The sequence below is a fragment of the Ralstonia sp. NFACC01 genome, from assembly GCF_900115545.1.
In the GTDB taxonomy this organism is placed as follows: Bacteria; Pseudomonadota; Gammaproteobacteria; order Burkholderiales; family Burkholderiaceae; genus Ralstonia; species Ralstonia mojiangensis.
On sequence record NZ_FOWV01000003.1, the window covers coordinates 1 to 230,686 of the forward strand.

The following is a 230,686-nucleotide window of genomic DNA, read 5'->3' on the forward strand; positions in this document are numbered from 1 at the left end:
AAATCCAAGGGGAAGTCGCCATCTCGGGCGCGCCTTTCTTTGCTTACTTTCTTTGGCAAGACAAAGAAAGTGAGTCGCCCCCGGCAGGGGGTGAAACAGAGATGCACCACCAAAAAAAACAAAAAGCCAAAAACAAAAAAGCCGCTCCGGAATCCTCCAGAGCGGCTTTTTAACGCACCACTACACAGCCTCAGTGCACAACCCTCTCAAACGAAAACGCCCCATCCCGATAATCCACCGGCACCACATCCTTGGGCGCAAACTTGCCCTCCAGGATCATCCGTGCCACCGGATTCTCAAGCTGCTGCTGGATCGCCCGCTTCAACGGCCGAGCCCCAAACACCGGGTCGTAACCCGCCGATGCCAGCTTGGCCACCGCTTCGTCGCTGATCTCCAGCGCCAGGTCCATCTGCGCCAGGCGTGCCGACAGCCGCTTGAGCTGAATCCGCGCGATCGATTCGATGTTGCGTTGGTCCAGCGCGTGGAACACCACCACCTCGTCGATGCGGTTCAGGAACTCGGGGCGGAAATGCGTCTTCACTTCCTGCCACACGGCGCCCTTGATCACGTCCGCCGGTTCGGTCGCCATCTGCTGGATGAGCTGCGAGCCGAGGTTCGACGTCATCACGATCACCGTGTTCTTGAAGTCCACCGTGCGGCCCTGGCCATCCGTCAGGCGGCCATCGTCCAGCACCTGCAGCAGCACGTTGAAGACGTCCGGGTGCGCTTTCTCCACTTCATCGAGCAGCACCACGCTGTACGGCTTGCGGCGCACGGCTTCGGTCAGGTAACCGCCTTCCTCGTAGCCGACATAGCCCGGCGGCGCGCCGATCAGGCGGCTCACGGAATGCTTCTCCATGAACTCGCTCATATCGATGCGGATGAGGTGCTCTTCCGAGTCGAACAGGAAGCCTGCCAGCGCCTTGCACAGCTCGGTCTTGCCGACGCCCGTCGGGCCCAGGAACAGGAACGAGCCGTAGGGCTTGTTCTCGTCCGCAATGCCGGCGCGTGAGCGGCGGATGGCATCCGACACCAGACGCACGGCCTCGTCCTGGCCGACCACGCGCTCGTGCAGGCGGTCTTCCATCTTCAGCAGCTTCTCGCGCTCGCCGGTCATCATCTTCGACACGGGGATGCCCGTGGCACGGCTGACGACTTCTGCAATTTCCTCGGCACCCACCTGCGTGCGCAGCAGCCTGTTCGGCTGCTTCTGGCCTGCGGTCTCGGCGTCGGTTGCGGCCTTGAGCTTGCCTTCCAGCTCGGGCAGCTTGCCGTATTGCAGTTCGGCCACCTTATCGAGCTTGCCTTCACGCTGCAGCCGGGTGATCTCGAGCTTGATCTTGTCGATCTCTTCCTTGAGCGCGGCCGCACCCTGCGCGGCACCCTTCTCCGCCTTCCAGATCTCGTCAAGGTCGGCGTATTCCTTCTGCAAGCGCTCGATCTCTTGCTCGATCAGTTCAAGGCGCTTCTGCGACGCTTCGTCGGTTTCCTTCTTGACGGCCTCGCGCTCGATCTTGAGCTGGATCAGGCGGCGGTCGAGCTTGTCCATCGCCTCGGGCTTCGAGTCGATTTCCATCTTGATGCGCGCTGCAGCTTCGTCGATCAGGTCGATGGCCTTGTCCGGCAGGAAGCGGTCGGTGATGTAGCGGTGGCTGAGTTCAGCCGCGGCCACGATCGCCGGGTCGGTGATCTCCACGCCGTGGTGCAGTTCATATTTCTCCTGCAGGCCGCGCAGGATGGCGATGGTCGCCTCCACGCTCGGCTCGCCCACGAACACCTTCTGGAAGCGGCGCTCCAGCGCGGCGTCCTTCTCGATGTACTTGCGGTATTCGTCCAGCGTGGTCGCGCCGATGCAATGCAGCTCGCCGCGTGCAAGCGCCGGCTTGAGCATGTTGCCGGCGTCCATTGCGCCTTCGGCCTTGCCCGCGCCCACCATGGTGTGGATCTCGTCGATAAAGAGAATGGTCCGGCCCTCTTCCTTGGCGATGTCGTTCAGCACCGCCTTCAGGCGCTCCTCGAACTCGCCGCGATACTTGGCACCGGCCAGCAGACCCGCCATGTCGAGCACCAGCACACGCTTGTTCTTCAAGCTTTCAGGCACCTCTTCATTGACGATGCGCTGCGCCAGCCCCTCGACGATGGCCGTCTTGCCCACGCCCGGCTCGCCAATCAGCACCGGGTTGTTCTTGGTGCGACGCTGCAGGATCTGGATGGCTCGGCGGATTTCATCATCGCGGCCGATGACGGGGTCGAGCTTGCCGATCCGGGCCATCTCGGTGAGGTCGATCGTGTACTTCTTGAGCGCTTCGCGCTGACTTTCGGCCTCGGCGCTGCCGACGGTCTGGCCGCCGCGTACGGCGTCGATGGCGGCTTCGAGCGGCTTGCGCGACAAGCCGTGTTCGCGCGCAATGCGCCCGGCTTCGCCCTTGTCGTCGGCCACGGCCAGCAGGAACAGCTCGCTGGCGATGAACTGGTCGCCGCGCTTGATGCCTTCCTTCTCTGTCGCCTGCAGCAGGCTGCCGAGGTCTCGACCCACCTGCACCTGTTCGCCACCCTGCACCTGAGGCAGGTGCTTGATGGCGCGGTCCAGCGCCGTATCGAGCGCCCCCGTGTTGACGCCAGCGCGCGCGAGCAGGTTCTTGGTCGCGCCATCCGGCTGGCGCAGCATGGCTAGCAGCAGGTGGACGGGTTCGATGTACGGATTGTCGTTGCCCAGCGCCAGGCTCTGCGCGTCGGCCAGCGCTTCCTGGAAGCGGGTGGTCAGTTTGTCCAAACGCATTAAAAACCCCTTGCGGAAAATGTTTCACTGCTCCGAAAGATAGGGAGCTTCGGTGGCTTTTCAAGCATGGAAACGCGAGTTTTGATGCAGATTTGCGCCAGAACAAACGGCGGCGCGCCTGCTGGCCACGCCGCCGTCCCAAGTGCTTCAAAATCGTCCTGGCTATCGCATCAGTTGGGCACCGATACCGTCGCCACACCGCCCGACACGCTCACCGAGATGCGGTCGCCCGCGGCCGGCGTGCCCGTGAAGTTCGGCACGTTTGCCGCGTTGATGGCAGGTGCAGCACCGGGCGTGCCACCGCGCGGGGTCGTGCGCACCACCTGCGACGGCGGCAACGGCGTGCCGTTCTTCAGGTTCGCGTACATGGCGTCCAGCGCGCGCTGCTCATACAGCACCAGCGGCACGAACAGCGTGTCGTAGCCGGGCACAAGGTCGATAAAGCCGTCGAAATGCTGCGCGTTCATCACCTCGATATACGACAGCTTGCTCGAGCCGCCCTCCACCTTGGCGTTCAGCCCCAGATACGGCCGAGAGCCATGGTTGACCGGCAGTAGCGCGTCATTGCGGCCCTGCACGATCAGCGCTGGCTTGCCCTGCAGGTTGCCCGTGCGCAGCGTCTGGCTGATCCCCGTCTGCAGCGATTGCGAAGCCGCATCGGCGCCTGTCAGCAAGTTCCGCAGGCACAGCGCGCCGTCGAGGTTGGCGGCCTGCGTGCCGGTCGAGTCCACCGACTGGTTGCTGCGCGTCGGGCCGCCCTGCGCGTTGTTGTTGACGAGTTGCACGCCGGAAGTGGGCGGAATGCCGTTGCCAACCGCCGCCATCTGCGCGAGCGCCGTGGCATTCACCGCCGTCGGATGGAACGATGCGTCAGTTGCCGCGAAGCTCAGCCCGCACAGGTTGTCGGTCACGCTTGCGCGCGAGAGCGCGTTGCCAAACGTGGTCGCTACCGATGGGTCGATCTCGTAGAACGACATCGACGCGTGCACGAGGTCCGACTCGGGCTCCCAGCCGTAGGCGCGCATCTTCTGCAGGGCTTCGTCAGCCTGGGCAGCTGCCGTGGTGGACGTCAGAAGGCCGGCCGCCTTGAGCGCTGCGCAGCGGTTGGCCTGCGCACCTGCCGGGAACGTCGTAAGGCTGCCAAAGAACGCCTGCGCCGGTGCCGTAGCAACGCTCGCAGACGACGCCGCGCACAGCCGGAACACGTTGGCATAGCTCACATAGTCGAACAGCGGCTTGCCGGTCGTCGGCAGCGTCGTGCCACCGCGCACCACCTGCACCCCGGTGTTGGGCGGCAGGTTCAGGCCAGGCTCGCCGACGGCCACCCCGTCGATCCACCCGCCGGTGTCCTGCTCGGCAGCCGCAATGGCCGCGCCACCACCGTTCGAGATGCTCGACGCGATGACGATGGTGTTGTCCGGACGCACCGGCAGCGCGCTGCCAATGAGCGCACCGCTGGCTCCCGCAATCTTGTCGTTGATCGCCCAGAACGCGAACTGCACAGCCTGCAGCGTGAACAGGCCCCAGTCCTTCTCAGGGTTGCGCTGGGAATGCGCGTGTTTGAACGCCAGCCGGTTCGGCGTGGCCGCGTTGAAAGCAGAAAGCTGGCTGCTGGTGAGCGGCGCGGCAAAGTGCGCGTTGGAACCGGCGGCGCTGCGCGTGGTGCGCGTGCCGTCCTGCAGGGCGACGGTATCGGTAGCCAGATCGTGCGGGCCGGCGCCGGTGCCCTTGTCGGTATAGGCGACGGCGCACTTGCGCTTGAGGCCCCACTCGCCGGTGGAAATCGCGCCGTAGATGCCGCGCGAGCCCGACGAGGTGGCAGTGATGATGCAGGGATTGTTGACGTCGAAGCTGTCCGGAATCTGCACGAGCAGCACCACGTTCTGCTGGCCGGTGCCGTCATCGGAGTACGTCACGTATTCCGTCCCGGCGATCATGCCGGAGCCCTGGGTGACGTTGCCGCTGGCATCGACGTTCGGGCCATAGAGCGTGCCGTAGCCGCCCTTGGCCGCCGTGTCGACCAACGCGCGGTAGTTTGCGTAGATCGCCAGGCGGCGTAGCTCGGCTGCCGTGGGCGCGGTGGGGTTGGCGATGGCGGGCGCAGTGGCCGAGGCCAAGCCGCTTGCGCCCAGGCCGGCAGTCAGCAGGTCGTCGGATACGCCGTCGTACCGCGTGACGGTCACCTTGCCGGCAAAGGCCGGCTTGGTATTGCCCGGCACGTTGTTGCCGTCGTTGCTGCCGCCGCAGGCGCTCAACACGCCGCAGCCGGCCAGCAGCACGGCACCGGCGGCGATCAGGTTGCTGGGCGAGACGTGCCGTCGCAGGCGCGCCGTTCGGGTTGGTTTCATTGCGTCTCCTTCTCGTTATGGATGGAACAACACAAAGCAAACCCGCGGCGGCCTTCGATACTGCACGTCCCTAAGCCACCGCAGGCGCTACCAGTATGTGAACCAAACTTCTCATTCGCAACTCAATTTGCGCGCGCGCCCTTGCGATCAACTGAACGTGCGCACCGTCCAGAGACCGAGCATGGTGAGGAACAGCGAGCCGCCCAGATGCGCCACGATATGCAGCGCGCCCATCAGGTTGTCGCCAGCCAGGATGTTGGCGACAACCTCGCTGGAAAACGTCGAGAACGTCGTCAGCCCGCCCAGAAAACCAGTGATGACAAGCAAACGCCATTCAGGCGGCAGCCCCGCGTGCGTATCGAAAAAACCCACCGCAACGCCGATCAGATAGCCTCCCACCAGATTGGCTGCCAGCGTGCCGTACGGCAAGGCCGGATTGATGGCGTTCCACAAGATGGCGAACGCCCAGCGCAACCAGGCTCCCAGCGCAGCGCCCACCCCTACGGCCAGAATGCCCATTCCGCTCATGCGGTCGCGTCCTTGTTATTCGTAGTCGTTGGGTTGCGCCGATGCGCCGGGCTGATCAGCCGTGCGTGTCGCGGCGTTGGAGGAGGCAATGCCCCAGCGGGCGAGCGCATTGTCGTCAGTGACACGCGCGTCGACCCAGCGCGCGCCTTCGGGCGTCTGTTCCTTCTTCCAGAACGGCGCCTCGCTCTTGAGGTAATCCATGATGAATTCGCACGCGGCAAAGGACTCGCCGCGGTGTTTGGACGCCACTGCCACCAGCACGATCTGGTCTTGCGGCTTGAGCTTGCCAACGCGGTGGATGACAAGCGCGTCGATCAATTCCCAGCGCTGCATGGCCGCGCTCACAATGTCAGCGAGCGCCTTTTCGGTCATGCCGGGGTAGTGCTCCAGCTCCATTTCCGACACGCCCGTGCCGTCATTGATGTCGCGTACGGTGCCGATGAAGCTGGCCACCGCGCCAATGTCTGGGCGGCCGGCACGCAGCGCTGCAATCTCGGCGCCGAGGTCGAAGTCGGCTTCCTGCACGCGGACTGACATGGTCGATCTCCTGCGCTCAGCCGCCGGTCACGGGCGGGAAGAAGGCGACTTCGCAGCCGTCATGCACGGCGGTATCGGCCGGCACGATCTGGTGGTCCACCGCCATGCGCAGCGCACGGCCTTCGGCCAGGGTGTCGCCCCAGACCGGACCGCGCTGCGCCAGCCAGCGGCGCACATCACCCACGGTGCGCACGGCCTCCGGCACAACCACCTGCTCCTGCGAGGTTCCGAGTTGTTCGCGCACGCTGGCAAAGAAACGAAGTTCAATCTGCATGGCCATCGCTCCTTACACCAGACCCGCGAACGGCAAGAAGCTGACGACATCGCCCAGTGCGATCGGCTGATTGGGCGGATTGTCGATCAGGCCATCCCCCCACACGGTGGAGGTCAGCACGCCCGAGCTTTGATTCGGGAACAGGTCCAGCCCGCCGCTGGCGTTGATGCGCGCACGCAGGAACTCATTGCGGCGATCGCCCTTGAGCAGCGCAAAGTCGGCGCGCATCGGGATGCGCTTCGGCGCCACGTCGGCCACGCCCTGCAGGCGCAGGATGAACGGCCGCACGAACAGCAGGAAGGTGACGAAGCTCGACACCGGGTTGCCCGGCAGGCCAATGAAAAACGCGGTCGGACCACCCACCATCCCTTCGGGCCGGCGCACCTCGCCAAAGGCCAGCGGCTTGCCCGGCTTGATGGCGATTTGCCAGAGATTCAGGCGCCCTTCGGCTTCCACCGCCGGCTTGATGTGGTCTTCCTCACCCACCGACACGCCCCCGGAGGTGATGATGAGGTCGTGTTCCTCGGCCGCTTCGCGCAATGTGTCGCGCGTGGCTTGCAGCGTGTCGGGCACGATGCCGAAATCGGTGATGTCGCAGCCGAGGTTTTCCAGCAGCGCGCGCAGCGTGAAGCGGTTGGAGTTGTAGATGGCGCCGGGCTTGAGCGGCTCGCCGGGCATGGCGAGTTCGTCGCCAGTAAAGAACACGGCCACGCGCGGACGGCGCACGACGTGCAGATTGGCGCAGCCGACCGAAGCCGCCAGGCCCAGCTGCTGCGGGCCGAGGCGCGTGCCCCGCGGCAGGATCTCGGCGCCGTCGGCAATGTCTTCGCCGGCGCGGCGGATCCATTCGCCGGATTCAGGTACGTGATCAATGATGACGGTGCCCGTGTCCGGGTCAGCCTTGCATTGCTCCTGCATGACCACCGCATCGGCACCCGGCGGGATCAATGCGCCGGTGAAGATGCGCGCCGCCTCGCCCGCATTGAGCGGCTGGCCGACATGACCGGCAGGAATGCGCTGCGCCACCTTCAGAGGCGTGCCCGGCGCGGTGATGTCGGCCGCGCGCACGGCGTATCCGTCCATCTGCGTGTTGTCGGCAGGCGGCACGTTCAAGCTGCTGCGGACGGCCTCGGCGAGGACGCGCCCGTTGGCGTGCAACGTCGACACGGTTTCGGTCTCGTGCAAAACGCGCACTGCGGCAAGCAGTTGCGACAGCGCCGCATCGAGCGTCAGCAAGGACGGTTTGACGGCGGGAGCATCGTTGGCGGACATGCGGGAATGGGGAAGCGGAATCGAAAAGGAGATTTCGATTGTATCGGTTCCAGGCCGATGCCAGGCATCAGCGCAGGCGTATCAAGCGAATGCGTCGGCCAGCGCGGCCCGCAGCGCCGGCACGATGTGCGCGTCAAACCACGGGTTGTGTTTGAACCAGGCCAGGTTGCGCGGGCTCGGATGCGGCAGCGGGAACAGCACGCGGCCGTCGGCGTCCTGCACGGGCCCATTGCGCACCACGTCGGTCAGCGACCAGTCGCGCGGCACGTCGAGGTAATTGCGCTGCGCATAGGTGCCCACCAGCAACGCGAGCCTTACATCGGGCATCGCGGTCAGCAACGGCCGATGCCACTGAGGCGCGCATTCCGGGCGCGGCGGCAAATCGCCATTCGCGCCAGTGCCGGGAAAGCAGAAGCCCATCGGCACCACGGCGATGCGCTTGTCAGCGTAGAAATCGTCGTATGAGATCTGCAGCCACTGGCGCAGGCGGTCCCCAGAACGGTCGTTCCAGGGGATACCGGTTTCGTGGACGATGCGGCCCGGGGCCTGCCCGATGATCAGGACACGGGCGCGGCGGTCCGCGACGACCACCGGGCGAGGCTCATGCGCCAAGGCGCCCTTGCACTCACGGCAGGCACGGATGTCGTGCAGGCAGCGCTCGAAGGCTGCCCCGGCTACGTCATCCGGCACTGCTTCCATCGTTTTAGAGACCGGTGTGCTGGGCGATATAGCCCTTGATGCGGTCAACGTCGGCCGGCATGACTTCGAAGCGCTGTGGCAGCGACTCGATATCGGCGTAGCCAGCCGGGCGCTCCGGCTCGCGGTCCAGCGCTTCGCGAATGGTGTCGCCAAACTTGGCCGGCAGCGCCGTTTCCAGCACCACCATCGGCACGCCCGGCGTCAGGTTTTCGCGCGCCACTTTCACGCCGTCGGCGGTGTGGGTGTCGATCATCGTGCTGTACGTGGCAAACACGTCGCGGATCGTATCGACGCGGTCTTCGTGCGAGCTGCGGCCCGAGACAAAGCCGAACTCGGCGATGCGGTCGAACTCCGGCTTGCCCGTCATCGAGAAACCGCCTTTTTCGTCCACGTCGCGGAAAAGCTGAGCCAGGCGTGCCGGATCACGATCCAGCAGGTCGAACACGAAGCGCTCGAAGTTTGACGCCTTGCTGATATCCATGCTGGGGCTGGACGTGTGATACGTCTGCGCGGCCGAACGCACGCGGTAGGTGCCGGTGCGGAAGAACTCGTCGAGCACGTCGTTCTCGTTGGTAGCAACGACCAGCTTGTCGATCGGCAAACCCATCATGCGCGCGATGTGGCCGGCGCAGACGTTGCCGAAGTTGCCCGATGGCACGCAGAACGAGACCTTGTCGCCAATCTGGGGGGCGGCCAACAGGTAGCCTTTGAAGTAGTAGACGACCTGGGCAACCACGCGCGCCCAGTTGATCGAGTTGACCGTGCCGATCTTCTGGCGGGCCTTGTATTCGAGATCGTTCGACACCGCCTTGACGATGTCCTGCGCGTCGTCGAACACGCCTTCGATGGCGATGTTGAAGATGTTCTTGTCTTGCAGGCTGAACATCTGCGCGGTCTGGAACGCGCTCATCTTGCGATGCGGGCTCAGCATGAACACGCGAACGCCGCGCTTGCCGCGCATGGCGTATTCGGCGGCGCTGCCCGTGTCGCCGGAAGTGGCGCCCAGGATGTTCAACTCGGCGTGCTCACGGTCGAGCGCGTATTCGAACAGGTTGCCCAACAACTGCATCGCCATGTCCTTGAAAGCCAGCGTCGGGCCGTTCGACAGGCACAGCAGCGACAGCGAGGTACCGCCTTCCTCGCCCAGCTTGTGCAAGGGCGTGATGTCGGCGGTGTTGTCGCCAGCGCGCGCGTTGCAGTAGACCTCGGGCGTATAGGTGCGGCGGGTCAGCGCGCGCAGGTCGTCTTCGGGAATGTCGGTGGCGAACTTGCGCAGGATCTCGAACGCGAGATCGGCGTACGGCAGGTCGCGCCAGCGGGTCAGTTCGTCAACACTGACCTGCGGGTACTGCTCAGGCAGATACAGCCCGCCGTCCGGCGCCAGGCCGCCCAGCAGGATGCGGGAGAAACTCTGCGGCTCTGCGTGGCCGCGGGTCGATCGGTATTGCATGCTCATGTCCTGCGCTTAGTTCAGTTCTTCCATGCGGATGCGCGTGACCTTCGACAGCACGGTCGGCAGCGCTTCGATGGCGGCGATGGCGGCGTTCACGCGCTTCTCGACCGTCACGTGCGACAGCATGATGATGTCGGTCTGCGGTTCGCCTTCGCGCGATTCCTTCTGCAGCATGGCGTCGATCGAGATACCGCCTTCGGCCAGGATGCGCGTGATGTCGGCCAGCACGCCGGTTTCATCGGCCACGCGCATGCGCAGGTAGTAGCTCGAGCGCACTTCGTCGATCGGCAGCACCGGCGTGTCGGACAGCGCATCCGGCTGGAACGCAAGATGCGGCACGCGGTGTTCCGGGTCGGCCGTGTGCAGGCGCGTCACGTCCACCAGATCGGCGACGACGGCCGAAGCGGTCGGCTCGGCGCCTGCGCCCTTGCCGTAGTACAGCGTCGGGCCCACGGCATCGCCGTTGACGACCACGGCATTCATCGCGCCTTCGACATTGGCGATGAGGCGCTTGGCTGGCACCAGCGTCGGATGCACGCGCAGCTCAATGCCCGCTTCGGCACGGCGCGTGATGCCCAGCAGCTTGATGCGGTAGCCGAGCTCTTCGGCGTAGCGAATGTCGACGGCTTCCAGCTTGGTGATGCCTTCCACATACGCGCGTTCAAACTGGATCGGCACGCCAAAGGCGATGGCGCTCATGAGCGTGAGCTTGTGCGCGGCGTCAAAGCCCTCGATGTCGAAGGTCGGATCGGCTTCGGCGTAGCCCAGGCGCTGGGCTTCTTTCAGGACTGTGTCGAAGTCCAGACCCTTGTCGCGCATCTCGGTCAGGATGAAGTTGGTGGTGCCGTTGATGATGCCGGCGATCCACTCGATGCGGTTGGCCGTCAGGCCTTCACGCAGCGCCTTGATTATGGGGATGCCGCCGGCCACAGCGGCCTCGAACGCCACCATCACGCCCTTGTCCTGGGCGGCCTTGAAGATCTCGTTGCCATGCAGGGCCAGCAGCGCCTTGTTGGCGGTGACGACATGCTTGCCGTTGGCGATGGCGCACAGCACCAGCTCACGCGTCAGGTCATAGCCGCCGATCAGTTCCACGACGATATCGATCTCGGGCGAATCCACAATGGCAAACGGGTCGCTCACCACCGGCACGGTCGCCCCGGCTTCCTGCACGATGGCGCGAGCACGGTCGAGATTGCGCACGGCAATCATGGCGACTTCAATGCCGCGACCCGCACGACGGCGGATTTCTTCCTGGTTCCGTTGCAGAACCTTGAGGGTACCGCCACCGACGGTACCGAGCCCGAGCAGGCCGATCTTGATGGGATTCATGAGACGTGTCGTAAAGAAACGAAAAAGCGGAGAAGCAAAAAACACACAGGGCAGACACTTCGGTCTGCCCCGCAGTTACTGATCTGTCGGATGACCGAGCGAATGGTCGAAAGTCAGGCGGCCCGGATGCCAGTACCGTGACGCTGACGGTACCGCTCCAGGAAGCGCGAAATTCGGCCAATCGCTTCACGGAGATCGTCTTCGTGCGGCAGGAAGACGATGCGGAAGTGGTCCGGCGAGTGCCAGTTGAAGCCTGTGCCCTGCACCAGCAGCACACGCTCTTCTTCCAGCAGCTGGCGAATGAAGGTCTGGTCGTCTTCAATGGGATACACCGCTGGGTCCAGGCGCGGGAACATATAGAGCGCAGCCTTGGGCTTGACGCAGGTCACGCCCGGGATGGCGGTGATCAGCTCGTGCGCAAGGTCGCGCTGACGGCGCATGCGGCCGCCCGGCGCCACCAGGTCTTTGATGCTTTGGTAGCCGCCCAGCGCGGTCTGGATGGCCCACTGCCCCGGCACGTTGGCGCACAGGCGCATCGACGACAGCATGTTCAGGCCTTCGATGTAGTCCTTGGCCGGGCGCTTGTCGCCGGACACGACCATCCAGCCCGCGCGGTAGCCGCACGAACGGTAGCTCTTCGACAGGCTGTTGAACGTCACGGTCAGCACGTCTTCCGACAGCGAGCCGATCGCGGTGTGCTTGTTGTCGTCGAACAGAACCTTGTCGTACACCTCATCGGCAAAGATCACCAGGCCGTGTTCGCGCGCGATGGCGACGATGCCCAGCAGCAGCTCGTCCGAATACAGCGCGCCGGTCGGATTGTTCGGGTTGATGACGACGATGCCCTTGGTGTTGGGCGTGATCTTGGCGCGGATGTCGTCCAGGTCCGGCATCCAGCCATTGGCTTCGTCGCAGATGTAGTGCACCGGCGTGCCGCCCGAAAGGCTGGTCACCGCCGTCCACAGCGGGTAATCGGGAGCCGGCAGCAGCAGCTCGTCACCGGCATCGAGCAGCGCGTTGGTGGCCAGTGAAATCAGCTCCGACGCGCCATTACCCAGATAGATGTCCTCCAGCGTGACGTTCTTGATGCCCTGCTCTTGCGTGTAGTGCATCACCGCCTTGCGCGCCGCGAAGATGCCCTTGGAATCCGAATACGCCGCCGAATTCGGCAGGTTGCGGATCATGTCCTGCTGGATCTCTTCAGGGGCATCGAAACCGAACACGGCCAGGTTGCCGATATTCAGCTTGATGATCTTGTGGCCCTCTTCTTCCATCTGCTTGGCCTTTTCGAGCACGGGGCCGCGAATGTCATAGCAGACGTTGTTGAGCTTGGCGGATTTCTGAATCGTTTTCACGGGCAAGGCGGCGAGTGGCGACGTTGAACGGGCTGGAACTACGGAGCATTCTGTGGCGCAGCAAAGCGGCGACGGTAACGCCACACAGCGGCAGGCGCCGCTACGCTATTCCTTGCCGGACATCGCTTGTGGCGCGGCGGGCGAAGGAGAGAAAAAGATATAATTTAGCCCATTATGACAGACTTAGGCGGGCATTTTTGCAACGCAGCGAAACCTGTCCGAAGTCTGAAACCTAGCGCCTTTGCCAGCGTGCCGCCGTATGCGCCGCAGTCATCGCGCCCGATGGGATTCCCACCTTGAAGCTCCATTCATCCGATTCGTCGACCATTCTCAATACCGTTACCGGCTATGGCGACGGCTATATCGAAATCAACAAGGTGCGCTACGAGCACTCGGTGCTGGTGATGCCCGAGGGCGCCGTGGTGCAGTGGGATGTGTCGCGCTTTGAGGATCTGACGCCCGAGCATTTCGCCCGCGTGCTCGAACTGGGGGCCGAAGTGGTGATCTTCGGCTCCGGCAACAAGCTGCGCTTCCCGCACCCGCGGCTGACGGTGCCGCTTACCGAAAAACGCATCGGCGTAGACGCCATGGACCTGCAGGCCGCCGGCCGCACGTACAACATTCTGATGCTGGAAGGCCGCAAAGTGGCCGCCGCCCTGCTGATCGAGCGTGCCTGACCGCATGTCGATCGACCGCACCGCTCAAGCGCCCGCTCTCCCCTGGCGCAACGCCTCCCTATGGCTGCTGGCTGCTGCGTTCCTGGCCATCTGGCTCGGCACGCTCGGCTACCGGCACCTGATCCCCACCGACGAAGGCCGCTACGCCGAAATCGCGCGCGAGATGTTCGTCTCTGGCGACTGGGTGACGATCCGCTACAACGCCCTGAAGTATTTCGAGAAACCGCCGCTGCAGATGTGGGGCACCGCACTCGCCTACACGCTGTTCGGCATCGGCGACTGGCAGGCGCGGCTGTTCACGGCGCTCTCCGGCATCGTCGGCATTGTTTTCACGATGCTGGCGGCGGCGCGCTGGTGGGGCAAGCGGACGGCCGTCATCAGCGGGCTGGTGCTTGTGAGCGCGCCGCTGTGGAACGTGGGCTCGCACTTCAACTCGCTCGACATGGGCGTCGCCGGCTGCATGACGATGGCGCTGGGTGCGCTGCTGCTCGCACAGCATCCGGATGCCTCGCGCGCTCAACAACGCGGCTGGATGTGGGCCTGCTGGGCGTCAATGGCGCTCGCGGTGCTGAGCAAGGGCCTGATCGGCGTGGTCCTGCCGGGCTTTGTGTTGGTGGTCTACACGCTGGTCGCGCGCGACTGGGCCTTGTGGAAACGCCTGCATCTTGTGACCGGACTGATCATCTTCTTTGCCGTGGGCGCGCCGTGGTTCGTGCTGATCTCGATGCGCAACCCGGAATTCGCGTGGTTCTTCTTCGTGCACGAGCATTTCCAGCGTTTCACGTCGACCGTGCACAACCGAAACGCGCCGCTTTGGTACTTTGTGCCGCTGCTGGTAGCCGGGTTCCTGCCGTGGCTTGCTCAATTGCCCAGCGCTGCACGTCTGACCTTCGCACGCGGTGAAACCGCCAGCAACGGTTTCCGCCCCACGCTCATGCTCGGCCTGTGGGCCATCCTGATCTTTGCATTTTTCAGCATTTCGGATTCGAAGCTGCCGGGCTATATCTTCCCGATCATCCCAGCGCTGGCGATTCTGGGCGCCCTGGTCCTGGAGCACACCAGCGAGCGCGCATGGCGCTGGCAACTCAAGGGCTTCCTGGCGCTGGCGCTGGCTGGCCTGGCGGCAAGCGGTTACGTGGCGACAATGTCGTCGGATATGTATCCGAACGCAGTGTTTGCCCGGTTTGCAATGTTCCTGGCTGTTGCGTTCGCGGCGGGAGCAGGATTCACGTGGCTCGCGCTTCGCTTGGCGGGCAAGCGCTTCGAGAGCGTGGTCGCATTTGCGTGCGCGTGGTTCCTGACATTTACGGCCGCTATGCTCGGCCACGAAGCCTTCGGGCGTTCCATGTCGGGCATCGATCTCGTGCCGGCCGTTCGGCCGTGGCTCAAGCCCGACGTGCCGTTCTATGCGGTGGAGCGTCTGGACCATACAATGCCGTTTTACCTCGGCCGGCCCACCCTCATGGTGCAGGAGCCTGATGAACTGGCCTTTGGCGTCAAACAGGAGCCGGCCAAGTGGGTGCCGACCACCGAAGCGTTCGTGGCGCGCTGGAAAGCCGGCGGCCAGGCAGTCGCCATGATGGGACCGGGCACCTATGATCGGCTGACAGCCCAGGGCGTACCGATGATCTTGATCGCCCGCGATGCCCGCCGTGTGATCGTCCGGCGCAACTAGGTTTCACCGCCACGGATTCTCGAAAGGGGCGCGCAAGCGGAATTGTCGTAACATGCGGCCCGGCGGCTGGATTGAGAACATCCGCACGGGGAAACCGCCGCAGTCTGTAAAACATCAAAAGAACACATGAATCTGGTCACTTTCGGGCTGATCCTGACGGGCGTCATGCTCAATGCCTGCGCTCAGCTGCTGCTCAAGGCGGGCGTCAACAACATCGGCCGCTTTGCGTTTTCGGCCGACAACATCCTGCCGATCGGCATCAAGCTTGCAACGCAGTGGCCCATCATTGGCGGCTTGTCGTGCTACGTCATCTCGGTGGTGGTGTGGATTCTCGGCCTGTCGCGCGTGGATGTGACCATCGCGTATCCGATGCTCTCCCTGGGCTACGTGGTCAACGCCTTCCTGGCGTGGTATCTGTTTGGCGAAGTGCTATCAGTGCAGCGCCTGATCGGCATTGCGATCATCCTCGTCGGCGTACTTGTGCTGGCTCGCTCGTGAGCCGATGTGCCCACCCCAGCACCCAACCTTATTCAAGTCATGACGCAAACCACCGCCACTGCCGAACTCCCGTTCCTACCCTTCGTGCGCCCGACCATTGACGAGGCGACCATCACCGCCGTGGCCGATGTGCTGCGCTCGGGCTGGATCACCTCGGGCCCCAAGGTCGCGGCATTCGAAGCCGCCCTGTCGGAATATTTCGGCGGCCGCATCGTTCGCACATTCGCCAACGGCACGGCCACGATGGAAGTCGCGCTGCGCATCGCGGGCATCGGCCCCGGCGATGAAGTCATTACCACGCCGATCTCGTGGGTCGCCACGTCCAACGTGGTGCTGACGGTCGGCGCCAAGCCTGTCTTCGTCGACATCGACCCCGTGACGCGCAACATCGACCTGGACAAGGTCGAGGCCGCCATCACGCCGCGCACCAAGGCCATTATTCCGGTTTATCTGTCGGGCCTGCCCGTCGACATGGATCGCCTCTACGACATCGCCCGCCGTCATAAGCTGCGCGTGGTGGAAGATGCCGCGCAGGCCATTGGCTCGCGCTGGGGCGACAAGCGCATCGGCGAGATCGGCGATCTCGTCAGCTTCAGCTTCCAGGCCAACAAGAACATCACGACCATCGAAGGCGGCGCGCTGGTGCTCAACACGCCCGAAGAAGCCGTGCTGGCCGAAAAATATCGGCTGCAGGGCGTCGTGCGCTCCGGCTTTGATGGCATGGAAGTCGATCTGGTTGGCGGCAAGTTCAACCTGACCGACGTGAATGCGGCGATCGGCCTGGGCCAATTCGCTCAGCTGGAAGCCGTGACCGCACGCCGCGCTGCGCTGGCCCGCCGCTACTTTGCAGGTATGCGAGCAGCCGATATCGAGTCGTTCGGCGTTGAACTGCCCGTGGAGAACTTCACGCACACCAACTGGCACATGTTCCAGATCGTGCTGCCGCTGGATCGCCTGAAGGTCGATCGCGCCGGCTTCATGGCTGGCCTGAAGGCGCTGGGCATCGGCGCTGGCGTGCACTATCCGCCCATCCACCTGTTCAAGCTCTACCGCGAACTCGGCTGGAAGCCGGGCATGTTCCCGGTGGCCGAGCGCATTGGTCGCGCCATCGTTACGCTGCCGATGTTTGCCGGCATGGAAGATTCCGATGTGGATCGCGTGGTCAGCGCGGTCCGCCAACTTTGCGCCCAGTACCAATAATCCAATAATGAAGACACCCGCTCTCTCGGTCGTCATTCCTGTTTACAACGAAGAAGACGGGCTCGCCGCGCTGTTTGCGCGTCTGTATCCCGCGCTCGACGCGCTCGGCATTTCGTATGAAGTCGTGTTCGTCAACGACGGTAGCCGCGACCGCTCCGCCGCCATGCTGGCCGAGCAGTTCCGGGCGCGCCCGGACAGCACGCGCGTCGTGCTGTTCAACGGCAACTATGGCCAGCACATGGCCATCCTGGCCGGCTTTGAACATGCGCGCGGCGAACGCGTCGTCACGCTCGATGCCGACCTGCAGAATCCGCCGGAAGAAATTGGCCGCCTGGTGGAGAAGCTCGACGAAGGCTACGACTACGTCGGCACCATCCGTCGCGTGCGCCAGGACAGCTGGTTCCGCCGCACCGCATCGCGTGCGATGAACTCGCTGCGCGAGCGCATCACGCACATCAAGATGACGGACCAGGGCTGCATGCTGCGCGCATACAACCGGACCATCGTCGACACGATCAACCGCTGCCGCGAAGTCAACACCTTCATTCCGGCACTGGCCTACACCTTCAGCAAGAACCCGACCGAAATCGAAGTCGACCACGAAGAACGCTTTGCCGGCGAGTCTAAGTACTCGCTGTACAAGCTCGTGCGATTGAATTTCGACTTGGTGACGGGCTTTTCCGTGGTGCCGCTGCAGTGGTTCTCGGCGATCGGGATGCTGTTGTCGCTTGCGTCTGCCGTGCTGTTCATCCTGCTGGTGGTGCGACGCTTCGTCCTGGGCGCGGAAGTCCAGGGCGTGTTCACGCTGTTCGCCATCACGTTCTTCCTGATGGGCGTGCTGCTGTTTGGCATTGGCTTGCTGGGCGAATACATCGGCCGCATCTATCAACAGGTGCGCGAACGCCCGCGCTATCTGGTGCAGGGTGTGCTGGAAGAGACGCCGCATCTGCATGAAGCCGGTGCTGCCGATCTGAAGACGGGCTCGCAGCGGGGGGTTGCATGAGTTCCGAACTCAAGCGGCGCGCCGTCGTTTTCGCGTATCACAACGTCGGCGTACGCTGCCTGCGCGTGCTGGCTGCGCGTGGCATTCAGGTCGAACTCGTTGTCACGCACGAGGACAACGCTACCGAGAACATCTGGTTCGGGAGCGTACGCGCCACCGCACAGGAATTGGGTATCCCATACATCACGCCGGATAACGCAAACGGTGAAGACCTGCACGCGCGGATCGCCGCCATTGCGCCGGACTTCATCTTTTCGTTCTACTACCGGCACATGATCCCGATGCGCCTGTTGAGCCTTGCCAAATTCGGCGCGTTCAACATGCACGGTTCGCTGTTGCCCAAGTACCGCGGGCGTGTGCCCATCAACTGGGCAGTGCTGCACGGCGAGACCGAAACCGGCGCCACCCTGCACGAAATGGTCGAAAAGCCGGATGCCGGTTACATCGTCGACCAGACCATTGTGCCGATCCTGCCGGACGACACCTCGCACGAAGTGTTCGAAAAGGCCACCGTGGCGGCCGAGCAAACGTTGTGGCGCGCGCTTCCCGCGATGATTGCCGGGCACATTCCGCAGCACCCGAACGTGCTCGCCAACGGCAGCTATTTCGGCGGCCGCAAGCCCGAAGACGGCCGGATCGACTGGTCCAAACCGGCCCAGCAGGTCTATAACCTGATTCGTGCCGTGGCACCGCCCTACCCGGGTGCCTTTACGGACGCCGGCAGCCAGCGCTACGTTGTCGCGCGTGCTCGTCTGGCGCATCAAACCTTTACGAATTTGCCGCTGGGCTTGCACGTCGTGGATAATGCGATGTTCGGCGTGTGCGGCGATGGGGGAGCCATCGCCATCCACGAGCTCTGGCGCGTCGAGCCCCAAGCTGCCAGCGGAACGTCTGTCGTGACCGCGCAGCAGCTCACCAGCCAGCTCGCCCTCTCCTGATCTTGAGTTTGCCTTCATGAAAAAAGTACTGATCCTCGGCGTCAACGGCTTCATCGGCCACCACCTGTCCAAGCGCATCCTGGAGACCACCGATTGGGAGGTCTATGGCATGGACATGCAGACCGAGCGTCTGGGCGACCTGATCAACCACCCGCGCATGCACTTCTTTGAGGGTGACATCACCATCAACAAGGAGTGGGTCGAGTATCACGTGAAGAAGTGCGACGTGATCCTGCCGCTGGTGGCCATCGCCACGCCGTCGACCTACGTCAAAGACCCGCTGCGCGTGTTCGAGCTGGACTTTGAAGCCAACCTGCCGATCGTTCGCTCGGCTGCCAAGTACGGCAAGCACCTGGTCTTCCCGTCGACCTCCGAGGTCTACGGCATGTGCGGCGATTCGGAATTCGATCCGGAAGCCTCGCCGCTGATCTACGGCCCGATCAACAAGCCGCGCTGGATCTACGCATGCTCGAAGCAGTTGATGGACCGCGTGATCTGGGGTTACGGCATGGAAGGGCTGAACTTCACGCTGTTCCGTCCGTTCAACTGGATCGGCCCGGGCCTGGACTCGATCTACACCCCGAAGGAAGGTTCGTCGCGCGTTGTGACGCAGTTCCTCGGCCACATCGTGCGCGGCGAGAACATCAAGCTCGTCGACGGCGGCAGCCAGAAGCGCGCCTTCACGTATATCGATGACGGCATCGACGCACTGGTGCGCATTATTGCCAACAAGGACGGCGTGGCCTCGGGCAAGATCTACAACATCGGCAACCCGTCGAACAACTACTCGGTGCGCGAGCTGGCCAACATGATGTTGGAACAAGCCGCCAAGATCGACGAGTACAAGGACACCGCCAAGCAGGTCCAACTGGTGGAAACGACCTCCGGTGCCTACTACGGCACCGGCTACCAGGACGTGCAGAACCGCGTGCCGAAGATCGCCAACACCATGGAAGACCTCGGCTGGAAGCCGACCACCGTGATGAAGGACGCATTGGCGAACATCTTCGAAGCGTATCGCACGCACGTGGCTGAAGCCCGCAGCCTGGTCGAAGACGGCAACGGCAACAAGTAAAAGCAACACCCCCGCGCAGGTTCATGGCTCTCATCGTCCTCAAGATCGACGTCGACACCCTGCGCGGCACCCGCGAAGGCGTGCCCAACCTCGCGCGCATGCTGCGCGAGCACGAGGCAGGTGCGACCTTCCTCTTCAGTCTCGGCCCGGATCACACCGGCTGGGCGCTGCGCCGGGCCTTCCGCCCCGGCTTCCTGAAAAAGGTTTCCCGCACGTCGGTTGTCGAGCATTACGGCCTTCGTACGCTGATGTACGGCGTGCTGCTGCCCGGCCCCGACATCGGCCGTAAAGCCGCTACCGAAATGCGCGCCATTGCGGAGGCAGGCTTCGAAACCGGCATCCACACCTGGGACCACGTGCTCTGGCAAGACAATGTCCGCCAACGCGATGCCGGCTGGACCGCGCGCCAGATGACCGCCGCCCACGCGCGTTTCATCCAGGTGTTCGGCAAGCCACCCGTGACGCACGGCGCCGCCGGCTGGCAGATGAACGACCACGCGTTCCGCCAGATCGACAACTGGGGCATGGCGTACGCCTCAGACGGCCGGGGTACGCATCCGTATATCCCAAGCGTTGACGGAAAAGCGCTGAACCACGTGCAATTGCCGACCACGCTGCCCACACTGGACGAACTGATCGGCGTGGAAGACATCACGCTCGACAACGTCGCCCGGCACATCCTAAAGATGACCGAGTCCGACCGCGATCAGGTATTCACCTTGCATGCAGAACTTGAAGGGCAGAAACTCGCCCCGATCTTCCGCGAGTTGCTGCGAGGCTGGCGCGCGCAAGGCCATCGGCTAGGATCGATGGGCGATTACTACGCGACGCTCGATCGCAGTAGCCTGCCCGTGCAGCCCGTCACGTGGGGCGAAGTTGCCGGCCGCAGCGGCAGCCTGATCGTTCAGCCGGCCTGATCTTTCCGATCTCCGGTTTGGCGGCGGGCGCGGTATCTCAGATTTGCCCGTCTACGAGCTCCCCGTCTCTCTCCTCGCGGTTTTCCGGAACACACCATGCCCGTCACGATCGACCAGCCTCTTCCCGATTTCTCCGCACCGGCCACCAACGGCATCACGTTCTCGCCGGCATCGCAGCGCGGCAAGATCGTCGTGCTGTATTTCTATCCGAAGGACAACACGCCCGGCTGCACCACCGAGGCGATGAACTTCCGCGACCAATACGACGCCTTTGAGGCCGCCGGCGCCGTGGTGTTCGGCATCTCGCGCGACAGCCTGAAATCGCACGAAAACTTCAAGGCGAAACTGGAGATGCCGTTCGAGCTGATTTCCGACGCCGACGAAGCCGTCTGCAACATCTTTGACACCATCAAGATGAAGAAGATGTACGGCAAAGACGTGCGCGGTATCGAGCGCAGCACATTCCTGATCGACACCAAGGGCGTGTTGCGCAAGGAATGGCGGGGCGTGAAAGTGCCCAACCATGTGGATGACGTGCTGGCCGCGGTGCGCGCGCTGTAACAGCCCATAGGGCCAAGCTGTCTGAAAAGCGCCCTCCAGGCACCCTGGGGGTTTGCCTTTTCGTCAATTTCGCATCGTCCTTCGTGTCCAGTTTGCGCCGCACCACACGTCACATGTGACCGATTGCAAATCACAAAAGCTTCCGATACAGTCGGAACCGATGAGTACGAAACCCGGATGCCATTCCGATAGCCCACGACGGTACCGGCGGCCAAGTTGGCCTGATACCGCTTCTGCGTTTTTCCCGGCAAGCAGGCCGGGCAGAACGTCCGAATCGTGCAGCTTGTCGTGGCGTTCACCTAGGCCGCCCCACCTCTCGCAGGTCATGGCGGCTTTTTTGTGGCCGTCGTCCGCACATCAGACGCCGCGACGTGCCCATCCGTTTTCCCGCGTTTTCCGCCAGCACCGCCTCGCCATATGCGCGGACGGTGTTTCGTCGTTGTTCCAGCCAGAGAGGTAATCGAAGCATGCCGCTGCCGACCATGCCCACCCAGCCAGCCCAATTGCTTGACCCGGCTGAATTCAAGCCTTTCGGCAAAGCCGGAAAGCCGAAGGCGGGTCAGGAACCTCGAAAACCGGTGCCAGCGCTCGAGCGCGAGGCGCTGTCAGAAACCGGCCGTGCGCAACCCAAACGCAATGCAGCCAGCACGGCCCGCGCCCGCTCGGGCGAAGCGTCCCCCATGGCGAAAGAGACTTCACGCGAACACGCCGGCATCCTCGCCAAGGCCGTCGACAAGGTAAGCGCGACCGGCAAATCGACCGAAACCGCTGCCCGCCGGCGCGACCGCCGCGATGAAGGCCCCGCCAAGCTGTTCGTGCTTGACACCAACGTCCTGATGCACGATCCGACATCGCTCTTCCGTTTTGAAGAGCACGACGTCTATCTGCCGATGATGACGTTGGAAGAGCTGGACAACCACAAGAAGGGCATGAGCGAAGTTGCGCGCAATGCCCGCACGGTCAGCCGCACGCTCGACCAGCTCGTGGCTGGCACCGATGGTGTCATGGACGACGGCCTTCCTCTGGCCAAGCTCGGCAACCGCGATGCGCAGGGACGCCTGTTCTTCCAGACGCGTCTGAACGACATCAAGCTGCCCGATGGCCTGCCGCAGGGCAAAGCGGACAACCAGATCCTTGGTGTGGTGGCCGCATTGCAACAGCAACGTCCGGACCGATCAGTCGTGCTGGTGTCCAAAGACATCAACATGCGGATCAAGGCACGCGCCCTCGGCCTGCCGGCGGAGGACTACTTCAACGATCGCGTGCTGGAAGACACCGACCTGCTCTACAGCGGCATCATGGCGCTGCCGACAGACTTCTGGCAGAAGCACGGCAAGAACATCGAGAGCTGGCAGGACCCGAAGACGGGCACGACGTTCTACCGCTTGTCCGGGCCGCTGGTGCCGTCGTTCCTGGTCAACCAGTTTGTTTTCCTGGAGCCGAATGACGGCAGCCTGCCGCTGTATGCACAGGTCAAGGAGCTGAACGGCAAAACCGCCGTGCTGCAAACGCTCAAGGACTACACGCACCAGAAAAACAACGTCTGGGGCGTGACCGCGCGCAACCGCGAGCAGAACTTCGCGTTGAACCTGCTGATGCATCCGGAAGTCGACTTCGTTTCGCTGCTGGGCCAAGCCGGCACGGGCAAGACGCTGCTGGCACTCGCGGCAGGCCTCGAGCAAGTGCTGGATCAGAAGCTCTACAACGAGATCATCATCACGCGCGCCACGGTGCCCGTGGGTGAAGACATCGGCTTCCTGCCCGGCACGGAAGAAGAGAAAATGCAGCCGTGGATGGGTGCCTTCGACGACAACCTCGAAGTCCTGCAAAAATCCGACGACAACGCCGGCGAATGGGGCCGCGCTGCCACGCAGGAGCTGATCCGCTCGCGCATCAAGGTCAAGAGCATGAACTTCATGCGCGGCCGCACCTTCGTCAACAAGTTCCTGATCATCGACGAGGCGCAAAACCTGACACCCAAGCAGATGAAGACGCTCGTCACGCGCGCAGGCCCCGGCACCAAGATCGTCTGCCTGGGGAACATCGCGCAGATCGACACGCCGTATCTGACGGAAGGTTCGTCGGGCCTGACTTATGTAGTGGATCGCTTCAAGGGATGGAGCCACAGCGGGCATATCACGTTGGCGCGCGGCGAGCGCTCGCGACTCGCGGATCACGCCTCTGACGTGCTGTAAAAATCACGCGACAACAAATTTGTCTGCCGCAAATCGTTGTGCCATCAGGCCACGCAATCGCGTGGCCTTTTTTTTGCTGCAGATCGGGCACCTCTCTTTTTCCCGATGGAGGCCAATGATGCCCATGCAGCAAAACCTGCAGACCCGATCGCGCTTGACCCTGACGTCGGCCGCGCTGGCGATGATGCTGTCCGCCGGCGCCTCCATTGCGCTCGCCGACGACCTCACGCCAAAGACCGCCGGCCAGATCAGCTACGTCTGCGGCGGCGTTGCACAGGACGAGCAGCAGGCGCTGAACAGCGAGGCGCGCAACTACAACCTGTCTCTGCTGTTCACGCAAGGCGCACGCGGCGAGTATCTCGCCGACGTCGACGTGCAGCTCACGCGACACGGCAAGGAGGTGGCAAGCTTTCGCGCCGATGGCCCACGCTGCCTGATCAAGGCCCCGCCGGCCAGCTATAACGTCATCGCCACGTACCAGGGCGCCACCAAGCGCGCAACGGTGCAGACCGGCAGCACGCGCAGCGTCCAGCTACGCTGGTAAAACTGCCCGCAAAACGCGACGCCATCGGGGCAAAATCCGCAGACCCGCACCCCGCTTGGCGTTGCGCCTCGCCAACACGCTGTTTGGCTTTCTGACGCGGCGCGCATAGCATGCTCGCTATCCAGACTCTCCTGATGGCGCATGCTGACGCGGTACAGCTCTTCCTTTGGCAATACCCGAGTAGCAGGCACCGCTCTGCTTGCGCTGGTCTGCCTGCTGTCCGCCTGCTCGTCAACGCCTACCCGCTCCACCGCCTCGCGCGACGCGGGCCTGCGCACACGCGGCGCCCCGATCCACGACCCCAGCGCCGGTCTGGAAGAAATCTCCATTGAGGCGATGGCGCTGGTCGGCACCCCCTACCGCTACGGCGGCAATACACCCGACAGCGGCTTCGATTGCAGTGGGCTCGTGCGCTACGTCGTGCAGCGCGCTGCTTCTGTGAATCTGCCACGGACCGCCGCCGAAATGGGCCGCCGCGGCACGTTATTGGATCGCCGCGACGTCGCGTCGGGCGACCTCGTCTTCTTCAACACGACCGGCCAGCCGAACTCGCACGTCGGCATCTATGTGGGCCAGAACCGGTTTGTCCATGCACCAGCCACGGGTGGCACCGTGCGCCTGGAAGACATGACCAAGTCTTACTGGGCAAGCCGCTACATGGGCGCGCGCCGCGTCGTGGCCGTAAGCAACCTGCCGGATGCACCAGCACCGATCGTCGCACCGATGGTTCCGGCACCCGTCAGCCCCCCCCGTCCGATCGATGATGATCTCCTGGGTACCCTCGCCCGCGCACGCGATGCTCAAACCGACAACCTGATGTCGACGCGCGGGCCCGCCGCTGCGACGGCTCCTGCGGACGATGACCCCATCGCGCGCTTCGCAACGCAATAACTAACGCGGCGCTCACCCAATGCAAAACGCCCACCGATTTGGTGGGCGTTTCGTTTTTTTCGATGTCGACCTGCGGTCGGCTTACAGCACGTGTCGGCCGATCCACCAGGCAATTGCCGCCATGAACGCGGATGCGGGAATCGTCAAAACCCATGCCCAGACGATGTTGCCGGCCACACCCCAGCGCACAGCGGAAGCCTTCTGCGCAGATCCCACGCCGACGATGGCGCCGGTGATGGTATGCGTCGTCGACACTGGCACACCCAACGCCGATGCCAAGAACAGCGTCATGGCGCCACCGGTTTCAGCGCAGAAACCGCCGACCGGTTTGAGCTTGGTGATCTTCTGACCCATCGTCCGCACGATCCGCCAGCCGCCCAGCAGCGTACCGAGACCGATCGCCACATAGCAGCACACGATGACCCAGATCGGCGGTTCAGTTGCAGTGGCCGATGCGTAGCCGCCCGCAATCAGCAGCATCCAGATGATGCCGATGGTCTTCTGGGCATCGTTGCCGCCATGGCCCAAGCTGTACAGGGAGGCCGAGAGCAACTGCAAGCGCCGGAACCATCGGTCCACCTTGGATGGCGGCGTTCGGAAGAACAGCCAGGACACCGCCACCATCAGCAGCGAGCCGAGGATAAAACCCAGCAACGGCGAAATCAGGATGAACGCCACCGTCTTGAGCAAGCCACCGGCCACCAGCGAGCCCGTGCCCGACTTGGCCACAGCCGCGCCCACCAGGCCACCGATCAGCGCGTGCGACGAGCTGGACGGAATGCCGTAGTACCACGTGATGATGTTCCACGCGATAGCGCCGACCAACGCCCCAAAGATGACGTAATGATCAACGATGGACGGATCAATTGTGTCGCGCCCCACCGTGGTTGCCACCTTGAGGTGGAAGATGAAAATGGCGATCACGTTGCAGGCTGCGGCCATCGCCACCGCCTGCTGCGGCTTGAGCACGCCGGTCGACACCACCGTCGCAATGGAGTTAGCCGCGTCGTGGAAGCCATTCATGAAGTCGAACACGATGGCCAGCGCCACCAGCAGAACGACCACCCAGAGACTGATCTGAAGCGTATGCATGAGGGCGTCGTCTCGTCAGGCGTTTTCGAGCACGATGCCTTCGATGATGTTGGCAACATCCTCGCAACGGTCTGTGACGCTCTCCAGTTGCTCGTAAATCGCCTTCAGCTTGATCAGCAGCTTGATGTCGTTTTCGGTGCGGAACAGCTTGGCCATGGCGGCACGCATCACGCGATCGGCCTCTGACTCCAGACGGTCGATTTCCTGGGCGATGGTGAGGATCTGACGGCCGTTGTTCATGTCACTGAGCAGCGCCACGGCCTTGCGGACTTCCTCGCAGCAAGCCACGCAGATCATGGCGAGCTGGCGCGATTCGTCCGTCAGGTTGGTCACGTCATACAACGAGATGGTGAGCGACACGTCTTCCATCAGGTCGAGGATGTCGTCCATCGTCGTGATCAGCTTGTGGATCTCGTCGCGGTCGAGCGGCGTGATGAAGGTCTTGTGCAGCAACTCGATCGTGTCATGCGTGATGCGATCGGCCTTCTTTTCAAAGTTCTGCACATTGCGTGCATGCATTTCGGCATTGGGCAAGTCATTGACCAGCTCCTTGAGTGCATGGGCCGCCTTGACGGCGCACTCGGCGTGCTGGTTGAAGTACTCAAAAAACTTGCCTTCGGTGGGCATGAAGCGACCGAACATGATGATCCTTGGGAACGGAAAAAAGCAGGAGTCGTAAAAACAACGCCGGACGGGATCACCGCCGGCGCTGTCATTAAAACGCAATATTTTACCGGAACCGGCCTCGCGAAATACGTGGCACGTTGTGGCGGGCCGACACGAATTACAGGTTACGTATCGTTGTCAAAGAACGCATTGCCCCCGGTGAAGTTATCGAACTTCGTGTATTCCCCCAGGAACGTGAGACGAACGGTACCAATTGGGCCGTTACGCTGCTTACCGATAATGATTTCTGCCGTACCTTTGTCCGGAGAATCGGGGTTGTAGACCTGGTCCCGATAGATGAACAAGATCACGTCGGCATCCTGTTCGATAGCGCCGGATTCACGCAAATCCGACATCACAGGGCGCTTGTTCGGGCGCTGTTCCAGGCTTCGGTTCAACTGCGACAGCGCGATCACCGGGCAGTTGAGCTCCTTCGCCAGACCTTTCAGCGAACGCGAGATTTCCGAAATTTCGGTCGCACGGTTCTCGCCACCACCCGAGCCGGACATCAGTTGCAGGTAATCGATGACGATCAGGCCGAGCTGCCCGCACTGCCGTGCTAGCCGCCGCGAGCGCGCACGCAATTCCATCGGGTTCAACGCGGGCGTCTCGTCAATGAAGAGCTGCGCGTCGTTCATCTTCTGGATGGCATGCGTCAGGCGCGGCCAATCCTCGTCGAGCAAGCGGCCGGTACGCAGCCGGTGCTGATCCAATCGCCCGACCGAACCCAGCATACGCATGGCGAGCTGCGTGCCCGCCATTTCCATCGAGAACACGGCCACCGGCAGGCCTTGCTCCACCGCAACGTGTTCGCCGATGTTCAGCGAGAACGCCGTCTTACCCATCGATGGGCGACCGGCCACGATGATCAGATCGCCGCCTTGCATACCGCTGGTCATGCGGTCGAGGTCGACGAAGCCCGTCGGCACGCCGGTAATGTCGCTCTGGTTATCGCGGTGGTACAGCTCGTCAATGCGCTCGACCACTTGCGTCAGCAGCGGCTGGATTTCCAGAAAGCCCTTCTGCCCGCGCGAACCTTCTTCGGCAATCGCGAACACCTTGGATTCGGCCTCGTCCAGCAACTGGCGCACGTCGCGCCCCTGCGGGTTGAAGGCTCCGGCGGAAATCTCGTCGGCGATCGTCACAAGTTGGCGCAGCACGCCGCGGTCACGGACGATTTCCGCATAGCGACGGATGTTGGCAGCACTCGGCGTGTTCTGCGCCAGCGCATTCAGGTAGGCCAGGCCGCCCACCTCTTCCGCCTTGCCAGCGGCCTGCAACTGCTCGTACACCGTGATCACGTCAGCCGGCTTGGCCTGCGAGATCAGCTTGCCGATGTTGTGGAAGATCAGCCGGTGGTCGTAGCGGTAGAAATCGTGCTCATTGATGAAATCGGCAATGCGATCCCAAGCGGCGTTATCCAGCAACAACCCGCCAAGCACCGACTGTTCGGCCTCGATGGAATGCGGGGGCACCTTGAGGGAATCGAGCTGGGGATCGGAGGGCGCGTTCATGGCGGGATTATAGCGGCGCTGCTCGGTCTTCAATCTGGACCCCTGATACAAAGGACAACAAAAAAGGCAGAGACTTTCGTCCCTGCCTTCTTGACTCGCGTCGATCGGTGACCCGGGCGCCGCGAGGTGCTGCGCGCGTGCTTAGGCGGCGTCGCCCAGCACCGACACGTTCACGTCAACTGCCACGTCGGTGTGCAGCGAGACGACGACCGGGTGGTCGCCCACGATCTTCAGCGGACCGTTCGGCAGACGCACTTGCGCCTTCTCAACCTTGAAGCCTTGCGCAACCAGTGCGTCAGCGATGTCGTGGTTCGTGACGGAGCCGAACAGACGGCCATCCACACCAGCCTTTTGCGACAGTTGCAGCGTCAGACCGTTCAGCTTCTCGCCTTCGGCTTGCGCGGCAGCCAGCTTTTCAGCGGCCAGCTTTTCTAGCTCAGCGCGGCGGGCTTCGAATTCCTTGATGGCGGAATCCGTAGCGCGGCGGGCTTGCTTGTTCGGGATCAGGAAGTTACGTGCGTAACCATCCTTCACACGCACCACGTCGCCCAGGTTACCCAGGTTGACGACCTTCTCGAGCAGAATAATTTGCATTGTGAGTTCTCCTTATCCCGCTGATTAGTGCTTGTGCTGATCGGTGTACGGCATCAGCGCGAGGAAACGTGCGCGCTTGATGGCCGTGTCCAGCTGGCGCTGATAGATCGCGCGCGTGCCGGTCAGGCGGGCCGGGGTGATCTTGCCGTTCTCGCCGATGAAGTCCTTGAGCGTGTCCAGATCCTTGTAGTCGATCTGTTCAACGCCGGCCACCGTGAAGCGGCAGAACTTCTTGCGCTTGAACAACGGGTTTTGCTGCTGGAAGCGCTTCTTGTTCTTCGCGTCGCGCTGCTTCTTGTTCATGAATGCCATGATTCAATCCTTTACGAATACGTTACATCCGGAGATGTGAAAGACCAGTGCCTTACTGCTGCGGTGCTTGCGAGCCAGGAATCCTACGCAATCCAGGACAGTGCCCGGAGCGATGCGATCCAGAACGGAAGCCATCTTGCCGGCTGCCAGCGCTTCCATCGAAAACTCGATCTGCCGCACTGTTTGCGCTTCGACCGCCTGCCCGCTGTATGCCAGAAGACAATTGACGATCGGTACGCCGGCTGGGGTGTATCGCATCACCTCGCGCTCGACCAGAGTAGCGACGAGCTGCAGGCGATTGATAGCGTTATCCCCGTGGGTTTCGTTCATGCTGGTGATGCGCGGTCAGGCTTGCGCAGCACCGCGCGGCATCAGGCGGCCTGTTCGGTCTGAGCGGCGGCCTTCTTGGCCTCTTCGCGTGCGACTTCCTTCATCATCGGCGAGGGCGCCGTTTCAGCCTTCTTGGTCTGAACGATGAGGTGACGCAGCACGGCGTCGTTGAACTTGAACGCGTGCTCGAGCTCAGCCAGGGTCTCCTTGCCGCACTCGATGTTCAGGCACACGTAGTGAGCCTTTGCGAGCTTCTGGATCATGTAGGCCAGTTGACGACGGCCCCAGTCCTCGACGCGGTGCACTTGGCCGCCTTGCGTGGTGACCGTGCTCTTGTAGCGCTCGATCATCGCGGGCACTTGCTCGCTCTGGTCCGGATGGACGATAAATACGATTTCGTAATGACGCATTGACGCTCCTTGTGGATTAAGCCGCCCGGGCGTCACACTCCGGTGCAGCAAGGTTGGTTAGCCTGCCATTATACGCAGGCCTTGGAGATTTTTTCAATATCGATCAATGACTTGCTGCAGAGAGGCAACTTCTGCCTGGGCGCGCCCCGAGGCCAGAAGCAACGTCAAGAGCACACGCGCCTTATATGGGTTCAGCGATCCGCTCGAGGCCCAGCGCTCTCCACTAGGTTGCGCGGGCACCAAGCCAGCCCCGGTACGCGTGGAGCGCAGCACGAAAACGCCCTGCTGACTCGCCCGGTTCAACGCCGCCTCGAGATTCGCATGGATAGAGCCCGCGCCTGTTGCGGCAATTACCAACCCCTTCACGCCCGCCGCGACTAACGCATCAACGACATGCGCATCGGGTTGCACATAGCTCGCCACCACTTCCACCCATGGCCACTGTCCCGCTGGCGGCATCGGCAGAACTTCCTCTGCAGTCACGCGCTGCGCAGCACGCTGAAACTGCACTTGGGCGTCGAGCACGAAACCCAGCGGCCCCACATCCGGCGAAACAAAGGCCTCGACCGCGTAAGTGTGCGCCTTTTGCACATCGCGGGCGGCATGCACGCGCTGGTTGATCGCCACCAGCACGCCACGCTCGCGCGCAGACGAACTGGCGGCCAATCGCACCGCGTTCAGCAGATTCAGAGGACCATCCGCCGACAGCGACGTCGACGGCCGCATCGCCGCCGTCAGGACGATCGGCGTATCCGTCTGCTGCGTCAGGTGCAACAGCATCGCGGTTTCTTCAAGCGTGTCGGTACCGTGCGTGATGACCACGCCATCCACGCGCTCGACGTCGATCCAGTGACGAATACGCGCGACCAGCCTTTCCCATACGTCGAACGTCAGGTCCTTGCTGTCGATCTGGGCGACCTGCTCGGCGCGCACGTTGGCGATGCGCTCCAAACCAAGTTTGCTGGCCGCGAGCAGTTGATCGATGGGGACGGCGCCAGCGCGATAGCGCGCGGCGGAGCCAGCGTCGTCAGCAGAGCCAGCGATTGTGCCGCCGGTGGCGAGGATGGCGATGGTAGGCAAGGACATCGTTGCAGACATGCGTTGTGGGCAAGGCGCGCATTGTATCCGCCCGCCCCGCCTTTGCCGACGCGGGATTGCCCTGGGCGCCCAGAAAACAAAACGCCGGCACACAGGCCGGCGTTTGGAACGGAAGCAGTGTCGATTATTTCTCGACGAAGGCGCGTTCGATCACGTAGTCACCGGCTTCGCCCATGCGAGGCGAAATCTTGAAACCACGGGCATCGAGCAGCTTGCAAGTGTCTTCCAGCATGGCTGGGCTACCGCAGATCATGGCGCGATCGACGGCCGGGTCCATCGGAGGCAGACCGATGTCGGCGGACAGCTTGCCGTTCTCGACGAGGTCAGTCAGTCGGCCCATGTTGCGGAACGGCTCGCGCGTGACGGTCGGGTAATAGATCAGCTTCTCGCGCACCTGATCGCCGAAGAACTCGTTATTCGGCAATTCGCGGGTGATGAAGTCGGCATAGGCCAGCTCGCTCACTTGGCGCACACCGTGCAGCAGCACGACCTTCTCGAAGCGTTCGTAGGTGTCCGGGTCTTGGATGATGCTCATGAACGGTGCGAGGCCAGTGCCAGTGCCGAACAGATACAGGTTCTTGCCAGGCAGCAGGTCATCGAGCACGAGCGTGCCGACCGGCTTCTTGCTCACCAGCAGCTTGTCGCCCACTTTCAGATGCTGCAGGCGCGACGTCAGCGGGCCGTTCTGCACCTTGATGCTGAAGAACTCAAGGTGCTCTTCATAGTTCGGGCTGGCAATGCTGTAGGCGCGCATCAAGGGCTTGCCCTCGACTTCCAGCCCGATCATGACGAAGTGGCCGTTATGGAAGCGCAGCGCCTGATCGCGCGTGGTCTTGAAGCTGAACAGCGAGTCGTTCCAGTGATGGACGCTCAGAACGGTCTCTTGATTGAAGGCGGACATGGTGACGTTCGGGCCAGCCCAACGGAGTTCAATCGGGCTATGTGGCAATGCAAAAAATCGGTCAAGGCCTTGATTTTATGCGATTCCCCGCAGCCGCGCCTGCATGGATTGCGCATAAGCTTCTAACCACTCGCATGGGTTTTGACGCCGGTCATAAGCAGCGGGCGCTCGCGCAACACGTCACAACAAAATCACTTGCGCTTCCCGCGTCACTGTATAAAATCACAGCACCTGTTCAAATATACAGTACGCCAATGGCCGCCCTCACCCCTCGCCAACAGCAGATTTACGACCTGATCCGCCAGACGATCCAGCGCACGGGCTTTCCGCCCACACGCGCCGAGATTGCCGCAGAGTTCGGTTTCTCATCGCCCAATGCGGCCGAGGAACACCTGCGTGCGCTGGCACGCAAGGGTGTGATCGAACTGACGCCGGGCGCCTCTCGCGGCATTCGACTGCGTGCGGCCGGCGACGCGGCACAGCATCAGTTCTCGCTGCCGTCGATGGGGCTGATGCAATTGACGCTGCCGCTGGTGGGCCGCGTGGCTGCCGGTAGTCCAATCCTGGCCGCAGAGCACATTGATCGCCAGTATCAGGTCGACCCGTCCCTGTTCTCTGCGCAGCCCGATTTTCTGCTGAAGGTGCGTGGCATGAGCATGCGCGACGCCGGCATTCTGGATGGCGATCTCCTGGCCGTGCAGCGCGCCGCCGAAGCCACCAACGGCAAGATCGTGGTGGCTCGACTGGGTGACGACGTCACGGTCAAGCGCTTCCAGCGCAAGGGCCGCCATGTCGAGCTGATTGCCGAAAACCCGGATTTCGAACCGATCCACGTTGATCTGGATCGTGATGAGTTTCACCTGGAGGGCTTGGCCGTCGGTCTGATCCGGCCTGCTGCTCCGTAAGTCTCCGGCGCATCTCAGCGCCAAACCTTCGCTGTTTGATCCAACCTGGAGGTGAGCCATCGGCTCGCCAGGGCGGAGTCTTGCCACTCGCTTTTCCACCCGAACTCACGAGGTCTGCCATGCGACTCGGATCGATGTCTTCCCGCCGCCGCCCGGTACAGCCGGTACCTTTCCGCCAAACCCAGGGCGTGCGCATTTATCAGGGGGAGCAACGCCGCACGATGGTTGGCAGCATGGCCGCCATCTGCCGCATGCTCGATGCGATTCCGGCGGCTTCACGTACTGCTGGCGCCGAAAGCTGCTGAGGGAAAGTAAGACGATGAAGGGCTGTGAAGGGCGCCGCCGCGGCCGATCAGGGCATACCCCAATGCTGTCGCCGCAACTGATTTCATACACTTGCCGTGCCCTGAGGACAGGGCTTTCTTCAACTGATTTTCGGCCCGCCGTTTGAGCGGGCTGTTTTTTCTGTTCGCAAGTTGCTGCAGCGGCACATTCAACGATGTTCCGTCAGCAAAACGGACGTTTACCCGGATGTTGTTTGGCGTACGTGACAGTAGTATTGCCAGTGCCCTCAGGGGCAATGAGATCGCTGAATTCAAAGCCCGCAGTTGCGGGCTTTTTTTTCGCTGCAACCATCCGGCGAGCCGCTAAACGCTCCCGGCTTTCTCGACGACGAGAATTCTTGCCTCGCCGCGCGGGTGCGCCACATGCTCGCAGCCGACGCCGGCAAAGAAGATGTCGCCGTGCTCCAGCGTCGCGACCTTCTCTTCGCCGGCTTCGCGGTAATGCATGTCGACCGTGCCGTCGAGCACCACGAACACCTCTTCGCCGTCGTTCACATGCCAGCGATAAGGCTGGTCCGTCCAATGCAGGCGCGTGGTAATGCCGCTCATATTGGCAATGTCGAGCGCGCCCCAGGCACGCTCGGCAGTGAACGACTTGGCGCGAATGATCTTCATGGCGATCGCGTCTCGTTTACTGCATCGACTGCAGATTGCCGATACGTACCAGCATCTCGGTGAACATCTGCATATCGAGGTCGAGGTCCGGCACTTCCTTGTACTCATTGGCGTTGTGCGCGGTGTACTTCTTGCCGGGCATCGCGGGGCCGAAGTTGATGGCATTCGGCATCAGCTTGGCGGTCGTGCTGCCGGCCGTGGGGACGGGCTTGGCGTCAAGGCCCGTCGTGTCACCGTAAATGTTGAGCAGCGTCGACAACCATGCCCCCTTTGGATCACGCGCCATCCAGTTGCCCTGATCGTGGTTGATCTCAAGGGCGACGTGGTTGGCGTTGGCCCACGCGTTGATCTTGCCGGCGATCTCACCGCGCAGCGCGTCGGGCGTTTTGCCGCGCGGCATGCGCACGTTGGCGGTCACCTCCACGCGGCCGTTCTTGTCACCGATCACCGTAGGCGAGATGGTGAGGGGCCCCATGAAGTCGTCCTTGTAGGCAAGGCCCATGGTGTTGCCGAGGTAGTCCGTGCCATAAAGGTCGGTCAGATAGCGCACGGCGTGGGCGTAAGCGTTGTCTGCGAGGCCGAGATCAGCTGCCCGCAGGAACAGCGCCAGACGCGGCAGCGGGTTGACGCCCTCCTCCGGGCGCGAGCCGTGCGCCGACGTGCCGGTCACCTTAACGACAAGGCTGTCTGCGGTGCGTGTGATGTCGATCGAAAACTTGCCCTGTGCGGCCAAGCTGCTCACGAACGCATCGCGCTTGGCTTCGAGCGCGGCGGCTGCCACGCCCAGATCGCCGCCCTTGAGCGTGGCGGTGGCCGTCTGCGGGACCGAGCTGGCCGACGCCGCGCCCGTCATCGAAACGATGGCCGTATGCGAGGCATCGCCGGCCTGCGCAGGGAAGAACACCTTCAGCGCGCCGGTGCCTTTCTCGGCAACCACGGCCGGGTATTTGCTGTCGAGCACGATGTTGTACGCAGGCAATTGCGTGTGCTCGCGGTAGTACTTCATGCCATCGCCACCCGTTTCTTCGGTGGTTTCGATCATCAGACGGATCGTCCGCGCGAGCGGCACGCCGCTGTCCTTGACCGTTTTCATGGCGTACATGGCGGCGGCAATCGAGCCTTTGTCGTCAATCGTGCCGCGGCCGTACAGCAAATTGCCGACGCGCGTGACCTTGAACGGATCGAGCTTCGTGCCGTCGCCGAGCACCCATTCTTCGGGCTTTGCGGGTACGACATCAGCGTGTGTCAGGATGCCGAATTCGTCCGAACCGGTGCCGGGCAGCGTGACTTCAAATACACGGTTATCGACGTTGCGGTATTTCAGGCCAAAGTCGTGCGCCATGCCTTCGATCAGCTTCCCAAACGCGACGATGGCAGGGTTTTCGTACTGCGGAATCTTGTCGTCGCGCACCGTGGGCAGCGCGACCATCTTCTCGATCGAGGCGATCACGGCCTGCTGGTTGTGCAGGCGGTTGTACAGACCGAGCAGACGCCCGATGTTGACGAGGTCGTCGCCAGTGAGCGCGGCCTTCTTCTGGTACGCGGCAACACTGCCTGCGACCCGCGGATCAGCCTTGGCGGCTGCCGCTAGAAAGCTGTTCAGGTCAGCAGATGCCTTGGATTGTTCGGCGGCGAGCAGCGCATCGAGTTGCGGTTTCTGAAGCGTGGCGGCAAAGGCGCCGGTGCCGCAAGCCAGCGACAGTGCGATCGTCAGCGAAGACAGGCCAATACGGGCAGTGCGTTGCATCGGAGTGGTTTCCGGAAAAGGGAAAGGCGCCATCATAGGGGCGAAGCGCAAGCCATGCATTGTGCACCGCGAAAAACGCTAAGCCACGCTCGCTGCGCGGTATGCTTGGAACTTTCCCAGGAGGCTTGCCGCATGGAACCGTCTCTTGATACCGCCCCCGGTCTGCTGAGCGTGCTGGAAGAACTGCGCCGGCGCGAACCGATCTTCCATCGCCCCGAATTAGGCACGCGCCGCGAAGATTTTGAGCGCATGACCACGGAAGATTTCTGGGAAACAGGCGCCTCGGGTCAGCGGTATAGCCGCAGCTATGTGCTCGGCGTTCTCGATGCCCGGCACGGCCATATCGGCGAGGACTTCTGGCAAACGCGCGATTTCCGCTGCCAGGAGATTGCGCCGGACAACTACTTGCTGACGTACACGCTGGTGCAATCGAACCGGACGACGCGCCGGGCGACGTTGTGGCGGCGAACAGCGGATGGCTGGAAGATTGTGTACCACCAGGGAACGGTCGTGGCGGAAGCTCGTTGAACTCCCTTGCGAAACCCTCTAGGCAAGTCGAAAGAATGTTTGTATAATCGCTGTTTCCTTGAACGGCGAGGCGCTGCTCAAGGAACAATGGTGGCTGTAGCTCAGTTGGTAGAGTCCCAGATTGTGATTCTGGTTGTCGTGGGTTCGAATCCCATCAGTCACCCCAAGATTCAAGAAAAAGCCCGCATTCGCGGGCTTTTTTGCATTCAGCGGTCGGAGCACCCCACCCCTTCGGGCGTCAAACCGCTACCGCCTCATCGTTCGATTCTTCGCCGCGCCGCAGGTGCGCCCGCGCCTCGTCGAAGAGCGCGTGGGCGTCGGCCAGCGTCTTGACGCGGCCAAGCGCCTTGGAATCCGACAGCACGCGCCGCCAGCCCCGCGCGCCCGCCACGCCGCGATACAGCCCCAGCATATGGCGCACCGCCGCCCCAGCGTAGCCGCCGCGCTCTACCCAGCGGCCGACGTAGCCGATCATCGCGTCTTCCACCTCTGCGCGCGTGAGGGCCTCGGTGCCTGCGCCGTAGTACCGCGCATCGAACACCGCCATCAGATGCGGATGGTGATACGCCTCGCGGCCGATCATGACGCCATCAACGTGCGCAAGGTGCGTGTCGATCTGCTCCAGCGTCTGCACCCCGCCGTTAAGCAGGATTTCCAGATGCGGAAAATCACGCTTGAGCTGGTAGACGACTTCATGCCGCAGCGGCGGAATCTCGCGATTTTCCTTGGGGCTCAGGCCTTTCAGAATGGCGTTGCGCGCGTGGACGATGAAGGTCTCACAACCCGCCTCGGCGATGGTGCCGACGAAATCGCGCACGAAATCGTAGGTCTCGATGGCGTCGATGCCGATGCGGTGCTTGACCGTGACCGGAATCGACACCGCGTCGCGCATCGCCTTGACACCCTGGGCGACGAGCTTCGGTTCGGCCATCAGGCACGCGCCGAACGCACCTCGCTGCACGCGCTCCGACGGGCAGCCGCAGTTGAGGTTGATTTCCTTGTAGCCCCATTGCTGGCCGAGGCGCGCGGCCTGGGCGAGATCATCAGGTTCGCTGCCGCCGAGCTGCAGTGCCACGGGGTGCTCGACCTCGTCGAAATCGAGGTGGCGCGGGACGTCGCCGTGCAGCAGCGCGCCGGTGGTCACCATTTCCGTGTAGAGCCACGTGTGGCGCGAGATCTGGCGATGGAAGAACCTGCAATGTCGGTCAGTCCAATCCATCATCGGGGCCACCGACAAGCGGCGAGGGTTGAGCGTGGGGCGTTCAGCGGTCACAGCAAGATCAACGATTCAAATTCCAGGCGCGCAGTTTACCGGTTCTAGTCCGTCAGCCCCAGCAGCGGATGCTGCTCATGGCGCCACGGCGAGATAAAGAACGCAGCCACTTCATCGTCACGCACGGCGTCGATGTTCGCGTGCTTCCACTTTGGCGCATGATCCTTGTCGACCGCGAGTGCGCGAATGCCCTCGATACCGTCGCCTTCAGCAAACACGTGCGTCATCATGTCCAGCTCGCGGCGTAGTTCATCTGCCAACGTGGTGTGGCGGCCGCGACGGATCAGCTCCAGCGTCACCGCCATCATCAACGGCGAGCGCTTGGCCATGTGCGCGGCGGTCTGTGCGGCCCATTCGGCATCCGTGTTGCCGGCCAGATCGGCGAAGATGCCTTGCACGCTGTTCTGACTGAAGCAGTCATCGATAGCCTCGCGGTGAGGCGCGATGAGCGCCTTGGCATCATCGGGCGCCGATGCGGCTTCGGTAAAGCAGGCAGCGATCTGCTCGGCGCTGCTCCAGTTGCCGTCACGCAGGCGCTGGACGATGGCCGCCAGCGCCTCGGCGGTGACGTGGCAGTCGGCGAAGCCGACCGACAGCGCGTCGGCCGCCTCAATCATCTGCCCGGTCACGCCCAGGTATTCGCCCACATGGCCCGGCACGCGCGCCAAGAACCAACCGCCGCCCACATCTGGGAACAAACCGATGTTGGTTTCGGGCATGGCCATCTTCGTGCGCTCGGTCACCACACGCAGCGATGCGCCTTGCGAAATGCCCATACCACCGCCCATCACCACGCCGTCCATCAGAGCGATGTAGGGCTTGGCATAGCTGAAGATGAGGTGGTTGAGGCGGTATTCCTCCGTGAAGAAGGTGATGAGTTGCGGGTCGCCGGCCGTGGCGGCGCGGTGGAAGAAACGAATGTCGCCGCCCGCACACAAGGCCTTGCCGCCCTCGCCACGTAGGATGACGGCGTGGACTTCCGGATCGTGCTGCCAGGCCAGCAACGCATGCGACATCGCGCGGATCATCTCCAGCGACAGCGCGTTAAGCGCCTGTGGCCGGTTCAGCGTCAGCCAGCCGATGCCGCCGCGTACTTCGGCGATCACGTTGGGTTGGACTTCAGCCTGAGGCGCGATGGAAACGGTGGATTGCATGTCTCGGATGTTGTTGTGGGAATAACGGCTCGCACTGTACACGACAGCGCATTGAAGCGAGGAAGGGCTCTAGCCCGCCCTCTTTCGCAGCGCGGGTGTTGGGCGTATACCTGCCGGTTGGAGACGACACACATCACAACAATCCAATGACCCCTGCCAACGCCACCCCGGGCGCATCCAGTTTCGACCCAGGCCTGATCCTGCTGGCCTTTGCGCCGATCTTCTTACTGACCATCGGCGCTGAGGCGTGGTACTGGCGCAAGCGGGATCCGTCCGTCTACAGCTTCAAGGACACCGTTTCAAACGCCTGCCTTGCGCTCATGCACCAGGCGTCGGATGCGTTCTTCCTGTGGCTGATGATCAAGACGGTCTATTCGTGGACGTACAGCCACGGCCTGCGTGCGATGCCCGAGACGTGGTGGTCATTCGGGTTGCTCCTGCTGCTGCAGGATTTTCTGTACTACTTCTTCCACCGCGCCAGCCACCGCGTGCGCTGGATGTGGGCCTCGCATGTGACGCATCACTCGTCGGAAGGTATGAATTTTTCGACGGCGTTCCGCCAGAGCCTGACCTATCCGATTTCCGGCATGTGGCTGTTCTGGATTCCTCTTGCGTGGATCGGCTTTACGCCGGACTGGGTGATCCTCGCCGTGGGCCTGAACCTCGCGTTCCAGTTTTTCGTCCATACGCGGCTGGGGGCGCTGGATTCGCGCTACGCGGGCTTCTGGCGCTGGCTCGGGCAATACGTGAATACGCCGTCAGTGCATCGCGTGCACCACGCCAAGAATCCGCAGTACATCGACCGCAACTACGCCGGCGTGCTGACCATCTGGGATCGCATGTTCGGCAGCTTCGTGCCAGAGGAAGATGCACCCGTCTTTGGCATCACGCGGCAGGTCCACACACACAACCCGATCACCCTCACCTTCCACGAATGGCGCGACATGTGGGCAGACGTGTTCCGCGATCGGGACATTCGCTACCTGTGGAAACCGCCCGAGTGGCGCAGCCCGCGTGCTGCAGTCGCGGTCGAGGCGATGCCGCTCACATGAACGGCGGGCCGAAGCGCGTGGCGACGCGATCGGTGGAATCGAACAGATCGCGCAGGACGGCACTGGTGCACGTCGGCTGCACGTACAGATAAAACGCCACTTCCGGCAGGCGCGGCAGGCCATCGGCTTCAGTCAGCACACGCATGTTGGCGTCGAGCAATTCGGTCGTGCGCGCCGTCACGCCCAGCCCCGCGCTGATCGCAGCCTTGATGCCCGTCAGCGTGGGCGACAGGTAACTCGTGCGCCACGGAATGTGGTGCGCATCCAGGCACTCGATCGACAGCTGGCGGAACAGGCTCAGCTCGTCGGCCATGACCAGCGGCACCGGCGCGGCGGGATTGAAGATGAAGTCTTCCGCGCAGATCCACACCATCGGCGACGTGCGCAGCTTGATGCCGGGAAACGCATCGTCATAGCGCGTAGAAATCGCCAGGTCTAGCGTCTTGTCGCGCAACGCGTCCATCAGGAACGGGCTGCGTCCAACGTTGATTTCCATCTGCAATTCCGGCGACAGCTTGGACAACCGCCGCAGCAGATTCGGCAAGATCGAATCGGCCACATCATGCGGTGAGCCGATGCGGATTTTCTCGATTGGGCCGCCGGTCTGGATCACCTGCACGGCCTGGTCGTTGAGCGCCAGGATCTTGTGCGCATAGGCGACAAGCCGCACGCCATCGGGCGTCATCATCTTGTGGCGGCCGCGCTTCTCGAACAGCGCGCAGCCCATTTCCTCCTCCAGCCGCTGCATCTGCTGCGTGACCGCAGACTGCGTGCGCCCCACCCGTGCCGCTGCTGCGGCAAACGTCTCGTGCTGTGCGATCGCTACGAATGTGCGCAGCAAATCGATGTCCAGATTTCGCATCTCGATCCCGATACTTCAGAAGCCCTAATCAGTTCCGACCAAAAATTAAATTGTTCTGCGCAATTCTGGCCGATAACCTGCCGGAAATACAAATAACACTGAACGAACAATACGTTCAGGCAGACACCTGAGCCGCGGGGGAATCGCGGTCCGACACTGAATCGGTTTCATACAAAGGATGAACACCATGTGGGTATGGAAATGGGCACAAGCCGCTGCGACGCTGACCTTGGGCACGCTGGGCGTGGCAGGTGTGGTGCACGCAGACGCGCTGACCGACATCAAATCGCGCGGCACGCTGGTCTGCGGCACCCAGAACGCCAGCGAGCCTTACGCCTTTCCCGACGCCGCCACGCGGCAGATCGTCGGCTTTGACGTGGATGTCTGCAGCGCGTTGGCCAAGGGGCTGGGCGTCAAGCTGGAGCACCGCGCGCTGTCAACCGACGCACGCATTCCTGAACTGAAGACACATCGCGTGGATGTGCTGGCCGCTGCCGTGGCGTGGATGCCGGCGCGCGCCGCGCAAGTGGATTTCAGCAACCAATATTTCGTTGCGCCAATCCGCGTGCTGGTGCGGGCTGATTCGCCCATCCAGACGCTCGATCAGCTTGCCAACAAGAAAATCGCCGCATCCGAAGGTTCCAGCTCGGCAGCGGTGTCGGTCACGCGCCTGCCGGATTCGCGTCTGCTGACCTTCCACGATATTTCGTCTGCGTATCTCGCTTTGCAGCAAGGCAAGGTCGACGGGCTGGTGGCGGGGCAGCTCGTGCTGGCGCGCTTTGCCAACGAGGCAGCGCAGAAAGGCGGCCAGCAATATCGCCTGCTGACGGCGCCCGTCTATGAAGAACGCTGGGGCGTGGTGATGAACAAGAACGAGCCCGCGCTCATGGCAGCCGTCAACAAGGTGCTGGCGGATTACGACCAGTCCAGCGGCCTGCAGACGAGCTTCGACAAGTGGCTCGGCGCCAAGTCGATCTACAAGTTCTCGCGCGACTACAAGGTCGAACCGATCAAGCCGCAGTAAGCCCAAGGCGGCCGACATGTTCGATCTCTCGTTCCTGCTCGAAGACGGCTACCTGCGCCTGCTGCGGGACGGCATCCTGACCACGTTGCGTCTGTTTGTCGTCTCGGGCCTGCTGGCCATCGCCGTTGGCGTTTCACTGGCAACGCTGCGTGCGCTGCCGGTGCGCGTGTTCAAGGCGTTCGTCATTGTGGTTGTCGAATACCACCGCAACGTGCCGATGCTGGTGCAGATCCTGGTGTGGTATTTCGGCATCCCGCAGTTGCTGCCGGAATCGCTCAAGGTATGGATCAACGCCGGCAACACCGAGTTCTTCTTCGCGGCGATTGCCCTGGCACTGAACTCGGGCGCGTTCATCTCCGAAGACCTGCGCTCCGGCCTGCGTGCGATCCCGCATACGCAGCAGGAGGCGGCGTGGTCGATCGGGCTGACGCATCTGCAGGCGCTGCGTTACGTGATCCTGCCGCAGGGGATTCGTGTGGCGCTGCCAGCACTGCTCAACCAGGCGCTGTTGCTGTTCAAGAACAGCTCGCTGGCGATGGCCATCGGCGTGCACGAGTTGCTCTACCGCACGCGGCAGATCGACAACCTCACCTTCCGCACGTTTGATGTGTTCCTCATCGCCACGCTGCTGTATCTGCTCGGCACGCTTGCGCTGATGTCGCTGTCGGATCGCGTTGCCAAGCGACGCACGACGCCACTGGGGGTCTGACGCCATGCTTGAAATCCTGCATGACTATCTGGCGTTGTTTCTGGTCGGGTCGTGGCCGAATGGGCCGCTGGGCGGCGTGGCGGTGACGCTGGTGCTTTCGGTGCTGGGCCTGGTGATGTCGTTTCCGATTGCAGTGCTGATCGGCCTGGCGCACGTGAGCCCGTGGCGCTGGCTGCGTCGTATTGCCGGTGTTTGGTCTCGCCTGGTGCGCGGCATTCCGCTGCTGATGATCATCTTCTGGGCCTACTTTGCGGTGCCGCTGCTGGTGGGCAAGGAAGTGTCGGCGTTCACCACGGCCGTCTGCGCGATCATCGTCTACGAGAGCGCATTCCTCTCGCAGATCGTGCGCGCCGGGCTCGAGGGCCTGCCGCGCGGGCAGATGGAAGCAGCGCGCTCGAACGGCCTGTCCTGGCTGCAGAGCATGCGCTACGTACAGCTGCCGCAAGCGCTGACCAACATGCTGCCGTCGATCGTCAACCAGTTCGTGTCGATCATCAAGGCAACGTCGCTCGCCTATGTGATTGGCGTGCCGGAGCTGACGTACTCGGCGGCGCAGGTCAACACCATCACGCTGACCAAGCCACTGGAGACCTTCCTCGTGCTGGCAGCCTTCTACTTCGTTCTGTGCTTCGCCATCTCGCGCTTCGCGGGGCAGCTGGAGCGCCGCATTGCCCGCCATCGCGCAGGGCTTGCCTAAGAACAAACCCTTGCCGGAGACCACATCCCATGCTGGCATTTGAAAACGTCGACAAGTACTACGACGACTACCACGCGCTCAAAGGCATCAATGCCACCATCGAACGCGGTGAAGTCGTTGTGGTGTGCGGCCCCTCGGGTTCGGGCAAATCCACGCTGATCCGCACGGTCACGCGGCTGGAAGCCATCCACGGCGGATGTATCCGCTTCGAAGGACGCGATGTCCATGCACGCGATGTACGCGTCAACCAATTGCGTGCGCGCATCGGCTTCGTGTTCCAGAATTTCAACCTGTTCCAGAACCTGTCGGTGCGGCAGAACCTGATCCTCGGGCCAACCAAAGTGCTCGGTCTGTCGCGCGACGAAGCGACGGCGCAAGCCGAAGCGCTGCTTGCCAAGGTCGGCCTTGCCCACAAGATCGACGCGATGCCCGCGAACCTCTCGGGCGGCCAGCAGCAGCGCGTGGCAATTGCGCGGGCGCTGGCGATGAAGCCGCCGCTCATGCTGTTTGATGAGCCGACCAGCGCGCTCGACCCCGAGATGGTGCAAGAGGTTCTGCACGTGATGCGCCAGCTGGCAGACGACGGTCTCACGATGATGATCGTCACCCACGAAATGGGCTTCGCGCGCGATGTGTCGAGCCGTGTCTGGTTCATGGACCAGGGCGAGTTGCTGGAGGACTCGCCGCCTGACCAGTTCTTCAGCCGACCGAAGCACGCGCGTGCGCAGCGCTTTCTGCAAGACGTCCTGCGGCCGGCCCCGCGCATAGCTGAACTCGTCGCCTGACACCGACAACGACAACGACAACAACGCCACGTAATACAACGCAAGGCGCCCCAATACCTCAGGAGAATCCATCCATGTCCACATCTCTTCCTCACCAACGCCAAGCGGCAGTCAATGATGCGATTACCGCCATGAAAGCCGCACTTGCACCCGAAGGTGAAACACGCCCCGCACTGGCGGACGTGCTCGAACAGGTCAAAGGACTCGCCGCACGCACGGAGTTCTGGCAGGAAACCGACTTCCCGCCTCCCAGCGACGGCGAGCTGCAAGCCCGCTACCTGATTCACGAAGATGCCGACCAGACCTACGCGCTGTACCTGAACGTCATGCGCCCGGGCAAGAAGATCACGCCGCACAACCACACCACGTGGGCCTGCATCGCCGCCGTGGACGGCACGGAATACAACTACGTCTACCGCCGCACCGACGACCGCGCCACACCCGGCGTCGGCACGCTGGAAATGACCGACACCGTCGTCGTCGAACCCGGTACCGGCATCGCGCTGGCAGCCGAAGACATCCACGCGGTTGAGATCAAGGGCGAGGCGCCCATCCGCCATCTGCACATGTACGGACGCGCACTCGAAACGCTGACCGAGCGCATCACGTTCGACCTGGCGACCGGCCGCTACCAGACCATGGGCATCGGCGTGAAGACGCGCCGCTAACCGCCTAGCCGCAACCCGAATCGCGTTGCCTGTAATCCGCGCTGCGTGCGCGGAGGGGCGCGCTCACCCTTTTGATTCGTTTCGCATCGATATGACATCGTTCGTTACCGCCCAGACCTTGAAAGCGTGGCTGCACGACGGCGCCGAGATCGCGCTGTTCGACGTGCGCGAGCACGGCCAGTACGGCGAAGCCCACCTCTTCTACGCCATCCCGCTGCCATACAGCCGTCTTGAGATCGATGTCCCGCGGCTCGCGCCTCGCCGCGCCGTGCGCGTGGTCGTTTATGACGACAACGATGGCGTTGCCGACCGCGCGGCCGAACGACTGACCGCCATCGGCTACACCAATGTGCACGTGCTGCAAGGCGGCGCACAAGGCTGGAGACACGCGGGCTTCACACTGTTTGCCGGCGTCAACGTGCCGTCCAAAACCTTCGGTGAACTCGTCGAGATGGCGTACCACACGCCACGCGTCACGGCGCGCGAGCTTGCGGCCATGCGCGAACGCGGCGACGACGTCGTCATCGTCGACGGCCGCCCCGTCAGCGAATATCTGAAGATGACGATCCCGTCGTCGATCTGCTGCCCGAACGGCGAACTGGGGCTGCGCATCCGCGAGCTTGTCCCCGATGCAACCACGCCGATCGTCGTCAACTGTGCGGGCCGCACACGCAGCATCATCGGCGCTCAGACGCTGATCAACCTGGGCATCCCGAACCCGGTAATGGCACTGGAGAACGGAACGCAAGGCTGGTACTTGGAAGACCTGCCTCTGGAGCACGGCAGCACGCGCCGTTATCCCGACGTCGTGCCGCCCGCCACCGTCAAGGACATGCGCGAGGCCAGTCAGCAACTCGCTGCCCGCTTTGCAGTGCCAGAGGTCGATGCAGAAACGCTCGCACGTTGGGTTGCACACGACGAACACAGCGTCTTCCTGTGCGATGTCCGTACCCCCGAGGAATTCGCCAGCGGCAGCCTGCCAGGTGCGCAGCATGCGCCGGGCGGGCAGTTGATCCAGGCAACCGATCAATACGTCGGCGTGCGTCATGCCCGCCTCGTGCTCTTCGATGCCGACGGCGTGCGCGCGCCAATTGTTGCAAGCTGGCTGCGGCAACTCGGCCACGATGCCTATGTGCTGCGCGAGGGATTGAACAGCAACGCGAGCCTGCCGATTGCCCCCACCCTGTTGCCGCAACCGTTACCGGAAATCAGTGCGCAAGCGCTCTCCACCGCGCTCGCGGCCGGCACCGCACAAGTGGTCGACTTGCGCCCCAGCATGGGCTTCCGCCGCGCCCACGTGCCGGGCGCCACATGGGCCATTCGTCCGCGCTTGCCTGCCCTGGCGGCTGACCGCGATACCGTGCTGATCGCTGACGACCCGCGCATCGCAGCACTCGCTGCAGCAGATTGGGACACGGGCGCACCGCGGGCCGCATCGCGACTCAAGTTGCTCGCTGGTGGCATCGCCGCGTGGACTGCCGCTGGCTACGTCACCGAAGGTTCCGAGAACGTCCCGCCCGACACCGATTGCATCGACTATCTCTTCTTCGTGCATGATCGGCATGACGGCAACAAGGCTGCGGCAAGGCAATACCTGGCCTGGGAAACCGGCCTGCTCGCCCAACTCGATGCGCAGGAACTTGGCGCCTTCCGCGTGGGCGCCGGCGCCGCGCAGTCATGACGCTCAACCTTCGAGGCCCACTCACCATGTCATCGCAGAAAATCGAGCCACCACTGGCAACCCGACTCGCGACTCGCCTCGTCAAGGGCGGCACCTCGCCAGTTTTTGAAGGCGGCCGAGCCGTCAACCCGCCCGTTGTGCGCGCCTCCACCGTGCTGTTCGATTCGATGGGCGAGATGAACGACGCGCGCCGCCGTCGCGGCACCGAACGCATGTTTACCTACGGCGCGCGCGGCAACCCCACGGGCTTTGCGCTGGAAGATGTTGTCGCGCAACTCGAAGGCGGCTATCGCACGCGGCTATTCCCGACTGGCCTGGCCGCCATCTCGATGGTTTTCCTGGCCTTCGCGCGCCCAGGTGATCACGTATTGATTGCCGATTGCGTCTACCAGCCGCTGCGTCATTTCGTCGATACGTTCCTGCGCCCGTGGGGCGTGGAGGTGACGTATTTCTACGCCGACGGCAGCGATGTCGCACAGCAGCTCAAACCGACGACCAAGCTCGTCTACGTGGAATGCCCCGGCTCGCTTGTCTATGAGATGTGCGATCTGCCCGCGCTCGCTGAGATTGCGCATCGCCATGGGGCGCTGGTCGTCGCCGACAACACGTGGGGCTCCGGTCTGCAATACCGCCCACTCACACTGGGCGCCGACGTGTCGATCATGGCGGCGACCAAGTACCTGAGCGGCCACTCCGACGTGATGATGGGCACGGTGACCACCACGCAGGCGTGCTGGCAAACCCTCGCGACGATGTGCGACGCCCAAGGCGTGGCGGTCAGCCCTGACGATGCCTATCTCGTGCTGCGCGGCACGCGCACGCTGGCCGCGCGCCTCGCCATGCACGAACGCCACGCGCTGGAGATTGCGCGCTGGCTGCTAGCACGGCCGGAAGTCGCACGGGTCTTCTGCCCCGCTCTTCCCGACGACCCCGGCCACGCCCTCTGGCAACGCGATTGCACCGGTACCAACGGACTGGTCTCGTTCGAATTTGCCCAAGCCGATCTGCAAACCGCCGGGCGCTTCGTCGATGCCCTCGCGCTGTTTGGCATCGGCGCATCATGGGGCGGCTTCGAGAGCCTTGCGACAGTCAGCAACGTGGCGGGCACGCGCACCTGCACGGATTGGTCTGCAGCCGGCCCGATCGTGCGCCTGCACATCGGACTGGAAGACCCGCAAGACCTGATCGATGATCTGACGCAAGCGTTCGCGCGCGTTGAGGCATAGCACCAGCGTTATCGCCGAGCAAAAAAAAACGCCCCGAAACCTCGGGGCGTTTTTCTGGCAGATCGCCTAGCGATCAGACCGCTTCTTCGCGCGATGCGCGCTTGCGTTCGTGTTCCTTCAGGTGACGCTTGCGCAGGCGGATGCTCTTCGGCGTGACTTCCACCAGCTCGTCGTCGGCGATGAATTCCACCGCGTATTCCAGCGACATCTGGATCGGCGGCACCAGGCGCACGGCTTCGTCGGTACCCGACGCACGCACGTTGGTCAGCTGCTTGCCCTTGATCGGGTTGACGACCAAGTCGTTGTCGCGGCTGTGGATACCGATGATCATGCCTTCGTAAAGCGCATCGCCAGGCGACACGAACATGCGGCCGCGATCCTGCAGCTTCCACAGCGCGTAGGCCACGGCAGCGCCGTCGTCCTGCGAGATCAGCACGCCGTTGTGACGCTCGCCCAGGTCACCTTCCTTGACCGGGGAGTAGTCGTCGAAAATGTGGCTGATCAGGCCGGTACCGCGCGTCAGCGTCAGGAATTCACCCTGGAAGCCGATGAGGCCACGGGCCGGAATGCGGTATTCCAGACGCGTGCGGCCCTTGCCGTCCGACGCCATGTCGAGCAGTTCGCCCTTGCGGCGGCCCAGCTCTTCCATCACGCCGCCCTGGTGGCCGTCTTCCACGTCCACAGTCAGGCGCTCGAACGGCTCGCACTTCACGCCGTCGATGTCTTTGAACACCACGCGCGGGCGCGACACGGCCAACTCATAGCCCTCACGGCGCATGTTTTCCACCAGAATCGTCAGGTGCAGTTCGCCGCGGCCCGACACTTCGAAGATCGTGTCGTCGCCGGTGTCCTTCACACGCAGTGCCACGTTGGACTTCAGCTCGCGGTCCAGACGGTCGCGCAGTTGGCGGCTCGTCACGAACTTGCCTTCGCGGCCAGCCAGCGGCGAGGTGTTGACGCAGAAGTTCATCGTCAGCGTCGGCTCGTCCACCTTCAGCATCGGCAGCGCTTCCTGGGCGTCCGGCGCACACACGGTGCAACCGATGCCCAGCTCTTCAATACCGTTGATCAGCACGATGTCGCCGGCTTCGGCTTCCTGCACCAGCTCGCGCTCCAGGCCGCGGAACTTCAGCACTTGGTTGATACGGCCCTTGATCGGGTTGCCTTCCGGGCCGAACTTGACCACCACGTCCTGCAGCGGACGAACGCGGCCACGCGTGATGCGGCCCACGCCGATCTTGCCGACATAGCTGGAGTAGTCCAGCGAGATGATCTGCAGCTGGAACGGACCGTTCGGGTCGTCGTTACGCTGCGGCACCTTGTCGAGAATGGTCTCAAACAGCGGCTTCATGTCGCCTTCGCGCACGTCGTCGGTCAGGCCGGCGTAACCGTTCAGGCCCGAGGCGTACACCACCGGGAAGTCGAGTTGGTCGTCGTTGGCGCCCAGCTTGTCGAACAGGTCGAAGGTCTGGTTGATCACCCACTCCGGACGCGCACCCGGGCGGTCCACCTTGTTGATCACGACGATCGGCTTCAGGCCCAGGGCCAGCGCCTTGCGCGTCACGAAACGCGTTTGCGGCATCGGACCTTCCACTGCATCCACCAGCAGCAGCACGCCGTCGACCATCGACAGCACACGCTCCACCTCACCACCGAAGTCGGCGTGCCCCGGCGTGTCGACGATATTGATGTGCGTGCCGTTGTACTCGACCGCGCAGTTCTTGGCCAAGATCGTGATGCCGCGTTCTTTTTCGATGTCGTTCGAATCCATCACGCGCTCGGCGATCTGCTCGTTCTCGCGGAACGTGCCGGCTTGGCGAAGGAGCTGGTCGACCAGCGTGGTTTTGCCGTGGTCAACGTGGGCAATGATGGCGATGTTGCGAAGCGCGCGCATGGGATGTGAACTCGAAAAGACGTGACACGAGCCCGGGACAGCACCCAAATTCAGCTCGCGGAATAACCTGACATTCTAGCATGCTGCGATGCGCAAGACATGACACTCCGTGACGAATCGATGGAGGAACATTGTACAAGTGCTCGTTGAATCACTGATTGTTTCTAAAATTGGAATCACACATTCAGTACCTTGCTGTTTGCTGCGTCAATTCGTATATTTGTCCGGACAATGATTGTGCATACATAAGATGTCCGAACAGACAAGACCCGCCACCGAAGTTGCTGCCGGAACCCTCTTCCGGGTGGAGGACTACCGCATGTGCGAAAGCGTGGGCTACCTCGTGGGGCGCGCCAAGACGGCGCTGTCCATGGCCATCGAGCAGGAAGTTGCCGCGATGGATGTGACGCATTCCCAGGCCAGTTGCCTAGTGCTTCTCGCCAACGGCCGATGCCAAACCGCCACCGACCTCGGCCGCGAATTGAACACCGACATCGGTTCGCTCACGCGCATGCTCAGCCGCATGGAAAAGCGTGGCCTGATCGAGCGCGTGCGCAGCGAGTCCGACCGCCGCGTCGTGCATCTGGAGGTGACCCAAGCCGGCCGTGACTTGGCCGACCGCATGCCAGCCATCTATACGCACGTGCTGAATCGTTTCTTTGCCGGCTTCACGCCGGGCGACGTCGATACGCTGCGCGAGCTCCTCAAGCGCATTCTCGACAACGGTGCCGCAACGGAGGGGCATCGCGTACGCCCCGCCGGTCACTGACGCCGCTCTGCCTGAATTGCATCCGCCGCACCGAACGCTTTCCGCCCCTTGATCGCTTGACCCATCAAACAACATGAACGCCTTGAACTCCGCCCCCCAGGCACTTTCGCCCCTAAGCCGCGTCGGCAGTCCGCGCGTGCAATGGCCGGCGCGCTTGGGCGTGGCGCTTTCCACTGTGACGCTGGCTGTGCTGGCCGGTTGCGCGAACCTCGGCAATTCGCACAGCACGCAGACGCTGACAACGCCGGGCCAATTGGCGAGCGCGCAATCGTTGCCCTCGCAGGGCGGTCAGTGGCCGTCGCAGAACTGGGTCGACCAGTTCAACGATCCGCAACTGCGCGCGCTGGTGGACGAAGCCATCAAGGACAATCCGAATCTGCAAGTCGCCTTTGCTCGCGTGCGTGCTTCGCGTGCGATGGCCGATGTGGTACGCGGCAACCTGTATCCAAGTGTCGGGCTCGATGCCGACATGACGCGCCAGCGCCTGTCGGAATACGACATGTTTGAAGGCACGCCGCTGGCGGGCCGCTGGTTCACAGAATCGAAGATCCAGCTTGGCGTGAGCTATGACCTGGATTTCTGGGGCAAGAATCGCTCCGCATTGGAAGCTGCGCTGTCCGACGACAAATCGATGGAAGCGGAAAGCCAGGCTTCGCGTTTGATGCTGTCGACCACGGTGGCACGCACCTACGCCAAGCTGGCCGCGCTCTACGCGCAGCGCGACGTGGCCGAACGTGCAATCGTGCAGCGCAAGGATTTGACCAACCTGGCGAGCCAACGCGTGCGCGCAGGCCTCGATACCCAAGTTGAAACCACGCAGGCTCGCGCCAATGTGGCCGCTGCACAAACGGAACTTGAACAAGTCGACGAGCAGATCACGCTGGCACGCAACCAGTTGGCCGCGCTGCTGGGCAAGGGTCCGGACCGCGGCCTCACGATCACGCGCCCGACGCTGCTTGCGCAAGCCACGCCCAGGCTGCCGAACAACTTAACCATCGACCTGATCGGCCGTCGCCCGGATCTCGTGGCTGCGCGCTGGCGCGTGGAAGCCGCGTCGAAGGATATCGACGTCGCCAAGGCGCAGTTCCTGCCGGATATCAGCCTGACTGCATTCCTGGGGCTGGCTTCGATTGCGCCGGAAAACCTGCTGCTTGGCGCATCGCGTCAGCTCGGTATCGGCCCGGCGCTCAAGCTGCCGATCTTCCAAGGCGGCAAGCTGCGGGCCAACCTGCGCGGCAAGTACGCCAACTATGACGCCGCTGTCGCAAGCTACAACCAGACGCTGACCGAAGCCCTGCACGACACCGCTGACCAGATCACTACGCTGCACAGCATTGATTCGCAGATCACGATCCAGCGCACTGCACTGAGCGAAGCTGAGCGCGCTTACAGCCTTGCACGCACGCGCTACAGCGCCGGCCTTGGCACGCAACTGGTCGTGCTGAACGCTGAGACGACCGTGTTGCAGCAACGCAAGCTCGCGACCGATCTGCAGGCACGCCGACTCGACGCGCAGATGGCACTGATCAAGGCCCTCGGCGGCGGCTACACGGCAGAAGAGCTCCCTGGCGCCAAACCTTTGGCCGCCGCATCGCACAGCCGACCCGAACTGAACTGATCGTTCCAACGCATTCTTTTGAGCCAACATCATGAGTGACAACAAGCCCCAAGCCGCACCGTCCGCTGCCCCCGCACCAGCAGCCCCCGCGGCAACGCCCGCCGGCAACGGCAATGCCAACGGAAAGCGCAAGCGCATGCTGACCACGCTGGCCGCCGCACTGGTGGTTGCCGGCGTCGGCTACGGCCTCTACTGGGGCCTGTACGGCCGCTGGTTCGAGTCGACCGACGATGCATACGTGCAAGGCAACGTCGTCCAGGTAACGCCGCAGGTGGCGGGCACCGTGGTCGCCATTCGCGCGGATGACACGCAGCTCGTGACCTCCGGCCAGCCCGTGATTGAGCTGGACCGCGCAGATGCACGCGTCGCGCTGGAACAGGCTGAAGCCGCGCTCGCGCAGACGGTGCGCCAGGTGCGTACGCTGTACTCGAACACCAGCGCATTCACCGCCACGCTGGCCATGCGTGAGAGCGATCTCGCCAAGGCGAAGGACGACCTAGCCCGCCGCAAGCAGATTGCCGGTACGGGCGCGGTGTCGCAGGAAGAAATCTCGCACGCACAAACCGCTGTGCAGGCTGCCCAATCTGCACTGGAAGCTGCGAAGGAACAACTGCAGGGCAACCGCGTGCTGACCGAACAGACCACGCTGGAGCGTCACCCGAATGTGTTGCAGGCCGCCGCCAAAGTCCGCGAGGCTTACCTTGCCTATGCGCGTACCAGCCTGCCGGCATCGGTCACGGGCTACGTAGCCAAGCGTTCGGTGCAGGTCGGCCAGCGCGTCGCTCCGGGTACGCCGCTGATGGCCATCGTGCCGCTGGACCAGCTCTGGGTGGACGCCAACTTCAAGGAAGTCCAGGTACGCCACATGCGCGTGGGCCAGCCGGTTGAACTGGTGGCCGACGTGTATGGCAGCAGCGTGACGTACCACGGCAAGGTGGCCGGTTTCTCGGCGGGTACGGGCTCGGCGTTCTCGCTGCTGCCGGCACAGAACGCCACGGGCAACTGGATCAAGGTGGTGCAACGCCTGCCGGTGCGCGTGTCGCTCGACCCGAAGGAACTGAAGGACCATCCGCTGCGCGTGGGCCTGTCGATGGAAGCCAAGGTCGACATCCATGACGAAGGCGGCCAAAGCCTGGCCACCGCGCCGACGGCTTCGCCGCTGCAAACGACGGTATACGACCAGGCCGGGAAAGACGCCGATCAGGTCATCGCCAGCATCATCACCGCCAACGCAGGCCGCGGCGGCGCCACGGCACCGGCCGCTACCAACGTGCCGGCCGCAACGGCTCCGCGCGCTTCGCAACCCGCACCCAAGGTCTGACGCATGGCAACCGCCGCGCCCAAGCCGCTACAGCCACTGACCGGCGCCAAACTGGCGATCGGTACGGTCGCGCTGTCGCTGGCCACCTTCATGAACGTGCTGGATTCGTCCATCGCCAACGTGTCGATCCCGGCAATTTCGGGCGACCTGGGTGTGGCCCCGAACCAGGGCACGTGGGTCATCACCTCGTTTGCGGTAGCCAACGCCATCTCGGTGCCGCTCACGGGGTGGCTGACGCAGCGTTTCGGGCAGGTGCGCCTGTTCGTCACGTCCATCCTGCTGTTCGTGCTGTCGTCGTGGGCGTGCGGGCTGGCGCCCAATATGGGCATGCTGATCGCCGCCCGGATCATCCAGGGCGCCGTGGCAGGCCCGATGATTCCGCTGTCGCAATCGCTGCTGCTGTCGACATATCCGCCCGCCAAAAGCTCGATGGCATTGGCGCTATGGGGCATGACCACGCTGGTCGCGCCGATCATGGGGCCGATCTTCGGCGGCTGGATCTCCGACAACATGAGCTGGCCGTGGATCTTCTACATCAACATCCCTGTGGGCATCCTGGCTGCGTACGCAACGTGGGTCATCTACAAGGACCGCGAATCGCCGACACGCTTGCTGCCGATCGACAAGATCGGCCTGGCGCTATTGATCCTGTGGGTGGGCTCGCTTCAGTTGATGCTCGATCGCGGCAAGGAACTCGACTGGTTCAATTCAACCGAGGTTGTGGTGCTGACGGTCGTTGCCATCGTGGGCTTCGCGTTCTTCCTGGTGTGGGAGCTGACCGAAGATCACCCCGTGGTGGACCTGACGCTGTTCAAGGGCCGCAACTTCAGCGCAGGGGTCGTCGCCATCTCGGTGGCGTACGGGCTGTTCTTCGGTAACCTGGTGATCCTGCCGCTGTGGCTGCAGACCATCGTCGGCTACACCGCCACGGACGCGGGCCTGATCATGGCCCCGGTGGGCATCTTCGCCATCATCCTATCGCCCGTCATCGGCAAGAACCTGCCAAAGATGGATGCGCGCTGGGTAGCGACGACAGCGTTCATTACCTTCGCACTCGTGTTCTGGATGCGCTCGCGCTTTACCGTGCAAGTGGACACGTGGACGCTGATGATTCCCACGCTGATCCAGGGTGCTGCAATGGCGATGTTCTTCATCCCACTCACGTCGATCATCCTGTCAGGCCTGCCTCCCGAGCGGATTCCGGCGGCATCGGGTCTGTCGAACTTCGTGCGGATCATGTTCGGCGGCATCGGTGCGTCGATCTCGACCACGGTGTGGGACAACCGCTCTGCCTTGCACCACGCGCAACTGGTCGAGCACGTGAATTCGTACAACCCTGCCTATGCGTCATCGATCAACCAGTACACACAACTGGGCATGCCCAACCTGCAGGCCAATGGCGTGATCGAACGCGTGATCTCGCAGCAAGCCGCAATGTTGGGCGCCAATGATATCTTCTGGATTTCGGCGGTGCTGTTTATCGTGCTGATCGTCTTCATCTGGCTGACCAAGCCGGCGAAGTCGGCGGCCGGTGCGGAAGCGGCAGCCGGCGCGCATTGATCCAACATCGAGCAAACAAAAAAGCCACGCGTAGCTGCGTGGCTTTTTTTGCTGCCGTCGATCGGCTTAAAGATGCACGAGCCGCCCCGGTCGCAGCACACCATCTTGCCAAGCAGCCACACCGAGCAGCGACACCGCCGTGGCGCCCGCCCCTATCGCCTCGCGCACGCCGTACACGCGCACCTGGTCTGCATTCGGCAACGTCAATCGCAACGGCAAGCGCTGACCATGCAGAAAGCGGCGGCTCTCTTCCGCATCCAGCTCCACGCGCGGCAGCGTCTGCAACAGCGCATCGACTGGGGCCAGCAATGCGGCGCGCGCATCGTCGGCCGCTTCGTCCAGCGATTCAAGCGTCACGGCACCGTTCAGCGTCAGGTTACCGACCTGGGTGCGACGCAGCGCAACCAAATGTCCACCGCAGCCCAGCGCCTCGCCAATGTCTTCACCCAACGTACGGATGTACGTTCCCTTGCTGCATGACACGCGCAACGTGATCGTCGGGGCTGCCGACTCCAGATCCGTCGCCAGTACATCAATCGCGTGGATCGTTACCCGACGTGCAGCGCGTTCTACGGTCTGACCCGCGCGCGCGTACTCGTACAACGGTTTGCCGTCCTTCTTCAGCGCCGAGTGCATCGGAGGCACTTGGTCGATCTCGCCGACAAAGCGCGCGATGGCTGCCCGCAGTTGCTCGGGTGTGACCGATACGGGGCGCTCGCTCAGCACCTCGCCTTCCGCATCTGCGGTACTCGTCTTGATACCAAGACGCACGATGGTTTCGTACGTCTTGTCCGCATCGAGCAAATCCTGCGAAAACTTGGTTGCCTCGCCAAAACACAGCGGCAGCAAGCCGGTAGCGAGCGGATCGAGCGTGCCGGTATGCCCGGCCTTCTTGGCCCACAACAGACGTTTGGCGCGGATCAACGCATCGTTGCTCGACCAGCCGATCGGCTTGTCCAGCAGCAGCACGCCATGAACATCGCGGCGCGGCGGCTTCTGCGACCTGGGCACATGTTGCTCGGCCATTTCAATCGTCTTTGGCACGCGTGGCGTTGGCCTCATCGATCAGGCGCGACATCTCGATACCGCGCTCAACCGAACCGTCAAAGTGGAAATGCAGCGTCGGCACGGTGTGGATGTGCAGGCGCTTGAACAACAGTGAATGCAGGTAGCCCGCCTTCTCGTTCAGAATGGCGCCGGCAACTTCCGGCTCGGCGCCCAGCACCGTGAAGTAGATTTTGGCGTGCGCGTAGTCAGGCGTAAGCGTGACCGATTGCAGGGTCACAAGGCCCATTGCCGGGTTCTTGATTTCGCGCTGGATCAACTCGGCCAGATCACGCTGGATCTGATCGGCGATGCGCACGTTGCGGCCAGCGGCCGATCCCGATTTCTTCGGCATAGTGTGTTCCTCACATGGGCCGCCAGCACGCGCCAGCCCGGCCCAAAAAGACAAAACGGTGGCGCGGGACGCGCCCGGCCACCGTCGCAAAGTCGAGCCGGACACCGCAGCGTCCGGCCAACGGATTACAGCGTACGTGCCACCTCGGTGATCTCGTAGACCTCGAGTTGATCGCCTTCCTGAACGTCGTTGAAGTTCTTGATCGACAGGCCGCACTCGAAGCCTTGCTTCACTTCTTTCACATCGTCCTTGAAGCGCTTGAGCGAATCGAGTTCGCCCGAGAAGATGACCACGTTCGCACGCAGCACCCGCACCAGCGAATTGCGCTTGACGAAACCGTCCAGCACCATACAGCCCGCCACCGCACCAACCTTCGGTACGTGGAAGACCTGGCGTACTTCGACAAGGCCCGTCGTTTCTTCGCGCTTCTCCGGCGAGAGCATGCCCGACATCGCTGCCTTCACCTCATCCACAGCGTCATAGATGATGTTGTAGTAGCGGATGTCGATGCCCTGATGCTCGGCCAGCTTGCGTGCGCCTGCGTCGGCCCGCGTATTGAAGCCGATGATGACGGCCTTCGATGCGGTTGCCAGGTTGACGTCCGACTCGGTGATGCCACCCACGGCCGCGTGCACGACCTGTACGCGCACTTCGTCGGTCGACAGCTTCTGCAGCGAGTGCACCAATGCTTCCTGCGAACCTTGAACGTCCGCCTTGATGATCAGCGGCAGCGACTTCACGTCGCCTTCGCTCATCTGTTCCAGCATGTTTTCCAGCTTGGCAGCCTGTTGGCGCGCCAGCTTTACGTCACGGAACTTGCCTTGGCGGAACAGCGCGATTTCGCGCGCCTTGCGCTCGTCCGGCAGCACCAGGACTTCTTCGCCAGCGCCCGGCACTTCCGACAGGCCCTGGATTTCCACCGGGATCGACGGACCAGCTTCCTTGGCCGGCTTGCCGTTTTCGTCCAGCATAGCGCGCACGCGGCCATAGGCCGTGCCCGCGAGCACCACGTCGCCGCGCTTGAGCGTACCGCTCTGCACCAGCACCGTAGCGATCGGCCCCTTACCCTTGTCCAACTGCGCTTCCACCACCAGACCCTTGGCCGGCGCGTTGACTGGAGCCTTCAGTTCCAGCACTTCGGCCTGCAGCAGCACGTTTTCCAGCAGGCTGTCGATACCTTCGCCCGTTTTGGCGGACACCGGCACGAACGGCACATCACCGCCGTACTCTTCCGGAATCACGCTCTCAGCCACCAGTTCCTGCTTGACGCGGTCGGGGTTGGCTTCAGGCTTGTCGACCTTCGTGATCGCAACCACGATGGGCACCTCGGCGGCCTTCGCGTGAGCGATGGCTTCCTTCGTCTGCGGCATGACGCCGTCGTCGGCAGCCACGACCAGAATCACGATGTCGGTTGCCTTGGCGCCACGTGCACGCATGGCCGTGAAGGCCTCGTGACCCGGGGTGTCCAGGAACGTAATGACGCCACGGTCGGTTTCGACGTGATACGCACCGATGTGCTGCGTGATACCGCCGGCTTCACCTGCCGCAACCTTGGCACGACGGATGTAGTCCAGCAGCGAGGTCTTGCCGTGGTCGACGTGACCCATGACAGTCACGACCGGCGGACGGGTTTCGGCCTCAGCATTCGTCGGCTCTTCCACACCGCCAATCAGCAGCGCTTCCGGATCGTCCAGCTTGGCCGCGACCGCCTGGTGGCCCATTTCTTCGACCACGATCATCGCGGTCTCCTGGTCCAGCACTTGGTTGATCGTGACCATCTGGCCGAGCTTCATCATCTGCTTGATGACTTCGGCAGCCTTGACCGACATCTTGTGCGCCAGATCGGCCACAGAGATGGTTTCCGGCACGTGCACTTCACGCACAACCGGCTCGGTCGGTGCCTGGAAAGCATTGCGGTTGTCGTCGCCATGGCGGTTGCGGCCGCCCTTGGAGCCGGAGCGCCAACCGTCGGCACCGCCGCCGGTGTCGCCGCGCGTCTTCAGGCCACCACGCTTACCGCTACGGTTATCGTCCTGCCAGCCCGACTTGCCGCGACCGCCCTTCTTGTCGCCCGTAGGCGAACTGGGTGCTGCAGCGGCAGGCGCCGGGGCAGCTGGCTTCTTGGCGGCCGCAGCCGGGCGTGCCTCGCCAGCCGGCTTGACCGGCTTGTGCAGCGTGCCCGATTGCTCGGCCTTCTTGACTTCTTCAGCCTTGCGCTCGGCGGGTGTCTTCAGCACGCGAGCGGGGGCGCTCATCATCTCGCGGATGGCGCGTGCCTCGGCTTCGGCAGCTTCACGGCGCTTGCGCGCACCGTCTTCCTCGGCCTTGATCTTGTCGGCAGCAACGCGCGCCTCATCAGCGGCCTTCTGCGCAGCTTCGCGCTCACTTGCCAGACGTGCGGCATCTTCCTCGGCCTTGCGGCGCGGGGCTTCGTCCGACGCTTCAGCGGCTGCGCGGGCAGCAACGGCTTCCTCTTCCGCCTTCTTGGCGGCGAGTTCAGCCTGACGCTTCTGCTCGGCTTCAGCAGCTTCCTGACGGGCGCGACGCTCAGCTTCCTCGCGCTCCATCGCCTCCTGGCGCGCCTTCAGCTCAGCTTCCTGACGGGCCAGCAATTCAGCCTGGTGGCGTTGTTCTTCCTCGCGACGCGCGATTTCCTCGGCATCAACCACCGGTGCAACCTCTGCGGCGTCCGATTCAGCCTGCGCCGCGTTCGGCTCATCACGCTTGACCAGCACGCGCTTCTTCTTGACTTCCACTTGCACGGTGCGCGTCTTGCCGGTGGCATCCGCTTGGCGGATTTCGCTGGTTTCGCGTTTGGTGATCGTGATCTTCTTGCGCGCGCCATCCTCGGCGCTGCCGTGTGCTCGCTTGAGATAGTCGAGCAGTCGGGTCTTGTCCGATTCGGTGATGACGTCTTCCGGCGTCGCCTTTTGCACGCCCGCGGCTTGCAATTGTTCCAGCAGCGCTGATGCGCTTCGGTTCAATTCGCCAGCGAGTTGGGCAACTGTTGTGCTTGCCATTCAAACCCTTTCGATGCTTGGTTTCAGTGAGAATTGCGATAAACGATCAACGCTTACGCGACTCACGAAAACCAGTGTTCACGCGCCTTCATGATCAGCGCCTTGGCTTGTTCTTCGTCGACGCCGGTCATCTCGACCAATTCGTCCACGGCCAGCTCGGCCAAGTCGTCACGCGTCTGGATGTTCCCCTCGGCCAGCTTGCCGATCAGCTCCGGGGTCAGCCCCTCGAGGTCGCGCAGGTCTTGCGACACCTTCTCGACCTTTTCTTCCTTCGCCAGCTCCATCGTCAACAACACGTCGCGAGCGCGGTTGCGCAGCTCGTTGACGGTGTCCTCGTCGAACGCTTCGATTTCCAGCATTTCCTGCAGCGGCACGTAAGCCACTTCCTCGAGCGAGCTGAAGCCCTCTTCGATCAGGATGTCAGCAACCTCTTCGTCCACGTCCAGCTTGGCCATGAACAACTGGCGAACGACGGAGCTTTCTTCTGCCTGCTTCTGCGCAGACTCTGCCGGCGTCATGATGTTGATCTGCCAGCCCGTCAACTCCGACGCCAAGCGAACGTTCTGGCCGCTACGGCCGATGGCCACGGCGAGGTTTTCCTCGTCGACAACCACGTCCATGCTGTGCTTTTCCTCGTCCACGACGATCGACTGAACTTGTGCCGGCGCCAACGCACCGATCACAAACTGCGCCGGGTCTTCCGACCACAGCACGATGTCCACAGCCTCGCCGCCAACTTCGTTGCGCACAGCCGTCACACGGGTGCCGCGCACGCCGACGCAAGTGCCAATCGGGTCGATACGCTTGTCGTGTGCAACGACTGCGATTTTCGCACGCACGCCCGGATCGCGCGCGGCGGCCTTAATCTCCAACAGGCCCTGTTCCATTTCAGGCACTTCGTTTTCGAAGAGCTTGATCAGGAACTCTGGGCAAGTGCGCGAAAGCTCAATCTGGGGGCCACGTGCGGTGCGATCGACATTCAGGATGTACGCGCGGACACGGTCGCCCGTGCGCAGGTTTTCCTTCGGGATCATCTGGTCGCGGGTCAGCAGCGCCTCGACGCGGCCAGTTTCCACGATCAGGCCCTTCTTGTCGGCGCGCTTAATCGTGCCGGTCATGACCTTCTCGCCGCGATCCAGGTAGTCGTTCAGGATCTGCTCGCGCTCGGCATCGCGGATGCGCTGTAGGATCACCTGCTTGGCAGCCTGCGCGCCGATACGGCCGAACTCAACCGATTCGATCTGCTCTTCGACAAAGTCGTCGACGTCGATATCAGCGTCCTGCTCCTTGGCTTCGAACAGCAGAATCTGCTTGTCCGGCTCCTGCAGGCCTGCATCGTCGGGAACGACGAGCCAGCGACGGAAGGTTTCGTGTTCGCCCGACTCACGGTCGATCGCCACGCGCACATCCACGTCTTCTTCAAAGCGCTTCTTGGTCGCCGAAGCCAATGCGGCCTCCAGCGCCCCGAACACTACATCCTTGTCGACGTTTTTTTCGCGCGCAAGCGCATCGACGAGCAACAGAACTTCGCGGCTCATTGCTTGTTCCCTTTGTTTCGATTTCCTTTGAAGTCCAGCACGGGCACCAGCCGGGCGCGGTCGAGTTCCGACAGCGTGAATTCCAGCAGTGCGGGGCCTTCCTTGCCCTCAAACTCAAGGCCGATTCGTTCCTGGCCTGGCTCGCCCGTCGGAGCCTGAATGATTCCCGTGAAATTCTTTTGCCCGTCCACTGGCAGGCGCAACGTCACCTTGACCTCAAGGCCGGCGAAGCGCGTGAAGTCGGCCAGCGTGCGCAGCGGGCGGTCCAGCCCGGGCGACGACACTTCCAACCGTTCGTAGTTGACGTTTTCAACTTCGAACACGCGCGTGAGCTGATGGCTCACTTTTTCGCAATCTTCAATGACGATGCCGTTCTCTGCCTGATCGATATACACGCGCAGCAGCCCGGCGGGTGCGCGCTCCACTTCCACCAGTTCGTATCCCATGGCGGTGAGGGTTTTCTCAATCAGATCAGTCAGATGCACGTTTTTCCTGAAGAATTTCCCGGTATGGCCAACCTGCCGAAGCAAAAAAAAATGGGCGCAACGCCCATATCATTCGCCCATCTTCTGCAGGATGACTTTTGATTAGACTCACATTGTAATACGCTTCGAGGCAAAACGCAAAAATTGCCCCGAAGCCGCCACAAAATGGGGCGTTGCGACGAAGGTCGCACACAACGCCCACATTTTTAGCGCTTACCGCCGCGTTTGCCACCACCGCGCGGCGCCTTGTTGCCGTTCGATGTGCCGCCGCCACTCTTTCCGGGGCGCTTGTTGCCGGGCGCGCGATTGCCATCACGCATACCACCGCCACCGGCCGCGCCGCCGCGGCCATTCGGGCGCTCGCCCATACGGGTGCGCGCTGTCAGCGTGGTCGGACCGCCCACATTGATGTAGCCCATGGACGTTTGCATCGGATCGGGCTGACGCGGGTTGGACGGACGGCGCTGCGCGGGTTGCGCGCGATTACCGTTCTCAACGCCCATACCGCGTGACTGGAAGTTGGCTTCACCCGCAAAACCGGACGACATCGGCCCCATCAGCACCGGCGCCGGCCCACGGCGACGATTGCCCTGGCGGTCTTGCCCACCGCCAGAACTGGCCGTCGGCACCTTCATGCCCAGCGTGCCCATCAGCGTGCGGACATCCTCGGCCGACACCTCCTGCCAGCGCCCGCGCTTGAGCCCGCGCGGCAGAACGAAGCTGCCATAGCGCGTACGGATCAGGCGCGACACAGTCAGATTGACCGCCTCGAACATGCGTCGAACCTCGCGGTTCCGACCCTCCGTCAGAGCGACGTGGTACCAATGATTGACACCTTCGCCGCCGCCATCGACGCAGCGCAGGAAGTTGGCTTCGCCGTCCTGGAGCGGGATGCCGTGCAGCAGCTTCTGACGGTCAGTTTCGGCCAGCTCGCCCAGCGTACGCACCGCATATTCACGCTCAACGCCATAGCGCGGATGCATGAAGCGGTTGGCGATGTCGCCGGAGGTCGTGAAAATCAGCAGGCCCTCGGTATTGAAGTCGAGGCGACCGACGGCGACCCACTTGCCGGTCTTCATGCGCGGCAATGCATCGAACACCGTCGGACGGCCTTCCGGATCGGATTGGCTCACGATTTCACCGGCCGGCTTGTGATATAGCAGCACGCGCGGCGGCTTGTTCGGCAGCTTGCGCTGGATCAGCTTGCCGTTCACGCGCACCTGATCGGTCGCGAGAATGCGTTGGCCGATGTGGGCCGGCAGGCCGTTCACGGAGACGCGACCTTGCAGGATCAGGTCTTCCATGTCGCGGCGCGAGCCAAGCCCGGCGTCCGCCAGGATTTTGTGCAGCTTGGGAGCGTCGTCGTCGGAGGTCAGTTCGCGCGCCTTAGGGGGCTGCGATGCACCGCCAGCGTCAACTTCCGAGTCGTAAGCGCCGGAAATCACGTATTGGAAGACGTCTTCGGAGCCCTTGCCGCCCTTCAGCCCCTTGCCCCCGCGATTCTCGGTCTGGCCGCCAGCCTTGCCTTGCGGTTTGCCGCTGCGGTTCTGCTGCTTGCCACGACCGCCGACACTCTTGCCGCCAGCGCCTTCCGTACGATCACTGCGATCGGCGCGTTCCGCCGGTTGGCCTTCGCCTTGACGGCGACGGTTCTTGCCGAAACGGCCGCGCGGGCCCCGCCGCTCGCCCTGGCCTTCTGTTGGTCCCTGCTCGGCTGGTGCAGCACCTTCTGCGGCAACGACCGCCGGCTCACCAGCCGACTCTTTCGGCTTGCGTGCCCGTGGCGCGCGGCTCTTGCGCGGTTGCGCAGGCTGGCTGGAGTCAGCACCACCGGCCTCAGCGGCTTCACCCTCAGGGCGGCCATCCTGCTGCTGGCGGCGCGAAGCCACGAGGTTGCGCAAGCCTCGGCGCAAACCCTTGCGACGAGGCGCGGCCTCAGTCCCATCACCGCCGTCTTGTCGCGGCGGCTGAGCGTCGGCGTCGGCCGGCATACGTGTATCCATGGAGTCTGGCTGGGTGCTCACAACGTCTTCAAAAAATCTAGGGGTTCAGACCATGCACCGACTGTGCGGCAGGCATGGCGTCACGAATGTTCATTGGCGGGAGCCGCAGGCGGCTCGACCGGTGTTTTGTACTCGTCTTCAGTTGCCTCGGTCGCATTCATCGCTTGCGACTCGGTTTCCAGCTCTGGCTCATCACCCACCGCAACCCCAACAGGCTGCGCTGGCGTTTCAGCTGCTTCGACGGAAGCCTCGCCAACGGGCGATCCGGCAGAGCCCTCCACCAGAGCCTCTACGCTCTCAGCACCTCCCGGCGCGTCGTTGACCATCGCTGTCAGCTCTTCTACCGCAATTGCACCACCCTCGAATTCAATGGCGCCCTGCTCCAGAAGGCTCGCCTGCGCCTGAGCGCGGGCATCTTCCAGCGGCGGCAGTTCGTCCAGCGAGCGCAAGCCAAGATCGTCGAGAAACTGCTTGGTCGTCGCATACAGCGCGGGGCGACCCGGCACGTCGCGATGACCGATGACCTCGATCCAGCCGCGGTCTTCAATCTGCTTGATGACCTGCGTGTTGACCGTCACACCGCGAATGTCTTCGATATCGCCGCGGGTGACCGGCTGGCGATAAGCGATGATCGCCAGGGTTTCCATCACGGCACGCGAGTACTTGGGCGGCTTTTCCGGATGCAGGCGATCGAGATACACGCGCATTTCCGGGCGGCTCTGCAGGCGCCAGCCGGAGGCCAGCGCGACCAGTTCGACACCGCGATTCAGCCAGTCCTGGCGCAGTTCTTCGAGCAGCACACGGATGGTGTCTGCGGAAACATCTTCGTCGAAGAGCTTGCGCAAGTCATTGACTCGCAACGGATCCTGCGCGCAGATCAGCGCGGTCTCGAGGACGATCTTCGCCTCTTGGGTATTCATCGGGTTGAGCGGCTCGTCATTGCTCGCGCACGGCCAGTCGCCGTCACGCTTGAGGTTTGTCGTCCCGCCGCGAAGCACGCGGCATTTCTGAATGCTGTTGCCCACCCGGGCCCGGCGCGCGAAGGCCAATTATTCAATTGGTCCTGCACCGAAACGCAGTGGCTGTGCCCGCAAAGTAGGGCCGGAGGAGCGAGTTGATCCGGTGCCGGTCAGGCACCACAAGGGCAATTTCTTCCGCCGCCATGGGGACGGATACTGCACCGGACGACTACCAAGAAGAACGGCAGCCCGCCCGAATCGACTGTCCAGGGTGACTCTACCGCTGGATGGCATCGCTTGGCGCCGCGCTTGGGATTGTTGATTTGCGCGGGTGGCGAATCGAATTGTTGTCGATTGTAGGGCAATTTCCAGCAGCGCCGCAACCGGGAAGATGTCCTAGCCTCCCATCCCGGGCCGGATGGTGATTTCTACGCGCTTTAAGCGCTTACAGCACGAGACAGAATCCGTGTGCGTTAAGCATCTCTGGCAGCCAGATCGCGTGAACCAGCCCCCAGACCCCAAATCCGGCGATGGCGATGCCAGCCGCGCTTCGCGCCCATCGCTGGCGCGACAGACCTCGCAACCACCCGGCCAAGCCAGACATCATCAGAAGGTTGGGCAGTGTGCCGGCACCAAAGACGAGCATAACCACGGCCCCTGAGGCTGCGTTGCCTGCCAACAACGCTACAGCCAATGCGCCGTAAACCATACCGCACGGCACTAAGCCCCACGCCATACCCGTGACATAGCGGCGCAGCAACGGCGGCTGACGCTGAAGCTTGCCGCCCAGCCTAGCGGCCACTAGAGACAGACCACCAGCGACGCGGCCGAGCAAGCGCTCAAGCCACACGCTGCGCCACACATCTCCGGCGGAACGCATGAGCAGCAACAAACCGTAGGCGAGTAGCAATGCACTGGCGAAGGCAAACAAGCCACGTTGAATCGGCAGCCATTGCTGGCGCCAGACGGTCGCACCCATCGCACCCATGATTGCGCCAAGCAGCGTATAGGTGGTCAGCCGGCCGGCATGCATGACGACCTGCTCAAACCATAGTCGGCGGCGAGACACGATCCGCACCGCCACCGCCCCACGCTCGGCCGCGAGTGCGATACCGCTGCACATCGCCAGACAATGGACACCGCCGAGCAACGCAATCAGGAAAACGCTCAGAAGCGCGGCGGCACTCATCTTTCTGACGCTCTTTTGATATGGGCCAAGGTTTTCGTTTTGCTGTTGCGAACTAAGCGTAATTGGTGCGTTTTGCCGCATCGGAAATGTCCGACGCGGAGAAGGTCGCCGTTATAATAAGGCTCAGTTGCACCACAAGAATTACTCATTTCACTTTCCCGAAATTCAGCCGCCCCCGCCCGTGCTCACTCGAATCGCACTTACCGACCAAGCCTCGCGTTGTTCCACCTGCGTACTCGGGCAAATCTGCCTGCCGGTGGGAATGAACTCGGACGACGTGCGCAAGATGGACGATTTGGTCGGCGAACGCATCCGCATTAAGAAGGGGCAATCGCTCTATTCCTTGGGGGAGCCTCTGGAAGCGGTTTACGGCATTCGTTTCGGCACGCTCAAAACCCATCTGACGCTTGAAGACGGTCGACACCAGATCACTGGGTTCCATCTGCCGGGTGAAATCGTCGGGCTCGATGGCATTGGCGACATGCGCCACGTGTCGGACGCCACCGCGCTCGAAGATACTGAAGTCTGCGTGGTGCGCTACGACGAGCTGCAGCACCTTTCGCGCCGGCTGCCTTCGCTGCAGCATCAGTTCCTGCGCATCATGAGCAAGGAAATCTCTCAGGATCATCTGATGCTTCTCACGCTGGGCTCCATGCGTGCGGAGGAGCGTCTGGCAGCGTTCCTGCTCAACCTCTCGAAGCGATCGGCCCAGCGAGGATATTCGTCGACCGAGTTTGTTCTGCGTATGAGCCGCGAAGAACTTGGCAGCTATCTGGGTCTGAAGCTCGAAACCGTCAGCCGCCTGTTCTCGCGCTTTGCCGAAGCGGGTCTCATTCAGATCCGCCAGCGCCACGTCAAGTTGGTCGACCTGGCCGGCCTGCGCCAGGTCATGAGCGGTCAGGCCGCCTAAGCTGCTTCCATGGCTCCCGTTCACACGAGCGGGTGTTCATGCGCTTCCAGTTTGCCGATGCCCGGTGACACATAGAGCGTCAGCGCGCTCGACAATCCGCACAGCAACCAGAACACAAAGAACGACACGGTGTAGACCGCCTGGGTCGACACCGTGATCTGTTCGCCGAAGAAGCGCAGGTCGGCGGGGTCCACCACCGCAAAAACCACCAGCTCAGCCAACGCGGCCGACAGAAATGCCGGCCACAGAATCCACATCAGCAGTCGACGTTTCATCGGGCCTCCGCGTGAATGGCATGTGGCGGCGCGACGACCGTCTTTTCAACAACCAAACCGCGGCGCACCACGTTGTCATGAATAGCAGGATCGGGATGCGACATTGCCAGCCAGATGGTGACGCCGCAGCCGACCATGGCGACGAACGGCCCTGCCATCAGCAGCCATGGCCAGGGCTCGCGCCACCAGGGACGGGCCTGTGCGGAAGATTGCGTTGCGTGCATCGTTGCCTCCTGTTGGGGATGCCGCATCAGCGCGGCACGATGAAGCTCGACGGTTCGCGCAGTACGAGGCTGTCGCTACCGCTGTCTGCATGGATGACGAAACGGATTTTGTGCGAGCCGGGGGCGGCATCGTCGGCCGGCCGGCGTACGCGCACAGGCAGCAGTCGGTTGGCCGCGGGCGGCAACTCCAATGTGGTCGACTCGCCGCTGCCGCCCTGCACGTCCAGTTCCGGCATGCCCTCGGCGGTGATGGTCACGCGTATGGGGTGCTCGGACGCGTTCATCAGTTGCAGGCGATAAACGTTCTCGATCTTGCCGCCGTCTACTTCACGGGCCAGTGCACCACGATCACGAATCACGTCGACCTTGAGCGGCTGCCGCATGGTCAACGCCACGATGAAGCCGGTGATGAGCACCAACATGATCCCGGTATAGATCAGCACCCGCGGGCGCAGCAGATGCCGACGGGCGTCCTTCGGACTGAGCCGATCGCGCATCGCGCGTTCCGACGTATAGCGGATCAGACCGCGCGCGTAACGCATCTTGTCCATGACCTGATCGCAGGCGTCAATGCAGGCGCCGCAACCGATACATTCGTATTGCAGCCCCTGGCGGATGTCGATGCCGGTCGGGCATACCTGTACACAGATGCTGCAGTCCACGCAGGCACCCAGACCCTGCGCTTCGAAATCAGCGTTGCGCGATCGGCTTCCGCGCGGCTCACCGCGCTGCGTGTCATAAGTGACGACGTAGGTATCGGGATCGACCATCACGCTCTGGAAACGAGCGTAGGGACACATGTAGCGGCAGACCTGTTCGCGCATGAAACCGGCGTTACCCCAGGTCGCAAATGCGTAGAACAGCATCCAGAACGTCTGCCAAGGGCCGAGCGACAGCGTCCAGGTCTCCATGCCCAGGTCGCGGATCGGCGTGAAGAAGCCGACGAAGGTGAAGCCCGTCCACAGCGCGATCAGCACCCAAGCCGAATGCTTGGTGGCCTTGAGGCGCAGCTTGCGCAAGCTCCAACGCTCGCCATCGAGCCGGATGCGGGCAAAGCGGTCACCTTCGACATGCCGCTCGATCCACATAAAGATTTCTGTGTAGACCGTCTGCGGACAGGCATAGCCGCAGAAGAGCCGCCCTGCCACCGCCGTAAACAGAAACAGCGCCAGCGCCGATAGCACCAGCAGCACCGTCAGATAGATGACATCCTGCGGCCACAACACGAGGCCAAAGAGGTAGAACTTGCGTGCGCCCAGGTCGAACAGCACTGCTTGGCGACCGTTCCACTGGAACCACGGCAAGCCATAAAAAATGGCTTGCGTGGCCAACACCAGCCAGACGCGCCAACGCGCGAAGGCGCCGGTCACGGCGCGCGGATAAATCTTGCGCCGGACCTCATAGAGCATCTGCTCGGTCGGGGCGTCCTCGGCGCCCGCCGCCGCGGTGGCGGGCGTCATCGGGCGCCAGGCTGGTTCTTTGTCGCTCATTGCGCGTGACTCGTGTTGCTGTTCGACAGACCCCAGACATAAGCCGCCAGCATGCGGATCTTCTCCGGCGAGAGCAGGTTCTCGTGTGCCGGCATTGTGTTGTCACGGCCCTTGAGGATGGTCTCGACGATGGTCGCTTCCGAACTGCCGTACAGCCAGACGCGGTCGGTCAGGTTGGGCGCGCCGAGCGCCTGATTGCCCTTGCCGGTTGCCGTGTGGCAGGCCGCGCAGACCGACTTGAACGTCGGTTCGCCACGCGCTGCCTTGATCGGGTCGTAAGACAGGCCCGACAGCGAACGCACATAGTTGGCCACGTTGACAGCCTGATTGCCGTCCACCACCGCCGCGAGGGATGGCATGACGCCGTGACGCCCCTTGGTGATGGTCGTCAAGATCGTCTCGGGCTCGCCGCCGTACAGCCAGTCGTTGTCGGTCAGGTTCGGGAAGCCCTTCGCGCCGCCAGCGTCCGAGCCATGGCACTGCGCACAGTTGTTCAGGAACAGGCGCTGGCCGATCTCATGGGCCTGCGGGTCGGCGGCGATCTGCTTGATGTCCATGCCGGCATAGCGCTCATAGAGCGGGCGGACCTGAGCATCGGCCGCCGCACGCTGCGAGGCCAGCTCGCCGCGCGTGGAGAAACCAAGCACTCCGCCGTATGCACCCAGGCCGGGGTACAGGATCAGGTATCCCAACGCAAAGATGCACGACAGCAGGAACATCCACATCCACCAGCGCGGCAGCGGATTGTTCAATTCACGCAGATCGCCATCCCAGACATGGCCTGTATCTTCACCGGCGCTGTGCCCCGGTGCCACTTGAATGCGCCGCTGGGAGAACAGCAGCCAGATGCACCACACGATGCCGACCAAGGCGATCGCTGCGATGTAATACCCCCAGAACTCCGAAATGAAGTCGCTCATGATTCTGTGTCCTTATTGATGCGGGCGCGACGCGTCTGCGCGCGCACCGGCGACCTCGGCCTCATCGGGCAGCAGAAACGGCAGCATGGCCGATTCCGCATTCGCAGCGCGGCGATGCGCGGAGAATGCCCACCAGGTAATGCAGACGAACAGCACGAGGAAGACGGCAGTCGCAATTGCACTCAGCATGGCCATGGCTCACTCCTTGGCCGCAACGGTGGCAGGCGCGGCAGCCGGCTCGACAGCCACGTCCCGGACGTTGCGCAGTTCCACACCGAGGCCTTGCAGGTAGGCGACCACGGCATCCTCTTCCGTCTTGCCTGCGAGTTGCTCACGCGCCCCGGCGATCTGCGCATCCGTGTACGGCACACCGAGCTGGCGCAGGACGTGCATCTTCTTTTCGATGTCGCTGTTGTCCAGCGGCGTCTTCGAGAGCCACACATACGAAGGCATGTTCGACTCGGGCACCACCTCACGCGGGTCGCGCAGATGGATGCGATGCCAGTCGTCCGAATAGCGTTGCCCCACGCGTGCCAGATCCGGGCCCGTGCGCTTGGAGCCCCACAGGAACGGGTGATCGAACACCGATTCGCCTGCCAGCGAATAGTGGCCGTAGCGTTCGGTTTCGGCGCGCAGCGTACGCACTTGCTGCGAGTGGCACCCGACGCAGCCTTCGCGGATGTAGATGTCGCGCCCCGCCAGCCGCAGCGGCGAATACGGAGCGATGCCCTTGACCGGTTCAGTGGTCGAATGCTGAAAGAACAGCGGCACGATCTGCACCAGGCCTGCAATGCTGACCACCACCAGCGTCAGCACAATCAGGAAGCCGATGTTCTTTTCCAGCGTCTCGTGCGAGAAAAACTTGTTGGATTGGTTGCTCATGTTCCCCTCCTCACTGAGCCGCGACCATCGGGGTCTGGGCCGGTTGAGGAATTGGTGCATCGACGGCCTTGCTGCCCTGGATGGTCTTGAACACGTTGAATGCCATCAGCAGCATGCCGCCCAGGAAGCACAGGCCGCCAGCGAGGCGAATCAGATAGAACGGGTACGTTGCCTTCACCGCTTCAACGAAGCTGTAGGTCAGCGTGCCGTCGGCCTCAGTAGCGCGCCACATCAGACCTTGCATCACGCCGGCAACCCACATGGCAGCGATGTAGAGCACCACGCCGATGGTCGCCACCCAGAAGTGCACCTCGATCAGGCGTGTGCTGTACATCCTCTGTTGGCCAAACAGCCGCGGGATCATGTAGTACATCGAACCGATGGTGATCATCGCCACCCAGCCGAGGGCACCCGAGTGAACGTGCCCGATCGTCCAATCGGTGTAGTGCGACAGCGCATTCACGGTCTTGATGGACATCATCGAGCCCTCGAACGTCGCCATGCCGTAGAACGACAGCGCCACCACGAGGAACTTCAGGATCGGATCGGTGCGCAGTTTGTGCCAGGCGCCCGACAGGGTCATGATCCCGTTGATCATGCCGCCCCACGACGGCGCCAGCAGAATGAGCGAGAACACCATGCCGAGCGACTGAGCCCAGTCAGGCAGTGCGGTGTATTGCAGGTGGTGAGGGCCCGCCCACATGTACGTGAAGTTCAGTGCCCAGAAGTGCACGATCGACAAGCGATACGAATAGATCGGGCGCTCGGCCTGCTTGGGCACGAAGTAATACATCATGCCCAGGAAGCTGGTGGTCAGGAAGAAGCCCACTGCGTTGTGACCATACCACCATTGCACCATCGCATCCTGCACACCGGCATAAGCCGAATAGGACTTGAACAGCGACACCGGCAACTCAGCGTTGTTGACGATATGCAGCAGCGCGATCGTGATGATGTAGGCGCCGAAGAACCAGTTGGCGACGTAGATGTGCCGGGTCTTGCGCTTGGCAATGGTGCCGAAGAAGACGATCGCGTAGGCCACCCACACCACGGTGATCAGGATGTCGATCGGCCATTCGAGTTCGGCGTATTCCTTCGAACTCGTGTAGCCAAGCGGCAGCGTGATGGCGGCGGCCACGATCACCGCCTGCCAGCCCCAGAACGTGAAGGCGGCGAGCTTGTCGGAAAGCAAACGCACCTGGCATGTACGCTGCACGATGTAGTAAGACGTCGCAAACAGTGCGCTGCCGCCAAACGCAAAGATGACGGCATTCGTGTGCAGAGGACGCAGCCGACCATAGGTCAGCCAAGGCACCCCGAAATTCAGTTGCGGCCAGATCAACTGGGCCGCGATCAGCGCACCGACCGCCATACCGACGATGCCCCAGACGATCGTCATGATCGAGAACTGGCGAACAACGCGGTAGTTGAAGGTCTGGGTGGGCTGCAACGCGCTGGACGATTGCATGCTTGCTCCCCGAGAGTGTTGGTTTGATAGGGTCATGTTAAGAATGGGGCGACAATCGAGTCTTGACGTGCATCAAGGCACCCCAGCCAACGTGGTCAAGTAGTTCCGTCCCGCGACATTGCGTCACGCACCGGGGTATCAGGGTCGAGCAAAATCGATTCAGCCGGCGCCTTGAGATCGTCGTACTGCCCCGAGCCGACCGCCCACCACAGCACTCCGACAATCGCCACAACCAACATCAGCGACAGCGGAATCAGCAGGAATAGGGTTTCCATGGCAGCCCTCCTAGACCGCGCGCGACAAGCGCCACGCATTGAGCGCTACCAGCAACGACGACACCGACATGCCGATGCCCGCCGCCAGCGGCGACAGCCACCCCAGCGTGGCGAGCGGAATGCTGATCGCGTTGTAGGCGAAAGCCCAGCCGAGGTTCTGGCGCACCACGCGCAACGTGCGACGGCCGATCGACACGGCCTCGCTAATGGCAAACAGGCGAGGCTCGGTGAGGATGGCGTCGGCGCCGGCCTGGGCGAGGGGCGCACCCGACCCAATGGCGATGGAGACCTGCGCCTGGGCGAGCAACGGCGCATCGTTGATGCCGTCGCCGACGGCAAGCACACGGGCGCCGTCTGCCTGCAGCTTGCGCACGTAGGCGCGTTTGTCTTCCGGGCTGACGCCGCCCGCGGCGCGGTCGATGCCGAGGCGGTTGGCCCACCAGTGCACGGTCTCAGGCGCATCGCCGGAAACGAGGTGCAAGCGCAATCCTTGTGCGCGCAAGGCACTCAGGCATGCAGGCGCATCGGCCCGCGGCGTATCGGCCAGAGTGAAGCGCGCGAGCGGTTGGCCATTGCGGCCGAGCCAGACCGACGTGCATGCGGCCGCCGGCGGCACTTCCTCCATCGGTGCTTCCGTGCCGTAACGAATGGAAGCAACGGGCTGATCTGCGTAGTGCACTGCCGCGAACGACTGCGTTCCAAGACGCACCAATTGGTTATCGGCCAGGGCATACACGCCCTGCCCCGGCACATTGGTCACGCGCCCCAACGTTGGCAACGGCATTTCAGCGGAGGTGGCGGCCCGCAGCGACTGGGCGATCGGGTGATTCTCGGATTGCTCCATCGCGCATGCCAATGCGAGGCAGTGTTCGGCATCCACATCGGCGAAGGTCTCGATGCTCAGCAAGCGCAAACGCCCCTCGGTGAGCGTACCGGTCTTGTCGAGCAGCACGTCCGTCACGGCTGCCAGGCTCTCGATCGCGTGGCCACGCGTGACCAGCACACCGCGCCGTGCCAGCGCTCCACTGGCCGCGGCCAGCGCAGACGGCGTGGCCAGCGACAACGCACATGGGCAACTCACCACCAGCACCGCCACGGTGACGGCAAACATGCGTGTCGGATCGATCCACCACCACGCGATCGCCGTCAGTAGCGCCCAGCCGAGCAGCACTGCCACAAAGCGCCCGGCAACACGATCAGCGAGTTCAGCCATGCGTGGCTTGTCCGTCAAGGCGCGTTCCAGCAGATCCACGATGGCGGCAAGGCGTGTCTGGGCGCCTACGCGATTGACACGCACGCGAATGGCGCTGACGACGTTGTAGCTGCCTGCCAGCACGGTCGCGCCCACGTCGCGCGGGCGCGGCACGCTTTCACCGGAGAGAAGCGATTCGTCGATCTCAGTGGTGCCGCGTTCAATGGTGCCGTCGGCGGGCAGAACTTCACCGGCGCGCACTTCCACGCAATCGCCTTGCTGCAAGGCTGCAACGGGGATGGTTTCCAGCGCGCCGCTTTCGGCATGGAACCGCCGGCAGGTGGCTGGCAACTGATGCACCAACGCTTCAGCGCCGGAAGCTGCACTCTGCCGCGCACGCAGTTCGAGATAGCGCGCCGCCAGCAGGAAAGCGACGAACATCGTCACGGAATCGAAATACGTTTCGCCATGACCACGCAACGTAGCGAATACGCTGGCAATGAACGCTGCGCCGATCCCCAGCGCCACGGGCACATCCATGCCGACGTGCGCATGCCTCACTTGCCGCCACGCATTGATGAAGATGGGTCGCGCAGAAATCAACACCACGGGCACGGTCAGCATCAGGCTGGCCCACTGCATCAGGCGCGTCTGGCTCGCGGGGATGTCGCTGCCGTGCAGGTACACCGGCCACGCGTACATCATCACTTGCATCATGCCGAGCATCGCCAGCCCCAAGCGGATCAGCAGGCTGCGGCGTTCGCGCGCCTCGGCAGTGCGGCGGGCGGACGGCTGGTCTGGCCAGGCTTCATATCCGACGTCGGCAATGGCAGCGAACACCGCGGACAGCCGCATCGCCCCTGCATCTCCGACGATGCGCGCACGTTCCGTGGCGTAATTGACGGTAGCTTCGCGCACGCCCGGCACTCGCGAGAGCGCACGCTCGATCAGCCAGACGCACGCAGCGCAACGCATGCCGCTGATCGCAAGGGAAAGTTCTTCCGCACCGTCAGCGCTCGTGCGCACGAAGCGCTCACGCATGACGGGCAGATCGTAGGTTGCCCAAACAGCTTCGGCTTCGGTGCGACGGTCACCTTCGATGGGCTTGGCGAAAGCGATTGGGCCGTCATAGACGTGGCCCATGCCGGAGGCGTGCAGCGTTTGCGCGACAGCCTGGCAGCCGGCACAGCAAAATTCGCGGGACTTGCCGCCGATGTCAGCGCGGAGAGCGGTGGCGCCATCCAGTGGCGATGCGCAGTGATAGCAGGTGATGCGCGACGCGGCGGCTCCGCTCGGGCCAGGAGGCGAACCTATGCCGGCAACCGGCGCGGTTGGATGGTTGGGGGCGAATATCGTCGTCATTATGAGGACGATGCTAGCCAGCATCCCCCGGCGCGCCCTTGATACGCATCAAGCACGGTCCAATAAGAATCAGCCTGAAATGCGACCCTCAGCGCACCTCAACATACCCACTTTCCCATAAAAAAATAAGCCGCCTATAGTGAATAGCTGCACCAGCCAACCAGGAGGGCGCGACATGGCAACCGAATTCAGCCTGTACAACATCCACTGCGAATGGGGCGAGCACGGAGCATCCGCGCTGGCGCCACATTGCGACGCCGTCATCGTGGTGGACGTGCTTTCCTTCTGCACTTGTGTGGATGTGGCCGTGGCGCGCGGGGCACGCATCTATCCGTACCCATGGCGCGACGCCAGCGCTGAAACCTTCGCGCGCCGTGCCGGGGCCATGCTGGCGGGCCACAACCGCAGTCAGGCGGGGTATACGCTCTCGCCAACGTCGCTGCGGGAATTGCCAATGGGCAGCAACCTCGTCCTGCCCTCGCCTAATGGGGCAACACTCGCACTCGCCACCGGATCGACGCCGACGTTTGCTGGTTGCCTGCGCAACGCGCGCGCGGTGGCTGAAGCAGCATCGCGGCTGGGCCGTCGCGTGGCCGTGGTGGCCTCAGGAGAACGCTGGGCCGATGGCAGCCTGCGCCCCGCCCTTGAAGACTGGCTCGCCGCCGGTGCGATCGTGCATCACCTGTCGGAAACGGTGGCGGGGTTCTTGCCGCAAGCGCTCTCGCCCGAAGCGCTCGCCGCTCGCGCGATTTATCGCGAGGCGTCGCAGACCGGCATGATGAAAGCGTGGCTGCTTGATTCTGTGTCCGGCCGCGAGCTGTGCGAACGCGGCTTTACCGAAGACGTGACCATGGCGTCGCAAACCGATGTGAGCAATGTCGCGCCCATGCTGGTGGAAGGCGCGTTCCGCAACGTCAATCGCAAAACCGAGCGCCTGCCACAGGACTTCTTTGGCGCCAGCTTGCGGCCCTCGCAGGCGCCGCCGTCGCATCGCAATTCGCCGCCGACGTCGCACTAGTCACACGGCAGCGGGCGAGATCAGGTCAGTGACGTGTCCACTTCGCGGCGAGGTGCCTCGAGGTATTCGCGCGACTGCATCTCGACGATGCGCGACACGGTCCGCTGGAATTCGTTGGCCATCTGGCCTTCGGTGTACAACTCGTCTGCCGGCACCTCCGCCGACATCAGCAGCTTGACCTTGTGGTCGTAGAACACGTCGATCAGCCACGTGAAGCGGCGCGCCTCCGATGCCATGCGCGGCGTCATCTTCGGCACATCGGCCAGGATAACGGTGTGAAAGCGCGAAGCGATCTCCAAATAATCGTTCTGCGAGCGCGGGCCACCGCACAGCGTGGCGAAGTCGAACCACACCACACCGCCGGCCTTGCGCGCCGCACGAATCTCACGGTGCTCGATGCGCAGCACCGGCGATTCGTCAGGCACTCCGGCCACCGCCGTAAACGCATCGCGCAACGCCGAATTGGCCTTCGCGCCTAGCGGCGTGTAGTAGGCTTGCACTTGCTCCATCGCGCGCTTGCGGTAATCGACGCCCGCGTCGACGTTGAGGACGTCGAGCTTCTCCTGCAGCAGCGCAATGGCCGGCAGCACACGGTCGCGGTGCAGGCCGTCCGGATACAGCAAGTCCGGACGATAGTTGGACGTCATCACAAACTGCACACCGTTGGCAAAGAGCTGATCGAGCAAGCGGTGCAGGATCATCGCGTCGGCAACGTCGCTGACGTGGAATTCGTCAAAACAGATCAAGCGGTAGCGCTTGGCGATGCGACGGGCCAGCTCGTCCAGCGGATCAGCCCGGCCGCGCAGTTCTTCCAGTTGGCGATGCACTTCGCGCATGAACTCGTGAAAGTGCAGACGCGTCTTGCGCACCAATGGCACGCAGCTATAGAACGCATCCATCAGGAACGACTTGCCGCGCCCCACCCCGCCCCACATGTAGACCCCACGCGGCAAATCGGGGCGCACGAGCATCTTGCGCAGCGCGTTCGAACGACGGGCCTTGTAGGCAACCCATTCGTCGTAGCACCGCTGCAGGCGATCGACGGCGCGTTGTTGCGCTTCGTCGGGCTGATAGCCGCGCGCCTTCAGTTCCTGTAGGTAGGTTTCCTGGACGTTCATCTGCTTAATCTGCTTGGGGCACCGTTTGCGGGCCCAAATGGACCGATGCCCGGCAATCTTGTGGATTCACCGGGCATCGTGCTTGCCTTGCGGCTTGCGATTTACATATTGAGCTGACGCTTGTCGACCGCCAGCGCAGCTTCGCGCATCACTTCCGACATCGAAGGGTGCGGATGGCAGATACGGCCGATATCTTCAGCTGCAGCCTTGAACTCCATTGCCACCACGGCTTCGGCAACCAAGTCCGAGGCGTTGGCCGCCACGATGTGCACGCCCAGGATTTCATCGGTCTTCGCATCAGCGATGACCTTCACGAAACCGTCGGATGCGCCCATGCCCAGTGCACGACCGTTCGCCATGAACGGGAACTGGCCAGCCTTGGTCTCGCGGCCTTCGGCCTTGAGCTGCTGCTCGGTCTTGCCCACCCATGCAATTTCCGGGTACGTGTAGATAACCCACGGAATGCAGTTGTAGTCGATGTGCGGCTTCTGACCGACGATGCGCTCGGCCACGGCCACGCCTTCGTCTTCTGCCTTGTGCGCCAGCATCGGGCCGCGCACGACGTCACCGATCGCCCACAGGTTCGGCAGCTTGGTCGCGCAGTGTTCGTCCACCTCGATAAAGCCACGCTGATCCGCCGCCAGGCCGATCGCTTCCAAGCCCAGGTTGTCGGTGTTCGGCACGCGGCCGATCGACACGATCAGCTTGTCGCACTCCAGCACTTGCGCAGCGCCGGCAGCGTCGGTGTAGTTGACCTTTACTCCCTTGCCCGACGATTCGATCTCGCCGACCTTCACGCCGACGTTGATCTTCAGGCCCTGCTTGGTCAGCAGCTTGTTGGCTTCCTTGGCAACGGATTCGTCAGCCGCACCGAGGAAGCTCGGCAGCGCTTCGAGAATCGTCACTTCGGCGCCCAGACGGCGCCACACCGAGCCCAGCTCGAGGCCGATCACGCCGGCACCGATCACGCCCAGCTTCTTCGGCACTTCGCCAAACTTCAGTGCGCCTTCGTTGTCGGCGATGGTCACGTTGTCGACCTTCACGCCCGGCAGATGACGAGCCTTCGAGCCCGTAGCGATGATCACGTGCTTGGCCGTCACGACTTCCGTGCCTGCCTTGCCTGCAATCTCGACCTGATAGCCAGCGTCGGTCTTGCCGACGAACTTGCCGTGGCCCTTGAGCAGCGTCACCTTGTTCTTGCGGAACAGGAACTCGATGCCCTTGGTCATCTTGCCGACGATGTCGTCCTTGCGCTTGAGCATCTTGGCCACGTCGACCTTGACGCCGTCCACCGTGATGCCGTGGTCGGCCAGATGGTGGTTCACGTTCTCGAACTCTTCCGACGAGGCTAGCAACGCCTTCGAGGGAATGCAGCCGACGTTCAGGCAGGTGCCCCCCAGGCGCGGCTCGCCCTTCGGATCGTCGTAGGCGTTGTCTTCGCAGCAGGCCACGTTCAGGCCCAGCTGGCCAGCGCGGATGGCGGCGATGTAGCCACCGGGGCCGGCGCCGATCACCAGCACGTCAAATTCTTTGCTCATGGAGAAATCCTCGATTCGGACGCCGCTGCACCCAACGGGCTGCGGCGTCTCAGGTCATCAACGCGTCGATTACAGGTCCAGCAGCAGGCGGGCCGGATCTTCCAGCGCTTCCTTCATTGCCACCAGGCCCAGCACGGCTTCGCGGCCGTCGATGATGCGGTGGTCGTAGGACATGGCCAGGTAGTTCATCGGGCGGACCACGACTTGGCCGTTCTCCACCACGGCGCGATCCTTAGTGGCGTGAACGCCCAGGATGGCCGATTGCGGCGGGTTGATGATCGGGGTCGACAGCATCGAGCCGAACGTGCCGCCGTTCGAGATCGAGAACGTACCGCCGGTCAGGTCGTCCAGCGTCAGCTTGCCGTCCTTGGCCTTCTGGCCGAACTCGGCAATCTTCTTCTCGATATCGGCCAGGCTCATCTGGTCGGCATTGCGCAGGATGGGCACCACCAGGCCGCGCGGCGAGCCGACAGCGATACCGATGTCGAAGTAGCCGTGGTAGACGATGTCGTTGCCGTCAACCGATGCGTTGATGACTGGGTACTTCTTCAGCGCGTGGACAGCCGCCTTCACGAAGAACGACATGAAGCCCAGCTTCACGCCGTGGGTCTTCTCGAACTGGTCCTTGAACTTGGCGCGCAAGTCCATCACCGGCTTCATGTTGACTTCGTTGAAGGTGGTGAGGATGGCGTTGGTCGATTGCGACTGCACCAGGCGTTCGGCGATACGGGCGCGCAGGCGGCTCATCGGCACGCGCTCTTCCGGGCGGTCGCCCAGAGCGGCGAAGTCCACCGGAGCAGCCACTTGCTGCAACGCCGGACGTGCGGCTTGCGGAGCGGCAGCAGCAGCCGGCTTGGCGCCACCAGCCACGGCACCCAGCACGTCGCCCTTGGTGATGCGGCCATCGCGGCCCGTGCCGGCCACCTGGCCAGCCGACAGATTGTTCTCAGCCATCAGCTTTGCAGCCGACGGCATGGCCACGCCACCTGCGGCAGCGGCAGCCGGAGCGGCAGCAGCCGGCGCCGGTGCAGCGGTTGCGGGAGCCGGTGCAGCAGCAGCCGGAGCAGCGGCGCCTGCCTTGCCTTCGGTGTCGATCTTGGCCAGCAGCTGTTCCGACGTCACGGTTGCGCCGTCCGCCACCAGCACTTCGGCCAGCACGCCAGCCGACGGAGCCGGCACTTCCAGCACGACCTTATCGGTCTCGACTTCGATCAGGATTTCATCCTGGGCCACGGCTTCGCCCGGCTTCTTCTTCCAGGAGATCAGCGTGCCTTCTTCAACGGACTCGGAAAACTGCGGGACCTTGACTTCAACGATAGCCATTTCGGTGGTTCCTTGGATTCATGTGCACGTGCTCCTCTTGTGCGGGAGCCGCGCTAATTCGATATACGGTGGAATTCGGGAGCGAAGATGCGTCAAGGCGACAGCCGAAGCTGCCGCCTTGGTGCAGAGGTCGCTTACTTGTTCAGCACGAAGCCCTTGAGCTTGCCAAACGCGGCATCGATCAGCGCCTTCTGCTGCTCGTTGTGCTTGGCGTAGTAGCCCACGGCCGGCGATGCCGATGCCGGGCGACCTGCGTAGCCCAGCTTCTGACCCTCGGTCATGTTCTCCAGGATGTAGTGCTGCACGAAGAACCAGGCGCCCTGGTTCTGCGGCTCGTCCTGGCACCACACCACTTCGGCGAGGTTCGGATACTTCTTCAGCTCGGCTGCGAACGCCTTGTGCGGGAACGGATAGAGCTGTTCCACACGGATGATGGCCGTGTCGGTCAGGCCACGTTCCTTACGGGCGTTGACCAGGTCGTAGTAGACCTTGCCCGAGCAGGCCACGACGCGCTTGACCTTGGCGGCATTCAGATCTTCGGCCGTATCGGCGATCACCGTTTCGAAATGGCCCTTGGCCAGATCCGACAGCGGCGACACAGCGTCCTTGCTGCGCAGCAGCGACTTCGGCGTCAGGATGATCAGCGGCTTGCGGAACATCCGGATCATCTGGCGACGCAGCAGGTGGAAGATCTGCGCCGGCGTGGTCGGCTGCACCACTTGCATGTTGTGGTCTGCGCAGAGCTGCAGGTAGCGCTCCAGGCGTGCCGAGCTGTGCTCCGGACCTTGGCCTTCGTAGCCATGCGGCAGCATCAGCGTCAGACCCGAGGCACGACCCCACTTCACTTCGCCCGACGAGATGAACTGATCGATCACGACCTGTGCGCCGTTGGCGAAGTCACCGAACTGGGCTTCCCAGATCACCAGGGTATTCGGCTCAGCCGACGAATAGCCATACTCGAAGCCCATCACGGCCTCTTCCGACAGCACCGAGTCGATCACCGTAAAGGGAGCTTGGCTCTCCGACACATTCTGCAGCGGGATGTAGCTGCCGGCGTCCCAACGCTCGCGGTTCTGATCGTGCAGGACTGCGTGACGGTGCGTGAACGTACCGCGACCCGCATCCTGACCAGTGATACGCACCGGGTAGCCAGACGCCACCAGCGATGCGAAAGCCAGGTGCTCGCCCATGCCCCAGTCCAGCGACAGCTCGCCCTTGCCCATCTTGGCGCGGTTGTTGACGACGTTCTCAACCAGCGGGTGCAGCTTGAAGTGATCGGGGATGGCGGTGATGCGCTCGGCCAGACGCTTGAGTTCGGCCATCGGCACAGCGGTATCGGCCGCATCCGTCCATTTGCGGTTCAGGAACGGCAGCCAATCCACAGCGAACTTGTTCTTGAAGTTCGACAGCACCGGGTCGACCGTGTGCTTGCCCGCGTCCATGGCGGCACGGAATTCCTGCACCAGCGCGTCCGGCTCTTCGGTCTTCAGCGTGTTCTGCGTGACGAGCTTGTCTGCGTAGAGCTTGCGCGTGCCGGGGTGCGTGCCGATCTTCTTGTACATCAGCGGCTGCGTCATTGCCGGCGTGTCTTGCTCGTTGTGGCCGAGCTTACGGAAGCAGATGATGTCGACCGCAATGTCCTTCTGGAACTCGGTACGGAAGTCCACGGCCAGTTGCATGGCCAGCACGACGGCTTCCGGATCGTCGCCGTTCACGTGCAGAACCGGCGCTTCGATCATCTTGACCACGTCGGTACAGTACAGCGTCGAGCGCGAGTCGCGCGGGTCCGACGTCGTGAAACCGATCTGGTTGTTGATCACGATATGGATCGTGCCGCCCGTGCCGTAACCGCGCGTTTGCGCGAGGTTCAGCGTTTCCATCACGACGCCCTGGCCAGCGAAGGCCGCGTCACCGTGCACCTGCACAGCCAGCACTTGCGCGCCGTGCTTGTCGTCGCGGCGCTCCTGACGCGCCTTGACCGAGCCTTCGACGACCGGGTTAACGATTTCCAGGTGCGACGGGTTGAACGCCAGCGACAGGTGGACGGGGCCGCCCGGCGTGGTCACATCGCTCGAGAAGCCCTTGTGGTACTTCACGTCGCCAGCCGGCAGGTCGTCCACGTGCTTGCCTTCGAATTCGGCAAACAGGTCGGCGGGCATCTTGCCCAGCGTGTTGACCAGCACGTTCAGACGGCCGCGGTGGGCCATGCCGATCACGATTTCCTGCACGCCCTTGGCGCCGGAATGCTGGATCAGCTCGTCCATCGCCGCGATGAAGCTTTCGCCGCCTTCCAGCGAGAAACGCTTCTGACCGACGTACTTCGTATGCAGGAAGCGCTCGAGGCCTTCAGCGGCCGTCAGGCGTTCCAGGATGTGCTTTTTCTTTTCAGCCGAGAACGTCGGCTTGGAGCGAATGGTTTCCAGACGCTCTTGCCACCAGCGCTTTTGCGCCTGGTCGCTGATGTACATGAACTCGGCGCCGATCGAGCCGCAGTACGTCTCGCGCAGGTTGTTGACCAGCTCGCGCAGGCTCATCGATTCTTTGCCGAAATACGTGTTGCTGGCATTGAAGATGATGTCCTGATCGGCTTCAGTGAAACCGTAGAAAGCCGGGTCCAGATCCGGCACCGGCGGGCGCTCCTGACGCTTGAGCGGATCAAGATCAGCCCAACGCAGGCCAACATTGCGGTACGCGGCGATCAGCTGCGTGGCCGACACGCGCTTGCGACCCATATCGGAATCGGCAGACGCGACAATCGTCTTGATCGGGCCAGCCTTGGCGCGCTCGGCGAACGACGTGACGATGGGGGCGTGGGCGATATCCCGGGCGTTGGAACCGTCGACGGCGGGGACGTTCTGCAGCGCATCGAAGTACGCGCGCAGTGCCTCGCTAACGGACGTGGGATCTTGAAGGTACGCTTCGTACTGATCTTCAACGTAGGCGGCGTTACCGCCGGACAGGTACGAAGTGTCCAGGTACTGCTTATACAGCTCTGTCATGGGGCGCTCACTTTTCTCCGGGTCTGCCGGAGTTCAGCGGGTTCATCAACCTTCCGCGACACGGCTTGACCGGTTAGCGGATCGCAAACTAAATCGCCTGAAATCACCTGGTCGGACCGGATCGCGCAAGGCAGAAAGGGGGTACCGAGACAGCTTTTACAGACAAGTTGTGCGGGAAGGACCTAAGTCTTCACGGAGGGGAAGCATAGCATGTTTATAAGCAATATTCCGATTCTTTGACGTGACAAAGGACCGTTGTTATGCCACGTCAAAGCCATGCCTTGATCACATTCAGGCGGGCGAAATTCGGTCGACCCAATCGGTGATCAAGCCGTCCAGCCCCGCGCTCCAGAGCAACCGCGCGCGATCCAGATCGTTGACCGTATAGCAGCAGACGCGGAAGCCCGCGGCGTGTGCCTCGTCAATGACCTCAGGCGTCAGTTCGCGATGGTTGGCGTCGAGCGCAACGCAATCCAATGCGCGCAGTCGGTCAAGCCAATCGGCGGGCAGTTTGTCGAGCAGCAACGCGCGGGGCAATTCCGGCGCAGCCTCACGCGCGGCAGCCAGCGCGTCTTCCGAAAACGACGACAGCAGCGGCGGCACGTCGGCGCCGGCCCACAGCGTGCGGGCGTCGAGCGCCACAGCGGCGCCCGTACGCCACTCCGCGCCTGGCACCGGCTTGATTTCGATATTGGCGAGGAAGTTGTTGGCGCGAAGGTAGCGTGCGATGGCTGCCAGCGTCGGCACCGGCTCACCCGCGTAGGCAGCGCTGTGCCAACTGCCTGCGTCCAGTTGTGCAATCTGACCAAGCGTGAGCGCATCGAGGCGGCCCGCGCCATTCGTGGTGCGATCCAGCGTGGCGTCGTGCAACAGGACCGAGGCGCCGTCGCCGGAAAGCTTTACGTCGAATTCGAACATGCGGTAGCCGAACGACGCGCCATGGCGGAAGGCCCCCAGCGTGTTCTCCGGCGCCAGCTTCCCCGCGCCGCGGTGCGCAATGGCGCGTGGATATGGCCAGTCAGGCAAGGCGCGTGCGCCGGTCATGCCAGCGCCTCGATGCGGCGGGTGGTTTGCGGGTCGAACCAGTGCAAGTGTTCGGCGGCCGCGGTGATCGGCAGCTTGTCACCGGCTTTTACGCTGGCATGCGGCTCCAGCCGGACCACGACCGGATGACCAGCCAGCGCACCATACGCAAATGCATCTGCACCAAGGGCTTCGACCACACGCACGTCGATCAGGGCGATGGCTTCGTCAACTGAGCACGGCTCGATGTGTTCGGGGCGCAAACCCATCAGCGCGTGTTCGGGCAGATGAAGACCCATCGGCAGATGGCCAAGCGTGGCGGGAGTGTCGCCCTCCTTCGCACCATCCACCCGGATCTGCGTGCCGCCGCCGGCATTGCGCGACACGGGCACGAGGTTCATCGGCGGCGAGCCGATGAAGCCTGCCACGAACGTGCTGGCCGGACGCGAGTACACCTCAAGCGGCGTGCCGATCTGCTCAACGCGGCCGCCGTTGAGCACCATCATGCGATCGGCCAGCGTCATCGCTTCGACCTGATCGTGCGTGACGTACAGGCTCGTCGTACGCAGACGGCGATGCAGATCCTTCAGCTCCAGACGCATCTGCACGCGCAGCTTGGCATCCAGGTTGGAGAGCGGTTCGTCGAACAGAAACACAGCCGGCTCACGCACGATCGCGCGGCCCATGGCCACACGCTGGCGTTGGCCGCCCGAGAGCTGGCGCGGCTTGCGATCAAGCAGCTTGCCGAGTTCAAGAATGCCCGCGGCCTGTTCCACGCGCGCTTGAATATCGCTCTTGGGCAAGCCTCGGATCTTCAGGCCGTAGGCCATGTTGTCGAACACGCTCATGTGCGGATACAGCGCATAGTTCTGGAACACCATCGCGATATCGCGCTCGGCCGGTTCCAGTTCGTTGACGACGCGGTCGCCAATCCACACTTCGCCGCCGGTGATGGGCTCCAGCCCCGCCACCATGCGCAGCAGCGTGGACTTGCCGCAGCCCGACGGGCCGACGATGACGATGAACTCCCCGTCGCCGATCTCCATGTCGATGCCGTGCACGACCTGGAGGTTGGCGTAGTGCTTCTGGACGTTGCGTAGCGAAAGTTTTGCCATCTTGCTTCTTTTACTTTTCGGTTTCGACGAGGCCCTTCACAAACCACCGCTGCATGCCGATCACGATTGCCGCAGGCGGCAACATGGCCAGCATCACGGTGGCCATCAGCAGGTTCCAGTCGGTGGCGGAATCGCCGGAGCGGGAGATCATTTGCGTCACGCCCAGCACGATGGGCGTCATGTTCTTCTCGGTCGTGATCAAGAGCGGCCAGAGGTACTGGTTCCAGCCGTAAATGAACTGGATCACGAACAGCGCCGCGATGCTGGTGCGCGAGAGCGGCAGCACCACGTCCCAGAAAAATTTGAGCGGGCCGGCGCCATCGATGCGCGCAGCTTCCGCCAGTTCATCGGGAATGGTCAGGAAGAACTGCCGGAACAGGAACGTGGCCGTGGCCGACGCGATGATCGGAATCGTCATCCCAGCGTAAGTGTTCAGCATGCCGAGATCCGACACCACCTTGTATGTGGGCAGGATCCGCACTTCCACCGGAAGCATCAGCGTGACGAAGATGAGCCAGAAGAACGTCTTGCGCAGCGGGAACTTGAAATAGACGATCGCGAAGGCCGAGATGATGGAAATCGCGATCTTCCCGAGCGAAATGCCCAGCGCCATGATCAGGCTGTTCATGAGCATGGTGCCGACAGGCGTGGCCGAGTTGCCCATGCCCGACGTGAGCACCGTGCGGTAGTTTTCGATGAGGTGCGGACCAGGAATCAGCGTCATCGGCGCCTGCAGCACGTCTTCGGCCGTCAACGACGACGCGACGAATACGACGTACACCGGAAACGCCACGACGATCACGCCGAGAATCAGCACGACGTGGGTGAGGAAGTCCAGGAATGGACGGCGTTCAATCATGGTGCGGATGCCCTCCTTTCAGTATTGGACTTTGCGTTCAACGTAACGGAACTGGACGATCGTCAGCACGATCACCAGGCCCATGAGGATCACCGACTGAGCGGCCGATCCACCGATATCGAGACCGCGCACGCCGTCTTGATAGACCTTGAACACCAGCGTCTCCGTCGCCTTGAACGGGCCGCCCTGCGTGACCGAATCGATGATGGCGAAGGTGTCGAAGAACGCGTACACGACGTTCACCACCATCAGGAAGAACGTGGTGGGCGATAGCAGCGGAAAAACGATCGACCAGAAGCGCTTCCACGGCCCGGCACCGTCAATGGCGGCCGCTTCGATCAGCGACTTCGGGATGCTCTGCAGCCCCGCCAGGAAGAAGAGGAAGTTGTAGCTGATCTGCTTCCACGCCGCGATGATGACCACCAGCGTGAGCGCCTGCCCGCCGTTGAGCACGAAGTTCCAGTCCACGCCCATCTTGCGGATCACGAACGACACGATACCCAGCGAGGGGTTGAAGAGGAAGCTCCATAGCACGCCCGCCACGGCCGGCGCAATGGCGTACGGCCAGATCAGCAAGGTCTTGTAGAACGTGGCGCCACGCAGCGCGCGATCGGCAAAATACGCCAGTGCCAGCGAGGTGCCGAGACCCACCAGCGCGACGCCGATGGCGAATACCGCCGTGGTCTGGAACGACCCGAGGTAAGTCGGATCGTTGAAGAGGTCACGAAAGTTCTCCAGCCCCACGAATTCGAGGTTGATGCCAAAAGCATCCTGGCGCAGCAGCGACTGATACAGCGCTTGCCCCGCGGGCCAGAAGAAGAACACCAGAGTGATGACGATCTGCGGGGCAACCAGCACATACGGCAGCCAGCGCGACCGAAAAACGACGCGTTTTTCCATGCGACATTCCAAAAACGCACCGCCGGCCTGTGCGAGCGCACGAGGCCGGCGGTTTAGACGAGCACCGAATCGGCGCTTATTCCTTGACGGTCTTCTCGAAACGGGCGAGCAGCTCGTTGCCGCGTGACACAGCCGTGTCCAGCGCTTCCTTCGGCGTCTTCTTGCCGGCCCAGACGGCTTCCAGCTCTTCGTCGATCACCTGACGGATCTGCGGGAAGTTGCCCAGACGAATGCCGCGCGACTTGTCGGTCGTCTTGACGATCATCTGCTTGACCGCCACGTCGGCACCGGGGTTCTTCTCATAGAAACCGGACTTCTTCGTCAGCTCATACGCTTCCAGGGTAACGGGCAGATAACCCGTCGACTGGTGCCAGTCGGCCTGCACTTCCGGACGTGACAGGAACGTGAAGAACTTCGCCACGCCCTTGTACTCCTCAGCCTTGTGACCGCCCATCACCCACAGCGAAGCCCCGCCGATGATCGTGTTCTGAGGGGCACCCGCCACGCCGGCTTCGTACGGCAGCGGGGCCGGGCTGAAGTTGAACTTGGCGTTCTTGCGGATGTTCGCCAGCGCTGCCGACGAACCCGTGTGCATGGCGCACTCACCCGCGATGAACTTCGCCTTCGGCTCGTCCTTGCGGCCGGCGTAGGTGAAGTAGCCCTTCTTCTCCATGTCGAGCAGGTTCTCGATGTGCTTGATCTGCACGGGGCCATTGAAGTTCAAGCGAGCCTTTGCTCCGCCAAAACCGTTGTTCTCGGTAGCGAACGATACGTTGTGCCAGGCCGAGAAGCTTTCCAGATGCACCCACGACTGCCAGTCGGTCGTGTAGCCGCAGGCCACGCCCGCGGCCTTCAGCTTGGCCGCGTCGACAGCCACTTCCTGCCACGTTGCGGGCGGCTTGTTCGGGTCAAGGCCGGCCTTCTTGAAGGCGTCCTTGTTGTAATACATGATCGTCGTCGAGCTGTTGAACGGGAACGACAGCATCTCGCCCTTGTTCGACGTGTAGTAACCCGCCACGGCCGGCACGTAGGCCTTCGGGTCAAACTTCTCGCCGGCGTCCTTCATGATCTTGGCGACCGGCACAATGGCGCCCTTGGCGTTCATCATGGTGGCGGTACCCACCTCGAACACTTGCAGAATGGCCGGTGCGTTGCCCGCGCGGAAGGCCGCGATGCCCGCAGCCAGCGATTCATCGTACTGGCCCTTGTAGACCGGCACGATCTTGTAGTCAGACTGGCTGGCGTTGAACTTGGTGGCGATCTCGTTCACCTTGTCGTTCAAGGCGCCTTCCATCGAATGCCACCATTGGATTTCCGTCACTGCGTACGCGCCTTGCGCAAACGTACACGCGGCCAGTACTGCTGCCGCCCCCGCAATCTTCTTGATCGACATCATTTCTCCTTGTTTCGACCCGGCGGGCTCCCTCGCTCCGCCCACCGCGCGCCGACTGTATATGCACGGTCGGTCATTTTTATGACAGCGGGATGTTACTTCCCTTTCTGTCACAAAGAAATCGGGAAATCCCTCCAAGGTTTGGCTTGCAACGGCCGTTAGAATGATTCAAGACACTCTCTTTTGCACGCGCAGCATGCTCGCCCAACCCACCACTCCTGCCGCTCCGGACTCGCCTGAAACCACGCCCGTCATCGCCGAGCGGCGAGTTCCGCTGGCCCTGCATCAACTCTCGGATGATGCACTGCGCAATATCACCGGCGTCTTTACCGACGTGGATGGCACCCTCACTACGAGGGGTAAGCTCCCCGCGCAGACGTACTCGGCGCTGGAGCGTTTGCATCGTGCCGGCATCAGGGTCGTGCCGGTCACCGGCCGCTCGATTGCCTGGTGCGAAGTCATTGCGCGGCTGTGGCCCGTCGATGCCGTGATCGGCGAGAACGGCGCGTTTGCCATGCGCGTCGATTCGCGCGGGCACCTGGCAACCGACTTTGTTGACGACGCCCAAACGCGCGCGCGCAATCTGGAGCGCATCCGTGAAGTCGGCGCAGAGATTCGGCGTGCGGTGCCGGGTTCAGCGCTGGCAACGGACCAGGCCTGGCACGCAGCGGATCTCGCTGTCGATCATGCTGAGCAGGTCCCGCCGCTGCCGCAGCACGCCGTGCAGCACATCGTCGACATCATGCGCACGCACGGCATGCATGCCACGGTCAGTTCGATTCACGTGAACGGCTGGTTCGGCAAGCACGACAAGCTGAACGCCAGCGTGTCGCTCGCACGCCGCGCATTCGGTATCGACTTGCATGCTGAACGCGAAAGCTGGGTGTTCGTGGGCGACTCTGCCAACGATGCTGCAATGTTCGAGTTCTTCCCGCTCTCGGTGGGTGTGGCCAATGTGCTGGACGTGATCGATGCGCTGCCCGTGCCGCCCGCTTACCTTACTGAGGGTGAAGGCGGCGGCGGCTTTGCCGAAGTCGCCGAACGCATCCTTGAGGCGCGCTCCCTCGCCCTGCCCGCACCGCACGGCTGACCCGGACATCTTTGCACCGCAACACGACGTGGAGCTTCTGCGGCGCTTGCCGCACGCGGCACGCCGCTTGCGCCGAAATTGGGCGTTGCACCGCCTTGCACCATGTGACGGCCTCATATCGGTGCATGCGGTGCCAACGCCTTTTCTACGCAACCGACAGGAGCCCTCCATGCAAACACAGAAACTGCGCCAGCGTTTTGAACATGCGGAAAGCACCATCGCCGAACTGGCCCGGACCTGCGCCTCGCACAAGGACGTGCCTGACTCGCTGAAGCAATCGATCCAGCAACTGGACGACCAGGCCCGCCAATGCCACTCGCGGCTGGAAGGCGCTGAAGACCAGCAGACTTTCGTAGAAGCCATCGACAAGTTGGAAGCCTGTTCCGACCGCGCGAAGATGGCCTGCCAGAACGCCACTGGCAAGGTGGACCATTCCGTGGAATCTGCCGTGATGCGCGCGCATGAAGAACTGTCGCAGCTGAAGCACAAGCTGCACTAAGCACGGCACGCATTCGCGACACAAAAAAAGGGGCGGACTCCCTTATCGGAAATCCGCCCAATCCCAATCGCCAAGCTCGACGATATTCGGTGGACTGGCCCTGCTGACGGCGCGTCAGTCGAAGCCAAGCTCCTGCAATTTGCGTGTGATGGTGTTGCGGCCGATGCCCAGGCGTGTTGCCGCCTCGACACGGCGCCCGCGCGTAACACCAAGCGCAGCCTCCAGAATTGCCTTTTCGAAGCGACGCGTAAGCGCGTCCATCACGTCAGGTTGGCCCGCCTCGAGCATGGCCTTGGCCTCGCCTGCGAGCGCGCGCTCCCAGCCTGCGGCGATGGATGCGCCCACTGAAGTCGTCGAAAGCAACGCATCGACCGACGGCGCAACACCATACGGTTCCCCACCATGCGACGGCTCGCCGATGAAGGCCGGGCGCGCCTGGGCATCGCCCATGGCAGGCAGCATCTGCGCGTTGCCTCGCACCAGATCGGCGGGCAGATCCTTGCTTTCAATGGTCTGCGCCGGCGCCATCACGGTCAGCCAGTTGCAGAGGTTTTCCAGTTGCCGCACGTTGCCCGGGAACGGCAGCGTGGCGATATGCGCCAGCGCATCGTCCGACATACGCTTGGGCTCCACGCCCAGTTCCTTGGCGCTCTTCTGCAGGAAATGGCGCGCGAGCAGCGTGATGTCTTCCGGACGTTCACGCAGCGCCGGCAAGCGCAGACGGATCACGTTCAGGCGGTGAAACAAGTCCTCGCGGAACAGGCCGTCCTTGACGCGCGTTTCAAGATTCTGGTGCGTCGCCGCGATGACGCGCACGTTGGCCTTGAGCGGGTTGTGACCGCCCACGCGATAGAAGTGTCCGTCCGACAGTACGCGCAGCAACCGCGTCTGCAGATCGAACGGCATGTCGCCGATTTCATCGAGGAACAGCGTGCCGCCCTCGGCTTGCTCGAAGCGCCCGCGGCGCATGGTCTGCGCGCCGGTAAAGGCGCCGCGTTCATGGCCGAACAGCTCGGATTCCAGCAGATCTTTCGGAATCGCCGCCGTATTCAGCGCGATGAAGGGGCCGCTCGCACGCGGGCTGTGCTTGTGCAGCGCCCGGGCCACCAACTCCTTACCCGTGCCAGATTCGCCGGTGATCAACACCGTCACATTGGACTGCGACAGCCGCCCGATCGCGCGGAACACGTCCTGCATGGCCGGCGCCTGCCCGAGAATCTCAGGCGCATCGCTCAGGCGATCGTCGATTTCCTCCTCGCGCAGGCTCTCTTCGAGCGCGCGGCGGATCAGCTCGACCGCGCGATCCACGTCGAACGGCTTGGCCAGGTATTCAAACGCGCCGCCCTGGAACGCCGCCACGGCGCTATCCAGGTCCGAATACGCGGTCATGATGATGACCGGCAGCCCCGGGTGCTTGGCCTTGATGGCCTGCAGCAGATCCAGCCCCGAGCCGCCCGGCATGCGGACGTCGGAGATCAGGACTTGCGGCGTTTCTTCGTCGAGCGCGTTGAGCGCATCGCGCACATTGGTAAAGCTGCGCGAGAGTAGGCTCTCACGCGCCAGCGCCTTCTCAAGGACCCAGCGGATGGATTGATCGTCGTCGACTATCCAGATTGGCTTCATGTGTTGGTTCGTCTGCTTGACTTCGTCTCGCCTGGGCCGTCTCGTGCTGCGTTGTTGAAGCTGCGACGCTTCAGTGCAGCGGCACGAGAATGCGGAAATCCGTCTGACCTGGCCTGCTCTCGCATTCGATCAGACCATCGTGCTGCTGCACGAACGTCTGCGCGAGTGTCAGGCCCAGCCCACTTCCCCCCTCCCTTCCGGACACCAGCGGGAAGAAGATTCGCTCGCGGATGTCGTCCGGGATACCAGGACCGTTGTCCACTACATGCAAGTCCAATGCCAGCTTGTAAAGACGTTTTGCAATCGTAACTTTGCGTGCGACGCGCGTGCGCAGAATGATTTCGCCGTCGCCCTGCGCAATGCGAGGGCCCAGCGCATGCGCCGCGTTGTGAACGATGTTGAGCATGGCCTGGATGAGCTGCTCCTTGTCGCCTCGAAACTCCGGCAGGCTCGCGTCGTAGTCGCGCACGATATGCAGGCCCTGCGGAAACTCCGCCAGCACGACCGAACGCACACGCTCGAGCACCTCGTGGATGTTCACATCGCCAACGATATGGGGATGCCGGTGCGGTTCTAGCAGGCGGTCGACCAGCGTCTGCAACCGGTCGGATTCCTTGATGATGACTTGCGTGTACTCGCGCAGCGAGCGCTCCGGCAGCTCGAACTCCAGCAACTGCGCCGCGCCGCGAATGCCGCCCAACGGGTTCTTGATCTCGTGCGCAAGGTTGCGGATCAGTTCCTTGTTGGCGGAGGTCAGGTCGAGCAGACGCTCTTCGCGCTCGCTGCGGATCTTCTGCTCATTGGGCAGAAGCTCAAGCAGCACCGAGCCCGGCGCAAAGTCGAGCGCGCCCACGACGGCATGCGCATGCAGCGGCTCATGGCCCACCCGGTCGAGGGACACGTCGCGCCGCTTGGCGTCGAACTGGCGAGCTGCCACGGTGGCGATCATCTCGGCCAGCTCCGACGGATCGGCAAACAGCTCGTACAGCGACATCTCCACCAACTGGCGGCGGGACACGGCCAGTGCGGCTTCAGCGGCGGGATTGGCGTAGAAGATCGTCAGCGCCGGATGGCGGACGAAGAGGATGGGATTGGGCACCGCGTCGAGCCCGGGGAACGATGGCGGTGCACCATGGGAAAACGGAATTGGCGGAGGCCCGTCGATGGGCTCGCCTACGGAGACCTCCAACCCAGGGGCGGAGGCTGACGGCGCGGATGGCGTCGTCTGTTCCTGTTCATCGCGGCGTGCCGCTTTGCGGATCAGTCGACGCATGGTTTATCTAGTCCTTGAGATTGCCCAGCTCCCGGCGGATGGAATCGACATTGGCCTGGCTGCGCTCGATGTCGCCCTTCAACTGCGCGGTGCGGTCCAGATACTTCTGATAGTTACGTTCGTTGCCCTGGCGCTCGGGCTGACCGTTGTTGTATTCGGTCTTCAACGCCTGGAGCTTGCGCTCCTCGTCTGCCAGCTCGGCCTCCAGCACCTGACGGCGTTCGCCGTCACGTGCCTTCTGCGTAGCGTTGTCCACGCGGGGGAAACCGCCACCTGCATTGTTTTGCGCCGGTGCGGGTGCCGCTCCTGCACTGCGCGGGCTGCGCGTGCCGGGGACGGTTACCACATCTGGCAGCGTCAACTTCTTGCAGCCTTTCACGTTGCCGCTGTTGCGGTACTCCGGCACGCCATTCGGGCCGGTGCACAGATAAACATCATCAGCGTACGCGGGTGCCTGCACGGACAGCATGGCAAACACCGCGGCGGCGGCAAGCAGTCCGGATGCGATGCGTGGGGAAGGACGGAACATGAATGGAACCTGGCGGATACGTCGATCGGGCGCCGGAGTCCGGCGGACGCTCATTCTAGCCACAAAACTCCGCTTCATAAAAAGGAAGGGCGACCTGCGCCGCCCCTCCTCTCATAACCGTCTCTTCGCCCCGACATATCGCTCGGGGCGCTCGCAGATTACAGCGAGTAGTACATCTCGAACTCGAGCGGGTGCGTCGTCATGCGGAAGCGCGTGACTTCTTCCATCTTCAGTTCGATGTAGGCGTCGAGCATGGCGTTGGAGAACACACCACCGCGGGTCAGGAACTCGCGATCCTTGTCCAGGTACTCCAGAGCCTGATCCAGGCTCGAGCACACGGTCGGGATCTTTGCGTCTTCTTCCGGCGGCAGGTCGTACAGGTTCTTGTCGGCAGCTTCGCCCGGGTGGATCTTGTTCTGCACGCCGTCCAGGCCGGCCATCAACAGAGCCGAGAAGCCCAGGTACGGGTTCATCAGCGGATCCGGGAAGCGCGTTTCGATACGGCGGCCCTTCGGGTTCGCAACGTACGGAATACGGATCGAAGCCGAACGGTTGCGAGCCGAGTAAGCCAGCTTGACCGGAGCTTCAAAGCCCGGCACCAGACGCTTGTACGAGTTCGTACCCGGGTTGGTCAGGGCGTTCAGCGCGCGGGCGTGCTTGATGATGCCGCCGATGTAGTACAGCGCGAATTCCGACAGGCCGGCATAGCCGTTGCCTGCGAACAGGTTCTGGCCGTCCTTCCACACGGATTGGTGCACGTGCATGCCCGAACCGTTATCGCCCACGACCGGCTTCGGCATGAACGTGGCGGTCTTGCCGTACGTGTGCGCGACGTTCTGGATCACGTACTTTTGCAGTTGGGTCCAGTCGGCGCGTTGCACCAGCGTGCTGAACTTCGTGCCGATTTCGTTCTGACCTTGGCCCGCCACTTCGTGGTGGTGCACTTCAACCGGAATGCCCAGCGATTCCAGGATCAGGCACATTTCCGAGCGCATGTCTTGGAAGGTGTCGATCGGGGCAACCGGGAAGTAGCCGCCCTTCTTGCCCGGACGGTGACCCGAGTTGCCGTGTTCGAAGTCCTTGCCCGACGACCACGGAGCTTCTTCGGAATGGATCTTCACGAAGCAACCCTGCATGTCGATGTTCCAGGTCACGCCGTCGAAGATGAAGAATTCGGGTTCCGGACCAAAGTAGGCGGTGTCGCCCAGGCCCGTGCTCTTCAGATAGGCTTCAGCGCGCTTGGCGATCGAGCGCGGGTCGCGGTCGTAGCCCTTGCCGTCCGACGGCTCGACCACGTCGCAGGTCAGGACCAGGGTCGGCTCTTCGTAGAACGGGTCGATGTGTGCGGTGTTTGCATCCGGCACCAGCAGCATGTCCGACGCTTCAATGCCTTTCCAGCCGGCGATCGACGAGCCGTCGAATGCGTGGCCGCTTTCGAACTTGTCTTCGTCGAAGTGCGAAACGGGGACCGAGACGTGCTGCTCCTTACCCTTGGTATCGGTGAAGCGGAAATCGACGAACTTGACGTCGTTTTCCTTCACGAGCTTCATCACGTCTGCAATGCTTTGGGACATGCCATTCTCCTGGTAGCGCAATAACGCAAAGTATTGTGAGCCGGTTGTGTGACGGATCGCTGCACATCGGCTGCAACTCGCCCTCACTCCGAAACATCTTCTTTCCAGCAAGGTCGTCCGACAAACGGACGCCCCCGAAAAAGACCGCGGGAATCTTAGCAGAAACTATGCCAATTCCGGCCCGACAATGGGCAAGCACTCCCGCAAACAGTGCAGTGCCGCGCCAACCCATGTCTGACACGGTGCGTGCTCCCGCAATCCAGCCGAACGGTGTCAGGCAAAATCCTCGCCCATGTGAGCAAGGCTGTTCAAGTAGCATAGTCAACGCACGAAAAAGGTGCATAAAAACCCAACTCGCACCGCTGTAGTGCGTTAAGGCTGTGCCCGCACCGTTTGGGTGATTTCCGCCCGACCGATGTGACGGCAGCGCTAAAATGATTGTTTCCCATTTCACACGCTCAATCGCCATGACTGCCACTACGCTCACTCGCGAGTCCCTGCTCGAGGCCGCCGCCGCTCGCCGCGAGGCAGATCAGCTGCCGTACTTTGGCGCGCTGTCGCCGCAAGAGACTGCCGCGCTGTTGGCCGCCGACCCGCAAGCGCGGCTCGTGGACGTGCGCACGCGTGCCGAACTCGACTGGGTTGGCACGCCGGACGTTTCGCCAAGCCAGTTTGTGCATGTGGAGTGGAATCAGTATCCGGGCGGCGTGCGCAACGCCAATTTCCTGAGCGCGCTGGAAGCCGCCGTGCCGAAGGACGTGCCCGTGTTGTTCCTATGCCGGAGCGCCGCGCGCTCCAAGCATGCAGCGGCGGCGGCCGCGCAGGCGGGTTATGCGGCAGCGATGGATGTGCTCGAAGGTTTTGAGGGCGCCAAAGACACCGAGGGCCATCGCAAGACCGTGGAAGGCTGGTGCTTCCGGGGCCTGCCCTGGCATGGCGCCTGAGGCACGCCGCTGAACGTCAGGACGCCGTGGGGGCGTCCGCCTCGAAAATCTCGCCGCCAAGCGCCAGCGCGCCCTCTCGCAGCAGCACATAGGCGCGTGCCACGGCTTCCGGTGAACCTTTAACGCCCAGGTCGATGTGCGAGCGGGCGTAGCGCTCCCCGCGCGCGGCATCGCCCACGCTGGGCAGGCTGAAGACCTTCACGCCATCGAACTCGGCTTCGACGCGCTCCATCAGCGGTGTGAGCCGCGACTCCGGCAGGCCGAACACCAGGAACGAGCGCTCTTCGCGCGGCGCGCGGTGAAATTGATCGGCGTAATAAGTGTCGAGCACCCACTCCATCATCGGCCACGCCATCACCGGAAAACCCGGCATGAAATGGTGATGCGCCACGGAGAAACCGGGGATGCGGTTGTAGCTGTTCGGGATGATGCGTGCGCCCTGCGGAAACTCGCCCATCTTGAAGCGGTGCTGGTTTTCGGGCGTGGAGACATCTGCCTTGACCGGGTCACCGTTGGCCGACTCGGAAATGCGCAACGTGATCTGCTCGCGCGCTTCCGGATGCAGCTCCAGCGGCACGCCCAGCGCAGCAGCTGCGCATTGGCGTGTGTGGTCATCGGGCGTCGCGCCGATACCGCCAGTGCAGAACACCACGTCGTCGCTGGCGAAGGTACGCTTGAGCACGCTGGTGATGCGCGCGGGTTGGTCGCCGACGTATTCCGCCCACTCCAACGCCAGGCCGCGCTCGCCGAGCACTTCGATCAGCTTGCGCAGGTGTTTGTCTTCGCGGCGACCGGAGAGAATCTCGTCGCCGATGATGATCATGCCGAAAGCCATGTCAGTTCCGATGGTTTCTGATTATTCGCGAGGCAATTCAATGGTAGTGACCTCGATCTCGATGGCCTCGACCATGCGCGCAGGCGGCGCTTCAGCACGAAGGCGTGTGAGCGCGCGCAAGCAGAAATGGCCGAACCACAGCGCCGAGAAAATGAAGATCAGTACGTACAGCCAGATGACGGCGATGGCGATAATCGGGAACAGCACAATCGTCACCACCGACGACACCCACAGCAGCGTTGGCGCCGAGCCCAGCATGCCCACCGCCACGCCAATGCCCAGGAGCGGCAGCCGGTAGCGCTGCATGATCGCGCGGCGCTCTTCGGCCGTTGCGTGGTCAGCCAACGCGTCGTACGTCATCAAACGGTACGTGAGCCAACCCCACAGCAATGGGGGAATCAGTGCAAAAAACGGGGGGATCAGCCACAACGGCAGCGTGACGATCGCCACCAGAATGACCACCAGCGTGCATAGCAGCGCATGCGTCAGGCTGCCCAGCACCGACCCGCCCTTGCGACGCTCAAGCTGCGGATAGCTGCGATCAAGAAAACGCATGACCACCGGCACCGATGCCACGCTCACCAGCACAAGGATTGATACGACAATCACAGGCACCAGCAAGGTGATCACGAGCAGCGGCGCAATGGCCGACCACAATCCGGCCATGCCGATGGCGTTGAGGCCGCTCTTGATCCAGCCCATGAAGGCCCAGCCTTCCACGGCGTTGCGGGCCATGCCGTTCATGGCATCCCAGCCGAAATACAGCACCCCTCCCCAGACCACCACGGCCACGACGAAAGGCAGGACCGTCAGGAACAGCATGCGCGGATGCAGTTGCGAGAGCAGCGCCCGGCCAAATGAGCGAATCAGGTCGTTCATGCAGAAATCGGGAAATCAGGGAGCGAACAGCCTAGCACAGCGTGCAGAAATGACGCTGGCGCCGTCGCGCGTGAGCTTTACGCCCGGCCGAACAAGCGCTTGAGGCCAAGCCACTGCTGACGCAGCACGCCGCGCCCGTAGTCGCGCGAGCGCCCTTGCGGTGCGGGAAGTTGATCGCGGATACCGGTGGCGTGATACTCGGGCGAGAAGATGGCGGTGCCGAACAGCATGTCCCACCACGGGAACAGCACGCCAAAGTTGCAGCCGCCCAGCACGCCCGGCTTGCCCGGCACTTCATGGCCCAGCCCAATCGCGTGATGCAACCGATGGAAGCGTGGCGAGATCAGCAGCCGGTCGCCCAGCCACCCGAAATGCAACCGCACGTTGGCGTGCTGCAGGCTCTGCAGCAATTGCGAAATGGCAACCAACAGAACGTACTGCGAAGGCTCAACCCCGATGACCAGCGCCGCGACGGCAAACACCGCACCACGCAGTACATCATCGAGGATGTGGTTGCGGTCATCGGACCACAGCGTCATCTGCTGCTGGCTGTGATGCAGCGAATGCAGGTTCCACCACCAGTGAAATTTGTGTGAGAGGCGGTGATACCAGTAGTCGAGCAGGTCGAACAACACCAGATAGATCAGAAAGCTGACGACGGCGACGGACGTGACGCCTGGCCACCAGTCTTCCACGTTCAGATGCGCCCAGCCCCAGAAGCGCAGCTTGCCGTCAAGGTCGTCGACCAGCGGCTGCAGCGTGAAAAACATCAGCAACGGGAAGAAACCCAGGCGGTGAAAGAGCGTGTAGAAAATGTCGGCACGCACGGCCTTGCGATCTTGCAGCGGCTCCACCGGGCGCCAGCGTTCCAGCGGACGGAAGATCAGCAGCAGCACCGCGATCTGCACCAGCCCCATCAGCAGCCATTCCGTGCCGGGATAGGCATCTTCAACGTAACCACCCAGGCCGACGGCATAGGTGATCGGCATCACGAGGTGCTGGAAGAGCACGTCCTGCGCTTGCGTGAAGGTGTCGGCGATCCAGTCAAACATGTCAGCGGGCCGCAGTGTGTGCCGGGTGGGCAGCAAACCACGCTTGGTACTGCGGATGATCGCGCAGCGTAGCGAAGCAGAAACCCTTGCGTTCCAGGCCGGTGATCAACGGCTCCAGATCCGCGGGCGCCCACGGATCCTTGCGCGACCAGATTCCCAGATGCGCCATGGTGATGTCGCCATCGCGCAAGTTGGACAGCGCCTTCTGCAGCAACGCGTCGTTCGGATAGCGCTCGGACGGCAACTCATCACCCAGGAAACCGGCGGGCGCCCATGCAACGTGGGCGAACCCGCATTGCTTGGCCCAGGCCTCGGTCGTCGCAGAAAGATGACCACCCGGCGCACGCCACAGCGGATCCATCGGCTGACCGGTCATGGCCTTGAAGCGCTCGGCGCTGTGTTTCAGTTCCGCACAGAACTCAGGCTCGCCCCACACGACATTACGGCCGCCCTGCTCGCCAAACTGCGGGCGGAAGCGGACCTTGCCCGCACCCGCCTCGCCCTTGTAATAGACGTGATCGAAGGTGTGCGTACCGAAGGCGTGGCCGTCGGCAGCAAGCGATTTCCAATACGGTGCCCAGCCGTCATCCAGCGTGCTGTCGCCGTGGATGGTTTTCTCGTTGGCCAGGAAAAACGTGGCGTGAATGCGATGGCGGCGCAGCGTGTCGGCAATCAACTGCGCCTGGCTCATGCTGCCGGTGTCGAATGTCAGGTAGACGGTGCCTTTGCACGCGCCGGCATTCACGCCACCGGGCGCAGCCGTGGCCAGCGCACATAGCGCCAGCGCAGCCGAGGCCGCTACAGCACGCAACATCGACAGGCCGGATTTCATCGTCGTCGTTTCGTCACGCTCAAATCAGCGGAGCGCGCGTGCGGAAGTAAATACCGTGCGGCGAGCGCCCAACCTTGATCTCTTCCACCACCTTGCGGCTTGCCACGTCGACAATCGCCACGCGCTTGGCCCAGCGGCAGGTCACCCACAGTTGCTTGCCGTCGGCGGTCAACTCCATGTCGTCGGGGCCGGGCGGGAGGCCCGTGATGTCGCCCACCTTGGTCAGCGTTTGCTGATCGATGATGCTGATCGTGCCCGACACGCGGTTCGACAGGAACAAGTGGCGCTTGTCACCCAGCGCGCGGAAGTTGTGCGCGCCCTTGCCGGTCGGGATGCGCTTGACGCTGGTGCGGTTGTGCCAGTCGATCACTTCGACGTAATCGGCGCCGGTCATGCCAACCAGCAGGTATTTCTGATCGGTCGTCACCCACACGCCGGCGGGCGCGGAGCCAATGGTCATGCGCCACATGACGTTCTGCGTGGGCAGGTCGATGGCCATCACCTCGTTGGAATCCTGCACCGTGACGAACGCGATCTTGCTGTCGGCAGTGAAGGCAATGTGGCTGGGCGTCTTGGCCGCTGGAATCTGTTTGGCGATGGTCAGCGCATGGCCGTCCCAGCGGTAAATGTCGATGCGGTCCAGACGGTTGCCCGTGGTCAGAAACCACTTCTGGTCGGGCGAGAAGCCGATCTGGTACGGATCGTCGATACGCGGCACGCGCTGCTGAATCTTGCCTGTGACGGGATCGAGGAAAACGAGGTCGTTGCCGACGGCGTTGGCGACGATCAACGACTTTTCGTCAGGCGTCGCGATCAGGTGGTGCGGCTCCTTGCCGATGGGGAACGTCTCCAGCACCTTGCGGGTGTCTTTGTCGATCAAAGAGACGCTTGCGTCGCCCGAGTTGAGCACGGTGACGACTTCGGCACGCGCCGCATGCGCTGCCATCAAAGCAGCGGCCGAGAGGACAAGCGTGGAAAACCAACGGGAGGCAAACGAGGCGCGCAAGGCAGACATATCGAGAAGATTCAGCAACTTAGCCAGCCATTCTAACGCTCGCATTTACGCCGTCGCTGACACAAATCAAAAAAAGAAAGCGGGAACTTTCCCCGCTCCCAACAACGCATTGCAGCTATCGCTGCATCGATTCCCACACCTTCTGCAGCCGCTTGACCGACATCGGCACCGGCGTGCGCAGCTCCTGTGCAAACAGGGCGATGCGGAGCTCCTCCAGCATCCAGCGGAATTCCTCCATGCGCGGGTCATTGCCGCCCTGCCCTTGCACGCGCAACGCTTTTTCCGCACGTTGATATTGCTGGACGAGCGGCGCCATCTCCTGCATCCGCTGGGTGTCGCGCGTCGGGTCAGCCTTGAGCTTGTCGATGCGCAGCGCGATGCCCTTCAGGTAACGCGGGAAGTGCGCCAACTGCGCATACGGCGTCGCCTCGATAAAGCGTTTGTGCATCAGCGTCTTGAGCTGCGCGTCGATATCGGCGGTGGCGGCGGCAAATGGCTTGGCGATCTGCAGCTTGCGCGGCAGTTGCGCATATTCGGCTAGGATGGCGCCAACCAGCCGCGCAATTTCCTGCGCCAGCAACGTCAGGCGCGCACGGCTTTCGTCCTTGCGGGCACCGAAGCTGGCGTCATCGGTCGGCAGCGGGTCTTGCAGGCAGGCGCGCTCCAGCGTGGCATTCAGGATCTGGTCGCGCAGATCATCCTGCGTGCCCAAGTTCATGAACTGGATTGCCATCTGCGACAGGCCCGGGATGTTCTTTTCCAGATACTTCAACGGCTCGCGCAGCTGGATTGCGAACAACCGCCGCAAGCCCAGGTGATGGATGCGCGTGGCTTCTGCCGGATCATCGAAGACTTCCACATCGCAGTGGTCACCGGCATCGACGAGCGCCGGATAGCCGAACAGCGTCTGGCTGCCTTTGCGAACTTCCAGCAGTTCCGGCAACTCGCCGAAATTCCACGTGGTCAGGCCCGAGTAAAGTGCGGCGTTTGCCGGAGCTTCAGACTTGCCTGCCTTGCCGGGCTTGGCGCCCTCGTTCTGGGCTCCAGCCACGGCAGCGTCCTGCGCGGCGATCGACTGGAATGTCTGCTGCGCGCGGCCGCCGAGTTCCGCCCGCAACTGGGCCAGGTTGCGCCCCATGTCGAGCTGGCGACCGTGCTCGTCGATCACCTTGAAGTTCATGAAGTGATGCGCAGGCAGCGTCTCGAGCTTGAAGTCGGCACGCTTGAGCGCGATGCCAGTCTGCTCGCGCACATCGGCGATCAAGCGGTCCAGCAACTCGCCATCCCCCAACCGCACGCGCGAGACGAACCCCGCGGCGTAGTCCGGCAGCGGCACGCAGTGGCGGCGCAGCTTCTGCGGCAGGCTTTTCAAGAGCAGATGCACCTTCTCCTTGAGCATGCCCGGCACCAGCCATTCGGTACGCTGCGCGGGCACCTGGTTGAGCGCGTACAGCGGCACTGTGAGCGTCACGCCATCGCGCGGGCTGCTGGGCTCGAAGTGGTACGTCAAGCCCATGTCGATGCCGGCAATCGGCAGCATCTTCGGGAACAGCTCGGTCGTGATGCCGGCCGCCTCATGCCGCATCAGGTCATCGCGATTCAGGTACAAAAGCTTCTGGCCGCTCTTGCCGCCCGCGCTGGCGGCTTCGGCATACCAGCGCTCGAACGAGACAGTGTTGTAGATGTCCGCCGGAATCTGGCTGTCGTAGAACGCGTAGATCAGCTCGTCGTCCACCAGCACGTCTTGTCGACGTGACTTGTGTTCGAGGTTTTCGATCTCGCGCACCAGGCGCTGGTTGTGCGTGAAGAACGGCAGACGCGTTTCGAATTCGCCATCGACCAGCGCGCGGCGGATGAACATCTCGCGCGCTTCCTTCGGCTGCATCGGCCCGAAGTGCACGCGGCGCTGCTGATAGACCGGCAGCCCGTACAGCGTGCCACGCTCAAAGGCCATCACCTGCCCGGCCTTCTTTTCCCAGTGCGGATCGCTCCACGACACCTTCAACAGATGCGCGCCGACCTTCTCCACCCATTCGGGCTCGATACGTGCCAGCGTGCGACCGAACAGGCGGCTGGTTTCGATCAGTTCGCCACCCACGACCCACTTGCCCGCCTTGCGCGCAATGACCGAACCCGGCCACAGGAAGAACTTGATACCACGCGCGCCGAGGTATTCCCGGCCTTTCCCATCCGCCTCTTCGATGCGCACACCGATGTTGCCGAGCAAGCCCGTCAACAGTGCCAGATGCAACTGCTCATACGTCGGATCGGATTCGTTGAGCTTCCAGCCCTGCTCCGCCACCGTGGTATGCAACTGCGAATGCACGTCGCGCCATTCACGCAGCCGCACATGCGACAGGAAATGCGCGCGGCACTGATCCTGCAATTGTTTGTTCGACTTCTTGTGCGCGATGGCCTCTTCAAACCATTTCCACAGCTTCACCCAGCCGAGGAACTCCGATTTCTCATCGGCAAACTGGCGATGCGCCTGATCAGCCTGCTGTTGGAGTTCTTGCGGGCGCTCGCGCGGGTCTTGCACGGACAAGGCGCTCGCGATGATCAGCATCTCGCGCAGGCACTGGTGGTCGCGGCCGGCCAGAATCATCCGCGCTACGCGGGGGTCCAGCGGCAGGCGGGCGACCTGCTTGCCCAGCGGAGTCAACGCATTTTCATCGTCGACGGCGCCGAGCTCTTGCAAGAGCTGGTAGCCGTCGGCAATTGCGCGGCCAAGCGGCGGCTCGATGAAGGGGAACTGCTCGACATCCGTCAGCCGCAGCGCCTTCATGCGCAGGATGACCGCCGCCAGCGACGAACGCAGGATTTCCGGATCGGTGAAACGCGGCCGCGCAATGAAATCCGCCTCTTCATACAAGCGGATGCAAACGCCGTCGGCCACCCGGCCGCATCGACCGGCACGCTGGTTGGCCGCGGCCTGCGACACCGGCTCGATCTGCAGTTGCTCGACCTTGTTGCGATAGGAATAGCGCTTCACGCGCGCCAGCCCCGTATCAACAACGTAGCGAATGCCCGGCACCGTGAGCGAGGTCTCGGCCACGTTCGTCGCCAGCACGATGCGCCGGGCGTTGGACGGCCGGAACACACGCTCCTGCTCCTGCACGGACAAGCGCGCAAACAGCGGCAGGATCTCGGTATGCGCGGGATGGTGCTTGCGCAGCGCCTCGGCAGCCTCGCGAATCTCGCGCTCGCCGGGCAGGAAGATGAGCACGTCGCCCGGGCCTTCGCGGGCAAGCTCATCCACCGCATCGACGAGCGCTTCGTAGAGATCACGCTCCTTGTCCTTCTCGTCGCGCTGAATCGGACGGTAGCGCACCTCAACCGGATACAACCGACCGCTGACTTCGATGACTGGCGCTGGCCCCTTTGGGCCTGCGAAGTGCTCGGCAAACCGCTGCGCGTCGATGGTCGCCGAAGTGATGATCACCTTCAGGTCGGGCCGGCGCGGCAGAAGCTGCTTGAGATAGCCGATCAGGAAGTCGATGTTGAGGCTGCGTTCGTGCGCCTCGTCGATGATGATCGTGTCGTAGGCGCGCAGCAGCGGATCGTTCTGCGTCTCGGCCAGCAAGATGCCGTCGGTCATCAGCTTGACCGACGCACCCGCCGAGAGCGTGTCGTTAAAGCGCACCTGGAAGCCCACATGCTCGCCCACCGGCGTGCCGATTTCCTGCGCGATGCGCTTGGCCGTAGACGTCGCGGCAATCCGACGGGGCTGCGTATGCCCGATCAGCCCCGTGCCGCCCGCGCCGATACCCCGCCCGATCGACAGGCAGATTTTCGGCAACTGCGTGGTCTTGCCCGAGCCGGTCTCGCCGGAGACGATCACCACCTGATTAGCGGCGATGGCCTGAGCGATCTCGTCGCGCCGAGCCGACACGGGCAGCGCTTCGGGAAACGTGATCGGCGGGACGCGGTTCGCTCGTGCGCGGCGCGCCTCCAGCGCCGCGGCGAGTTCTTCCGGCGTGGGCTTTTGGCGGCGCTGCGGACGAGCATTGCCACCGGGCTTGCGCTCGGGCGGCGGCGTGTCTTTCGGCGATTTCTGGGAGGGCGCCGCCGGGCTTGGCCGGGGCGGCTGGGCGTGGGAATCTGACATCGGGCGGGATTATAATCCGCGCATCTTTCCTACGCCGGCCCGCGCCCCGTGCCGCTTTTCCTCCTCCGTCCGTGACCGCTCGCTCCTCCGCCCCCGCCTCCGGCGTTTCGCTGGCGGCGCACACGCCCGCCCCCGTCGACGTCGCCCCAATTCCGCCCACGCCCGAACAGCAGCAGTTTGTGGATTGGCTGCGCGAGGTGGCGCCTTACATTCACTCCTTCCGCGACAAGACCTTCGTGATCGGCTTTGGCGGCGAGCTGGTCCAGGCCGGCATGCTGGGCGCGCTCGTCAACGACGTCGCACTGTTGCATGCGATGGGAATGCGCATCGTGCTGGTGCACGGCTCGCGCCCGCAGGTGGAAGAACAGCTTGCCCTGCGCAATGTGAAAACACAGTTCGTGGATGGCGTACGCGTGACGGACGCCGCCGCGCTGGAATCCGCCAAGGAAGCCTCCGGCGAACTGCGTCTGGATATCGAAGCGGCCTTCAGCCAGGGCCTGCCCAACACACCGATGGCCGGCGCGCGCATGTCGGTGGTATCCGGCAACTTCGTGACGGCGCGCCCGGTGGGCATCGTCAACGGCGTGGACTTCCAGCACACGGGGCTGGTGCGCAAGATCGATGCGGAGTCGATCCAGCACTCCCTGTCCAACCGCAAGATCGTGCTGCTCTCGCCGCTGGGCTTTTCGCCGACGGGCCAGGCGTTCAACCTGTCGATGGAAGACGTGGCCGCCAACACCGCCACGGCGCTTAAGGCCGACAAGCTCATCTTCATCACGGAGTTGCCCGGCATCATGGACCGCGTGGGCAAGCTGCAGCAGGACCTGTCGATGGAGACAGCCATCGAGCGCCTGCGCGACGGTAGCCTGTCGCACGACACGGCCTATTACCTGCAGCACATCGTCAAGGCGATGCGCGGCGGCGTGCGCCGGGCGCACGTAATCCCGTTCGCGCTGGACGGCAGCATCCTGCTGGAACTGTTCCTGCACGACGGCGTGGGCACTATGGTGTCGCACACCGATCTGGAATACCTGCGCGAGGCCACGCTGGATGACGTGGGCGGCATCGTCTCGCTCATCGAACCGCTCGAGGCGGACGGCACGCTGGTGCCGCGCGAACGCCGGCTGCTGGAGCGCGACATCGCCAACTTCTCGGTCATCGAGCACGACGGCATCATCTTTGGCTGCGTGGCGCTGTATCCGTACCCGAAAGACGGCATGGCCGAAATGGCCTGTCTGATCGTCTCCCCAGACAGCCAAGGCACCGGCGACGGCGAACGCCTGCTCAAGCACACCGAAGTGCGCGCCCGTGCGCTGGGCCTCAAGCGCCTGTTCGTGCTCACCACGCGGACGGAGCATTGGTTCCTCAAGCGCGGCTTCGTGCGCGCCAGCGTGGATGACCTGCCGGAAGACCGCCGCAAGCTGTACAACTGGCAGCGGCGCTCGATGGTGCTGATGAAGAAGCTCTAAACCCTTGGCGCGCGTCGTGGAATCCAAGCCCGGCGGCGCGCGGCCTTTACAATAGCGGCACCTGCGTCGCGCTCGAGCGGCGCTCCCGCCACACAAGAGGAATCCCCATGGCCCGCATGGTCCACTGCGTCAAGCTCAACAAGGAAGCCGAAGGTCTCGACTTCCCGCCCCTGCCCGGCGAACTGGGCAAGAAACTCTGGCAAAACGTCTCGAAGGAAGCCTGGGCTGGCTGGCTCAAGCACCAGACCATGCTGATCAACGAAAACCGTCTGAACATGGCCGATTCGCGCGCACGCCAGTACCTGCTCAAGCAAACCGAGAAGTACTTCTTTGGCGACGGCGCAGACGAGGCTGCCGGCTACGTGCCACCGCCCTCGGCCTGATTTGCCGTTACCAATAAAAAAGCCGTTCAGCACAAACTGAACGGCTTTTTGTTTGGACAACGCTCATCCGAAGTGCCGCAACGAGCATAAAAAAAGCCGCCCATTTACGCGAGCGGCTTTTCGACGCGAAACACCTGGCGATCAGAAATCACGCCGCTGCACACCCGCTTCAGTACCCAGCAGCAGCACGTTGGCGCCGCGCTTTGCAAACAGGCCGACCGTCACCACACCCGGAATATCATTGACGATCGATTCGAGGCCCTTCGGATCGGCAATACGCAGGCCCACCACATCGATGATCACGTTGCCGTTATCGGTCTTGTAGATCTGGCCTTCCTTGGTCATGCGCAGACGCGGCTGGCCGCCCAGCGCAGCGAGTTGGCGCGCCACGGCGGCACGTGCCATGGGCACCACTTCCACCGGCAGCGGGAATGCGCCCATCGTCTCAACGAGCTTGCTGCCGTCAGCAATGCAGACGAACACGCTGGCAACCGAGGCAACGATCTTTTCACGCGTGAGCGCACCGCCGCCGCCCTTGATCATGGCGCCCGAGGCGTCAATCTCGTCAGCGCCGTCCACGTAGACGGGAATGGCATCGACCTCGTTCAAATCGAGCACCGTGAAGCCGTGGCCCTGCAAGCGGCGTGTCGAAGCTTCGGAGCTGGACACCGCGCCGGCAAAGCGCGCCTTGTGCGGCGCCATCGCGTCGATGAACAGGTTGGCCGTCGAGCCGGTGCCGACACCCAGCACGGCGCCCTCGGGCACGTTGGCCAATACGTAATCTGCTGCGGCCTGCGCCACCAGCGCCTTCAGTTCATCCTGCGTCATCGCAAACACTCGGTCGGAATCGGAAAACCCGGTAGTGTACCGGATCAATGCGGTGGCTCCCGGCCGGCTGGCGGAGCCAAACCTGCGGAGTACAATCGATTCACCTTTCCACCTCCAGCGCAACGCTGGAACGTACTTCGGACTCGCTTCATGACTCAGCTCGATCAACTCAAGCAGTTCACCACCGTCGTCGCCGACACGGGCGATTTCCAGGCCATGCGCGCCTACGCGCCGCACGATGCAACGACCAATCCGTCGCTGATCCTCAAGGCCGTGCAAAAGGCCGAATACCGCCCGCTGCTGGAGCAAGCCGTGCGCGACGCCCGCAGCGACAGTGTGGAAGACATCATCGATGCCGTGCTCGTGGCATTCGGCTGCGAGATCCTGTCGATCATCCCCGGCCGCGTGTCGACCGAAGTCGATGCGCGCCTGTCGTTCGACACCGAGGCGACGGTCGCTAAGGCAAAGCATTTGATTGCGCTGTACGAGGCGCGTGGCGTGGCGCGCGAACGCGTGCTGATCAAGATCGCGTCGACTTGGGAAGGCATCCGCGCGGCGGATCAGCTCCGTGCAGAAGGCATCCGCTGCAACATGACGCTGCTGTTCTCGCTGGCCCAGGCGGTGGCGTGCGCAGAAGCAGGCGTGCAGCTCATCTCGCCCTTCGTCGGCCGCATCTACGACTGGTACAAAAAAGATGCCGGCGCCAACTGGGATCCGGTCGCGCAGGGCGGCGCGAACGACCCCGGCGTGCAGTCCGTCCTGCGCATCTACAACTACTACAAGAAGTTCGACTACCCCACCGAGGTCATGGGCGCGAGCTTCCGCAATATCTCGCAGATCGTCGAACTGGCTGGCTGCGACCTCCTGACCATCAGCCCGGATCTGCTCGCCCAGCTGCAGCAATCCGATGCGCCGGTCGAGCGCAAGCTGTCTCCCGACAACGCCAACGCAGCCAATATCGTGCGGCTGCCCGCCGACGAGAAATCGTTCCGCTGGCACATGAATGCAGACGCAATGGCCACCGAAAAACTGGCAGAAGGCATCCGCCTGTTTGCGGCGGACGCGATCAAGCTGGAAGCGCTGATTGAGCCGCTGCGCGCAGCGGCGTAAGAAAAAAGCCGGGTCTTATCCCAGCATGGCGGGCAGGCACACGCCCGCCGGCTGGTGGATCACCAAGTCGGCCGTTGCATCCAGGGCGCTCGGTTCCGGATTCACGACAATCACCTTGGCACCGTGGTCCTGCGCCAACCCCGGCAACCCGGCCGCCGGATACACCATGCCGGATGTGCCGACCACCAGACAAAGGTCGCAGGTATTGGCGGCCTCTTCTGCGCGGTAGTTCGCTACCAGCGGCAGTGGCTCGCCAAACCACACCACGCCCGGGCGCAGCATCGCGCCACACGCCGCACAACGCGGTGGGCGCCCCGGCTCGGCGGTGGCGATATCGCATTTGCCGCAGCCACCCAGCCACTTGTCAGCAAACAGGTTGCCGTGCAGCTCGATCACCCCTTCGCTGCCGGCGCGCTGATGCAAACCATCGACGTTCTGCGTGACGAGCGTCACCGTCTTGCGCTTGGCCAGCGCGGCAATCGCAAGATGGGCGGGATTCGGCTGCGCCTGCTGCACGCGCTCGCGGCGCTCCTGATACCAGTCCCACACCATACGGGGGTGCTTGCGGTATGCAGCCTCGGTAGCCATGTCTTCAGGGTTGAAGCGCGACCACAGGCCGGTCAAGGCATCACGAAACGTGGGCACGCCAGATTCAGCCGAGACGCCAGCCCCCGTCAGCACCATAACGTGCTGGGCGGCCTCGACCCATGCGTGGGCCTGGGCCAATGCAGCCGCATCGGATGTGGCCGTGGGTTCGACGCGCATTACTTCTTGGCAGGTGCCGCTGCCCGCTGGCGCACAGCTTCAAACAGGCACACGCCGCTGGCCACCGATACGTTCAGGCTTTCCACGCTGCCCGCCATGGGAATGCTGACCAGCGCGTCGCACGTTTCGCGCGTGAGGCGACGCATGCCCTCGCCTTCGGCGCCCATCACGATGGCAATGGGGCCTTTGAAGTCGGCTTGGTAGAGACCCTGTTCGGCTTCATCAGCCGTGCCGATCACCCATACGCCGCGCTCCTGCAACTCGCGCAGCGTGCGCGCCAGGTTGGTCACGGTGATGTACGGGACGGTTTCGGCCGCGCCGCTGGCCACCTTGGCGACCGTCGTGTTGATGCCAACGCTGCGGTCCTTCGGCGCAATCACGGCGTGCGCGCCAGCGGCATCGGCCACGCGCAGGCACGCGCCCAGATTATGCGGATCGGTCACACCGTCGAGCACCAGCAGCAGCGGCGTGCCTTCAATGCCGTCGAGCAGTTCATCCAGATTGAGCGCCAGCGAAAGCGACTCTGCCTTGGCAACCACGCCCTGATGGCGATCGGTGCCGGCAATCCCGCGCAAGCGGTCGGCGTCAGCAGGAATGAGGCGCACGCCCGCTGCTTCCGCAGCTTTCAGGAAATCCTGCATGCGGCGGTCGCGGCGGTTGGCCTCGAAGTAGATTTCGTCGATCGACTTGGCGCCGTGGCGCAGTCGGGCGGTAACGGCGTGAAAGCCGATGAGGAGCTTGGATTTAGACATGGCGCGATTGTACCCGTCTGCCCACGCTCCCCGCCCGCTTTAACGCCCCTTGGTCTTGCGCGGGGCCTTGCCTGCTGCCTTGCGCGGCGCGGTGGTCTTGGCGCCGCCCCTGGGCTTCGTGCTGCGCGCCGGCTGCTTCTTGCGCGCTGGCTTGGCGTGGGCATGCCCCGGGGGCAGTGCACGGCCACCCGGCTCGAACACCGGCTGCTCTTCGATGACGCGATCGAGCGTCTCGTCGAACGACTCCTCCGGTTTGGCCGTCCCGCCCAGCAATGCGGCCAACTGGCGCGGCTTCTTGCGGCCAACCGAGGGCGCCGGCGTTGCCCCGGCGGACTGACGCGCGGTCGCGGCTTCCGGCGCACCGGTCACCTTGGCCGGGCGCAGCGCCTTGGTTGAGGGCTCCTGGATCAGGCGGAAATCCATCTTCCGCGCATCCAGATCCACGCGCAGCAACTGCACTCGCACGCGATCAGTCAACCGATAACGGATCCCCGTGCGCTCTCCGCGCAGTTCGTTGCGGGCTTCGTCGTATTGGAAGTAATCGCTGCCCAGCTCGGTCACGTGCACGAGGCCTTCCACGTACAGCTCGTCGAGCTGCACGAAGATACCGAACGAGGTGACGGCGCTGACGGTACCCGAGAACTCGTTGCCGAGCTTGTCGCGCATGAAGTAGCACTTGAGCCAGGCTTCGACGTCGCGCGAGGCTTCATCGGCGCGACGCTCGTTGGCCGAACAGTGCACGCCCAGTTCATTCCAGATCGCTTCCGCCTTGGCCTTGTTGACAACCGCTGCCGGCACGCCTTTCTCGGCTTCGGCTTGCAAACGACGCGCCTTGGGCGACAGCGCGCTATTCAACTGCACGCCTGGTGCCAGCGCCGGCACGTAACGCGTGCGGTGCAGGATCGCTTTGATGGAGCGATGCACCAGCAAGTCCGGGTAGCGGCGGATCGGGCTCGTGAAATGCGCATACGCCGGATACGCCAGGCCAAAGTGGCCGATGTTGTCCGGGCTGTAGACCGCCTGCTGCATCGAGCGCAGCAGCATGGTCTGCAGCATCGGTGCATCAGGACGCGCGGCCACCTTCTCCATCAGTTCGGCGTAATCGGCCGCCTGCGGCTTGTCACCGCCGCCCAGCGTCAAGCCGCTGGTTTTCAGGAACGCACGCAGCGCCTGCAGCTTTTCTTCGGTCGGGCCTGCGTGAACGCGGTACAGCGCCGGGTGCTTGTATTTCTCGAGCATCTCGGCCGCACAGACGTTGGCCGTCAGCATGCACTCCTCGATCAGCCGATGTGCGTCGTTGCGGGTGCGCGGCAGGATCTGCTCGATCTTGCCCTGCGCGTTGCAGACGATGTACGTCTCGGTGGTGTCGAAGTCGATCGCGCCACGCTCGCGGCGCGCCTTGAGCAGCGTCTGATACAGCTCGTACAGGTCTTGCAGATGCGGCACCAGCGGCGCCCGCTTGGCCGCTTCCGGGCCCTTCACGTTCGACAGAATCGCCCAGACCTCGTTGTAGGTCAGGCGCGCCTTCGAGTGCATCACCGCCGGATAGAACTGATAAGCCTTGATCTCACCCTTGGCAGTGATCACCGCATCGCAGACCATGCACAGGCGGTCCACTTCCGGGTTCAACGAGCACAAGCCGTTGGAGAGCTTCTCCGGCAGCATCGGAATCACGCGGCGCGGGAAATAGACCGAAGTCGCGCGATCAATGGCGTCCGCATCCAGCGGATGCCCAGGCCGCACGTAATGCGACACGTCGGCAATTGCCACAATCAGGCGCCAGCCCTTGCTGCGGCCGATCTTGACGGGCTCCGCGTAGACAGCGTCATCGAAGTCACGTGCGTCTTCGCCGTCGATGGTGACGAGCGACACATCGCGCAAGTCGATGCGACCGGCCAGATCAGCATCGCGGACCACGTCGGGCAGCGCTTCCGCCTCGCGTTGCGTCGGCTCGGAAAACTCGTGCGGCACGCCGTACTTGCGCACGGCAATCTCGATCTCCATGCCAGGGTCGTCAATCTCACCCAGCACTTCGACCACGCGGCCAATCGGTTGTACGTAGCGGTCCGGATATTCCAGGATCTCAACGCTTACTACTTGGCCGACCTTGGCCTTGCCCTGCCCCTTCGGGGCGATCAGGATGTCGCGGCCGAGGCGCTTGTCTTCAGGCGCCACAACCAGCGTGCCGCTTTCGGACAGCAACCTGCCAATGACGCGCTTGTTGGCCCTTTGCAGGATCTCGACGATCTGCCCTTCCGAGCGCCCGCGGCGGTCGTAGCCGACGGCACGCACCAGGGCGCGGTCACCGTGCATGGCCTTCTGCATCTCGCGTTCGGGCAGGAAGATATCGGGCTCGCCGTCATCGCGCACGAAGAAGCCGAAGCCGTCGCGATGGCCGATCACGCGGCCCTCGATAAAATTGGGCTGGTGCGCCAATTCGTAGCGCCCCTTGCGGTTGAGTTCGATCTGACCATCCCGCTCCATGGCGGTCAGACGCTTGATAAAGCCGTCATGCTCCTTGCGCGTGACCGACAGCGCCTTGGCAATGTCGGTGGCAGACAGCGGAGACCCCGACGTGCGCAGCACACCGAGGATTTCCTCGCGGCTCGGGATCGGATAAGTCGGTTGATTCAATTTTTTCTTCTAGAGTGTTGACAGGATCGCAGGATCCCGTAATAATTACAGCTTCGGTACACGCACACCTGCCCAGGTGGCGGAATTGGTAGACGCACTAGTTTCAGGTACTAGCGGGTAACTCCGTGGAGGTTCGAGTCCTCTCCTGGGCACCAGAGTTTAGGAACGGCGCAACGCAAGTTGCGCCGTTTTTCTTTTCCGCGGCCAGATTGCTGTTGCTTGGTTGCTGATGCGACATTCCGCGAAGGGCGACGTGCATTGTGTCTTGGCTCTCGCGCCAGGGCCGAGGCCGGGGCTCCGGTCTCACCGCCCAAACGCTGGGTGGGCTCGAAGCCCGGCGCATCCATAAAGACACACCACGCTTCGATCAACCGCGCAGCTCGCATTGGCTAATTCCTGCAAAGCCAATCCGTACGCGGGTTTCGGGCCAATGTTGCAGCCCGTGACAGCAGGTTACCGAAGTGGCACGCACGACGCAAGCCGCACACGCCACTCCATTCACACCTCGACGCGATCGACCAACGCCTTAAACGCTCGGCACTTCACCGTTGCCGGCCGAACGTGACTTGCCGCGCTTGATCCACGCCGCCAAGTTATGCGGGCGCAGCGTATCGTATTCCTCGAATGGCTGATGGATCCAGGGGTTGGTCGGCAGGAACTGAACAGCATAGTCAGGCTTGATCTTCGAGCACCCCTTGTGCCACAGCACAGCGGTACGCACGTCGGTCACGGCCGGATAGCGCTCTTTCAGGTGACGCCCAACGCGCTCCAGCGTGATGCCCGAATCCACCAGATCATCCACCAACAGCACGCGGCCCGACAACTCGCCGCGGGTCATCGTGATGTATTGCGCGATGTCGAGATCGCCCTGCTGCGTGCCAGCGGCTTCGCGATAGCTGCTGGTCGCTAGGATGGCCAACGGCAGATCGTAGATGCGCGAAAGCTGATCGCCAACACGCAAGCCGCCGCGCGCCAAGCACAGAATCTTGTCAAACTTCCAGCCCGACTCGTGCACGACGAGCGCCAAGCGCTCAATCAGGCCGTGGTAGTCATCCCACGACACCCACAGATGCGAGTCGTCGTTGATCGGCTGGTTCATGGTGTACCTCGTCGTATCGTGAATGCGGCGCGAGTGGCCGCTATCGTGTTCTATGAAAAACGGCGCTCCATGCAAATTCGCCCGGCGAATCACCGGGCGAATCTGCGAGCAGCGCATCAGTCCTTGTAGGGGTGGCGCAGCAGGATGGTCTCGTCGCGATCAGGGCCGGTCGAGATCATAGCGATCGGAATACCAGCCACTTCTTCGACGCGCTTCAGATAAGCCTGAGCGGTCTCGGGCAGCGCATCCCACTCCTTCAGACCGAAGGTCGAGGTGTTCCAGCCGGGGAATTCTTCGTAGATCGGCTGGCACCGCGCCACGGCATCGGAGCCACGCGGCAGGATGTCGATTTCCTTGCCATCAAGCATGTAGCCGACGCACAGCTTGAGGGTTTCCAAGCCATCCAGCACATCGAGCTTGGTCATGCAGAGGCCCGACACGCCGTTGATCTGGATCGCACGACGCAGAGCGGCGGCGTCCAGCCAGCCCGTGCGACGCGGCCGCCCCGTAACCGAGCCGAATTCCTTGCCGACATTGGCCAGGCGCACGCCGATCGGATCTTGGCGCGCCGGGTTGTCCGCGTCGTACAGCTCGCTCGGGAACGGGCCCGAGCCCACGCGCGTGCAATACGCTTTGGTGATGCCAAGGATGTAATGCAGTTGACCCGGGCCGACGCCAGCACCCGCGGCGGCATTGCCTGCCACGCAGTTGCTCGACGTGACGAACGGATAAGTACCGTGGTCGATATCGAGCAACGTGCCCTGTGCGCCTTCGAACATCAAATTCTTGCCGGCTGCGTTGGCGGCAAACAGTTCGGCCGACACATCCGTCACCATCGGAGCAATGCGGCCTGCATACGACAGCATCTCGTCCAGGGTTTGCTGGAAGTCCAGCGCCGGGTGATTCAGGTACTGCGTCAGAACAAAGTTGTGGAAGTCCAGATTTTCGCGCAGACGCTCGGCAAAGTATGCCGGGTCGAACAGGTCCTGCACGCGCAGCCCGCGGCGGGCCACCTTGTCTTCGTATGCCGGGCCGATACCGCGACCGGTGGTGCCGATCTTGGCGGCGCCGCGCTTGGCTTCGCGCGCCTTGTCGATGGCCACGTGGTACGGCAGGATCAGATTGGTTGCTTCCGAAATGCGCAGGCGGTTCTGCACCTGCACGCCGGCCGATTCCAACTCGTCGATTTCTTTGAACAGCGCCTCAGGCGAGAGCACGACACCGTTGCCGATGTAACACGCGACGCCATCGCGCATGATGCCCGACGGGATCAGACGCAGAATCGTCTTCTTGCCGCCGATGATGAGGGTATGGCCTGCGTTATGTCCGCCCTGGAAACGAACCACGCCTTGCGCATGATCGGTCAGCCAATCGACGATTTTCCCTTTACCTTCGTCACCCCACTGGGTGCCGATGACGACGACATTGCGTCCTTGGCTCACTGCTGGTGCGGACATGTTGAATTTGCAGATGGGTTAAAAACGTATTCTACCCTTGTTGCCAGGGCCTTCCCTGAAATTACCGGGTATTTACACAACGTTATGCAACAACCTCAGACCGAAGCGTTGCGGGGCTTGACGATCCAGCGACCGCCCTCTTCGACAAGTTGCCTGTCGTAGGCAAACTCCTCCAGATCTTCCGGGTGGCCCGGCAGCGACTGGATGACAATTTCGCCCGCGGCGCGCAGCGCGGCAATCGCTTCGCGCAGCTTGGCATCACCAGACCACGGCGCGTGGATGGCAGCGGCGCGCGCTTCCACCGGCGAAATGCCGGCGACCTCGCGCAGGTCCAGCGAAAAACCGGTCGCCGGGCGAGCACGGCCGAAAGCCTCTCCGACCTTGTCATACCGGCCGCCACGCGCCACGGCATTCGGCACACCGGCCACATAGGCAGTGAACATCACACCACTGTGGTAGTGGTAGCCGCGCAGGTCGGCCAAATCGATGTTGACGGTTGCACCGCCTGCGCGCTCGGCCAACGTAGCCAAATCGTCCAGCGCACGCCCGATGGCGGGCAGCGCGGGCAACTGCTTACGCGCACGGTCCAGCACATCGACACCGCCGTACAGTGCCGGCAACAGGTTGATGGCGTCGCGCTGTGTCGGCGGCAAGTCGCCCGTAATAGCACGCAAAGCGGGGACATCTTTGGCGGCGAGCGCCGTGAAGAGGTCATCCTGAATGCGGACGGCAACCGGCGATTGCTCCAGCAACGCCGCGACCACCCCAACGTGGCAAAGGTCCAGGCGCACATCCGCCAGACCAGCGGCCGACAGCGCGGCGAGCATTAACTCCTGAATTTCCAGATCGGCTTCCAGGCCGGCATGGCCATAGATTTCGGCCCCAATCTGCAGCGGCTCACGCGTGACGTGAAATCCACTCGGGCGTGTATGCAATACCGATCCCGCATAGCATAGACGCGTCACGCCAGCACGGTTCAGCAAGTGCGCATCGATACGAGCGACTTGCGGCGTGATGTCCGCGCGCAGACCGATGGTGCGGCCCGAAAGTTGGTCGACCAGCTTGAACGTCTTCAGGTCCAGATCGTGACCGGTGCCCGAGAGCAGCGACTCGATGTATTCCAGCATCGGGGGCATGACCAGTTCGTAGCCGTAAGTGCGGAACAGGTCGAGCATGCGGCGGCGCAACTCTTCAATCTTGCGCGCCTCAGAAGGCAGCACATCAGCAATGGATTCAGGTAGCAGCCAATTGGTCGGCATGGCGGTCTCGCTCGGGAGTCTTGGTACGGCAGAAATTCGTAAAAACGCAGGAAGTGGGCTAGCGATGCAACAACCGCAGAAGGATCAGCCCGATCGCCATCGACACCAGACCAATCACGCGAAGCTTCTCGTCCGGCAGCTCGATCAAGGTCTGGAAGGCGCGTCGCCAAGCCCGCGGCGCCACGAACGGCAGGATGCCCTCGAATACGAGCACCAGCGCGCACGCTGCCAGCAAAACGGTGGGGAGTGACTCTTCCATGGGATGCGGTTGGCGAACGAACAAAACCCCGGCAAGCCGGGGTTTGTCCGCCTCAAATGATCAGCGACGCATTGTACTAGCGATGGCGCCCCGTCTGGGCAGCCGGCGCTGGCGTCGAGCTGCCGCCGTTCGGGCTGCGCATGTATTTGAAGAAATCGCTGTTCGGCTGCAGCACCATCACGTCCTTCCGATCACGGAACGACGCGCGATACGCCTCCATCGAGCGCCAGAATGCGGCGAACTGCGGATCGCGGCCGAACGCATCGGCGTAAATGTCCGCGGCACGGGCATCGCCTTCACCTTTGATCTTCTGCGCATCGCGGTAGGCATCCGCCAGGACGACTTCGCGCTGACGATCGGCATCGGCACGGATTTTTTCGCCCTCTGCAGCACCGGTCGAACGCAGCTCGTTGGCCACGCGCTTGCGCTCGGCTTCCATGCGGCGATAGACCGATTCGGTCACACTAGCCAGCAAGTCCACCCGCTTCAGGCGTACATCGATAATGTCTACGCCGACAGACTTGCCGTACTCCTGCACGCCTTTGAGGATGCTCTGCATCACGGCTTCACGATCCGTCGAGACCACGTCAGAAACGGTGCGGCGCGCAAACTCATCGCGAGCGATGGAGTTGATCTTCTGCGTCATGCTGTCTTGCGCGAGGCGGTTATCGCCCTTGAAGCTCACGTAGAACAGACGCGGGTCAGATACACGCCACTTTACAAACCAGTCGACCAGCAAGTTCTTCTTCTCTGCTGTGATGAAGCGATCAGCGCCGGCCACATCGATGGTCTGCAGGCGCTTATCCATGAACACCACGTTCTGCAGCGGCGGCGGGAGCTTGAAGTGCAGGCCCGGTTCTTTGATGACCTGCTTGATCTCACCAAAGGCGAACACCACGGCGTACTGCCGCTGGTCCACCACGAACACCACCGACGAAAACACCGCCAGGGCAATGACCAGCGCCACGAAGGCAGAAATCAGACGATTCATAGTGCCCTCCTGTTAGCGCGAATCGCGGTCACGGTTGCGCAGTGCTTCGCGCGAACGCGAGTCTGCGTCATTGGCCGGTGACGGATTGGAGGGAGTCGGCACGCCCTGCGCCGAACCGCTGTCCTGAGGCGACGCACCAGGCGCGACAGCGGGACGCGATGTATCGCCCTGCGTCTGCGCGATCAGCTTGTCCAGCGGCAAATACAACAGGCTGCCGTTGCTCTGGTCGACCATCACCTTAGTTGAGTTGGCGTAAATGTCCTGCATGGTTTCCAGATAGATACGGTCGCGCGTGACCTGCGGCGCCTTCGCGTATTCACGCTGCACCGAGGCAAAGCGGGCCGCATCGCCTTCCGCACGTGCGATGACTCGCGCCTTGTAGCCCTGCGCCTCTTCACCCAGACGTGCGGCCGTACCCTTGGCGCGCGGCACCACGTCGTTGGCATAAGCCTGGCCTTCGGAGATAGCACGCTCGCGGTCCTGGCCCGCCTTGGTCACGTCGTCGAACGCGGCCTGGACCTGCTCGGGTGGCTGCACGCTCTGTACGTTGACGCTAAGGATTCGGATGCCGGTCTTATATGCCGACAAGATGCGTTGAATCGACTCGGCCAGGTTGCGGCCAACGGCATCGCGCCCTTCGTACAACACCGCGTCCATCTTGTTGCGGCCGACGATCTCGCGCACCGACGTCTCGGCCGCCTGCGTCACCAGTTCTTCATCGCCGCCGCGGTCCGTACGGTTGTAGAACAGGTAGTCGACCGGGTTGGCAATGTTGTATTGAACCGAGAACCGTACGTCGACGATGTTCTCGTCTTGTGTGAGCATCGACGAGTCTTTCAGGTTCGTGTCCTTGATCTGGGTAGTCCGACCGATTTCAAGCGTGCGCACACCCGACAGGTTCACGATCTCGTGCGATTCGATCGGATACGGCAGGCGCCAGTTGATACCCGGCGTTGCCAGATACTTGAAGCGGCCGAACTGCAGGATCACGCCCGTCTGGCCTTCCTGCACGATGAAGAAGCCACTGGCCAGCCACAGGCCGACGAGCACCGCCAGCAGCACGCCGACGCCCAGGCCCGAACCACCGCGGCCGTTACCCGGACGCAGCGGCGTGGGGCCGTCGTTACCGTTACCGCTGTCCTTGCGACCGAACAGGTTGTTCAGACGACGATTGAAGTCGCGCCACAACTCGTCGAGGTCCGGGGGGCCATCCTGGGGCGGTTTGCTTTGACGTTTCGGTTCGTCTTTGTCTTCGCGCTCGGCGTTGTTGTCATCGCCGCGACCCCAGCGCGGATCGTTCAGCGAAAGCAGCACACGCAAGCGGTGCCACAAACCTCGCGCGTGACGCGGCGAGGCCATGGAAGAAGACTGGGTCGAAATCTCGGGCATGAGCGGTCGGGCTTGTCCTGATTGTCTGACTGCGAAGGAGTAACGGGGCATTCTATCAGCCCTCTTCGTCACCTTTGGCTGAAGAACCGCTGTTCGGCAAGCTTTGCGACAGTTCGTCACGGTGCGCCGGCAGCGAATCACGGCGGGTATCGAAGCGCGGATCGAAATCGCCGTCATGCGGCGCGGGGTGCTCACGCAGGCGGATTGCCGTCTCGACCAGCGCCTCCCGCAATAAATCGAGCCCGGTACCTTCGATGGCAGAAACGAACACACGCCGTACGGCGCCGGTTTCGTCGCGCTCAATGCGAGGGCCAGCCGCACGCAGCTCCTCCGCCGCGTCGATCTTGTTCATCACAAGAATCTGCGGGATACCGCTGGCGTTGATTTCATCTAGCACGCGATCGACCTGCTCCATCTGCTCATGCTTGACGGTGCTGGCGGCGTCCACCACATGCAGCAGCACGTCGGCGTGGACGGTCTCTTCCAGCGTGGCGCGGAAAGCCGCCACCAGTTGCGTCGGCAAATCGCGGATGAAGCCGACAGTATCCGACAACACCACATTGCCCAGCCCTTCCAGGTACAGCCGGCGGGAGGTCGTATCCAGCGTGGCGAACAATTGGTTGGCCGCGTACGCGCGTGCCTTGGTCAGCGCATTGAACAGCGTCGATTTGCCGGCGTTGGTGTAGCCGACCAGGGAGACAGAAAACGCGTCGTTGCGGCTGCGCGAACGGCGCTGTGTGTCATGCTGACGTTGCAGTTTGTCCAACTCGGACGACAGCCGCTTGGCGCGTTCGTCCAGCATCCGGCGATCCAGTTCGAGCTGACGCTCGCCCGGGCCGCCGCGCAGGCCCACGCCGCCCTTCTGGCGCTCCAAATGGCTCCACGCCCGCACGAGACGTGCTGCCTGATATCGCACGCGCGCAAGTTCCACCTGCACCTTGCCGACGTGGCTTTGGGCGCGCTGGCTGAAAATATCGAGGATGAGGCCGGTCCGGTCCACCACGTGGCGCCCGAAAAAACGCTCGAGGTTACGCTGCTGAGCAGGACTCAGCGCGTGGTTGAAGATGACGATTTCCGCGTCTTCCTCGTCTGCGGCAATCCTCACCTCTTCCGCCTTGCCCGCGCCGATGAATAGCGCTGCATCAGGCCGGGAACGCTTGCCCGTAACCGAGCGCACAGGTTCAGAGCCGGCTGTGGAGGCTAGCAGTGCCAGTTCACTCAGACTTTCCTGGAAATCATGTTTGCCAAAATCGACGGCGACCAAAATAGCGCGCGTCGGCTCCGAGCTGGAGGTGGGATGGGATGCCAAACGGGAAATAGAGAAGGGAGAAACGGGGGTGGGTGCGTCCCGCCGCGCGGACGGCGGCGGGAGCGAGGCAGAATCAGGCGTCAGGCGCTTCGTCCACGCGGAAATTCACGGCACGGGCCGGCACCACGGTGGAGATCGCATGCTTGTACACCATCTGCGTCACGGTGTTACGCAGGAGCACGACGTATTGGTCGAACGACTCGATGTTGCCTTGCAGCTTGATACCGTTGACGAGGTAGATCGACACCGGCACATGCTCCTTACGCAGCGCATTCAGAAACGGGTCTTGTAGCAATTGCCCTTTGTTGCTCATGGCACACTCCAGATTTATAGGTTTAGTGATGGGTTATGGGGCTAGGAAGCCCGGGTTCAAGCAGGCGACGCAAAAAAAGTTCGTCAAAAGAGTCGGCCAGACGCGTCCAAATGACGCCAATGGCGCCTGGGTTTGCAGACACCAAGCGCCATGTCTCGAGAATTTAGCCTTAGAAATCAGGGAAAGCAAACGGAAAACCGATGACCCCGCCATATGAAATGGCTCGGCCATTTTGGTGATCCCCCGTTCGAATGCCCCCGCGTCACACGCCCCCGTTGTCGAGCACCGCCCATACGCTCAATCGTTCGATTGAGCGTACGGGTTTTTGTTCGTACGAAATTCGATCCGAAGCGGCGTGCCTTTCAGTTGGAAGGCCTCGCGGAAACGCCCCTCCAGGAAACGGCGATAGGTCTCGGGGATATTCGACAGCGCGTTGCCGTGAATCACCACAATCGGCGGGTTGGAACCGCCCTGGTGCGCGTAGCGCAGCTTCGGGCGCGAGACGCCGGCACGACGCGGCTGCTGATACTCAACTGCCTCCATCAGCACGCGCGTGAGCTTGGGTGTCGGCAGCTTGACCATGGCAGCTGCGTAAGCGGCGTCCACAGACTTCATCAGCGCACCAATGCCCGTGCGCTCCTTGGCCGAGATGTAATGCACGTTGGCAAACGACAGGAACTGCAGCTTGCGCTCCATATCGTGCTTGATCCGATCACGAGCATGGCCGGTCAGACCATCCCACTTGTTCACGCCGATCACCAGCGCGCGCCCAGACTCGACGATGAACCCGGCGATATGTGCATCCTGATCGGAAATGTCCTGCTGCGCGTCGAGGATCAGCACAACCACGTTGGCATCTGCAATGGACTGCAGCGTCTTCACCACCGAGAACTTCTCGATCGCCTCGAACACCTTGCCACGCTTGCGCAAGCCGGCCGTATCGATGAGCGTGTAAGGCTTGCCGTTACGCTCGAAATCCACATAGATGGCGTCGCGCGTGGTGCCCGGCATATCGAACGCGATCACACGCTCTTCGCCAATCAGCGCGTTCACGAGCGTCGACTTGCCTACGTTCGGGCGGCCAACGATGGCGATACGGGTGCCATGGTTGTGTGCGTCGGCTGCCTCGGCAAGCTCAGGGCGCTCGGCAAAGGCCAGATCCAGCGCCTCGGCCACAAGGTCGTTGACCCCATCGCCGTGCGCGGCCGAGATGGCGGCCGGGTCGCCCAGACCAAGCTCATAGAAATCGCTGGCGACGGCGGTGTAGCGCATGCCTTCGGCCTTATTGACGGCCAGGAGGATGCGGCGCCCGGTTTTGCGCAGGTAGTCGGCAATCACACGATCCTGCGGCGCCAAGCCCAGACGACCATCGACAATGAAGATCACGACATCGGCCTCGACCACGGCCTGGCGCGTCTGCTTCGCCATCTCCGCAACGATGCCGTCCTTGGCGACGGGTTCGAAGCCGCCCGTATCGATGGCAATGAACGGACGGTCGCCCACGCGGCCTTCGCCGTAGTGGCGATCGCGCGTCAGGCCAGGGATATCCGCGACCAACGCGTCACGCGAGCGCGTCAGACGGTTGAAGAGGGTCGATTTGCCGACATTCGGCCGCCCTACGAGGGCAATGACTGGTTTCATGCTTGTGTGCCGCACGCGAAAGGCGCCACGGCAAATTCTGAGTGTTGCAACTGCGGTTGGCATCTGCACGGCTGAATGCCTGACGACACAGATGCAAGACGCCCGCGGGGTACGCGGGCGCAAGTTCAAAGCGGCGAGGCCGCCCCGATGTGATGCGTGTACCGCCGCAGCCCATCCGGGCCGAGGCGGCCGATGTTATTTCGGCAGATAGCCGTAAACGCCGCCACCGCGGGTTTGCACGACCAGCGTCTGGCCAACCACTACGGGTGCTGCGCCAATGGCACTGCTGTCGGTTTTCACGCGGGCGACGAACTTGCCGTCGTCACGTGATAGGAAGTGCAGCCAACCTTCGGAATCGCCCACGATGACCGCACGGCCAAACGCCAGCGGCGTACCGAGGTCGCGCCACAGCAGTGCGTCGTTCTTCCAGAGATCGGCACCGTTTTGTGCGTTAAAACCGTGGACCACCGACTTCTCGTCCGCCGCGAACAGCCCGTCATCATCCTGCGTCACACCGGTCGGCGACGAGAAATCACGACCCCAGCGCGGAGCGCCGGTGCTCAGATCAAAACAAGCCACGCGCCCCTGGAAGCTGGCCGCACAGACTTGCGAACCGTTGATCGACGGTGCACCGGTCACATCGTTCAGGCGCTCGATTTCCGATACACCACGCGGATACGACACGGCAGCTTCCCAGCGCAACGCGCCATTGCTGGCCGACAGCGCACCGAGTTTGCCACCGGCAAAACCGAGGACGATGTTATCGCCGGCGAAAATCATCGGCAGACTGCTACGCAGGTTCAGTGCCGACGGAGAACGCTGATAAATCCACTTGCGTTCACCGTTGCTGGGGTCCAGACCCAGGACGCGGCCATCAGTCGTGCGAACGATCACCAATCCCTGGCCCACCAGCGGCGCTGTCAGAACTTCACCGTTGACGGCGATCTTCCACTTCTGCGCGCCCTTTTCGTCGAACGCGATGACCGCGCCCTTCTCACCTGCCACCGCCGTCAGCGTGCCGTCGCTGCCTGGGCCGGAGGTGAGGTCCACGTCCGCCTTGCCTTGCCAGACTGCCCGACCGGTGGCGCCATCCAGGGCGGTCACGGTACCGCCGGCAGCCGACACGTAGACATTGTTGCCTGCCACCGCTGGCTGCATCACGTAGCGGCCGCTCTTGCCGACGCTCACGCTCCACACCTGGCGCACGGCCAGCACCTGCTGAACGTCCTTCAGCTTGGCCGGCTCATGCTTGTTCTTGCTGCTGAACAGCGAGCAACCGCCGAGGACAGCCGTCGCTGCCAGTGCCAGCACTGCCACGCGTGCCGCCTGTGCAACACCGCGCGCGACACCACCCTGCTCAAGTGCGTGAATCATGAAATCGGGATCCTTTTGTTATGCGTTGAATTGCACCGGGTGCGCCAATCAGGCGCCGCCCAGGGCATCCAGCTTGAACTGCACGATCTGGCGCGCGGAAGCGTCGGCCGGACCAAACTTTTCCAGCGCCAACTTGTAGGCAGCACGGGCGTCTTCGTTCTTGTTCTGCGCGGCCAACAGGTCACCGCGACGATCGGCGTACAGCCCGGCGAACGCCGGCGCAACGTCGCCGGAGACTAGCGCGATGCCCTGATCGTAGGCTTTCTCGTCGAGCAGAAGGCCAGCCAGGCGCAGCTTGGCGAGCGCCTTGTATTCATCGTCGCGCGCATGATCAACCGTCCATTGCAACTGCGCCTTGGCGCCGGTCGCATCGTTGGCCTCGTACAGCGCCTTGGCCGCGGCCAGCGCGGTCATTTGCGCGTAGGCCGTGCCGCCAAACTTGTCTTCCATGTCAGTCGCGGCGCGCTTGATCTTCTCAGCGTCCTTGCCATCAACGGCCTTCTGCACCTGTTCGTACAGCACGGACGCTTCGCCGGCCTGCTTGCGCTGCCAGTTTTTCCAGCCAAACCAGCCGGCCACAGCCAGCAGCACCACGATGGCGATCCACGTGATCACGTTGCCGTTATCACGCCACCAGTGCTTGAGACTCTCTATTTGTTCCTGTTCTTCGAGATCGTAGGCCATGCTTTGCAGAGCTTGATATTGGATGTGGGTCGCGGTGGTTCGCTGCCGAACGCACTGGCGCGGTTAATCGTTGTTGGCCACCATGGCATCGATCAGGCGGTCGACCAGCTGATCCGACGGCACGGTCTGCTGGGCATCCGCGGTCGGATCACCACGCAGCGGCTTGATCTGCGCAACACCTTGGGTGACTTCATCGTCGCCAATGATAACCGCATAGGATGCGCCACTAGCGTCAGCGCGCTTGAACTGCGACTTGAAGCTACCGTTGCGGCCTTCCGGCGAGGCATGCAGGATGACGTCGAGGCCGGCGTCGCGCAGTCGCTCTGCCGCAATCAGCGCGTGCACCTGCGCCTCATCGCCCTGGTGGACGATGTAGACGTCACAGCCTTGCGCTTCGGGCTCGAGCTTTTCCTCGCGCAACAGTTCGATGATGCGTTCGACGCCCATCGCCCAGCCGCACGCGGGGGCAGGCTTGCCGCCAATCTGCTCGATCAGCGGGTCGTAGCGGCCGCCGCCGGCCACGGTGCCCTGCGCGCCCAGCTTGTCCGTCGTCCATTCGAAGACGGTCAGGTTGTAGTAATCCAGCCCCCGCACCAGACGCGGGTTGATGGTGAACGGAATGTTGTTCGCCTTGAGCAGCTTCTGCACACCTTCAAAGTGCGCGCGCGATTCGTCGCCCAGGTAGTCGATCAGCTTGGGGGCACCTGCGGCCATGTCCTGCAGCGCCGGGTTCTTCGTGTCAAGCACGCGCAGAGGGTTGGTGTACAGGCGGCGCTTGCCGTCCTCATCGAGGATGTCTTGGAAGCCTTCCAGATATTTGATGAGGTCGGCGCGGTGCGCTGCGCGCTCTTCCGCCTGACCGAGCGAGTTCAGCTCCAGCTTCAGACCGACCAGGCCGAGATCGTCCCACAGGCGCTGGCACATCAGGATGACTTCTGCGTCGATGTCCGGGCCGGCAAAGCCCAGTGCTTCCACGCCCACCTGATGGAACTGGCGGTAACGGCCGCGCTGCGGGCGCTCGTGGCGGAACATCGGGCCGGTGTACCACAGGCGCTTCGGGCCGTCGTACAGCAGGTTGTGCTCGATCACGGCGCGCACGGCGGCAGCGGTGCCTTCCGGGCGCATGGTCAGCTGTTCGCCGTTCAATGCGTCGGTGAAGGTGTACATCTCCTTCTCGACAATGTCCGTCACCTCGCCGATGCCACGCACAAACAATTGCGTCTGCTCGACGATCGGCGTGCGGATCTGCTGGTAGCCATAGGCGCGCAGCATGCTGCGCACGGCGTTATCAAAGTGTTCCCACAGCGGGGCGTCACTGGGCAGCAGATCGTTCATGCCTTTGACGCCGGCGATCTTCTGCACGCGTTGTTTTTGTGTATCGCTCATGATGTCACGTTGAAAGCCTGCCTCTCGCATCTACCTGAATGCGGGGCCGACCGGTCGTTTCTTGCTCTGGCTTCGGGCTTCGAAGCCTGTGCCGCATTAGACCGTCGCCGGGGTCTGTACGCCGTAATGCGTGCGCACGTACTCGTCGACGATCGTCTGGAATTCTTCTGTGATGCGCTCGCCGCGCAGCGTTTTCACCTTCACGCCGTCAACGAACACCGGCGCCGCCGGCGACTCGCCCGTGCCTGGCAGTGAAATGCCGATGTTGGCGTGCTTGCTCTCACCGGGGCCATTGACGATGCAGCCCATCACGGCCACGTTCATCTCTTCGACACCGGGGTACTGCTTTTTCCACGTCGGCATCTGCTCGCGCAGGTACGACTGGATGCGTGCCGCCAGCTCCTGGAACACCGTACTGGTCGTGCGCCCGCAACCCGGACACGCAATCACCATGGGCGTGAAATTGCGCAGGCCCATGGTCTGCAGAATCTCTTGCGCGACGATGACTTCCTTCTCGCGGGGCGCACCCGGTTCCGGCGTGAGCGAAATGCGGATCGTGTCGCCAATGCCTTCCTGCAACAGCACCGACAACGCCGCCGTGGAAGCGACGATGCCCTTGCTACCCATACCGGCCTCGGTCAGGCCGAGGTGCAGCGCGTAATTGCAGCGGCGCGCCAGCTCGCGGTACACGGCAATCAGATCCTGCACGGCCGAGACCTTGCACGACAGGATGACCTGGCTGCCTGGCAAGCCCAGCTCTTCGGCCTTTTGCGCGGACTGGATCGCCGAGGTAATCAGCGCCTCGACCATCACAGCGCGCGCATCCCATGGAGTTGCACGCTGCGCGTTCTCGTCCATGATGCGCGCAAGCAGATCCTGATCGAGGCTGCCCCAGTTCACGCCGATACGCACCGGCTTATCGTAGCGGCAGGCGATCTCGATCATCTGCGCGAACTGCGTGTCGCGCTTGGCACCCTGCCCGACGTTGCCCGGGTTGATGCGGTACTTGGACAACGCCTGCGCACACTCCGGATAGTCCTGCAGCAGCTTGTGGCCGTTGTAGTGAAAATCGCCCACCAGCGGCACATCCACACCCATGCGGTCAAGCTGCTCGCGGATGGCCGGCACCGCGGCGGCAGCGGCCGGCGTATCCACCGTGATGCGCACCAACTCAGAGCCTGCACGCGCGAGCTCCTTTACCTGGATTGCGGTACCGATGGCGTCCGACGTATCGGTATTCGTCATCGATTGCACACAGACCGGCGCGTCTCCGCCGACATGCACCACGCGGTCGCCCCAGCGGATTTCGGCCGCGCGGGAGTTCCGGCGCGGCAATGGGCCCACCAAGGCTGGAGCGCAATCGAGAGGCGTGGTGATTTCCATGATCAGACAAGACGTACCGCCCGCAGGCGTCACGCCATTACAAAACGGTTCAGGGCAACGTGGCCCGTGCCACGCGATTGCGGGCGTACTTCTGGAGATCGACGGTGGCACCGCCCACGGCCAGCGACTCAACGGCTTCCGCATTGCCGAAGACGACCTTGAAGGGCGGCGTACCGGTCAGATCGCGTGCGTCACCTTCCTTGGAAATGCCACTGGCAAGCGTCTTCCCAGTCTTGTCCTTGATCTCGTACCAGGACGAACCGGAGAAGCGTATCGAGACCGAGCCACCGCCCGATTCAGCCGGCTTGGCGGCTTCTGTCGGCAGCGCAGCGACCGGAGCGTCGACATTAATCACAGCCGGCTTGGCACCCGCAACTGCTACAGCAGGCGCCGGCGCAGCGCCATTGTCCGAACGCGGCAGCGTGGGCGGCGGAGCCAGCGGCGCAGTCACCACACCGGAGGCCGGAGCGGCCGGCGTAACGGGCGTCAACGGTGTCGGCATCGAAGCAGCCGGCGTTTCTGCGGGCGCCTGCTCAACCGCTGGAGCCACTTGCGCGGGGGCGGCGTGCTCCACCGCCGGTGCTTCCTTCGCGGTGGAGTCGGTGTTTTGCGTAGCCGCAGTTTGCGTGGCGAACCACTGCTTGAGACGGTCCATACCGGCCAGCGCGCCAGCCGCCACAAGCACCGCAACCAGCACGCCGATCAGCCAGCGGCCACTGCCACTCCGACGCTTGGCAAAGCTCGGTTTGTCGGAGAACGATTCACCCAGCCCACCCTCAGGACGCAAGCCGATGTTGGTGACCGGCGCACGCGCGTTCAAACGCGCAAGCTGATCATCTACATTGACCTGCAGCGCGCGTGCATAGGCACGGATGAGCCCCTTGGTAAACGTCATGTCGGGCAATGCTCCGACATCTGCCGATTCCACCGCCAACAACTTGCCCGGCGCCACTTTCAATCGCGTGGCTAGATCGTCGACCGTCAGACGCTGATGCTCACGGCCGCCGCGCAGGCGTTCGGCAATCTCGCGCAGCGCTTCGTCGCGCTCCGGCGACGCGGCCGCAGGCGGATTCGAGGCAGGCACCGTCCCATGAGAGAAGTCGGCAGCGCTTGCCACGTCGCGATCAGTCATCCCAGGCTCCTCGTTCGAATGCCGCCTCTTCGGGCGCATTGGGGAAGCGACGCTGCAATTGCGCGCTCCATGCGTTCTGCTGCGAAGTGTCGCCAAGGCGGCGCGCGATGCGAGCGCCCAGCCACAGGCTTTCTGCCGTCGCATTGCCACGGCCATTCACACGTTCGATAAACGGCATGGCACGCGCATATTCGCGGCGTTTGTAGTAAAGCTGCGCCAACGTGAGGTTGGTCAGCAGATTGTTTGCGTCGATGTACGTGGCGCGCGTCAAACTCTTCTCCGCGCCGTCCAGATCGCCCTGACGCATCTGGCAGACGCCAAGGTTCGTCCACGGTTTGGCGGGGCTGCCGGCGGCGGGCGCCTCGATGGCCTGGCGCAACATCGCCATGCCTTGATCTGGCTTGCCTCCTTGCGAGCACAGGAACCAGCCGTAGTTGTTCAGCAGGTCACCATCTTGCGGTGTTGCGGCCAGAGCGCTGCGGAAACTCTCGTCAGCCTGTTCGCGTTGACCGAGATTCATATAAGCCAGCGCACGGATGTGATACGCGTTCGGGACATTCGGATCGATCGCGATGGCGTTCTTGATTTCCTCTAACGCTGTCGCACTCTGGCCGGCTTCCAAATACTGCGTCGCAAGTTGCAATCGGATCGCGGCGCGACGGCCGGCGTCGGCCTTTTGATCGGGTACGGTCGTGACTTCTCGTGTCTGTGTCTGGACCGGCGGCGACAATGCGCACCCGGCGGCTGCCAGCGTGAAGACCAGACTGACAGCTGTCGACCAACGCTTCATGCGGTACCCATGCGGTGAGTTGAGTCGGCCCCGACCACGGGGATCTCGACGATCTTGCCGAACTTGCCGCGCTCGGCCAAGCGCGTACGGTCTTTGACCTCGCCAGCGAGCTGGCCGCAGGCCGCATCGATATCGTCGCCCCGCGTCTTGCGGATGGTCGTGACAATACCGGCGTCCAGCAACACTTGTGAGAAGCGGCGGATCTGCTCATTGTTCGAGCGCTTCAACCCCGATTCCGGGAACGGGTTGAACGGGATCAGATTGAACTTGCACGGCACGTCGGCCACGACGCGCAGCAGTTCACGGGCGTGCTCGACGGTATCGTTGACCCCATCGAGCATGCAGTATTCAAAGGTGATGAAATCGCGCGGCGCGAATTCAAGATAGCGGCGACAGGCAGCCATCAGTTCGGCCAGCGGATACTTCTTGTTGAGCGGCACGAGCACGTCGCGCAGCGCATCGTTGGACGCATGCAGCGACACAGCAAGCGCCACGGGCACATCGCGCGCAAGGCGGTCCATCATAGGAACCACGCCTGAGGTAGATACCGTTACGCGCCGGCGCGAAAGGCCATACGCGTTGTCATCCAGCATCAAAGCCAGCGCCGGCACCACGGCGTCGTAGTTCAGCAGTGGCTCGCCCATGCCCATCATCACCACGTTGGTGATGACGCGGTCGTCCTTGGGGCCGCGACCGAGCTGCTTGCGCATGGCGAACTCGGCCATCCACAGCTGACCGATGATCTCGCCAGTGCTGAGATTGCGGGAGAAACCCTGCTTGCCGGTTGAACAGAACCGGCAGTTGACGGCACATCCCGCCTGAGACGATACGCACAACGTGCCACGGGTCTCTTCGGGGATGTAGACCGTCTCGACGGCATTGCCCTGCCCCACGTCGACCAGCCACTTACGCGTGCCGTCCGACGAGAGGTGATCGGTAATGACCGCCGGTGCCTGGATGTTGGCGCGGGTCGCGAGCTTTTCGCGCAGCGACTTGGCGAGATCGGTCATCTCGCCAAAGTCGGACGCACCCGACTGGTGAATCCAGCGCTGCAACTGCTTGGCGCGAAACGACTTCTCGCCCAGGCTCTCGCAGTACGCGAGAAGACCCTGTGCGTCGAAATCGAGGAGATTCACCACATCGCTCATGACTTGCAACCCAAAACTACCAATTCCAGTCTAGTGTTGACGCTTAGCGGCTGTAAATGTTCAAGCCCGGGAAGAAGAAAGCGACTTCCACAGCAGCCGTTTCAGCAGCGTCCGAACCGTGCACGGCGTTGGCGTCGATGCTGTCGGCGAAGTCGGCGCGGATCGTGCCCTTCTCAGCCTTCTTCGGATCGGTTGCACCCATCAGGTCACGGTTCTTGGCGATTGCGTTTTCGCCTTCCAGCGCCTGCACCATCACGGGGCCCGAGATCATGAAGTCCACCAGATCCTTGAAGAACGGGCGCTCCTTGTGCACGGCGTAGAACTGCTCGGCTTCTGCGCGCGACAGATGGATCATCTTGGCCGCGACGACCTTCAGGCCTGCGCCTTCGAAGCGGGCGTAGATCTGGCCGATAACATTCTTGGCCACGGCATCCGGTTTGATAATCGACAAAGTGCGTTCGAGCGCCATCAAAAACTCCAAAAAATGAAGGTGTTACGTGAAAGATAAACGTTAGATTCTAACACGGGAGGAAGCCAGATTGGATGTCAAGCGGCGCAACCCGATGCCGCGCATCTCGGGAGAGAAAAGAGGCGCAGCGATCACCTCACCCTGAACAGACTGGCTTTCGATGAACGCGCCTTAGCATCCCCTTATTGGGCGCACGAAAAGTCACCTGTGAACGGTGTTTTCCGCCGCGATTGCCCGCCAGCGACCGGAACCGCGTGGCATGCTGACTCTCCAAGTAAGGACGATGCGGCTTGCAAAAGCCGGCTTCGGATGCCACATTCGCTGTGTCGTCGCATTGTCTGCAATGTCATTCACCCCAAGGAGTTCGCATGGACAACCAACTCAACACGTACGGTTTTGGCGCTTCCGGCACCGCCGGCGCGTTGGCCGTCCGCAACCGCGTGCTGCGCAATACCTATTGGCTGCTCGCGCTTTCCATGATCCCCACCATCCTCGGTGCCTGGATCGGTGTCGCTACCGGCTTCAACCTGATGGGACGCAACCCGCTGATGGGTTTCGTCATCTTCATGGCAGTGGCCTTTGGCTTCTTCTACGCCATTGAGCGCTTCAAGAACAGTGGAATCGGCGTGGCGCTGCTGCTCGGCTTCACGTTCTTCATGGGGCTCATGCTGTCGCGACTGATCGGTATGATCCTGGGTTTCTCGAACGGGGCGTCGCTCATCATGACGGCGTTCGGCGGCACGGCGATCATCTTCGGTGTGATGGCGACGGTGGCCACAGTCAGCAAGCGCGATTTCTCCGGCCTGGGCAAATGGCTGTTCATGGGCGTGCTGGTGCTGATCGTTGGCTCAGTGGCCAATATCTGGCTGCAGCTGCCGGCGATGATGCTGACGATTTCGGTGCTGGCCATCGCGATCTTCTCTGCCTACATTCTGTTCGACGTGCAGCGCATCGTGAACGGTGGCGAGACCAACTACGTGACCGCCACTCTGGCGATCTACTTGGACGTCTACAACATCTTCACGAACCTGCTGGCGATCCTGGGGATCTTCGGCGGCAACCGCAACTAAGCTTCATCGCTGCGGCTAATGAAACAAAAAACCGGCGCCGAGTGCGCCGGTTTTCTTTTGCACGCAAGACTACATGATGGGCGATCAGTCGCGCTCGAATACCGCCATCGATTCCACGTGTGATGTGTGCGGGAACATGTTCACGACGCCCGCCCCCGCCAGCCTGTAGCCAGCTTCATGCACAAGCAAACCCGCATCGCGCGCCAGCGTGGCCGGATTGCATGACACGTAAACGATGCGCTTCGGCAGCAGATCAGCCGCATCATCGCCACGCTGAGACAGCTCAGCCAGCGCCTTGGACACAGCCAGCGCGCCTTCGCGCGGCGGATCGATCAGCCAACGGTCAAACTTGCCCAGCGCGGCAATATCATCGGCCGACACTTCAAACAGATTGCGGCAAGCGAATGTCGTCTTCGCGTCCAAGCCGTTGTGCTGGGCGTTGGCAAGCGCACGTGTCGTCAGCGCCTCACTGCCTTCGATACCCATAACCTCGCGGGCACACGTGGCCATTGGCAGCGTGAAGTTGCCGATACCGCAGAACAGGTCGAGCAGCCGATCGCCCGGTTGTGCGTCGAGCAGCTTCAGCGCCCGCGACATCAGCACCCGGTTGATCTGGTGATTGACCTGCGTGAAATCCGTCGGCTTGAACGGCATGCTGATGCCGAACTCTGGCAGCGTGTACGTCAGCGTACGATCGAGCGGATGGAACGGATAAACCGTATCCGGCCCTTTGGGCTGCAGCCAGAACTGAACGTTGTGATGATCGGCAAAAGCGCGCAGCTCAGCCTCATCCTCCGCGGTGATTGGCTCGAGGTTACGCAACACCAACGCGGTCACATCCTGGCCGACGGCCAGCTCGATCTGCGGCATACGCTGCACGATTGACAAGCGCCCCACCAACTCGCGCAACGGCACCAACAGCGCGGACACGTGCGGCGGCAACACCTCGCACGACGTCATGTCCGCCACATAGCTGCTTTTGCGCTCGTGAAAACCCACCAGCACGCCGCCTTTGGCCGCAACATGACGCACGGTCAAACGCGCGCGATAGCGGTAGCCCCAATCGGGGCCAGCAATTGGCCGGAATACCACGTCTGGACGCAGCTTAGCCAAATGCCACAGATCGTCTTCCAGGACGCGCTGTTTGATCGCAACCTGCGCGCGCGAATCCAGATGCTGCATCGAGCAGCCACCGCACACCCCAAAGAACTTGCACTGCGGCGTCACGCGCGAAGCGGACTGGCGCAGAATGTTCACAACGCTCGCCTGCTCGTACGACGGCTTGACGCGGTGACTGCGGTACATCACCCGCTCACCCGGCAACGCGCCTTCCACGAAGACAACCTTCCCCGGCGTGCCATCCTCGTTCATCAAACGACCGATGCCGCGCGCTTCGCCATCGAGCGAGACGATTTCCAGCGGCCCTACCACGGGCATTTCGGGCTTACGTCGGCCGCGGGGCTTGCCTGACGGCGTGTCCGGCGCAACCGTTGCTGGAGCAGAAGAGGAAGGCGTGACGTTGGGTGCAGCTTGAGACACGAGCGAGCCTGGGCAAAATGAGGACAAGGGCGGCATTGTAAGACACCGGAGGACCAGCATGGGCACCGTCATCCTGACGTGGAATATCCAGTGGGGCCGCGGCGCTGAGGGGCAAGTCAGCCTCGAGCGCCAACTCAGGCAAGCACGTGCGATGGGCGATTTCGACGTGTTATGCCTGCAGGAAGTCACCTCCGGCTTCTGCGATCTGCCGGGCCAACCCGGCCCCGACCAATGGAGCGAGCTCGCCGACGCGCTTGGCAGCGAATACACCATCATCAGCGGATTCGCGCTGGAGCGCCACAACGGCGGGCATGTACAGTGCTTCGGCAACGCCATTGCCACGCGTCTGCCCGTGCATTACATACGGCGCCACGCATTGCCCTGCCCGCCCGATGCGACGCCGTACATGCCGCGCATCGCCATTGAAGCGATCGTGCAGGCGCCTTTTGGCCCTTTGCGCATTGTCACCACCCATCTGGAGTACTACTCGGAGCCTCAGCGCGTGGCGCAAATCGATGTACTGCGAACCATCCATGCGGAAGGTTGCGCGCGTGCGAATCAACCATCCGTGCTTGGCACGGAGCCCGAAGCCGGCCCTTTTCGCCCGCTTGCACAGACCTCGGCAACCATCGTCTGCGGCGATTTCAACTGCAAGCCGGATTCGACGCCCAAGCGCCTGGCCACCGTGCCATTCACTCGCGAACCCGCTTTGCATGATGCGTGGGAGATTGCGCACGGCGCAACGCCGCAGCCACCGACTTTCGGCGTGCACGACCGCGCCGGCTGGACCGAACCGGCCTATGCGTGCGATTTCATGCTGATCAGTGAGCCACTGAAACCGCGCCTGCTACGCGTGGAAGTCAACAGTACCGCCCGGGCATCGGATCATCAACCGATGCTGCTGGAGCTTCGGAACGACTGAAAAAGCAGGAGAAAGGCGGAGGGACCGCAGGCCTTACAGCACCGCGTCCTTGCGCACCCCTTGCGAGGCGAAATGGCGCTTGAGCTTGACCAGCGCTTCCTGCTGAATCTGCCGCACGCGTTCACGCGTCAGACCCATTTCGGCGGCCAGTTCTTCCAGCGTGGCAGGCTCGATGTAGTTGAGGCCGAAGCGGCGCTCAACCACATAGCGATGCTTGTCGGACAAGCGTGCGAGCCACGACTTCATCAACTGCGACAGCTCGCGATGTGCAACCTCCTGATCGGGCGAGGCACCATGCTCGTCCGACAAGAAATCGAGCAGGCTCGTGCCGGGATCAAGATCGAACGGCGTATCCAGTGAAGTCGTGTGCTCGTTGAGCGAGAGCACGTCCTGCACTTCATCCGTGGTCTTGCCGAGCAGGTGGGCGATGTCTTCGAGGCTTGCGTCACGGCCATCCACGCCACTCTTTTCCAGATGGCGCTTGGCGCGTAGCACCTGGTTGAGCTCGCGAATTACGTGCACGGGCAAACGAACTGTGCGCGCCTGATTCATGATCGCGCGCTCGATACTCTGGCGGATCCACCACGTTGCATACGTGGAGAAGCGGAATCCGCGTTCCGGATCGAACTTTTCGATCGCGTGCATCAGACCCAGGTTGCCCTCTTCGATCAGATCGAGCAGTGGCACACCACGATTCAGATAGCCCTTCGCAATGCTCACGACCAAGCGGAGATTGCGCTCGATCATGACTTGGCGCGCAGCAAACTCGCCCGCCTTGGCCAACGTCGAGAAATGCAGTTCCTCGGCCGGGGTCAGAAGCGGCTTGATGCTGATGCGATTGAGATAGTGCTGAACGGTGTCGGCGGCCAGTTCGGCCTGCAGCACCTTGCGGAAGTCTTCCTCGGGTGCGGCTTCCTCGGCCTCTTCACCCTCTTCCTCTTCTTCATCGGGCTCGTCGGCACTGTCCGACGTGTCATTGAGATCGGCAGAATCGGAAGCAGGCAAATCGTCGACGAGCGCGTCGACGACTTCGATTTCTTCAGCAGGGGGCTGTGCCTCGCCGCGCGCACGCCGTCCCGCACGCCCATTCGGGGTGCGCTGGCCCTCTACAGCAGCGTCGATGTTGTCATCGGCGGGGGTGACGGGCGTGGCGGCTTTCTGGCGCGGCATGCATTCCTCTATTGAGGCGGCAAGTAGCGCATCGGATCGACCGGCTTACCGTTGCGGCGCACTTCAAAATGAAGCTTCACGCGATCCGCATCGGTACTGCCCATTTCGGCGATCTTCTGCCCTTTCTTAACCGTGGATTGCTCGGTGACCAGAACCTTATCGTTGTTGCCGTAGGCGGTCAGGAACGTGTCGTTGTGTTTGATGATGACAAGATTCCCGTACCCACGCAAGGGTCCAACGTGGATCACTTTTCCGTCGTCGGCAGCGACCACAGCATCACCACGTTTGCCACCAATGTCGATGCCCTTGTTGCTCTTGTCATCGAAACGGTTGATGAGCGAGCCGCGTGCTGGCCAGGCCAGCGAGATTGCGCCGTCGCTTGCCCCGGCAGGAGCACTGGACGACGCTGCGGGCGGCGGCGTCACCGGCGTGGAATCGGCCGGCGGGGTGGTCGTGTTGGCGGGGCGAACCGGCGTGACCACTGCCCCGGTGCTGCTGACCTCCGCGTTTGGCGGAACCACGCGTAACAGCTGATCGACTTCGATCTGATTCGGGTTGGCGATGTTGTTCCAGGCCACCAGGTCGCGCGGCGCCTGGCCATTACGCAAGGCGATGCTGTACAAGGTATCGCCACGCTTGACCCGATAGTAGCCAGGGGGCGGCGGCTCTTGCGACACGGTGCCAGTGCTGCCGGCACGCGAGGTGCGGTCGAGAACAGGGGCCTGGTTGCCGGAGGATGCGCAAGCCGCCAGTAGTGCGGCCGACACCATCGCCACGGCGAGCCGGCCTGCGCGTGCGGGGCTTGGACGGTTCATGGAGCTCCGGGAAATGAACATGCTAAACAGTTCCTGATTTTAACGGGACAAAGAAAACGCCTTCAAGCGCGGTACTGTGAAACTGGAAGCGGCTGCGGCGCTCGATGAGAACGAGCTGCTGCGCGGGGCCGCTGTTGCGATCGGTAGCCACCGGAGCAATCAGCCGGCCGCCGACGGTCAGCTGGTCGAGAAGCGCCTGCGGCACCTCTAGCCCTGCCGCCGCCAGGATGATGGCGTCGAACGGCGCGGCCTTCGGCAGCCCCAGCATGCCGTCGCCATAGTGCAGACGGATGTTTGGCACACGGAGTGGCCGCAAGTTCGCTTTGGCTTTTTCATGCAGCGGGCGGACGCGCTCGATCGAGTACACCTCATCGGCGAGCTGCGCCAGCACGGCTGCCTGGTAGCCGCAGCCGGTGCCAATTTCCAACACGCGCGCCAGCGGCATGCCAGTGCGGCCGGACCGTCCACTCAACAACAACTCGATCATCCGTCCGACCACTGACGGCTTGGAGATCGTTTGCTGATGACCGATCGGCAAAGCGGAATCTTCATATGCCTGTGAGGCAAGGCCGGCATCGACAAACAGATGGCGCGGTACCGTGCCGATTGCAGCGAGCACGCGCTTATCACTCACGCCTCCCGCCTGCACTCGGCCAACTAACGCCTGACGCGCACGGTCCGATGCCATGCCGCCGGCAGCCGCGTGCGCTGCCGCCGTGCGTGCCTGTACGGCGCTCGCGGCGACAGCGCCGACAACAGCGTCGACACCCGCCACACGCTGTGGCGCAGGCGCAGGAGCGGATGTGGGCGACGCGCGCTCAACGGATGCCGCACGCACCGGCGTGGGGCGTGACACTGCGCTCACCCCCGACGAGATACGCGTTTCACGCTGACGCTCCACGGGCTTGCGCTCGACCACTGCGTCAAGCGTCAACGGAAAGCGCCGGTCTCGCGGGCGTTCAGACATGAGCCACCCTGACGATCATGGCGTCTGCCAGCGGCGCACGGTGCGCAGTTGGGCCGTATCGGTCAGATCGAGCTGCAGCGGTGTCAGCGAAACGAAGCCATGCGCGACGGCATGGAAATCGGTGCCCTCGCTGGCGTCTTTCGCATCGCCGGCGGCACCGACCCAGAAGATCGGCTCGCCGCGCGGATTGGCTTGGCGGATCACCGGCTGCGATTGATGTCGCTTGCCCAGACGCGTCGCGCGCCAACCGGCCAGCTCGCCGTAGGGCAGATTCGGGATATTGACGTTGAGCAGGACCGGGCCGTCCAGTGGATCGGTCAAATAGCGCTCGACCACCTCGCGGGCAACACGCTCGGCGGCGTCGAGGTGCGTCCAGCCCTTGTCGGCCTGCGAGAACGCAATCGACGGAATACCAAACAGATAGCCCTCGATGGCAGCGGCGACGGTGCCGGAATACAGCACGTCTTCGCCCATGTTCTGACCCTGGTTGATACCGGAGACGACCAGGTCGGGCTTCTCCTCGATCATGCCGGTAAGCGCGATGTGCACGCAGTCCGTCGGCGTGCCGTTGACGAAGCGAAAGCCCTTCTGGGCACCGTCGGTCGCTTCGAACACCGAAAGCGGGCGCTGCAGCGTGAGCGAGTTCGACGCGCCGCTGTGGTTCTGCTCCGGTGCGACCACCGTCACGCGGCCCAGGGGGCTCAGCGCACGATGCAGCGCCGCGAGCCCGGGCGCGAGGTATCCGTCGTCGTTGGCAATGAGAATATGCATGGCGCGGATTGTAACCGAGCAACGTTCTCGAATCGTGCTCGGGCATACGTTCTGCACGCTTACAAAAAATGCATCGACAAGCCGCACGATTCATCGCATCCGGTTAAATCGAACGATCGTGCTTTTATTCGGTTACACTGCCAGACGAGATCGCGTGCAATGCATGCGAGATGGCGAACAATCCAACGCAAGACTGTTGAGGAGACACAAGATGAAAGCCGTCGTCTGCAAGACCTGGGGCCCGCCCGAATCGCTGGTGATCGAAACGCTGCCGGACCTCTCGCCGGGCACCGGCGAAGTCGTGATCGACGTAAAGGCCGCGGGGGTGAATTTTCCTGACGTGCTGATCATCCAGAACAAGTACCAGTTCAAGCCGGAGTTGCCGTTTACGCCCGGCTCGGAAGTCGCGGGCGTGGTCAATGCGGTAGGCGAAGGCGTGTCACACCTCAAGGCCGGCGACCACGTGATCGCCTTCCTTGGCCAGGGCGCCTTTGCTTCACAGGTGAAAGCATCGGCCAAAGTGGTGATGCCGATGCCGCCTGGCATGGCGTTCGACACCGCCGCCGCATTCACGCTTACGTACGGCACGTCGCACCACGCGGTGGTCGATCGCGGACAACTGAAGGCCGGCGAGACGATGCTTGTGCTCGGCGCGGCCGGCGGCGTTGGACTGGCGGCCATCGAGATCGGCAAGGCGATCGGCGCACGCGTCATCGCGGCGGCGTCGAGCGACGAAAAGCTGGCGGTCTGCAAAGACCACGGCGCCGATGCACTTATCAACTATTCGACCGAAGACCTGCGCGAGCGCATCAAGGAATTGACCGATGGCAAAGGCCCCGACGTGATCTATGACCCGGTCGGCGGTATTTATGCGGAACCGGCCTTCCGTTCGATTGCCTGGCGCGGCCGCTACCTCGTGGTCGGATTTGCCAACGGTGAGATTCCGAAGATGCCGCTGAACCTCGCGCTGCTGAAGGGCGCGTCGCTGGTCGGCGTGTTCTGGGGCGAGTTTGCTCGTCGCGAGCCGAAGGCGAATCTGGCGAACATGATGCAGATGCTCGGCTGGATGCAGGAAGGCAAGATCCGTCCGCATATCTCGGCGCGCTATCCGCTGGAGCAGACGACACAAGCGCTGCTGGACATGGCGGCGCGCAAGGTGACGGGCAAGGTGGTGATCCAGCCTTAAAGAACGCACGCGCTGGAGACAAAAAAGCCGCGCAGGTTGATCGCCTGCGCGGCTTTCTCTTTGGTGCAACGGATTATCAGGCCGCTTCTTCCAGCGTCGGATAGTCGGTGTAGCCCTTTTCCTGGCCACCGTAGAACGTTGCGCGATCTGGCTGGTTGAGCGATGCGCCGGCACGGAAGCGCGCCACCAGATCGGGATTGGCGATGAACGGACGACCGAACGCAACGGCATCAGCCAGACCGGAGGCGATCATCTGCTCGCCCTCTTCCGCCGTGTATTGGCCGCACACGATGAGCGTGCCCTTGAAGGCGTCGCGCAGTTGACGACGGAAATCGTTGGTCAGCTCGGGACCGCCGGCCCAATCCGGCTCGGCAATGTGCAAATAGGCGATGCCACGCTTGGTCAGCTCGCGGGCGAGGTACAACGCGCTTTCTTCAGCCTGTGCGTCGGCAATGTCATGCGCGACGAAGTGCGGAGACAGGCGGATGCCGACTCGGTCTGCGCCAATCTCCGCGATAGCGGTATCGACGACTTCGAGAATCAGTCGGGCGCGGTTTTCCAGGGAGCCGCCGTATTGGTCGGTGCGCTGGTTGCTGTTGGTCGAAAGGAATTGGTGCAGCAGGTAACCGTTGGCGGCGTGGATTTCAACGAAATCGAAACCTGCACGGCGTGCACGCAGCACGGCTTGACGATATTGCGCGATCACACCGGGGATTTCTTCCGTGGCGAGCGCGCGCGGCTCGCTGGTCGGCACATTGGCGGGCGTGCCGTCGGGCTGCACGACAAAGCTCTGTGCGCCCTTGGCGACGATGGCCGACGGCGCGACAGGTGCCTGGCCATTTTCCTGCAGCAACGTGTTGGAAATGCGGCCCACGTGCCAGAGCTGTTGCGAGATGCGGCCGCCCTTGGCGTGCACGGCATCCACCACCGCCTTCCAGCCGGCTTCCTGTTCGTCGGTGTACATGCCCGGCGTCCAGGCGTAGCCCTGGCCCTGGCGGGAAATTTGCGTTGCTTCCGTCACGATCAGGCCCGCGGTTGCACGCTGGGCGTAATAGGTCACGTTCAGTTCGGTCGGCACGTCACCCGGCTGGCCGGCGCGCGAGCGCGTGAGCGGCGCCATCACGACACGATTGGCGAGGGTCGTACGGCCGGTCTGAATCGGGGACAGCAATTGTTGGGTCATATCAGCTCCTGAAAGAGAGACTATTCGACCGGTCATCTAGAACCGGAATCAAAGAAAAAGCGAGGGACATGCCTCGCCGGCAATGGTTTGGGTTGCAATCAGTGTTTCGGCTTGGCCAGCAGGATTTCAGTTTGCGCCACACAGCTCTTGAATGCGGCGACCGTGCGGTGCGCCTTGGCCAACAGCGCGCCGCCCATCCACATGGCGTACAGCCCTTCGGCCAGCTGACGCGCATCCTCCACAGGCGCTAACGAACCGTCGGCGACGCCTGCCTCGATTGCCGTGGCGATGCGCTCGACCATGCGCGTCATCCCAGTCGACAGCACCTTGCGCATCGGCTCCGACAAATCCGATACCTCTCCCGACAGCTTGACCGCCAGACAGGTGACTTCGCACGCGCTGCGCTCGTGCAGATCGATCCAGGCCATGAAATAGCGCAGCAGCCGCTCGCGGGCGGTGATGCGCGTGTCGTTGAACAGGCTCACAACGCCCGCGTCGTAGTCCTGGAAATAGCGCTCCAGCATGGCAACGCCAAAATCTTCCTTCGACCCGAAGTAGTAATAGAACGAACCCTTGGGCACTTGTGCGCGGCCGAGGATTTCAGCCAACCCGACGGCCGAAAAGCCGCGCCCGAGGATCAGCTCGGCACCGGCGTCCAGGATGCGGTCGCGGGTGTCATGCCGGGCTTCGGCGCCTTCAGCGGTGACGGGTTCGGGGTGCTTGCTCATGATGGATGGCATTGTAGTAGACCGACCGTCTAGTTGCATGACCCTGCTCACGGCAGGGTCGATGTGACGCTTGCGTCGTTAGCGCGCTTGCTTAGAGTTTTTCAGTCTCGCCGCTCTTCGGTTGCCAGCGCATCAGGCGTTTTTCCATCAAGCCGACGAGCCAGTCGAGCACCAGCGCAAAGACCGTCAGCACGACGATGCCCGCAAACACGGTGTTGATGTCGAACGTGCCCTCTGCCTGGAGGATCAGGTAACCGACACCGCGCGCCGAGCCGAGATACTCACCCACCACCGCCCCGACGAAGGCCAGACCGACCGACGTATGCAGCGATGAGAACACCCAGCTCGTCGCGCTCGGCAGGTAGACAAAGCGCAGCAGTTGCCGCTGCGATGCGCCCAGCATGCGCGCATTGGCCAGCACAACCGGGCTCACTTCCTTCACACCTTGGTAGACGTTGAAGAAAACGATGAAGAACACCAGCGTCACCGCCAGCGCGACCTTCGACCAGATACCCAGTCCGAACCACACGCCGAAGATCGGCGCCAGGATCACCCGCGGCATCGAGTTGGCCGCCTTGATGTACGGATCAAGCACCGCCGAAGCCGCCGAGCTCAGCGCCAGCCACAGGCCTGCGCCTAGGCCGGTGGCCGTGCCGATGGCAAATGCCAGCACCGTCTCGGCCAATGTCACGCCAAGGTGCTGATAAATATCGCCTTCGGTAACGAACCACGCCCAGACGCGCTGGGCAACAATGAGCGGTTCTCCGAAGAAGAACGCAACTTCCTGCGAGCGCGTGGCGAAGTGCCATATGCCCAACGTGAGGACCAGCAGACCAAGCTGCCAAGTGCGCAGCGCGAATGGAGAAAGCGGACGGTTAGCCATGGATGCAATCGATCAGATTCAGGTCAAGCCACGCGGCGGTGCTGCGCATAGCCCTTGAGAACTTCCTCGCGCAGCACATCCCAGATGCGCGAATGCAGGTCGACAAAGCCGGCCTGATCACGAATCTCGGCCACATCGCGCGGGCGCGGCAGGTCGATGGTGAATTCGCCGATCGGGTGCGTGCCAGGGCCGGCAGCCAGGACGACCACGCGGTCGCTCATGGCAATCGCTTCGTCCAGATCGTGCGTGATGAACAGCACCGCCTTTCGTTTAGCAGCCCAGAGATCGAGCACCTCGTTTTCCATCAACTGGCGCGTCTGAATGTCGAGCGCCGAGAACGGCTCGTCCATGAGGATGATGTCAGGGTCGAGCACCAGTGTTTGCGCCAAGCTCACGCGCTTGCGCATGCCGCCGGAAAGCTGATGCGGATAGCGGTCTTCAAACCCAGCCAAACCCACGCGCGCGAGCCACGACATGGCAAGGTCACGCGCTTCCTTGTCGGGCATGCCCCTAAACTGCAGCCCGGCCATCACGTTGTCGAGCGCGCTGCGCCATGGCATCAACGCCTCTGCCTGGAACATGTAGCCGGCGCGACGGTTGATGCCGAGCAGCGGCTCGCCAAAGACCCGCACCTGTCCGGAAGACGGCTGCAGCAGGCCCGCAGCCAGATTCAGCAACGTAGATTTGCCGCAGCCAGTCGGGCCCACCACGGAGACGAACTCGCCGGCCTGCACCTCCAGCGAGGTGTTTTGCACAGCGGTGTAACGCTGGCCCGGCGTGTCGGGTGAGATGAACGTACAGGTGATCTGATCGAACGAAAGCGCGGGATGGGACATGGTCTGCGGTCCAAAAGCAATGCGCCCGGGTGAAACCGGGCGCGTTGCTGAAAGCCTGTCGAAATTACTTGTACTTGGCGTTGGCCTTCTGCACGAAGGTATTGGTGAAGGTCTGGTCGAGCTTGATCTGCTTGCCCTTCACTTCCGCATCAAACTCCGACAGCGTGCGCAGTGCCGTGGCGGGGCCGTCGGCGGGCATCGTGCCGTCTGGCGAGATGGCTTCGCGCACCTTGTCCCACGCCGCCAGATACAGCGCGCGGTCGCCCAGCAGATAGGCCTCCGGCACCGTCTTGACGATGTCCGACGGGCCCGCCTTCTGCAGCCACTTGAGCGCGCGCACCATGGCATTGGTCATCGCCTGCGTCGTGTTCGGATTCTTCTGAATGAACGCGGTGGATGCATACAGGCAGCCGGCCGGCATGTTGCCGCCGAAGACTGCCTTGGTATCGGCGAGCGTGCGGGTATCCGAGACCACGCGCACTTCATTCTTCTGCGTGAGCATCGACATCACCGGATCCAGGTTGGCCAGGGCGTCGATCTGGCCGGCACGCACGGCGGCAATCGCCCCGCTGCTCGGGCCCACGCCGATGATCGACACTTCGTTCGGCTTGATGCCGGCGCGCGCCAGCACGTAGTTGACCATGATGTTGGTCGACGAACCCGGAGCCGTCACGCCGATCTTCTTGCCTTTCAAATCGGCAATCGACTTGTAGTTGGGCATCGTCTTGTTGTTGACCGCCAGCACGATCTGCGGCGCACGCCCTTGCAGCACGAACTCCTGGTACATCTGGCCCTTGGCCTGCAGCACCAGTGTGTGCTCATACGCGCCGCTCACCACGTCGGCGCTGCCGCCAACCACCGCCTGCAGAGCTTTCGCACCGCCGGCAAAGTCGACGATCTCAACGTCCAGGCCTTCGTCCTTGAAGTAGCCCAGGCGCTCGGCAATCGTGAGCGGCAGGTAGTAGAACAACGCCTTGCCGCCCACCGCGATGGTGACCTTGCTCTTTTCAGGTTTGCCCTGTGCCAGAACGGCGGGGCTGGAAGCCAGCAGGCTCGTCGCGCACAGTGCTGCGCTCATCCATTTTGCCCAGCGCCCCATGACTCGTGTCCCCATGCCTGTCTCCTGTTGTGTGGCGTTCACTGCCTTGGCGGCGATATTACCGCAACGATTTGCAACACAACATGCGGGATCGTCCTAGCTGTTTAGCTTTTGGCTTCGGCAATGATGCCTTGCGACACCAGCCCGTCGATCTGCGCGTCGGTCAGCCCGTGGCCGCGCAGTACGTCGCGCGTATGCTGGCCCAGGCGCGGCGCGCTGGCCTGCACGGCGCCCGGCGTGACGGAAAGCTTGGGCACCACCCCCGGCATATCCACATCGATGCCCGACTGCGCGCGCACCGTTTCGATCACGCCGCGCGCGCGGTAGTGAGGGTCTGCGGCAATGTCGGCAACGGTGTAGATCGGGCCGCTGGGCACCTCGGCAGCATGCAGCGCGGCCAGCACATCGGCGATGGGCAGCGTGCCCGTCCAGGCGTTGATGGCGGCATCGATTTCGTCCGCCCGGGCGGCGCGGCCGTCGTTGCGGGCCAAATCAGGATCGTCGGCCAGATCTTGCCGGCCCATGTGTTGCATCAGGCGGCGGAAGATGTTGTCACCATTGGCGGCAATCAACACGTATTCGCCACCGGCACAGCGGTACGCGTTCGACGGGGCGATGCCCGGCAGCGCCCCGCCCGCGGGCTGGCGAATTGCGCCGAACACGGAGTACTCGGGCAGCAGGCTCTCCGTCAGGTTGAACACGGACTCATACAGCGCCACGTCGATCACCTGCCCCTTGCCGCCACGCGCATCCCGTTCGTACAAGGCCAGCAGCACGCCTAGCGCGCCGTGCAAGCCGGCGATCGTATCGCCAAGTGACAGCCCGGCGCGGGCAGGCGGCCGCCCCGGCTCGCCGGTCAAATAGCGCAGGCCCGCCATGGCTTCAGCAATGGCGGCAAAGCCAGGTTCATCCCGTTTGGGGCCCGTCTGGCCGTAGCCGGACACACGCAGCATGATGAGCTTCGGGTTGACGGCGGAAAGCACCTCGTACGACAGCCCCCACTTTTCCATCGTGCCGGGTCGGAAGTTCTCGATGAGCACGTCGGCTTCGGCGGCCAGCTTGCGTACGACTTCCTGCCCTGCCGGCACACGCAGGTCGACACAGACCGACTGCTTGTTGCGCGACTGCGCCTCCCACCAGACCGACGTGCCCTCATGCAGCATCCGCCATTTGCGCAGCGGATCGCCCTGGCCCGGCGGCTCGATCTTGATGACCTGCGCGCCAAAGTCGGCGAGCGTCTTGGCGGCAAACGGCCCGGCAATCAATTGCCCGAGTTCGAGCACGCGGATGTCCTGCAAAACCTGTGTCGGCATGGTCGTATAGAGAGCGTTGAATTCACAGTGCGGCGGGGTTGCCGAGCAGATGCGTCATCAACAGGCGCGCGGAGCTGGTCAGCGCATCGGGGTCGCGCACGCCCACCAGCAAGCGGCGATGAGCCCATTCGTCTTGGAGCGCCACGAGCGCCAGACCCGCGCCCGGCAGGCTCGATACATGCCCTTGTGCGGCGATGCGCGGCAACACACCCACGCCCAGGCCGGAGGCCACCATCCGGCAGACGGCTTCGAAGCTGCGCACCTGGATGCGCAGGCGCAGCGGCTTGCCCAGGCGAAGACTTTCGTCGACCAGTTGCGCGGCCAGCGACGTGCCCGGCGGCAGGCTGACGAAATCGAAATCCACGGCGTCGGCGAAGTGGATCTGCTTGCGCCCGGCCAATGGATGCCCGCGCGGCGTGACCAAGGCGAGATCGTCCTCGCGGTAGTCGAACGACTGCAGGCCGTCGCACGGCGTACCGGCCGCGAAGATGCCGAGATCCGCCCGGTTCTCGCGCAGCGCGGCGACGATATCGCCGCTGTCCTGCTCCTCCAGCGCGATGCGGATGGCCGGATTGGCCAGCATGAACGCGGCCAGGTCATCGGCCAGGAATTGCGTAATCGACGAGGTGTTGGCCCACACGCGCACCAGCCCCCGCGTGCCGGCGGCAAAGTCCGACAGCGCACCCGCCATGCGCTCGACGTCCTGCAGGATGCCCACAGCATGGCGGAAGCACGCCTGACCGGCCTCAGTCAGCTCCACGCCCGCGGCATGGCGATACAGCAAGGGTGCGCCCACGGCGGCTTCCAGATCGGAAATCCGCTTGCTTGCCGCGGCCACTGCCAAGTGCGATTGGCGCGCCCCGGCCGAAATGCTGCCCAGCCGGGCCACCGCCACAAACAGGCCAAGGGTGACGAGATCGAAGCGGGCGAGATTCATCGTGCAGAGCTGAAGGTGGGAAATACACAACATCGGAGGTGACATCGGGGCACGTTCCGTGCGTGTTTCATCTGACCGTCACCCGCCCACGTTTAACATGGCGGACTTTTGGCCGTTCCCGGATCCGAAAAGGGATTCTAACGGCGTTCTCCCTGCTTGCTGCCATGTTGCTTCCGTTCCGTCTTGCCCGCCTGACCGCCTTGTGTGTCCTTTCCCTGAGCGCCGGCCATGCCTTGGCAGCCGAAAGCGGCACAGGCGACACCACCCACTGGGCGATCAACGATCCCGATCGTTTTGCCGTGCACGGCCAAGCGACCTACGTGTGGCAGCACGACCTGTCGTTCCACTCGCCATACAGCGGTCCGAACAGCCTGTCGGGTAAATCCACCACCAGCTATTCGGTCACGACCACGCTCGATCTGGGTATGCGCTTGTGGCAAGGCGCTGAAGTGCACATCAATCCGGAAATGGCGCTCGGTCAGCCCTTCTCAGGTCTGCATGGCCTGGGCGGATTCACCAATGGCGAGCTGGCCAAGACCGCTGGTGCAAACCCGACGCTCTACCGCGCACGCGCCTTCTTCCGCCAGACGGTCGGACTCGGCGGCGGCACCGAAGACCAGGAAGCCGCGATGAACCAGTTTGCCGGCCCGGTCGACAAGCGTCGCCTGGTCTTCACGGCCGGCAATTTTTCGGTGCTGGACGTGTTCGACGGCGTGACCTACGCGCACGACCCCCGCACGCAATTCCTGAACTGGTCGTTCCTCGCGCATGGCGCATTCGACTACGCCGCCGATGCGCGTGGCTACACATGGGGCGCGGCGCTGGAGTACTACGACGGCGACTGGGCCTACCGCATTGGCCGCTTCATCCAACCCGAAGAGTCCAACGGCCTACCGCTGGACACGCGAATCGGCCGTCACTACGGCGACGTATTTGAGGTGGAGCGCAGCCACACGCTTGCCGGCCAGCCCGGCAAGCTGCGCGTCATGCTGTTCCGCAACAGGACCAACATGGCGCGCTACGACGATGCCCTTGCCCTTGGCCAGTCGACGGGCAGCGCGCCCGACATCAGCCTCGCGCGACGCGACAACACCAAGGTGGGGATCGGTATTGGCGGCGAACAGCAGATCAACGATGACGTTGGCGTCTTCGCACGCGCATCGTGGGCAGATGGCAAGACGGAAACCTACGCCTTTACGGAAATCGACCGTTCGGTGTCGTTCGGCACGCTCGTCAAGGGCAGCAAATGGGGACGTTCGGAAGACACGGTGGGCCTGGCGGCAGCCATCAACATGCTATCGCCGGATCACCGCCGCTACCTGCAGCAAGGCGGCGTGGGCGTATTTCTGGGAGACGGCAAGCTCAACTATGCGCCCGAGCAGATCGTCGAGGCCTTCTATAGCTTCCAGGCGGCCAAGCACCTGTGGATCAGCGCCGACGCGCAATGGATTCGCAATCCCGGCTACAACGCGGACCGCGGTCCTGCGGTGTTCTTCGGTACGCGCCTGCATACCGAATTCTGAGGTTCGTGTGTGCCAGCTCAGAGCTGGCGCCGATCCAGCACCGCGCGGGCAATGGTGCCCGCGTCCACGTATTCCAGCTCACCGCCCACCGGCACACCGCGCGCCAGACGCGTCGCCTTGATTCCGCGCGCCTTCAACATCTCGCCGATGTAGTGGGCTGTCGCCTCGCCTTCGCTGGTGAAATTGGTGGCGAGGATGACCTCGGCGCACGGCCCGCCCAGCGCAGGATCGGTCGCGCGGGCTAGCAACCGTTCGAGGTGAATCTCTTTCGGGCCGATGTTGTCCAGCGGCGAGAGCCGCCCCATCAGCACGAAGTATTGGCCGCGATAGGTCAGCGTTTGCTCGATCATCATCTGATCGGCGGGCGTTTCCACCACGCACAGGACCGACGCATCGCGACGCGTATCCAGGCAGGTTTCGCAGATTTCCTGCTCAGTGAAGGTATTGCAACGGCTGCAATGCTGGATCGATTCGGTCGCATCCGACAGCGCCTGCGCCAACCGTGCAGCGCCTTCGCGGTCGTGCTGCATCAAGTGGTACGCCATCCGCTGGGCAGACTTGGGGCCAACGCCCGGCAGCACGCGCAGGGCCTCAACCAACATCTGCAGCGCCGACGGCGTGCCTGGAGCGTTACGCATCACGCGTGCTCCAGAACGGTCGTGTGGTGCAGCACCTCCGGCATCGGATCATAGAAGTGATGCAGCAGCGCACGCCAGCGCTGGTACTCGGGCGATTGCCGGAAGCCGATGGTGTGATCTTCCAGCGTCTGCCACTGCACCAGCAGCAGATAATCGCTCATCTTCTCCATGCAGCGCGACAGCGACAGCGAAACGAAGCCCCGCATCGCGCCGATGATGTGGCGAGCCTCACCGAAGGCCGCCTCAAAGGCAGCTTCCTGGCCGGGCCTGACGTGCAGCAGCGCAGATTCCAGCACCATGGCGCGATCCCGATGAGCGTCGCTTAGAACGGCAGCTTGAAGCCGGGCGGCAGCATGCTCGCCATGCCGCCCAGGCCGGAAGTGAGCGAGCCCATCTTCTCTTGCGCGGTTGCCTCGGCCTTGCGCACGGCGTCATTGAACGCGGCGGCGATCAGGTCTTCCAGCAGATCCTTGTCTTCGCCTTCGGCCAGCAGGCTGGGGTCGATCGACACACGCTTCACGTCGTTCTTGCAGGTCATCACCACCTTCACGAGGCCCGCGCCGGACACGCCTTCCACCTCGATCAGAGCGAGTTGCTCCTGCGCTTTCTTCATGTTTTCCTGCATCTGCTGGGCCTGCTTCATCAGCCCGGCGATCTGGCCTTTCATCATGGTCGTTGCTCCTTGAAATGGGTCGTGCAAGGCGCGCTGTTCAGATTGGCGCGCCGGTATTCAATGTTCAGTCTTGGAATGGGGCTCAGTGCGCGTGCGGTTGGATCGAACCGGGGACGACCTGAGCGGCAAAGTCCCGAACCAACGCCTGCACAAACGGGTTGGCGGCGATGGCGTCTTCCGCATTGCGTTGGCGTTCGGCACGCTGCTCGGCATCCAAAGCCGCCGCGGTGGCGCGTGCAGGTCCGATCTCGCACGCCACGCGAACGGGCGTACCGAAATGTTCCGTCAGTGCCGCCTCCAGGCGCTCGACGACGTTGGCATCGGTGAGTGGGGGCAGCGGCACGCGAAGGCGCATCGTGACGCCTTCCACGGCTGCCAACTCGCTCTGGTAAGCCAGCTGTTGGGCCAGACCGCGGATCGGCAGGCTCGCTGCCAGCGCCGGCCAATTGCCGTCGAATGTGGCAAGGCTGCTGGCGCTCAAGTCAGGCGGCGTAGCAGCGGCTACCGGCTCCGGGGCGACCGTCTTGACCGGCACGGGTGCGGCTGCCGGCGTCTCGATCTGTGCTGGACGGGTTGCCGCCGGTTCAGGCGCACCAGGGCGCACGCTCGAAGCGGAATCCCAACCGGCAAAGGCTGCGTCCATCTCTTCAAGCGACGGCGAAGCAAATTCGCCCGGCATTTCATCCCAGGGCGGCGGGCCATCATCGGCGGGCGTGGCAACTGCAACGGGCCGTTCACGGCGTTGCGGCGGGGAAACAGCAGCAGCCGGATTCGGACGTGGACCCGCGACGGGAGCGACGGGAGCAGCAGGACGAGCCACAGGCGCAGGCGCGGCTACCGGTGCAGCAGCAGGCGCCGAAGCACCACCACGGCCCCGGCTTGACGCCTGACGCGCAGCGGCCAACGCTTCCATTGCCGGCGAGCGACGCGCTGGGGCCGCAGCAGCCGGCGTATCTGCAACGGCCGCAGCGGGCGCCGGCGCCGGCGGAGTTGCCTGGTAAGTCGCACGCGGCGCCTCGACCACCGGCTCCGGACGCACCACCACTGGCGCAACCTCAGCAACCGGTGCCGCCACGGGCGCGGTCGCTGTGGCGGCCGGGCGCGTCGATGCGGCCGGCGTTACCGCCAGCGGCATCGCCCGTTTCCCGCCGCCACCGCCTGAAGGCGGCGGCGCGTTCCCACCCGACTGTCCGGGCTGGAACGCCAGCATGCGCAGCAGCGTCATCGTGAAGCCGGCGTATTCGTCCGGCGCAAGCGCCAGTTCGTTCCGGCCCAGGTTGGCAAACTGGTAGAACAGTTGCACCGCCTGCGCGTCGAACCGCTCCGCAAGGCGACGTACATCGTCGGCCTCGGGCCAGTCGTCCTGCACAGCGGCAGGCACGACCTGCGCCAGCGCAATCTTCTGCAGCAAGGATGCAAGATCCTGCAGCGCGCCCGAGAAGCTCAGACTGCGCCCGGCCATCTCGTCGGCGATCGCGACAAGCGCCGCGCCGTTCTCATCGGCCAGCGCATCGAGCAGACGCACAAGGTAGCTTTGATCAATCGCGCCGAGCATGCCCCGTACGGCAGCCTCGCTCACCTCGCCGGCGCTGTACGCGATGGCTTGGTCGGTAAGCGATAGCGCATCGCGCATCGAACCCTGCGCAGCGGCAGCCAACAGACGGAGCGCATTCGGCTCGTGGGCGATGCCCTCTTCGCCAAGAATGCGGTCGAGGTGAGACACGATGTGCCCCGGCGGCATCTGCTTGAGGTTGAACTGCAGGCAACGCGACAGCACCGTCACCGGAATCTTCTGCGGATCGGTGGTCGCGAGAATGAACTTGACGTGCTCGGGCGGTTCTTCCAGCGTCTTCAGCATCGCGTTGAAGGCGTGGTTGGTCAGCATGTGCACTTCGTCGATCATGTAGACCTTGAAGCGGCCGCTGGTTGGCGCGTAGACCGCGCGGTCCAGCAACTGGGCCATCTCGTCGACGCCGCGGTTGGAGGCGGCATCCATCTCGATGTAATCGACAAAGCGCCCGGCATCGATCTCGGTACAGGCGCGGCACACACCGCACGGCTGCGCGGTGATGCCGCCCTGCCCATCCGCGCCGACGCAATTGAGCGATTTAGCAAGGATGCGCGACAGCGTCGTCTTGCCGACACCGCGCGTGCCCGTGAACAGGTATGCGTGATGTAGGCGCTGCTGTTCGAGCGCATGCGTGAGCGCTTTCACCACGTGTTCCTGACCGACCAGCGTGGTGAAATCGCGAGGGCGCCACTTGCGGGCGAGCACTTGATAACTCATGCGGCGGATTGTAGCAAAGCGAGGTGGATTTCCGACGCGGTTTCGGAGGGGTCAACCGCCATGCGCGCCGAGCGAATTGCAAGGATATTCAGGTGGGGACGCGGGAGTCGGTTACAATGCCGGTCGGACGGGCCTCCTCGCATGGTGGCGCGGTCAACCTGGTCAGGTCGGGAACGAAGCAGCCACAGCCGTTTTCCGCCAGTGCCGAGGGTCAGGCTCGTCCCCCTTCTCTTTTCCCCTCTGCATCACCCCTCCCCTTTTTTGTTTTTGCCGCCCGCATCAGAACAGCGCGCCTTGGCTGTCGTCATGTGATGCCTGGACGGGCTTCGGCAACGATTCCAGATCGATCCATTCGCCCTGTGCGGTAGCCACGCCTGCGCGCACGGTGCGCCCTGGATACATCGGCGTGACGGCAGCCACGTAGCCGCGCAACTGATCTGCATAGGCGGCGCGTTCGACCGGCAGCAAGCGCAGCTTGTAGTCGACGACGAGGATGTCGTTGCCGCGTTCAATCAGGCGATCGATGCGCAACAGCGCGCCGTCAGGGCCGAAAAGTTCGATCTCGTTATGCGCGACGTCGAAGCGCACGGGGTCGAAGACATGCGCTAGCGTCTCGGCTGAAAGCATCCGGCGCACGGCATCGGCGGTGCGTGTGGCGTCGGCTTGCGTGACGCCCGTGGCGCTGAACCAGCGCGCGATCGTCTCGGCGTCAGGTGCCTGCTCGGGCAAACCTCGGCGCGTCAGGCGCTCGAGCACCGCATGCAGCAATTCGCCCTGCGCGACAGCACCTTGGTCAAAAACGATATCGGCAGCGCCCTCAGCGACAGCGCCGGCAGCGCCAACACGCACCGTCACTGTAAGCGGCGCGCGGAAATCGTGATACGAGACTGCCTCCTGCCCTGATGCACTGACAGCCGCATCGGCTGCGCCATCAACTACCGGAGCGGGTGACGCTACGCCTGCCGCGGCGAGCAGCGTGTACCAGCTCGCCGCGCCGTCCACCTCGGGCGCATCACCTTCATCGACAGATTGGGCCGCCGTGGCATCACGCTTGTTCGCCACGCCGGACACGATCAGCGCTTGCCGCGCACGCGTCATCGCTACGTAGAGCAGGTTCCAGTTCTCGCGCTCGGCAAGCTCGTTTTCTTGCTTGAAGAGAGGCTCGCGCGCGAGGCCGCGCTCGGACGTCTTGCCGAACGCGGAAAAATGCGCAGGCGCCTGCGCGCCGGGCGGCCAGTCGATCAGGATGCCGGCCGTATCGACACGCGCGTCGCTGTGGTGGCTATCGAGCAGCGCAACGAACGGCGCTTCCAGCCCCTTGGAGGCATGCACGGTCAGGATCTGTACCGCATCAAGACCTTCGCTGGCGACTTCGGCGTCGATTGCATCCGGCACCTCTGTGTCGCCCTGCATGCCTTCGTCAGGGCTTTCGTCCTCGTCACCCTGGCGGATGGCGCGCAGCTCGGCCATGAACTTAGGCAGGCTCGGATAGCGACCACCATCCAGATCGAGCGCGAGCTTCAAAAACGCGTCCAGGTTGGCGAGCACTTGGTCGCGGTTTGCGGCCGGTGCGCGCTCGGCATAGCGGCGCTTGAGTTCGCCGGTGTAGACGATATGATCGAGTAGATCGTGCACGGGCAGCGTAGGCGCCACCGCCAGCCAGCGCGAGAGCATGCGATGCGCGTAGCGCAAGGTGTCTACCGCATCAGTCTGGCCGGCCAGCGCTGTCAGGCGCTCCCACCATGTTAATGCGACCGCGCCTTCGCCAAACTGCGCCAGTGCGATAAGGTGGTCGTCCGTGGCGGCGAAGATGGGGCTACGCAGCACATGCGCGAGCGACAAATCGGCCTGCGGCGTCATCAGGAAATCGAGCAGCGCGCACAGATCAAGCGCTTCGAGCGTAGCCAGCAAACCGCCACGGCGCGGGCTCAGATACGGCACGCCGGCGTCGCGCAGCGCACGTTCGTAATCGGCGAGATAGCGTTTGCGGCGGACGAGCAATTGGAAATCGCTCCACCGCACGGGGCGCTCGACACCACCTTCGCGAATGCGCTCATTGGCGTGCAATGCGTGCAGGCAAGCGGCCACTTGGCGGCCCTCGGCATATCGCTGTGAATCGCCGGCTTCTTCGCGCGGTTCGGTGAGCGTATCCCGGGGGGCGGTTTCGTCGGCCTGCTCGGCTTCGGACACCGGCACCAGCGGCAACAGCAGCGCCTGCCCAATGGGTGCGTCCACGGCGGTACTTTGCTCGGCGTAGATGGGATAGTCGCCGCGCGCCCGCGCTTGCAAGAACACGGCGTTGACCCACTCCAGCACGGCCGGCGCGTTGCGACGCGTGCGATTGGTACGCAGCACAGTCGCGTTGAATTCCGCAACGAGCATTTCACGCGCAGCGTCGAACAGCCGTGCATCGGCGCGCCGGAAACGGTAGATCGATTGCTTAGGATCGCCCACAAGAAACACGCTCGGCTGCGTGCCAGTGCCCGCGTAGCCGGCCAGCCAACCTTGCAGGATGCGCCACTGCATGGGGTTCGTGTCTTGAAACTCGTCGAGCAGCAGATGCTTGTAGCGCGCGTCGAGCCGCACCTGCAGGTAAGCAGCTGTGTCCTCTTGCTGCATCAGGCGCGCCGCTTCCCATTCGAGATCGGCGAAATCCATCGCGCGCGCCTGGCGCTTGTACGCCTGATAGCGATCGATCAACGCGTCGCCCAACGCAAACAATGCTGCGTTGACGGCGCGCACCAGGACTTCCTGCCGGCGCGCCTGAATTGTCGTCAGCGTTTCGCAGAGCGCGGTGTGCAAGGTCACCAGCGTTTGTGCGTGCTCGTCGCCGATGGCTTTGACGAGTGCCTTGGTCGGTTTGCAGGCGCGTGCCTTGCCGGCCTGCGTGTGGAAAGCGGCGAAGAGCGCATCAAATGCTTGCGCGCGAGCGGCCTCGTCCGACACGTTCATTCCGCGCGCCGCGGTCACCGCCGATTCGATGATCACCGCGCGCTTGCCCTCGGCCGCACCGCCCCGCCCAAGCCAGCCGGACACGCGCAGCATGTCGGCCAACAACGCCGCATCCTGCAGTGCTTCGATCAGCGGATCGACTGTCGCATCGTCGCCAAGCAGTGCGTCCAACGCATCCAGCGGACGCCCGCCCGCCTGCGACTTGTACGCCCACCAGTCGCTGCGCTGGTGGAACATGGCATCGAGCAGGCGACTGGCCTGAAAATCGCCAACCAGATCGGCTAGCGCTTCGTACGCGGCGCGCAAGTCAGCGTGATCTTCGGCCAGCAAGCCGCGCCAGAAAGGCGCCCAGGCTTCACGCCTCAGCCGCCCGGCATCTTCACGCAACGACGCGCCCTGCTGCACGCCAGACGACAGCGGCGCCCCACGCAGCAGCGACCCGAACCAGCCGTGGAACGTATCAATCGCCATGCGCGATGGTGATTCCAGCACGCGCGCATACAGCCCACGGGCGGTTTCAATCAGTGCGGGCGCATCACGCTCGTCCACCGTGCGGGCGATCAGCTCGCGCACGACGCCCTCATCATCGGCGCTGGCCAGCTGCGCGAGGATGTCGAGCAGACGCTGGCGCATCTCTTCGGCGGCCTTGCGTGTAAACGTGATGGCGAGAACGTCCGACGGCGCGGAGCCTGCCAGCAGCAAACGCAACATGCGCGTGACCAGCAGCCACGTCTTGCCGCTGCCCGCGCACGCTTCCACCACAACGGAGCGCTCCGGGTCGCACGCGGCGCGCGAAAAAGCTTCAGGCGAGACGGGTGCGCCGTCGCGTTCGTAAGCGTGATCGCTCATGCCGCACCCTCCGGCTCGCGCGGTGCGCCGTCTGTCCAATACCCCTTGCGGCAGAGGCCGCGCGCCGCGCAGTAGCGGCACGCCGATTCATCGCCGAACGCAGGCAGCGGTGCACCCGCTGCAAGGGCAGTCATGTCCTTTTGCATCTGTTCGATCAGCCAGTCGACAACCTGCGTGAAGTCGGGCAATGCAACGTCGCGCTTGTCGCCGCGCGCCTCTCCGTCGAGCGAAACCCAGCCGCCCGAATCTGCACGCGCATCGAGCACGCCGTAAAACGGTAGCTGGCAATCCTCAAACGGCGTCTTGGCACGACGCACCAGCACCATTTGCGATTGTGTCTTGTAGTCGAGCACCGCCACGCCGTGTTCGTCGTGCACGTCGATGCGGTCGATGCGACCGCGCAGGCGCAGCGGGCGCTCGTCCGGCAACGTGATGGACGTATCGACATCGACCTCGCCCGCCTCAAAGCGCCAGCCGTCGGCCTCACGCGCGGCCTGCCACGCCAAGTACGACGGCATCACGCCGAGCCAGCGCCGATAGAAGCGCAACGCGTTGCCGTCCTCGGCCAACAGCGGGCCGAACTGTTCGTCGGTGATGGTCTGTAGCAGCCCCTGACGATCGGCCGGATCGTGCATTGGCGCTTCCAGCAACTGCCGGTGAAAGCGATGCAGAATCGCGTGCAAAATTTCGCCGATGTCGCGTTTCTCCAGCTCGTCGGAAACCTCTTCCAACTCGCCCAGCCGCAGCATGCGACCGACGAAAAACTGGTACGGGCAGCGGCGCAGACTGTTGTATGCAGCCGCACTCAGCGTGGACGGCACCAGCGTCGGCGCGGCGGGCGCCGGCATATCGGTTGGCTGGCTCGTCGTCTGCAAACTGGGCAACGAGACCGACGTATCGATACGCACGCCGCTCACCGCCAACCGGCGCTGCAAGCGTTCGAGCCAACCGGAAAGGCGATGCGGCTCCCCGCGTCCGCCGTGGCGTTGCCAGGTCAGCACCACCTCGGGCTGATTGAGCAGCACTTCGGCCAGGTCGCGCGCCTGCTGCGCAAAGCGCTGAGCGCGATCGGGCAAACCGAGCTCACGTCGCACGTCGTTGGAGAAGAACAGCCATTCCGGCTGCGTCGACGGCAACTGCGCATCGTCGCAACCCACCACCACGACGCCATCAAAGCGCCGCATCCGAGCACCATTCAACGGTAGGATGACAACACGTCGGTCCGCTGGCGGTGAAGGCTCGCTGAAGACGGCGGACTCAAGCAGCATCGAGAGCAACGCGCGCCACTCCGTGAGCGAGAACCGCGCACCCGCATCGGTGCTGCCATGTATGGAGATTCGCAGGCGGTCAATCCAATCCAGCAATTGGCGCCCTGCGTCGTCGTTCTGCAAACCGGTGCGCATATGCAGACGATCGAGCGTGCCTGCCAACAGCGTTATCCACGCGTCGAGCGTGGCGCTGCCGGCACGGCGCCACAGCGCCGCTTCGTCGGCCAGCACGCCCAGGCGATCGGCCAGGCGGCTGACCTTTGCTACGCCCTCGGCATCTTCGGCCGGACGACCGGCCACCAGCCGGCGCAGCCGTCCCCAGCCACCCGAAACGTTATGCCGGCGCACCCGGCGCTCCAATTCTGCAACCCATGCGGGCGTGGCGGTGCCGGCGTCGGCATCGCGCAAACAGAACGGGCTTTTGATGAGATCGAGCAGCGCCGCGGTATCGCCGTCGCCCTGCACCACGTCGACCCAGCGCATAAGCGCCGCAGCAGCGCGCGTCGTGGAGAGCTTCCAGCCAGTCTCATCGCGCACCGGCACGTTCACACGCGCCAGCAACGCGCGAACACGCCGCGCAACGATGCGATCCTGCGCCACCAACGCCAACGAGCGGCGTCCGGCGTTCAACCAATCGACCAGCGTATGCGCGGCAAAGGCGGCCTCGTCCTCAAAACGGGCAGCGCCTGCAATGCGCAGGATTGGCGCCGGAATCTGCACATCGGCAACATCTTCAGGCGCCTGGACGGGCGTGGCGCATTCGGGCCAGGCGTGCAGCAGCAGATCGCGGAAATCCGCGTGTGTGGAAGGCGCCGCAGACGCGGCGGTTTCAGGCGCGTTCCAGTCATAGCCGATGCTGAGCACCGGCACGCGTTCGGCGGCGCGCTGCAGGAAATCCAGATCGACCGCCTCGGGATCGGTCGGGCTCATCCACACGATCGGCCCGCGTAGTTCGTCCAGCAAGCGGCGCATGGCACGCAACCGCATTGGAATCGGGTCCGCCGCGCCCGAAAGCAACCGCCAGAACGTCAGCACGATGCGCGATTCGGTACCGAGAAAGCGTTCGGACAACTGTGCGTAGGTGCGCTCCAACGCCTCAGCCAGCGCCGACTCCAATTCGTCGGGGCGCCCATCTGCCCCGCTGTGTGCTGCGTCCAGCGTCAGCCAACGTTGCGACAGCTCATCCGACACCGTCACGAGTACCTGCGCCACGCCCCAAAGGGCTGCATCGTCCTGCGCGCCAAGCGCTTCACGCAGCCATGCCTGCGTCTTGAGGGCCTGCTGCACCGCGAGCAGTCGAGACAGCGGCGTGCGCGCGGCGGGCGAATCCGCTTCCGGCGGCAAATCAAGCAGCCAATGCCCCAGCGTCAGAATGCGCGGTAGCAAACGCGGCGCGCCGGCCGCTTGCGCGCTGGCATGCAGAGCACTGCGCACACCCGGAATCTGCGCGGCTGTCGGCACAACAATCGTGGCCGTGCCCGAGGATTGTGCATGCGCATCCAGAAAGCGCCATGCAGCGTCGGCGGCACGGGAAAGGAATGCTGGGCCAGGCGCGAAGGCGAGCGTCTGCATGCGAGGGAATATGGCGATATACCGGAAAGCGAAGACCCTGCGGCTATCGGCGTGATAGGCAGAATCAACGGCTGAATCGATTGAAAATGGGGGCGTCGGTACTATATCAGCAGCACCCGCGCCGACAGTGGTCCCAATACACGCCGGTTCGTGTAATCGTGTAATGTATGGGTTCGGCGCACGTCGCCAGCTTTTACGAAATAACAGAGGTTCCCGCCATGAGCGAACAGATCAAGTATGTGAGCGACGCGTCCTTCGAGGCAGACGTGCTCAAGTCCGACAAACCCGTGCTGGTCGATTTCTGGGCCGAATGGTGCGGCCCCTGCAAAATGATCGCCCCGATCCTGGACGAAGTTTCCAAGGACTACGGCGAAAAGGTGCAGATCGCCAAGATCAACGTCGATGAGAACCAGGGCGTGCCGGCCAAGTTTGGCATTCGCGGCATCCCGACGCTGATTCTGTTCAAGAATGGCGCTGTGGCCGCCCAGAAAGTGGGCGCACTGTCCAAGTCGCAACTGACCGCATTCCTGGACAGCCACCTGTAAGCCATTTTCGGCTGAGGGCGACCCTTCGCGTTGCCCCCCACACACGCTGGCGCACTTCCGCCTGGAAGCTCGCCAGCGTTGTGCTAAGATGGCAGCCAATCTGTTTCCCCGAGCGTTCGCTCGACCGTTCCCCCCTCCCCCGTCTCTCGTTTCGCCGCCCGTTCGGGCCCTTCCCTCATCTTTCGTCTATGCATCTGACAGAACTGAAATCCTTGCACGTGTCCCAATTGCTGGAAATGGCGGGGCAGCTGGAGATCGATAACGCGCAGCGCATGCGCAAACAGGAATTGATGTTTGCCATCCTGAAAAAGAAGGCGAAACAGGGAGAAACGATTTTCGGTGACGGCACGCTTGAAGTGCTGCCTGATGGCTTCGGTTTTCTGCGCTCACCGGAAACTTCGTATCTGGCCAGCACCGACGACATCTATATCAGCCCGTCGCAGATCCGCCGTTTCAATCTGCACACCGGCGACACGATCGAAGGTGAAGTCCGCACGCCCAAGGATGGCGAGCGCTACTTCGCGCTGGTGAAGGTCGACAAGGTCAACACGCAGCCTCCTGAAGCGGTCAAGAACCGCATCATGTTCGAGAACCTGACGCCGCTGCACCCGAACAAGCCGCTCACGCTCGAACGCGACATCAAAGCCGAAGAGAACATCACCGGCCGCATCATCGACATGATTGCCCCGATCGGCCGCGGCCAGCGCGCCTTGCTGGTGGCAAGCCCGAAGTCGGGCAAGACCGTGATGCTGCAGCACATTGCGCACGCCATCGCGACCAACCACCCGGAAGCCGAGCTGTTCGTGCTCCTGATCGACGAGCGTCCGGAAGAAGTGACCGAAATGCAGCGCACCGTGCGCGGCGAAGTGGTGGCATCGACGTTCGATGAGCCTGCCGTGCGTCACGTGCAAGTGGCTGAAATGGTCATCGAAAAGGCCAAACGCCTGGTCGAACTGAAGAAGGACGTGGTGATCGTGCTGGATTCGATCACGCGTCTGGCCCGCGCCTACAACACCGTGGTGCCGACCTCTGGCAAGGTGCTGACCGGCGGTGTCGACGCCAACGCGCTGCAGCGTCCGAAGCGCTTCTTCGGTGCGGCACGTAACCTGGAGGAAGGTGGTTCGCTCACCATCATCGGCACGGCGCTGATCGAAACGGGCAGCCGCATGGACGACGTGATCTACGAAGAATTCAAGGGCACCGGCAACATGGAAGTGCACCTGGAACGCCGCCTGGCAGAGAAGCGCGTCTACCCCGCCATCAACCTGAACAAGTCAGGCACGCGCCGCGAAGAATTGCTGATCAAGCCGGACATCCTGCAGAAGGTGTGGATCCTGCGTAAGTTCATCCATGACATGGATGAAGTCGAGGCGATGGAATTCCTGCTCGACAAACTCAAGACGACCAAGAACAACGCCGAGTTCTTCGACATGATGCGACGCGGCGGCTAAGTCTCCTGCCTGCATAGCGAAAAGCGCACCCATTGTGGTGCGCTTTTTTATTGCTGCGTCAACTGTCTGTTTTTCCAGCGGATTTTCTCGTCAAAGTTGTGAAATTCGCTAGTTCATTTGCATTACAGGTCGGGCGCGCAAGCGTTTGCAACCATCGTCCTTAAACGTCATCGCAAAACAGAAACCCGGCAACCATACTGCAAGCCTGCCCGGGCTGAGCCGCCTCGGCAAAGAAGGAACCACACCAAAAATCGAACGGGGGAAACCATGCGCGAAGAGTCGCTGGAATGTACTGCTGCGTGCCGAACCGTCGTAGTGGCGTCGCGCGCGGGAATGGGGGAGATCGACGAGACGATTCTAGGGGCAGACTGGCACGTGCGGCGCGTAACGTCGATGCGTGAACTGGGCTGCGCCATTCGCGACAGCGCTCCCAAGGCAGGATTGGTCGATTTCGGCAGCGCGTTCTCGGCTGCGGAACTGGATTTACTCGAACGCTGCATGCAGGTCTCGCATGTTGGCTGGGTGGCAGCGCTGCCACCGGCCATGTTGAACCAGGAGCGCGTACGCCAGCTGGTGCGCGATTACTGCGTGGACTACGTCCAGATGCCGCTTCGTACGGATGAGGCTGCGTATTCGCTGCGTCACGCCTGGGGCATGGCCTCGCTCGCCCAGGAGGCCACGCCGGCACCGAAGGCCAATCATGCGCGCATGCTGGGCGAGTGCCCCGCCATGCACGGACTGTTCCGCGCCATTCGCAAGGTCGCGCAGAACAGTGCGCCGGCCTTTATCGCAGGGGAGTCCGGCACCGGCAAAGAACTGACTGCGCAGGCCATTCACGAAGCCTCCTCGCGCGCGGGCGGGCCGTTCATCGCCATCAACTGCGGTGCGATTCCGCCGCACCTGATCCAGTCGGAATTGTTCGGCTACGAGAAAGGCGCATTTACCGGCGCGCATCAACGTCATATCGGCTGGGTTGAGCATGCCAATGGCGGCACGCTGTTCCTCGATGAAATCGGCGACCTGCCGCTCGAGAGCCAAGTCAGCCTGCTGCGTTTCCTGCAGCAAGGCACGATCACGCGGCTGGGCGGGCACCAGGCGATTCCGCTGGACCTCCGCATCATCTCGGCAACGCACGTGGATCTGGAAGCAGCCCAACATCACGGCGGATTCCGCACCGACCTGTTCCATCGACTGTGCGTGCTGACTTTGTCAGTGCCACCACTGCGCGAGCGCGGCAGCGACATCGTGTTGCTGGCCGAACACATCCTCGCCCAGCACGCCAGCGAAGCCTCGCATCGCATCCGCGGGTTCACGCCCTGCGCGTTGCACGCGATGATGCATTACCCGTGGCCGGGCAACGTACGCGAACTCATCAACCGCGTGCGCCGCGCACTGGTGATGACCGACAACCGCAAGATTTCCGCTGCCGATCTGCACCTCGAAGGCTATGCATCCGTGTCGGGCCAGACGCTCGAAGAAGCGCGCGAAGGCGCCGAGTCGGATGCTATCCGCACGGCTATCGCCCGCAACGGCTTCCATATGGGCATGACGGCACGCGAACTGGCGGTGTCGCGCGTCACGCTGTATCGATTGATGCAGAAGCACGGCATTCGGGCGGAGCATCCGCTGCATCCGGCCTAGCGTGGCAGCTGCGCCCCCAGATGTGTTTTGGGAAAAGGGAGGAACGGCTCGACAGGGCCTGCCTCCCACATTCCTCATCTGATCCCTCCAATACTTGGTTCAATGCGCTGAATTTTGCTGCTGGCCGCCCGAATGGGCCGGCGGCGCCAGTGCTGCAAACGCGGTCAGGTTGGTTTGCATCGGGATCCCGTTCGAGGATGGCCATTGAGAAAAGAGTGCCCGCCGGGGGACGGAGCACGAAACCGTTGAACAGCCGTTACGCCGATGTGTCCGGCGCACGTTGCGAAAGCGCCACATTTTGGTGCGCTCGGGGTCGGGCAACGAGCGACGACCTCTGCCAAGAGACTGTCGCGGCGCCGGTAACGCGGCGCCATAGCTGGCGTAACCGGAGGCACACCCCACTTCCAGGGGGGTTGCACAAGCCCCGTCGCCGTTGGATTGTTAAGCCACGCATACGACGTACTCAGTTCGCCGTCCGAGAGCGCGGACACGATAGAACCGGTGGATGGATCGAATGCGCGGGTGGGAACAAGACCGAATGCGAGTCGCGCCGGCAACGTATCGGCGAGAACGCTTCGAAGGGCGATCAGCAGTGTGATTGCACGCTGCACGACGAAATCGCCGTCTACTGCGAGCGCAGGCGCCATGGCGGTCATGGCCGTGCGGCTTGCGACCACTCCGGTCTTCTCGACCGTCCACCCGAACGGCAAACGTCGAGCACAGCGCTGCGCGATTGTCGGCATGGCTCGCTCCTCCCCAACGGGTATAGAGCGACATCCATGCCATGACGGCTAACACCTTGTTTTAACGGGATATTTTCCACACGGAGAGCTGTCCAACCCGGCATGGCATGCGATTTTTGTGTCGCGACTGAAACAGCTGTCGCCATAAAAACCGCCGTTATCGGGTGCTGGCTTTCCGTTGGTTGAAGTGCGCGCCTTGGCGAACGCTGGGCTACAGTAGCCAAGAGGCAGCAACGAGGGTCCCGGGGCATGGCCGCGGCGGCTGTCATTTTTGACTTCCGCCACTAAAATGATTCGGAACGGGGGTCTGCTCCGGCCTGTATCTCGCCTGGGCGACAAGGATGTTCGCAAGATCGGTAACAGGTCGAGAACAACGATGAACACTGTTTTGATCGAAGCCCATCCGTTGGTGCGCACAGGCATTGCGCACCTGCTACGGGCGCTCAAGGGCGTCACTGGCGTCACAGTCGTCGAACCAGACGAAGGGATGTTCGACGCCATCGAAACCAATGCCGACGCGGGCCTTCTTGTCATCGGCCTTCCGCTGCCACATCTGGACGAGTTGTCGGCCATCGGCGAGATCATGCACCGGCCTCACGCGCGCCACGTGGTCGTGCTGGCCGAATCCGAATCGCCCGACATCATCCGCACGCTCATGCAGATGGGCTTGTCAGGCTACACGCTCAAGCACTCGCCGGGCGAAGTCATTGCGGCTTCGCTGGAGCTGGTGCTGGTGGGCGGTCAATACATTCCGGCCAGCGCGTTGCTGCCAGAATCACGCCTGGATGGCGCGCCCAATCCGGCGCTCGCAGGCGATCCGCAGACCGATCCGAAGCTGCTCGGCATTACGCCGCGCCAGTACGAAATTCTGGTCCTGCTCTCGCGCGGGCATCCAGTCAAGACCATCAGCCGCATGCTGAACATCTCCGAGGCAACGGCCAAGGCGCATATCAGCACGCTGTATCGGCGCCTGAAAGTCCGCAGCCGCACCGAGGCGGTGTACGTCGCCAATCAACGCGGCGCGCGGCTCCTCTCGGTCGCCTGATCCTCCGACAAGAGCGCACGCGAGCGTCGCAAAGTTGCTGGCGACGGCCGATATACTGGACGCATGCTTTCGTCCGTCCTCCGGTGGTTCTCCGGCCGCGCACGCACGCGGCGCCTGACCCGCTACGCCATCTCTGACGCGCTGTGGTCGCGCGCGCTCGATGGCCTGCCCTTCCTGCTCGACTGGTCTGACGCGGACCTTTCACGTCTGCGTGAAACGGCCACGCTCTTCATCGCCGAAAAGGAATTCACCACCGCGCACGATTTGCCGCTCACCGACGACATGGTGATCAGCATTGCCGTGCAAGCCAGTGTGCCGATCCTGGAGCTGGGCATGTCGTGGTACGGCGGATGGCACGGCGTGGTCATCTACCCGGGCGAGTTCGTCATCCGCAAGGAAGTCATGGATGAAGACGGCGTTGTGCACAACGTGCGTGAAGAAGCTGCCGGTGAGGCATGGGAGCACGGCCCCGTCATCCTCTCGTGGCAGGACATCGAACTGGGGGGTGCGCTGGCCGAGCCAGGCGCGCAGCCGTACAACGTGGTCGTACACGAGTTCGCGCACAAGCTCGACATGCTCAACGGCGAGTCGGATGGTATCCCGGCGTTTTCATCGCGCCTGCATGCCAATGTTGACCGCGAGCAATGGGCAGATGACCTCTATGCTGAATACGACGCCTTTGCCAATCGTTGCGAGCAGATTCCGGAGCGCCGGTGGGGCGACGACCCGATCCTTTCATTGCTCGACCCTTATGGCGCGCAGCATCCGGCCGAGTTCTTTGCGGTAGCGTCGGAAGTGTTCTTCGTCGAACCGGTAGCCTTGCTGGAGACGCTCCCATCGCTGTACGCGCTCCTGCACGCCTTCTACCTGCAAGATCCGGCACGGCGCGTGCTGGACGCTGAGCAACGCCAGGAGGGATTCCTGCCATGACGATTCGCCAAGCACTTCGCACAACGCTGCTCGGTTGTTGTCTCGCTGTCGGCGCAGCGTGGGCGCAACCAACCGTGCCCGTGGTCCTCAGCGTCACCGCGCAATTCGATGGGCAATCCGAAACCAAACGCGTCACACTTTCAGCCGACGAATCCACCACGGGCCAGCATGTGGCACTGCTCGAACGCACCCACACGTACGACATGGGCGGCTCGATGCCGCGCAAAGAATGGGAGGCGCGCTTCGCCGCCGGCCTGCCCGACGACACGATCCCGTTAGGCTGCGACACCACCACCTGCCAATTCATGCGCCACCGCTGGGCCAAGACCGGCGTGGACGTCACCTTGCGGCCGATGGTCGTGTCGGGCGAGTTCCAGACGCTGTCCATCGGCGTAACGCTGCATCGATTTCAGCCCTCGCCGGACGCCGAGGCCCCCGCCCGGGTCGACACCTGGGCGCGCAACCTCGACACCTCGTTGCGCGTCGGCGACACCAAGACCATGGATCTGGAGGGTCACGGCGTGCTCACGATCGAGCGCTTGGCCAAACCCTGATCGAAATAGGCTTCTTGGGTCACTTTTCGGCGCGACGGCACGACGGTTTTTGTGGCAAGCGCGTTGCCCAAGCCTTTGTTTCTCTGGCATAATCCTCGTTTCTCCACCCGGCAAGTGATTCGAGGGCTGGTCGCACGGTGGCTCCTACCATGTGAGCACCTGAAGCGCGCCGCGAATTGGCTACCTCTACCCAGGGCTCATCATGAAAGAAGGCATTCACCCGAATTACCGCGAAGTCGTGTTCCAGGACATGTCCAGCGACTTCAAGTTCATCACCCGCTCGACCATCCAGACCAAGGAAATGATCACGCTGGACGGCAAGGAATATCCGCTGGCCAAGATCGAAGTCTCGTCCGAATCGCACCCGTTCTACACGGGCCAGCAAAAGGTTCTGGACACGGCCGGCCGCGTCGAAAAGTTCCGCAACAAGTTCGGCAGCAAGATCGGCAAGGCTGCCAAGTAATATCGGCGCCGGAGACGGCTCATCAGATGGACCGTCTCACTGATCAGAAAAAGGCAGCTCCGGCTGCCTTTTTTGTTTCTCGGCACATGGTAGGCCGTTGATTCGGCCCCTTTTTACGATCCGCACGTCGCTGTGCAACCCCGATCGGGCTCGCCCGGTCTGACACTCGATGAACACCACCCGCGTCTCGCGCATCCGCCTGACTGCTGCCGCCACCCGCGAGTTGCCGCGTTGGCTGCTGCTCGCCATCTGCGTGATCTACGGCCTGTCGGGCCTGTTCTCGCGCGACCCGTGGAAGAACGAAGACGCCGCCGGCTTCGGCGCGATGTGGACGCTGGCCACCGGCAACGCGCAGGACTGGCTGATGCCGAACATCGTCGGGCGTCCCGTCGTGCAATCAGGGCCGCTGGTGTTCTGGATCGGCGGCGCGTTCATTCGCCTCTTCGGACAATGGCTGGGTCCAGCGGATGCATCGCGCCTGGCCACCGCCCTCTTCTTCTTCGTCACCAGCGCGTGCATCTGGTATGGCGCCTATCTGCTGGGCCGCCGCGCGGAAGTTCAACCGTTTGAATTCGTCTTCGGTGGCCAACCCAACACGCGCGACTACGGCCGTACGCTGGCCGATGGCGCACTGCTGATCTTCCTAGCCTGCGTAGGCTTGGCGCAACGCGGTCACGAAACAACACCGTTGGTCGGGGCGCTGTGCTTCGTGGCGGTCGCGGTGTATGGCTTGATCCGGGCGTTGGACAAGCCGGTACACGGCAGCCTTGTCTATGGCGTCGGCATCGGCTGCCTGTCGCTGGCCGGCGGCCCAATCCTGCCATTGGCAATCACGGTGGCCGTATTGATCGCCGCGCATGGCACGCGCGTGCTGCCGCTGCGTCCGCTGCTGACAGTGGCGCTGCCCGTGTCACTCGCACTGGGGTGCTCATGGCCGGCGGCGGCCTACTTGCTGGCAAATAATCCAACTGACGCCGTGACCTACGTCCGCGAATGGGCACGCTTCGATCGCCACCAATACGCTGGCCCGACAGCGCATTCGCTCGGCTTTGTCGCGCGCAACCTGCCGCTGTTCGCGTGGCCCGTCTGGCCGCTGGCCGCATGGGCGTGGAAGAGCTGGGGCGGCATGCGCACCGCTCCGCATATCACGTTGCCGTTGGCCGTCCTGCTGCCGCAGTTGGTGCTTCTGCTCATGCAGCCTCACCCGGGCGACGACGGTTTCCTGCTGCTGATTCCGCCGATGGCCGTGATGGCCACGTTCGCGCTGCCAACGCTCAAGCGGGGCGCCATCAGCGCAATCGATTGGTTTGCACTGCTGGCCTTCACCATCCTGGGCGGCACGCTATGGCTGCTGTGGATCGCCAAAATGACGGGCTTTCCGCCCCAGCTTGCACGCAACGTGTACCGCATCGTGCCGGGCTACCGACCCGAGTTCAGCTGGACCGCATTGGTCTGCGCGCTGCTCGTGACCGCGGCGTGGGTGCTGATCGTCGTCTGGCGCACATCGCGGGCGCCCAAGGCCATCTGGCGCGCGGTGGTCATCTCGGCCGCCGGCACCACGCTCATGTGGGTGCTGATGATGACGCTGTGGTTGCCCACCATCAACTACGCCAAGACGTACCGCGATGTCGCGCAGTCCGCCGCCCTGGCGCTGCCGCGCACCTACACATGTGTGCAGCCGATCCGCATGGGCGATGCGCAGCTTGCCTCATTCGCATACTTCGGTCACATCCGTTTTGGCAGCGCCGAGGACAACTGCGACATCCTGCTGCGTCATGACCCGTACGACTACGGCGCGCCGACAAGCGTGTCGAATTACGAGTGGCGCCTGATCTGGGAAGGTCGCCGCCCCGCCGACCGCGACGAGCACTTCCGCATGTACCGCTTGACGGAGGCAGCGGCCGCCACACATCCGCCGCCCACACAGGCAACCACACGCCGACGCAAGCTGCGTCAGTAACGTTTCCGTAGCCTACATGTTTGTCGCCGACGTCCGCCGCATTACCGAACTGGCTTGGCCAGTACTGATCGGCCAGTTGGCTGTTATCGCCTTCGGCGTACTCGATACGGCAATGGCTGGCCGCGCCTCTGCAGCGGACCTCGCTGCGATCGGGCTCGGCGGGTCGATCTACGTCACGGTGTACATCAGCTTGATGGGCGTGCTGCAAGCGCTCTCGCCCATCGCCGGACAACTCTACGGCGCACAAAGGTACGGCGAGATCGGCGAAGAAGTTCGCCAGGCCGTCTGGCTCGGACTGGTGCTCGCGGCGATCGGCATGCTGATCCTGTGGTTCCCTGCCCCACTGCTGCACCTGGCAGACGCCACGCCAGAGCTCGCCGAGAAAGCCACTGCCTATTTGCGGTATGAAGCACTCGCGTTGCCTGCAGCGCTCGGCTTCCGGATCTACTCTGCGTTGAACAACGCGCTGTCGCGCCCCGTGATGGTGACAGTACTGCAGCTCGCCGGGCTCGCCATCAAGTTTCCGCTCAACGCATTGTTTCTGTACGGCGGCATGGGCGTCCCCGCGATGGGTGGCCCCGGCTGCGCACTCGCCTCGATGATCATCAGCTGGCTATGGTTCGTCGCAGCGGCTGCCATTTTGATGCGCAATCCGGCTTACAAGCCGTTCGCGATTTTCACGCACTACTCACCACCCAACCGTGCGCGGCTGTGGGCGCTGGTACGTCTGGGGGTGCCGATGGGCTTCACCTACCTGATCGAGATCACGTCGTTCACGCTGATGGCGATCCTCATCGCGCGCCTTGGCACGGTGGTCCTGGCCGGGCATCAGATTGCCGCCAACCTTGGAGCGGTTGCGTATATGGTGCCGCTCTCGCTATCAATCGCAACGTCCACGTTGGCTGCGCAATCAATCGGCGCCCGCGATCGCGTAGCAGCGCGACGCATCTCGCTGAATGGCATCAAGTTGGCGGTGATGTGCGCGGTCATCGTTGGCGCGGCCGTGTTGTTCTTGCGGCGCGAGCTGGTCAGCCTCTACACGCACGATGACACTGTCCTGGCAATCGCGGTGCCGCTGTTGCCTTTCATCGCCTTTTACCAGATGTTCGATGCCCTGCAGGTCATGACAGCGTTCATCCTGCGCGCATACAAGATCGCGCTCATCCCGACCGTGATCTATGCGCTATCGCTGTGGGGCGTAGGGCTTGGCGGCGGTTATGTGCTCGGCTTTGGGCTGTTGGGGGACATTGCTGCGGCACTGCGCGGCGCAGCTGGTTTCTGGGCCGCCAATGGGCTGAGTTTGATGGTGGCAGGTGCGCTGCTGGTCAGCTATTTCAATCGCGTAAGCCGCGCTGCCGATTAAAGCGAGGTATTCCCCCCTTTAAAGCAGTATCAATCTTGATTTGCGTGGATTGAATTGAAAGCGCAAAAGAAAAAACCCGCTGCAAGCAGCGGGTTTTGATTTGGCGGAGCGGACGGGACTCGAACCCGCGACCCCCGGCGTGACAGGCCGGTATTCTAACCGACTGAACTACCGCTCCGTGTCGGTTGCAAAATCAGCTAGAGACTGATTCTGCTAACGAGCTTCTGGTTAAGCTCTTGTTTTGGCGTCCCCTAGGGGATTCGAACCCCTGTACTCACCGTGAAAGGGTGATGTCCTAGGCCTCTAGACGAAGGGGACAGAAACTGTTTTGCAACGCTTTCTGTCTTACGCTGCGAAGTCCGCTACTATAACGAACTTTTTTGCGTTTTGGAAGCCTCTTTTCAAATTATTTTTTGAATCGAATTTTCCGGCATTTTGGTGGAGCTAAGCGGGATCGAACCGCTGACCTCTTGCATGCCATGCAAGCGCTCTCCCAGCTGAGCTATAGCCCCAAGGTACTGCCTTTTACTGCTTGCTTCTTACTGCATTTCGCTTCGTGTTGCAGCGAAAACAAGAGTATAGGGGAAGTGTTTAGCGCTTGGCAATACCCTTTCGCAAAATTTTTTGCGCCGCACACATCACGCCGCGAGACGATGCAGAACAACGTCGCGGCCGAACAGTTCCAACACTGCATCAATCGACGGTGTTTGCAGTTGTCCCGCTACCAGCAAGCGCACCGGCATCGCCAGCTTCGGCATCTTCCAGCCATTTGCCGCGAGCACTTCCTTGAAGACGACACCAATGGCCTCGCGCTTCCACTCGGGCAGCGCGCTGAGTTTCTCAGCCAGCGCGGCAATGCCCGGACGCACATCGTCGGTGAGGTGCTGTGCGGCCAGTTCCGGCTCGACAGAGATATCCGTACGATAGAACAGCAGCGCCGTCTGGCCGACTTCACGGAGCGTGTTGGCGCGATCCTTTACCAGGGCGATCACATCTGCCAGCACGGGGCCGCCATCCACCTTGCCACCCAGCTCTTCAATGAACGGCTTCACCAGACCAGCCAGACGCGCGTTGTCGGCCTGCTTGATGTAGTGGTTGTTCAGCCAGGCGAGCTTCTCAGGGTTGTATTGCGCAGGCGACTTGCCCAGGTGCTCGAGGTCGAACCACTCGATGAACTGCTCGCGCGAAAAGATTTCGGCATCGCCGTGCGCCCAGCCCAGGCGGGCGAGGTAATTGACGATGGCTTCGGGCAGATAGCCAGCATCCCGATAACCCGTAACAGCCATGGCACCGTGGCGCTTGCTCATCTTCTCGCCCTGCTCGTTGAGCACGGTCGGCAGATGAGCATAGACCGGCGGCGTACCGCCCAGCGCGCGCAGGATGTTGATCTGGCGGGGCGTGTTGTTGACGTGGTCGTCGCCGCGAATCACATGGGTGATCTGCATGTCCATGTCATCCACGACCACACAGAAGTTGTACGTGGGCGTACCGTCAGGACGCGCGATCACGAGGTCATCGAGTTCGTCGTTGGAGATCTCGATGCGGCCCTTCACTGCGTCGTCCCACACGACACTGCCCCCGATGGGGTTCTTGAAGCGGATCACCGGCTGCACGCCCGCCGGCGGCGTCGGCAAAACCTTGCCCGGCGCCGGGCGCCAAGTCCCGTCGTAACGGGGCTTTTCGCCGCGCTCGCGTTGCGCTTCGCGCAGGGCGTCGAGTTCTTCGGTGCTCATGTAGCACGGGTAAGCCAGTTCCTGCTGAACCATCTGCGCGACCACGGCGCGGTAACGGTCCATGCGCTGCATCTGGTAGAACGGGCCTTCATCGATGTCCATGTCCAGCCAGTCCATCGCCTCGAGGATCACGTCGACAGCTTCCTGGCTGGAACGCTCCACATCGGTGTCTTCGATGCGCAGGATGAAGTCTCCCTTCATCTTGCGTGCGAAAGCCCACGGATAGAGTGCCGAGCGGATGTTGCCGAGGTGGATGAAGCCGGTGGGGCTGGGAGCGAAACGAGTGCGGACGCGCTGTGTCATAGGAATGGCTGAACGAATAAGGCCGCGTAGTCGGACCGCGAGCGCGGATCCTGAGCGGCCTCTATCAAAACCGAAATTATAGCAACCGTGCCACGCATATCCGGCCGACCTGTCGCTGAACTTTGGCACAATGGCGGCCGGCCGCAGTGCGCTCGGTTACGACTGAACATCACTGCGCGGCATACCAAACCGCCCCAACCTCCTCATGCAACGCCGCCTCTTCCTGGGCGCCGCCGGCGCCTCCGTCCTCTCCGCCTGCACCGTGACGGGTTTCTCGTCCGGCAAAACCGAAACGCCCCTCACCCCCGCCACAGCGGTGCTGCCGCCCACAGCCCAGCCCGCCACACAGCCCGTGCGGATCGGGTTGGCATTGGGCGGCGGTGCCGCGCGCGGTTTTGCGCACATCGGCGTCATCAAGATGCTGGAAGCCCAAGGTATTCAGATCGACTTCATCACCGGCACCAGCGCCGGTAGCGTGGTGGCGGCGATCTACGCATCGGGTATGTCGGGGCTGGAAATGAACCGCATGGCGCTCAAGATGGACGAGGCCATGATCGCCGACTGGGCGCTGCCGTTCGGCACGCGCTTCGGCGGCTGGCTCAAGGGCGAGGCGCTGGAGAAGTACATCAACCGGCTGGTCAAGCAGAAGTCCATCGAGCAGATGCACATTCCACTGGGCATCGTCGCGACGGACCTCGCGAGCGGCAAGCCGATCCTGTTCCGGCGCGGCAATACTGGTCAGGCTGTGCGTGCGTCGTGCAGCATCCCCGGTGTGTTCCAGCCGGTAACGATCAGCGGCCGCCAGTACGTGGACGGGGGGCTGGTGGCGCCCGTGCCCGTGACGTACGTCAAGCAGATGGGCGCAACGTTCGTGATTGCAGTGAATATCTCGGCAGACCCGTCCAACCAGGCGGTGTCGGGGCAGGCGAGCATGCTGCTGCAGACGACGGCCATCATGGGTCAGAGCATCAACAAGACCGAGCTGGCCCAGGCGGACGTGGTGATCACACCGTCGCTACCGTTCGTTAAGGGCAGCGACTTCACCGCGCGCAACGAGGCGATTCTGGCAGGCGAGCAGGCTGCCCAAGCCGCCATGCCGCTGCTGCGGGAGAAACTGCATCTGACGCAGACCATCGTCGGCACCCCGCTGCCGTCGCACTAAATACCCCCTTTGGGAGGCAACAAAAAAGACCGCCGCAGCGGTCTTTTTTCTATTGTGTGACAGCGAATCAACCGCCGTACATGGCCAGCGGCTTGCCGGCGGCGTTCGGATCGACGCGCTTGAGTTGCTCGACAAAGTTGTCGGCGCCGTCTTTGATTGCGGCACCGGAGTTGCCTTCGATGCGACGGGCGCCGTTGTAGCGCGTCACCCAGTACGAAGCGGTCATGTCATCCACGCGGATCTTGCTTCCCGTGGACGGCGCATGCACAAACTTGTTATCGCCGATATAGATACCGACGTGCGAGAAGGTGTGGCGCATGGTGTTGAAGAACACCAAATCGCCAGGACGCAGTTCAGCTGTGTCTACGCTGGTGCCGACACGGCTCATTTCTACAGCGCGGCGCGGCAGCAGGAAGCCGAAGGTGTCGTTGAAGACATAGCGAACAAAGCCGCTGCAGTCGAGGCCCGATTCCGGTGTGTTGCCACCGAAACGGTAGCGCAGGCCGATCATGCCTAGTGCGTTCATGACCACGTCGCCGGTCTTGCTCATCACGTTGGAGATGAGGCCCGGTTTGGCTTCGGGCTTGACGTCGGCGCGGACTTCCGTGTCCTTGAAGACCGTATCAGCATGCACTGCATTCGACACGATCACGCCGCAGCCGATCACAACCCCTACCGCCAGGCGCGCCATGGAATGAAGTACGAAATGCTGCATTGGTTCTCCCTCGGAAACTCGTGATGATGCGGCAAACATATGCCGCCGCAAATGAGAACAGTCCGAATCTTGTTAAAACAATCTCGCAGGATGATAAAAGTGACACTTTGACTTGTCAAAGGTCGTTACAAATTCTTCGGAATCCACATGCAAATCAGGCACTTAGACATGACTTTAGATGCGCATTCTTACAAAAACAGCGCATCAAAACTGCACTGATTTGGGGCACAAGCGGTGGGTTTTACGGGTTATCCCGCGCAGGGATGAGTGAGGCAGCCGCCATCAGCTTGCAAGTGTAGGGGTGCGAGGGGGACGCCAACACCGCTTCAGTGTCGCCCTCTTCCACCACTTTTCCATCCTTCATCACCACCACGCGATGTGACATCGCGCGGATGACGGCAAGGTCGTGGCTGATGAATAGATACGACAGGTTGTACTTTTTCTGAAGGGCTGACAGCAGTGAAAGCACCTGCTGCTGGATCGACACATCAAGTGCGGAAGTCGGCTCATCAAGCACCAGCAACTGCGGCTTGAGGATCAGCACACGGGCAATGGCGACGCGCTGGCGCTGCCCGCCCGAGAATTCATGTGGATAGCGGCCCAGCGCCGTGCGGTCCAGACCGACTTCGCGCAGGGCTTCGATCACGCGGTGACGGCGCTCTGTAGCGTTGACGTGCGGTTGATGCAGCGCGAGCCCTTCGCCGACGATCTCCTCAATCGTCATACGCGGCGACAGCGAGCCGTACGGGTCCTGAAACACCACCTGCATGCGCGCACGCACAGCGCGGCGCTCGTCGCGCGAAATACGTAGCAGCGAGTTGCCGAGGAAGCGCAAGTCGCCGCTCTTTGCCGCCTGCAGCCCGAGCAGCGTCTGGGCGAGCGTGGTCTTGCCAGAGCCCGATTCACCCACGATGCCGAGCGTCTCGCCTTCGCGCAGTTGCAGCGACACGGAATCGACCGCGGTAAACGGGTCGGATCTGAACCAGCCGGCAAACCCGGGGCGATGGCGTTCGTAGGTAACGGTCAACTTGTCGGCTTCGAGCAGCACGGGTGCAAGCGGCACCAGTGGCAGCACGTCGCGCTGCGGGCGGCTCTCAAGCAAGCGCACGGTGTACGGATGCTGAGGCGCGGCAAATACGTCGGCCGTGTTGCCGGTTTCGACCAAGACGCCCCGCTCCATCACGCCCACGCGCTCGGCAAAGGCGCGCACCATGTTCAGGTCGTGCGTGATCAGCATGATGGCCATGCCGAACTCGGCCTGCAGTTCGCGCAGCAATTGCAGGATCTGCATGCGCACCGTCACGTCCAGCGCGGTGGTCGGCTCGTCGGCCAGCAGCAACTTCGGCGAGCAAGCCAGGGCCATGGCGATCATTGCGCGCTGGCGCTGGCCACCCGATAGTTGGTGTGGAAAAGCGTCAAACCGGCGCGACGCCTCGGCGATGCCGGTGCGCTCCAGCAGCGCAATTGCACGTGCCTTAGCGGCGCGCTTGTCCAGGCCTTCGTGCAGCTCCAGCGTTTCGACGATCTGGTTGCCAATCGTGTACAGCGGATTGAGCGCCGTCATCGGTTCTTGGAACACCATGGCGACATCGGCGCCACGCAGGCCGCGCATCTCGCGCTCGCTCGCGGCCAACAAGTCGCGGCCTTCGAGCAGGATGCGGCCGCTGTATTGCGCATCGGCCAGCAATCGCATGATCGATAGCGCAGTCACTGACTTGCCCGAGCCGGATTCGCCCACCAAAGCGAAGCGTTCGCCAGCGTGCAAGTCGAGCGAGACATGCTTGACGGCTTCCGTCACTTCGCCGTGCTCCGATTCGAAATGCACACACAAGTCATCCAAGCGCAGCAGCGGACCGTCGGACTTCGGTGCGGAAGAACGCAGATCGACGCGGGTCATTTCACCCCCGCCGGTTTCTGGCGCGTGCGCAGTTGTGCGAATGACAGGCGCGTGTCGAAGGCATCGCGCAGCGCGTCGCCCATGAAGGTCAACAGCACGAGGGTCAGCACAAGCACCACGAATGTCGACAGAGAGATCCACCATGCATCGAGGTTGGCCTTGCCCTGTGCGAGAAGTTCACCAAGGCTGGGTGTGGATGGCGGCACGCCGAGGCCTAGGAAATCCAGGCTGGTGAGCGCAAGAATGGCTGCACTCATGCGGAACGGCAGGAAGGTGATCACGGGCGTCAGGCTATTGGGCATGATGTGGCGCCACATGATCTGCCAACTGGACAGGCCCATCGCTCGCGCGGCCTTCACATAGTCAAGCGAGCGGTTGCGGTAGAACTCGGCACGCACGTAATCCGACAGGCTCATCCAGCCGAACAGCGATAGCAGGATGATCAGCAGCCCGAGGCTGGGGGTGAAGATCGACGCAAAGATGATCAGCAGGTACAGCTCCGGCATCGAACTCCAGATTTCTATCAGCCGTTGCGACACCATGTCGAAGCGCCCGCCAAAGAAGCCCATCAGCGCGCCGGTCAACGTGCCGACCAGCACGCCCAGCACCGTGAGCGCCAGCCCGAACAGCACCGAGACACGGAAGCCATACAGCAGCCGCGCAAACACATCGCGGCCACGGTCATCGGTGCCGAGCCAGTTCTCGGCAGAGGGCGGCGCGGGGTTGGGCTCTTTCGAAAAGTAGTTCAGCGTCTCGTACGAATACGGATTGGGCGGGTAAATCGCAAAGCTTCCCGGCTCCTTGAACTTGTCTCGGATGAACGGATCGAGGTAATCCGTCGGGGTCGGAAAATCGCCGCCGAAGGTCGTCTCGGGGTATGCCTTCACGATCGGGAAATACCAGTGACCGTGGTACTTGACCACTAGCGGGCGGTCATTGGAAATGCATTCGGCGCCCAGACTGAGCACGAACAGCACCACGAAGATGAGCAGACTCCAATAGCCCAGCCGATGCTGCTTGAAGCGGCGCCACGCACGCTTGAGGGGGGACGGCGAATGTCTCACCGGATGCGGCGCTGCCGTATTGGTTGGATGCGTGGAAGTGCGTGAATACTGGGTCATGGTTGCCGGCCCGCCTATCGTCCGACCGAGCCGAAATGGATACGCGGATCAACCAGCACATAGCACACGTCGGAAATCAACCGCGCAGCCAGCCCAATCAGCGTGAACAGATACAGCGTACCGAGCACGACCGGATAATCGCGCCGCATCACCGCCTCATACGACAGCAAGCCCATGCCATCGAGCGAGAACAGTTGCTCGATCAGCAGCGACCCCGTGAAAAATGCACCGATGAAGGCCGACGGGAAGCCTGTCACCAAAGGCAGCAGCGCGTTGCGGAAGATGTGCTTCCACAGCACGCGCCGCTCCGACAGCCCCTTGCTGCGCGCCGTCAGCACGTACTGCTTGCGGATTTCCTCCAGGAACGCGTTCTTCGTCAGCATGGTGATGACGGCAAAGCTGCCCACCACCGACGCCATGACAGGCAGCGTGATGTGCCAAAGGTAATCCGTGATCTTGCCGAGCAGGCTGAGCTGATCCCAGTTGTCGGATGTGATGCCGCGGATCGGGAACCACTGGAAGAAGGTGCCGCCGCCAAACAGCACCAGCAGCAACACCCCAAGCACGAACCCGGGAATGGCGTAGCCGACCAACACGATGATGCTGGTCACCAGATCAAACCGGCTGCCCGCCCGCACCGCCTTCGCAATGCCGAGCGGCACCGCTATCAGGTACGTGAGAAAGAATGTCCACAACCCGATCGAAATGGACACCGGTAATTTCGACTTGACGAGATCCCACACGCTGCGATGCTGGAAGTAGCTCTCACCCAGATCGAAGCGTGCAAAACGGCCAAGCATCAGGAAGTAACGCTCAACGGGGCTCTTGTCGAAACCATACAAGGCGCGGATTTCCTTGATTTTCTCGGCATCCACGCCGCGACGGCCGCGATAGTCGAACGCGCCGCCACCGCTAGCCTCGCCGCCGGCGCCCCGCCCCTTCATCTCCATCATCATCTGTTCGACCGGGCCACCGGGCACGAACTGGATCACGACAAACGTGAGCGTGATCACGCCGATCAGCGTCGGGATGAGAAGCAGCAACCGTTTGATCAGGTACGCGAACATGGTGTCACCGATGCGGTCATTTGGCAGCCGATTGGGCGGATTCCGGCGTCCGCCACCAGGCCGTCAGTACCCAGGCCTCTGCCGAGTAGTAATAGGGCAGACGATCCGGGTACATCAGGTTCTTGTTGTAGGCCACGCGGTGCGAAGCCGAATACCAGTGCGGAATTACATAGCAGCCTTGCATCAGCACGCGGTCAAACGCGCGTGAAGCGGTGACCAGTTCGTCGCGATTGTCGGCGCGTAGCACGTCGTCGATCAGCGCGTCCACGGCCGGCGATTTCAGGCCGATCACGTTGTCCGAGCCAGCTTCATCAGCCGCAGCGGAGCCGAAGCGGTCTTTCAGCTCGTTGCCAGGGCTTTGCGAATCGGGAAAGCGCAGCGAGATCATGTCGAAATCGAACTCTTCCAACCGCTTCTGGTAGAGCGCGAAATCGGTCATACGCTGGTTGACCTGAATGCCGAGCTTCTCAAGATTGCGCGCATACGCCGCCATGACGCGGCTCATGGCGCCCCCATCGTCGAGCATCTCGAAGACAAACGGCTCGCCCTTGCTATTGCGCAGCGCGCCGTCTGCGTACGTCCAACCGGCCTGGGCCAGTAGGCGGCGCGCCTGCCGCAGGTTGTCACGCAGTGAGCTTGGAGGGTCAGTTGAAGGCGGTGCCGGCAGCACGCCAAACACCTCCGGATCGAGCTTGCTGCGCAGCGGCTCCAGCAACGCCAATTCGCCCTTGCTGGGCATGCCCGTCAGCGAATCGGACGCGGCCAGCTCGCTATTGGCGAAATAACTGTCGAGCCGGCGATAGGCGCCATAGAAAAGCTGGCGATTGAGCCATTCGAAATCGAGCGCCAGCGCCAGCGCCTTGCGCACCCGAAGATCCTGGAACAACGGTCGCCGCAGGTTCATTACAAAGCCCTGCATGCCCGCGCCGTTGCGATGCGGGAATTCGCTCTTGATCAGCTCGCCGCTGCGGAACTTCACGCCAACGTAACTCTTGGCCCAGTTCTTGGCGCGGTATTCGACCATGGCGTCGTACTCGCCGGCCTTGAAGGCTTCGAGGCGGGCGGTCTCGTCCTTGTAGAGCTTGTACTGGATGCGTTCGAAATTGAACGAGCCACGGCGCACGTTCAGGTCGCGGCCCCAATATTCGGGATTGCGACGGAAGGTAATGCCGCGCGACGGATCAAAGCGTTCGATCACATACGGGCCGCTGGCAATCGGATCCTGGAAGGTCAGCTTGTCGAACGCGACATCCTTGCCGCCATCCGGGTCGTCGGGCTTGCCGCTGCCCTTGCCCCACTTTGGCGAGAACACCGGCAACCCGCCGACGATGAGCGGCAGCTCCTTGTTCTTGCGCTTGAACTCGAAGCGGATGGTGCTCGCGTCCACCACCGTCACCTTGGCCACATCCGCTGTCATGCTGCGGTAGGCGGGGCTTGCGCCCTTGCCCATCAGCATGTCGTAGGAGTATTTGACGTCCGACGCACGGACGCGATCGCCGTTGGAGAATTGCGCGCGCGGATTGATGTGGAACGTGACCGAAAGCTCGTCAGGGGCGACCGTCACGTCGTCCGCGAGCAGCCCATAGCCGCTGGCGGTCTCGTCCCAACTCGTAATGAGCAGGCTTTCGAAGACAAGCTGATTGAGCCCCGGCGCCGACGTCCCCTTGATCGTGAACGGATTGAACTTGTCGAAGCTCGTGCGCCGGTCGGGGTTGCCGAGCAGCAGCATGCCGCCGATGGGCGCCTTCGGGTTCAGATAGCCGAAGTTCGAGAAACCGGCTGGATACTTGAGGTCGCCATATTCGGCGTAGCCATGGGCCGCCCAGGCGGGTGTCGCGCAGATCGCCGCCAGCAGGCTGACCAGCGCCATGAATCGCTTGTGTGTCGCAACGCGCACGCTCATTGCGCCCCTTGCCCCCAAAGTCCTTGCATGCGTTGATCCGATTGATCGCTGTCTGAAAAACTGTTTTCGACGATTCTAACGCCCTCACACGGCAATCCCACCAATTCCGGCCCGGGGATCGTCCCGCATTGACAAGGCTGGCAGCGGTTGTGCGGCACTGCGCAAATACGGAGCCGCCCCGCGCTTTCCGGTATGATCGCGCCCACCTAATTGCCTCGCGCCCGGGATACCGACGCTGCCTAAGCGCAGTGACGAGTGACCACAGCGCGACGTTGCCCCACATTTGTACGGAGAAACCATGGGATTCCTCGCTGGCAAGCGCATTCTGATTACCGGCCTTCTGTCCAACCGCTCGATCGCCTACGGCATCGCCAACGCATGCAAGCGCGAGGGCGCGGAACTGGCCTTCACCTACGTCGGCGAACGCTTTAAGGACCGAATTACTGAATTCGCTACCGAGTTCGACAGCAAACTGGTGTTTGATTGCGACGTCGGCAGCGATGAACAGATCGCCAAAGTGTTCGAAGACCTCGGTCAGCACTGGGGCCACTTCGACGGCCTCGTGCACTCGATCGGCTTTGCACCGCGCGAAGCGATTGCCGGCAACTTCATGGACGGCCTGTCGCGCGAATCATTCCGCATCGCGCACGACATCTCGGCGTACAGCTTCCCCGCGCTGGCGAAGGCCGCGCTGCCGATGCTCTCGCCCAATGCTTCGCTGCTCGCCCTGACGTACCTGGGTGCCGAGCGCATCGTCCCGAACTACAACACGATGGGCCTGGCCAAGGCATCGCTGGAAGCCGGCGTGCGCTACCTGGCGGGCGCGCTCGGGCCGAAGGGCATTCGCGCCAACGGCATCTCCGCCGGCCCGATCAAGACGCTCGCGGCCTCCGGCATCAAGGATTTCGGCAAGCTGCTGAAGTACATGGAAGACGTGGCCCCGCTGCGCCGTAACGTCACGATCGAGGAAGTCGGCAACGTGGCTGCGTTCCTGCTGTCGGACCTGGCCAGCGGCGTGACCGGCGAGATCACCTACGTCGATTGCGGCTTCAACGTGACCGCAGGCGTGCCGGAGAGCGTCGGCCAAGGCTGATGCATTGATGATGCGCGCGCCATCTTCGGATGGGGCGCGCATGTCAGACTGCGACTCATACAGAGCAACAGACAAAGAAAAAGCCCGCATGGCGCAAACCATGCGGGCTTTTTGACGTGCAGTGCAATGCGAGCCGTCACGTCAGCTCGACTCGCATCCGCCTGTTATGCGCGCTTCCCGCGAGAAGCGCCAAACTGGCGGAGACGGAGGGATTCGAACCCTCGATCCAGGTTTTGGCCCGGATGCTCCCTTAGCAGGGGAGTGCCTTCGACCTCTCGGCCACGTCTCCCAAACTTGCGTCACACGAAGGAGCCCGTGCAACGAAGCGCGTATTCTAGCCACTTCACCCCACCCGGTCAACGGCAACTGCACGACACGCGGTGAGAATCTGTGGCCCCGAGGGTCGCCACCCCGGCCATCCGGTGCTAGCTCAGCCGATTACGCCTGATCCAGCTCGAACGCCTTGTGGAGTGCGCGCACGGCCAGCTCCATGTACTTCTCATCGATCAGCACCGAGATCTTGATTTCCGAGGTGGAGATCATCTGAATGTTGATGCCCTCTTCCGACAGCGTGCGGAACATCTTGCTGGCGATGCCCACGTGCGAACGCATGCCCACACCCACCACAGAAACCTTCGACACCTTCGGGTCGCCCGACACGCTGGCCGCACCGATATGCGCCTTCACGCTGTCGTTCAGGATCGCTAGGGCGCGCTGGTATTCACCACGCGGCACGGTGAAGGTGAAGTCCGTCTTGCCTTCCACCGACTGGTTCTGAATGATCATGTCGACGTCGATATTGGCGTCGGCGACCGGGCCCAGGATCTGATACGCGATGCCAGGCTTGTCCGGCACACCGATCACGGTGATCTTGGCTTCGTCGCGGGCAAAGGCGATGCCGGAAATGGCGGCGGCTTCCATGTTCGAATCTTCCTCAAAAGTAATCAGCGTGCCCGAGTTCATCTCGATGTCGAGCGGCATCAGCGGGTCGGTCAGCGACGACAGCACGCGGGTCTTCACGCGGTACTTGCCGGCAAACTCCACCGAGCGAATCTGCAGCACCTTGGAACCGAGGCTGGCCATTTCCAGCATCTCTTCGAAGGTAATCTTGTCCAGGCGACGGGCATCGTCCACCACGCGCGGGTCGGTCGTGTACACGCCGTCGACGTCGGTGTAGATCAGGCATTCGTCGGCTTCGAGCGCAGCGGCAACCGCCACGGCCGAGGTATCCGAACCGCCACGGCCCAGCGTGGTGATGTGGCCTTCGCTATCGATACCCTGGAAACCCGTGATGACGACCACGCGACCGGCGTCGAGATCCGCGCGCACGCGCTCGTCGTCGATCGACTGGATACGAGCCTTGGTGTAAGCCGAATCGGTCTTCACAGGCACTTGCCAGCCGGTGTAGCTACGGGCATCGATGCCTTCGGCGTGCAGCGCGATGGCCAGCAGACCCACGCTCACCTGCTCGCCGGTCGAGGCAATCATGTCGAGTTCACGCGGGTCGGGCTGGGCCGAAATCTCTTTGGCCATGCCCAGCAGGCGATTGGTTTCGCCAGACATAGCCGATGGAACGACCACGATCTGGTGACCTGCGCGGTGCCACTTGGCAACGCGCTTGGCGACATTCTTGATGCGTTCAACCGAACCCATCGAGGTGCCACCGTACTTGTGAACGATGAGAGCCATCTTGGAAAGATCAGGAGGAGGCGAAGCGGTGCAAAAGCTTTTGAAAATACAGCAATTTGCATCGATCGGCAAGCAATTCACTCCGTGACAATGTGTGTCAGGGCGCACCTTCGGCGGCTGCAGTCCATGTGATCTGCCAGCCAGCCCCGCTGTGCGTGGCGGCCCGATTCATTCCCAGCCCAGCTGCGAACACGAGCATCTCTCCCGCATAGAGCAGCGGCAACCGCTGGCGTTCCCACGCCGGAATGCCGGCCTCCTGATAAGCCTGTTTGAGCGCTCGGGACGGTGCGCCGGAGCGCAGCACGATGCGTTCGCCACCGCGGCGTGGCGACAGCGACAGCGGCGCTTTCAAGGCTTGCACAGCAACGCCATCACTTGCCACGGGCGCAAACAGCAGCGTCCCGCCCCATGCGGCTACATTCACGCGTTGCTCAGTTCGAAGCTCCGGTTCAAACGCCGTCGCTCCAATGGCTACCGCGACCGGCTCCAATGCTTCGTTGGCGCCGGCGTCGACACGAGCAACCCCGCGGTAGCGCCTGACTTGTGCCGCAGATAATTCAATGCACAGCGCGCCATCGTCTCGCGCGTCAATCAGTTGCGTACGCAGATCCTCAAGGCGACGCGTGGACAACGCGCGCATTCCTGAATCGGCCAACCAGGCACGCAGCACCGCACGCTGACGTGGCGCGGATAGCGCAATCAGCGCCGCCACATCCAACCCATCCGCCGAAGCGATCTGCATCAAATCGGCCCGTGCGATCTCGTCGATCAACGCGGCGGCATCCGCCAAGTGCCCAGCGCTGCGGGACAGCGCTTCGCGATACGCCGGGAAATGATTCGCCATGCCCGAAAGCAGCGGACGCAACGCGTTCCTTGCGTAGCGTGCGTCGGTGTTGGATGGGTCCTCGACCCAACTGAGTGCGTGGGTGTGCGCATACAGTTCGATCTCGCTACGCGGTGCATCCACCCATGGACGCAACAACGTGACAGCACCCGCTCGAGCCATTGGCATGGCAGCGAGGCCATGAAGACCGGCGCCACGCATCAATTGCAGCAGGACGGTTTCAGCCTGGTCATCCTGATGATGTGCCGTCAGCAGAATGGAGGCCCCCGTCTGCGCGCAAAGCGCTTCGAGCGCGGCATATCGGGCGTCGCGCGCCGCTTCCTCAACGCCCTGCCCCGCATCGATCGCCACATGGACGCGACGCGCGTAAAACGCAACACCCGCTGCTTCTGCCAAGTGTTGGCAGGCGCATTCCCAGACATCGGCATCGGCCTGCAAGCCATGGTGGATGTGCAGGGCAACGAGCTGCACGCGTGCACCCGAATCACGCCACGCAGCACTTGCGTGCAGAAGCGCGGCGGAATCACGGCCGCCCGACAGGGCAATCCCCACAATTGGAGCTTCGGACCCGCCAGAAGCAACAAAGGCCGCACACGCGGCAACGCGTTGTGCGACCTTGTTGACGAGATCAGCCGACGAATCAGCGGACTTCGGTTTCCTTGAACTTGCCATAAGCCATCAGGCGCTCGTGCCGGCGCGTCTGGAGTTCCGATGTCTTCATGCCCTGGAACTGGCGCAGCGACTCGGCCAGCGCGCGCTTGAGCATCGTCGCCATGTTCTTCGGATCGCGATGCGCGCCGCCCAACGGCTCGTTGACGATCTTGTCGATCAGGCCCAGCGCCTTCAGACGATGCGCGGTCAGGCCCAGTGCCTCGGCGGCTTCCGGCGCTTTCTCTGCGGTCTTCCACAGGATCGACGCGCAGCCTTCCGGCGAAATCACGGCGTACGTGGCGAACTGCAGCATGATCACGGAATCGCCCATGGCGATGGCCAGTGCGCCGCCCGAACCGCCTTCACCGATGATGGTGGCGATCAGGGGCACCTTCAGGCCGGCCATCACAAACAGGTTGTGGCCGATGGCTTCGGATTGGCCGCGCTCTTCCGCATCAATGCCCGGGAACGCGCCCGGCGTATCAACAAACGTGAAGATCGGGAGGCCGAACTTGTCCGCCAGCTCCATCAGGCGCTTGGCTTTGCGGTAGCCCTCCGGCTTGGACATGCCGAAGTTGCGCAGCGCGCGCTCCTTCGTATCGCGGCCCTTCTGGTGACCGATCACCATGCAAGCCTGGCCATTGAAGCGCGCCAGACCGCCCACGATCGACAGGTCGTCTGCAAAGGTGCGGTCGCCGTGCAATTCGTGGAAGTCGGTAAAGATCTCGCGGACGTAATCGAGCGTGTACGGACGCTGCGGGTGCCGGGCGATCTGCGCGACCTGCCATGGCGTCAGGTTGGCGTACAGATCTTTGGTGAGCTGCTGGCTCTTGGAAGCCAGGCGGGAAATTTCTTCAGAAATGTCGACAGCGGAATCGTCTTGTACGAAGCGAAGTTCTTCGATCTTCGCCTCAAGTTCTGCGATCGGCTGCTCGAACTCCAGGAAGGTTGTTTTCATGGATCTTCTGAAAGGCTCTTGAAGGCGCGCATTCTACCGGATTTTGACCGCCGGGCGACGCGCTCCGTTTCATCGGAATGAACAGATCAATAGGTGGTCGCCGTGTCGAGACTGCGCCACATATACCACGTGGCCACGGTGCGCCACGGTTCCCAGTTGGCGGCGACTTCACGCGCTTCGCTGCGAGTGACGGGCTCGCCACTGAAATAATTTTGTGAAATCGCGTTGATGAGCCCGATATCGTCCAGCGGCAGCACATTCGGGCGCATTAAATTGAACATCAGGAACATCTCGGCCGTCCATCGACCGATGCCGCGAATCTGCGTCAACTCGGCAATCACGTCCTCGTCCTCCATCTCGGCCCACTTGGCAACGTGCACGGTGCCGTTACGAAAGTGGTCGGCTAGGTCAAGGATGTACTCGGCCTTGCGCTTGGACAGGCCGCACCCTGCCAGCTTCTCTTGGCCGGCGCGCAGGAACTGGGCAGGCACAAGTTTGGGGCACGCAGTCACAACTCGTTCCCACACCGATTGCGCGGCCTTGACTGAAATCTGCTGACCGACAATCGACCTCGCCAGCGTGACGAACGGGTCGCCACGGGAAGCCAAGTGCGCCGGGCCGTACGTCGGGATGATCTTACGCAGGATGCGGTCGCGCTTCATCAGGTCTGCGCAGGCTTCTTGCCAATACTCGGGTGGGCCTGAGAGCACCACTTCTGCTGGCACAGGTAGTGCCTCGCTGGCGGCAAGCGTTTCGGGCAGCGGCACCTTGCTTGCAGGCGCAGGCATGCGTTTGGCCGGGGACTTGGCAGGCTTGATCGCCGCATTCTTGGCGACGACCGACTTGCTGGCCACACCATCGACCTTCTTGGCGGCCACCTTCTTGGCAGACGGCACCTTCACCGCCGGCGTTTTCTTGGCGGCTGTGCTGCGCACTACGTTGGCTTTCTTGGCCACCGCGTTCATGCGCGTCTCCACTCGGTCAGGCCACCCGGTTTGTCTTCCAGAACGATGCCAGCGGCCAGCAACTCGGCACGGATGGCGTCCGCACGGGCGAAGTCTCGGGCAGCCTTGGCCGCGCGGCGCTCTTCGATACGCGCTTCCACTTCTGCGCCGTCCAGGCCATCGGCCGACACGCCGCTCTGCAGGAACGCGTGCGGATCCCGGCCCAGCAGGCCCAGCACACCGGCCAACGCAGCCAGTTGATTGGTCAGCTCGGGCGAGCGCGTCTTGTTCACCTCGCTCGCCAGCTCAAACAGCACCGACACGGCGACCGGCGTGTTGAAGTCGTCGTTCATCGCTTCGAGGAAGCGCTTACCGTGCGACTCGTTCCAGTCGGGCTTTGCACCGGCCGCGGCAGGCACATCCTTCAGCGCGGTGTACAGGCGCGTAAGCGCATGGCGCGCGTCGTCGAGGTGCGCGTCGCTGTAGTTCAAGTCGCTCCGATAGTGCGAGCGCAGGATGAAGAAACGCACGACCTCCGCGTCATACACCTTCAGCACGTCGCGGATGGTGAAGAAGTTGCCGAGCGATTTCGACATCTTTTCGTCATTCACACGCACGAAGCCGTTGTGCATCCACGTGTTGACGAACGTCTTGCCGGTCGCGCCCTCGGACTGCGCAATTTCATTCTCGTGATGCGGGAACTGCAGATCGGCGCCGCCGCCGTGCAGGTCGAAATGCTCGCCTAGCAGCTCGCAGCTCATCGCCGAGCACTCGATATGCCAGCCCGGGCGGCCCTCGCCCCACGGCGACGCCCAGCGCGACTCGGCCGGCTCATCGGCCTTGGCGGATTTCCACAACACGAAGTCGAGGGGATCCTGCTTGGCATCGTTGGCAGCCACGCGCTCGCCCGCACGCAGGTCTTCGAGCGACTTGCCGGACAGCTTGCCGTAACCGGGAAACTTGCGCACCGCGTAGTTCACGTCGCCGTCGGTCGCCTGATAGGCGAGGCCGTTCGCCTGCAGCCTGCCGATCATGTTCAGCATCTGCGGCACGTATTCGGTGGCGCGGGGCTCGTGGTCGGGGCGCTGCACGCCAAGCGCATCGGCGTCTTCGTGCATGGCAGCGATGAAGCGGCCGGTGAGCGCGCTCATCGTCTCGCCGTTCTCGACCGCGCGCTTGATGATCTTGTCGTCGATGTCGGTGATGTTGCGCACGTAGGTCACCTCGTAACCTGACGCGCGCAGCCAACGCTGCACCATATCGAACACCACCATGACCCGCGCATGCCCCACGTGACAGTAGTCGTACACCGTCATCCCGCACACGTACATGCGTACGCGGCCGGGCTCGATGGGGACGAACGTCTGTTTCTCACGCGCGAGCGTGTTGTAGATCTTGAGTGATTCCATGAAGCAGTGTCGGGAGACTCAGCGCGCCGCGCATGCGAGGTACAACGTTGCGGGCGGACTAAATTGGAGGCAATCGGCGCCGGCGAGGCGCCTGCAAAACTAGCGACATATCTTACCGGAACTGCGCTGACGGGGCCGCCTGCCGGTACGCCTGGCATGCTCCCCGTCAAGAACCTTTCCCGGCGCGCACGGCCGCTGCTGCGCACAAAGACGGTTTGTTAGAATGCGGCGGAGTATAACGGAACCGATTCTCATGAACAGACCGCTGCGTCAGACCGCTGCAACCCTGGCTTGCCTGCTCGCCATGTCGGCGGCACCGGCCTTCGCCCAAACCGCCGGCTTTGCCTTGCCGGCCGATTTGATGCCCAGCACGCAGCAAGCGCCGCAGGTTGCGCGCCAGAAGCGCATCGACGAAGCATTGGCCAAGAAGCAATACGCACAGGCACTCGACGAACTGGACAAGGATGTCGCCTCCCAGCCGCGCAACGCGCAGGCACGCTTCCAGCGCGGCGTGGCACTTGCCGGCCTGGGCCGCGCCGACGATGCCATCGTCGCTTTCAGCCAGATGACACAGGACTTCCCGGAACTGCCCGAGCCTTATATCAATTTGGCTGCGCTGTATGCCGAGCGCGGCGAACTGCTCCGCGCCCGCGACAGCCTGATCATGGCGAACCGCGTGGCGCCGGAGAATGCGATGGCGCAATCCAACCTGGGTGACGTCTACGTCCGCCTGGCCGCGCAGTCGTATCAGAGTGCGATCAAGCTGAACCCGAAGAACGCCACCGCGCGCGCACGCCTGGATGCCCTGCCCGATCTGCCCGGCGTGCACCCTGCGTCCAAACCCGCCACGACCACGCTGCCCGCAGCCAGCGGCGTGAGCGCCAAGCCGGCGAAGCGTCAGTAAGAAGAAGACGCGGCCGATCCTGCTTTTCCCACCCCAAGTTCTCTCTTTCTGACCATGCTCCGTATTCGCTCCCTCTTCGCCGGGCTCGTGTGTGCACTGGCCGTGACCGCCACCGCAGCCACGGCAGCCACCGCATCCGCACCGCATGTCCAGTTCAAGACATCAATGGGTAACTTCACCGTTGAGGTGTATCCGGACAAGGCGCCCAAGACGGTCGCCAACTTCCTGCAGTATGTGAAGGATGGCTTCTATAAGGGCACGATCTTCCACCGTGTGATGGACGGCTTCATGATCCAGGGCGGCGGCTTCACGGCCGACATGAAACAGAAGGACACCCGCCCGCCGGTCGAAATCGAATCGAAGAACGGCCTGAAGAACGACAAGTACACGATCGCCATGGCCCGCACCATGGACCCGAACTCCGCCACCGCGCAGTTCTACGTGAACGTGGTGGACAACAACATGCTCAACTACCCTGGTCAGGACGGTTACGGCTATACCGTCTTCGGCAAGGTGGTTGATGGCACCGACACCATCGACAAGATCAAGGCGGTGGAAACCACCACGAAGTTCCCGCACCAGAATGTGCCTGTGAAGCCGATCCTGATTGAATCGGCCACCGTCGTCTCCAAATAACGCTTTTTGCCCCACCCAAGGAATTCACCATGACCCAAGTCAAGCTGCACACCAACCACGGCGACATCACCCTGGCCCTGGACGCCGAGAAGGCACCCAAGTCGGTCGCCAACTTCGTCGCCTATGTAAAGGATGGCCATTACAACGGCACGGTGTTCCACCGCGTCATCAAAGGCTTCATGATCCAGGGCGGCGGCTTTGAGCCGGGCGAGAAGATGAACCAGAAGCCCACCAAGGCTCCGATCGACAACGAAGCCAACAACGGCCTGAAGAACGAGCGCGGGGCCATTGCCATGGCACGCACCAACGATCCGCACTCGGCCACGGCGCAGTTCTTCATCAACACGGTCGACAACGACTTCCTGAACCACACGTCGCCGACGCCGCAAGGCTGGGGCTACGCCGTGTTCGGCAAAGTGACCGAAGGCATGGACGTCGTCGACAAGATCCGCTCGGTGCGCACGGGCAACCGTGGCTTCCACCAGGACGTGCCGATGGAAGACGTGATCATCGAAAGCGCTGAAGTGATCGAATGATTGACGCAGCGCACGCCTCACAGGCATCCGCGCTGAAGACACCGGTCCGGGTTTCCGGGCCGGTGTTTTTTATTTCGGATCTGCACCTGACGGCCAGCATGCCGGCCACCGCCGCCGCGTTCGAGCGCTTCCTGCGCACGCGCGCCCGCGAGGCCCGCACGCTCGTCATCCTGGGTGACTTCTTCGAATACTGGGTCGGCGATGAAGAATTGGCTGATCCGTTCCACCAGCACATCGCCAACCTGCTCGCTGAAGTTGCAGCGGGCGGCACGCGCGTGCTGTTCATGCACGGCAATCGCGACTTCCTGCTCGGCAAGCGTTTCTTGAAGGCTGCGCACGCTACGCTGCTACCTGATCCCACCGTGCTGGAAGCGGATGATGGCCAGCGCATCGTGCTCGCCCACGGCGACGCCCTCTGCACGCGCGACACGGCCTACATGCGTTTTCGCCACTGGACGCGCAAGCGCTGGGTGCAGCGGATATTCCTGACGATGCCGCTGCGCTGGCGGCTGAAGATCGCTCAAAAGATGCGCGCAGAGAGCGAAGCTGGCCGCGCCATGTCCGCCAACGTAGCGGGCGAACCCCGCGCCGCGGCGATGATGGGCGACGTCGCACCCGAAGCGGTAGACGCGTTGCTCAAGGCATCCAATACATCCACGCTCATCCACGGCCACACGCACCGCCCGCAATTGCATCACGAGCCGAGGGGCAGCCGCTGGGTACTTTCCGACTGGGATTTCGATCAGGCGCAACCGCGCGGCAGTTTTCTGAAACTGCAAGACGGCGCGCTCACGGTCGAGCAAGTGACGACATAAGCTGTCGCCACCGGCCCTTTGCTTACTTGAGCATCCGCTTCAGCTCGCTCGCATCGAACGGATCGTTCGGCGAGTTCTCCAGGTGCGCGCCCAGTCGATCAAGCGCAGAAAGAATCGACTCGATACGCTCCTGCTGAAGCTCGCTGTGGTCGATCAGCCGCTTGAGCGCCAGCGATACCGGATCATCCGCATCCGGCGTAATGCCATACGCGGAAAACTCCTGCTTGAGCGCGGACCGGGCCTCGGTAGCGACATCGCGTTCGATGATGCGCGCCGGAATGCCAACCGCCGTTGCGCCCGGCGCCACCGGCTTAAGCACGACCGCGTTGGACCCAACACGCGCGCCATCTCCGATGACAAAACCGCCGAGCACCTTGGCGCCCGCGCTCACCACCACGCCCTTGCCGAGCGTCGGGTGCCGCTTGGCCCCCTTGTAGAGCGACGTGCCGCCCAGCGTGACGCCCTGGTAGATCGTGCAGTCGTCACCGATCTCGGCCGTCTCGCCGATCACGACACCCATGCCGTGGTCGATGAACACGCGCCGGCCAATTGTCGCGCCGGGGTGGATCTCGATGCCGGTGAGGAAGCGGCCAAGGTGCGAGAACCACCGCCCCAGCAATCGGAACCCGCCGTGCCAACACGCATGGGCAACCCGGTGGACGATGATGGCGTGAAGACCTGGGTAGCAGGTCAGCACTTCCCAGCGGCTGCGTGCGGCCGGGTCTCGCTCCATGATGGCGCCGATATCTTCGCGAATGCGTGTGAACATCTTGAGGTGTGTGGATCGTTATATCTATATGCGCAACGCGCTGAGGGCAGTGTAAGGCATTGCCTTACCGCGCTGCGGCAAGGGTTTTAACCAGACATGCGGGGGATGCCGCCCCGCTTGCTCAACAACGGGCGGCTTTCAGGGCGGTCAGCGACAGTCGTCGGCTGCGCCGGTGGGCGGCGTGGCTGCTTCGGCGTGGCGGCCGAGCATACGCTTGGCGATCCCGCGCAGGATGTTGACCTCTTCGGCCTCCAACTGCGTGCGGGCAAACAGACGCCGCAGGCGCGGCATCAGCTTTTTCGGCTGGGCGGGGTCGAGAAAACCGATCTCAACAAGGCCCTGCTCCAAATGTTCGAACATCCCGTCGATCTGCTCGGCGGTGGCCGGTTCGCCAACAAAGCCGACGCCCTCCATGCGGGTGTCCCCCGTGCCAGTGCCGGCCAGCAGCGCCATACGCACTTCGTACGCAATCAACTGCACCGCCTGCGACAGGTTCAGCGAGGCATACGCCGGGTTGGCTGGAATGTGCGTGACCACATGGCAGCGCTCCACCACCTCGTTGGGCAACCCGAACCGCTCATTGCCGAAGACGAAGGCGACGGTGGTGTCCGGCGCGGCCAACAGTGCGGCCACTTCTTCTGCAGCGGCACGCGGGCCGATGCGGCGCGGCCCGAATTCGCGCGGGCGGGCGGTGAGCGCAATGGTGAGCGAGGCACCGACCAGCGCCTCGCCAATGTCGTCGACCACGCGGGCGGCGGCCAGCACATCATCGGCGCCGCTTGCCATGGCAACGGCATCGGTGTGACATTGGGCGTCCGCCTCGCGGGGGCGTACGAGCACGAAGCTGCCGGGCTCGCCGAACCCCATCGTCTTGAGCGCACGTGCCGTGGAGCCGACATTGCCGGGGTGGCTGGTCTCGACCAGCACGAAACGACACCGCGCGGCGCGCTGGCGCAGCGTTTCCGGGTCGGTAGGAGTTGTGTTCGACGTGCTCATTGGCGCAATTCGCGGGGCGCCTGGGGCGGGGTTCATATACAATACGGCCACTCTTTTGACGGCGGGCAGGATCGCGAGATTGGCCCGCCGCTCGTTCTTCTACAATTCGTTGTGTTGTTTCGCCTGCGGCCGCTTCCGAAAAATCGGCGCGCCAGGCGCGGAGATCCCACATGCATCCGATGCTCAATATCGCCGTCCGGGCTGCTCGCAAGGCCGGCACCGTCATCAACCGCGCGTCCTTCGACGTCGATAGCCTGCGCACCGAGCGCAAACAACACAACGATTTCGTCACCGAAGTCGACCGCGCAGCTGAAGCGGCGATCATCGAAGTCATCAAGACTGCCTACCCCGATCACGCGATTCTAGCGGAAGAGTCCGGCCAATCCTGGGCCGACGGCGAAACCGCCAGCGAAAACGTCTGGGTGATCGACCCGCTGGACGGCACGACCAACTTCATCCACGGCTTCCCGCAATATGGCGTCTCGATCGCACTGATGCAGCGTGGCGTCGTCACCCAGGCCGTGGTGTACGACCCGACGCGCGACGAACTATTCACCGCCTCCAAGGGCGCCGGCGCGTTCCTGAACAACCGCCGCATCCGCGTCACGCGCCGCGACAAACTGGCCGACTGCCTGATCGGGACGGGCTTCCCGTACCGCGATCTGGAAGGCCTGTACGACTACACCCGTCTGTTTGCGACCATGACGGAAAACTGCGCTGGCCTGCGTCGCCCCGGCGCCGCCGCACTGGACCTCGCCTACGTTGCCTGCGGCCGCCTCGACGGTTTCTTCGAGCAGGGCCTGAGCAAATGGGACATGGCCGCCGGCTCGCTGCTCGTGACGGAATCGGGCGGTCTGGTGGGCAACTACACCGGCGAATCTGGCTACCTTGACCAGGGTGAAATCCTGGCGGGCAACCCTAAGGCCTTCGTGCAGATGATCAAGATCACCTCGCCGTTCTCGCGGTCGAAGGCTGAGGCTTGATCGCTGCCAACCGGTAGCTGCCAATAAAAAAGCCCGCGCGAAGCGGGCTTTTTTCTTCCAGCTTACTTCTTGGCGACCGGCGGCTGATTGGGCGCAAAGCTCAACGACGGCAGTTCGGCCTGTGCCTTTTCCGGGGTTTCAAGCTCTGGCACCACGCGGCCGACAATCAGACCCAGCGACGGCGACGTGCGCACGTACTTTGTCTCACCGGCGTCCAGTGCGAAGCTCAGCGTCTTCTCGGTCTCGGTGGCTGTTGACACGACATACTTGCCAGCCGGACGGTCAACGAAGAAGAAGCCGCCCGGTTTGGATTGGCCAATCACTTCGCTGTTCAGCTTGATGTCCGGCTGCAGTGCCGCGCCGATCAGCGACGACGAGCGGAAGAAGTACACGCGTCCCTCATCCTGCTTGAGCGTCGGAATCGACGAAGCCATCTCGGAATACTTCACGCCTGACGCGCAACCCGCCATCAGAACGGTGATACCGATGGCCGAAGCCAATGCGCGCAAAACTCCCTTCATTTTGATTCTCCTGTTGTGATGGATACAGCTGTGGAAAGCGGGGAGTACGCCTGCTCGCCGGGCAGGTAAAACCCGACCAGACGTTGACTGGCAATCACGAGGTAGGCTTCGTGAACCTGCCGGCCTTCAATGGTGAAGATCGTACCGACTGGGCGGTAGACAGCGCCTTGCGACAGCGTCCCCACGCGCTGCCAGTTGGAGCCGGCCGCAAGCGTGCGCGTATAGCCGGTCTCCAGGCGGATCTCCGTTGCCGATTTCAGTTGAATCCGCGATGGACCCGTCGCGTTGTCGGTGGACAGCATGGCTGGCGCGGTAGATATCATCGGCGCGCACGCGCTCAGGCAAGCCATGGCAATGCACGCCACGGCCCAATGCAGCATTGGCTTTCGCACAACTCCCTCCAGAATCTTTTTATCGGTACCGAGGCGGCACTCTGTGGGGAGCGATCTTAATGAGATGACGTGACACTGACATCCCCTCAAACCGGGTTTTTCGTGGGGGTTGCAATGCACGTTGCTAACAACCGATATAAGCGACGCTTAGTCCGCAGGTTAACGCCGCGCCGCCGAGGCCTTTCGTGTTGCGCGCGGAGGAGTCCGCCACCGAGGCATCGCCAAGCGTGGGGCCCAAGGCGCTAATGTCGCAAGACAAACCCTCGCCAGCCGCACGGCTTTTGCGAGCCGCGCCCCTCATTCACAATGTGCTTCGCCTCCAACCGTCATCGCCTGCCATGAAAACCGCCCTCGCCCTGCGCCACGTTCCGTTCGAACATCTCGGCATCCTGCAGCCGCTGCTGGAAGGGCGCGGCTACACCGTTCGCACCGTGGACGTGGGCGTGCAGCCCGTGCCCACAGACGACATGGCCGCGGCCGATTTGCTGATCGTGCTGGGCGGGCCAATCGGCGCATATGACGATGCAACGTATCCGTTCGTGGGCGATGAAGCCGCCGCCATTGCGCGGCGACTGGCCGCACGCAAGCCGTTGCTTGGGATCTGCCTGGGGGCGCAGTTGATGGCGCGGGCACTGGGCGCGGCGGTCAAGCCGATGGGCGTGAAGGAGATCGGCTTTGCGCCCATCACGCTCACGGCCGAAGGGGCAGACTCGCCGCTCGCGCCGCTCGCAGACGGCACGCCGGTGCTGCACTGGCACGGCGACCGGTACGACTTGCCGCCGGGCGCGCGGCGGCTGGCATTCACGACAGTTTGCGCAGAGCAGGCCTTCGCCATTGGCAACCACGCCCTGGGGCTGCAATTCCATCTGGAGGCAAATCTGGAGGAGCTGGAAGCGTGGCTAATCGGGCATGCGGCGGAACTCGGTGCGGCAGGCATCGACCCACGCGCGCTGCGTACGCAAGTGCCGGCGATTGCGGGGCGCCTGTCGCAACGCGCGCGCGAAGTCTTCAACGCCTGGCTGGATCGCGCGGAGGCTGCATGACGCTGCCCGACCCCATCCGCATCGATGCCCTCCTCACCGGGCGCGCTGTCGACTACACGCGCCCTGGCTCGCGCAGCGCCATCGATAAGCGCCCCGTGAGCGGCGTGGTGAAGGTGGACATCAACGGCATTGTCGGTGACGAGCAAGGCGATCTGCGTGTGCACGGCGGCCCCGACAAGGCGATTCACCACTACCCGTTCGACCACTACGCGGTTTGGCAAGCGGACATCGGCGCGCAGCCCGTGCTCGCACAGCCCGGCGCCTTTGGCGAGAACCTGAGCACGACGGGCATCACCGAAGTGGACATCTGCGTGGGTGATCGCCTGCGAGCGGGCAGCGTAGTGCTGGAAGTGTCGCAACTGCGTCAGCCGTGCTGGAAGCTGAACGACCGTTTCAATGCGCGCGACATGGCACGCCGGGTGCAAAACACAGGGCGCACGGGTTGGTACTACCGGGTGTTGGAAGGCGGCACACTGCGCGCGGGCGATGCGCTCGAATGGCTCGAGCGCCCATGGCCGCAATGGCCGCTAGCGCGCGTGCTCGACGTGCTTTACCGCAACATGCTCGATCGTGCAGCGCTGGCCGACATGCTGACGCTGCCGCTCACGCCGTCATGGCGGAAACTTGTTGAGGGTCGCCTCGCACGCGGCGAGGTGGAAAGCTGGGCCAAACGCATCGATGGCCCAGCACTTGATGCCTGAGCTCTCAACCGATCAGAACGTTTCCCAATCGGCGTCGGAACCGCCACTGGCCACGGCCAGAGGTTGCTTGCGGGCAGGAGCAGAAACGGCAGTGGCAGGCGCGACCGGCGCAGACGCCGCTGGCTGAGCAGCGACCTTCGCTTCAGGCTTGCGCGCAACCGCGCGCGCGGGCTTGGCGGCGCTAACTGACTTTGCCGCGGCCTTGGCAGCGGGCTTGGCGACCTTCTCAAGTTTCTGCGCGGCCGTCGCAGGGGTCTCTGCCCCGTCCAACCGGAACTGCGACACCACCTGCGAGAGGTTCTGCGCCTGTTCTTCGAGCGATTGCGCGGCGGCAGCCGCCTGCTCGACCAGCGCGGCGTTCTGCTGCGTCACCTGCTCCATCTCTGTTACGGCCTGGCCGATCTGCAGGATGCCCTGCGTCTGCTCGGCCGATGCCGAAGCAATGTCTTCAACGATATTGGCGACGCGGCGTACGGCCTCAACCGTCTCGGTAATGGTCTCGCCGGCCTGCGCGACTTGCGTGTGGCCCGCTTGCACGCGCGATACCGAATCGTCGATCAGCGTCTTGATTTCCTTGGCAGCGGCAGCACTGCGCTGAGCCAGCGCGCGCACCTCGCCAGCCACCACGGCAAAGCCGCGGCCCTGCTCGCCAGCGCGAGCGGCTTCCACGGCAGCGTTGAGGGCCAGGATGTTGGTCTGGAACGCAATGCCATCAATCACGCCGATGATGTCGGCCATCTTGCGCGAGCCCGCGCTGATATCGTCCATAGTGGCCACCACGCCGCGCACCACGTCGCCGCCGCGCGAAGCCAGGTCAGCCGCGTTCGACGCCAGCGCGCTGGCTTGGCGAGCGTTCTCGGAATTGTTGGTGACGGTGGAGGTCATCTGCTCCATGCTGGCGGCGGTCTTCTCCAGCGAGGCCGACTGCTGCTCGGTACGCGAGGACAGATCAAGGTTGCCGCTGGCGATTTCGTGCGCGCCGGTGTTGACCGAATCCGAGCTGTTACGCACCTGACGCACGGTGTTCACCAAGCTCTCGCGCATGCGGCCCACGGCAGCCAGCAGGCTGCCCAGCTCATTGCGCCCACCCGTTTTGACGTGAACGGCCAAATCGCCTTCGGCCACGCGACTGAGTACAGTCACCGCTTCGTTGAGCGGCGTGATCACGAAGGCCTTGAGGCCGTAGAACACCACCACGATCAACGCGAGCGCCATGGCGATACCGAGCGCGACGAACTTCAGGATCGTTTCATAGCGCGAGCGGCCATTGTCAGCCTCGTCCTTGGACAGCTTCTTGACGAGCTGCTGGAAATTCTCGATCTGCACCGACCAGGCCGCACCGGTATCGGTCACGTCCTTGTAGTTGATCGGGGCATAGGCTGCGGCATCACCGGCGCGCAGGGCCGCAAGGGCGCGCTGCACGGCTTCGATGTGCGTCTGTGCGGCCTGGACGATTGCCTGGCGCAGCGACTCGTCAACACCTTCGATGGGCGGCGCATTCTTGAACGCCTCCACCTGTTCGATGGACTTCTTCAAGCCTTTCTCCGAGCTAGCCAGCGCAGCCGTCTTGGCCGTTTCATCCATGTTCTCGCGCAACACGCTGTACAAGCGCGACATGCCGGTGCGCGCGCGCTGCATGTCCTTGTACGCGTCATTCAACAGCATGCTGCGGTCGGAAATCTCATGCACGCGCTCGGTGGCAGCGTTGGTGGTGCGCAAAGCCAGCACACCCACCGCCGCCCCGACCACGATCATCAGTGCAAAGGTGATCAGAATCGCCAGCAGGCCAGCGCGCACGCTGGTGTTCTTCAAAATGCGGTCCATCTTGTCTCCGGAATCCGGGCAGGCAAGCACGCGATTGCGCGCGTCAAATCAACGAGGTGAAAGTCAGTCGCGGGTCAGAACGTTTCCCAGTCCGAATCATCTCCGGCGGCCACCAGCGGCCTCGCTTTGGTCAGGCTTGCCGGTATGACTGCCGGTGCGGGCGCACTCTTCTCGGCCTGGGAGACCGGCTTGGCCGCCGCCTTGCGCAGCACAGGCGGCTTGCGTGAGGTCAGCCTGGGCTTGGCGGCATCGGTGCTCGGCTTAGCGGCATCGCGGCGCGGCGCTTCGTTCTTGGGTGCTACCGGCGCTGCAATTGCGACCGGCTTGACCGGCGCAACCACTGGCTCAACCTTGGCGACCATGGCTGGAGCACGGAGCGCATGCGTATCGAGGCGGAATTGCGCCACCACCTGCGTCAGGCTCACCGCCTGCTCTTCGAGCGATTGCGCGGCTGCGGCGGCTTCCTCCACCAGTGCGGCGTTCTGCTGGGTCGCGTCATCAAGCTGCGTGACGGCGTGGCTGACTTCTTCAATACCCGAGCGCTGCTCCTGGCTGGCGGACGAAATCTCGCCAACGATGTCGGTCACGCGCTTCACGCTCGCAACAATCTCGCGCATGGTCGTGCCGGCCTCTTCCACCAGCGCGCTGCCCGCATCCACGTTGACGACGGAATCGTCGATGAGCGCCTTAATTTCCTTGGCGGCAGCGGCACTGCGCTGCGCAAGGCTGCGCACTTCACCGGCCACCACGGCAAAACCGCGGCCCTGCTCACCGGCGCGGGCGGCTTCCACCGCGGCATTCAGCGCGAGGATGTTGGTCTGGAAAGCGATGCCGTCGATCACGCCGATGATGTCGACGATCTTGCGCGACGACGCGTTGATCGAGCCCATGGTCTCGACCACGCGCGTCACCACATCGCCGCCGCGCACGGCCACATCCGAGGCGGACGCGGCCAATTGGTTGGCCTGCTGGGCGTTGTCGGCGTTCTGCTGCACGGTCGACATCAGCTGTTCCATGGCCGAAGCCGTTTCTTCGAGCGAGCTGGCCTGCTGCTCGGTGCGCGACGACAGATCGAGGTTGCCGCTGGCGATCTCGCGCGTGGCGGTGCCAATGGTTTCCGAAGCGCCCTTGATGCGGCCGATGGTCTGCACCAGCGCGCCGCGCATGCGGCTCATGGCGTAGAGCAGGCTGTGGTTGTCATCGGCACGGGTGGCGATCTCGACGGTCAAGTCGCCGCCGGCGATGCGATTGGCCACATCGGCTGCGTAGGCAGGGTCCCCGCCGAGCGTGCGCTGCAGGCCGCGGTTCGCGATGCCGCCCAGCAACACCAGCAAGCCGCCCACCAGCACCAGCAGGCCGCCCGTCTGGTACAGCGAAGTCATGAATGCGGCATTGATGTCGTCCATGTAGACGCCGGTCGAGAAGACCCAGTCCCACGGCTCATAGCGCATTGCAAAAGCCGTCTTGGGCACCGGTTCCGTGCCACCGACCTTCGGCCAGACGTAGCTGGTGAATCCGCCCTTGGGATCTTTGGCCGCGTTGGTCAGGCCCATGTAGACCGCATTGCCTTGCGCATCCTTGAAGCCGGATTGGTCCTTGCCGATGAACTCGGGCTTGATCGGGTGCATCACCACCACGTTGTTGGAGCTCGTGATGGTGAAGTAACCGTCCTTGTCGTAGCGCAGCGCCTTGAAGCGGTCGAGCGCCTCCTTCTGCGCGGCGTCTTTGGTCAACGTACCGTTCTTGGTCAGGTCGTCGTACTGCTTGGCCAGGTTCATGGCCATGGTCGTCACGCTGACGAGGTTGTTCTTGCGCTCCTCCACGCGGATCTCACGCGCCTGATACGCGTTGAATACCGAGATCAAGGTCAGCGCGACAAGGCTGATGACCAACGGCAGCCAAAGCTTTTGGCGAAAGCTGAGCTTGCTCATTCCAGAGTCTCCGGATGCGGAGCCGCGAGGCGCCGTTTGCGCAAATGCGGTTCCGCTATGGTTTTAGGGGTCCGGATGGTCTATCGGCAGGCGGAGCGCCAATCTTGAGGGGGCACACCCGCGCGAGAGCCGGCCGCGGTGCATTTGCACCCATGCAGAGCGGACACCGCCGGCAGCGATCTTTGCAAATGGCGCCACATTAGGCAGAATTCTTTTGATCTGGAATTGACAATAAGCGATGAAAACCACGCTCGAAGAACTGCTTGCCTTTCGCACCGTGGTCGACACGGGCTCCGTTACGGCCGCCGCCGAGCAACTCGGCCAGACCGTGTCGGGCGTAAGCCGTGCACTGCGCCGGCTGGAAGAGAAGCTGGACACCACCCTGCTCTCGCGCACCACGCGGCGGCTGGCGCTCACCGACGAGGGCGCGACATTTCTGGCGCGGGCGCGCAGCATCCTCGCCGCCGTCGACGAGGCCGAGGAGCAGATGGCCCTGCGCCGCCAGCAGCCCGCAGGCCGTCTGCGCATCAACGCTGCCATGCCGTTCATGCTGCATGTGGTGGCGCCGCTGGTGCCGGACTTCCGCGCGCAGTATCCGCAGATCGAACTGGAGCTGAACACCGACGACCTGATCATCGATCTGCTGGAAGAAGACACCGACGTGGCGATCCGCATCGGCCCGCTGCGTGACTCCACCCTGCGGGCGCGGCTGCTCGGCACGCGGCGGCTGCGCGTGCTGGCAAGCCCCGCCTATCTGAAAGCGCACGGCCGGCCCCGCAACGTGGATGACCTGCAGAAGCACGTCCTGCTCGGTTTCGGGCAGCCGGAATCGCTGAATCAGTGGCCCTTGCGCGGCCCGCACGGCGACCGACTGCGTATCGAGCCCACGCTCAAGGCTTCAAGCGGTGAAACCCTGCGCCAGCTCGCACTGCAAGGCGCCGGCATCGTCTGCCTGGCTGACTTCATGAGCGCTGAAGACCGACGCACGGGCGATCTCGTACAGGTGCTGCCGGATGCCACGGTCGAGGTGCTGCAGCCGATTCACGCGGTGTACTACCGCAACACCCAGTTGGCTTCGCGGATTGCGTGCTTTCTCGACTTTCTGGAAGGCCGGCTTGCCGACGATGGACGGTGAAGCCGCATCGCGGGTGTGCAACAATTGCGCGATTCAACACCTTCCGCGCGCGGCCTGATCGGATCACATCGGGCGGCGCGCTGCGCTTTGAGCACTCATGGCTGAACACTCCGCTCCGGTTCTGGAGATCGACCCGAAATACGGCCCTTTCGACAAGCACACTCCGATGATGCAGCAGTACCTTCGCTTGAAGGCTGGGCATCCGGACACACTTGTCTTCTACCGCATGGGCGACTTTTACGAACTCTTTTTTGAAGACGCCGAAAAAGCCTCCCGCCTGCTCGACATCACCCTCACTGCACGCGGCAGTTCCAACGGGCATCCGATCCGCATGGCGGGCATCCCGTTCCACGCTGCCGAGCAATACCTTGCCAAGCTGGTCAAGCTGGGCGAATCCGTCGCCATCTGCGAGCAAATCGGAGACCCTGCGACGACCAAGGGACCGGTCGAGCGCAAGGTCGTGCGCGTCGTCACGCCCGGCACGCTGACCGATGCTGCGCTGCTGTCCGACAAGGTCAACAACCATCTGCTGGCCATCGCGCACCTGCCCGGCAAGCGGGGCGCGGCACCGCTGATCGGCCTGGCGTGGCTCAACCTCGTCGGCGGCGAATTGCGTGTGATGGAATGCAGCCCCGACCAGCTCGATCGTGAACTCGAACGCATTCGCCCCGCCGAAGTGCTGGCCGACGATGCGACGCTCAACACCATCCAGGTGGATGTCGCCCGCACGCGCTTGCCCGACTGGCACTTCGACGTGGAAGCCGGCACCCGCCGCCTGCGCGAACAACTCGGCGTGGCCAGCCTCGTCGCCTTTGGCGCGGAAACGTTGACGGCCGCACTGGCGGCTGCCGGCGCGCTGCTCAATTACGCGGCGGCCACGCAGGGCCAATCGCTGCGCCACGTGATCGGCCTGACCGTCGAGCACGAAAGCGAATTCATCGGCCTGGACACCGCCACGCGCCGCAACCTGGAGCTGACCGAGACGCTGCGCGGGCAGGAATCGCCGACGCTGTTCTCGCTGCTCGACACCTGCGCGACCAGCATGGGTAGCCGCCTGCTGCGCCACTGGCTGCATCATCCGCTGCGGGATCGCGCCGTGCCTCAAGCGCGTCAGCAAGCGATTGAAGTGCTGCTCGGCAGCGATTGGCAAACGTTGCGGGCAACGCTGCGCACGCTGTCGGACGTGGAGCGCATTACAGGGCGGCTGGCGCTGCTGTCGGCGCGGCCGCGCGATCTGTCGTCCTTGCGTGACACGTTGGCGCGCCTGCCCGAGATTCGCGAAGAACTGCCGCAGAGTGACGCGGCTCCGCTGCTGACCGAGCTGTACGCCGCGCTCAGCTTGCCCGAAGACGCCCACGCCCTGCTGCAGCGCGCCGTGATGGCCGAGCCGGCGGCCATGGTGCGCGACGGCGGCGTCATCGCCCGCGGCTACGACGCCGACCTCGACGAGCTGCGCGACATCTCGGAAAACTGCGGCCAGTTCCTCGTCGATCTGGAAGCCCGCGAACGCGAGCGCACCGGCATCGCGAATCTGCGCGTTGAATACAACCGCGTGCATGGCTTCTACATCGAAGTCACCAACGGCCAGGCCGCCAAGGTGCCGGACGATTACCGCCGCCGCCAGACGCTGAAGAACGCCGAGCGCTACATCACGCCCGAGCTGAAGGCGTTCGAAGACAAAGCGTTGTCCGCGCAGGACCGCGCGCTGTCGCGCGAAAAACTCCTCTACGAAGAATTGCTGCAGAAGCTGCTGCCGCATCTGGCCGAGTTCAAACGCATCGCCGCCGCCCTCGCGCAGGCCGATGTGCTGGCAACGCTCGCCGAGCGCGCGCATGCGCTGTCGTGGTCGCGCCCCGTGCTGACCGATGCACCGGGCATTGAGCTGACGCGCGCACGCCATCCCGTGGTCGAACAGCAAGTCGAACAGTTCGTCGCCAACGACTGCATGCTGCAGGAAGCGCGCAAGCTGTTGCTGATCACCGGCCCGAACATGGGTGGTAAATCGACCTTCATGCGGCAAACCGCGCTGGTTGTGCTGCTCGCCTACGTGGGCGCATTTGTGCCGGCGGAAGCGGCCGTCATCGGCCCGATCGACCGCATCTTCACGCGCATCGGCGCCGCCGACGATCTGGCGGGCGGCCGTTCGACCTTCATGGTTGAAATGACGGAGGCCGCCGCCATCCTGCACCGCGCAACGCCCAACAGCCTGGTGCTGATGGACGAGATCGGCCGAGGCACGAGCACGTTCGATGGCCTGGCGCTCGCCTGGGCGATTGCGCGCCACCTGCTGTCGCACAACCGCAGCCACACGCTGTTCGCCACGCACTATTTCGAGCTGACGCAACTGCCGCAAGAATTTGCGCAGGCTGCCAACGTGCATCTCTCCGCCGTCGAACATGGTGACGGCATTGTCTTCCTGCATGCCGTGCAGGACGGTCCGGCCAGCCAGAGTTACGGCCTGCAGGTCGCGCAGTTGGCGGGCGTGCCGCAGCCGGTCATTCGCGCCGCGCGCAAGCGGCTCGCGTGGCTGGAGCAGCATTCCGCCGACACCGGCGCCACGCCTCAGTTGGACCTGTTCGCACTCGCTGCGGATACGCCCATCGACGATGAAGACGACGACGCCGAAGCACCCGACAGCACACTGACGGATGCACTCGCCGGGATCGATCCCGATGACATGACGCCGCGTGAAGCGCTCGAAGCGCTGTACCGGCTCAAGGCGCTGGCGAGCCCATCCGCCTGACCCGATGACCCGGCCCGGCGCAGCTTCCCGCATGCTTCCATGCATCGCCTTGGCACTGGCGGTGCTGCTGCCGGGGGCTGCGCTGGCGGCGTCCAAGACCGCAAAGCCCGCAAATGACGCGCCGTCCGCCTTCGCCTTCACGGTCATCGGCAACGTTCCCGAACGCCCCGAAGATGTCGCGACCGTGCGCACACTGCTCGACACCATCGACGCCGAACATCCGGCGTTCGTCGTTCACCTGGGCAACCTCAAGGGCCGCGATGAATCGTGCTCCGACACGCTGCTCGAAGCACGTCATGACCTGCTCGACAGCCTGATCGCACCGGTCATCTACATCCCCGGCGACCACGACTGGAGCGACTGCCAGCGCCCCGCCGCCGGCAGCTTCGACCCAGTGGAACGCCTGTTGCGCCTGCGCGAGCTGTTCTACCCAGACGACAACACGCTCGGCCAGCGCACCATGACCGTCATGCGCCAGTCCGATCAGGCCAAGTTCCGCAGCTACCGCGAAAACACGCGTTGGACGATGAGCGACGTGCTGTTCGTCACCCTCAACGTGCCTGGCGACAACAACAACTACAAGATCGCGGGCGGCCGCAACGGCGAATACGAAGATCGCCTCGAAGCCAATCGCCAATGGTTAGCGCGCGCCTTTGCCGTCGCACACCAACGCAAGATGGCCGGCGTGGTCATCATGATGCAGGCCGATCCGCTTTTCGAAGACGGGTGGGAACGGCGCCGTGCGCCCAACCTGCTTGACGGCTTGCTGCGTCGGCGTTCGCATGACGGTTACCTGGCACTCAAGCGCCAGTTGCGAACGCTCACGCGCGACTACGACGGTGCAGTCCTACTCATCCACGGCGCCAGCCAGACCTTCATGCTCGACCGCCCGCTCAAGGACGAAGACGGGCGCCCGGACTCGCACGTCATGCGCGCACGCACTTATGGTTCGCCAGTGCTCGATCGCTGGCTGGAAGTGTCCGTCACGCCGGGCCGCACGCCGCTGTTCCATATCCGCAGCCGCCGTCTCGACAGCACTCCCGCGCCGGCGTCGGAAATCACGCCAGCGCCGGTGCAATAAAAACGGGAGCCGAAGCTCCCGTTCTCGCATCTCGATGGACTTGCCGATCAGTGCAGCGTGTGCGGCTTGTCGTCGTCTTCATCTTCGTCCACGACTTCGAGGCCGTTTTCACCGTGCACGTGGCCGTGCTCGATTTCTTCAGCCGTAGCTTCGCGAACTTCAGTGACCCGCAGCTCGAAGCGCAGTGCCATGCCGGCCAGCGGGTGATTGCCGTCCAGCACAACCTTGTCTTCCGCCACGTCGGTGACGGTGTAGACGATGGCATCTTCCTCGTCGCCATCTTCGGGCACGCCTTCGAACTGCATGCCAACTTCGAGCGGCTCCGGAAAGCGATCACGCGGCTCGATCTTGATCAGTTCTTGATCGTAGTCACCGAAGGCGTCATCCGGCTCAAGCTGCAGTTTTGTCTCGAAGCCTTGCTCCTGGCCGTCCAGCGCTTCCTCGATCTTGGGGAACGTGCCATCATAGCCGCCGTGCAAATACACCATCGGCTCATCGGATTCCTCGATGACGTTGCCCTGCGCGTCGGACAGTTTGTAAGCCACCGACACCACCGTATTCTTCGCGATTTTCAATTGCGCACTCCATGAACGAAGTCCCATTATACGCTGCCGATGGCGGCGTCCAACCCGCCCTTCCGATAGAGCGTCCGGCGCAACTCCTGGGCGGGCTTTCGCCGCGCGATTTCATGCGCACGCACTGGCAGAAAAAGCCTCTGCTGATCCGGCAAGCACTCCCTCCGGAAGAGATGCGTGCACTGCACTTTCCACTATCACCAGAACGTGTACTTGCCCTGGCTGCGCGTCCCGACGTCGAGTCCCGCCTGATTGCGCAATCGCGCGGGCGCTGGTCGTTCAACCACGGCCCCTTTGACGAACGTCCGCTGCCTTCCCGCAAGACGCGCAACTGGTCGGTGCTCGTGCAAGGCGCAAACCTCGTCGAGCCGGCAGTCGAGGCGCTCATGCAGCGTTTCCGATTCATTCCCGACGCGCGGCTCGATGACGTGATGATCAGCTTCGCCACCGACGGCGGCGGCGTCGGCCCGCACTTCGATTCGTACGACGTGTTCCTGCTGCAGGCCCACGGCAAACGCCGCTGGCGCATTTCCGCCCAGGACGATCTCACACTCGTCCCCGATCTACCGCTCAAAATCCTGGCCAACTTCCAGCCGGAAGAGGAATTTGTGCTCGAGCCCGGCGACATGCTGTATCTGCCCCCGCACTACGCGCACGATGGCGTGGCCGAGGGCGACTGCATGACGTACTCGATTGGTTTCCGCTCACCCTCGTACCGCGAGCTGGCCGGCCACTTCTTGGGCTTCCTGTCGCAAACGCTGGAAGACGATCCCAACTTCGAAGGCCGTTACGCCGACCCCGAACAGAAACCCACGGCCCGCCCCGGCGAACTGCCGGCTGCCATGGTCAAGGCGCTTGCCCAGAAGCTCAACGCATTGCGCTGGACGCCCGAACTCGTCGGTGAATTCCTCGGCGCGTACCTTTCCGAGCCAAAGGATCACGTCGACTTCGTCACGCAGCCCCGTTTGCCGCTCGCCCGCTTCACAGCCCGGGCGCGCAAGGAAGGCATCGTGCTCGACGCCCGCACGCAGGCACTGTATGACGCGCACCACTTCTGGATCAACGGTGATACGTTCGAGCCTTCGGGAACGCTGCTTGCGTGGCTCTCCGCGTTGGCAGACGCACGTCGTGTCAGCGGTGCTTCTATTGATGCGGCGGCCGGCTTACCGGATCTGATGGATACGCTGCATGCATGGTACGAAGAAGGCTGGCTTAGGCTGGCCGGCCCCGCGCAGCGATAATTCCGCGCTGAAACAGATCGTTACAAAAGCGTCTGAATCGCACGTGCGTCAGCCCCGACTCCGCTACACAGGGTAGGTAAAGCTCGCTATAATCCGACGCTAGCTTGCAGGCCGAGCAGCCCTCGTGCGACTTGGCTGCCAGCATAGAAGAAGGTGTAGTACCTGAGCGATAATTACCGGTAATTATTCATCGCCTTTCTGTTGTCCGCTTTCCATATTCAGTTTAAGGATCGAAAAAATGAAAAAGTCTCTCCTGATCGCCTCGCTGATGGCTGCTGTGGCTCTGGCTGCTTGCGGTAAGAAGGAAGAAGCTGCTGCTCCGGCCGCCGCTCCGGAAGCGTCGGCTCCGGCCGCTGCTGCTCCGGCTGCTTCGGACGCTGCTGCTCCGGCCGCCCCGGCTGCTTCGGACGCTGCTGCTCCGGCTGCCTCGGACGCTGCTGCATCGGCTCCGGCTGCTGACGCTTCGGCTCCGGCTGCTAAGCAATAATCGCGCTTCTCGCGAGACAAAAAAGCCGACCTCCGGGTCGGCTTTTTTCATGGGCGCAATCTGGCGCTGGAGCATTCTGGCTGCAACTCCGTGGCCCATCCGCCATTCAAAGTTGTTTCTGAATCTTACAAGCCGTTTCGATCGAACCTAGCGCCCTCAAACGGTGCGCCAGAGCAGCCCCTCTTCCTGATCCGCGATCGGCACGTCTTCCACACTAGCTCCCAGGGGCACGGCGATCGCCTCAGCAGCCAATAACGGCGTGTTGTTCTGCTTGGACAGATGCGCAGCCACCACCGTATGCAACGCGTCGTGGCGCACGCGCGTGAGGATCGCGGCGGCGATGTCATTGGCCAGGTGGCCAAAATCTCCACCGATACGACGCTTCAATGACCACGGATAGGCTGAATTGGCCAGCATCTCGCGGTCGTGGTTGCATTCGAGTACGAGGGCGTGCATGCCCACTAGACGGGTGCAGAGGTATTCCGTCGACATGCCGGCATCGGTCAGCACACCCAAGCGCCTCGCACCGTCATTGAAAACAAACTGCAGCGGCTCGCGCGCGTCGTGCGGCACGGTGTACGGCAATATCTGCAGATCGCCGACACAGAACATATCGTCAGCGCGGCAGAAACGCACTGCCGCCCGGTCGGCACCGCGCAGGTTTTCCGTGGCGCGATACGTGCCGTGGCTGGTCCAGACGGGGATATTGAATTTGGTGGCAACCGCATAGGCGCTGCCAACGTGATCGCTATGCTCGTGCGTGACGAGGATGGCGTCGAGGGATTCCGGCGTACAGCCCAAGCGTTCGAGCCGCTGAACGGTCTCGCGGATACCAAACCCGCAATCCAGAAGAATGCGCGTGCACGTCGCTCCGCTCGAGGATTCGACGAGCAGCGCATTCCCTTCACTGCCACTGCCAAGGCTGGCGAATCTCAGTGTCATCGCCCACCCAGGCAGCCGTACTCCATGATGCCGATTACCGCAGTTGCTCGTCGAGCAGCGACAGGATGCGCTTGCCGATGTCGCCGGTCTGCGCCGAGCCATCGTCGTTCTGCACCAGAACCGTCGACGACGTGCCCGCGTCCTTCACAACTACGCGGTAACGCTTGGCGCGTTTGAGGTCTTCGATCTTCGTGCCCGAGAACAGGCGCGAGAAGAAGCCCGGTGCGTTGGCTTCAGCACGCGTATCAGCATAGCGGACGAAGTACACGCCTTGCGAGCGGTCGCGATCATCCACGGTGAAGTTCACGCGGTCCAGTGCCAAGCCCACGGTACGCCAAGCGCGATCGAAGGGCTCCGGCACCTGCAGGACCGGCTGGCCATTCGATTGCGTCAGCAACGACGGGCCGGTACGCGGCGCCGGTTCAGCCTTCGTGCCGTCTTGCACCGGGTGCGCAGCCTGTGTTTGCGCAAGCTTCTGCTGCGCAGCTTCCTTGCTGGCGCCCAGACGCTGCATCAGGCGCGAGAGGAATTCGGCTTCGAGTTCCGGATCGGCCGGACGCGGAGTCCACACGGTCTGGTCCTTGGACGAACCGACCAGTTGTTCCTGGGCGCCGCGGTGCGAGATGTAGACCTCGACCGAACCATTCGGACCCTTCTCAATGCGGGTGCGGAATTTGTCGCGCTCCGACGTCGAGTACAGGCCATCGAACACCTTGCCGACAGTGCGGCGGATGATGTCCTGCGGAATCTTCGCCCGGTTCTCCGCCCAATCGGTTTCCATGATGCCGGTCTCGGGCGAGTCGATCACCAGCAGGAAGCCGAGTTCTTGCCAGAACGTGCGCAATTGCGGCCACAGGGCGTCCGGCGTGGTCTTCACGACCAGCCAGCGCTGATTGCCATCGCGCTCGATGCGCATGTCAGACACGGCGGGCAGCACATTGTCGGTGCCCGAACCAGGCGTCGTGACCTTGGGCGCAGTCGACGTGTAGGCCGAGAGCGTGGTCGTGCCCGTATCAGGCGCGGCATAGCGGCGGTCAGCCTGGATGCCGGTCAGGTCGGGCGGGACTTCAAGCGTCGGGCCTTTCTTTGCCTGCGATTTGTAATCGATGCGGTCCGGCTGCATCACCTCATTGACGGTATCGCAACCGGAAATCAGGGCAACCGACAGCGCGGCCAGCAACAGTTGAGCGGACGTCGCCACAGCCCCGCGACGGGTTTGGTGCAGTTTCATTGACTTGCGATCCTTCAGATGAGAACGATGGCTTAAGGGCCCAGAAGCGTCTGGAGGGGACCTTGAAACAATCAGGAGAGCAGCCCGGCATCCTTCAGGGATGCGCGCACAACCTCGTGATACTGGGATGCCAGCGGCGTCAACGGCAGGCGAATGCCGCCTTCCATCTTGCCCATGGCCTGGAGCGCCCACTTGACGGGAATCGGGTTCGACTCCACGAACAGATTCTTGTGCACCGACAGCAGTTGCATATGAATACGGCGAGCCGTTTCCACGTCGCCGCGCATGGCGGCCACGCACAGCTCGTGCATGGCGCGCGGCGCTACGTTGGCCGTCACGGAAATGTTCCCGTGGCCCCCCAGCAGCATCAGCGCAATGGCCGTCGGGTCATCCCCGCTGTAAATCTTGAACGAGTCCGGAGCGCCCTTGATGAGGTGTGCGGCGCGGTCAATGTTGCCGGTGGCTTCCTTCACGCCGATGATGCCCGGCACTTCGGCCAAACGCAGCATGGTTTCGACCGTCATATCGGCCACCGTGCGGCCCGGCACGTTGTACAGGATGACAGGCAGATCAACCGACTCGGCCACCTTGCGGAAGTGCAGGTACATCCCTTCCTGCGTCGGCTTGTTGTAGTACGGCACGACCTGCAGGGAGGCATCTGCGCCGACCTGCTTTGCGTAGGCCGTCAGCTCGACCGCCTCAGTTGTGGAGTTGCCGCCGGTGCCTGCAATGATGGGGACGCGCTTGTTGGCCTGCTCGACCGCCACGCGGATCAACTCACGGTGCTCTTCGACCGACACCGTCGGCGATTCACCGCTGGTGCCGACGATCACGATGCCGTCGGTGCCTTCGGCGATGTGCCAATCGATGAGCTTGCGCAGGGACGGAAAATCAAGGCTGCCGTCCTCGTGCATGGGCGTGACGATGGCGACGAGACTGCCGGAAATCTGGATCATGGTTTCGAAAGCAGACAAAAGCGTGAACGTAAACAGTCGGATTGTACCGGATCGTCAGAACGGATTCGCCACATCTGAGACCCGCCAAGAGACGGGTAAGCCGCCGTCCTCAGCAACTTCAAAGTGCGTAGCGCGGCGCAACCGTCCCAGCAGGTTCTCGAACTGCGCAAACCCGCTGCATGTAAGCTTCTCGGGGTGACTCGAGAAAGCCATCCTCGTAGCCAATTACCCGCAACTGGCCGCGCACGGCGTCGAGCAGTTCGCCGGGCGCCAGCAGGAACGCAGGATTGGACGGCTTCCCGACGGTTTCGTTTCCGACGGCAAAGGTTTCGTAGATCAGGCGGCCGCCCGGCGCGACGGCCGCCAGCAAGCGCGGCCAGAGCGGTCGGTGCAAGTAATTCGTGACGACGACGGCATCGAAAGTGGCACCGGCGGGCAACGGCCACGGGTTCCCTTCGATGTCGGCGACGATGGTTTGGGCGATGCCCGCCAGGCCCGAAAGCGCCGCCGTATCGCGGTCGATGCCCGTCACCTGCAGGCCGCGTGCAGCGAGCCAACGTACGTGGCGGCCGCTGCCGCAAGCCACATCCAGAACGGAGGTGCCGGCAGGCAGTTCAGCCGCCCAACGCGCCACCCACGGCGATGGCGCAGCCAGCGTGTGCGGATCCAATGCGACAGCAGACATCACCGGCCCATCAGCTATACGTCAGACCCATCGCCTCGCGCACCTCCCGCATGGTCTCTTGCGTGACCTTGCGAGCGTTGTCGCAGCCATCGGCGATGATGGCGCGCAGCAGGGACGGATCGTCCATGTATTTCTGCGCGCGTTCGAGCATCGGCTGCTGTTCGCGCAGAATGCCCTCGATCACGGGTTGCTTGCACTCCAGGCAGCCGATGCCGGCGCTGCGGCAGCCCTTCTGCACCCATTCTTTCGTGTCGGCGTCGGAGTAGACCTGGTGCAATTGCCAGACCGGGCACTTGTCCGGGTCGCCCGGATCAGTGCGGCGCACGCGGGCCGGGTCGGTCGGCATGGTGCGGACCTTTTTCTCGACGGTTTCCTTGTCCTCGCGCATGCGGATCGTGTTGCCGTACGACTTGGACATCTTCTGGCCGTCGAGACCCGGCATGCGGGAAGCCTCGGTCAGCAGCACCTGCGGCTCAGGCAGGATGATCTTGCGGGCACCTTCCAGGTAGCCGAACAGGCGTTCGCGGTCGCCCATTGAAAGGCTCTGCGACTCGGCCAACAGCGCGCGCGCCTGCTCCAGAGCCTCGTCTTCGCCACGCTCCTGGTACGCGGTGCGCAGTTCCAGATACAGCTTGGCGCGCTTGCCGCCGAGCTTCTTGGCCGCTTCCAGCGCTTTCTCCTCGAAGCCCAGCTCGCGGCCATAGAGGTAGTTGAAGCGGCGGGCAACTTCGCGCGTCATCTCGACGTGCGGCACTTGGTCTTCGCCCACCGGGACAAAACCGGCGCGGTAGATCAAGATGTCGGCGGCCTGCAGCAGCGGGTAGCCGAGGAAGCCGTAGGTGGAAAGGTCCTTCTCCTTGAGCTTCTCGATTTGATCCTTGTATGTCGGCACGCGCTCAAGCCAGCCCAGCGGCGTGCCCATCGAGAGCAGGAGGAACAGCTCGGCGTGCTCGGGCACACGGCTCTGGATGAACAGCGTGGCCTGTGTCGGATCGACGCCGGCAGCAAGCCAGTCGATCAACATTTCCCACACCGATTCCGCGATCACCTCGGGCGACTCGTAGTGCGTGGTCAGCGCATGCCAATCGGCGACGAAGAAGAAGCACGGGTATTCGGCTTGCAGCCGGACCCAGTTTTTCAGGACGCCGTGGTAATGCCCCAGGTGCAGAGCACCGGTCGGACGCATGCCGGAGAGAACGCGGTCAGGAAACATGTGGGAAATGGAGTTGAAGACTCAGGAAAACAGCATCTGCAGCGGGCTCAGAATCCACTGCAGCAGTTGAAACAGCAGCGCCATGATTGGGCGCATCCAGACATTGGTGATGACGTTGGAAATGATCAACGCCATCACGATGAAAAAACCGAACGGTTCGATGCGCGACAGGCCAAGCGCCATCCGAGGCGGCAGGAGTGCTGCCAGCACGCGCCCGCCATCGAGCGGGGGCAGCGGAAACATGTTGAACGCCGCCATCACCATATTGACGAGAATGCCAGCGCGAGCCATGCCAATCAGGAACGGCTCGTTCACCCCGCCCATCGCGAACACAACTGCCAGCACGCCCCAGAAGATCGCCTGGACAAAGTTGGTGGCCGGCCCCGCCAGGGCCACCCACATGCCATGCCAGCGCGGATCGCGTAGACGGCCGAAGCGCACCGGCACAGGCTTGGCATAGCCGAACACGAAAGCGCCTTTTGTTGCGAAATAGAGCAGCAACGGCATCGCAATCGTGCCGATGGGATCGATGTGCCGCAGCGGATTAATGCTGATGCGGCCCATGACATAGGCCGTATCGTCGCCGAAATGCTTGGCGACATAGCCATGCGCCGCCTCATGCAGCGTGATGGCAAACAGCACGGGAATCGCGTAAACCGCGATGTTTTGGATCAGTGTGGGGTCCATAGGCGGGCTATTGTAGCAAGCGCGCGCCACGGCACGGCGCCACCGAAGCGCGCGCCAAGGCCTCGCCTACAGGCCCACGCGGGCCGAATCACCCCGGCCCTGGCGCACGAGTTCAGGCTCGCCGCTCGTCAAGTCAATGACCGTAGTCGGTTCTGCCGGGGCCGGGCCGCCGTCGATGACGAGTTCGAGCTGCTTTTCAAGCCGATCCCGAATGGCCTCTGCCTCGTTGAGCGGTTCGTCGTCGCCGGGCAGCTGCAGCGTGGCCGAGAGCAGCGGCTCACCCAGTTCGGCCATCAGCGCGAGGGGAATCGCGTGTTCCGGTACGCGCAGGCCAATTGTCTTGCGCGACGGGTGCGAGAGCCGGCGCGGCACCTCCTTGGTCGCCTCCAGCAGGAAGACGAACGGCCCCGGCGTCGCCGCCTTCAGCACGCGGTACTGCTTGTTGTCGACGCGCGCAAACGTGGCCAGCTCGGAAAGGTCGCGGCACATCAGCGTGAGGTGGTGCTTTTCGTCGATGCCGCGCACGCGGCGCAGGCGCTCGACGGCCGATTTGTCGTCCAGATGGCAGGCGAGCGCGTAGCAGGAATCGGTGGGCAGCGCGACCAAGCCGCCGGCTCGGATGATCTCCGCGGCCTGGCGAATCAAGCGTCCTTGCGGGGTGGTCGGGTGAATTTGGAAGAACTGGGACATGGCCGCCGCGTGATCAGGACATCCACCGGCTCCACACCGGCGTCAGGTTGTCGGGCAGCGGCGGCAGCGTGCCGAGTTCGACGCGGCCCTCGCCCGGGCCGTGGAAGTCTGAACCGCGTGACGCCAGCAGACCGTAACGGCGGGCCACGTCGGCGTACAACGCATATTGGTCGGGCGTATGGCTGCCGGTGACGACCTCGACGCCCTCGCCCCCTAGCGCTTTGAATTCATCAAACAGCGCGCTGTGCTCGACCAGCGACAGCGTGTAACGCCCAGGATGCGCCATCACCGCGACACCGCCCGCGCCCTTGATCCAGTTGATCGCGTCGGCCAGGCGCGCCCAGCGATGCGGCACGTAGCCCGGCTTGCCGTCACCCAGGTAGCGGTCAAACACTTCATGGATGTCGCGGCAGTGGCCATGCTCGACCAGGAAGCGGGCGAAATGGGTGCGCGAGACCATGTCGGGATTGCCGGCGTAGCCCAACGCACCCTCGTAGGCGCCTTCGATGCCGAGCTTGGCAAGCGCAGCGCTGATGTCTTCGGCGCGCGCGCAGCGGCCGGAGCGCGTGCGTTCCAGCCCCTGGACCAGATCGGCGTTGTCCGGATCGATGCCCAGGCCGACGATGTGCAGCGTGCGCCCCGCCCAGGTCACGGAAATCTCTACGCCCGAGAGGTAATCCATGCCCAAGGCCGTTGCGGCTTCGCGTGCGGCGGCCTGCCCACCCACTTCGTCGTGGTCGGTCAACGCCCAGAGCGTCACACCGTGGGCGGCAGCGCGCGCGGCCACTTCTTGCGGCGCAAGCATGCCGTCTGACACCGTGGAATGGCAGTGCAGATCGGCATTTCGGGCGGAGGCGGCAGAGATGTTTGGCATTCCGCCATTTTACTGCTGCGGCGCGCAACCGGGGGCCTCACCCCGCCAAGGAACGACATTCGGAAGACCCGACTGCCCATGGCGGTGTTCGCGGTGCGCCGCTTGCTGCAGGCTATAGTGGCCGCATTGTTTCGTTCTCGACGCTTTGCCATGACTTCCGCCGCTACATTCGCCACCGATTTCCCTCAGCCCGTGGAGCAACGCATTGACGTGCTCGTCGTGGGTGCGGGGCCCGTGGGCCTATTTGCAGCCTTCCAGGCGGGCGTGCTCGGCATGTCGTGTGTGCTGGTGGATGCATTGGACCGCCCGGGCGGCCAATGCACGGAGTTGTACCCGGAAAAACCGATCTATGACATCCCTGCGCTGGTTTCGTGTACGGCGCAGGAACTCGTCGACCGGCTAATGGCCCAGTGCGCGCCGTTCAACTACCCCATTCTCTGCGGTCGCCGCGCGGAAACCGTGGAAACGCTGGAAAGCGAGCACGGCCAGCGCTTTCGCGTCACCACCAGCGCTGGCGACGTGTTCGATTGCGCCGCCGTACTCATCACGGCAGGCAACGGCGCGTTCACCCCACAGCGCGTGGCTTTGCCTGAAGCGGCCGCGCTGGAGGGCCGCCATCTGCACTATGCCGTGCGCGACACTGCGCGCTTTGCGGGCAAGCGCGTCATCATCGCCGGCGGCGGGGATTCCGCGCTCGACTGGGCGCTCGCGCTGCGAAAAGTGGCCGCACGCGTGACGCTGGTCCATCGGCGAGAGGGCTTCCGCGCAGCGGATGCGAGCGTCGCAGAAATGCGCGCTGCCGTCGCCGCCGGCGAAATGGATTTCGTGCTGGGCATGCTTTCGCGTCTGGACAGCACGCCCGACGGCACACTCACCGGCGCGGCCATCCGGGGGCGCGATGGCGAAACCGTTCTGCCCTGCGATGAACTGATCGCGCTGTATGGTCTGGTTTCCGAGCCGGGCCCGATTGTCAACTGGGGGGTAGAGATGCGCGCGGGCCGCATCACGGTGGAAACGACGGCGTACGAGACGTCGCGCCCGGGCGTGTTCGCGGCGGGCGACATCGCGCTGTATCCGAACAAGCAGAAGCTGATTCTGTCGGGCTTCCACGAGGTGGCGATGGCGCTGCGCCGTGCGTACCGCTACGCGAATCCGGACAAGACGCTCGTGCATACGCATTCGAGCAACGACGCGGGGCTGCAGACGAAGCTGCATGTGGCTGCCGAGTAGGTCGTCCGCATGCGCGCGCTATCGCTCTACGAAACCGTGCTCGGCGCGCGATACGCGCAACTGGCGCCGGCGGTGCAAACGTTCCACCGAATGACCGGCGCAGTGACGCTGCACGGTGAAGTTGAAACAGATCCGCCCGCCTCGCGCCTCGCACGCGGGCTTGCTTGGTGCATCCGCACGCCGCGCACATCGACACGCGGCCCGATTCGCGTCACGCTCGACGCCGCTGCCATGGAAGAAACCTGGACGCGCCATTTCCCGCGCCACACGATGCGCTCAACGTTGTCGCTGCATGAGGGGCGCATCACGGAACGGCTCGGTGCGGCGCGTCTGTTCTTTGCGCTGGAGGCGGAGCACGGCGTGTTGCGGATGCGCCTGGAAGGTTTGCGCTTCCTCGGTGTCCCGTGCCCAGCGTGGCTGCGGCCGGCCGTGTTGGCAGAGGAATCCGGGAAGGGTGACCGCTTCCACTTCAACGTACGCGCCAGCGTGCCCTTGCTGGGCGTGGTTGCGGCATATCGAGGTTATCTCGACCTGACAACGGTGGGGCGCGAATGATCGTTGTCTACGATGCGCACTGCCTGCTGTGCAGCGGGTCCATCCAGTTTCTGCTGCGACATGATCGGCAAGGCGTGCTGCGTTTCGCATCTATGCAGGGCGCAACCGGACGGCAACTGCTCGCCCAGGCTGGCGTGAATCCGGATGACGTGGATACCGTGCTCTTCGTGCGAGACGGCCGTGCATGGCGTGAAAGCGCCGCCGTCCTGCGCATCCTGCATGCGCTCGGCTGGCCGTGGCGGTTGGCATGGATCGGCTGGCTGGTCCCGGCAACGCTGCGCGACGCGTTGTATCGCCGTGTTGCTCGCAATCGCTATCGGTGGTTTGGGCGGTCAGACACTTGCATCCTTCCACCGCCCGGTGCGGCACAGCGATTTCTCGATTGACCCTGCCGCTCAGCGCTGCAAACAGAACTCTTCGATCAGCGCGGCCACCTGTTCCGGCTGATCGTGGTGCAGCATGTGCCCCGCATCCGCAATCAGCACCTCACGGAAATCAGGAAACGCCGCAAAGCGCGTCTTGAACTCGGCCAGCGGCACATCGCCCGCGATGGCCTTCAAGGTGGGCGACTCGACTGCCTCGACGTGCAGCACGGGCGCGGCCACACGGCGCCAGATTTCCATCACTTCATCCAGCCGATAAAGCTGCGGATTGATGATCTTGTGCGCAGGGTCGCCAAGAATCTCCCAGCGGCCCTCGGCATTCTGGCTCGACCAGTGCTGCGCCAGAAATGCCGCCTTGTCGGCCGGCAGACGAGGATTGGTCTTCTGCAGGCGCGCGGCGACGTCGTCAACGGTGGCGTAGGTGTTGAGGCGCGGCTTGTCCTTCAGCTCGTCAAGCCAGCGCGCATAGCGGCGCGGCGCCTGCGATGCCTTCGACGCCGACATGCCGAAGCCCTCCAGATCCACGACGCGCCGCACGCGCTCGGGTCGGATACCCGCGTACAGGCAAACCACGTTGGCGCCCAGGCTGTGCCCCACCAGCGTCACCTGCCCCTCCGGCTGGTAGTGATCGATGATGGCTTCGAGATCGGCCACGTAATCGGCAAACCAATAGCTCTCGACGCCGGGCCCCTCGGTGGGCCGGGCGGTCTGGCCGTAGCCGCGCCAATCCGGCGCCACGATATGCCAGCGCTCGCGCAGCGCATCGACCAGAAACTGGAACGACGCCGACACATCCATCCACCCGTGAAACAGGAACAAGATGGGCGCCCCCGGCTCGCCCCATTCGCGGATGTGGTAGCGCAGGCCGCGCACGGGTAGATAGGTCGAGCGGGAGGCCTGACGTGCGGCAGGCTGTGTGGTGGAGTCCATGGTTTCCGTCACCGAATAGAAATCGAACGATCGTTCTTTTTCCGGCGATTATAGCGGCGGATGGACAACCCCGTAGCGCTTAGAACGAGGCTTCCAGCGCAGCAATCTCATCGTCGTCGAAACCGGCCTGACGCCGCGCTTCAAGGTTGAACGGCCCGCGCAAACGCGGCGCACCGTATTGTTCGGCCAGCTTGCGATACGTCGGCACGGGGTCCAGCCCTGCGCGCTCGCAGAGCCAGCGGTACCACCGGTTGCCGACCGCGACGTGGCCAATCTCGTCCCGCAGGATGATGTCGAGGATGCCTGCAGCCGCCATATCGCCAGCCTGCGCGAGCTTGGCGCGGATCGGCGGCGAAGCATCGAGCCCGCGCGCCTCCAGCGTGCGCGGCACGAGCGCCATGCGCGCGAGCGGATCGGCGGCGGTTTTCTCCGTCATTTGCCAGAGGCCGTCGTGGGCGGGGTGATCGCCGTAGCGGCAATCCAGCGTGGCCAGATGGGCGGAAAGCAGCGAAAAGTGCGTCGCCTCTTCCGCCGCCACGCGCGTCCAGTCTTGATAGAAGGCCACCGGCATGCCGGCAAAACGCCACACGGCGTCGAGCGCAAGATTGATGGCGTTGAATTCGATGTGCGCGAGCGCGTGCAGCAGCGCGCCCCGACCGCGTGGCGTATCGATCGCACGGCGACGCGGAACCTCGGCAGGCGGCACGAGCACCGGGGCCTCCGGCCGCCCGGGCACACCGCCTTCCGGTGCCGCAATGGCTTCGTCAATGCCCCAGCGCGCGGCGTCGACGCCCTTGGCACGCTCGCCCAGACGAAGGGTGGCGTCCACCTTGCTGGCCGGATCGGTGAGACACAGCGCGGCAAGGGCTGCATGACGGAGCGTGTCAGCGGGCGTTGGGTGGCGAGGTTGCGGAGCGGTCATCAGCGTACAATTTGGACTTTCCGCCATTTTAATTCGACGCATCGGCCTGCCTCGCTCGGCAAGCTTGAAGACGCGCCCATTTCCCCCATTTACGCAGATTCTGGAGACCGATCGCATGGCCCTCTACCAACTCGGCGATGTTGCCCCGACCATTGACGCAAACGCCTATGTGGCCCCGGAAGCGACCGTCATCGGCCGCGTGGAGCTGAAAGCGCGCGCGAGCGTATGGCCCGGCGCCGTCATCCGCGGCGACAACGAGCCGATTACCGTGGGCGAGGCCAGCAACGTGCAGGAAGGCTCGGTGCTGCACACCGATCCGGGCTGCCCGCTGAACATCGGCGACCGCGTAACGATCGGCCACCAGGCCATGCTGCATGGCTGCACGATCGGCGAAGGCTCGCTGATCGGCATTCAGGCGGTGGTGCTCAATCGCGCGGTGATCGGCAAGAACTGCCTGGTGGGCGCGGGTGCGATCGTCACCGAGGGCAAGGTCTTCGAAGACGGCACGCTTATTCTGGGCGCGCCCGCCAAGGCTGTGCGCAAACTGACGGAAGACGACATCGCCAAGATGCACTTGAACACCGAAACGTATGCGGTGCGCCAGGCGATGTACAAGCAGCAACTGAAACGGATCGATGGATGACTGACGAGCTGAAGAAATTTGTATTCGACGCCGCGCCCGTGCGCGGTGAACTGGTGCGCCTGGAAGGGACGTGGCAGGAGGTGCTGGGCCGCCGCCGCTACCCTGCCCCGGTCAGTACTCTGCTGGGCGAGATGATGGCCGCCGCCGCGCTGCTGTCGGCCAACCTCAAGTTCAACGGCGCGCTCGTCATGCAGCTGCACGGCGACGGCCCGGTGCACATGCTGGTCGTGGAGTGCAACTCCGACCTGTCGATGCGCGCCACCGCCAAGATTGCCGAAGACGCTGAGATTGCCGACGACGCCACGCTGGCCGCCATGGTCAACGTGCATGGCAACGGACGATTCGCCATCACGCTCGATCCGCAGGACAAGCTGCCCGGCCAGCAGCCGTATCAGGGCATCGTGCCGCTGTCGGACGAGAATGGACCGCTCGCGAGCATTACCGAGGTGCTTGAGCACTACATGCAAAGCTCCGAGCAGCTGGACACGCGCCTGTGGCTGGCTGCTGACAACAAGGTCGCTTCGGGCATGCTGCTGCAGCGCCTGCCTTCATATGGCGGGGCAATGGAAGGCCGCACCGGCCATGCCCCCGCGCAGGTCGGTGAAACGGGCCAGCCGCTGCACAAGGACGTGCAGGAGCAGGACCTCGACACGTGGGAACGCGTTTGCCAGCTCGGCAAGACCCTGCGCCGCGACGAACTGCTCGAGCAGCCGATCGACACGCTCATCAAGCGCCTGTATTGGGAAGAAATGGAATCGGCCGGCATCCGCATGTTCGAGCCACAGAGCCCGCGTTTTCGCTGCTCGTGCTCTCGGCTGCGCGTGGGCTCCATGCTGCGTACGCTTGGCCAACCCGAAGTCGACAGCATTCTGGAAGAATGCGGCAAGGTGGAAATCGATTGCGAATTCTGCGGCCAGCACTACAGCTTCGATGCTGTGGATTGTGCACAGCTCTTCGCCCAAGAGACGGTCGCACAAGGCATTCAGGAAGCATCCGACCAGCGCCACTGAACACGGCGACATAGTATGAAGTACGCGTGGCGCGCGGCACTTATCAGGGCCGCCCACGCTCTAAGTCGCCAGTTACCTCATCTGCCGCCTGCTGCGGAACGCACCATGTCCGAGCCCACGACTTCGTCCCTACGATCGTTGATTCTTTCACGCGCTGCCGCGCTGGCCTTGCCGCTCGGGGCGGCGCTGCTGGCTTCAGCCTGCGTTGCGGTACCGCGTGGCCCGGGCGGCACACCCTACACCGCCCGGCTGCCGGACGATACGCAGGCTGCGGCACCGGCACCGCTGTCGCCAGAAGAGCGCAAGAAGCTGGACGCGCTGAATGCCAAGGCGCTGCGCGAATCCGATCAGGCCATCCAGCGTGACGCCCAAGCGCGCGCTTATGCGGCCGCGCCCTACTACGCGCCGTATCCGTACTACGGAGGCTATTCGGTGTATTACGGCAGCGGATGGCGCCACCGTGGGGGCTGGGGCGTCAGCTACGGTGCACCCGTCTGGGGCTATCCGTACTACTGGTAAATCCGGGGAGTTGCCTTCAACACGAGCGCGTCTGCGGGACGCGTTCGCACGACAGCGTCAGTGATGCGCCTGCTGGCCCGCCGGAGGAGGCGGTGGCGGCGGGGTTTCGCTGGTTCTCGGGGCCGGTGCGACAAACTGCACGAAGCCTTCGTCGTCCTTGACCATCCCAAGCTCGTAGCGCGCGCGCTCTTCAATGGCGCCCGTGCCTTCCTTCAGGTCCTTCACTTCGCCTTCAAGCTTGGTGTTGCGCAGCTTCAGTTCAGCGTTGCGCTGATTCTGGGCCGTCACCTGCTTCTGCATGTCCCACACGCGCAGCCAGCCACCTTTGCCCAGCCAAAGCGGGTACTGGATGGCAAGCAGCAACAGCAGCAAGAACAGCGTAATCAGGCGCATAGGGACAAGCGTTGGCGGTGCTCGGGCTCCAAATACCATGCGACCGCCAGAGCGGCGGTCGCACAGTCATGCGGAGCAAAACTGCGAGGGATTATCGCAGGTTATAGAACGCCGACTTGCCCGGATAGCTGGCGATATCACCGAGGTCTTCTTCGATGCGCAGCAGCTGGTTGTACTTGGCCATGCGGTCCGAACGCGACAGCGAGCCCGTCTTGATCTGGCCGGCGTTCGTGCCAACAGCGATGTCGGCAATCGTGCTGTCTTCGGTTTCGCCCGAGCGGTGCGAGATCACGGCGGTGTAGCCGGCGCGCTTGGCCATCTCGATGGCGGCAAACGTCTCGGTCAGCGTGCCGATCTGGTTGATCTTGATGAGGATTGAGTTGGCGATGCCCTTCTCGATGCCTTCCTTCAGGATCTTGGTGTTGGTGACGAACAGGTCGTCGCCCACCAGTTGGACTTTCTTGCCGAGCTTTTCGGTCAAGATCTTCCAACCGGCCCAGTCGCTCTCATGCATGCCGTCTTCGATCGACACGATCGGGAACTTGTCAGCCAGGTTCGCCAGATAGTTGGCGAAGTCTTCCGACGACAGCTGCAGGCCTTCGCCTTCAAGGTGGTATTTGCCGTCCTTGTAGAACTCGGACGCGGCGCAGTCCAGCGCCAGCAGCACGTCTTCACCGGCCTTGTAGCCAGCTTGCTCGATGGCCGACAGGATGGTGTTCAGGCACTCTTCGTTGCTGGCGAAGTTCGGTGCGAAGCCGCCTTCGTCGCCCACGGCCGTGCTCATGCCCTTGTCAGCCAGGATCTTCTTCAGCGCATGGAAGATCTCTGCGCCGCAGCGCAGGGCTTCACGGAAGCTCGACTGGCCCACCGGCATCACCATGAATTCCTGGATGTCCAGGCTGTTGTTGGCATGCGCGCCACCGTTGACGATGTTCATCATCGGCACCGGCATCTGCATCGCGCCCGAACCGCCGAAGTAGCGATACAGCGGCAGGCCAGCTTCTTCGGCGGCGGCTTTGGCAACAGCCATCGACACAGCCAGCATAGCGTTCGCGCCCAGGCGACTCTTGTTCTCGGTACCGTCCAGATCAATCAGCGTGCGGTCCAGAAAAGCCTGTTCCGACGCGTCCAGGCCCATGATGGCCTCGGAGATTTCGGTGTTGATGTGCTCGACGGCCTTGAGCACGCCCTTGCCCAGGTAGCGCGACTTATCGCCGTCACGCAGCTCGATAGCTTCGCGCGAGCCGGTGGAGGCGCCCGACGGCACCGCCGCACGGCCCATCACGCCCGATTCCAGCAGCACGTCGCATTCGACGGTGGGGTTGCCGCGCGAGTCCAGCACTTCGCGACCGATGATATCTACGATGGCACTCATGAAAATCCCTCTTGGTGTCTTAAAGCAGGTAACGCTACGAGGTCGACAGGCGGCTTAAACGCCTTCGACCACGATCATGTTCATGTTGGCAGCCTTGGCGCGCGCATTGCGCGCAGCCAGGTATTCCTCGCTGTCGTAGAACGCCTTGGCGGCGTCATAGCTCGGGAACTTGAGCACGACGATGCGGGTAGGGTTCCACTCGCCCTCCAGCTGCTCGGTCTTGCCGCCGCGCACCAGCGGCTCTGCGCCGTGCGCTTGCATGGCTTTGGTGGACAGTGTCTTGTATTGCTCGTACTGCACGGGGTCTGTCACGTCCACGTACGCGAGGATGTAGCCAGCGGCCATGTGTCTCTCTCCGGATGCGGAAACAAAAACTGAACTGAGCCGAACCGAAAACGACATCGGCGGCTGGTGGAGCCGCCGGTCGTCGGGAAAAAATCAGTCGAACTGATTTTCCAGGAAACCGCTGCGCTTGGTGAGCGCATCCAGTTCTTTCAGTACTGACAGCAAGTCTTTCATGCGGCGCAGCGGCACAGCATTCGGGCCGTCTGATTTTGCGCATGCGGGATCAGGGTGCGTTTCCATGAAGACGCCCGACACGCCGGTGGCAATGGCTGCACGTGCCAGCACCGGCACGAACTCGCGCTGGCCGCCTGAGCTGGTGCCCTGGCCGCCCGGCAATTGCACCGAATGCGTGGCGTCGAACACAACCGGCGCGCCCGTCTCGCGCATGATCGCCAGCGAGCGCATGTCCGACACGAGATTGTTGTAACCGAACGAGGCACCGCGCTCGCAGGCCATGAAGTTGTCTTCCGGCAGACCGGCATCGCGGGCAGCGTGACGCGCCTTGTCGATGACATTCTTCATGTCGTGCGGCGCGAGGAACTGGCCCTTCTTGATGTTAACGGGCTTGCCGCTCTGTGCGCAGGCGCGGATGAAATCGGTCTGACGGCACAGGAACGCCGGCGTCTGCAAGACGTCCACGACTTCCGCCACGGGCTTGATCTCGTCGATCTCGTGGATGTCGGTCAGTACCGGCACGCCCACCTGGCGACGAACTTCCGCCAGAATGCGCAGCCCCTCTTCCATGCCCAGACCGCGGAACGAGGCGTCCGACGAGCGATTCGCCTTGTCGAACGACGACTTGTAGATGAACGGAATGCCCAGCTCGCCCGTGATCTCCTTGAGCGTGCCGGCGGTATCGATCGCCATCTGCTCGGATTCGATCACGCAGGTGCCGGCAATCAGGAAGAACGGTTTGTCGAGGCCGACTTCGAAATCGCAGAGTTTCATCGTATTTCCCGTGCGCCAGCGCGTTAGGCGACAGCGCGTTGCGCGGTCTGGTTGTGATGCGCCAGCGCGGCTTCCACGTAGGCCTTGAACAGCGGATGGCCGTCACGCGGCGTCGAGGTGAATTCCGGGTGGAACTGCACGCCGACGAACCACGGGTGCATCGACGCCGGCAGCTCCATCATTTCCGGCAGGTTTTCCGACGGCGTGCGCGCGGAGATGATCATCCCGGCCTTTTCCAGCTGAGGCACGTAGTGATTGTTCACCTCGTAGCGGTGACGATGGCGCTCGTTGACTTCCGCGCCATAGATTGCCGCTGCCTTGGTACCGGATTGCACCGGCACGCGCTGCGAGCCCAGACGCATGGTGCCGCCCAGGTCGGAGTCGGCCGAGCGCTTTTCCACGCGGCCATCGCGATCCAGCCACTCGGTGATGAGCGCGACCACCGGGTGTTCGGTCTCGTCGTTGAATTCGGTGCTGTTGGCGTCTTTCATGCCGGCCAGATGGCGGGCGAATTCGATCACGGCCAACTGCATCCCCAGGCAGATGCCCAGGTACGGCACGCCCTTTTCACGGGCGTACTGAATTGCGCGGATCTTGCCTTCCGTACCGCGCTTGCCGAAACCACCCGGCACCAGAACCGCGTCCAGCGTGTCCAGCACCTGCGTATGGCCCGACTCCAGCTCTTCGGAATCGATGTACTCGATATTGACGCGCGTCGAGGTATGCAGGCCAGCGTGGCGCAACGCCTCGATCAGCGACTTGTACGACTCGGTCAGGTCGACATACTTGCCGACCATGCCGATGGTGATCTCGTGCTGCGGATTTTCCAGCGTGTGCACCATATGCGCCCACACCGACAGGTCTGCCGGCGGCGCTTCGATGCGCAGCTCTTCGCAGATGATGCGATCCAGCCCCTGCTCGTTGAGCATTTGCGGGATCTTGTAGATGGTGTCGACATCCCACACCGAAATGACCGCGTCCTGCGGCATGTTGGCGAAGAGCGAAATCTTTGCGCGCTCGTCGTCGGGAATCGGGCGGTCGGCGCGGCACAGCAGCGCGGTCGGCTGCACGCCGATTTCGCGCAGCTTCTGCACCGAGTGCTGGGTCGGCTTGGTCTTCAGTTCACCAGCGCTGGCAATGAACGGCACCAGCGTCAGGTGTGCGAACGCCACCTGGTTGCGACCCAGGCGCAGGCTCATCTGACGTGCGGCTTCCAGGAACGGCAGCGATTCGATATCGCCGACCGTACCGCCGATTTCCACGATCGCCACATCGGCCTTGCCGTCGTGTGAGGCCGCGGCACCGCGCTCAATGAACGCCTGGATTTCGTTGGTGATATGCGGAATCACTTGCACCGTCTTGCCGAGATACTCGCCGCGACGCTCCTTGCGGATCACGGATTCGTAAATCTGGCCGGTGGTGAAGTTGTTTGCCTTGCGCATCTTGGCCGAGACAAAACGCTCGTAGTGGCCAAGATCGAGGTCGGTTTCTGCGCCGTCCTCGGTCACAAACACTTCGCCGTGCTGGAACGGGCTCATCGTGCCCGGGTCGACGTTGATGTAAGGATCGAGTTTGAGGAGGGTGACTTTGAGGCCGCGCGACTCAAGAATGGCCGCGAGCGAGGCGGCGGCGATGCCCTTGCCGAGTGAGGACACTACGCCACCGGTAACGAATACGAACTTGGTCATGACCTAGCTTGCCGGGGAAAGCCGGATTATAGCAAAGGTCCCCTCTCCGATCCGTGACAGAACAGTGGAATTTGCCCCGAGGCAGCCTCGCCTATGCGGCGTGCCGCATGGCGCCTGCGTTGGCGCGCATTTCGTTGATCAACTCGCGGATCAACTGGGCCGTTTCGAGCGGCTTTTCCATCGGATAAAGATGACTGCCTTCGATCCAGCGCAGCCGCCCGCCCACGACGCGCCGGGTCGCGCCCAGTCCGACTTGGCGAATCTCGCGCGAACGCGTGCCAGCCACAAAGCTCACCGGGAATGCCGTGCCGCCAGCGACTTTGCGCCCCATGTTGGTCGGCAATGTCCGATAGATTTGGTATTCGATTTCGCGCGAGAAGCGTAGTGTGCGCTCGCGGTCACGGCCCGTGGGCTCGGTGCCATGCTCGACATAGTCGCGCAGCACGTCTTCATCCCAACGATCGAACTTGCGCTTGGCCTTGAAGTGGCTCCAGACGGCGTCGAGATCGGGCCACAGATGGCGCCGGTTCTTCGTCGCTGCGGCAGGCGATTGGCTCTCGTCGATGTCCAGCCATTGCGCTACGCGCAGCAGCTTGGCGCGCCATCCCGCGATGATCGGCGAATCGAGCATCACGACGCCACGCACGCGCTCGGGCCGGCGCAGCGCCGCCATCAAACTCAAGAAGCCGCCCAGCGAATGACCCACCAGCCAGACCGGCTCGGGCTGCGCGTCGATTTCGGCGAGCAACTCCTTCACAAGACCGGGCCAGGAACGGGTCACCGGAAAATGCGGATCATGCCCAAAACGCTCCACGGCGCGGATGTCGAATTCGTCACTCAGCACGCCCAGCATCTTGCGATACGTTCCCACGGGAAAGCCGTTGGCATGCGAAAAAAGCATCACATCGCGCATCGCAGGTCCCTGTGCCGCTCAGTGCGACTTCTGCGATCCGCCGGCCACGCGCTGGATCGTGGAAACCTGCTCCAACGCAGGACCGGGCGCGCGTTCCGGCACGGCTGGCGCGTCGGCGGCGGGCGGCGCAATGCGCACGGGTCCGACCTCCGCGGAAGGATGGCCTTCGCGGCGCAGCGGGTATAACGGCGAAGTGCCGGTTTCCCAATCCGGATCGTCGATTTCTGCAAACACCTGGCGCAGACGCTTGCCCCATGTGCCCCGAATCATCGCGAAATATGGGTTCTCTTCGTCGATGGCGACAAAGCGCGTCACACGCAGGGAGTCGGCCTCATAGACCAGCAGATCCAGCGGCAAGCCCACGGAAATATTCGATTTCAGCGTTGAATCCATCGAAATCAGCGCGCATTTTGCAGCTTCGTCCAGCGGCAGCCCCGGGCTGACCACGCGGTCGATGATCGGCTTGCCGTACTTGGCTTCGCCGATCTGGAAATAGCAATTCTCGGGCGTGGCTTCAATGAAGTTGCCTGCCGCATAGACGTTGAACAGGCGCGGCCGCTCTGCGCCGATCTGCCCGCCGAAGACGATGCTGACGTTGAAGTCGATTTTGGCCTTGGCCAGCGCTGCCGCGTCGCGGTCGTAAACGTCGCGCACGGCCTCGCCAACAATCGTGGCGGCCTCGAACATGTCCCGTGCCGTCCACAGAGAGCGCGGCTTGCCGCGCGCTTCGGTCAGCACTTGGCGCACCGCCTGACTGATCGCCAGATTGCCGGCCGTCAGCAGCACCATGACGCGATCGCCTTCGCGCTCGAAGACGGTCATTTTGCGGAACGTGGAAATGGCGTCCACTCCCGCATTCGTGCGGGAGTCGGACAGGAACACAAGGCCTGCGTCCAGGCGCATGGCGACGCAATAAGTCATGGGCGAAGCAACAAACGGAAACGGTGGTTTGAAGGCATTCTAGCGCGCCGATCGCAACCCATCCGCGCGCTTGGAAGAGGTGCTCAATTCACTCGGGTAGCCTCGGCGGGCAACGGCTCAATGGAAATGCTGACATCCAGCGACTCCGCGCCCCCGCCCTGCCGCACGCCGCGCACCGGCGCCGCAGACTGGTAATCGCGCCCGACCGCCAATCGGATGTGGCGAGCATCGGTAAAGCACTGGTGGGTGACGTCGATGCTGCACCACGTGTGCGATTCGGCATCGAGGCAAACGTCGGCCCACGCGTGGCTGGCGAGGTCCTCTTCGCCCACGGCGTGGAAATAGCCGCTGACATAGCGTGCCGGCACGCCCAGCGCCCGGCAGCAAGCAACCATCACCTGCGCCTGGTCCTGGCATACGCCCGTGCCCAGGCCGAACGCCTCCGCAGCGGTGGTGCCGACGTGGGTGGTGTTCGGTTTGTAGCTCACGCGCGTAGCGATGGCTTGCGCAAGGCGCACTGCAGATTCCGCGTCGCCTTGCACCAGCCTGTGCTCTCGCGCAAAGTTGATCATTTCCGGCGGCGCGGAAGTCAGCGGTGTGGCACTCAGAAAGTACAGCGGCGAAACGCGATAGCGCCCTTGCCCCGGCGCATCGACAAACCGTTGGCTGCCGGGGGCGCCCGCAGGAAACACCTCAACAATGCCACGCGCGTCGATGATGACGTCATCCGTACGGCTGCCAAGGGTGAAGTGATGGACGACGTTGCCGAAACCGTCGGTGGCGCGCGTGAGGTTGCCGGGCGCGTGGATCTGCCAGCTGTCCACCTGCTGCAGCTCGCCGCTGCGAGGTGTCAGCCGCAGCTCATGCACGCTGTGGCGCAGCGGCTCGGCATAACGGTAGACCGTCGTGTGTCGAATTTGGTATTTCACGATGACACGGGCGCTACCCGAAAGTGGCGCCCCGATGTATGCACATTGTCCTGCACGTCAGGCCACCTCGAGCGGCACCAGGAAATCCTGGCTGATGCCGTTGCCCAGGTCGCCGATCCGCTCCAGGAAGTTGGTCAGCCAAGCATGCAGGCCGACCGCAAAAATATCTTCGATGCGGGCGTACCGCAGATCGGCGTGCAGTTTACCAGCGCGACGCTCGGTCTCTGCCGATTGACTGTTGCGCACAGTCGAAAGAATCTCAACCACTTCGTCCATGCTGGCCAGCAGCGAGCGCGGCATATCGCTGCGCAGAATCAGCAACTCCGCCACACGCGTCGGCGTGATGACATTGCGATAGATCTTGCGATAGACCTCGAAGCCTGACACCGAACGCAGCGTGGCGGCCCAATGGTAGAAGTCGCCCTGCTCCGCCGCGGTTTCATCGCGCGTGGGCGTGGACTGAAACTTCACGTCAAGCAGCCGTGCAGTGTTGTCGGCACGTTCCAGAAAGGTGCCCAGGCGCATGAAATGGAACGCGTCGTCCGTCAGCATGGTGCCGACCTGCACGCCGCGTGACAGATGCGAGCGGAACTTCACCCATTCAAAGAATTGCGATGGATCGTCGCGCAACATGCCTTCGGCAATCAGGCGCTGCACATCCAGCCACGTGGTGTTGATGGTTTCCCACACCTCCGTTGTGAGGGAGCCGCGCACGGCTCGGGCGTTTTCGCGCGCGCCGCGCAGGCAGCTCATGATCGACGACGCGTTGGTCATGTCGCGCACCATGAAGTCAATCACGTCGTCGCGCGAAAGCAGGCCGTAGCGGTCGGCAAAAACCCGGGTGAGTTCGGAAATATCGAGCATTGCCCACCAGCCCTGCTCCGCCACTTCGGCCGATTGCGGCATCAGCGAGGTCTGGTAGTTCACGTCGAGCATGCGGGCGGTGTTCTCGGCGCGTTCGGTATAGCGCGCCATCCAGAAAAGGTGGTCTGCGGTGCGGCTGAGCATGGCGTTCCCTTCTACGTATTCGATATGCGATTGATCGACTGCCAGTTGCGACAATGCGCGAGCGTTCAGCGCTCCAGCACCCACGTATCCTTCGTCCCGCCTCCCTGCGACGAGTTGACCACCAGCGAGCCCGCCCGCAACGCCACACGCGTGAGGCCACCGGGCACCATGCGCACATCCTTTCCGGACAGCACGAACGGCCGCAGATCAATATGGCGCGGCGCGATGCCGGCTTCCACATACGTTGGGCAAGTCGACAACGCCAGCGTGGGCTGGGCAATGTATTGCTCCGGACGGGCCTTCACCACCTCACGGAAAGCAGCAATCTCTTCCTGCGTCGCGGCCGGGCCGACCAGCATGCCGTAGCCGCCCGCACCGTGCGTTTCCTTGACCACCAGCTCTCCCATGTGGTCGAGCACGTATTGCAGGTCGTCCGGTCGACGGCACATGTACGTCGGCACGTTATTGAGGATCGGCTCCTCGCCGAGGTAGAAGCGGATCATGTCCGGCACGTACGGATAGATCGACTTGTCGTCTGCCACGCCGGTGCCGATCGCATTGCAAATGGTGACGTTGCCCGCGCGATAGACCGACAGCAGCCCTGCCGCACCCAGGGAAGAATCCGGCCGGAACACCAGCGGATCGAGGAAGTCGTCGTCCACCCGGCGATAGATGACGTCGATGCGCTGGGGGCCCTGCGTCGTGCGCATGTAGAGATGATCGTCCTGCACGAAAAGGTCGTGCCCCTCCACCAGCTCAACGCCCATCTGCTGCGCAAGGAACGCGTGCTCGAAATACGCCGAGTTGTACATGCCCGGCGTAAGCACCACCACCGTCGGGTCGGCAATGTTCTGCGGCGACACGCTGCGCAGCATGTCGAGCAGCATGTCGGGGTAATGCGCGACCGGCGCCACACGATTGCGTGCGAACAACTCCGGAAACAGCCGCATCATCATCTTGCGGTTTTCCAGCATGTACGAGACCCCCGAGGGCACGCGCAGATTGTCTTCCAACACGTAGAACTCGCCCTCCCCAGCACGCACGATGTCGATGCCGGCCACGTGGGCGTAGATATCGCGCGGCACGTCCACGCCGAGCATGTCGGGGCGGTATTGGGCGTTGTTGTAGATCTGATCGGGCGGAATGACACCAGCACGCAGAATGTTCTGCTCGTGATAGATGTCGTGCAGGAAGCGGTTGAGCGCATCAACGCGTTGCCGCAGGCCGCGCTCGAGCGTCGCCCACTCGCTGGCCGGGAAGATGCGCGGAATGATATCGAACGGAATCGTACGCTCGGTGCCGCTATTCGACTCGTCCTTGTCGCCGTACACGGCAAAAGTGATACCGACACGGCGGAAGATCAGATCTGCCTCGGCGCGCTTGTTCTGCAGCGTTGTGGCGGACTGCGCGCCCAGCCATTCAGCGAAACGTCCGTAGTGGCCGCGTACCTCACCCTGTTGGACGAGTGCTGCCGGGGCCGGTTCGGCGGCATGGGGGTTGCGGTCCCCATCATGCCAGCTGAGCATTTCATCGTAGAACCGGACTGCCATGCTTTTCTCCCCTGACGGCGCCGCGCGGTGTACGCGGCACGTGGTTTTTATAGCACAGCGGTTTTGACCCCCACAATGGGGCCAACCCGTTATGCCACCAAGTTTACGGCTGAGCGTCGAAGGCGCCGGTGGCCGTTGCCAGGGGTTCCACTTCCTGCGAGGAAGACCAGTACCGCAGGCGCATGGTGCGCGCGGTCTGGACGTCCAGCACATTGCCGTCGGTCTCGATGACGACGGCACCGGTCTTGTCCGTGCGCAAACCGTCGATGTCGCGCGCCACGTAGCGCTGCCAGACCTGCGGATGCGGATGTCCGTACCGATTGCGGTAGCCGACCTGGAAAACCGCCACCTGCGGAGAAACTGCGTCCAAAAACGCGCCGCTGGAGCTTGTCTTGCTGCCGTGATGCGGCACAAGCAAGATGTCTGCCATCAGTCGCTGCGGCGTTTCGGCAGCGATGAGGGCGCTTTCCTGGGCGGCTTCGATATCGCCGGTCAGCAGCGCAGCGTGGCGGCCATTGGCGATGCGCAGTACACAGCTGCGGGCGTTGCTGGACACGCGCTCGCTTTTTGCGGGCAGGCGCAGCGGGTGCAGCACTTCAAAGACGACGCCGTCCCACGCCCATGCTTGCCCAGCCAAACAATCGGTGAAACGGATGCCGTTTTCATTGGCCACGCTGCGCAGGGCATGCCCCTGGGGCAAAGACGCCAACATGGTGCGCACTGGCACCGCGTCGATCACCGTTTCGGTGCCACCGGCGTGGTCGCTGTCTTCGTGGCTGACGACGAGCGTGTCGAGTGATTCGGCGCCATGGCCGCGCAGGTAGGGAGTGATGACGCGGGCGGCAGCATCCGCATGGTCACCGTACCGCGGGCCGGTGTCGAATAGAAGGCGATGGCTGGCTGTTTCGACCAATGCCGCTGCACCTTGGCCGATATCGAACGCGACAAGCCGAAATTCACCCGGCCCTGGTGCTGGCTCGCGCGCCAGCACCAGCGGCAAGAGGAGCAAGGCGCCTTGAGCGCGCCATGCCCATGCACGCATGCCGCCGGGCAGCAGCAATAACGCCACGCCAACCATCGACAGCACCAACGCCCACACGGGCGCGACCGGCGCAATCCACACCGCCCACCGCGGCTGTGCCAGCCACTCAAGCCAAGTGGCCAGCCAGCGGAAGCTCGCGTCGGCTAACACCAGCACCAGCTGCGCAAGCGGATCTGGAAGGGCCGCCCCGATCAGCGCCAGCGGTGTCGTCACGAAACTCACGGTGGGAATCGCCAGCCCGTTGGCCACCGCGGAGACCACCGAGGTCTGCTGGAACAACAGCAAGGTCAATGGCAACAGGCCGAATGTGACCGCAAGCTGGATCCGCGTACCGCCCGCCAATGCACGCTGGGCGCGTTCGATCCAGCCGCTTATTTTGTCATCGCGCCGCCCGTCGAGAGCCATCTGCGCGGCGATGAATATGATCGCCACCGCGCCGAATGACAACCAGAACCCGGCCGACATAACCGCCCACGGGTCCACCACCGCTACCACGGCGGCCGCCCAGCAAAGCGACAGGCTGGCCGGCACATTGCGATCGGTCAGCCTGGCGATGGCGACAGTGGACAGCATCAGCAGCGTGCGTTGCGCGGGCACGCCCATCCCAGCAAGCAGGCAGTAGCCAAGCGCAGCCAGCATGGCCGCGATGGCGCCTGCGCGCGGGGTAGGCATGCGCAACGGCAACGGCGTGCGCAGCCAGCGCGCCAGCCCAAACGACCGGCGCCACAACGCCATCCACAACGCAGCAAACAGCCCGGCGATCATCGTGATGTGCAAGCCCGAAATGCTGGCGAGGTGGCTGATGCCTGTGCGGCGGAACAGGTCCCAGTCGTCGCGGGCGATGCCGCTTTGGTCGCCCACCACGAGCGCCACCATGACGGCCGCGTAGCGCGCATCGGGCAAGGCATCGAGGATGTGGCGCCGCACGCTGGCACGCCAGCGCTCTACGTCAACGCCGAAACCGGTGCCGGCCTCTTCCAGCGCGATGTTCTGGGCGCGTTTGCCCGTGCGCACATAGCCGATGGCGCGGATGTTGTCGGCCAGCATCGCGTATTCGCCATCGAAACCGCCGGGGTTGGTCAGGCTGTGCGGGCGCTTGACGCGCAGCGTCAGTTGCCAGCGCTGGCCGGGTTGCAGATCAGGGATGCCGGCACGTCGGTCGGGCTTTGCGCCCTCCTCGCTTACGTTGTCCCAGGTTCGTGCGCCATACCAGGACAGGCGCACGCGCGGTGGCACGGCATCACCCGCATTGCTGGATTCAATGTGGAAGAGAAAACGCGTGGCGTCGTCGCCGTTCTGCGGCAGCTCGGCCACCACGCCGGTCGCGATGATGTCCTTGCCTTCCCACGCGGGGCTGAGGGCCACGGCCATGCGCTGCTGTGCGCGCCAATCGCTCCAGCCAAACCCCGCCGCGATGGTGCTGGCGACCAGCAACCCGGGAAACAGCATCGGCCGACGCCGCAGAAAAGCTACCAGCAGCAGACAGAGCAGCAACACGCCCAGCGGCTGCCACACCGGCGCCAGCGCCGCCTGCATCTGCAATGCCATGCAGCCGGCAACAAAGCCGATCAACCACAGACGCACGCGCGGCCGTCAGACTGGCAACAGCGCTGCCAGGCGAGGAATGGCTTCGATGCTGTTGCGGCGGGCCTGGGCAGCAAGCGCCTCGATGGGGATGCCACGCAATTGCGCCATCGCGTCGGCGATACGCGCGACCTCCGTGGGTGCATTGCGCACTCGGCCCTGCTCGCCAAACTGATCGTCGGCCAGCCAAGCGGGGGCCAGGTCGGGCGCGTCGGTTTCCAGCACGATCGACTCGATCGGCATGTCCTGCGCCAGTCGACGCACGCGATTGGCGCGCGAGAAGGTAAAGACGCCGCCAAACCCCAGCTTGAAACCGGAATCGACAAAGCGACGCGCCTGTTCCGGGCTGCCGTTGAACGCATGCGCAATGCCGCGCACCCCCGCCTTGGCGGCAGCGCTGTGCACTTGGTCCTGAGACTTGCGCACGTGCATCAGCACGGGCAAGTCAAATTCACGAGCGATGCGTAGTTGCGCGCGGAACACGGCGGTCTGCCGCGCAACGTCGTAGTCGGGAATGAAGAAATCGAGGCCGATCTCGCCAACGGCCACAAAGCGCGGATCGTCCATTGACGCGGCGATCTGGCGGCG

Annotated in this window: 208 protein-coding genes, 6 tRNA genes and 1 other RNA gene (1 of these 215 cut by a window edge); 71 read left to right on the forward strand and 144 right to left on the reverse strand. The window is 63.1% G+C overall.

Translation table 11 applies throughout. The features are described 5' to 3' along the window. Positions 1-190: 190 nt before the first annotated feature. From clpB to BM136_RS08005, 10 genes are all read right to left on the reverse strand, one after another. Entirely contained in the window at positions 191-2,779 is a 2,589-nt protein-coding gene (gene clpB, locus BM136_RS07960) for an ATP-dependent chaperone ClpB (protein ID WP_092971373.1), read from the reverse strand. Positions 2,780-2,949: 170 nt separating this feature from the next. After that, positions 2,950-5,127 (reverse strand): 3-hydroxybutyrate oligomer hydrolase family protein, encoded by a 2,178-nt coding sequence (locus BM136_RS07965; RefSeq protein ID WP_092971374.1) that lies wholly within the window; start codon positions 5,125-5,127, stop codon positions 2,950-2,952. Positions 5,128-5,274: 147 nt separating this feature from the next. Then, positions 5,275-5,655 carry a fluoride efflux transporter CrcB gene (gene crcB / locus BM136_RS07970; protein WP_092971375.1) on the reverse strand — a complete coding sequence of 127 codons (381 nt, stop codon included), beginning with the start codon at positions 5,653-5,655 and terminating at the stop codon, positions 5,275-5,277. A gap of 15 nt (positions 5,656-5,670) precedes the next feature. Next, positions 5,671-6,192 (reverse strand): molybdenum cofactor biosynthesis protein MoaE, encoded by a 522-nt coding sequence (locus BM136_RS07975; RefSeq protein WP_092971376.1) that lies wholly within the window; start codon positions 6,190-6,192, stop codon positions 5,671-5,673. 16 nt (positions 6,193-6,208) lie between these two features. Then, positions 6,209-6,466, reverse strand: a complete 258-nt coding sequence (gene moaD / locus BM136_RS07980) for a molybdopterin converting factor subunit 1 (RefSeq protein ID WP_092971868.1) — start codon at positions 6,464-6,466, stop codon at positions 6,209-6,211. Positions 6,467-6,478: 12 nt separating this feature from the next. Then, entirely contained in the window at positions 6,479-7,738 is a 1,260-nt protein-coding gene (gene glp / locus BM136_RS07985; RefSeq protein WP_092971377.1) for a molybdopterin molybdotransferase MoeA, read from the reverse strand. An 81-nt stretch (positions 7,739-7,819) separates the two neighbouring features. Next, a complete protein-coding gene (locus BM136_RS07990; protein ID WP_092971378.1) occupies positions 7,820-8,437 on the reverse strand; it encodes a uracil-DNA glycosylase family protein in 618 nt (205 codons plus the stop codon). A gap of 4 nt (positions 8,438-8,441) precedes the next feature. Next, on the reverse strand, positions 8,442-9,887 hold the full coding sequence (thrC, locus tag BM136_RS07995; RefSeq protein ID WP_092971869.1) for a threonine synthase: 1,446 nt from the start codon (positions 9,885-9,887) through the stop codon (positions 8,442-8,444). A 15-nt stretch (positions 9,888-9,902) separates the two neighbouring features. Then, on the reverse strand, positions 9,903-11,222 hold the full coding sequence (locus BM136_RS08000) for a homoserine dehydrogenase (protein ID WP_092971379.1): 1,320 nt from the start codon (positions 11,220-11,222) through the stop codon (positions 9,903-9,905). A gap of 113 nt (positions 11,223-11,335) precedes the next feature. After that, complete coding sequence (locus BM136_RS08005; RefSeq protein WP_045204177.1) at positions 11,336-12,577, reverse strand: pyridoxal phosphate-dependent aminotransferase; 1,242 nt, start codon at positions 12,575-12,577, stop codon at positions 11,336-11,338. 296 nt (positions 12,578-12,873) lie between these two features. On the opposite strand from BM136_RS08005, the gene BM136_RS08010 reads away from it, so the two are divergent. The 12 genes from BM136_RS08010 (at position 12,874) to BM136_RS08065 (ending at position 24,751) form a co-directional block, all read left to right on the forward strand. Then, complete coding sequence (locus BM136_RS08010; protein WP_024975874.1) at positions 12,874-13,254, forward strand: Mth938-like domain-containing protein; 381 nt, start codon at positions 12,874-12,876, stop codon at positions 13,252-13,254. 4 nt (positions 13,255-13,258) lie between these two features. Further along, the gene (locus BM136_RS08015; RefSeq protein ID WP_092971380.1) at positions 13,259-14,929 is read left to right on the forward strand and encodes a glycosyltransferase family 39 protein; all 1,671 of its coding nucleotides are present in this window, start codon (positions 13,259-13,261) and stop codon (positions 14,927-14,929) included. A 126-nt stretch (positions 14,930-15,055) separates the two neighbouring features. Beyond that, entirely contained in the window at positions 15,056-15,427 is a 372-nt protein-coding gene (locus BM136_RS08020; protein ID WP_004626520.1) for an SMR family transporter, read from the forward strand. Positions 15,428-15,466: 39 nt separating this feature from the next. Next, positions 15,467-16,627: a DegT/DnrJ/EryC1/StrS family aminotransferase gene (locus BM136_RS08025; RefSeq protein ID WP_092971381.1), complete on the forward strand. Its 1,161-nt coding sequence runs from the start codon at positions 15,467-15,469 to the stop codon at positions 16,625-16,627. Positions 16,628-16,634: 7 nt separating this feature from the next. Next, on the forward strand, positions 16,635-17,630 hold the full coding sequence (locus tag BM136_RS08030) for a glycosyltransferase (protein ID WP_092971382.1): 996 nt from the start codon (positions 16,635-16,637) through the stop codon (positions 17,628-17,630). Next, positions 17,627-18,568, forward strand: coding sequence for a formyltransferase (locus BM136_RS08035; RefSeq protein ID WP_092971383.1), 942 nt, complete (start codon positions 17,627-17,629; stop codon positions 18,566-18,568). Before BM136_RS08030 ends, BM136_RS08035 begins: the two co-directional genes overlap by 4 nt. A gap of 16 nt (positions 18,569-18,584) precedes the next feature. Continuing rightward, positions 18,585-19,643 carry a bifunctional UDP-4-keto-pentose/UDP-xylose synthase gene (locus tag BM136_RS08040; protein WP_092971384.1) on the forward strand — a complete coding sequence of 353 codons (1,059 nt, stop codon included), beginning with the start codon at positions 18,585-18,587 and terminating at the stop codon, positions 19,641-19,643. Positions 19,644-19,666: 23 nt separating this feature from the next. Beyond that, positions 19,667-20,560, forward strand: coding sequence for a 4-deoxy-4-formamido-L-arabinose-phosphoundecaprenol deformylase (locus tag BM136_RS08045; protein WP_092971385.1), 894 nt, complete (start codon positions 19,667-19,669; stop codon positions 20,558-20,560). Between the two features lie 96 nt (positions 20,561-20,656). Continuing rightward, positions 20,657-21,121 (forward strand): peroxiredoxin, encoded by a 465-nt coding sequence (locus tag BM136_RS08050; protein WP_092971386.1) that lies wholly within the window; start codon positions 20,657-20,659, stop codon positions 21,119-21,121. Between the two features lie 467 nt (positions 21,122-21,588). Then, positions 21,589-23,316, forward strand: a complete 1,728-nt coding sequence (locus tag BM136_RS08055; protein WP_092971387.1) for a PhoH family protein — start codon at positions 21,589-21,591, stop codon at positions 23,314-23,316. A 118-nt stretch (positions 23,317-23,434) separates the two neighbouring features. Beyond that, positions 23,435-23,860: a hypothetical protein gene (locus BM136_RS08060; protein ID WP_092971870.1), complete on the forward strand. Its 426-nt coding sequence runs from the start codon at positions 23,435-23,437 to the stop codon at positions 23,858-23,860. 141 nt (positions 23,861-24,001) lie between these two features. Continuing rightward, on the forward strand, positions 24,002-24,751 hold the full coding sequence (locus tag BM136_RS08065) for a C40 family peptidase (protein ID WP_092971388.1): 750 nt from the start codon (positions 24,002-24,004) through the stop codon (positions 24,749-24,751). Between the two features lie 81 nt (positions 24,752-24,832). On the opposite strand, the gene BM136_RS08070 is transcribed toward BM136_RS08065, so the two are convergent. The 9 genes from BM136_RS08070 to BM136_RS08110 form a co-directional block, all read right to left on the reverse strand. Next, positions 24,833-25,843: an inorganic phosphate transporter gene (locus tag BM136_RS08070; protein ID WP_092971389.1), complete on the reverse strand. Its 1,011-nt coding sequence runs from the start codon at positions 25,841-25,843 to the stop codon at positions 24,833-24,835. A gap of 15 nt (positions 25,844-25,858) precedes the next feature. Then, the gene (locus BM136_RS08075; protein WP_092971390.1) at positions 25,859-26,485 is read right to left on the reverse strand and encodes a DUF47 domain-containing protein; all 627 of its coding nucleotides are present in this window, start codon (positions 26,483-26,485) and stop codon (positions 25,859-25,861) included. A 149-nt stretch (positions 26,486-26,634) separates the two neighbouring features. Next, positions 26,635-28,023 (reverse strand): replicative DNA helicase, encoded by a 1,389-nt coding sequence (locus tag BM136_RS08080; protein ID WP_027677550.1) that lies wholly within the window; start codon positions 28,021-28,023, stop codon positions 26,635-26,637. Between the two features lie 141 nt (positions 28,024-28,164). Beyond that, complete coding sequence (rplI, locus tag BM136_RS08085; RefSeq protein ID WP_092971391.1) at positions 28,165-28,617, reverse strand: 50S ribosomal protein L9; 453 nt, start codon at positions 28,615-28,617, stop codon at positions 28,165-28,167. 24 nt (positions 28,618-28,641) lie between these two features. Next, positions 28,642-28,929 carry a 30S ribosomal protein S18 gene (gene rpsR / locus BM136_RS08090; RefSeq protein ID WP_004626489.1) on the reverse strand — a complete coding sequence of 96 codons (288 nt, stop codon included), beginning with the start codon at positions 28,927-28,929 and terminating at the stop codon, positions 28,642-28,644. Positions 28,930-28,932: 3 nt separating this feature from the next. Next, positions 28,933-29,259 carry a primosomal replication protein N gene (priB, locus tag BM136_RS08095; protein ID WP_024975888.1) on the reverse strand — a complete coding sequence of 109 codons (327 nt, stop codon included), beginning with the start codon at positions 29,257-29,259 and terminating at the stop codon, positions 28,933-28,935. 41 nt (positions 29,260-29,300) lie between these two features. Continuing rightward, on the reverse strand, positions 29,301-29,669 hold the full coding sequence (gene rpsF, locus BM136_RS08100) for a 30S ribosomal protein S6 (RefSeq protein ID WP_027677553.1): 369 nt from the start codon (positions 29,667-29,669) through the stop codon (positions 29,301-29,303). A 93-nt stretch (positions 29,670-29,762) separates the two neighbouring features. After that, positions 29,763-30,755 carry an asparaginase gene (locus BM136_RS08105; protein WP_092971392.1) on the reverse strand — a complete coding sequence of 331 codons (993 nt, stop codon included), beginning with the start codon at positions 30,753-30,755 and terminating at the stop codon, positions 29,763-29,765. 136 nt (positions 30,756-30,891) lie between these two features. Continuing rightward, positions 30,892-31,668 (reverse strand): ferredoxin--NADP reductase, encoded by a 777-nt coding sequence (locus BM136_RS08110; protein WP_092971393.1) that lies wholly within the window; start codon positions 31,666-31,668, stop codon positions 30,892-30,894. A 254-nt stretch (positions 31,669-31,922) separates the two neighbouring features. On the opposite strand from BM136_RS08110, the gene lexA reads away from it, so the two are divergent. After that, the gene (gene lexA, locus BM136_RS08115; protein ID WP_092971394.1) at positions 31,923-32,573 is read left to right on the forward strand and encodes a transcriptional repressor LexA; all 651 of its coding nucleotides are present in this window, start codon (positions 31,923-31,925) and stop codon (positions 32,571-32,573) included. Between the two features lie 119 nt (positions 32,574-32,692). Next, entirely contained in the window at positions 32,693-32,878 is a 186-nt protein-coding gene (locus BM136_RS25595) for a hypothetical protein (RefSeq protein WP_004626476.1), read from the forward strand. Between the two features lie 342 nt (positions 32,879-33,220). Here BM136_RS25595 and BM136_RS08130 read toward each other — a convergent pair whose 3' ends face one another. Next, a complete protein-coding gene (locus tag BM136_RS08130) occupies positions 33,221-33,532 on the reverse strand; it encodes a cupin domain-containing protein (RefSeq protein WP_092971395.1) in 312 nt (103 codons plus the stop codon). 16 nt (positions 33,533-33,548) lie between these two features. Beyond that, positions 33,549-35,279: a dipeptidase gene (locus tag BM136_RS08135; RefSeq protein ID WP_092971396.1), complete on the reverse strand. Its 1,731-nt coding sequence runs from the start codon at positions 35,277-35,279 to the stop codon at positions 33,549-33,551. A gap of 132 nt (positions 35,280-35,411) precedes the next feature. On the opposite strand from BM136_RS08135, the gene BM136_RS08140 reads away from it, so the two are divergent. Then, positions 35,412-35,807 carry a nuclear transport factor 2 family protein gene (locus BM136_RS08140; protein WP_092971397.1) on the forward strand — a complete coding sequence of 132 codons (396 nt, stop codon included), beginning with the start codon at positions 35,412-35,414 and terminating at the stop codon, positions 35,805-35,807. A gap of 90 nt (positions 35,808-35,897) precedes the next feature. After that, positions 35,898-35,973 (forward strand) — tRNA-His (locus BM136_RS08145). 72 nt (positions 35,974-36,045) lie between these two features. Here BM136_RS08145 and dusA read toward each other — a convergent pair. Further along, positions 36,046-37,080, reverse strand: coding sequence for a tRNA dihydrouridine(20/20a) synthase DusA (gene dusA, locus BM136_RS08150; RefSeq protein ID WP_092971398.1), 1,035 nt, complete (start codon positions 37,078-37,080; stop codon positions 36,046-36,048). Positions 37,081-37,124: 44 nt separating this feature from the next. Continuing rightward, positions 37,125-38,234 (reverse strand): enoyl-CoA hydratase/isomerase family protein, encoded by a 1,110-nt coding sequence (locus BM136_RS08155; protein WP_092971399.1) that lies wholly within the window; start codon positions 38,232-38,234, stop codon positions 37,125-37,127. A 146-nt stretch (positions 38,235-38,380) separates the two neighbouring features. Between BM136_RS08155 and BM136_RS08160 the strand changes: the two genes are divergently transcribed. Then, a complete protein-coding gene (locus BM136_RS08160; protein WP_092971400.1) occupies positions 38,381-39,286 on the forward strand; it encodes a sterol desaturase family protein in 906 nt (301 codons plus the stop codon). Here the strand turns inward: BM136_RS08160 and BM136_RS08165 are convergent. Beyond that, positions 39,279-40,148: a LysR substrate-binding domain-containing protein gene (locus tag BM136_RS08165; RefSeq protein WP_012435357.1), complete on the reverse strand. Its 870-nt coding sequence runs from the start codon at positions 40,146-40,148 to the stop codon at positions 39,279-39,281. The genes BM136_RS08160 and BM136_RS08165 overlap by 8 nt on opposite strands. Before the next feature lie 187 nt (positions 40,149-40,335). Here BM136_RS08165 and BM136_RS08170 point away from each other — a divergent pair, with 187 nt between their 5' ends. The 7 genes from BM136_RS08170 to metC all read left to right on the forward strand — a co-directional run bounded on the left by BM136_RS08170 (position 40,336) and on the right by metC (position 46,938). Further along, complete coding sequence (locus BM136_RS08170; RefSeq protein WP_092971871.1) at positions 40,336-41,172, forward strand: transporter substrate-binding domain-containing protein; 837 nt, start codon at positions 40,336-40,338, stop codon at positions 41,170-41,172. Positions 41,173-41,188: 16 nt separating this feature from the next. Further along, positions 41,189-41,881, forward strand: a complete 693-nt coding sequence (locus tag BM136_RS08175; protein ID WP_092971401.1) for an amino acid ABC transporter permease — start codon at positions 41,189-41,191, stop codon at positions 41,879-41,881. 4 nt (positions 41,882-41,885) lie between these two features. Then, positions 41,886-42,578 (forward strand): amino acid ABC transporter permease, encoded by a 693-nt coding sequence (locus BM136_RS08180; protein ID WP_024975903.1) that lies wholly within the window; start codon positions 41,886-41,888, stop codon positions 42,576-42,578. A 29-nt stretch (positions 42,579-42,607) separates the two neighbouring features. After that, the gene (locus BM136_RS08185; protein WP_092971402.1) at positions 42,608-43,363 is read left to right on the forward strand and encodes an amino acid ABC transporter ATP-binding protein; all 756 of its coding nucleotides are present in this window, start codon (positions 42,608-42,610) and stop codon (positions 43,361-43,363) included. A 74-nt stretch (positions 43,364-43,437) separates the two neighbouring features. Next, entirely contained in the window at positions 43,438-44,031 is a 594-nt protein-coding gene (locus tag BM136_RS08190; RefSeq protein WP_092971403.1) for a cysteine dioxygenase family protein, read from the forward strand. A gap of 91 nt (positions 44,032-44,122) precedes the next feature. Further along, entirely contained in the window at positions 44,123-45,712 is a 1,590-nt protein-coding gene (locus BM136_RS08195) for a rhodanese-like domain-containing protein (RefSeq protein WP_092971404.1), read from the forward strand. Between the two features lie 26 nt (positions 45,713-45,738). Further along, on the forward strand, positions 45,739-46,938 hold the full coding sequence (gene metC / locus BM136_RS08200) for a cystathionine beta-lyase (protein ID WP_092971872.1): 1,200 nt from the start codon (positions 45,739-45,741) through the stop codon (positions 46,936-46,938). A 73-nt stretch (positions 46,939-47,011) separates the two neighbouring features. Here metC and typA read toward each other — a convergent pair whose 3' ends face one another. Then, entirely contained in the window at positions 47,012-48,832 is a 1,821-nt protein-coding gene (gene typA, locus BM136_RS08205; protein ID WP_092971405.1) for a translational GTPase TypA, read from the reverse strand. A gap of 250 nt (positions 48,833-49,082) precedes the next feature. On the opposite strand from typA, the gene BM136_RS08210 reads away from it, so the two are divergent. The 4 genes from BM136_RS08210 to BM136_RS08225 all read left to right on the forward strand — a co-directional run bounded on the left by BM136_RS08210 (position 49,083) and on the right by BM136_RS08225 (position 54,100). After that, a complete protein-coding gene (locus BM136_RS08210) occupies positions 49,083-49,601 on the forward strand; it encodes a MarR family winged helix-turn-helix transcriptional regulator (RefSeq protein ID WP_175537105.1) in 519 nt (172 codons plus the stop codon). Between the two features lie 73 nt (positions 49,602-49,674). Continuing rightward, complete coding sequence (locus tag BM136_RS08215) at positions 49,675-51,219, forward strand: AdeC/AdeK/OprM family multidrug efflux complex outer membrane factor (protein ID WP_092971406.1); 1,545 nt, start codon at positions 49,675-49,677, stop codon at positions 51,217-51,219. Between the two features lie 31 nt (positions 51,220-51,250). Next, entirely contained in the window at positions 51,251-52,540 is a 1,290-nt protein-coding gene (locus BM136_RS08220; RefSeq protein ID WP_092971407.1) for an HlyD/EmrA/EmrK family protein, read from the forward strand. 3 nt (positions 52,541-52,543) lie between these two features. Further along, the gene (locus BM136_RS08225; protein ID WP_092971408.1) at positions 52,544-54,100 is read left to right on the forward strand and encodes a DHA2 family efflux MFS transporter permease subunit; all 1,557 of its coding nucleotides are present in this window, start codon (positions 52,544-52,546) and stop codon (positions 54,098-54,100) included. Positions 54,101-54,166: 66 nt separating this feature from the next. Here the strand turns inward: BM136_RS08225 and truB are convergent, their stop codons facing one another. The 8 genes from truB to BM136_RS08265 all read right to left on the reverse strand — a co-directional run bounded on the left by truB (position 54,167) and on the right by BM136_RS08265 (position 64,693). After that, the gene (gene truB / locus BM136_RS08230) at positions 54,167-55,126 is read right to left on the reverse strand and encodes a tRNA pseudouridine(55) synthase TruB (RefSeq protein ID WP_092971409.1); all 960 of its coding nucleotides are present in this window, start codon (positions 55,124-55,126) and stop codon (positions 54,167-54,169) included. 1 nt (position 55,127) lies between these two features. Then, on the reverse strand, positions 55,128-55,499 hold the full coding sequence (rbfA, locus tag BM136_RS08235; protein ID WP_004626422.1) for a 30S ribosome-binding factor RbfA: 372 nt from the start codon (positions 55,497-55,499) through the stop codon (positions 55,128-55,130). Between the two features lie 125 nt (positions 55,500-55,624). After that, positions 55,625-58,519 carry a translation initiation factor IF-2 gene (gene infB / locus BM136_RS08240; protein ID WP_092971410.1) on the reverse strand — a complete coding sequence of 965 codons (2,895 nt, stop codon included), beginning with the start codon at positions 58,517-58,519 and terminating at the stop codon, positions 55,625-55,627. 62 nt (positions 58,520-58,581) lie between these two features. Continuing rightward, positions 58,582-60,057 carry a transcription termination factor NusA gene (gene nusA / locus BM136_RS08245; RefSeq protein ID WP_092971411.1) on the reverse strand — a complete coding sequence of 492 codons (1,476 nt, stop codon included), beginning with the start codon at positions 60,055-60,057 and terminating at the stop codon, positions 58,582-58,584. Next, complete coding sequence (rimP, locus tag BM136_RS08250) at positions 60,054-60,542, reverse strand: ribosome maturation factor RimP (protein WP_092971412.1); 489 nt, start codon at positions 60,540-60,542, stop codon at positions 60,054-60,056. The genes nusA and rimP overlap by 4 nt, the downstream gene beginning before the upstream one ends. Before the next feature lie 206 nt (positions 60,543-60,748). Continuing rightward, positions 60,749-62,533 (reverse strand): pseudouridine synthase, encoded by a 1,785-nt coding sequence (locus BM136_RS08255; protein WP_092971413.1) that lies wholly within the window; start codon positions 62,531-62,533, stop codon positions 60,749-60,751. A gap of 92 nt (positions 62,534-62,625) precedes the next feature. Continuing rightward, complete coding sequence (gene scpB, locus BM136_RS08260) at positions 62,626-63,465, reverse strand: SMC-Scp complex subunit ScpB (protein WP_092971873.1); 840 nt, start codon at positions 63,463-63,465, stop codon at positions 62,626-62,628. Between the two features lie 484 nt (positions 63,466-63,949). Beyond that, positions 63,950-64,693: a sulfite exporter TauE/SafE family protein gene (locus BM136_RS08265; RefSeq protein ID WP_092971414.1), complete on the reverse strand. Its 744-nt coding sequence runs from the start codon at positions 64,691-64,693 to the stop codon at positions 63,950-63,952. A 181-nt stretch (positions 64,694-64,874) separates the two neighbouring features. Here BM136_RS08265 and fnr point away from each other — a divergent pair, with 181 nt between their 5' ends. Continuing rightward, the gene (gene fnr, locus BM136_RS08270) at positions 64,875-65,603 is read left to right on the forward strand and encodes a fumarate/nitrate reduction transcriptional regulator Fnr (protein WP_092971874.1); all 729 of its coding nucleotides are present in this window, start codon (positions 64,875-64,877) and stop codon (positions 65,601-65,603) included. 20 nt (positions 65,604-65,623) lie between these two features. On the opposite strand, the gene BM136_RS08275 is transcribed toward fnr, so the two are convergent. The 9 genes from BM136_RS08275 to BM136_RS08315 form a co-directional block, all read right to left on the reverse strand. Continuing rightward, positions 65,624-65,878 carry a hypothetical protein gene (locus BM136_RS08275; protein ID WP_092971415.1) on the reverse strand — a complete coding sequence of 85 codons (255 nt, stop codon included), beginning with the start codon at positions 65,876-65,878 and terminating at the stop codon, positions 65,624-65,626. Next, entirely contained in the window at positions 65,875-66,102 is a 228-nt protein-coding gene (locus BM136_RS08280; RefSeq protein WP_092971416.1) for a FixH family protein, read from the reverse strand. The genes BM136_RS08275 and BM136_RS08280 overlap by 4 nt, the downstream gene beginning before the upstream one ends. A gap of 26 nt (positions 66,103-66,128) precedes the next feature. Further along, positions 66,129-67,592, reverse strand: a complete 1,464-nt coding sequence (gene ccoG / locus BM136_RS08285) for a cytochrome c oxidase accessory protein CcoG (RefSeq protein ID WP_092971417.1) — start codon at positions 67,590-67,592, stop codon at positions 66,129-66,131. Beyond that, positions 67,589-68,512 carry a cytochrome-c oxidase, cbb3-type subunit III gene (gene ccoP / locus BM136_RS08290; RefSeq protein ID WP_092971418.1) on the reverse strand — a complete coding sequence of 308 codons (924 nt, stop codon included), beginning with the start codon at positions 68,510-68,512 and terminating at the stop codon, positions 67,589-67,591. Before ccoP ends, ccoG begins: the two co-directional genes overlap by 4 nt. 12 nt (positions 68,513-68,524) lie before the next feature. Continuing rightward, positions 68,525-68,707: a cbb3-type cytochrome oxidase subunit 3 gene (locus BM136_RS08295; protein ID WP_009238364.1), complete on the reverse strand. Its 183-nt coding sequence runs from the start codon at positions 68,705-68,707 to the stop codon at positions 68,525-68,527. Positions 68,708-68,710: 3 nt separating this feature from the next. Next, complete coding sequence (gene ccoO, locus BM136_RS08300) at positions 68,711-69,394, reverse strand: cytochrome-c oxidase, cbb3-type subunit II (protein WP_092971419.1); 684 nt, start codon at positions 69,392-69,394, stop codon at positions 68,711-68,713. 10 nt (positions 69,395-69,404) lie between these two features. Then, complete coding sequence (ccoN, locus tag BM136_RS08305; RefSeq protein ID WP_092971420.1) at positions 69,405-70,862, reverse strand: cytochrome-c oxidase, cbb3-type subunit I; 1,458 nt, start codon at positions 70,860-70,862, stop codon at positions 69,405-69,407. A gap of 95 nt (positions 70,863-70,957) precedes the next feature. Continuing rightward, a complete protein-coding gene (ccoS, locus tag BM136_RS08310) occupies positions 70,958-71,137 on the reverse strand; it encodes a cbb3-type cytochrome oxidase assembly protein CcoS (protein WP_092971421.1) in 180 nt (59 codons plus the stop codon). Positions 71,138-71,147: 10 nt separating this feature from the next. Then, positions 71,148-73,691, reverse strand: a complete 2,544-nt coding sequence (locus BM136_RS08315; protein ID WP_092971422.1) for a heavy metal translocating P-type ATPase — start codon at positions 73,689-73,691, stop codon at positions 71,148-71,150. A 175-nt stretch (positions 73,692-73,866) separates the two neighbouring features. Between BM136_RS08315 and BM136_RS08320 the strand changes: the two genes are divergently transcribed. Continuing rightward, on the forward strand, positions 73,867-74,709 hold the full coding sequence (locus BM136_RS08320) for a 2-phosphosulfolactate phosphatase (protein WP_092971423.1): 843 nt from the start codon (positions 73,867-73,869) through the stop codon (positions 74,707-74,709). A 20-nt stretch (positions 74,710-74,729) separates the two neighbouring features. Here BM136_RS08320 and zapE read toward each other — a convergent pair whose 3' ends face one another. The 9 genes from zapE to ugpB form a co-directional block, all read right to left on the reverse strand. Next, positions 74,730-75,827: a cell division protein ZapE gene (zapE, locus tag BM136_RS08325; RefSeq protein ID WP_092971424.1), complete on the reverse strand. Its 1,098-nt coding sequence runs from the start codon at positions 75,825-75,827 to the stop codon at positions 74,730-74,732. A 101-nt stretch (positions 75,828-75,928) separates the two neighbouring features. Next, on the reverse strand, positions 75,929-77,365 hold the full coding sequence (lpdA, locus tag BM136_RS08330; protein WP_092971425.1) for a dihydrolipoyl dehydrogenase: 1,437 nt from the start codon (positions 77,363-77,365) through the stop codon (positions 75,929-75,931). Positions 77,366-77,434: 69 nt separating this feature from the next. Beyond that, positions 77,435-78,688 carry a 2-oxoglutarate dehydrogenase complex dihydrolipoyllysine-residue succinyltransferase gene (odhB, locus tag BM136_RS08335; protein ID WP_092971426.1) on the reverse strand — a complete coding sequence of 418 codons (1,254 nt, stop codon included), beginning with the start codon at positions 78,686-78,688 and terminating at the stop codon, positions 77,435-77,437. Between the two features lie 134 nt (positions 78,689-78,822). Further along, positions 78,823-81,687: a 2-oxoglutarate dehydrogenase E1 component gene (locus BM136_RS08340; protein ID WP_092971427.1), complete on the reverse strand. Its 2,865-nt coding sequence runs from the start codon at positions 81,685-81,687 to the stop codon at positions 78,823-78,825. 291 nt (positions 81,688-81,978) lie between these two features. Continuing rightward, positions 81,979-82,731 carry a glycerophosphodiester phosphodiesterase gene (gene ugpQ, locus BM136_RS08345; protein WP_092971428.1) on the reverse strand — a complete coding sequence of 251 codons (753 nt, stop codon included), beginning with the start codon at positions 82,729-82,731 and terminating at the stop codon, positions 81,979-81,981. Beyond that, entirely contained in the window at positions 82,728-83,825 is a 1,098-nt protein-coding gene (locus tag BM136_RS08350; RefSeq protein WP_092971429.1) for a sn-glycerol-3-phosphate import ATP-binding protein UgpC, read from the reverse strand. The genes ugpQ and BM136_RS08350 overlap by 4 nt, the downstream gene beginning before the upstream one ends. A 10-nt stretch (positions 83,826-83,835) precedes the next feature. Beyond that, positions 83,836-84,684: a sn-glycerol-3-phosphate ABC transporter permease UgpE gene (gene ugpE, locus BM136_RS08355; protein WP_092971430.1), complete on the reverse strand. Its 849-nt coding sequence runs from the start codon at positions 84,682-84,684 to the stop codon at positions 83,836-83,838. 18 nt (positions 84,685-84,702) lie between these two features. Beyond that, entirely contained in the window at positions 84,703-85,584 is an 882-nt protein-coding gene (gene ugpA / locus BM136_RS08360; protein ID WP_092971431.1) for a sn-glycerol-3-phosphate ABC transporter permease UgpA, read from the reverse strand. Positions 85,585-85,660: 76 nt separating this feature from the next. Further along, positions 85,661-86,977, reverse strand: a complete 1,317-nt coding sequence (gene ugpB, locus BM136_RS08365) for a sn-glycerol-3-phosphate ABC transporter substrate-binding protein UgpB (protein WP_092971432.1) — start codon at positions 86,975-86,977, stop codon at positions 85,661-85,663. A 196-nt stretch (positions 86,978-87,173) separates the two neighbouring features. Here ugpB and BM136_RS08370 point away from each other — a divergent pair, with 196 nt between their 5' ends. Further along, positions 87,174-88,067 (forward strand): HAD-IIB family hydrolase, encoded by an 894-nt coding sequence (locus BM136_RS08370; protein WP_092971875.1) that lies wholly within the window; start codon positions 87,174-87,176, stop codon positions 88,065-88,067. A gap of 169 nt (positions 88,068-88,236) precedes the next feature. Continuing rightward, positions 88,237-88,566 carry a hypothetical protein gene (locus BM136_RS08375; protein WP_092971433.1) on the forward strand — a complete coding sequence of 110 codons (330 nt, stop codon included), beginning with the start codon at positions 88,237-88,239 and terminating at the stop codon, positions 88,564-88,566. 114 nt (positions 88,567-88,680) lie between these two features. On the opposite strand, the gene ntrC is transcribed toward BM136_RS08375, so the two are convergent. The 4 genes from ntrC to BM136_RS08395 all read right to left on the reverse strand — a co-directional run bounded on the left by ntrC (position 88,681) and on the right by BM136_RS08395 (position 93,565). Next, the gene (gene ntrC, locus BM136_RS08380; protein ID WP_092971434.1) at positions 88,681-90,189 is read right to left on the reverse strand and encodes a nitrogen regulation protein NR(I); all 1,509 of its coding nucleotides are present in this window, start codon (positions 90,187-90,189) and stop codon (positions 88,681-88,683) included. Between the two features lie 70 nt (positions 90,190-90,259). Then, positions 90,260-91,462 carry a nitrogen regulation protein NR(II) gene (gene glnL / locus BM136_RS08385; protein WP_092971435.1) on the reverse strand — a complete coding sequence of 401 codons (1,203 nt, stop codon included), beginning with the start codon at positions 91,460-91,462 and terminating at the stop codon, positions 90,260-90,262. A gap of 7 nt (positions 91,463-91,469) precedes the next feature. Further along, positions 91,470-91,991, reverse strand: a complete 522-nt coding sequence (locus BM136_RS08390; protein ID WP_092971436.1) for a DUF4124 domain-containing protein — start codon at positions 91,989-91,991, stop codon at positions 91,470-91,472. 158 nt (positions 91,992-92,149) lie between these two features. Next, a complete protein-coding gene (locus tag BM136_RS08395) occupies positions 92,150-93,565 on the reverse strand; it encodes a 3-hydroxylaminophenol mutase (RefSeq protein WP_027677605.1) in 1,416 nt (471 codons plus the stop codon). A 467-nt stretch (positions 93,566-94,032) separates the two neighbouring features. Here BM136_RS08395 and BM136_RS08400 point away from each other — a divergent pair, with 467 nt between their 5' ends. Next, a complete protein-coding gene (locus tag BM136_RS08400) occupies positions 94,033-94,509 on the forward strand; it encodes a rhodanese-like domain-containing protein (protein WP_092971437.1) in 477 nt (158 codons plus the stop codon). Positions 94,510-94,525: 16 nt separating this feature from the next. Here the strand turns inward: BM136_RS08400 and BM136_RS08405 are convergent, their stop codons facing one another. The 6 genes from BM136_RS08405 to hrpA form a co-directional block, all read right to left on the reverse strand. After that, complete coding sequence (locus BM136_RS08405; RefSeq protein ID WP_092971438.1) at positions 94,526-95,344, reverse strand: competence/damage-inducible protein A; 819 nt, start codon at positions 95,342-95,344, stop codon at positions 94,526-94,528. Positions 95,345-95,365: 21 nt separating this feature from the next. Continuing rightward, complete coding sequence (locus BM136_RS08410; protein WP_092971439.1) at positions 95,366-96,223, reverse strand: EI24 domain-containing protein; 858 nt, start codon at positions 96,221-96,223, stop codon at positions 95,366-95,368. 77 nt (positions 96,224-96,300) lie between these two features. Continuing rightward, positions 96,301-97,275, reverse strand: coding sequence for a sterol desaturase family protein (locus BM136_RS08415; protein WP_092971440.1), 975 nt, complete (start codon positions 97,273-97,275; stop codon positions 96,301-96,303). A 1-nt stretch (position 97,276) separates the two neighbouring features. Further along, the gene (locus BM136_RS08420) at positions 97,277-98,107 is read right to left on the reverse strand and encodes a polysaccharide deacetylase family protein (RefSeq protein ID WP_092971441.1); all 831 of its coding nucleotides are present in this window, start codon (positions 98,105-98,107) and stop codon (positions 97,277-97,279) included. A 19-nt stretch (positions 98,108-98,126) separates the two neighbouring features. Further along, complete coding sequence (locus BM136_RS08425) at positions 98,127-99,122, reverse strand: YVTN family beta-propeller repeat protein (RefSeq protein WP_092971442.1); 996 nt, start codon at positions 99,120-99,122, stop codon at positions 98,127-98,129. Between the two features lie 115 nt (positions 99,123-99,237). Continuing rightward, positions 99,238-103,230: an ATP-dependent RNA helicase HrpA gene (hrpA, locus tag BM136_RS08430; protein ID WP_092971443.1), complete on the reverse strand. Its 3,993-nt coding sequence runs from the start codon at positions 103,228-103,230 to the stop codon at positions 99,238-99,240. A gap of 71 nt (positions 103,231-103,301) precedes the next feature. Between hrpA and argA the strand changes: the two genes are divergently transcribed. Both argA and BM136_RS08440 read left to right on the forward strand, forming a co-directional pair. Beyond that, positions 103,302-104,699 carry an amino-acid N-acetyltransferase gene (argA, locus tag BM136_RS08435; protein WP_024975949.1) on the forward strand — a complete coding sequence of 466 codons (1,398 nt, stop codon included), beginning with the start codon at positions 103,302-103,304 and terminating at the stop codon, positions 104,697-104,699. Positions 104,700-104,806: 107 nt separating this feature from the next. Beyond that, positions 104,807-105,082: an oxidative damage protection protein gene (locus BM136_RS08440; RefSeq protein WP_092971444.1), complete on the forward strand. Its 276-nt coding sequence runs from the start codon at positions 104,807-104,809 to the stop codon at positions 105,080-105,082. Between the two features lie 141 nt (positions 105,083-105,223). Here BM136_RS08440 and rpiA read toward each other — a convergent pair whose 3' ends face one another. Beyond that, positions 105,224-105,910, reverse strand: a complete 687-nt coding sequence (rpiA, locus tag BM136_RS08445) for a ribose-5-phosphate isomerase RpiA (RefSeq protein WP_024975950.1) — start codon at positions 105,908-105,910, stop codon at positions 105,224-105,226. A 150-nt stretch (positions 105,911-106,060) separates the two neighbouring features. Between rpiA and tal the strand changes: the two genes are divergently transcribed. Continuing rightward, positions 106,061-107,020 carry a transaldolase gene (gene tal / locus BM136_RS08450; protein ID WP_092971445.1) on the forward strand — a complete coding sequence of 320 codons (960 nt, stop codon included), beginning with the start codon at positions 106,061-106,063 and terminating at the stop codon, positions 107,018-107,020. Between the two features lie 15 nt (positions 107,021-107,035). On the opposite strand, the gene BM136_RS08455 is transcribed toward tal, so the two are convergent. From BM136_RS08455 to rnr, 3 genes are read right to left on the reverse strand one after another with little or no spacing between them, the layout of a single operon-like run. Further along, complete coding sequence (locus tag BM136_RS08455) at positions 107,036-107,785, reverse strand: SIR2 family NAD-dependent protein deacylase (protein WP_092971446.1); 750 nt, start codon at positions 107,783-107,785, stop codon at positions 107,036-107,038. Beyond that, on the reverse strand, positions 107,785-108,537 hold the full coding sequence (gene rlmB / locus BM136_RS08460) for a 23S rRNA (guanosine(2251)-2'-O)-methyltransferase RlmB (RefSeq protein ID WP_092971447.1): 753 nt from the start codon (positions 108,535-108,537) through the stop codon (positions 107,785-107,787). Before rlmB ends, BM136_RS08455 begins: the two co-directional genes overlap by 1 nt. A 39-nt stretch (positions 108,538-108,576) precedes the next feature. Beyond that, positions 108,577-111,171, reverse strand: a complete 2,595-nt coding sequence (rnr, locus tag BM136_RS08465; protein ID WP_092971448.1) for a ribonuclease R — start codon at positions 111,169-111,171, stop codon at positions 108,577-108,579. A gap of 70 nt (positions 111,172-111,241) precedes the next feature. Between rnr and BM136_RS08470 the strand changes: the two genes are divergently transcribed. Further along, positions 111,242-111,326: transfer RNA gene (locus BM136_RS08470), tRNA-Leu, on the forward strand. Positions 111,327-111,697: 371 nt separating this feature from the next. Here the strand turns inward: BM136_RS08470 and BM136_RS08475 are convergent. The 17 genes from BM136_RS08475 to ndk form a co-directional block, all read right to left on the reverse strand. Next, positions 111,698-112,270 carry a phosphoribosyltransferase gene (locus tag BM136_RS08475; RefSeq protein ID WP_092971449.1) on the reverse strand — a complete coding sequence of 191 codons (573 nt, stop codon included), beginning with the start codon at positions 112,268-112,270 and terminating at the stop codon, positions 111,698-111,700. A gap of 116 nt (positions 112,271-112,386) precedes the next feature. Beyond that, complete coding sequence (locus BM136_RS08480) at positions 112,387-113,727, reverse strand: adenylosuccinate synthase (RefSeq protein ID WP_092971450.1); 1,341 nt, start codon at positions 113,725-113,727, stop codon at positions 112,387-112,389. 95 nt (positions 113,728-113,822) lie between these two features. Next, positions 113,823-114,986: an ATP phosphoribosyltransferase regulatory subunit gene (locus BM136_RS08485; protein WP_092971451.1), complete on the reverse strand. Its 1,164-nt coding sequence runs from the start codon at positions 114,984-114,986 to the stop codon at positions 113,823-113,825. Between the two features lie 58 nt (positions 114,987-115,044). Further along, positions 115,045-115,245, reverse strand: coding sequence for a DUF2065 domain-containing protein (locus BM136_RS08490; RefSeq protein ID WP_092971452.1), 201 nt, complete (start codon positions 115,243-115,245; stop codon positions 115,045-115,047). A 76-nt stretch (positions 115,246-115,321) separates the two neighbouring features. After that, positions 115,322-116,236 (reverse strand): protease modulator HflC, encoded by a 915-nt coding sequence (hflC, locus tag BM136_RS08495; protein WP_092971453.1) that lies wholly within the window; start codon positions 116,234-116,236, stop codon positions 115,322-115,324. A 12-nt stretch (positions 116,237-116,248) separates the two neighbouring features. After that, positions 116,249-117,625 carry an FtsH protease activity modulator HflK gene (gene hflK, locus BM136_RS08500; protein ID WP_092971454.1) on the reverse strand — a complete coding sequence of 459 codons (1,377 nt, stop codon included), beginning with the start codon at positions 117,623-117,625 and terminating at the stop codon, positions 116,249-116,251. 55 nt (positions 117,626-117,680) lie between these two features. Next, entirely contained in the window at positions 117,681-118,934 is a 1,254-nt protein-coding gene (hflX, locus tag BM136_RS08505) for a GTPase HflX (RefSeq protein WP_092971455.1), read from the reverse strand. Positions 118,935-119,007: 73 nt separating this feature from the next. Further along, entirely contained in the window at positions 119,008-119,247 is a 240-nt protein-coding gene (gene hfq, locus BM136_RS08510; protein WP_004626316.1) for an RNA chaperone Hfq, read from the reverse strand. A 297-nt stretch (positions 119,248-119,544) separates the two neighbouring features. Beyond that, positions 119,545-120,888 carry a ribosome biogenesis GTPase Der gene (gene der / locus BM136_RS08515; RefSeq protein WP_024975961.1) on the reverse strand — a complete coding sequence of 448 codons (1,344 nt, stop codon included), beginning with the start codon at positions 120,886-120,888 and terminating at the stop codon, positions 119,545-119,547. Positions 120,889-121,083: 195 nt separating this feature from the next. Next, entirely contained in the window at positions 121,084-122,262 is a 1,179-nt protein-coding gene (gene bamB / locus BM136_RS08520) for an outer membrane protein assembly factor BamB (protein WP_092971456.1), read from the reverse strand. Between the two features lie 48 nt (positions 122,263-122,310). After that, on the reverse strand, positions 122,311-122,946 hold the full coding sequence (locus BM136_RS08525) for a YfgM family protein (RefSeq protein WP_092971457.1): 636 nt from the start codon (positions 122,944-122,946) through the stop codon (positions 122,311-122,313). A 63-nt stretch (positions 122,947-123,009) separates the two neighbouring features. Further along, positions 123,010-124,332, reverse strand: a complete 1,323-nt coding sequence (gene hisS / locus BM136_RS08530) for a histidine--tRNA ligase (RefSeq protein WP_175537106.1) — start codon at positions 124,330-124,332, stop codon at positions 123,010-123,012. A 96-nt stretch (positions 124,333-124,428) separates the two neighbouring features. Beyond that, positions 124,429-125,715: a flavodoxin-dependent (E)-4-hydroxy-3-methylbut-2-enyl-diphosphate synthase gene (gene ispG, locus BM136_RS08535; RefSeq protein WP_092971459.1), complete on the reverse strand. Its 1,287-nt coding sequence runs from the start codon at positions 125,713-125,715 to the stop codon at positions 124,429-124,431. Between the two features lie 49 nt (positions 125,716-125,764). After that, the gene (locus BM136_RS08540) at positions 125,765-126,847 is read right to left on the reverse strand and encodes a RodZ domain-containing protein (RefSeq protein WP_092971460.1); all 1,083 of its coding nucleotides are present in this window, start codon (positions 126,845-126,847) and stop codon (positions 125,765-125,767) included. After that, complete coding sequence (pilW, locus tag BM136_RS08545; protein ID WP_092971461.1) at positions 126,840-127,637, reverse strand: type IV pilus biogenesis/stability protein PilW; 798 nt, start codon at positions 127,635-127,637, stop codon at positions 126,840-126,842. Before pilW ends, BM136_RS08540 begins: the two co-directional genes overlap by 8 nt. Next, positions 127,634-128,785, reverse strand: coding sequence for a dual-specificity RNA methyltransferase RlmN (rlmN, locus tag BM136_RS08550; RefSeq protein ID WP_092971462.1), 1,152 nt, complete (start codon positions 128,783-128,785; stop codon positions 127,634-127,636). The genes pilW and rlmN overlap by 4 nt, the downstream gene beginning before the upstream one ends. Before the next feature lie 43 nt (positions 128,786-128,828). Then, positions 128,829-129,254, reverse strand: a complete 426-nt coding sequence (ndk, locus tag BM136_RS08555) for a nucleoside-diphosphate kinase (RefSeq protein WP_045204261.1) — start codon at positions 129,252-129,254, stop codon at positions 128,829-128,831. Positions 129,255-129,622: 368 nt separating this feature from the next. Here ndk and BM136_RS08560 point away from each other — a divergent pair, with 368 nt between their 5' ends. Next, complete coding sequence (locus BM136_RS08560; protein WP_092971463.1) at positions 129,623-130,324, forward strand: Bax inhibitor-1/YccA family protein; 702 nt, start codon at positions 129,623-129,625, stop codon at positions 130,322-130,324. An 84-nt stretch (positions 130,325-130,408) separates the two neighbouring features. Here the strand turns inward: BM136_RS08560 and rlmD are convergent, their stop codons facing one another. After that, the gene (rlmD, locus tag BM136_RS08565; protein ID WP_092971464.1) at positions 130,409-131,761 is read right to left on the reverse strand and encodes a 23S rRNA (uracil(1939)-C(5))-methyltransferase RlmD; all 1,353 of its coding nucleotides are present in this window, start codon (positions 131,759-131,761) and stop codon (positions 130,409-130,411) included. Positions 131,762-131,921: 160 nt separating this feature from the next. Here rlmD and BM136_RS08570 point away from each other — a divergent pair, with 160 nt between their 5' ends. Continuing rightward, positions 131,922-132,785, forward strand: coding sequence for an endonuclease/exonuclease/phosphatase family protein (locus BM136_RS08570; protein WP_092971465.1), 864 nt, complete (start codon positions 131,922-131,924; stop codon positions 132,783-132,785). 33 nt (positions 132,786-132,818) lie between these two features. Here BM136_RS08570 and rpoS read toward each other — a convergent pair whose 3' ends face one another. The 4 genes from rpoS to surE are packed head-to-tail and all read right to left on the reverse strand — an operon-like array spanning position 132,819 to position 136,508. Beyond that, complete coding sequence (gene rpoS / locus BM136_RS08575; protein ID WP_092971466.1) at positions 132,819-133,955, reverse strand: RNA polymerase sigma factor RpoS; 1,137 nt, start codon at positions 133,953-133,955, stop codon at positions 132,819-132,821. An 8-nt stretch (positions 133,956-133,963) separates the two neighbouring features. Next, complete coding sequence (locus tag BM136_RS08580; RefSeq protein WP_092971467.1) at positions 133,964-134,791, reverse strand: peptidoglycan DD-metalloendopeptidase family protein; 828 nt, start codon at positions 134,789-134,791, stop codon at positions 133,964-133,966. A 1-nt stretch (position 134,792) separates the two neighbouring features. After that, entirely contained in the window at positions 134,793-135,737 is a 945-nt protein-coding gene (locus tag BM136_RS08585) for a protein-L-isoaspartate(D-aspartate) O-methyltransferase (protein ID WP_092971468.1), read from the reverse strand. 15 nt (positions 135,738-135,752) lie between these two features. Next, complete coding sequence (surE, locus tag BM136_RS08590; RefSeq protein ID WP_092971469.1) at positions 135,753-136,508, reverse strand: 5'/3'-nucleotidase SurE; 756 nt, start codon at positions 136,506-136,508, stop codon at positions 135,753-135,755. Between the two features lie 211 nt (positions 136,509-136,719). Here surE and BM136_RS08595 point away from each other — a divergent pair, with 211 nt between their 5' ends. Next, positions 136,720-137,694, forward strand: a complete 975-nt coding sequence (locus tag BM136_RS08595; protein WP_092971470.1) for an NADPH:quinone oxidoreductase family protein — start codon at positions 136,720-136,722, stop codon at positions 137,692-137,694. Positions 137,695-137,770: 76 nt separating this feature from the next. Here the strand turns inward: BM136_RS08595 and BM136_RS08600 are convergent, their stop codons facing one another. The 7 genes from BM136_RS08600 to BM136_RS08630 all read right to left on the reverse strand — a co-directional run bounded on the left by BM136_RS08600 (position 137,771) and on the right by BM136_RS08630 (position 144,673). Then, complete coding sequence (locus BM136_RS08600) at positions 137,771-138,877, reverse strand: alkene reductase (RefSeq protein ID WP_092971471.1); 1,107 nt, start codon at positions 138,875-138,877, stop codon at positions 137,771-137,773. Positions 138,878-138,975: 98 nt separating this feature from the next. Further along, positions 138,976-139,605 (reverse strand): TetR/AcrR family transcriptional regulator, encoded by a 630-nt coding sequence (locus tag BM136_RS08605; RefSeq protein WP_092971876.1) that lies wholly within the window; start codon positions 139,603-139,605, stop codon positions 138,976-138,978. A 91-nt stretch (positions 139,606-139,696) separates the two neighbouring features. Next, positions 139,697-140,488 (reverse strand): ABC transporter permease, encoded by a 792-nt coding sequence (locus tag BM136_RS08610; RefSeq protein WP_092971472.1) that lies wholly within the window; start codon positions 140,486-140,488, stop codon positions 139,697-139,699. A 23-nt stretch (positions 140,489-140,511) separates the two neighbouring features. Next, complete coding sequence (locus BM136_RS08615) at positions 140,512-141,324, reverse strand: ABC transporter ATP-binding protein (RefSeq protein ID WP_092971473.1); 813 nt, start codon at positions 141,322-141,324, stop codon at positions 140,512-140,514. A 64-nt stretch (positions 141,325-141,388) separates the two neighbouring features. Continuing rightward, positions 141,389-142,438, reverse strand: a complete 1,050-nt coding sequence (locus BM136_RS08620) for an ABC transporter substrate-binding protein (protein ID WP_092971474.1) — start codon at positions 142,436-142,438, stop codon at positions 141,389-141,391. Between the two features lie 89 nt (positions 142,439-142,527). After that, positions 142,528-143,736: a CaiB/BaiF CoA transferase family protein gene (locus BM136_RS08625; protein WP_092971475.1), complete on the reverse strand. Its 1,209-nt coding sequence runs from the start codon at positions 143,734-143,736 to the stop codon at positions 142,528-142,530. A gap of 22 nt (positions 143,737-143,758) precedes the next feature. Continuing rightward, positions 143,759-144,673 carry a LysR substrate-binding domain-containing protein gene (locus BM136_RS08630; RefSeq protein ID WP_092971476.1) on the reverse strand — a complete coding sequence of 305 codons (915 nt, stop codon included), beginning with the start codon at positions 144,671-144,673 and terminating at the stop codon, positions 143,759-143,761. A gap of 233 nt (positions 144,674-144,906) precedes the next feature. Between BM136_RS08630 and BM136_RS08635 the strand changes: the two genes are divergently transcribed. Further along, entirely contained in the window at positions 144,907-146,196 is a 1,290-nt protein-coding gene (locus tag BM136_RS08635; protein WP_368073439.1) for a carbohydrate porin, read from the forward strand. Positions 146,197-146,213: 17 nt separating this feature from the next. Here BM136_RS08635 and recR read toward each other — a convergent pair whose 3' ends face one another. From recR to BM136_RS08655, 4 genes are all read right to left on the reverse strand, one after another. Then, positions 146,214-146,834 (reverse strand): recombination mediator RecR, encoded by a 621-nt coding sequence (gene recR / locus BM136_RS08640; protein WP_092971478.1) that lies wholly within the window; start codon positions 146,832-146,834, stop codon positions 146,214-146,216. Further along, positions 146,834-147,133 (reverse strand): antibiotic biosynthesis monooxygenase family protein, encoded by a 300-nt coding sequence (locus BM136_RS08645; RefSeq protein ID WP_092971479.1) that lies wholly within the window; start codon positions 147,131-147,133, stop codon positions 146,834-146,836. The genes recR and BM136_RS08645 overlap by 1 nt, the downstream gene beginning before the upstream one ends. 23 nt (positions 147,134-147,156) lie before the next feature. After that, positions 147,157-147,504, reverse strand: coding sequence for a YbaB/EbfC family nucleoid-associated protein (locus BM136_RS08650; RefSeq protein ID WP_024975986.1), 348 nt, complete (start codon positions 147,502-147,504; stop codon positions 147,157-147,159). Between the two features lie 85 nt (positions 147,505-147,589). Beyond that, a complete protein-coding gene (locus tag BM136_RS08655) occupies positions 147,590-149,794 on the reverse strand; it encodes a DNA polymerase III subunit gamma/tau (protein WP_092971480.1) in 2,205 nt (734 codons plus the stop codon). 126 nt (positions 149,795-149,920) lie between these two features. Here BM136_RS08655 and ffs point away from each other — a divergent pair. Continuing rightward, positions 149,921-150,019: signal recognition particle sRNA small type (ffs, locus tag BM136_RS08660), an RNA gene on the forward strand. A gap of 54 nt (positions 150,020-150,073) precedes the next feature. Here the strand turns inward: ffs and BM136_RS08665 are convergent. Together BM136_RS08665 and BM136_RS08670 are read right to left on the reverse strand one after the other, a co-directional pair. Beyond that, positions 150,074-153,595 (reverse strand): UvrD-helicase domain-containing protein, encoded by a 3,522-nt coding sequence (locus BM136_RS08665; protein ID WP_092971481.1) that lies wholly within the window; start codon positions 153,593-153,595, stop codon positions 150,074-150,076. Beyond that, entirely contained in the window at positions 153,592-156,435 is a 2,844-nt protein-coding gene (locus BM136_RS08670; RefSeq protein ID WP_092971482.1) for a PD-(D/E)XK nuclease family protein, read from the reverse strand. The genes BM136_RS08665 and BM136_RS08670 overlap by 4 nt, the downstream gene beginning before the upstream one ends. Before the next feature lie 218 nt (positions 156,436-156,653). Here BM136_RS08670 and trxA point away from each other — a divergent pair, with 218 nt between their 5' ends. From trxA to BM136_RS08720, 9 genes are all read left to right on the forward strand, one after another. Then, positions 156,654-156,980 (forward strand): thioredoxin TrxA, encoded by a 327-nt coding sequence (trxA, locus tag BM136_RS08675; protein WP_004626253.1) that lies wholly within the window; start codon positions 156,654-156,656, stop codon positions 156,978-156,980. A 188-nt stretch (positions 156,981-157,168) separates the two neighbouring features. Continuing rightward, entirely contained in the window at positions 157,169-158,431 is a 1,263-nt protein-coding gene (gene rho, locus BM136_RS08680; RefSeq protein WP_004626250.1) for a transcription termination factor Rho, read from the forward strand. 267 nt (positions 158,432-158,698) lie between these two features. Further along, entirely contained in the window at positions 158,699-160,072 is a 1,374-nt protein-coding gene (locus BM136_RS08685) for a sigma-54 dependent transcriptional regulator (protein WP_092971483.1), read from the forward strand. Positions 160,073-161,191: 1,119 nt separating this feature from the next. Beyond that, positions 161,192-161,860 (forward strand): LuxR C-terminal-related transcriptional regulator, encoded by a 669-nt coding sequence (locus BM136_RS08695; RefSeq protein WP_092971484.1) that lies wholly within the window; start codon positions 161,192-161,194, stop codon positions 161,858-161,860. Positions 161,861-161,923: 63 nt separating this feature from the next. After that, complete coding sequence (locus BM136_RS08700; RefSeq protein ID WP_092971485.1) at positions 161,924-162,790, forward strand: M90 family metallopeptidase; 867 nt, start codon at positions 161,924-161,926, stop codon at positions 162,788-162,790. Then, positions 162,787-163,344 (forward strand): hypothetical protein, encoded by a 558-nt coding sequence (locus BM136_RS08705; protein ID WP_092971486.1) that lies wholly within the window; start codon positions 162,787-162,789, stop codon positions 163,342-163,344. Before BM136_RS08700 ends, BM136_RS08705 begins: the two co-directional genes overlap by 4 nt. 202 nt (positions 163,345-163,546) lie before the next feature. Next, positions 163,547-163,807, forward strand: coding sequence for a type B 50S ribosomal protein L31 (locus BM136_RS08710; RefSeq protein ID WP_004626237.1), 261 nt, complete (start codon positions 163,547-163,549; stop codon positions 163,805-163,807). A 169-nt stretch (positions 163,808-163,976) separates the two neighbouring features. Further along, complete coding sequence (locus tag BM136_RS08715) at positions 163,977-165,767, forward strand: ArnT family glycosyltransferase (RefSeq protein ID WP_092971487.1); 1,791 nt, start codon at positions 163,977-163,979, stop codon at positions 165,765-165,767. A 16-nt stretch (positions 165,768-165,783) separates the two neighbouring features. Next, a complete protein-coding gene (locus tag BM136_RS08720) occupies positions 165,784-167,130 on the forward strand; it encodes an MATE family efflux transporter (protein WP_092971488.1) in 1,347 nt (448 codons plus the stop codon). Positions 167,131-167,231: 101 nt separating this feature from the next. Here BM136_RS08720 and BM136_RS08725 read toward each other — a convergent pair. The 4 genes from BM136_RS08725 to gltX form a co-directional block, all read right to left on the reverse strand. Then, a tRNA-Asp gene (locus BM136_RS08725) sits at positions 167,232-167,308 on the reverse strand. Positions 167,309-167,372: 64 nt separating this feature from the next. Continuing rightward, positions 167,373-167,448: transfer RNA gene (locus BM136_RS08730), tRNA-Glu, on the reverse strand. 118 nt (positions 167,449-167,566) lie between these two features. Further along, a tRNA-Ala gene (locus BM136_RS08735) sits at positions 167,567-167,642 on the reverse strand. A 126-nt stretch (positions 167,643-167,768) separates the two neighbouring features. Further along, on the reverse strand, positions 167,769-169,166 hold the full coding sequence (gene gltX / locus BM136_RS08740; protein ID WP_092971489.1) for a glutamate--tRNA ligase: 1,398 nt from the start codon (positions 169,164-169,166) through the stop codon (positions 167,769-167,771). Positions 169,167-169,371: 205 nt separating this feature from the next. On the opposite strand from gltX, the gene BM136_RS08745 reads away from it, so the two are divergent. Next, complete coding sequence (locus tag BM136_RS08745; RefSeq protein ID WP_092971490.1) at positions 169,372-170,328, forward strand: patatin-like phospholipase family protein; 957 nt, start codon at positions 169,372-169,374, stop codon at positions 170,326-170,328. A 67-nt stretch (positions 170,329-170,395) separates the two neighbouring features. Here the strand turns inward: BM136_RS08745 and BM136_RS08750 are convergent, their stop codons facing one another. The 5 genes from BM136_RS08750 to BM136_RS08770 all read right to left on the reverse strand — a co-directional run bounded on the left by BM136_RS08750 (position 170,396) and on the right by BM136_RS08770 (position 177,031). After that, positions 170,396-171,043 (reverse strand): C40 family peptidase, encoded by a 648-nt coding sequence (locus BM136_RS08750; RefSeq protein ID WP_027677664.1) that lies wholly within the window; start codon positions 171,041-171,043, stop codon positions 170,396-170,398. Between the two features lie 241 nt (positions 171,044-171,284). Beyond that, positions 171,285-172,940 (reverse strand): ABC transporter ATP-binding protein, encoded by a 1,656-nt coding sequence (locus tag BM136_RS08755; RefSeq protein WP_092971491.1) that lies wholly within the window; start codon positions 172,938-172,940, stop codon positions 171,285-171,287. After that, entirely contained in the window at positions 172,937-174,061 is a 1,125-nt protein-coding gene (locus BM136_RS08760; RefSeq protein WP_092971492.1) for an ABC transporter permease, read from the reverse strand. The genes BM136_RS08755 and BM136_RS08760 overlap by 4 nt, the downstream gene beginning before the upstream one ends. 14 nt (positions 174,062-174,075) lie before the next feature. Then, positions 174,076-175,128 (reverse strand): microcin C ABC transporter permease YejB, encoded by a 1,053-nt coding sequence (locus tag BM136_RS08765; protein WP_092971493.1) that lies wholly within the window; start codon positions 175,126-175,128, stop codon positions 174,076-174,078. Between the two features lie 16 nt (positions 175,129-175,144). Further along, positions 175,145-177,031 (reverse strand): extracellular solute-binding protein, encoded by a 1,887-nt coding sequence (locus tag BM136_RS08770; protein ID WP_092971494.1) that lies wholly within the window; start codon positions 177,029-177,031, stop codon positions 175,145-175,147. 298 nt (positions 177,032-177,329) lie between these two features. On the opposite strand from BM136_RS08770, the gene fabI reads away from it, so the two are divergent. Next, positions 177,330-178,124: an enoyl-ACP reductase FabI gene (gene fabI / locus BM136_RS08775; RefSeq protein WP_092971495.1), complete on the forward strand. Its 795-nt coding sequence runs from the start codon at positions 177,330-177,332 to the stop codon at positions 178,122-178,124. A gap of 195 nt (positions 178,125-178,319) precedes the next feature. Here fabI and BM136_RS08780 read toward each other — a convergent pair. The 6 genes from BM136_RS08780 to cysS all read right to left on the reverse strand — a co-directional run bounded on the left by BM136_RS08780 (position 178,320) and on the right by cysS (position 184,619). After that, positions 178,320-178,413, reverse strand: a tRNA-Ser gene (locus BM136_RS08780). Between the two features lie 149 nt (positions 178,414-178,562). After that, positions 178,563-179,813: an aspartate kinase gene (locus tag BM136_RS08785; protein ID WP_092971496.1), complete on the reverse strand. Its 1,251-nt coding sequence runs from the start codon at positions 179,811-179,813 to the stop codon at positions 178,563-178,565. A gap of 97 nt (positions 179,814-179,910) precedes the next feature. Continuing rightward, on the reverse strand, positions 179,911-181,329 hold the full coding sequence (gene tilS, locus BM136_RS08790; RefSeq protein ID WP_092971497.1) for a tRNA lysidine(34) synthetase TilS: 1,419 nt from the start codon (positions 181,327-181,329) through the stop codon (positions 179,911-179,913). Further along, positions 181,298-182,266 carry an acetyl-CoA carboxylase carboxyltransferase subunit alpha gene (locus BM136_RS08795; protein WP_092971498.1) on the reverse strand — a complete coding sequence of 323 codons (969 nt, stop codon included), beginning with the start codon at positions 182,264-182,266 and terminating at the stop codon, positions 181,298-181,300. Before BM136_RS08795 ends, tilS begins: the two co-directional genes overlap by 32 nt. A gap of 86 nt (positions 182,267-182,352) precedes the next feature. After that, a complete protein-coding gene (locus BM136_RS08800) occupies positions 182,353-183,231 on the reverse strand; it encodes a DNA-3-methyladenine glycosylase family protein (RefSeq protein WP_092971499.1) in 879 nt (292 codons plus the stop codon). Then, positions 183,228-184,619 carry a cysteine--tRNA ligase gene (gene cysS, locus BM136_RS08805; RefSeq protein ID WP_092971500.1) on the reverse strand — a complete coding sequence of 464 codons (1,392 nt, stop codon included), beginning with the start codon at positions 184,617-184,619 and terminating at the stop codon, positions 183,228-183,230. The genes BM136_RS08800 and cysS overlap by 4 nt, the downstream gene beginning before the upstream one ends. Positions 184,620-184,872: 253 nt before the next feature. Between cysS and BM136_RS08810 the strand changes: the two genes are divergently transcribed. From BM136_RS08810 to BM136_RS08825, 4 genes are read left to right on the forward strand one after another with little or no spacing between them, the layout of a single operon-like run. Continuing rightward, positions 184,873-185,523: a tetratricopeptide repeat protein gene (locus BM136_RS08810; RefSeq protein ID WP_092971501.1), complete on the forward strand. Its 651-nt coding sequence runs from the start codon at positions 184,873-184,875 to the stop codon at positions 185,521-185,523. Positions 185,524-185,577: 54 nt separating this feature from the next. Further along, on the forward strand, positions 185,578-186,159 hold the full coding sequence (locus BM136_RS08815; RefSeq protein WP_092971502.1) for a peptidylprolyl isomerase: 582 nt from the start codon (positions 185,578-185,580) through the stop codon (positions 186,157-186,159). 29 nt (positions 186,160-186,188) lie between these two features. Continuing rightward, positions 186,189-186,695 (forward strand): peptidylprolyl isomerase, encoded by a 507-nt coding sequence (locus BM136_RS08820; RefSeq protein WP_024976009.1) that lies wholly within the window; start codon positions 186,189-186,191, stop codon positions 186,693-186,695. Then, positions 186,692-187,510 carry a UDP-2,3-diacylglucosamine diphosphatase gene (locus BM136_RS08825; RefSeq protein ID WP_092971503.1) on the forward strand — a complete coding sequence of 273 codons (819 nt, stop codon included), beginning with the start codon at positions 186,692-186,694 and terminating at the stop codon, positions 187,508-187,510. Before BM136_RS08820 ends, BM136_RS08825 begins: the two co-directional genes overlap by 4 nt. 22 nt (positions 187,511-187,532) lie before the next feature. Here BM136_RS08825 and cysE read toward each other — a convergent pair whose 3' ends face one another. Continuing rightward, positions 187,533-188,279, reverse strand: a complete 747-nt coding sequence (cysE, locus tag BM136_RS08830; RefSeq protein ID WP_092971504.1) for a serine O-acetyltransferase — start codon at positions 188,277-188,279, stop codon at positions 187,533-187,535. A gap of 147 nt (positions 188,280-188,426) precedes the next feature. Beyond that, the gene (locus tag BM136_RS08835; protein WP_092971505.1) at positions 188,427-189,275 is read right to left on the reverse strand and encodes an RNA methyltransferase; all 849 of its coding nucleotides are present in this window, start codon (positions 189,273-189,275) and stop codon (positions 188,427-188,429) included. Between the two features lie 170 nt (positions 189,276-189,445). Here BM136_RS08835 and BM136_RS08840 point away from each other — a divergent pair, with 170 nt between their 5' ends. Then, a complete protein-coding gene (locus BM136_RS08840; protein ID WP_012435285.1) occupies positions 189,446-190,258 on the forward strand; it encodes an inositol monophosphatase family protein in 813 nt (270 codons plus the stop codon). A gap of 62 nt (positions 190,259-190,320) precedes the next feature. On the opposite strand, the gene BM136_RS08845 is transcribed toward BM136_RS08840, so the two are convergent. Next, a complete protein-coding gene (locus BM136_RS08845; protein ID WP_092971506.1) occupies positions 190,321-190,779 on the reverse strand; it encodes a DUF2846 domain-containing protein in 459 nt (152 codons plus the stop codon). Beyond that, positions 190,776-191,171, reverse strand: coding sequence for a hypothetical protein (locus tag BM136_RS08850; protein ID WP_092971507.1), 396 nt, complete (start codon positions 191,169-191,171; stop codon positions 190,776-190,778). The genes BM136_RS08845 and BM136_RS08850 overlap by 4 nt, the downstream gene beginning before the upstream one ends. A 338-nt stretch (positions 191,172-191,509) precedes the next feature. On the opposite strand from BM136_RS08850, the gene BM136_RS08855 reads away from it, so the two are divergent. Continuing rightward, entirely contained in the window at positions 191,510-192,214 is a 705-nt protein-coding gene (locus BM136_RS08855; RefSeq protein WP_092971508.1) for a glutamine amidotransferase, read from the forward strand. Beyond that, entirely contained in the window at positions 192,211-192,915 is a 705-nt protein-coding gene (locus tag BM136_RS08860; RefSeq protein WP_092971509.1) for an MOSC domain-containing protein, read from the forward strand. The genes BM136_RS08855 and BM136_RS08860 overlap by 4 nt, the downstream gene beginning before the upstream one ends. A gap of 12 nt (positions 192,916-192,927) precedes the next feature. Here BM136_RS08860 and BM136_RS08865 read toward each other — a convergent pair whose 3' ends face one another. Continuing rightward, positions 192,928-194,739 carry a methyl-accepting chemotaxis protein gene (locus BM136_RS08865; protein ID WP_092971510.1) on the reverse strand — a complete coding sequence of 604 codons (1,812 nt, stop codon included), beginning with the start codon at positions 194,737-194,739 and terminating at the stop codon, positions 192,928-192,930. Between the two features lie 74 nt (positions 194,740-194,813). Further along, complete coding sequence (locus tag BM136_RS08870) at positions 194,814-196,670, reverse strand: methyl-accepting chemotaxis protein (RefSeq protein WP_092971511.1); 1,857 nt, start codon at positions 196,668-196,670, stop codon at positions 194,814-194,816. A gap of 238 nt (positions 196,671-196,908) precedes the next feature. Between BM136_RS08870 and BM136_RS08875 the strand changes: the two genes are divergently transcribed. The 3 genes from BM136_RS08875 to BM136_RS08885 all read left to right on the forward strand — a co-directional run bounded on the left by BM136_RS08875 (position 196,909) and on the right by BM136_RS08885 (position 201,629). Further along, positions 196,909-197,805, forward strand: a complete 897-nt coding sequence (locus BM136_RS08875; protein WP_092971512.1) for a LysR family transcriptional regulator — start codon at positions 196,909-196,911, stop codon at positions 197,803-197,805. 97 nt (positions 197,806-197,902) lie between these two features. Beyond that, a complete protein-coding gene (gene mutS, locus BM136_RS08880; RefSeq protein ID WP_092971513.1) occupies positions 197,903-200,548 on the forward strand; it encodes a DNA mismatch repair protein MutS in 2,646 nt (881 codons plus the stop codon). 4 nt (positions 200,549-200,552) lie between these two features. Beyond that, complete coding sequence (locus BM136_RS08885; protein WP_092971514.1) at positions 200,553-201,629, forward strand: metallophosphoesterase; 1,077 nt, start codon at positions 200,553-200,555, stop codon at positions 201,627-201,629. A gap of 47 nt (positions 201,630-201,676) precedes the next feature. Here BM136_RS08885 and BM136_RS08890 read toward each other — a convergent pair whose 3' ends face one another. After that, on the reverse strand, positions 201,677-202,204 hold the full coding sequence (locus BM136_RS08890) for an FKBP-type peptidyl-prolyl cis-trans isomerase (RefSeq protein WP_092971515.1): 528 nt from the start codon (positions 202,202-202,204) through the stop codon (positions 201,677-201,679). An 11-nt stretch (positions 202,205-202,215) separates the two neighbouring features. Here BM136_RS08890 and BM136_RS08895 point away from each other — a divergent pair, with 11 nt between their 5' ends. Continuing rightward, positions 202,216-203,445, forward strand: a complete 1,230-nt coding sequence (locus BM136_RS08895; protein ID WP_092971516.1) for a ribosomal protein uL16 3-hydroxylase — start codon at positions 202,216-202,218, stop codon at positions 203,443-203,445. 238 nt (positions 203,446-203,683) lie between these two features. Continuing rightward, the gene (locus tag BM136_RS08900; RefSeq protein ID WP_092971517.1) at positions 203,684-203,932 is read left to right on the forward strand and encodes a hypothetical protein; all 249 of its coding nucleotides are present in this window, start codon (positions 203,684-203,686) and stop codon (positions 203,930-203,932) included. A 156-nt stretch (positions 203,933-204,088) separates the two neighbouring features. On the opposite strand, the gene BM136_RS08905 is transcribed toward BM136_RS08900, so the two are convergent. From BM136_RS08905 to BM136_RS08940, 8 genes are all read right to left on the reverse strand, one after another. Next, a complete protein-coding gene (locus tag BM136_RS08905; protein WP_092971518.1) occupies positions 204,089-204,874 on the reverse strand; it encodes an MBL fold metallo-hydrolase in 786 nt (261 codons plus the stop codon). Between the two features lie 34 nt (positions 204,875-204,908). Next, a complete protein-coding gene (gene bamC / locus BM136_RS08910; protein WP_092971519.1) occupies positions 204,909-206,105 on the reverse strand; it encodes an outer membrane protein assembly factor BamC in 1,197 nt (398 codons plus the stop codon). Between the two features lie 71 nt (positions 206,106-206,176). Further along, positions 206,177-207,061 (reverse strand): 4-hydroxy-tetrahydrodipicolinate synthase, encoded by an 885-nt coding sequence (gene dapA, locus BM136_RS08915; RefSeq protein ID WP_092971520.1) that lies wholly within the window; start codon positions 207,059-207,061, stop codon positions 206,177-206,179. 118 nt (positions 207,062-207,179) lie between these two features. Continuing rightward, positions 207,180-207,746: a class I SAM-dependent methyltransferase gene (locus BM136_RS08920; RefSeq protein ID WP_092971521.1), complete on the reverse strand. Its 567-nt coding sequence runs from the start codon at positions 207,744-207,746 to the stop codon at positions 207,180-207,182. Between the two features lie 10 nt (positions 207,747-207,756). Beyond that, complete coding sequence (locus BM136_RS08925) at positions 207,757-208,959, reverse strand: tryptophan--tRNA ligase (RefSeq protein ID WP_092971522.1); 1,203 nt, start codon at positions 208,957-208,959, stop codon at positions 207,757-207,759. Between the two features lie 21 nt (positions 208,960-208,980). After that, positions 208,981-209,646 carry a site-2 protease family protein gene (locus tag BM136_RS08930; protein ID WP_092971523.1) on the reverse strand — a complete coding sequence of 222 codons (666 nt, stop codon included), beginning with the start codon at positions 209,644-209,646 and terminating at the stop codon, positions 208,981-208,983. Between the two features lie 66 nt (positions 209,647-209,712). Next, entirely contained in the window at positions 209,713-210,336 is a 624-nt protein-coding gene (locus tag BM136_RS08935; RefSeq protein WP_092971524.1) for an L-threonylcarbamoyladenylate synthase, read from the reverse strand. A gap of 13 nt (positions 210,337-210,349) precedes the next feature. Then, entirely contained in the window at positions 210,350-211,210 is an 861-nt protein-coding gene (locus BM136_RS08940) for a 3',5'-nucleoside bisphosphate phosphatase (RefSeq protein WP_092971525.1), read from the reverse strand. A gap of 150 nt (positions 211,211-211,360) precedes the next feature. Here BM136_RS08940 and BM136_RS08945 point away from each other — a divergent pair, with 150 nt between their 5' ends. The 3 genes from BM136_RS08945 to BM136_RS08955 are packed head-to-tail and all read left to right on the forward strand — an operon-like array spanning position 211,361 to position 213,381. Continuing rightward, a complete protein-coding gene (locus BM136_RS08945) occupies positions 211,361-212,440 on the forward strand; it encodes an NAD(P)/FAD-dependent oxidoreductase (RefSeq protein ID WP_092971877.1) in 1,080 nt (359 codons plus the stop codon). A gap of 9 nt (positions 212,441-212,449) precedes the next feature. Further along, a complete protein-coding gene (locus BM136_RS08950; protein ID WP_092971526.1) occupies positions 212,450-212,995 on the forward strand; it encodes a DUF4166 domain-containing protein in 546 nt (181 codons plus the stop codon). After that, positions 212,992-213,381 carry a thiol-disulfide oxidoreductase DCC family protein gene (locus tag BM136_RS08955; RefSeq protein ID WP_092971527.1) on the forward strand — a complete coding sequence of 130 codons (390 nt, stop codon included), beginning with the start codon at positions 212,992-212,994 and terminating at the stop codon, positions 213,379-213,381. Before BM136_RS08950 ends, BM136_RS08955 begins: the two co-directional genes overlap by 4 nt. 9 nt (positions 213,382-213,390) lie before the next feature. On the opposite strand, the gene BM136_RS08960 is transcribed toward BM136_RS08955, so the two are convergent. Both BM136_RS08960 and BM136_RS08965 read right to left on the reverse strand, forming a co-directional pair. Beyond that, on the reverse strand, positions 213,391-214,308 hold the full coding sequence (locus BM136_RS08960; RefSeq protein ID WP_092971528.1) for an alpha/beta fold hydrolase: 918 nt from the start codon (positions 214,306-214,308) through the stop codon (positions 213,391-213,393). A gap of 79 nt (positions 214,309-214,387) precedes the next feature. Next, positions 214,388-215,230 (reverse strand): ferritin-like domain-containing protein, encoded by an 843-nt coding sequence (locus BM136_RS08965; protein ID WP_175537107.1) that lies wholly within the window; start codon positions 215,228-215,230, stop codon positions 214,388-214,390. Positions 215,231-215,345: 115 nt separating this feature from the next. Here BM136_RS08965 and BM136_RS08970 point away from each other — a divergent pair, with 115 nt between their 5' ends. The 3 genes from BM136_RS08970 (at position 215,346) to BM136_RS08980 (ending at position 217,402) form a co-directional block, all read left to right on the forward strand. Next, positions 215,346-215,873, forward strand: a complete 528-nt coding sequence (locus BM136_RS08970; protein WP_004626140.1) for a gamma carbonic anhydrase family protein — start codon at positions 215,346-215,348, stop codon at positions 215,871-215,873. After that, complete coding sequence (locus tag BM136_RS08975; RefSeq protein ID WP_092971530.1) at positions 215,870-216,883, forward strand: Hsp33 family molecular chaperone HslO; 1,014 nt, start codon at positions 215,870-215,872, stop codon at positions 216,881-216,883. Before BM136_RS08970 ends, BM136_RS08975 begins: the two co-directional genes overlap by 4 nt. A gap of 105 nt (positions 216,884-216,988) precedes the next feature. Beyond that, a complete protein-coding gene (locus BM136_RS08980; protein ID WP_092971531.1) occupies positions 216,989-217,402 on the forward strand; it encodes a hypothetical protein in 414 nt (137 codons plus the stop codon). Positions 217,403-217,459: 57 nt separating this feature from the next. Here BM136_RS08980 and ftsB read toward each other — a convergent pair whose 3' ends face one another. The 12 genes from ftsB to BM136_RS09040 all read right to left on the reverse strand — a co-directional run. After that, complete coding sequence (ftsB, locus tag BM136_RS08985; RefSeq protein WP_027677705.1) at positions 217,460-217,795, reverse strand: cell division protein FtsB; 336 nt, start codon at positions 217,793-217,795, stop codon at positions 217,460-217,462. A 91-nt stretch (positions 217,796-217,886) separates the two neighbouring features. Continuing rightward, complete coding sequence (eno, locus tag BM136_RS08990; protein WP_092971532.1) at positions 217,887-219,170, reverse strand: phosphopyruvate hydratase; 1,284 nt, start codon at positions 219,168-219,170, stop codon at positions 217,887-217,889. Positions 219,171-219,224: 54 nt separating this feature from the next. Continuing rightward, positions 219,225-219,515 carry a DUF1330 domain-containing protein gene (locus tag BM136_RS08995; protein ID WP_065857508.1) on the reverse strand — a complete coding sequence of 97 codons (291 nt, stop codon included), beginning with the start codon at positions 219,513-219,515 and terminating at the stop codon, positions 219,225-219,227. A gap of 93 nt (positions 219,516-219,608) precedes the next feature. Further along, positions 219,609-220,463 (reverse strand): 3-deoxy-8-phosphooctulonate synthase, encoded by an 855-nt coding sequence (gene kdsA / locus BM136_RS09000; RefSeq protein WP_092971533.1) that lies wholly within the window; start codon positions 220,461-220,463, stop codon positions 219,609-219,611. A gap of 23 nt (positions 220,464-220,486) precedes the next feature. Next, complete coding sequence (locus BM136_RS09005) at positions 220,487-222,151, reverse strand: CTP synthase (protein ID WP_092971534.1); 1,665 nt, start codon at positions 222,149-222,151, stop codon at positions 220,487-220,489. Between the two features lie 91 nt (positions 222,152-222,242). Then, on the reverse strand, positions 222,243-223,064 hold the full coding sequence (locus tag BM136_RS09010) for an alpha/beta fold hydrolase (protein ID WP_092971535.1): 822 nt from the start codon (positions 223,062-223,064) through the stop codon (positions 222,243-222,245). 18 nt (positions 223,065-223,082) lie between these two features. Beyond that, positions 223,083-223,985 (reverse strand): proteasome-type protease, encoded by a 903-nt coding sequence (locus BM136_RS09015; protein ID WP_092971536.1) that lies wholly within the window; start codon positions 223,983-223,985, stop codon positions 223,083-223,085. Positions 223,986-224,068: 83 nt separating this feature from the next. After that, entirely contained in the window at positions 224,069-224,914 is an 846-nt protein-coding gene (locus BM136_RS09020) for a transglutaminase family protein (RefSeq protein ID WP_092971537.1), read from the reverse strand. Between the two features lie 57 nt (positions 224,915-224,971). Further along, the gene (locus tag BM136_RS09025; protein ID WP_092971878.1) at positions 224,972-225,922 is read right to left on the reverse strand and encodes an alpha-E domain-containing protein; all 951 of its coding nucleotides are present in this window, start codon (positions 225,920-225,922) and stop codon (positions 224,972-224,974) included. Positions 225,923-225,987: 65 nt separating this feature from the next. Beyond that, positions 225,988-227,472, reverse strand: coding sequence for a circularly permuted type 2 ATP-grasp protein (locus tag BM136_RS09030; RefSeq protein WP_092971538.1), 1,485 nt, complete (start codon positions 227,470-227,472; stop codon positions 225,988-225,990). A 103-nt stretch (positions 227,473-227,575) separates the two neighbouring features. Next, positions 227,576-230,098, reverse strand: coding sequence for a DNA internalization-related competence protein ComEC/Rec2 (locus tag BM136_RS09035; RefSeq protein ID WP_092971539.1), 2,523 nt, complete (start codon positions 230,096-230,098; stop codon positions 227,576-227,578). 9 nt (positions 230,099-230,107) lie between these two features. Continuing rightward, positions 230,108-230,686, reverse strand: the 3' portion of a protein-coding gene (locus BM136_RS09040; RefSeq protein ID WP_092971540.1) for a TatD family hydrolase. Its footprint extends 234 nt past the window's final position; 579 of the gene's 813 nt are visible here — the last part of the coding sequence; the start codon falls outside the window, past its right edge — the gene reads right to left on this strand; its stop codon occupies positions 230,108-230,110.

Bases quoted from the DNA above. Each gene is read 5' to 3' on its own strand.
- ugpB (WP_092971432.1), bottom strand. From the start codon at position 86,977: ATGTCGATCAAGAAGATTGCGGGGGCGGCAGCAGTACTGGCCGCGTGT.
- lexA (WP_092971394.1), top strand. From the start codon at position 31,923: ATGGCCGCCCTCACCCCTCGCCAACAGCAGATTTACGACCTGATCCGC.
- hrpA (WP_092971443.1), bottom strand. From the start codon at position 103,230: ATGTCAGATTCCCACGCCCAGCCGCCCCGGCCAAGCCCGGCGGCGCCC.
- der (WP_024975961.1), bottom strand. From the start codon at position 120,888: ATGAAACCAGTCATTGCCCTCGTAGGGCGGCCGAATGTCGGCAAATCG.
- BM136_RS08055 (WP_092971387.1), top strand. From the start codon at position 21,589: ATGCCGCTGCCGACCATGCCCACCCAGCCAGCCCAATTGCTTGACCCG.
- BM136_RS08840 (WP_012435285.1), top strand. From the start codon at position 189,446: ATGCATCCGATGCTCAATATCGCCGTCCGGGCTGCTCGCAAGGCCGGC.
- BM136_RS08040 (WP_092971384.1), top strand. From the start codon at position 18,585: ATGAAAAAAGTACTGATCCTCGGCGTCAACGGCTTCATCGGCCACCAC.
- BM136_RS08715 (WP_092971487.1), top strand. From the start codon at position 163,977: ATGAACACCACCCGCGTCTCGCGCATCCGCCTGACTGCTGCCGCCACC.
- cysE (WP_092971504.1), bottom strand. From the start codon at position 188,279: ATGTTCACACGCATTCGCGAAGATATCGGCGCCATCATGGAGCGAGAC.
- ndk (WP_045204261.1), bottom strand. From the start codon at position 129,254: ATGGCGCTCGAACGCACTTTGTCGATTATCAAACCGGATGCCGTGGCC.
- BM136_RS08475 (WP_092971449.1), bottom strand. From the start codon at position 112,270: ATGAACCAGCCGATCAACGACGACTCGCATCTGTGGGTGTCGTGGGAT.
- BM136_RS08710 (WP_004626237.1), top strand. From the start codon at position 163,547: ATGAAAGAAGGCATTCACCCGAATTACCGCGAAGTCGTGTTCCAGGAC.
- BM136_RS08410 (WP_092971439.1), bottom strand. From the start codon at position 96,223: ATGAACGACCTGATTCGCTCATTTGGCCGGGCGCTGCTCTCGCAACTG.
- BM136_RS08745 (WP_092971490.1), top strand. From the start codon at position 169,372: ATGCAACGCCGCCTCTTCCTGGGCGCCGCCGGCGCCTCCGTCCTCTCC.
- BM136_RS08815 (WP_092971502.1), top strand. From the start codon at position 185,578: ATGCTCCGTATTCGCTCCCTCTTCGCCGGGCTCGTGTGTGCACTGGCC.
- moaD (WP_092971868.1), bottom strand. From the start codon at position 6,466: ATGCAGATTGAACTTCGTTTCTTTGCCAGCGTGCGCGAACAACTCGGA.
- BM136_RS08580 (WP_092971467.1), bottom strand. From the start codon at position 134,791: ATGTTCATTTCCCGGAGCTCCATGAACCGTCCAAGCCCCGCACGCGCA.
- BM136_RS08080 (WP_027677550.1), bottom strand. From the start codon at position 28,023: ATGAACGCGCCCTCCGATCCCCAGCTCGATTCCCTCAAGGTGCCCCCG.
- BM136_RS08800 (WP_092971499.1), bottom strand. From the start codon at position 183,231: ATGAACGCGGTGGCCAAGAAAGCCAACGTAGTGCGCAGCACAGCCGCC.
- BM136_RS08000 (WP_092971379.1), bottom strand. From the start codon at position 11,222: ATGAATCCCATCAAGATCGGCCTGCTCGGGCTCGGTACCGTCGGTGGC.
- BM136_RS08685 (WP_092971483.1), top strand. From the start codon at position 158,699: ATGCGCGAAGAGTCGCTGGAATGTACTGCTGCGTGCCGAACCGTCGTA.
- fabI (WP_092971495.1), top strand. From the start codon at position 177,330: ATGGGATTCCTCGCTGGCAAGCGCATTCTGATTACCGGCCTTCTGTCC.
- BM136_RS08765 (WP_092971493.1), bottom strand. From the start codon at position 175,128: ATGTTCGCGTACCTGATCAAACGGTTGCTGCTTCTCATCCCGACGCTG.
- BM136_RS08600 (WP_092971471.1), bottom strand. From the start codon at position 138,877: ATGACCCAACAATTGCTGTCCCCGATTCAGACCGGCCGTACGACCCTC.
- BM136_RS08440 (WP_092971444.1), top strand. From the start codon at position 104,807: ATGGCCCGCATGGTCCACTGCGTCAAGCTCAACAAGGAAGCCGAAGGT.
- BM136_RS08280 (WP_092971416.1), bottom strand. From the start codon at position 66,102: ATGCACGCAACGCAATCTTCCGCACAGGCCCGTCCCTGGTGGCGCGAG.
- gltX (WP_092971489.1), bottom strand. From the start codon at position 169,166: ATGACACAGCGCGTCCGCACTCGTTTCGCTCCCAGCCCCACCGGCTTC.
- rbfA (WP_004626422.1), bottom strand. From the start codon at position 55,499: ATGCCGAAGAAATCGGGATCGGCCGCTGGCCGCAACGTGCGCATCGCC.
- BM136_RS08140 (WP_092971397.1), top strand. From the start codon at position 35,412: ATGGAACCGTCTCTTGATACCGCCCCCGGTCTGCTGAGCGTGCTGGAA.
- BM136_RS08525 (WP_092971457.1), bottom strand. From the start codon at position 122,946: ATGGCCTACGATCTCGAAGAACAGGAACAAATAGAGAGTCTCAAGCAC.
- BM136_RS08940 (WP_092971525.1), bottom strand. From the start codon at position 211,210: ATGCCAAACATCTCTGCCGCCTCCGCCCGAAATGCCGATCTGCACTGC.
- rlmN (WP_092971462.1), bottom strand. From the start codon at position 128,785: ATGAGCGATGTGGTGAATCTCCTCGATTTCGACGCACAGGGTCTTCTC.
- tal (WP_092971445.1), top strand. From the start codon at position 106,061: ATGACTCAGCTCGATCAACTCAAGCAGTTCACCACCGTCGTCGCCGAC.
- ispG (WP_092971459.1), bottom strand. From the start codon at position 125,715: ATGGAAATCACCACGCCTCTCGATTGCGCTCCAGCCTTGGTGGGCCCA.
- BM136_RS08275 (WP_092971415.1), bottom strand. From the start codon at position 65,878: ATGAAACGTCGACTGCTGATGTGGATTCTGTGGCCGGCATTTCTGTCG.
- BM136_RS08170 (WP_092971871.1), top strand. From the start codon at position 40,336: ATGTGGGTATGGAAATGGGCACAAGCCGCTGCGACGCTGACCTTGGGC.
- surE (WP_092971469.1), bottom strand. From the start codon at position 136,508: ATGCATATTCTCATTGCCAACGACGACGGATACCTCGCGCCCGGGCTC.
- hflK (WP_092971454.1), bottom strand. From the start codon at position 117,625: ATGCCCGAGATTTCGACCCAGTCTTCTTCCATGGCCTCGCCGCGTCAC.
- infB (WP_092971410.1), bottom strand. From the start codon at position 58,519: ATGGCAAGCACAACAGTTGCCCAACTCGCTGGCGAATTGAACCGAAGC.
- BM136_RS08225 (WP_092971408.1), top strand. From the start codon at position 52,544: ATGGCAACCGCCGCGCCCAAGCCGCTACAGCCACTGACCGGCGCCAAA.
- BM136_RS08585 (WP_092971468.1), bottom strand. From the start codon at position 135,737: ATGTCTGAACGCCCGCGAGACCGGCGCTTTCCGTTGACGCTTGACGCA.
- metC (WP_092971872.1), top strand. From the start codon at position 45,739: ATGTCATCGCAGAAAATCGAGCCACCACTGGCAACCCGACTCGCGACT.
- odhB (WP_092971426.1), bottom strand. From the start codon at position 78,688: ATGGCTATCGTTGAAGTCAAGGTCCCGCAGTTTTCCGAGTCCGTTGAA.
- BM136_RS08970 (WP_004626140.1), top strand. From the start codon at position 215,346: ATGGCCCTCTACCAACTCGGCGATGTTGCCCCGACCATTGACGCAAAC.
- BM136_RS08905 (WP_092971518.1), bottom strand. From the start codon at position 204,874: ATGACACTGAGATTCGCCAGCCTTGGCAGTGGCAGTGAAGGGAATGCG.
- BM136_RS07990 (WP_092971378.1), bottom strand. From the start codon at position 8,437: ATGGAAGCAGTGCCGGATGACGTAGCCGGGGCAGCCTTCGAGCGCTGC.
- BM136_RS08570 (WP_092971465.1), top strand. From the start codon at position 131,922: ATGGGCACCGTCATCCTGACGTGGAATATCCAGTGGGGCCGCGGCGCT.
- BM136_RS08560 (WP_092971463.1), top strand. From the start codon at position 129,623: ATGGACAACCAACTCAACACGTACGGTTTTGGCGCTTCCGGCACCGCC.
- BM136_RS08425 (WP_092971442.1), bottom strand. From the start codon at position 99,122: ATGTCTGCCTTGCGCGCCTCGTTTGCCTCCCGTTGGTTTTCCACGCTT.
- BM136_RS08870 (WP_092971511.1), bottom strand. From the start codon at position 196,670: ATGAGCAAGCTCAGCTTTCGCCAAAAGCTTTGGCTGCCGTTGGTCATC.
- BM136_RS08630 (WP_092971476.1), bottom strand. From the start codon at position 144,673: ATGAATCTCGCCCGCTTCGATCTCGTCACCCTTGGCCTGTTTGTGGCG.
- BM136_RS08845 (WP_092971506.1), bottom strand. From the start codon at position 190,779: ATGAAGGGAGTTTTGCGCGCATTGGCTTCGGCCATCGGTATCACCGTT.
- BM136_RS08795 (WP_092971498.1), bottom strand. From the start codon at position 182,266: ATGAAAACAACCTTCCTGGAGTTCGAGCAGCCGATCGCAGAACTTGAG.
- BM136_RS08670 (WP_092971482.1), bottom strand. From the start codon at position 156,435: ATGCAGACGCTCGCCTTCGCGCCTGGCCCAGCATTCCTTTCCCGTGCC.
- ugpE (WP_092971430.1), bottom strand. From the start codon at position 84,684: ATGATTGAACGCCGTCCATTCCTGGACTTCCTCACCCACGTCGTGCTG.
- BM136_RS08825 (WP_092971503.1), top strand. From the start codon at position 186,692: ATGATTGACGCAGCGCACGCCTCACAGGCATCCGCGCTGAAGACACCG.
- BM136_RS08875 (WP_092971512.1), top strand. From the start codon at position 196,909: ATGAAAACCACGCTCGAAGAACTGCTTGCCTTTCGCACCGTGGTCGAC.
- bamC (WP_092971519.1), bottom strand. From the start codon at position 206,105: ATGAAACTGCACCAAACCCGTCGCGGGGCTGTGGCGACGTCCGCTCAA.
- BM136_RS08255 (WP_092971413.1), bottom strand. From the start codon at position 62,533: ATGCCGGCCGACGCCGACGCTCAGCCGCCGCGACAAGACGGCGGTGAT.
- BM136_RS07965 (WP_092971374.1), bottom strand. From the start codon at position 5,127: ATGAAACCAACCCGAACGGCGCGCCTGCGACGGCACGTCTCGCCCAGC.
- BM136_RS08885 (WP_092971514.1), top strand. From the start codon at position 200,553: ATGACCCGGCCCGGCGCAGCTTCCCGCATGCTTCCATGCATCGCCTTG.
- BM136_RS08925 (WP_092971522.1), bottom strand. From the start codon at position 208,959: ATGTTTCCTGACCGCGTTCTCTCCGGCATGCGTCCGACCGGTGCTCTG.
- BM136_RS08165 (WP_012435357.1), bottom strand. From the start codon at position 40,148: ATGCGAAATCTGGACATCGATTTGCTGCGCACATTCGTAGCGATCGCA.
- BM136_RS08920 (WP_092971521.1), bottom strand. From the start codon at position 207,746: ATGTCTGCTGTCGCATTGGATCCGCACACGCTGGCTGCGCCATCGCCG.
- BM136_RS08900 (WP_092971517.1), top strand. From the start codon at position 203,684: ATGAAAAAGTCTCTCCTGATCGCCTCGCTGATGGCTGCTGTGGCTCTG.
- thrC (WP_092971869.1), bottom strand. From the start codon at position 9,887: ATGCAATACCGATCGACCCGCGGCCACGCAGAGCCGCAGAGTTTCTCC.
- ugpA (WP_092971431.1), bottom strand. From the start codon at position 85,584: ATGGAAAAACGCGTCGTTTTTCGGTCGCGCTGGCTGCCGTATGTGCTG.
- ugpQ (WP_092971428.1), bottom strand. From the start codon at position 82,731: ATGACCGGCGCACGCGCCTTGCCTGACTGGCCATATCCACGCGCCATT.
- BM136_RS08185 (WP_092971402.1), top strand. From the start codon at position 42,608: ATGCTGGCATTTGAAAACGTCGACAAGTACTACGACGACTACCACGCG.
- hflC (WP_092971453.1), bottom strand. From the start codon at position 116,236: ATGAATCGTCTGATTTCTGCCTTCGTGGCGCTGGTCATTGCCCTGGCG.
- BM136_RS08455 (WP_092971446.1), bottom strand. From the start codon at position 107,785: ATGCGCGTCGAACCCACGGCCACATCCGATGCGGCTGCATTGGCCCAG.
- BM136_RS08645 (WP_092971479.1), bottom strand. From the start codon at position 147,133: ATGGTGCTGGAATCTGCGCTGCTGCACGTCAGGCCCGGCCAGGAAGCT.
- BM136_RS08705 (WP_092971486.1), top strand. From the start codon at position 162,787: ATGACGATTCGCCAAGCACTTCGCACAACGCTGCTCGGTTGTTGTCTC.
- glnL (WP_092971435.1), bottom strand. From the start codon at position 91,462: ATGCGTCGACTGATCCGCAAAGCGGCACGCCGCGATGAACAGGAACAG.
- BM136_RS08050 (WP_092971386.1), top strand. From the start codon at position 20,657: ATGCCCGTCACGATCGACCAGCCTCTTCCCGATTTCTCCGCACCGGCC.
- rplI (WP_092971391.1), bottom strand. From the start codon at position 28,617: ATGCAAATTATTCTGCTCGAGAAGGTCGTCAACCTGGGTAACCTGGGC.
- BM136_RS08945 (WP_092971877.1), top strand. From the start codon at position 211,361: ATGACTTCCGCCGCTACATTCGCCACCGATTTCCCTCAGCCCGTGGAG.
- ccoS (WP_092971421.1), bottom strand. From the start codon at position 71,137: ATGGAAACCCTATTCCTGCTGATTCCGCTGTCGCTGATGTTGGTTGTG.
- bamB (WP_092971456.1), bottom strand. From the start codon at position 122,262: ATGATTCACGCACTTGAGCAGGGTGGTGTCGCGCGCGGTGTTGCACAG.
- BM136_RS08595 (WP_092971470.1), top strand. From the start codon at position 136,720: ATGAAAGCCGTCGTCTGCAAGACCTGGGGCCCGCCCGAATCGCTGGTG.
- ccoN (WP_092971420.1), bottom strand. From the start codon at position 70,862: ATGCAATCGTCCAGCGCGTTGCAGCCCACCCAGACCTTCAACTACCGC.
- BM136_RS08770 (WP_092971494.1), bottom strand. From the start codon at position 177,031: ATGAGCGTGCGCGTTGCGACACACAAGCGATTCATGGCGCTGGTCAGC.
- BM136_RS08175 (WP_092971401.1), top strand. From the start codon at position 41,189: ATGTTCGATCTCTCGTTCCTGCTCGAAGACGGCTACCTGCGCCTGCTG.
- BM136_RS08855 (WP_092971508.1), top strand. From the start codon at position 191,510: ATGAAAACCGCCCTCGCCCTGCGCCACGTTCCGTTCGAACATCTCGGC.
- BM136_RS08750 (WP_027677664.1), bottom strand. From the start codon at position 171,043: ATGCAGCATTTCGTACTTCATTCCATGGCGCGCCTGGCGGTAGGGGTT.
- BM136_RS08375 (WP_092971433.1), top strand. From the start codon at position 88,237: ATGCAAACACAGAAACTGCGCCAGCGTTTTGAACATGCGGAAAGCACC.
- BM136_RS08210 (WP_175537105.1), top strand. From the start codon at position 49,083: ATGTCCGAACAGACAAGACCCGCCACCGAAGTTGCTGCCGGAACCCTC.
- BM136_RS08695 (WP_092971484.1), top strand. From the start codon at position 161,192: ATGAACACTGTTTTGATCGAAGCCCATCCGTTGGTGCGCACAGGCATT.
- BM136_RS08665 (WP_092971481.1), bottom strand. From the start codon at position 153,595: ATGAGCGATCACGCTTACGAACGCGACGGCGCACCCGTCTCGCCTGAA.
- BM136_RS08065 (WP_092971388.1), top strand. From the start codon at position 24,002: ATGCTGACGCGGTACAGCTCTTCCTTTGGCAATACCCGAGTAGCAGGC.
- hisS (WP_175537106.1), bottom strand. From the start codon at position 124,332: ATGAGCGATACACAAAAACAACGCGTGCAGAAGATCGCCGGCGTCAAA.
- BM136_RS08810 (WP_092971501.1), top strand. From the start codon at position 184,873: ATGAACAGACCGCTGCGTCAGACCGCTGCAACCCTGGCTTGCCTGCTC.
- BM136_RS08020 (WP_004626520.1), top strand. From the start codon at position 15,056: ATGAATCTGGTCACTTTCGGGCTGATCCTGACGGGCGTCATGCTCAAT.
- ccoG (WP_092971417.1), bottom strand. From the start codon at position 67,592: ATGAGCGACAAAGAACCAGCCTGGCGCCCGATGACGCCCGCCACCGCG.
- BM136_RS08405 (WP_092971438.1), bottom strand. From the start codon at position 95,344: ATGGCTTTCGGCATGATCATCATCGGCGACGAGATTCTCTCCGGTCGC.
- BM136_RS08030 (WP_092971382.1), top strand. From the start codon at position 16,635: ATGAAGACACCCGCTCTCTCGGTCGTCATTCCTGTTTACAACGAAGAA.
- hfq (WP_004626316.1), bottom strand. From the start codon at position 119,247: ATGAGCAACAAAGGGCAATTGCTACAAGACCCGTTTCTGAATGCGCTG.
- mutS (WP_092971513.1), top strand. From the start codon at position 197,903: ATGGCTGAACACTCCGCTCCGGTTCTGGAGATCGACCCGAAATACGGC.
- kdsA (WP_092971533.1), bottom strand. From the start codon at position 220,463: ATGAAACTCTGCGATTTCGAAGTCGGCCTCGACAAACCGTTCTTCCTG.
- BM136_RS08035 (WP_092971383.1), top strand. From the start codon at position 17,627: ATGAGTTCCGAACTCAAGCGGCGCGCCGTCGTTTTCGCGTATCACAAC.
- pilW (WP_092971461.1), bottom strand. From the start codon at position 127,637: ATGAAGCGTTGGTCGACAGCTGTCAGTCTGGTCTTCACGCTGGCAGCC.
- ntrC (WP_092971434.1), bottom strand. From the start codon at position 90,189: ATGAAGCCAATCTGGATAGTCGACGACGATCAATCCATCCGCTGGGTC.
- truB (WP_092971409.1), bottom strand. From the start codon at position 55,126: ATGGCCGAGCAACATGTGCCCAGGTCGCAGAAGCCGCCGCGCCGCGAT.
- BM136_RS08975 (WP_092971530.1), top strand. From the start codon at position 215,870: ATGACTGACGAGCTGAAGAAATTTGTATTCGACGCCGCGCCCGTGCGC.
- BM136_RS25595 (WP_004626476.1), top strand. From the start codon at position 32,693: ATGCGACTCGGATCGATGTCTTCCCGCCGCCGCCCGGTACAGCCGGTA.
- BM136_RS08610 (WP_092971472.1), bottom strand. From the start codon at position 140,488: ATGGCTAACCGTCCGCTTTCTCCATTCGCGCTGCGCACTTGGCAGCTT.
- BM136_RS08025 (WP_092971381.1), top strand. From the start codon at position 15,467: ATGACGCAAACCACCGCCACTGCCGAACTCCCGTTCCTACCCTTCGTG.
- BM136_RS08015 (WP_092971380.1), top strand. From the start codon at position 13,259: ATGTCGATCGACCGCACCGCTCAAGCGCCCGCTCTCCCCTGGCGCAAC.
- BM136_RS08965 (WP_175537107.1), bottom strand. From the start codon at position 215,230: ATGACCGCTCCGCAACCTCGCCACCCAACGCCCGCTGACACGCTCCGT.
- dapA (WP_092971520.1), bottom strand. From the start codon at position 207,061: ATGATCCAGATTTCCGGCAGTCTCGTCGCCATCGTCACGCCCATGCAC.
- BM136_RS09015 (WP_092971536.1), bottom strand. From the start codon at position 223,985: ATGACTTATTGCGTCGCCATGCGCCTGGACGCAGGCCTTGTGTTCCTG.
- BM136_RS08105 (WP_092971392.1), bottom strand. From the start codon at position 30,755: ATGTCCTTGCCTACCATCGCCATCCTCGCCACCGGCGGCACAATCGCT.
- BM136_RS08860 (WP_092971509.1), top strand. From the start codon at position 192,211: ATGACGCTGCCCGACCCCATCCGCATCGATGCCCTCCTCACCGGGCGC.
- BM136_RS08110 (WP_092971393.1), bottom strand. From the start codon at position 31,668: ATGTCCGCCTTCAATCAAGAGACCGTTCTGAGCGTCCATCACTGGAAC.
- rho (WP_004626250.1), top strand. From the start codon at position 157,169: ATGCATCTGACAGAACTGAAATCCTTGCACGTGTCCCAATTGCTGGAA.
- BM136_RS08865 (WP_092971510.1), bottom strand. From the start codon at position 194,739: ATGGACCGCATTTTGAAGAACACCAGCGTGCGCGCTGGCCTGCTGGCG.
- BM136_RS08215 (WP_092971406.1), top strand. From the start codon at position 49,675: ATGAACGCCTTGAACTCCGCCCCCCAGGCACTTTCGCCCCTAAGCCGC.
- BM136_RS08895 (WP_092971516.1), top strand. From the start codon at position 202,216: ATGAACGAAGTCCCATTATACGCTGCCGATGGCGGCGTCCAACCCGCC.
- clpB (WP_092971373.1), bottom strand. From the start codon at position 2,779: ATGCGTTTGGACAAACTGACCACCCGCTTCCAGGAAGCGCTGGCCGAC.
- BM136_RS08320 (WP_092971423.1), top strand. From the start codon at position 73,867: ATGGCAACCGAATTCAGCCTGTACAACATCCACTGCGAATGGGGCGAG.
- BM136_RS08340 (WP_092971427.1), bottom strand. From the start codon at position 81,687: ATGACAGAGCTGTATAAGCAGTACCTGGACACTTCGTACCTGTCCGGC.
- ccoO (WP_092971419.1), bottom strand. From the start codon at position 69,394: ATGAGCAACCAATCCAACAAGTTTTTCTCGCACGAGACGCTGGAAAAG.
- ccoP (WP_092971418.1), bottom strand. From the start codon at position 68,512: ATGAGCGACTTCATTTCGGAGTTCTGGGGGTATTACATCGCAGCGATC.
- BM136_RS08820 (WP_024976009.1), top strand. From the start codon at position 186,189: ATGACCCAAGTCAAGCTGCACACCAACCACGGCGACATCACCCTGGCC.
- recR (WP_092971478.1), bottom strand. From the start codon at position 146,834: ATGCGTAACGCTCCAGGCACGCCGTCGGCGCTGCAGATGTTGGTTGAG.
- BM136_RS08955 (WP_092971527.1), top strand. From the start codon at position 212,992: ATGATCGTTGTCTACGATGCGCACTGCCTGCTGTGCAGCGGGTCCATC.
- BM136_RS09005 (WP_092971534.1), bottom strand. From the start codon at position 222,151: ATGACCAAGTTCGTATTCGTTACCGGTGGCGTAGTGTCCTCACTCGGC.
- BM136_RS08315 (WP_092971422.1), bottom strand. From the start codon at position 73,691: ATGACGACGATATTCGCCCCCAACCATCCAACCGCGCCGGTTGCCGGC.
- BM136_RS07975 (WP_092971376.1), bottom strand. From the start codon at position 6,192: ATGTCAGTCCGCGTGCAGGAAGCCGACTTCGACCTCGGCGCCGAGATT.
- BM136_RS08180 (WP_024975903.1), top strand. From the start codon at position 41,886: ATGCTTGAAATCCTGCATGACTATCTGGCGTTGTTTCTGGTCGGGTCG.
- BM136_RS08485 (WP_092971451.1), bottom strand. From the start codon at position 114,986: ATGCCGACCAATTGGCTGCTACCTGAATCCATTGCTGATGTGCTGCCT.
- BM136_RS08390 (WP_092971436.1), bottom strand. From the start codon at position 91,991: ATGTTCCGTCCTTCCCCACGCATCGCATCCGGACTGCTTGCCGCCGCC.
- BM136_RS08935 (WP_092971524.1), bottom strand. From the start codon at position 210,336: ATGTCCCAGTTCTTCCAAATTCACCCGACCACCCCGCAAGGACGCTTG.
- BM136_RS08700 (WP_092971485.1), top strand. From the start codon at position 161,924: ATGCTTTCGTCCGTCCTCCGGTGGTTCTCCGGCCGCGCACGCACGCGG.
- eno (WP_092971532.1), bottom strand. From the start codon at position 219,170: ATGAGTGCCATCGTAGATATCATCGGTCGCGAAGTGCTGGACTCGCGC.
- BM136_RS08160 (WP_092971400.1), top strand. From the start codon at position 38,381: ATGACCCCTGCCAACGCCACCCCGGGCGCATCCAGTTTCGACCCAGGC.
- BM136_RS08930 (WP_092971523.1), bottom strand. From the start codon at position 209,646: ATGGACCCCACACTGATCCAAAACATCGCGGTTTACGCGATTCCCGTG.
- BM136_RS08070 (WP_092971389.1), bottom strand. From the start codon at position 25,843: ATGCATACGCTTCAGATCAGTCTCTGGGTGGTCGTTCTGCTGGTGGCG.
- nusA (WP_092971411.1), bottom strand. From the start codon at position 60,057: ATGAGCCGCGAAGTTCTGTTGCTCGTCGATGCGCTTGCGCGCGAAAAA.
- BM136_RS08620 (WP_092971474.1), bottom strand. From the start codon at position 142,438: ATGGGGACACGAGTCATGGGGCGCTGGGCAAAATGGATGAGCGCAGCA.
- rpiA (WP_024975950.1), bottom strand. From the start codon at position 105,910: ATGACGCAGGATGAACTGAAGGCGCTGGTGGCGCAGGCCGCAGCAGAT.
- BM136_RS08650 (WP_024975986.1), bottom strand. From the start codon at position 147,504: ATGATGAAAGGCCAGATCGCCGGGCTGATGAAGCAGGCCCAGCAGATG.
- BM136_RS08130 (WP_092971395.1), bottom strand. From the start codon at position 33,532: ATGAAGATCATTCGCGCCAAGTCGTTCACTGCCGAGCGTGCCTGGGGC.
- BM136_RS08490 (WP_092971452.1), bottom strand. From the start codon at position 115,245: ATGGAAGAGTCACTCCCCACCGTTTTGCTGGCAGCGTGCGCGCTGGTG.
- glp (WP_092971377.1), bottom strand. From the start codon at position 7,738: ATGTCCGCCAACGATGCTCCCGCCGTCAAACCGTCCTTGCTGACGCTC.
- cysS (WP_092971500.1), bottom strand. From the start codon at position 184,619: ATGGAATCACTCAAGATCTACAACACGCTCGCGCGTGAGAAACAGACG.
- lpdA (WP_092971425.1), bottom strand. From the start codon at position 77,365: ATGAGCAAAGAATTTGACGTGCTGGTGATCGGCGCCGGCCCCGGTGGC.
- BM136_RS08135 (WP_092971396.1), bottom strand. From the start codon at position 35,279: ATGCAACGCACTGCCCGTATTGGCCTGTCTTCGCTGACGATCGCACTG.
- BM136_RS08395 (WP_027677605.1), bottom strand. From the start codon at position 93,565: ATGTCCCAAAGCATTGCAGACGTGATGAAGCTCGTGAAGGAAAACGAC.
- BM136_RS09010 (WP_092971535.1), bottom strand. From the start codon at position 223,064: ATGCGCGATGTGATGCTTTTTTCGCATGCCAACGGCTTTCCCGTGGGA.
- zapE (WP_092971424.1), bottom strand. From the start codon at position 75,827: ATGAACGTCCAGGAAACCTACCTACAGGAACTGAAGGCGCGCGGCTAT.
- BM136_RS08835 (WP_092971505.1), bottom strand. From the start codon at position 189,275: ATGAGCACGTCGAACACAACTCCTACCGACCCGGAAACGCTGCGCCAG.
- typA (WP_092971405.1), bottom strand. From the start codon at position 48,832: ATGCGCGCGCTTCGCAACATCGCCATCATTGCCCACGTTGACCACGGC.
- BM136_RS08615 (WP_092971473.1), bottom strand. From the start codon at position 141,324: ATGTCCCATCCCGCGCTTTCGTTCGATCAGATCACCTGTACGTTCATC.
- BM136_RS08045 (WP_092971385.1), top strand. From the start codon at position 19,667: ATGGCTCTCATCGTCCTCAAGATCGACGTCGACACCCTGCGCGGCACC.
- rpsR (WP_004626489.1), bottom strand. From the start codon at position 28,929: ATGGCATTCATGAACAAGAAGCAGCGCGACGCGAAGAACAAGAAGCGC.
- BM136_RS08480 (WP_092971450.1), bottom strand. From the start codon at position 113,727: ATGTCCGCACCAGCAGTGAGCCAAGGACGCAATGTCGTCGTCATCGGC.
- BM136_RS08295 (WP_009238364.1), bottom strand. From the start codon at position 68,707: ATGGCCATGCTGAGTGCAATTGCGACTGCCGTCTTCCTCGTGCTGTTC.
- BM136_RS08540 (WP_092971460.1), bottom strand. From the start codon at position 126,847: ATGACTGATCGCGACGTGGCAAGCGCTGCCGACTTCTCTCATGGGACG.
- BM136_RS08220 (WP_092971407.1), top strand. From the start codon at position 51,251: ATGAGTGACAACAAGCCCCAAGCCGCACCGTCCGCTGCCCCCGCACCA.
- scpB (WP_092971873.1), bottom strand. From the start codon at position 63,465: ATGAATACCCAAGAGGCGAAGATCGTCCTCGAGACCGCGCTGATCTGC.
- BM136_RS09025 (WP_092971878.1), bottom strand. From the start codon at position 225,922: ATGCTCAGCCGCACCGCAGACCACCTTTTCTGGATGGCGCGCTATACC.
- rpsF (WP_027677553.1), bottom strand. From the start codon at position 29,669: ATGCGTCATTACGAAATCGTATTTATCGTCCATCCGGACCAGAGCGAG.
- trxA (WP_004626253.1), top strand. From the start codon at position 156,654: ATGAGCGAACAGATCAAGTATGTGAGCGACGCGTCCTTCGAGGCAGAC.
- BM136_RS08265 (WP_092971414.1), bottom strand. From the start codon at position 64,693: ATGAGTGCCGCCGCGCTTCTGAGCGTTTTCCTGATTGCGTTGCTCGGC.
- BM136_RS09030 (WP_092971538.1), bottom strand. From the start codon at position 227,472: ATGGCAGTCCGGTTCTACGATGAAATGCTCAGCTGGCATGATGGGGAC.
- BM136_RS08350 (WP_092971429.1), bottom strand. From the start codon at position 83,825: ATGGCAAAACTTTCGCTACGCAACGTCCAGAAGCACTACGCCAACCTC.
- crcB (WP_092971375.1), bottom strand. From the start codon at position 5,655: ATGAGCGGAATGGGCATTCTGGCCGTAGGGGTGGGCGCTGCGCTGGGA.
- BM136_RS08400 (WP_092971437.1), top strand. From the start codon at position 94,033: ATGACTGCCACTACGCTCACTCGCGAGTCCCTGCTCGAGGCCGCCGCC.
- BM136_RS08060 (WP_092971870.1), top strand. From the start codon at position 23,435: ATGCCCATGCAGCAAAACCTGCAGACCCGATCGCGCTTGACCCTGACG.
- BM136_RS08420 (WP_092971441.1), bottom strand. From the start codon at position 98,107: ATGAAATCCGGCCTGTCGATGTTGCGTGCTGTAGCGGCCTCGGCTGCG.
- BM136_RS08980 (WP_092971531.1), top strand. From the start codon at position 216,989: ATGTCCGAGCCCACGACTTCGTCCCTACGATCGTTGATTCTTTCACGC.
- BM136_RS08155 (WP_092971399.1), bottom strand. From the start codon at position 38,234: ATGCAATCCACCGTTTCCATCGCGCCTCAGGCTGAAGTCCAACCCAAC.
- BM136_RS08625 (WP_092971475.1), bottom strand. From the start codon at position 143,736: ATGCCGACACAGGTTTTGCAGGACATCCGCGTGCTCGAACTCGGGCAA.
- BM136_RS08655 (WP_092971480.1), bottom strand. From the start codon at position 149,794: ATGAGTTATCAAGTGCTCGCCCGCAAGTGGCGCCCTCGCGATTTCACC.
- BM136_RS08370 (WP_092971875.1), top strand. From the start codon at position 87,174: ATGCTCGCCCAACCCACCACTCCTGCCGCTCCGGACTCGCCTGAAACC.
- rpoS (WP_092971466.1), bottom strand. From the start codon at position 133,955: ATGCCGCGCCAGAAAGCCGCCACGCCCGTCACCCCCGCCGATGACAAC.
- BM136_RS08760 (WP_092971492.1), bottom strand. From the start codon at position 174,061: ATGACCCAGTATTCACGCACTTCCACGCATCCAACCAATACGGCAGCG.
- BM136_RS08195 (WP_092971404.1), top strand. From the start codon at position 44,123: ATGACATCGTTCGTTACCGCCCAGACCTTGAAAGCGTGGCTGCACGAC.
- priB (WP_024975888.1), bottom strand. From the start codon at position 29,259: ATGAACGAAACCCACGGGGATAACGCTATCAATCGCCTGCAGCTCGTC.
- rlmB (WP_092971447.1), bottom strand. From the start codon at position 108,537: ATGTCTAAATCCAAGCTCCTCATCGGCTTTCACGCCGTTACCGCCCGA.
- BM136_RS08415 (WP_092971440.1), bottom strand. From the start codon at position 97,275: ATGTTTGACTGGATCGCCGACACCTTCACGCAAGCGCAGGACGTGCTC.
- BM136_RS08720 (WP_092971488.1), top strand. From the start codon at position 165,784: ATGTTTGTCGCCGACGTCCGCCGCATTACCGAACTGGCTTGGCCAGTA.
- rlmD (WP_092971464.1), bottom strand. From the start codon at position 131,761: ATGCCCGTGGTAGGGCCGCTGGAAATCGTCTCGCTCGATGGCGAAGCG.
- BM136_RS08960 (WP_092971528.1), bottom strand. From the start codon at position 214,308: ATGGACTCCACCACACAGCCTGCCGCACGTCAGGCCTCCCGCTCGACC.
- BM136_RS08190 (WP_092971403.1), top strand. From the start codon at position 43,438: ATGTCCACATCTCTTCCTCACCAACGCCAAGCGGCAGTCAATGATGCG.
- BM136_RS08755 (WP_092971491.1), bottom strand. From the start codon at position 172,940: ATGACCCGCGTCGATCTGCGTTCTTCCGCACCGAAGTCCGACGGTCCG.
- BM136_RS08075 (WP_092971390.1), bottom strand. From the start codon at position 26,485: ATGTTCGGTCGCTTCATGCCCACCGAAGGCAAGTTTTTTGAGTACTTC.
- ftsB (WP_027677705.1), bottom strand. From the start codon at position 217,795: ATGCGCCTGATTACGCTGTTCTTGCTGCTGTTGCTGCTTGCCATCCAG.
- BM136_RS08785 (WP_092971496.1), bottom strand. From the start codon at position 179,813: ATGGCTCTCATCGTTCACAAGTACGGTGGCACCTCGATGGGTTCGGTT.
- BM136_RS08995 (WP_065857508.1), bottom strand. From the start codon at position 219,515: ATGGCCGCTGGCTACATCCTCGCGTACGTGGACGTGACAGACCCCGTG.
- BM136_RS08605 (WP_092971876.1), bottom strand. From the start codon at position 139,605: ATGAGCAAGCACCCCGAACCCGTCACCGCTGAAGGCGCCGAAGCCCGG.
- tilS (WP_092971497.1), bottom strand. From the start codon at position 181,329: ATGGCAAGTTCAAGGAAACCGAAGTCCGCTGATTCGTCGGCTGATCTC.
- BM136_RS08950 (WP_092971526.1), top strand. From the start codon at position 212,450: ATGCGCGCGCTATCGCTCTACGAAACCGTGCTCGGCGCGCGATACGCG.